General features: G+C 67.5%; 217 protein-coding genes, 1 tRNA gene and 1 pseudogene (2 of these 219 running past the window's edge). 76 read left to right on the top strand and 143 right to left on the bottom strand.

The features are described from left to right. A protein-coding gene (gene speD, locus LA521A_RS03260) for an adenosylmethionine decarboxylase (protein WP_281780955.1) crosses the window boundary here: on the bottom strand, positions 1-37 show its start. It extends 758 nt beyond the left edge of the window; the window shows 37 of its 795 coding nt (coding positions 1-37); its start codon is at positions 35-37; its stop codon lies beyond the left edge, outside the window. A 275-nt stretch (positions 38-312) separates the two neighbouring features. Here speD and crp point away from each other — a divergent pair, with 275 nt between their 5' ends. Genes crp through LA521A_RS03245 form a run of 3 tightly spaced genes read left to right on the top strand, consistent with a single transcriptional unit; the run spans position 313 to position 1838 of the window. Then, positions 313-969 carry a cAMP-activated global transcriptional regulator CRP gene (gene crp / locus LA521A_RS03255; RefSeq protein WP_281780954.1) on the top strand — a complete coding sequence of 219 codons (657 nt, stop codon included), beginning with the start codon at positions 313-315 and terminating at the stop codon, positions 967-969. A 4-nt stretch (positions 970-973) separates the two neighbouring features. Further along, positions 974-1438 (top strand): GNAT family N-acetyltransferase, encoded by a 465-nt coding sequence (locus LA521A_RS03250; protein ID WP_281780953.1) that lies wholly within the window; start codon positions 974-976, stop codon positions 1436-1438. 52 nt (positions 1439-1490) lie between these two features. After that, positions 1491-1838, top strand: a complete 348-nt coding sequence (locus tag LA521A_RS03245) for a TFIIB-type zinc ribbon-containing protein (RefSeq protein WP_281780952.1) — start codon at positions 1491-1493, stop codon at positions 1836-1838. A 15-nt stretch (positions 1839-1853) separates the two neighbouring features. On the opposite strand, the gene LA521A_RS03240 is transcribed toward LA521A_RS03245, so the two are convergent. The 14 genes from LA521A_RS03240 to LA521A_RS03175 form a co-directional block, all read right to left on the bottom strand. Beyond that, a complete protein-coding gene (locus LA521A_RS03240; RefSeq protein WP_281780951.1) occupies positions 1854-2642 on the bottom strand; it encodes a haloacid dehalogenase-like hydrolase in 789 nt (262 codons plus the stop codon). Then, the gene (gene trpC, locus LA521A_RS03235) at positions 2639-3430 is read right to left on the bottom strand and encodes an indole-3-glycerol phosphate synthase TrpC (protein ID WP_281780950.1); all 792 of its coding nucleotides are present in this window, start codon (positions 3428-3430) and stop codon (positions 2639-2641) included. Before trpC ends, LA521A_RS03240 begins: the two co-directional genes overlap by 4 nt. Further along, positions 3427-3783, bottom strand: a complete 357-nt coding sequence (locus LA521A_RS03230; protein WP_281780949.1) for an antibiotic biosynthesis monooxygenase family protein — start codon at positions 3781-3783, stop codon at positions 3427-3429. The genes trpC and LA521A_RS03230 overlap by 4 nt, the downstream gene beginning before the upstream one ends. After that, complete coding sequence (gene trpD / locus LA521A_RS03225) at positions 3783-4829, bottom strand: anthranilate phosphoribosyltransferase (protein WP_281780948.1); 1047 nt, start codon at positions 4827-4829, stop codon at positions 3783-3785. The genes LA521A_RS03230 and trpD overlap by 1 nt, the downstream gene beginning before the upstream one ends. 104 nt (positions 4830-4933) lie before the next feature. Continuing rightward, the gene (locus LA521A_RS03220) at positions 4934-5524 is read right to left on the bottom strand and encodes an anthranilate synthase component II (RefSeq protein ID WP_281780947.1); all 591 of its coding nucleotides are present in this window, start codon (positions 5522-5524) and stop codon (positions 4934-4936) included. Between the two features lie 246 nt (positions 5525-5770). Beyond that, positions 5771-7186 (bottom strand): sensor histidine kinase, encoded by a 1416-nt coding sequence (locus LA521A_RS03215; protein WP_281780946.1) that lies wholly within the window; start codon positions 7184-7186, stop codon positions 5771-5773. Then, positions 7183-7860, bottom strand: a complete 678-nt coding sequence (locus LA521A_RS03210) for a winged helix-turn-helix domain-containing protein (RefSeq protein ID WP_281780945.1) — start codon at positions 7858-7860, stop codon at positions 7183-7185. Before LA521A_RS03210 ends, LA521A_RS03215 begins: the two co-directional genes overlap by 4 nt. 93 nt (positions 7861-7953) lie before the next feature. After that, entirely contained in the window at positions 7954-8148 is a 195-nt protein-coding gene (locus LA521A_RS03205; protein WP_281780944.1) for a hypothetical protein, read from the bottom strand. Between the two features lie 361 nt (positions 8149-8509). After that, positions 8510-9211: a hypothetical protein gene (locus tag LA521A_RS03200; RefSeq protein ID WP_281780943.1), complete on the bottom strand. Its 702-nt coding sequence runs from the start codon at positions 9209-9211 to the stop codon at positions 8510-8512. Positions 9212-9385: 174 nt separating this feature from the next. Continuing rightward, positions 9386-10885: an anthranilate synthase component I gene (gene trpE, locus LA521A_RS03195; protein WP_281780942.1), complete on the bottom strand. Its 1500-nt coding sequence runs from the start codon at positions 10883-10885 to the stop codon at positions 9386-9388. 133 nt (positions 10886-11018) lie between these two features. Beyond that, positions 11019-11963 (bottom strand): lipid kinase YegS, encoded by a 945-nt coding sequence (gene yegS, locus LA521A_RS03190; protein ID WP_281780941.1) that lies wholly within the window; start codon positions 11961-11963, stop codon positions 11019-11021. Positions 11964-12198: 235 nt separating this feature from the next. Then, positions 12199-12672, bottom strand: a complete 474-nt coding sequence (gene rraA, locus LA521A_RS03185; RefSeq protein WP_281780940.1) for a ribonuclease E activity regulator RraA — start codon at positions 12670-12672, stop codon at positions 12199-12201. Next, positions 12669-13343: a ribulose-phosphate 3-epimerase gene (gene rpe, locus LA521A_RS03180; protein WP_281780939.1), complete on the bottom strand. Its 675-nt coding sequence runs from the start codon at positions 13341-13343 to the stop codon at positions 12669-12671. The genes rraA and rpe overlap by 4 nt, the downstream gene beginning before the upstream one ends. Positions 13344-13368: 25 nt before the next feature. Then, positions 13369-13704, bottom strand: coding sequence for a J domain-containing protein (locus tag LA521A_RS03175; protein ID WP_281780938.1), 336 nt, complete (start codon positions 13702-13704; stop codon positions 13369-13371). 160 nt (positions 13705-13864) lie between these two features. On the opposite strand from LA521A_RS03175, the gene LA521A_RS03170 reads away from it, so the two are divergent. Both LA521A_RS03170 and LA521A_RS03165 read left to right on the top strand, forming a co-directional pair. Beyond that, the gene (locus LA521A_RS03170) at positions 13865-14785 is read left to right on the top strand and encodes a phosphoribosylaminoimidazolesuccinocarboxamide synthase (protein ID WP_281780937.1); all 921 of its coding nucleotides are present in this window, start codon (positions 13865-13867) and stop codon (positions 14783-14785) included. 117 nt (positions 14786-14902) lie between these two features. Next, a complete protein-coding gene (locus LA521A_RS03165) occupies positions 14903-15409 on the top strand; it encodes an Mpo1 family 2-hydroxy fatty acid dioxygenase (protein ID WP_281780936.1) in 507 nt (168 codons plus the stop codon). 28 nt (positions 15410-15437) lie between these two features. Here LA521A_RS03165 and LA521A_RS03160 read toward each other — a convergent pair whose 3' ends face one another. Then, the gene (locus LA521A_RS03160; RefSeq protein WP_281780935.1) at positions 15438-16205 is read right to left on the bottom strand and encodes an oxygen-binding di-iron domain-containing protein; all 768 of its coding nucleotides are present in this window, start codon (positions 16203-16205) and stop codon (positions 15438-15440) included. A gap of 170 nt (positions 16206-16375) precedes the next feature. Here LA521A_RS03160 and LA521A_RS03155 point away from each other — a divergent pair, with 170 nt between their 5' ends. After that, positions 16376-17263, top strand: coding sequence for a DMT family transporter (locus LA521A_RS03155; protein WP_281780934.1), 888 nt, complete (start codon positions 16376-16378; stop codon positions 17261-17263). A 1-nt stretch (position 17264) separates the two neighbouring features. Here the strand turns inward: LA521A_RS03155 and LA521A_RS03150 are convergent, their stop codons facing one another. The 7 genes from LA521A_RS03150 to hppD form a co-directional block, all read right to left on the bottom strand. Continuing rightward, positions 17265-18137: an NAD-dependent epimerase/dehydratase family protein gene (locus LA521A_RS03150; protein WP_281780933.1), complete on the bottom strand. Its 873-nt coding sequence runs from the start codon at positions 18135-18137 to the stop codon at positions 17265-17267. 4 nt (positions 18138-18141) lie between these two features. Continuing rightward, complete coding sequence (gene nhaA, locus LA521A_RS03145; RefSeq protein WP_281780932.1) at positions 18142-19389, bottom strand: Na+/H+ antiporter NhaA; 1248 nt, start codon at positions 19387-19389, stop codon at positions 18142-18144. 58 nt (positions 19390-19447) lie between these two features. Next, the gene (locus LA521A_RS03140; protein ID WP_281780931.1) at positions 19448-20401 is read right to left on the bottom strand and encodes a calcium/sodium antiporter; all 954 of its coding nucleotides are present in this window, start codon (positions 20399-20401) and stop codon (positions 19448-19450) included. 71 nt (positions 20402-20472) lie between these two features. Further along, the gene (locus tag LA521A_RS03135; RefSeq protein ID WP_281780930.1) at positions 20473-21120 is read right to left on the bottom strand and encodes a hypothetical protein; all 648 of its coding nucleotides are present in this window, start codon (positions 21118-21120) and stop codon (positions 20473-20475) included. A gap of 80 nt (positions 21121-21200) precedes the next feature. Beyond that, positions 21201-22505, bottom strand: a complete 1305-nt coding sequence (gene hmgA / locus LA521A_RS03130; protein WP_281780929.1) for a homogentisate 1,2-dioxygenase — start codon at positions 22503-22505, stop codon at positions 21201-21203. Further along, positions 22502-22915 carry an endonuclease domain-containing protein gene (locus LA521A_RS03125; RefSeq protein ID WP_281780928.1) on the bottom strand — a complete coding sequence of 138 codons (414 nt, stop codon included), beginning with the start codon at positions 22913-22915 and terminating at the stop codon, positions 22502-22504. Before LA521A_RS03125 ends, hmgA begins: the two co-directional genes overlap by 4 nt. An 87-nt stretch (positions 22916-23002) precedes the next feature. After that, on the bottom strand, positions 23003-24097 hold the full coding sequence (gene hppD, locus LA521A_RS03120) for a 4-hydroxyphenylpyruvate dioxygenase (protein WP_281780927.1): 1095 nt from the start codon (positions 24095-24097) through the stop codon (positions 23003-23005). A gap of 109 nt (positions 24098-24206) precedes the next feature. Here hppD and LA521A_RS03115 point away from each other — a divergent pair, with 109 nt between their 5' ends. Beyond that, positions 24207-24728 (top strand): MarR family winged helix-turn-helix transcriptional regulator, encoded by a 522-nt coding sequence (locus LA521A_RS03115; RefSeq protein WP_281780926.1) that lies wholly within the window; start codon positions 24207-24209, stop codon positions 24726-24728. Positions 24729-24983: 255 nt separating this feature from the next. Here LA521A_RS03115 and LA521A_RS03110 read toward each other — a convergent pair whose 3' ends face one another. The 3 genes from LA521A_RS03110 to LA521A_RS03100 all read right to left on the bottom strand — a co-directional run bounded on the left by LA521A_RS03110 (position 24984) and on the right by LA521A_RS03100 (position 27974). After that, a complete protein-coding gene (locus tag LA521A_RS03110; RefSeq protein WP_281780925.1) occupies positions 24984-26492 on the bottom strand; it encodes a peptide MFS transporter in 1509 nt (502 codons plus the stop codon). A gap of 157 nt (positions 26493-26649) precedes the next feature. Continuing rightward, positions 26650-27066, bottom strand: a complete 417-nt coding sequence (locus tag LA521A_RS03105; RefSeq protein ID WP_281780924.1) for an NUDIX domain-containing protein — start codon at positions 27064-27066, stop codon at positions 26650-26652. Between the two features lie 17 nt (positions 27067-27083). Continuing rightward, a complete protein-coding gene (locus LA521A_RS03100; RefSeq protein ID WP_281780923.1) occupies positions 27084-27974 on the bottom strand; it encodes a tryptophan 2,3-dioxygenase in 891 nt (296 codons plus the stop codon). A 212-nt stretch (positions 27975-28186) separates the two neighbouring features. On the opposite strand from LA521A_RS03100, the gene LA521A_RS03095 reads away from it, so the two are divergent. From LA521A_RS03095 to LA521A_RS03070, 6 genes are all read left to right on the top strand, one after another. Continuing rightward, positions 28187-31441 carry a lamin tail domain-containing protein gene (locus LA521A_RS03095; protein WP_281780922.1) on the top strand — a complete coding sequence of 1085 codons (3255 nt, stop codon included), beginning with the start codon at positions 28187-28189 and terminating at the stop codon, positions 31439-31441. A 350-nt stretch (positions 31442-31791) separates the two neighbouring features. Further along, on the top strand, positions 31792-32862 hold the full coding sequence (pdhA, locus tag LA521A_RS03090) for a pyruvate dehydrogenase (acetyl-transferring) E1 component subunit alpha (protein ID WP_281780921.1): 1071 nt from the start codon (positions 31792-31794) through the stop codon (positions 32860-32862). Beyond that, on the top strand, positions 32862-33890 hold the full coding sequence (locus tag LA521A_RS03085) for an alpha-ketoacid dehydrogenase subunit beta (RefSeq protein WP_281780920.1): 1029 nt from the start codon (positions 32862-32864) through the stop codon (positions 33888-33890). Before pdhA ends, LA521A_RS03085 begins: the two co-directional genes overlap by 1 nt. 4 nt (positions 33891-33894) lie before the next feature. Next, positions 33895-34257 carry an SH3 domain-containing protein gene (locus LA521A_RS03080; protein ID WP_281780919.1) on the top strand — a complete coding sequence of 121 codons (363 nt, stop codon included), beginning with the start codon at positions 33895-33897 and terminating at the stop codon, positions 34255-34257. A gap of 108 nt (positions 34258-34365) precedes the next feature. Then, the gene (locus tag LA521A_RS03075) at positions 34366-35778 is read left to right on the top strand and encodes a dihydrolipoamide acetyltransferase family protein (RefSeq protein ID WP_281780918.1); all 1413 of its coding nucleotides are present in this window, start codon (positions 34366-34368) and stop codon (positions 35776-35778) included. Positions 35779-35962: 184 nt separating this feature from the next. After that, entirely contained in the window at positions 35963-36349 is a 387-nt protein-coding gene (locus LA521A_RS03070) for a VOC family protein (protein WP_281780917.1), read from the top strand. Positions 36350-36484: 135 nt separating this feature from the next. On the opposite strand, the gene LA521A_RS03065 is transcribed toward LA521A_RS03070, so the two are convergent. The 13 genes from LA521A_RS03065 to birA form a co-directional block, all read right to left on the bottom strand. After that, the gene (locus LA521A_RS03065; protein ID WP_281780916.1) at positions 36485-37585 is read right to left on the bottom strand and encodes a GGDEF domain-containing protein; all 1101 of its coding nucleotides are present in this window, start codon (positions 37583-37585) and stop codon (positions 36485-36487) included. A gap of 91 nt (positions 37586-37676) precedes the next feature. Then, the gene (locus LA521A_RS03060) at positions 37677-38654 is read right to left on the bottom strand and encodes an MBL fold metallo-hydrolase (protein WP_281780915.1); all 978 of its coding nucleotides are present in this window, start codon (positions 38652-38654) and stop codon (positions 37677-37679) included. Between the two features lie 92 nt (positions 38655-38746). Then, the gene (locus tag LA521A_RS03055) at positions 38747-39058 is read right to left on the bottom strand and encodes a hypothetical protein (protein WP_281780914.1); all 312 of its coding nucleotides are present in this window, start codon (positions 39056-39058) and stop codon (positions 38747-38749) included. Beyond that, the gene (locus LA521A_RS03050; RefSeq protein WP_281780913.1) at positions 39055-40371 is read right to left on the bottom strand and encodes a tryptophan--tRNA ligase; all 1317 of its coding nucleotides are present in this window, start codon (positions 40369-40371) and stop codon (positions 39055-39057) included. The genes LA521A_RS03055 and LA521A_RS03050 overlap by 4 nt, the downstream gene beginning before the upstream one ends. Positions 40372-40629: 258 nt before the next feature. Beyond that, the gene (locus tag LA521A_RS03045) at positions 40630-40830 is read right to left on the bottom strand and encodes a CsbD family protein (protein WP_115841280.1); all 201 of its coding nucleotides are present in this window, start codon (positions 40828-40830) and stop codon (positions 40630-40632) included. 222 nt (positions 40831-41052) lie between these two features. After that, entirely contained in the window at positions 41053-41205 is a 153-nt protein-coding gene (locus LA521A_RS03040) for an entericidin A/B family lipoprotein (protein ID WP_281780912.1), read from the bottom strand. A 181-nt stretch (positions 41206-41386) separates the two neighbouring features. Then, positions 41387-41518 (bottom strand): entericidin A/B family lipoprotein, encoded by a 132-nt coding sequence (locus LA521A_RS03035; protein ID WP_281780911.1) that lies wholly within the window; start codon positions 41516-41518, stop codon positions 41387-41389. A gap of 195 nt (positions 41519-41713) precedes the next feature. Then, positions 41714-41848, bottom strand: coding sequence for an entericidin A/B family lipoprotein (locus LA521A_RS03030; RefSeq protein WP_281780910.1), 135 nt, complete (start codon positions 41846-41848; stop codon positions 41714-41716). Positions 41849-41953: 105 nt separating this feature from the next. Beyond that, entirely contained in the window at positions 41954-42877 is a 924-nt protein-coding gene (rocF, locus tag LA521A_RS03025; protein ID WP_281780909.1) for an arginase, read from the bottom strand. Between the two features lie 17 nt (positions 42878-42894). After that, a tRNA-Thr gene (locus LA521A_RS03020) sits at positions 42895-42970 on the bottom strand. Positions 42971-43019: 49 nt separating this feature from the next. Next, positions 43020-43760 carry an SPOR domain-containing protein gene (locus LA521A_RS03015; protein WP_281780908.1) on the bottom strand — a complete coding sequence of 247 codons (741 nt, stop codon included), beginning with the start codon at positions 43758-43760 and terminating at the stop codon, positions 43020-43022. A gap of 9 nt (positions 43761-43769) precedes the next feature. After that, positions 43770-44510 (bottom strand): type III pantothenate kinase, encoded by a 741-nt coding sequence (locus LA521A_RS03010; protein WP_281780907.1) that lies wholly within the window; start codon positions 44508-44510, stop codon positions 43770-43772. Further along, positions 44507-45496 carry a bifunctional biotin--[acetyl-CoA-carboxylase] ligase/biotin operon repressor BirA gene (gene birA, locus LA521A_RS03005; RefSeq protein ID WP_281780906.1) on the bottom strand — a complete coding sequence of 330 codons (990 nt, stop codon included), beginning with the start codon at positions 45494-45496 and terminating at the stop codon, positions 44507-44509. The genes LA521A_RS03010 and birA overlap by 4 nt, the downstream gene beginning before the upstream one ends. A gap of 420 nt (positions 45497-45916) precedes the next feature. Here birA and LA521A_RS03000 point away from each other — a divergent pair, with 420 nt between their 5' ends. Beyond that, on the top strand, positions 45917-46180 hold the full coding sequence (locus tag LA521A_RS03000) for a hypothetical protein (protein ID WP_281780905.1): 264 nt from the start codon (positions 45917-45919) through the stop codon (positions 46178-46180). 75 nt (positions 46181-46255) lie between these two features. After that, positions 46256-46951, top strand: coding sequence for a M90 family metallopeptidase (locus tag LA521A_RS02995; protein ID WP_281782172.1), 696 nt, complete (start codon positions 46256-46258; stop codon positions 46949-46951). A gap of 140 nt (positions 46952-47091) precedes the next feature. On the opposite strand, the gene LA521A_RS02990 is transcribed toward LA521A_RS02995, so the two are convergent. The 5 genes from LA521A_RS02990 to dusA form a co-directional block, all read right to left on the bottom strand. Further along, positions 47092-48513, bottom strand: coding sequence for an ATP-binding protein (locus LA521A_RS02990; protein WP_281780904.1), 1422 nt, complete (start codon positions 48511-48513; stop codon positions 47092-47094). Positions 48514-48645: 132 nt separating this feature from the next. Beyond that, positions 48646-49329 carry a response regulator transcription factor gene (locus tag LA521A_RS02985; protein ID WP_115841270.1) on the bottom strand — a complete coding sequence of 228 codons (684 nt, stop codon included), beginning with the start codon at positions 49327-49329 and terminating at the stop codon, positions 48646-48648. 64 nt (positions 49330-49393) lie between these two features. Then, on the bottom strand, positions 49394-49756 hold the full coding sequence (locus LA521A_RS02980; protein ID WP_281780903.1) for a hypothetical protein: 363 nt from the start codon (positions 49754-49756) through the stop codon (positions 49394-49396). Between the two features lie 148 nt (positions 49757-49904). Continuing rightward, entirely contained in the window at positions 49905-50816 is a 912-nt protein-coding gene (locus LA521A_RS02975; protein WP_281780902.1) for an arginine deiminase-related protein, read from the bottom strand. Further along, complete coding sequence (gene dusA / locus LA521A_RS02970; RefSeq protein WP_281780901.1) at positions 50813-51769, bottom strand: tRNA dihydrouridine(20/20a) synthase DusA; 957 nt, start codon at positions 51767-51769, stop codon at positions 50813-50815. Before dusA ends, LA521A_RS02975 begins: the two co-directional genes overlap by 4 nt. Positions 51770-51924: 155 nt before the next feature. On the opposite strand from dusA, the gene LA521A_RS02965 reads away from it, so the two are divergent. After that, a complete protein-coding gene (locus LA521A_RS02965; protein WP_281780900.1) occupies positions 51925-52977 on the top strand; it encodes a site-specific integrase in 1053 nt (350 codons plus the stop codon). Between the two features lie 414 nt (positions 52978-53391). Here the strand turns inward: LA521A_RS02965 and LA521A_RS02960 are convergent, their stop codons facing one another. The 12 genes from LA521A_RS02960 to LA521A_RS02905 all read right to left on the bottom strand — a co-directional run bounded on the left by LA521A_RS02960 (position 53392) and on the right by LA521A_RS02905 (position 68698). Continuing rightward, positions 53392-53820: a hypothetical protein gene (locus LA521A_RS02960; RefSeq protein WP_281780899.1), complete on the bottom strand. Its 429-nt coding sequence runs from the start codon at positions 53818-53820 to the stop codon at positions 53392-53394. After that, positions 53808-54776: an RHS repeat domain-containing protein gene (locus LA521A_RS02955; protein ID WP_281780898.1), complete on the bottom strand. Its 969-nt coding sequence runs from the start codon at positions 54774-54776 to the stop codon at positions 53808-53810. Before LA521A_RS02955 ends, LA521A_RS02960 begins: the two co-directional genes overlap by 13 nt. Positions 54777-54859: 83 nt before the next feature. Continuing rightward, positions 54860-60052 carry an RHS repeat domain-containing protein gene (locus LA521A_RS02950; protein ID WP_281780897.1) on the bottom strand — a complete coding sequence of 1731 codons (5193 nt, stop codon included), beginning with the start codon at positions 60050-60052 and terminating at the stop codon, positions 54860-54862. A 399-nt stretch (positions 60053-60451) separates the two neighbouring features. Continuing rightward, positions 60452-61261 (bottom strand): hypothetical protein, encoded by an 810-nt coding sequence (locus LA521A_RS02945; protein ID WP_281780896.1) that lies wholly within the window; start codon positions 61259-61261, stop codon positions 60452-60454. Further along, on the bottom strand, positions 61245-62963 hold the full coding sequence (locus LA521A_RS02940; protein WP_281780895.1) for an AAA family ATPase: 1719 nt from the start codon (positions 62961-62963) through the stop codon (positions 61245-61247). The genes LA521A_RS02945 and LA521A_RS02940 overlap by 17 nt, the downstream gene beginning before the upstream one ends. A 214-nt stretch (positions 62964-63177) precedes the next feature. Next, positions 63178-63372: an antitoxin VbhA family protein gene (locus LA521A_RS02935; protein WP_281780894.1), complete on the bottom strand. Its 195-nt coding sequence runs from the start codon at positions 63370-63372 to the stop codon at positions 63178-63180. Between the two features lie 91 nt (positions 63373-63463). Next, on the bottom strand, positions 63464-64204 hold the full coding sequence (gene trbJ / locus LA521A_RS02930) for a P-type conjugative transfer protein TrbJ (protein ID WP_281780893.1): 741 nt from the start codon (positions 64202-64204) through the stop codon (positions 63464-63466). Positions 64205-64219: 15 nt separating this feature from the next. Continuing rightward, positions 64220-65737: a P-type conjugative transfer protein TrbL gene (trbL, locus tag LA521A_RS02925; RefSeq protein WP_281780892.1), complete on the bottom strand. Its 1518-nt coding sequence runs from the start codon at positions 65735-65737 to the stop codon at positions 64220-64222. After that, the gene (locus tag LA521A_RS02920; RefSeq protein ID WP_281780891.1) at positions 65724-66224 is read right to left on the bottom strand and encodes a hypothetical protein; all 501 of its coding nucleotides are present in this window, start codon (positions 66222-66224) and stop codon (positions 65724-65726) included. Before LA521A_RS02920 ends, trbL begins: the two co-directional genes overlap by 14 nt. 239 nt (positions 66225-66463) lie before the next feature. Further along, positions 66464-66661, bottom strand: a complete 198-nt coding sequence (locus LA521A_RS02915) for a hypothetical protein (RefSeq protein WP_281780890.1) — start codon at positions 66659-66661, stop codon at positions 66464-66466. Positions 66662-66973: 312 nt separating this feature from the next. Then, positions 66974-67369 (bottom strand): hypothetical protein, encoded by a 396-nt coding sequence (locus LA521A_RS02910; RefSeq protein ID WP_281780889.1) that lies wholly within the window; start codon positions 67367-67369, stop codon positions 66974-66976. Between the two features lie 603 nt (positions 67370-67972). Beyond that, the gene (locus tag LA521A_RS02905; protein WP_281780888.1) at positions 67973-68698 is read right to left on the bottom strand and encodes a hypothetical protein; all 726 of its coding nucleotides are present in this window, start codon (positions 68696-68698) and stop codon (positions 67973-67975) included. 1922 nt (positions 68699-70620) lie between these two features. Between LA521A_RS02905 and LA521A_RS02900 the strand changes: the two genes are divergently transcribed. Both LA521A_RS02900 and LA521A_RS02895 read left to right on the top strand, forming a co-directional pair. Continuing rightward, positions 70621-70839 (top strand): hypothetical protein, encoded by a 219-nt coding sequence (locus LA521A_RS02900; RefSeq protein WP_281780887.1) that lies wholly within the window; start codon positions 70621-70623, stop codon positions 70837-70839. Between the two features lie 64 nt (positions 70840-70903). After that, positions 70904-71752 carry a DNA adenine methylase gene (locus tag LA521A_RS02895; RefSeq protein ID WP_281780886.1) on the top strand — a complete coding sequence of 283 codons (849 nt, stop codon included), beginning with the start codon at positions 70904-70906 and terminating at the stop codon, positions 71750-71752. Here LA521A_RS02895 and LA521A_RS02890 read toward each other — a convergent pair. From LA521A_RS02890 to LA521A_RS02855, 8 genes are all read right to left on the bottom strand, one after another. After that, positions 71749-73242 carry a ParB N-terminal domain-containing protein gene (locus tag LA521A_RS02890; protein WP_281780885.1) on the bottom strand — a complete coding sequence of 498 codons (1494 nt, stop codon included), beginning with the start codon at positions 73240-73242 and terminating at the stop codon, positions 71749-71751. The genes LA521A_RS02895 and LA521A_RS02890 overlap by 4 nt on opposite strands. Before the next feature lie 178 nt (positions 73243-73420). Further along, complete coding sequence (locus tag LA521A_RS02885; RefSeq protein ID WP_281780884.1) at positions 73421-73930, bottom strand: GNAT family N-acetyltransferase; 510 nt, start codon at positions 73928-73930, stop codon at positions 73421-73423. A gap of 54 nt (positions 73931-73984) precedes the next feature. Then, positions 73985-74668, bottom strand: a complete 684-nt coding sequence (locus LA521A_RS02880) for a hypothetical protein (RefSeq protein WP_281780883.1) — start codon at positions 74666-74668, stop codon at positions 73985-73987. Between the two features lie 65 nt (positions 74669-74733). Beyond that, positions 74734-75213 (bottom strand): hypothetical protein, encoded by a 480-nt coding sequence (locus LA521A_RS02875; protein WP_281780882.1) that lies wholly within the window; start codon positions 75211-75213, stop codon positions 74734-74736. A 123-nt stretch (positions 75214-75336) separates the two neighbouring features. Beyond that, positions 75337-76056 (bottom strand): HAD family hydrolase, encoded by a 720-nt coding sequence (locus tag LA521A_RS02870; RefSeq protein ID WP_281780881.1) that lies wholly within the window; start codon positions 76054-76056, stop codon positions 75337-75339. 186 nt (positions 76057-76242) lie between these two features. Further along, on the bottom strand, positions 76243-76623 hold the full coding sequence (locus tag LA521A_RS02865) for an EF-hand domain-containing protein (RefSeq protein WP_281780880.1): 381 nt from the start codon (positions 76621-76623) through the stop codon (positions 76243-76245). A 301-nt stretch (positions 76624-76924) separates the two neighbouring features. Continuing rightward, positions 76925-77113: a CPXCG motif-containing cysteine-rich protein gene (locus tag LA521A_RS02860; RefSeq protein WP_281782171.1), complete on the bottom strand. Its 189-nt coding sequence runs from the start codon at positions 77111-77113 to the stop codon at positions 76925-76927. 2 nt (positions 77114-77115) lie between these two features. Then, the gene (locus tag LA521A_RS02855; RefSeq protein WP_281780879.1) at positions 77116-77631 is read right to left on the bottom strand and encodes a hypothetical protein; all 516 of its coding nucleotides are present in this window, start codon (positions 77629-77631) and stop codon (positions 77116-77118) included. Between the two features lie 154 nt (positions 77632-77785). Between LA521A_RS02855 and LA521A_RS02850 the strand changes: the two genes are divergently transcribed. Then, a complete protein-coding gene (locus LA521A_RS02850; protein WP_281780878.1) occupies positions 77786-78283 on the top strand; it encodes a hypothetical protein in 498 nt (165 codons plus the stop codon). A 3-nt stretch (positions 78284-78286) separates the two neighbouring features. Here the strand turns inward: LA521A_RS02850 and LA521A_RS02845 are convergent, their stop codons facing one another. Continuing rightward, entirely contained in the window at positions 78287-79078 is a 792-nt protein-coding gene (locus LA521A_RS02845) for a lytic transglycosylase domain-containing protein (protein ID WP_281780877.1), read from the bottom strand. A 152-nt stretch (positions 79079-79230) separates the two neighbouring features. On the opposite strand from LA521A_RS02845, the gene hemN reads away from it, so the two are divergent. Beyond that, positions 79231-80625 (top strand): oxygen-independent coproporphyrinogen III oxidase, encoded by a 1395-nt coding sequence (gene hemN, locus LA521A_RS02840; protein WP_281780876.1) that lies wholly within the window; start codon positions 79231-79233, stop codon positions 80623-80625. Here hemN and LA521A_RS02835 read toward each other — a convergent pair. Continuing rightward, the gene (locus LA521A_RS02835) at positions 80622-82028 is read right to left on the bottom strand and encodes an aminotransferase-like domain-containing protein (RefSeq protein WP_281780875.1); all 1407 of its coding nucleotides are present in this window, start codon (positions 82026-82028) and stop codon (positions 80622-80624) included. The two genes, hemN and LA521A_RS02835, sit on opposite strands and share 4 nt — an antisense overlap. A 114-nt stretch (positions 82029-82142) precedes the next feature. Between LA521A_RS02835 and LA521A_RS02830 the strand changes: the two genes are divergently transcribed. The 12 genes from LA521A_RS02830 (at position 82143) to LA521A_RS02775 (ending at position 91730) form a co-directional block, all read left to right on the top strand. Next, positions 82143-82481, top strand: a complete 339-nt coding sequence (locus LA521A_RS02830; protein ID WP_281780874.1) for a hypothetical protein — start codon at positions 82143-82145, stop codon at positions 82479-82481. A 1-nt stretch (position 82482) separates the two neighbouring features. Next, positions 82483-82689 (top strand): twin transmembrane helix small protein, encoded by a 207-nt coding sequence (locus LA521A_RS02825; RefSeq protein ID WP_281780873.1) that lies wholly within the window; start codon positions 82483-82485, stop codon positions 82687-82689. A gap of 176 nt (positions 82690-82865) precedes the next feature. Then, on the top strand, positions 82866-84317 hold the full coding sequence (ccoN, locus tag LA521A_RS02820) for a cytochrome-c oxidase, cbb3-type subunit I (protein ID WP_281780872.1): 1452 nt from the start codon (positions 82866-82868) through the stop codon (positions 84315-84317). Between the two features lie 10 nt (positions 84318-84327). Further along, the gene (ccoO, locus tag LA521A_RS02815; protein ID WP_281780871.1) at positions 84328-84942 is read left to right on the top strand and encodes a cytochrome-c oxidase, cbb3-type subunit II; all 615 of its coding nucleotides are present in this window, start codon (positions 84328-84330) and stop codon (positions 84940-84942) included. A gap of 1 nt (position 84943) precedes the next feature. Next, the gene (locus tag LA521A_RS02810) at positions 84944-85084 is read left to right on the top strand and encodes a cbb3-type cytochrome oxidase subunit 3 (RefSeq protein WP_281780870.1); all 141 of its coding nucleotides are present in this window, start codon (positions 84944-84946) and stop codon (positions 85082-85084) included. After that, complete coding sequence (gene ccoP, locus LA521A_RS02805; protein ID WP_281780869.1) at positions 85081-86013, top strand: cytochrome-c oxidase, cbb3-type subunit III; 933 nt, start codon at positions 85081-85083, stop codon at positions 86011-86013. Before LA521A_RS02810 ends, ccoP begins: the two co-directional genes overlap by 4 nt. A 22-nt stretch (positions 86014-86035) precedes the next feature. Then, positions 86036-86329 (top strand): hypothetical protein, encoded by a 294-nt coding sequence (locus tag LA521A_RS02800; protein ID WP_281780868.1) that lies wholly within the window; start codon positions 86036-86038, stop codon positions 86327-86329. Between the two features lie 11 nt (positions 86330-86340). Continuing rightward, entirely contained in the window at positions 86341-87897 is a 1557-nt protein-coding gene (locus LA521A_RS02795; RefSeq protein WP_281780867.1) for a 4Fe-4S dicluster domain-containing protein, read from the top strand. Continuing rightward, positions 87894-88403, top strand: a complete 510-nt coding sequence (locus LA521A_RS02790) for a FixH family protein (protein ID WP_281780866.1) — start codon at positions 87894-87896, stop codon at positions 88401-88403. Before LA521A_RS02795 ends, LA521A_RS02790 begins: the two co-directional genes overlap by 4 nt. A 9-nt stretch (positions 88404-88412) precedes the next feature. Then, positions 88413-90818 (top strand): heavy metal translocating P-type ATPase, encoded by a 2406-nt coding sequence (locus LA521A_RS02785; RefSeq protein WP_281780865.1) that lies wholly within the window; start codon positions 88413-88415, stop codon positions 90816-90818. Next, positions 90815-91000 carry a cbb3-type cytochrome oxidase assembly protein CcoS gene (gene ccoS / locus LA521A_RS02780; protein ID WP_281780864.1) on the top strand — a complete coding sequence of 62 codons (186 nt, stop codon included), beginning with the start codon at positions 90815-90817 and terminating at the stop codon, positions 90998-91000. The genes LA521A_RS02785 and ccoS overlap by 4 nt, the downstream gene beginning before the upstream one ends. Then, positions 90990-91730, top strand: coding sequence for a sulfite exporter TauE/SafE family protein (locus tag LA521A_RS02775; protein WP_281780863.1), 741 nt, complete (start codon positions 90990-90992; stop codon positions 91728-91730). Before ccoS ends, LA521A_RS02775 begins: the two co-directional genes overlap by 11 nt. Before the next feature lie 19 nt (positions 91731-91749). Here the strand turns inward: LA521A_RS02775 and fnr are convergent, their stop codons facing one another. Beyond that, complete coding sequence (gene fnr, locus LA521A_RS02770) at positions 91750-92514, bottom strand: fumarate/nitrate reduction transcriptional regulator Fnr (protein WP_281780862.1); 765 nt, start codon at positions 92512-92514, stop codon at positions 91750-91752. 318 nt (positions 92515-92832) lie between these two features. Beyond that, positions 92833-93126 (bottom strand): hypothetical protein, encoded by a 294-nt coding sequence (locus LA521A_RS02765; RefSeq protein ID WP_281780861.1) that lies wholly within the window; start codon positions 93124-93126, stop codon positions 92833-92835. A 322-nt stretch (positions 93127-93448) separates the two neighbouring features. On the opposite strand from LA521A_RS02765, the gene LA521A_RS02760 reads away from it, so the two are divergent. Both LA521A_RS02760 and LA521A_RS02755 read left to right on the top strand, forming a co-directional pair. Then, positions 93449-93982 carry an outer membrane beta-barrel protein gene (locus LA521A_RS02760; RefSeq protein WP_281780860.1) on the top strand — a complete coding sequence of 178 codons (534 nt, stop codon included), beginning with the start codon at positions 93449-93451 and terminating at the stop codon, positions 93980-93982. 154 nt (positions 93983-94136) lie between these two features. After that, positions 94137-95414: an APC family permease gene (locus tag LA521A_RS02755; protein WP_281782170.1), complete on the top strand. Its 1278-nt coding sequence runs from the start codon at positions 94137-94139 to the stop codon at positions 95412-95414. A gap of 66 nt (positions 95415-95480) precedes the next feature. Here the strand turns inward: LA521A_RS02755 and LA521A_RS02750 are convergent, their stop codons facing one another. From LA521A_RS02750 to LA521A_RS02715, 8 genes are all read right to left on the bottom strand, one after another. Next, positions 95481-96263 carry an N-acetylmuramoyl-L-alanine amidase gene (locus tag LA521A_RS02750; RefSeq protein ID WP_281780859.1) on the bottom strand — a complete coding sequence of 261 codons (783 nt, stop codon included), beginning with the start codon at positions 96261-96263 and terminating at the stop codon, positions 95481-95483. A gap of 86 nt (positions 96264-96349) precedes the next feature. Beyond that, complete coding sequence (gene gnd / locus LA521A_RS02745) at positions 96350-97255, bottom strand: phosphogluconate dehydrogenase (NAD(+)-dependent, decarboxylating) (protein WP_281780858.1); 906 nt, start codon at positions 97253-97255, stop codon at positions 96350-96352. A 218-nt stretch (positions 97256-97473) separates the two neighbouring features. Next, entirely contained in the window at positions 97474-97890 is a 417-nt protein-coding gene (locus LA521A_RS02740) for a hypothetical protein (RefSeq protein WP_281780857.1), read from the bottom strand. Positions 97891-97971: 81 nt separating this feature from the next. After that, positions 97972-98523 (bottom strand): lipocalin family protein, encoded by a 552-nt coding sequence (locus LA521A_RS02735; protein WP_425494556.1) that lies wholly within the window; start codon positions 98521-98523, stop codon positions 97972-97974. Between the two features lie 108 nt (positions 98524-98631). Continuing rightward, positions 98632-98847: a hypothetical protein gene (locus tag LA521A_RS02730; protein WP_281780856.1), complete on the bottom strand. Its 216-nt coding sequence runs from the start codon at positions 98845-98847 to the stop codon at positions 98632-98634. 145 nt (positions 98848-98992) lie between these two features. Beyond that, a complete protein-coding gene (locus LA521A_RS02725) occupies positions 98993-100582 on the bottom strand; it encodes an ATP-dependent DNA ligase (protein WP_281780855.1) in 1590 nt (529 codons plus the stop codon). Continuing rightward, on the bottom strand, positions 100579-101577 hold the full coding sequence (locus LA521A_RS02720) for a ligase-associated DNA damage response exonuclease (RefSeq protein WP_281780854.1): 999 nt from the start codon (positions 101575-101577) through the stop codon (positions 100579-100581). Before LA521A_RS02720 ends, LA521A_RS02725 begins: the two co-directional genes overlap by 4 nt. 8 nt (positions 101578-101585) lie before the next feature. Further along, positions 101586-101966 carry a VOC family protein gene (locus LA521A_RS02715; RefSeq protein WP_281780853.1) on the bottom strand — a complete coding sequence of 127 codons (381 nt, stop codon included), beginning with the start codon at positions 101964-101966 and terminating at the stop codon, positions 101586-101588. A gap of 162 nt (positions 101967-102128) precedes the next feature. On the opposite strand from LA521A_RS02715, the gene LA521A_RS02710 reads away from it, so the two are divergent. Further along, the gene (locus LA521A_RS02710; RefSeq protein WP_281780852.1) at positions 102129-102899 is read left to right on the top strand and encodes a response regulator transcription factor; all 771 of its coding nucleotides are present in this window, start codon (positions 102129-102131) and stop codon (positions 102897-102899) included. Positions 102900-103107: 208 nt separating this feature from the next. On the opposite strand, the gene LA521A_RS02705 is transcribed toward LA521A_RS02710, so the two are convergent. From LA521A_RS02705 to LA521A_RS02670, 8 genes are all read right to left on the bottom strand, one after another. Beyond that, positions 103108-103317: a dodecin gene (locus LA521A_RS02705; RefSeq protein WP_281780851.1), complete on the bottom strand. Its 210-nt coding sequence runs from the start codon at positions 103315-103317 to the stop codon at positions 103108-103110. A 130-nt stretch (positions 103318-103447) separates the two neighbouring features. After that, positions 103448-103939, bottom strand: coding sequence for a hypothetical protein (locus LA521A_RS02700; RefSeq protein WP_281780850.1), 492 nt, complete (start codon positions 103937-103939; stop codon positions 103448-103450). A gap of 68 nt (positions 103940-104007) precedes the next feature. Beyond that, positions 104008-104997, bottom strand: coding sequence for a flagellar motor protein MotB (gene motB / locus LA521A_RS02695; RefSeq protein ID WP_281780849.1), 990 nt, complete (start codon positions 104995-104997; stop codon positions 104008-104010). Position 104998: 1 nt separating this feature from the next. Continuing rightward, complete coding sequence (gene motA / locus LA521A_RS02690; protein WP_281780848.1) at positions 104999-105853, bottom strand: flagellar motor stator protein MotA; 855 nt, start codon at positions 105851-105853, stop codon at positions 104999-105001. 275 nt (positions 105854-106128) lie between these two features. Then, positions 106129-106941 carry an aldose epimerase family protein gene (locus LA521A_RS02685; protein ID WP_281780847.1) on the bottom strand — a complete coding sequence of 271 codons (813 nt, stop codon included), beginning with the start codon at positions 106939-106941 and terminating at the stop codon, positions 106129-106131. Further along, positions 106931-107962, bottom strand: coding sequence for a glycoside hydrolase family 43 protein (locus tag LA521A_RS02680; protein ID WP_281780846.1), 1032 nt, complete (start codon positions 107960-107962; stop codon positions 106931-106933). The genes LA521A_RS02685 and LA521A_RS02680 overlap by 11 nt, the downstream gene beginning before the upstream one ends. A 29-nt stretch (positions 107963-107991) precedes the next feature. Then, the gene (locus LA521A_RS02675; RefSeq protein ID WP_281780845.1) at positions 107992-109473 is read right to left on the bottom strand and encodes an MFS transporter; all 1482 of its coding nucleotides are present in this window, start codon (positions 109471-109473) and stop codon (positions 107992-107994) included. A 122-nt stretch (positions 109474-109595) separates the two neighbouring features. Further along, positions 109596-112490, bottom strand: a complete 2895-nt coding sequence (locus tag LA521A_RS02670) for a TonB-dependent receptor (protein WP_281780844.1) — start codon at positions 112488-112490, stop codon at positions 109596-109598. 390 nt (positions 112491-112880) lie between these two features. Between LA521A_RS02670 and LA521A_RS02665 the strand changes: the two genes are divergently transcribed. From LA521A_RS02665 to LA521A_RS02635, 7 genes are all read left to right on the top strand, one after another. Beyond that, positions 112881-114182 carry an MFS transporter gene (locus LA521A_RS02665; protein WP_281780843.1) on the top strand — a complete coding sequence of 434 codons (1302 nt, stop codon included), beginning with the start codon at positions 112881-112883 and terminating at the stop codon, positions 114180-114182. 31 nt (positions 114183-114213) lie between these two features. Beyond that, entirely contained in the window at positions 114214-115218 is a 1005-nt protein-coding gene (locus tag LA521A_RS02660; protein ID WP_281780842.1) for an endo-1,4-beta-xylanase, read from the top strand. Then, entirely contained in the window at positions 115215-118070 is a 2856-nt protein-coding gene (locus tag LA521A_RS02655; RefSeq protein WP_281780841.1) for a glycosyl hydrolase 115 family protein, read from the top strand. The genes LA521A_RS02660 and LA521A_RS02655 overlap by 4 nt, the downstream gene beginning before the upstream one ends. 78 nt (positions 118071-118148) lie before the next feature. Continuing rightward, positions 118149-119564, top strand: a complete 1416-nt coding sequence (gene uxaC / locus LA521A_RS02650) for a glucuronate isomerase (protein WP_281780840.1) — start codon at positions 118149-118151, stop codon at positions 119562-119564. Then, a complete protein-coding gene (gene galB / locus LA521A_RS02645) occupies positions 119561-122302 on the top strand; it encodes a beta-galactosidase GalB (RefSeq protein ID WP_425494555.1) in 2742 nt (913 codons plus the stop codon). The genes uxaC and galB overlap by 4 nt, the downstream gene beginning before the upstream one ends. A gap of 68 nt (positions 122303-122370) precedes the next feature. Continuing rightward, positions 122371-123480: an endo-1,4-beta-xylanase gene (locus tag LA521A_RS02640; RefSeq protein WP_281782167.1), complete on the top strand. Its 1110-nt coding sequence runs from the start codon at positions 122371-122373 to the stop codon at positions 123478-123480. Between the two features lie 19 nt (positions 123481-123499). Next, entirely contained in the window at positions 123500-124534 is a 1035-nt protein-coding gene (locus tag LA521A_RS02635; protein WP_281780839.1) for an SMP-30/gluconolactonase/LRE family protein, read from the top strand. A 92-nt stretch (positions 124535-124626) separates the two neighbouring features. Here LA521A_RS02635 and LA521A_RS02630 read toward each other — a convergent pair whose 3' ends face one another. The 6 genes from LA521A_RS02630 to LA521A_RS02605 form a co-directional block, all read right to left on the bottom strand. After that, entirely contained in the window at positions 124627-126084 is a 1458-nt protein-coding gene (locus LA521A_RS02630; protein ID WP_281780838.1) for a mannitol dehydrogenase family protein, read from the bottom strand. A 189-nt stretch (positions 126085-126273) separates the two neighbouring features. Beyond that, positions 126274-128973, bottom strand: a complete 2700-nt coding sequence (locus LA521A_RS02625) for a glycoside hydrolase family 3 C-terminal domain-containing protein (protein WP_281780837.1) — start codon at positions 128971-128973, stop codon at positions 126274-126276. Positions 128974-128994: 21 nt separating this feature from the next. Then, positions 128995-130659: a glycoside hydrolase family 43 protein gene (locus LA521A_RS02620; RefSeq protein ID WP_281780836.1), complete on the bottom strand. Its 1665-nt coding sequence runs from the start codon at positions 130657-130659 to the stop codon at positions 128995-128997. A 169-nt stretch (positions 130660-130828) separates the two neighbouring features. Next, positions 130829-132097: a D-mannonate dehydratase ManD gene (manD, locus tag LA521A_RS02615; RefSeq protein WP_281780835.1), complete on the bottom strand. Its 1269-nt coding sequence runs from the start codon at positions 132095-132097 to the stop codon at positions 130829-130831. Beyond that, a complete protein-coding gene (locus tag LA521A_RS02610; protein WP_281780834.1) occupies positions 132094-134085 on the bottom strand; it encodes a sialate O-acetylesterase in 1992 nt (663 codons plus the stop codon). Before LA521A_RS02610 ends, manD begins: the two co-directional genes overlap by 4 nt. Positions 134086-134103: 18 nt before the next feature. Beyond that, the gene (locus LA521A_RS02605; RefSeq protein WP_281780833.1) at positions 134104-136311 is read right to left on the bottom strand and encodes an alpha-glucuronidase family glycosyl hydrolase; all 2208 of its coding nucleotides are present in this window, start codon (positions 136309-136311) and stop codon (positions 134104-134106) included. A 35-nt stretch (positions 136312-136346) separates the two neighbouring features. Here LA521A_RS02605 and LA521A_RS02600 point away from each other — a divergent pair, with 35 nt between their 5' ends. Then, entirely contained in the window at positions 136347-137480 is a 1134-nt protein-coding gene (locus LA521A_RS02600; protein WP_425494554.1) for a LacI family DNA-binding transcriptional regulator, read from the top strand. 42 nt (positions 137481-137522) lie between these two features. Here the strand turns inward: LA521A_RS02600 and LA521A_RS02595 are convergent, their stop codons facing one another. From LA521A_RS02595 to LA521A_RS02575, 5 genes are all read right to left on the bottom strand, one after another. Further along, entirely contained in the window at positions 137523-138953 is a 1431-nt protein-coding gene (locus LA521A_RS02595) for a sugar porter family MFS transporter (RefSeq protein ID WP_281780831.1), read from the bottom strand. A 275-nt stretch (positions 138954-139228) separates the two neighbouring features. Further along, entirely contained in the window at positions 139229-140560 is a 1332-nt protein-coding gene (gene xylA / locus LA521A_RS02590; RefSeq protein ID WP_281780830.1) for a xylose isomerase, read from the bottom strand. A 46-nt stretch (positions 140561-140606) separates the two neighbouring features. Next, positions 140607-142142, bottom strand: a complete 1536-nt coding sequence (gene xylB, locus LA521A_RS02585; protein ID WP_281780829.1) for a xylulokinase — start codon at positions 142140-142142, stop codon at positions 140607-140609. Positions 142143-142470: 328 nt separating this feature from the next. Continuing rightward, positions 142471-142641: a hypothetical protein gene (locus LA521A_RS02580; RefSeq protein ID WP_281780828.1), complete on the bottom strand. Its 171-nt coding sequence runs from the start codon at positions 142639-142641 to the stop codon at positions 142471-142473. Between the two features lie 28 nt (positions 142642-142669). Next, entirely contained in the window at positions 142670-143533 is an 864-nt protein-coding gene (locus LA521A_RS02575) for a peptidoglycan DD-metalloendopeptidase family protein (protein WP_281780827.1), read from the bottom strand. A gap of 234 nt (positions 143534-143767) precedes the next feature. Here LA521A_RS02575 and LA521A_RS02570 point away from each other — a divergent pair, with 234 nt between their 5' ends. Next, positions 143768-144319 (top strand): cupin domain-containing protein, encoded by a 552-nt coding sequence (locus LA521A_RS02570; protein WP_281780826.1) that lies wholly within the window; start codon positions 143768-143770, stop codon positions 144317-144319. 3 nt (positions 144320-144322) lie between these two features. On the opposite strand, the gene LA521A_RS02565 is transcribed toward LA521A_RS02570, so the two are convergent. Further along, the gene (locus tag LA521A_RS02565) at positions 144323-144655 is read right to left on the bottom strand and encodes a hypothetical protein (RefSeq protein ID WP_281780825.1); all 333 of its coding nucleotides are present in this window, start codon (positions 144653-144655) and stop codon (positions 144323-144325) included. Positions 144656-144846: 191 nt separating this feature from the next. Here LA521A_RS02565 and LA521A_RS02560 point away from each other — a divergent pair, with 191 nt between their 5' ends. Then, the gene (locus tag LA521A_RS02560) at positions 144847-145125 is read left to right on the top strand and encodes a hypothetical protein (RefSeq protein ID WP_281780824.1); all 279 of its coding nucleotides are present in this window, start codon (positions 144847-144849) and stop codon (positions 145123-145125) included. 89 nt (positions 145126-145214) lie between these two features. Here LA521A_RS02560 and LA521A_RS02555 read toward each other — a convergent pair whose 3' ends face one another. From LA521A_RS02555 to LA521A_RS02525, 7 genes are all read right to left on the bottom strand, one after another. Next, positions 145215-145646 carry a hypothetical protein gene (locus LA521A_RS02555; RefSeq protein ID WP_281780823.1) on the bottom strand — a complete coding sequence of 144 codons (432 nt, stop codon included), beginning with the start codon at positions 145644-145646 and terminating at the stop codon, positions 145215-145217. Positions 145647-145896: 250 nt separating this feature from the next. Then, on the bottom strand, positions 145897-146157 hold the full coding sequence (locus tag LA521A_RS02550) for an XAC0095 family protein (RefSeq protein ID WP_281780822.1): 261 nt from the start codon (positions 146155-146157) through the stop codon (positions 145897-145899). Positions 146158-146565: 408 nt separating this feature from the next. Continuing rightward, entirely contained in the window at positions 146566-147069 is a 504-nt protein-coding gene (locus LA521A_RS02545; protein WP_425494620.1) for an REP-associated tyrosine transposase, read from the bottom strand. 425 nt (positions 147070-147494) lie between these two features. Next, positions 147495-148880, bottom strand: coding sequence for a PIN-like domain-containing protein (locus LA521A_RS02540; RefSeq protein WP_281780820.1), 1386 nt, complete (start codon positions 148878-148880; stop codon positions 147495-147497). 72 nt (positions 148881-148952) lie between these two features. Next, on the bottom strand, positions 148953-149744 hold the full coding sequence (locus tag LA521A_RS02535) for a TSCPD domain-containing protein (RefSeq protein WP_281780819.1): 792 nt from the start codon (positions 149742-149744) through the stop codon (positions 148953-148955). 97 nt (positions 149745-149841) lie between these two features. Continuing rightward, on the bottom strand, positions 149842-150522 hold the full coding sequence (locus LA521A_RS02530) for a hypothetical protein (protein WP_281780818.1): 681 nt from the start codon (positions 150520-150522) through the stop codon (positions 149842-149844). A 133-nt stretch (positions 150523-150655) separates the two neighbouring features. Beyond that, positions 150656-152809 carry an adenosylcobalamin-dependent ribonucleoside-diphosphate reductase gene (locus tag LA521A_RS02525; RefSeq protein WP_281780817.1) on the bottom strand — a complete coding sequence of 718 codons (2154 nt, stop codon included), beginning with the start codon at positions 152807-152809 and terminating at the stop codon, positions 150656-150658. Positions 152810-153394: 585 nt separating this feature from the next. Here LA521A_RS02525 and LA521A_RS02520 point away from each other — a divergent pair. The 11 genes from LA521A_RS02520 to LA521A_RS02470 all read left to right on the top strand — a co-directional run bounded on the left by LA521A_RS02520 (position 153395) and on the right by LA521A_RS02470 (position 165169). Then, positions 153395-154825 (top strand): trypsin-like peptidase domain-containing protein, encoded by a 1431-nt coding sequence (locus tag LA521A_RS02520; protein ID WP_281780816.1) that lies wholly within the window; start codon positions 153395-153397, stop codon positions 154823-154825. A gap of 197 nt (positions 154826-155022) precedes the next feature. Next, entirely contained in the window at positions 155023-155361 is a 339-nt protein-coding gene (locus tag LA521A_RS02515) for a hypothetical protein (RefSeq protein ID WP_425494619.1), read from the top strand. Between the two features lie 9 nt (positions 155362-155370). Next, a complete protein-coding gene (locus LA521A_RS02510; protein WP_281780815.1) occupies positions 155371-155919 on the top strand; it encodes a phage holin family protein in 549 nt (182 codons plus the stop codon). Between the two features lie 16 nt (positions 155920-155935). Beyond that, positions 155936-156451: a hypothetical protein gene (locus tag LA521A_RS02505; RefSeq protein ID WP_281780814.1), complete on the top strand. Its 516-nt coding sequence runs from the start codon at positions 155936-155938 to the stop codon at positions 156449-156451. A 35-nt stretch (positions 156452-156486) separates the two neighbouring features. Then, positions 156487-157581 (top strand): AI-2E family transporter, encoded by a 1095-nt coding sequence (locus LA521A_RS02500; protein WP_281782165.1) that lies wholly within the window; start codon positions 156487-156489, stop codon positions 157579-157581. A 180-nt stretch (positions 157582-157761) separates the two neighbouring features. Next, positions 157762-158478 carry an HAD family hydrolase gene (locus tag LA521A_RS02495; protein ID WP_281780813.1) on the top strand — a complete coding sequence of 239 codons (717 nt, stop codon included), beginning with the start codon at positions 157762-157764 and terminating at the stop codon, positions 158476-158478. Continuing rightward, the gene (locus LA521A_RS02490) at positions 158475-159854 is read left to right on the top strand and encodes a leucyl aminopeptidase family protein (protein ID WP_281780812.1); all 1380 of its coding nucleotides are present in this window, start codon (positions 158475-158477) and stop codon (positions 159852-159854) included. The genes LA521A_RS02495 and LA521A_RS02490 overlap by 4 nt, the downstream gene beginning before the upstream one ends. Positions 159855-160509: 655 nt before the next feature. Beyond that, positions 160510-161760, top strand: a complete 1251-nt coding sequence (locus tag LA521A_RS02485) for an efflux RND transporter periplasmic adaptor subunit (RefSeq protein ID WP_281780811.1) — start codon at positions 160510-160512, stop codon at positions 161758-161760. Positions 161761-161818: 58 nt separating this feature from the next. Next, positions 161819-162514, top strand: coding sequence for an ABC transporter ATP-binding protein (locus tag LA521A_RS02480; protein ID WP_281780810.1), 696 nt, complete (start codon positions 161819-161821; stop codon positions 162512-162514). Positions 162515-162666: 152 nt separating this feature from the next. Next, a complete protein-coding gene (locus LA521A_RS02475) occupies positions 162667-163824 on the top strand; it encodes an ABC transporter permease (RefSeq protein WP_281780809.1) in 1158 nt (385 codons plus the stop codon). A 13-nt stretch (positions 163825-163837) separates the two neighbouring features. Next, the gene (locus LA521A_RS02470; protein ID WP_281780808.1) at positions 163838-165169 is read left to right on the top strand and encodes an ABC transporter permease; all 1332 of its coding nucleotides are present in this window, start codon (positions 163838-163840) and stop codon (positions 165167-165169) included. A 269-nt stretch (positions 165170-165438) separates the two neighbouring features. On the opposite strand, the gene LA521A_RS02465 is transcribed toward LA521A_RS02470, so the two are convergent. Genes LA521A_RS02465 through yedA form a run of 3 tightly spaced genes read right to left on the bottom strand, consistent with a single transcriptional unit; the run spans position 165439 to position 167823 of the window. After that, on the bottom strand, positions 165439-165954 hold the full coding sequence (locus LA521A_RS02465) for a DinB family protein (RefSeq protein ID WP_281780807.1): 516 nt from the start codon (positions 165952-165954) through the stop codon (positions 165439-165441). Between the two features lie 10 nt (positions 165955-165964). Continuing rightward, on the bottom strand, positions 165965-166876 hold the full coding sequence (gene rarD, locus LA521A_RS02460) for an EamA family transporter RarD (protein ID WP_281780806.1): 912 nt from the start codon (positions 166874-166876) through the stop codon (positions 165965-165967). Continuing rightward, positions 166873-167823 (bottom strand): drug/metabolite exporter YedA, encoded by a 951-nt coding sequence (yedA, locus tag LA521A_RS02455; RefSeq protein ID WP_281780805.1) that lies wholly within the window; start codon positions 167821-167823, stop codon positions 166873-166875. Before yedA ends, rarD begins: the two co-directional genes overlap by 4 nt. A gap of 242 nt (positions 167824-168065) precedes the next feature. Here yedA and LA521A_RS02450 point away from each other — a divergent pair, with 242 nt between their 5' ends. After that, positions 168066-168560, top strand: a complete 495-nt coding sequence (locus tag LA521A_RS02450; protein ID WP_281780804.1) for an Lrp/AsnC family transcriptional regulator — start codon at positions 168066-168068, stop codon at positions 168558-168560. Positions 168561-168874: 314 nt separating this feature from the next. On the opposite strand, the gene LA521A_RS02445 is transcribed toward LA521A_RS02450, so the two are convergent. The 5 genes from LA521A_RS02445 to LA521A_RS02425 all read right to left on the bottom strand — a co-directional run bounded on the left by LA521A_RS02445 (position 168875) and on the right by LA521A_RS02425 (position 174359). Further along, complete coding sequence (locus LA521A_RS02445) at positions 168875-169723, bottom strand: methylated-DNA--[protein]-cysteine S-methyltransferase (RefSeq protein ID WP_281780803.1); 849 nt, start codon at positions 169721-169723, stop codon at positions 168875-168877. Between the two features lie 83 nt (positions 169724-169806). Beyond that, positions 169807-172068, bottom strand: coding sequence for a carboxy terminal-processing peptidase (locus LA521A_RS02440; protein ID WP_425494553.1), 2262 nt, complete (start codon positions 172066-172068; stop codon positions 169807-169809). A 260-nt stretch (positions 172069-172328) separates the two neighbouring features. Next, complete coding sequence (gene lipA / locus LA521A_RS02435; protein WP_281780802.1) at positions 172329-173342, bottom strand: lipoyl synthase; 1014 nt, start codon at positions 173340-173342, stop codon at positions 172329-172331. A gap of 61 nt (positions 173343-173403) precedes the next feature. Continuing rightward, a complete protein-coding gene (lipB, locus tag LA521A_RS02430) occupies positions 173404-174084 on the bottom strand; it encodes a lipoyl(octanoyl) transferase LipB (RefSeq protein WP_425494618.1) in 681 nt (226 codons plus the stop codon). Continuing rightward, the gene (locus LA521A_RS02425) at positions 174081-174359 is read right to left on the bottom strand and encodes a DUF493 family protein (RefSeq protein WP_281780800.1); all 279 of its coding nucleotides are present in this window, start codon (positions 174357-174359) and stop codon (positions 174081-174083) included. Before LA521A_RS02425 ends, lipB begins: the two co-directional genes overlap by 4 nt. Positions 174360-174544: 185 nt before the next feature. Between LA521A_RS02425 and LA521A_RS02420 the strand changes: the two genes are divergently transcribed. Further along, entirely contained in the window at positions 174545-174811 is a 267-nt protein-coding gene (locus LA521A_RS02420; protein ID WP_281780799.1) for a hypothetical protein, read from the top strand. A 63-nt stretch (positions 174812-174874) separates the two neighbouring features. Here the strand turns inward: LA521A_RS02420 and LA521A_RS02415 are convergent, their stop codons facing one another. From LA521A_RS02415 to LA521A_RS02380, 8 genes are all read right to left on the bottom strand, one after another. Beyond that, positions 174875-176095 carry a D-alanyl-D-alanine carboxypeptidase family protein gene (locus tag LA521A_RS02415; protein ID WP_281780798.1) on the bottom strand — a complete coding sequence of 407 codons (1221 nt, stop codon included), beginning with the start codon at positions 176093-176095 and terminating at the stop codon, positions 174875-174877. 59 nt (positions 176096-176154) lie between these two features. After that, positions 176155-177354, bottom strand: a complete 1200-nt coding sequence (locus LA521A_RS02410; protein ID WP_281780797.1) for a septal ring lytic transglycosylase RlpA family protein — start codon at positions 177352-177354, stop codon at positions 176155-176157. Further along, entirely contained in the window at positions 177351-178517 is a 1167-nt protein-coding gene (gene mltB, locus LA521A_RS02405; protein WP_281780796.1) for a lytic murein transglycosylase B, read from the bottom strand. The genes LA521A_RS02410 and mltB overlap by 4 nt, the downstream gene beginning before the upstream one ends. Positions 178518-178669: 152 nt before the next feature. Next, the gene (gene rodA / locus LA521A_RS02400) at positions 178670-179782 is read right to left on the bottom strand and encodes a rod shape-determining protein RodA (protein ID WP_281780795.1); all 1113 of its coding nucleotides are present in this window, start codon (positions 179780-179782) and stop codon (positions 178670-178672) included. Beyond that, on the bottom strand, positions 179779-181833 hold the full coding sequence (mrdA, locus tag LA521A_RS02395) for a penicillin-binding protein 2 (protein WP_343226706.1): 2055 nt from the start codon (positions 181831-181833) through the stop codon (positions 179779-179781). Before mrdA ends, rodA begins: the two co-directional genes overlap by 4 nt. A 1-nt stretch (position 181834) precedes the next feature. Beyond that, a complete protein-coding gene (gene mreD, locus LA521A_RS02390; protein WP_281780794.1) occupies positions 181835-182320 on the bottom strand; it encodes a rod shape-determining protein MreD in 486 nt (161 codons plus the stop codon). Continuing rightward, positions 182317-183393: a rod shape-determining protein MreC gene (mreC, locus tag LA521A_RS02385; RefSeq protein WP_281780793.1), complete on the bottom strand. Its 1077-nt coding sequence runs from the start codon at positions 183391-183393 to the stop codon at positions 182317-182319. Before mreC ends, mreD begins: the two co-directional genes overlap by 4 nt. 192 nt (positions 183394-183585) lie before the next feature. Beyond that, positions 183586-184632 (bottom strand): rod shape-determining protein, encoded by a 1047-nt coding sequence (locus LA521A_RS02380; protein WP_115841168.1) that lies wholly within the window; start codon positions 184630-184632, stop codon positions 183586-183588. A 299-nt stretch (positions 184633-184931) separates the two neighbouring features. On the opposite strand from LA521A_RS02380, the gene LA521A_RS02375 reads away from it, so the two are divergent. Further along, positions 184932-185864 carry a carbohydrate kinase family protein gene (locus tag LA521A_RS02375; RefSeq protein WP_281780792.1) on the top strand — a complete coding sequence of 311 codons (933 nt, stop codon included), beginning with the start codon at positions 184932-184934 and terminating at the stop codon, positions 185862-185864. An 89-nt stretch (positions 185865-185953) separates the two neighbouring features. Here the strand turns inward: LA521A_RS02375 and LA521A_RS02370 are convergent, their stop codons facing one another. The 4 genes from LA521A_RS02370 to LA521A_RS02355 all read right to left on the bottom strand — a co-directional run bounded on the left by LA521A_RS02370 (position 185954) and on the right by LA521A_RS02355 (position 190522). Beyond that, complete coding sequence (locus tag LA521A_RS02370; protein WP_281780791.1) at positions 185954-186421, bottom strand: aminoacyl-tRNA deacylase; 468 nt, start codon at positions 186419-186421, stop codon at positions 185954-185956. A 334-nt stretch (positions 186422-186755) separates the two neighbouring features. After that, positions 186756-187481, bottom strand: coding sequence for a hypothetical protein (locus tag LA521A_RS02365; protein ID WP_281780790.1), 726 nt, complete (start codon positions 187479-187481; stop codon positions 186756-186758). Beyond that, the gene (locus LA521A_RS02360; RefSeq protein WP_281780789.1) at positions 187478-188449 is read right to left on the bottom strand and encodes an alpha/beta fold hydrolase; all 972 of its coding nucleotides are present in this window, start codon (positions 188447-188449) and stop codon (positions 187478-187480) included. Before LA521A_RS02360 ends, LA521A_RS02365 begins: the two co-directional genes overlap by 4 nt. A gap of 129 nt (positions 188450-188578) precedes the next feature. Then, positions 188579-190522 carry a M1 family metallopeptidase gene (locus LA521A_RS02355; protein WP_281780788.1) on the bottom strand — a complete coding sequence of 648 codons (1944 nt, stop codon included), beginning with the start codon at positions 190520-190522 and terminating at the stop codon, positions 188579-188581. A 115-nt stretch (positions 190523-190637) separates the two neighbouring features. Here LA521A_RS02355 and treA point away from each other — a divergent pair, with 115 nt between their 5' ends. Continuing rightward, a complete protein-coding gene (gene treA, locus LA521A_RS02350; RefSeq protein WP_281780787.1) occupies positions 190638-192281 on the top strand; it encodes an alpha,alpha-trehalase TreA in 1644 nt (547 codons plus the stop codon). Between the two features lie 147 nt (positions 192282-192428). On the opposite strand, the gene ubiE is transcribed toward treA, so the two are convergent. Continuing rightward, a complete protein-coding gene (gene ubiE, locus LA521A_RS02345; RefSeq protein WP_281780786.1) occupies positions 192429-193220 on the bottom strand; it encodes a bifunctional demethylmenaquinone methyltransferase/2-methoxy-6-polyprenyl-1,4-benzoquinol methylase UbiE in 792 nt (263 codons plus the stop codon). 91 nt (positions 193221-193311) lie between these two features. On the opposite strand from ubiE, the gene LA521A_RS02340 reads away from it, so the two are divergent. The 5 genes from LA521A_RS02340 to arr all read left to right on the top strand — a co-directional run bounded on the left by LA521A_RS02340 (position 193312) and on the right by arr (position 197594). Continuing rightward, positions 193312-194976, top strand: coding sequence for an MFS transporter (locus tag LA521A_RS02340; RefSeq protein ID WP_343226705.1), 1665 nt, complete (start codon positions 193312-193314; stop codon positions 194974-194976). Further along, positions 194973-196073 carry an HlyD family secretion protein gene (locus LA521A_RS02335; RefSeq protein WP_281780785.1) on the top strand — a complete coding sequence of 367 codons (1101 nt, stop codon included), beginning with the start codon at positions 194973-194975 and terminating at the stop codon, positions 196071-196073. The genes LA521A_RS02340 and LA521A_RS02335 overlap by 4 nt, the downstream gene beginning before the upstream one ends. A 22-nt stretch (positions 196074-196095) precedes the next feature. Further along, a complete protein-coding gene (locus LA521A_RS02330) occupies positions 196096-196581 on the top strand; it encodes a GNAT family N-acetyltransferase (RefSeq protein WP_281780784.1) in 486 nt (161 codons plus the stop codon). Next, complete coding sequence (locus LA521A_RS02325) at positions 196578-197033, top strand: nucleoside deaminase (protein WP_281780783.1); 456 nt, start codon at positions 196578-196580, stop codon at positions 197031-197033. The genes LA521A_RS02330 and LA521A_RS02325 overlap by 4 nt, the downstream gene beginning before the upstream one ends. A 159-nt stretch (positions 197034-197192) precedes the next feature. Continuing rightward, entirely contained in the window at positions 197193-197594 is a 402-nt protein-coding gene (gene arr, locus LA521A_RS02320) for an NAD(+)--rifampin ADP-ribosyltransferase (RefSeq protein ID WP_281780782.1), read from the top strand. Between the two features lie 18 nt (positions 197595-197612). Here the strand turns inward: arr and LA521A_RS02315 are convergent, their stop codons facing one another. Next, the gene (locus LA521A_RS02315) at positions 197613-198122 is read right to left on the bottom strand and encodes an SDR family NAD(P)-dependent oxidoreductase (protein WP_281780781.1); all 510 of its coding nucleotides are present in this window, start codon (positions 198120-198122) and stop codon (positions 197613-197615) included. Positions 198123-198208: 86 nt separating this feature from the next. Then, positions 198209-198349, bottom strand: a pseudogene (locus tag LA521A_RS18980) (SDR family NAD(P)-dependent oxidoreductase); the annotation flags it as partial. Positions 198350-198615: 266 nt separating this feature from the next. Between LA521A_RS18980 and LA521A_RS02310 the strand changes: the two are divergent. Genes LA521A_RS02310 through LA521A_RS02300 form a run of 3 tightly spaced genes read left to right on the top strand, consistent with a single transcriptional unit; the run spans position 198616 to position 200938 of the window. Further along, positions 198616-199323 carry an AraC family transcriptional regulator gene (locus LA521A_RS02310; RefSeq protein ID WP_281780780.1) on the top strand — a complete coding sequence of 236 codons (708 nt, stop codon included), beginning with the start codon at positions 198616-198618 and terminating at the stop codon, positions 199321-199323. 41 nt (positions 199324-199364) lie between these two features. Continuing rightward, the gene (locus LA521A_RS02305; RefSeq protein WP_281780779.1) at positions 199365-200444 is read left to right on the top strand and encodes a hypothetical protein; all 1080 of its coding nucleotides are present in this window, start codon (positions 199365-199367) and stop codon (positions 200442-200444) included. A 47-nt stretch (positions 200445-200491) separates the two neighbouring features. Then, on the top strand, positions 200492-200938 hold the full coding sequence (locus LA521A_RS02300) for an OsmC family protein (protein ID WP_281780778.1): 447 nt from the start codon (positions 200492-200494) through the stop codon (positions 200936-200938). A 282-nt stretch (positions 200939-201220) separates the two neighbouring features. On the opposite strand, the gene hslU is transcribed toward LA521A_RS02300, so the two are convergent. The 12 genes from hslU to LA521A_RS02240 all read right to left on the bottom strand — a co-directional run bounded on the left by hslU (position 201221) and on the right by LA521A_RS02240 (position 212924). Next, positions 201221-202609: an ATP-dependent protease ATPase subunit HslU gene (gene hslU, locus LA521A_RS02295; protein ID WP_281780777.1), complete on the bottom strand. Its 1389-nt coding sequence runs from the start codon at positions 202607-202609 to the stop codon at positions 201221-201223. 106 nt (positions 202610-202715) lie between these two features. Then, on the bottom strand, positions 202716-203267 hold the full coding sequence (gene hslV, locus LA521A_RS02290; protein WP_115841153.1) for an ATP-dependent protease subunit HslV: 552 nt from the start codon (positions 203265-203267) through the stop codon (positions 202716-202718). Between the two features lie 117 nt (positions 203268-203384). Then, on the bottom strand, positions 203385-203585 hold the full coding sequence (locus LA521A_RS02285; RefSeq protein ID WP_281780776.1) for a DUF3079 domain-containing protein: 201 nt from the start codon (positions 203583-203585) through the stop codon (positions 203385-203387). A 133-nt stretch (positions 203586-203718) separates the two neighbouring features. Then, entirely contained in the window at positions 203719-204633 is a 915-nt protein-coding gene (gene xerC / locus LA521A_RS02280) for a tyrosine recombinase XerC (protein ID WP_281780775.1), read from the bottom strand. 30 nt (positions 204634-204663) lie between these two features. Next, the gene (locus LA521A_RS02275) at positions 204664-205338 is read right to left on the bottom strand and encodes a DUF484 family protein (protein WP_281780774.1); all 675 of its coding nucleotides are present in this window, start codon (positions 205336-205338) and stop codon (positions 204664-204666) included. Beyond that, positions 205331-206176, bottom strand: coding sequence for a diaminopimelate epimerase (gene dapF, locus LA521A_RS02270; RefSeq protein ID WP_281780773.1), 846 nt, complete (start codon positions 206174-206176; stop codon positions 205331-205333). Before dapF ends, LA521A_RS02275 begins: the two co-directional genes overlap by 8 nt. Positions 206177-206188: 12 nt before the next feature. Continuing rightward, a complete protein-coding gene (gene lptM, locus LA521A_RS02265) occupies positions 206189-206473 on the bottom strand; it encodes an LPS translocon maturation chaperone LptM (protein WP_281780772.1) in 285 nt (94 codons plus the stop codon). A 36-nt stretch (positions 206474-206509) separates the two neighbouring features. Next, a complete protein-coding gene (locus LA521A_RS02260) occupies positions 206510-206842 on the bottom strand; it encodes a YbaN family protein (RefSeq protein WP_425494617.1) in 333 nt (110 codons plus the stop codon). 194 nt (positions 206843-207036) lie between these two features. Next, on the bottom strand, positions 207037-209175 hold the full coding sequence (locus LA521A_RS02255; protein ID WP_281780770.1) for a S9 family peptidase: 2139 nt from the start codon (positions 209173-209175) through the stop codon (positions 207037-207039). A 79-nt stretch (positions 209176-209254) separates the two neighbouring features. Next, entirely contained in the window at positions 209255-211375 is a 2121-nt protein-coding gene (locus tag LA521A_RS02250; RefSeq protein WP_281780769.1) for a prolyl oligopeptidase family serine peptidase, read from the bottom strand. Between the two features lie 100 nt (positions 211376-211475). Next, entirely contained in the window at positions 211476-211775 is a 300-nt protein-coding gene (locus LA521A_RS02245) for a hypothetical protein (protein ID WP_281780768.1), read from the bottom strand. A gap of 180 nt (positions 211776-211955) precedes the next feature. Beyond that, positions 211956-212924, bottom strand: coding sequence for a helix-turn-helix transcriptional regulator (locus LA521A_RS02240; RefSeq protein ID WP_281780767.1), 969 nt, complete (start codon positions 212922-212924; stop codon positions 211956-211958). A 132-nt stretch (positions 212925-213056) separates the two neighbouring features. Here LA521A_RS02240 and LA521A_RS02235 point away from each other — a divergent pair, with 132 nt between their 5' ends. The 6 genes from LA521A_RS02235 (at position 213057) to LA521A_RS02210 (ending at position 219266) form a co-directional block, all read left to right on the top strand. Then, a complete protein-coding gene (locus LA521A_RS02235) occupies positions 213057-213650 on the top strand; it encodes a hypothetical protein (protein ID WP_281780766.1) in 594 nt (197 codons plus the stop codon). Between the two features lie 23 nt (positions 213651-213673). After that, positions 213674-216538: a molybdopterin oxidoreductase family protein gene (locus LA521A_RS02230; protein ID WP_281780765.1), complete on the top strand. Its 2865-nt coding sequence runs from the start codon at positions 213674-213676 to the stop codon at positions 216536-216538. Then, on the top strand, positions 216535-216747 hold the full coding sequence (locus LA521A_RS02225; RefSeq protein ID WP_281780764.1) for a hypothetical protein: 213 nt from the start codon (positions 216535-216537) through the stop codon (positions 216745-216747). Before LA521A_RS02230 ends, LA521A_RS02225 begins: the two co-directional genes overlap by 4 nt. A gap of 8 nt (positions 216748-216755) precedes the next feature. After that, positions 216756-217523: a 4Fe-4S dicluster domain-containing protein gene (locus tag LA521A_RS02220; RefSeq protein ID WP_281780763.1), complete on the top strand. Its 768-nt coding sequence runs from the start codon at positions 216756-216758 to the stop codon at positions 217521-217523. Positions 217524-217532: 9 nt separating this feature from the next. Beyond that, entirely contained in the window at positions 217533-218507 is a 975-nt protein-coding gene (locus LA521A_RS02215; RefSeq protein WP_281780762.1) for a dimethyl sulfoxide reductase anchor subunit family protein, read from the top strand. 105 nt (positions 218508-218612) lie between these two features. After that, on the top strand, positions 218613-219266 hold the full coding sequence (locus tag LA521A_RS02210; RefSeq protein WP_281780761.1) for a DUF481 domain-containing protein: 654 nt from the start codon (positions 218613-218615) through the stop codon (positions 219264-219266). 18 nt (positions 219267-219284) lie between these two features. Here LA521A_RS02210 and LA521A_RS02205 read toward each other — a convergent pair whose 3' ends face one another. The 5 genes from LA521A_RS02205 to LA521A_RS02185 all read right to left on the bottom strand — a co-directional run bounded on the left by LA521A_RS02205 (position 219285) and on the right by LA521A_RS02185 (position 223267). Then, positions 219285-219653: a hypothetical protein gene (locus LA521A_RS02205; protein ID WP_281780760.1), complete on the bottom strand. Its 369-nt coding sequence runs from the start codon at positions 219651-219653 to the stop codon at positions 219285-219287. A 158-nt stretch (positions 219654-219811) separates the two neighbouring features. Beyond that, complete coding sequence (hemC, locus tag LA521A_RS02200; protein WP_281780759.1) at positions 219812-220729, bottom strand: hydroxymethylbilane synthase; 918 nt, start codon at positions 220727-220729, stop codon at positions 219812-219814. A gap of 92 nt (positions 220730-220821) precedes the next feature. Further along, the gene (locus tag LA521A_RS02195) at positions 220822-221559 is read right to left on the bottom strand and encodes a LytR/AlgR family response regulator transcription factor (RefSeq protein ID WP_281780758.1); all 738 of its coding nucleotides are present in this window, start codon (positions 221557-221559) and stop codon (positions 220822-220824) included. 83 nt (positions 221560-221642) lie between these two features. Beyond that, a complete protein-coding gene (locus tag LA521A_RS02190) occupies positions 221643-222350 on the bottom strand; it encodes an alpha/beta hydrolase (RefSeq protein WP_281780757.1) in 708 nt (235 codons plus the stop codon). A 35-nt stretch (positions 222351-222385) separates the two neighbouring features. Further along, positions 222386-223267 carry an energy transducer TonB gene (locus LA521A_RS02185; RefSeq protein ID WP_281780756.1) on the bottom strand — a complete coding sequence of 294 codons (882 nt, stop codon included), beginning with the start codon at positions 223265-223267 and terminating at the stop codon, positions 222386-222388. 152 nt (positions 223268-223419) lie between these two features. Here LA521A_RS02185 and LA521A_RS02180 point away from each other — a divergent pair, with 152 nt between their 5' ends. After that, positions 223420-223803, top strand: coding sequence for a hypothetical protein (locus LA521A_RS02180; protein WP_281780755.1), 384 nt, complete (start codon positions 223420-223422; stop codon positions 223801-223803). A gap of 54 nt (positions 223804-223857) precedes the next feature. Further along, on the top strand, positions 223858-224496 hold the start of the coding sequence (locus LA521A_RS02175; RefSeq protein WP_281780754.1) for a TolC family protein. Its footprint extends 639 nt past the window's final position; 639 of the gene's 1278 nt are visible here — the first part of the coding sequence; it begins with the start codon at positions 223858-223860; its stop codon lies beyond the right edge, outside the window.

The raw sequence follows: 224496 nt of genomic DNA, 5'->3' as shown, positions 1-224496 counted from the left end.
AACCTTGCAACCTCAGGCGAGGCAACGGCTTGACCACGGCAGTGAGATCCCGGTAGGGCGGCGGAGGGCCGCGATTATGAGGCACAAAGCCCCGAGGGGGAACGCGTTCGGCCCGCGAGGGGCCCTACGGGGCCCAAGCTGACCGATCGCGTGTGAAGACCGGGCTGAATCTGATTCCCGTCACAGGTTAGAGTTCAAGGTAGGTGACGTACTGGGGCGAATATTTGCCCAACGCGTTACTTCATCCTAAGCTCGACCGATCACACAACGTTCACGACCATGTCCGCAAATCCGGCTGCATCCTCGTCCGTCATGCGTCGCACCAACAGCCCGCTGCTGCCGGACGGTGCCACCATCGAACGCTTCCTGGCCCACTGCCACCGCCGCCGCTATCCCTCGCGGACCGACGTCTTCCGCCCGGGCGACCCGGCCAGCACGCTGTACTACATCGTGTCGGGCTCGGTCAGCATAATTACGGAAGAAGATGACGGCCGCGAGCTGGTGCTGGGCTACTTCGGCCCCGGCGAGTTCGTCGGCGAGCTGGGCCTGTTCATCGCCAGCGACCAGCGGGAAGTGATCCTGCGCACGCGCAGCACCTGCGAGCTGGCCGAAATCGGCCACGAGCGCCTCTACGACCTGCTTCTGACCCGCCTCTCGCTGGACGCGCCGAAGCTCCTGTACGCCATCGGCGCGCAGATCTCCCGCCGTTTACTGGACACCAGCAGGAAAGCCGGCCGCCTGGCATTCCTCGACGTGACCGACCGCATCGTCCGCGCCCTGCACGACCTGGCGAAGGAACCCGAGGCGATGAGCCATCCGCAGGGCACCCAGATCCGCGTCTCGCGCCAGGAGCTTTCGCGCCTGGTGGGCTGCTCGCGCGAAATGGCCGGCCGCGTGCTCAAGAAGCTGCAGGCCGACGGCAAGCTGCACGCCCGCGGCAAGACCGTCGTCCTCTACGGCACGCGCTGACCGCGTGGGCCGCGCCGGCGCACCCGACGATGCCGTAACGGCCCGGGTGCGCCAGGCCGAACTGGGCGATGCGAGCGATGTTGCCCGGCTCCTCGGCGAACTGGGCTACCCCTGTTCCCGGGACGAAGCCGCCGAGCGCATCGCCGTCGTCCGCCACGACCCGCGCCAGCATCTGCTGCTGGCCGAGATCGATGGCGACGCCAGCGGGCTGATTTCCCTCTACACCCTCTACTCGGTCGTGCACGGCTACGAAGTCGCGCGCATCACCGGTCTGGTCGTGATGCCGGAGGAACAGGGAAAGGGCGTCGGCCGTCGCCTGTTGCGCGAAGTCGAATCGATCTGCCGCCGCTACGGCGTGCGCCGCATCGAAGTCACCAGCAACGCGAGCCGCACCGAGGCCCATGCCTTCTATCGCCAGTGCGGTTACATTGACCGCTCGCTGCGCTTCGTGAAGGCGCTCGGCGACTGACACGATCCACCAGGGGGAAAACTCGATGCTGTGCCCGAAATGCGACGCGACCATGCAGTCGCTCGAACTTCCGTACGTCCGCTCGCTCCGCTGCTCGCAGTGCCACGGCCTGTGGGTCGCCGTCGGCGAGGAGCGTGAGCTGGTCGCCTCCGCCGCACAGGTCGACACCGGCGATGTCGCCGTCGGCGCGCACTACAACGGCATCGACCGCATCACCTGCCCGAGCTGCACCGGCGACACGCAGCTGATCCGCATGGTCGACGCCGCGCAGCCGCACATCTGGTTCGAAAGCTGCGGCGTCTGCTTCGGCCGCTTCTACGACGCCGGAGAACTGCGCGACACCGCCGAGCACACCATCGCCGAGTTCCTTCGCAACCTCGACGCGCCCGAGCGCGTGTGAGCCGCGCGCGGCGGCTCAGCCCCGGACGGGGTCTCCGCCGCGCCCCACGCATCCCCAGTTGAGGATCGGCGTGCCCGGCGGCAGCACGCGCCGGAACATCGCCACGCGCCGACGCTTCGGATTGACCACCACCGGCTTGCGCGCGGCCTTGAGCAGCGGCAGGTCCGCGCTGCTGTCCGAATACGCGACGGCGATCTGGTCGTAACCGGCGTCCCAGATCATCCGCATCTTGTTCTCGTGGTGGCAGTGCTCGACGGTGATCATGCCGCCGAGGAACGGTCCGCCGATGCTGCCGATCACCGGCAGGTCCTCGTGCGCGACGAAATCGAGGATCGCGCGCGCCAGTTCAGGCGACGCGCCGGTGGCGATGATCACGCGATCGCCCGCGTCGCGATGCTTCTGCAGCACCTTCAGCGCGATCGGCAGCAGCCGCGCCCGGATCTCCTTCGCGTGCTTGCGCACGTAAAGGTCGATCAGCCGGTCCATCTCGTGCCGGCGATGCGTGCCGAAGGTCGCGATCCACAGGTACACCGAGATCGCATGGCGGCGCGTCGGCAGCCACGCGATCAGCGGCAGCAACACCGGCGACAGCGCGATGGCCGCGGCGACACGCGCCCAGTGGCGCTTGATCAGCCACAGCACCAGGTGGCTGCCGGAGTCGCCGTCGTACAGCGTGTGGTCGAAATCGAACACCACCAGCGGCGCGTACGGGCGTTCGGCGCTGCCGGCGTCGCCGGTCGTGGCAACGGCGGCCGCACCGGGCAGGTGCTCGATGCCTTCGGGCGCGGGTCCGGTCGTGTTCATGCGGCGAACAGGCGCTGGAGCGCGGCGCCGGGCTCGGCTTCGCGCATGAAGGATTCGCCGACCAGGAACGTCTGCACACCCGCCTCGCGCATTTTCGCGACGTCGGCCTGCTTGGCGATGCCGCTCTCGGTGACCAGCGTGCGGTCGCGCGGCACGGCGCCCTTCAGCGCGAGCGTGGTGTCGAGCGACACCTCGAACGTGCGCAGGTTGCGGTTGTTCACGCCGATGAGCTCGCAGTCCGTCTGCAACGCGCGCTCGAGTTCGTCGATGTCGTGCACTTCCACCAGTACGTCCATGCCGAGCTCCATGGCGAGGTTGGCCATCTCCACCATCGGGCCGTCCTCCAGCGCGGCGACGATCAGCAGGATCGCGTCGGCGCCGATCACGCGCGCTTCGTACACCTGGTACGGGTCGATGGTGAAATCCTTGCGCAGCACCGGCAACGAACACGCGGCGCGCGCTTCGCCCAGGTAGAGGTTGCTGCCCTGGAAGAAATCGACGTCGGTCAGGACCGACAGGCACGCCGCGCCGCCGGCCTCGTAACTGCGGGCGATCTGCGCGGGATTGAAGTCCTTGCGGATCAGCCCCTTCGACGGGCTCGCCTTCTTCACTTCCGCGATCACCGCCGCCTCGCCCGCGGCGTGCTTGCGACGGATCGCGTCGACGAAACCGCGCGTGGGCGGTTGCTGCAGCGCGCGGGCGCGCATGTCTTCGAGCGGCCGCACGCGGCTGCGCTGCTGGATCTCCTCGACCTTGCGGGCCAGGATCGTGTTGAGGATGTCGCTCATTCGGAAGGCTTGGAGTGCATTGCAGGCTTGCCATACGCGCGTTCGACTTTCGCCACGCGCAGTTCGAAATGTTCGTACCAGTGCACGCGGCCGTACTTGCGCGTGGCGGCGTGCTCGGCGTGCTGTCGCCACGCGGCGATCGCCGCTTCGCTGTCCCAGTACGAGACGGTGATGCCGAAACCGTCCGCGCCGCGCGTGGACTCCACGCCGAGGAATCCCGGTTGCCCGGCGGCGAGTTCCACCATGCGGTCCGCCGCTTCTCCGTAGCCGGCGTCGTCGTCGCCGTTGCGGAGTGAGGAGAAGATCACCGCGTAGTACGGCGGGGCCGGCAGGCGGGCGAACGCGTTGTCCATCAGGCGTCCACCGCTTCGCTGGCGAGTTCGCGCGTGGTGGCGACGAACTCCTCCAGCTTGCGCCTGGCCGCGCCGGAGGCGAGCGCCGCACGCGCGCGCTCGATGCCTTCGGCGATGCTGTCGGCCACGCCGGCGGCGTAGATCGCCGCGCCGGCGTTGAACGCGACGATCTCGCGCGGCAGCCCGGCCTCGTCGTTGAGCGCCTGCATCAGCAGCACCTTCGACTCGGCCGCATCGTTGACGCGCAGGTTCCGGCTGGCGGCCATCGCGATGCCGAAATCCTCCGGATGCACCTCGTACTCGCGCACGACGCCGTCGCGCAGCTCGCCCACGAGGCTGCCGGCGCCGAGCGACAGCTCGTCCATGCCGTCGCGGCCCCACACCACCAGCGCGCGCTTGGCGCCCAGTTCCTGCAGCACGCGCACCTGGATGCCCACCAGGTCGGGATGGAACACGCCCATCAGGATGCTCGGCGCGCCGGCGGGATTGGTCAGCGGCCCGAGGATGTTGAACATCGTGCGCACGCCCATCTCGCGACGCACGGGCGAGACGACCTTCATCGCCGGATGGTGGATCGGCGCGAACATGAAGCCGATGCCGCAGCGCTCGATGCAGCGCGCGACCTGCGCGGGCTGCAGTTCGATCGACGCACCCAGCGCTTCCAGCGCGTCGGCGCTGCCGGACTTCGACGACACGCTGCGGTTGCCGTGCTTGGCGACCTTCGCGCCTGCCGCGGCGACCACGAACATGCTCGCCGTCGAGATGTTGAAGGTGTTCGCGCCGTCACCGCCGGTGCCGACGATGTCGACGAGGTGCTCGCGATCGGCGACGTCCACGGGCCGTGCGAACTCGCGCAGCACCGTCGCCGCGCCGGCGATCTCGCCGACGGTTTCCTTCTTCACGCGCAGGCCGGTGAGGATTGCCGCGGTCATCGTCGGCGAGACCTCGCCGCGCATGATCATGCGCATCAGCTCGACCATCTCGTCGTGGAAGATTTCACGATGCTCGATGGTGCGTTGCAGGGCTTCTTGCGGGGTGATGGGCATGGGCGTGGTGGCAGGCGGTGGACGGGCGTCTCGGGGCCGGGAAGAACGAAACGATAGCAGCTGTGGCGGGCACGCCGTGGCGTTTCGCAACCCGCACTTGGCCCTCATCGGTCCAGGAAGTTCTTCAGCAGCGCGTGGCCGTGTTCGGTGAGGATGGACTCGGGGTGGAACTGCACGCCTTCCACCGGGTGTTCGCGATGGCGCAGCCCCATGATCTCGTCGAAGGCGGGCGCGCCGTCCTCGCCTTCGACCTCGGTCCAGGCGGTGATTTCCAGGCAGTCGGGCAGCGTGTCGCGCGAGACCACCAGCGAGTGGTAGCGCGTGGCCTCGTAGCCGTCGGGCAGCCCGGCGAACACCCCGCGGCCCTCGTGGCGGATGCGCGAGGTCTTGCCGTGCATGATCCGCTTGGCGCGGACGACGTCGCCGCCGTACGCCTGCCCCAGGCTCTGGTGCCCCAGGCACACGCCGAACACCGGGATGCGCGGGCCGAGCTCGCGGATCACCTCGACGCAGACGCCGGCTTCGTTCGGCGTGCACGGGCCCGGCGAGACGACGATGCGCTCCGGCGCCAGCGCATCGATCTGCGCCACGCTCAGCTCATCGTTGCGGATCACCTTCACCTCGGCGCCCAGCGCCTGGAGGTACTGCACGAGGTTGTAGGTAAAGCTGTCGTAGTTGTCGATCATCAACAGCATCGGCGCGGGCTCGGGTTCGGGTTCGACGTGGACGCAGCGCGATCGGCCCGCTCGGCGTCGGGCCGGCAGGAGCGGTGCGATGGGGTGGCGTGGTGCGCGGCCGGGGGGCCGGCGGATGGTCAGTGCGTGGGGCGGGAAACACTCGGCAGTTCCTTGGACGACATCGAGGGGCGGACGGCAGCCAACGGCCACCATCGCCAACCCTGGTCGGCTTTTCGGAACTGGGAGGGACGCACGATCATGGCCCTACTCTAGCGGCTCGGCCCGCCCGATGCGACCCGCATCGCCGGCGAGCGGCAGCGTCACCTGCACGCGCAGGCCCGGCGCGCGGTCGATCAGTGCGATGCGGCCGCCATGGCGGTGCACGATCGCGCGCACCAGGCTCAGGCCCAGGCCGCTGCCGGGCGTACCGCGATGGGTCTCCAGCCGCTGGAACCGGTCGAAGACCCGTTCGCGATCGGCCTCGGGAATGCCCGGCCCTTCGTCGTCCACGCACAGCACGGCCGCCACGCCCGCCTGCAGCGTCAGCCCGACCCGGCTGCCTTCCGGCGCATGCTTCAGCGCGTTGTCGAGCAGGTTCACCAGCATCTGGAACAACTGGTCGCGATCGCCCCGCACGAGTGCGGGCGACAGCGTCAGCGCCAGGCGCACCGAACGCTCCGCGCCGATCGGCGTGTAGAGCTCGGCCGCGTCGGCGACCAGCGCCGAGAGATCCAGCTCCGGGCCCTCGCCCGCCGGCGGTTGGGCCTCGATGCGCGCCAGGCGCAGCAGGGCACCGAAGGTGGTGAGCAGCTGGTCGGTTTCCTGCACGGCGCCGTCGAGCGCCGCGCGTCCGGCGGGCGACGCGTCGCTGCGATGGCGCAGGTCTTCCAGCCGATTGCGCAATCGCGTGAGCGGCGTCCGCAGGTCGTGCGCGATGTGGTCGGTCGCGTGGCGCACACCGCCGAGCAGTTCCTCGATGCGGTCGAGCATGGCGTTGAAGCGGCGTCCGAGGCGGTCGAACGCGTCGCCGCTGCCGTCCAGCGGCACGCGCAGGCCGAGTTCGCCGGCACCCACGCGCGCGGCCGTCCGGTCCAGATGACTCAACCGGTGCGAGACCCAGCGCGACGTGAGCCAGCCGGCGAGCGCGCCCAACGTCGCGGCGACCGCCAGCGCGACCATCGCCGTGCGCAGCATCAACGCAAGGAAGCGATCCTGCGATTGCAGGCGCAGTCCGGTCAGCAAGGTCTCGCCGCCCGGCAGCGGCTGCAGCTGCGCGAGCACGCGGCGCGACTGCACGCCGTCGTCGGGCACCGCGTCGCCTACGAGTTCGAACGTCATCCAGCGCACGCTTCGACCCGCGCGCATCGCGTGCGCGTTCGTCGACACCGCATCGCCAACCTCGACGCGCCCGTCGGCGGCAATCAGTGCGTACACCGCGTCGGGATCGTCCGGCGCTTCCAGGCGGTCGCGCAGTTCCTGCACGAGCGCCGCGCGGCCGCTGTCGCGCTGCAGCTGCAGCAGCCCGGCGGCGTCGGTGCGCACGAGTTCGCGCGCGTCCTGCAGCAGCAGCGTCGACACCGCGACGTACACGCCGGTGCCGAGCAACACGAAGGCGAGCAGGAACGCGCCCATCACCGCGAGCGCCAGGCGCGTGCTGGTGGAGCGCAGCGGCCGCGTCATTCGCCCAGCCGGTAGCCGGCGCCGCGCACGGTGTGCAGCAGCGGGCGCTCGAAGCCGTGGTCGATCTTCTGCCGCAGCCGGCTGATGTGCACGTCGATGACGTTGGTCTGCGGATCGAAGTGGTAGTCCCACACCGCTTCCAGCAGCATCGTGCGCGTGACGACGCGACCGGCCTGGCGCATCAGGTATTCGAGCAGGCGGAATTCGCGCGGCTGCAGCTCGATGCGCTTGCCGGCACGTCGTGCATCGCGGCCGAGCAGGTCCAGTTCGAGATCGCCCACCGCCAACCGCGTTGGTTCGCGCTGCGCGTCCTCGCGCTGCCGGCGCGCGATGCTGTCCAGCCGCGCGCTCAGTTCCGAATAGGCGAAGGGTTTGACGAGGTAATCGTCGGCGCCGGCGCGCAGGCCCTCGACGCGATGGTCCACTTCGCCCAGCGCGGTGAGCAGCAGCAGCGGCGTACGGTTTCCGGCGCCGCGCAGGGTCTGCAGCAGCACCAGGCCATCGAGGGCGGGAAGCAGGCGATCGAGCACGATGGCGTCGAAGTTTTCCGTCGTCGCGAGGAACAACCCCTGCTTGCCGTCGCCGGCGTGTTCGACGGTGTGTCCGTCCTCGCGCAGCCCCTTGCCGATGAAGGCGGCGGTGTGGGGATCGTCTTCGATCAGCAGGACGCGCATGGCAACTCCGGAAGGCAAAAAAAGGATACCCCGACGGTGCTCACCGCCGGGGTATCCGCCCGCATTGCACGGGCTCCGGGGACGTTGGAGCGATCAGCCCTTCTTGGCGTCGCTCTTGGTGGCGGGGGCGGCGGCCTTCTTGCCGGCATGCTTGTGCTTGGAGACGGTGCCCTTGGCCGGGGCGGTCGACGACGCGGGCGCGGCCGGCGCGGTGCTCGGCGGTGCGGCCAGGGCGGAACCGGCCAGTGCGGTCAGGGCGACGGCGAACAGGGACTTGCGCAGGTTCATGGGTGACTCCTTGGTAAGACGCGGGATGATGCGGACGAGGATCTGTGCCGGTCGGGTCTGTCTTCCCGACCGCAGGATCAGACTGCGCCCACGCGCCTCACCGGAGGATTTCCGGGGGATTAACTATCGGTAATGTTATGAAGGCGAGCGCTGGGTGACGCATCGAGAAGCGTCAGTTCAACGGCAGCCTCGAAGGACCGTCACCCGGCGAAGGCCGGGATCCAGGCCGTCACGCCGTCCGACAGAAGCGCGCACCGTAAGAAGATCCGCCGCCAGCCTGGGTCCCGGCCTTCGCCGGGATGACGTGTGGGGTGGGATCGGCGCAATACGCCTTCGATCAGCGCGCCAGCAGCGAACCGCCCTACGCCACCCCACTCCCCCGCCGCAGCGGCACCGGCGCGGTCGCGATGCGCGCCTTCAGGTCCGCCATCGTGCCGGGCAGCACGACGAGGTAGGTGATCAGCTGCTCCGCCAGCTCCAGCAGCAGTTCGGCGTTGGCCTTGTCGATCGTCGTCTCGTCCTCGAACTGCCGTCCGAACGTGCCGCTGGGCGCGAGCAGCTGCGCGATGTCCTGCAGCGGTCGCGACAGGTCGACGTCGTGCGGCAGCGCTTCGAGCTTGCGCGTGAGCGACAGCTCGGCCTTCTCCTCCGCGAGCATGCGCGCGGTCAACCCGCCAAGCAGATGCCGCACGATCAGCGAACTCGCGCCCCACTCGGCGTGGTTGTACAGCTTCAGCGCCGACTCGTAACTGCGCGCGAGCGGCGCCGACATCGCATGCAGGTGTTCGACGCCAGCCATCGGTTCGCGTCCGCCGAACCCGGGATGACAGAACAGTCCGCCGGACTTGTTGGTGCCGTCATCGGCGAGCAGTTGCACGAACAGCACCGTGTGCTCGCAACGCGTGCATTCCAATTCGCTCGCCGCCAGTTGCCGGCCGTGTTCCTGCCACGGCCGCGCCTCGAACACCGCCTCCTTCAGGCAGTGCGGGCAGAGCATCTCGACCGTGCGCGGGAACGTGTTGGAAAAACGCGACTGGACGAGAGCGTCGTGGACGAGCTGCATGGCCGTCTCCTTCCCGCGTTGTCGATGTCGGTGACACCGTGCACGGCAGTGAAGCGCGCCGTTTGTGAACATAACGTTGCGGGCGCCAACACACGGCCGCATCCGCGTTCGACGGGTGAATGCCGCGTGAGAATGCGCCGCGGCCTCTTAGCGCGGCGCACGGACACCGCCGCCCTACAGCCCCTTGGCCGCCTGCGCGACGGCGCGGAACAGCGCGCGCCCCTTGTTCATCGTCTCCTCCCATTCCATCGCGGGATCGGAGTCGTAGACGATGCCGGCGCCGGCCTGCACGTACAGGCGGCCGTCCTGGATGACGGCGGTGCGGATCGCGATCGCGGTGTCGGCATCGCCGCTGCGACCGGGTTCGCCCCAGCCGAGATAGCCGATGGAACCGGCGTAGACGTTGCGCTTGATCGGCTCCAGTTCGCGGATCACTTCCAGCGCGCGGATCTTCGGCGCGCCGCTGACGGTGCCCGCCGGGAACGTCGCGCGCAGCACGTCGGCGTAGCTCAGGCCCGGCTTCAGCGTGCCGGTCACTTCGCTGACGATGTGCATGACGTGGCTGTAGCGCTCGATCACGAACTGCTCGCCGACTTCCACCGTGCCCGCTTCGGACACGCGGCCGACGTCGTTGCGCCCCAGGTCGATCAGCATCAGGTGCTCGGCGCGCTCCTTCGGATCGGCCAGCAGTTCGGCCTCCAGTTCCGCATCGCGCTCCGGCGTGTCGCCACGCGGACGCGTGCCGGCGATCGGGCGCACGGTGACGGTGCCGTTTTGCAGGCGCACGAGGATTTCCGGCGAGGAACCCACGACCTGCGTGCCGCCCACGTCGAGGTAGTACATGTACGGCGACGGATTCAGCGCACGCAGCGCGCGATACACGTCGACGGGGCGCGCCTTGAACGGCACCGACAGCCGCTGGCTCAGCACGACCTGGAAGATGTCGCCGGCGCGGATGTATTCCTTGGACTTCTCCACCGCGTCGATGAAGCCTTCGCGCGTGAAGCCGGAAACGAAATCGGCCTCGTCCAGCAGGCGGCCTTCCAGCGTTTCGGGGTACCCCGGACCGCCCTGTCGAAGGCGATGCACCAGTTCGTCCAGGCGGCGGTTCGCGCGCGCCATCGCACGCGGTTCGGACGGATCGGCGTGCACGATCAGGTACAGCCGCCCCTTGAGGTTGTCGAACACCGCCAGCTCGTCGCTCTGCATCAGCAGGATGTCGGGCGTGCCGAGCTCGTCTTCCTTCTCGCCCCTCGCGAAACGCGGCTCGATGTACTGGATCGACTCGAAACCGAACCAGCCCACCAGGCCACCGGTGAATCCCGGCAGGCCCGGGATCGTCGGCACGCTGTGCATCGCGCGCAGGCGTTCGACTTCGGCGAACGGATCCTCGACGACGCGGCTTTCGACCAGTTCGCCGTCTTCGGTGACGAACAGCGTGTGCCCGGCGAACGCGTACACCCGGCGCGCAGGCAGGCCGATGATCGAATAGCGGCCGAAACGCTCGCCGCCTTCGACCGATTCGAACAGGTAGGTGTGCGGGCCGTCGGCGAGTTTGAGGTAGACCGACAGCGGCGTGTCGAGGTCGCTCAGGACTTCGCGGACGACGGGGACGAGGGTGTGGGCGTTGGCGGTTTGCGAGGCGGTGTCAGGCGAAAACGGATCGGAGGTCACGCGGCATTTCCTTTGGATTCGATGGGAGGCGGCAGGCGACGCACGGTCGCCATCGCCCCTCCGCACCGAGGCGGAAATGCGGTTTCGTCTGACGGAGGCAGGGCACGGCGCTCATCGCCCTTACTGTACCGGTTCAGCGCAGCGCGAGGCGAGCCGGCGCCAGCAGCGGACAGTGTTCGGGCAGGTGCATGCGCAGCCGCGCCGGCACGCAGGCAATGGCGAAACGACTCGCCTGCACCGGCTCGCCATCGAGGTTCAACGCCATCGGCTCGTCGGACTCGACCGTGACCGCGCGCATGCGGCCGCGTTCGCCGACGCGTTCGAGCGCGGCGCCGCGTCCTTCGCGCATCAGCGTGGCGACGGTCGTGCCCAGCTCGCCTTCGAGTTCGGGAATCACGGTGAGATCGAGCAGGCCATCGTCGATGCGCGCATCCGGGCACAGGATCTGCCCGCCGCCCGCCTGCCGTCCGTTGCCGATGCCCAGCGCGATGAGCGCGCCGCGCCAGTCGAAGCCTTCGCCGTGGATGTGCGCGGTAATGGGTTCGATGCGCCCCATCCGCGCGATGCCGGTCACCAGGTAGGCGAGCCCGCCCAGGAGTTTCTTGAGGCCGTCGTCGGTTTCCACCGTCACTTCCGTGCCGAAACCGCCACTGGCGAGATTGACGCACCAGTGGCGCTCGCCGTCGGCTTCCACACGCAGCATGTCGATGGCGTGCGCTTTGGAATCGGCGATCAGCTGCAACGCTTCGCGCGGATAGGTCGGGATCGTCGCCGCGGTGGCGAAATCGTTCGCCGTGCCCAGCGGCATCGCCGCGAGCGCAGGCAATGCGTCGGCCTCCTCGTGGCGCTCGGAAAGCGCCGCGGCGACTTCGCCCAGCGTGCCGTCGCCGCCGGCGGCGATCACGCATCGCACGCCGTCATCGATCGCCTCGTCGACGTAACGCAAGGCGTCGCCGCGTTCCCAGGTGACACGCACGTCCAGCGTGACGCCGCCGGCGCGCATCGCCTCGACGGCGTCGCGCACCTCGTCGTTTCCGGCGGATTTTCCGTTGAGGATCAGGCGCCAGTGCGTCGCCATCGTCGTGTCGTGTGGGGAGTCCGCGTGCAGGCTAAACATCCGCCGCGTGAGTCATCGTGAACAGGCGAGGGAGACGAAAGCGACCGGCGATCGCGTCACACATCCGTCATCGAACGTCCGGAGAATCAGAGTCCATTCTCAGGGACGACGGACGGAGGCGGGATTGCCTCCAAGCCTTCCGGGGCAGGCCAGCGATGGCCTGCCCTTTCTGCTTTAACGCACCCGCTGAACGCGGTCAGCGCAGGTCCGTGTCGGCGAGGACGACGCCGTCCTCGTCCGCGCACAGCCAGTCGCCCGGGCGGATGCGCACGCCGCCGAATTCCACTTCGACATCGCGCTCGCCCGCACCGAGCTTGTCGGTCTTGCGCGGGCAGGTGCCCAGCGCCTTCACGCCCAGCGCGATGGTCGCGATCGCGTCGCTGTCGCGGATCGCACCGAACACGAGCACGCCGGCCCAGCCGTTTTCCGCGGCCTTCGCGGCAAGGAGGTCGCCGATCATCGCGCGGCGCATCGAACCACCGCCGTCGATCACCAGCACGCGGCCCTGCCCCGGTTCTTCGACCGCCTCGCGCACGCGCGAGTTGTCCTCGATGGCGCGCACCGTGCTGACCATCCCGTTGAACGCGATGCGGCCGCCGAAATCCTGCAGCGGCAGCTCGAGCACGCGCACCTGCGCGTCGTGGAGATCGCACAGGTCGCAGGTTTTCATCCGCGCACCTTCGACACCGCGTCCTTCATGCGCGAGATGACGTCCGCGTAATCGGGCGCATTGAAGATGGCCGAGCCCGCGACGAAGGTGTCGGCACCGGCGGCGGCGATCTCGGCGATGTTGTCGGCCTTCACGCCACCGTCGATTTCCAGGCGGATCGGCTTGCCGCTCGCATCGATCATCTGTCGCACGCGACGCAGTTTTTCCAGCGCGGACGGAATGAAACTCTGGCCGCCGAAACCGGGGTTGACCGACATCAGCAGCACCATGTCGAGCTCATCGAGCACCCATTCGAGCACGTCGACCGGCGTGGCCGGATTGAGCACCAGGCCAGCCTGGCAACCGTGCGACCTGATCAGCTGGATCGTGCGGTGCACATGCGCGCTGGCCTCGGGATGGAAGCTGATCAGCGTGGCGCCGGCCTTGGCGAAATCGGGAACGATGCGATCCACCGGTTCCACCATCAGGTGCACGTCGATCGGCGCGGTGATGCCGTGCTTGCGCAGCGCCTCGCACACCATCGGCCCGATGGTGAGGTTGGGCACGTAGTGGTTGTCCATCACGTCGAAGTGCACCCAGTCGGCACCGGCCTTGAGCACGTTGTCGACTTCCTCGCCGAGCCTGGCGAAGTTGGCCGAGAGGATGGACGGGGCGATGACGGTGGATTGCATGGGCAGTGCTCGGGTTCGGAGGGGGTCAGCGCCGCTTGCGCAGCGTCTTGATGCGGTCGTAGGCCTGGTTGATCTCGCGGGCGCGGACCTCGGCCTGCTCGCGCAGCTCGGCGGCGGCGCCGGCGACGCGGTCGGGGTGGTACTGCGACATCAGCCGGCGATAGGCCTGGTCGACTTCGGCGTCGGTCGCGTCCGGGGTCAGGCCCAGCGCGGCATACGGGTTGTCCCGGCGCAGCTTGAACCAGTCGGTGTCGAAGGCATGGCCGATGAGCAGCCCGATGAGGGCGCCGAACAGCGGGTTGGTGCGGAACAGTGCGGCACCCGCGAAGAAGCCCAGCAGCTTGCCGTACCAGCGTTTCATCGTCCTCCCCGCGGGCTCGCGGTCGCCTGTTTAGGTCCTTGGACAGTGTACCTGCACGTCGCCGCCGGCCGGCGTACACTGGCCGGCCCTGTCGCGCACGCGCGCGAGTCAAGGCGAGCGTCGGGCGGGGGCTCCATCGCACCCATCGGGGATTCCTGCGTTGTCCACGACCCTGCTCCAGTCCGACCTGCCCGGCCTCCACCTGCGCCATCGCGGCAAGGTCCGCGACGTCTTCGACCTGCCCGCCGATCGTCTGCCCGCCGGTGCCGGCGACTGCCTGCTGATGGTGGCCACCGATCGCCTCTCGGCCTTCGACGTGGTGCTGCCCGACCCGATTCCCGGCAAGGGCGAGATGCTCTGCCAGATCAGCAATTTCTGGTTCGGCAAGACCGACCACCTCATCCGCAACCACCTCACCGGCATCGACGTCGCCTCCGTGCTGCCGGAAGGCGTGGACGCGTCGCTGTACGGCAAGCGCGCGGTGGTGACGAAGAAACTCAAGCCGGTGCCGGTGGAATGCATCGCGCGCGGCTACCTCATCGGCAGCGGCTGGAAGGACTACCAGCGCACCGGGCGCGTCAGCGGCATCGCGCTGCCGGATGGCCTGCGCCAGGCCGAGCAGCTCGCCGAGCCGATCTTCACGCCCTCGACCAAGGCCGCCGTGGGCGTCCACGACGAGAACATCGACTTCGACACGGCCGTGCGCACGGTCGGCGCGGACCTCGCCGAACAGGTGCGCGACGCGACGCTGCGGCTGTACAAGTTCGCGCGCGACTACGCGGCGCAGCGCGGCATCATCCTGGCGGACACGAAGTTCGAGTTCGGCCTGGATGCCGACGGCCGCCTCTACGTGATGGACGAGATGCTCACGCCGGACTCCTCGCGCTACTGGCCGGCCGACGAGTACCAGGTCGGCACCAGCCCGCCGAGCTACGACAAGCAGTTCGTGCGCGACTACCTGGAAACGCTCGACTGGGACAAGACGCCGCCCGGTCCGAACCTGCCGGCCGAGGTCATCGACCGCACCCGCGCGAAGTACGCCGAGGCGTTGATGAAGCTGGCGGGGATTTCGGTCGATTGAGGCGGCGCTGATCGCCACGCCGCTGTAGCCCGGGTCAGCGCCTCCCCTCCGATCCCGCTATCCTCCCTACACCCGCGCATCGAGCGCGGCCCGTCATGCGCCTTGGGAGGGGTCGACATGAACACCGCCGCCGAGTCTTCGCAGCACGCCACGCAGCGCCCGATCGACCGCTGGTTCGCGCACTACTCCGCCGACCATCGCAACCAGACCAACCAGCGCATCCACGTGATCTGCGTGCCGGCGATCCTGTGGAGCGTGATCGCGCTGTTGTGGTGCATCCCGACGCCCGCGTCGTGGATGAACGACGGCTTCTGGGCAGGCGTGGCGATGCTCGCCACCGTGCTGTTCTACTACCGCGCCTCGCGCATGCTCGGGCTCGGCATGCTTGCGATCTACGTGCTGATGGGCCTGCTGACCAAGTGGATCCACGACACCTACGGCACCGGCACGCTGCTGTGGCTGGCGATCGGTGTGTTCGTGGTGGCGTGGGTCGGCCAGTTCATCGGCCACAGCGCGCGCTACGAGAACAAGCGCCCCAGCTTCCTCACCGACCTCACCTACCTGCTCATCGGCCCCGCGTGGGTGCTGTCGAAGCTGTATCGCCGGATCGGCCTGCGCTACTGAGCGGTCACCGCCGGCCTCACAGCGGACTTCACAGCCTGTAGTGCTCCGGCCCGATCAGGTCCACGCCGCACTCCAGGCGTTCGAGCCAGTCGAGGAAACGCGCCATCGTCCCGCCGCGCATCGGCAGCCCGTGCTGCGGGACGATCATCGACGGCGCCAGTTCGCGCACCATCCGCGCCCACAACGCCGTGGCGCGATTGGACGCCATGTAGCGGCGATGGAACCCTTCCATTCGCGGCACGTGCAGGTCGAAGTCGTCGACGAACGCGTACGGCGTGCGGCTGGGCACCATCGAGGCGCCGACGTCGCCCGAGAACAGGATCCGGCTCACCGGATCGTAGAAGCTGAAATTCCCCACCGAGTGCATGAAATGCGCCGGCAGCGCGCGCACGAAGCTGTCGCCCATCGGCACGTGGCCGCCTTCGTCGGGCAGCAGCAGGTAACGATCGCTGCCGGCATTGCGCAGATACCCCGGCACCACGTGCGGCACGAAACGGCCCCACAGCTTCGAGCAGACCACCGTCGTGTTGGTGTACAGCAGCCACTTGTCGACCGAACCGATGATGTCCGGATCCTGGTGGGAGCACAGCAGCCAGGTGACATCCGTGGGCGCGACGTACTCGCCGATCGCCAGGATCAGCGGGTTGTAGAGCAGCGCGCCGCCGGGATCGAGCAGCGCGCTCCTGTCACCATGCTGGATCAGGAACTGGTTCGCCTGCACGCCGTCGTCGCCGCGCACCAGGTCGCTGAAGGCGATGCAGCGGTGGCCGGGCTGCTCGAACAGGATCGTCGCCATGGTTTTCCCCTTTGCACGAGCGGCCATTGTGCGAACGCGGGCCCGCTGCCCGCTTGAGTCGGATCAAACGATCCGCGTCGCGATACGAGCGAGGTCTGGCCGCGCTCACGGCGCACCGGCGACAATGGCCGTGCCGGACGCTTCCCTCACCCTCGCGTCCGTGGAGCGACATGTCCCCGCGCGATCTCCTGCTGGTCCTTCTCGTCGTCGTGGCCTGGGCGGTGAACTTCCTCACCTCCGCGCTGGCGATGCGCGAGATCCCACCGTTCCTGTTCACGGCGATGCGGTTCGCGCTGCTCGCGTTGCCGCTGGCGTGGCTGGTGAAGCGGCCCGCCGCCGGCCAGTGGCCGCGCCTGCTCGCCGTGTGCCTGTGCATCGGCGTGCTGCATTTCGGGCTGAGCTTCACCGCGCTGAAGCTCGCCGGCGACCTCTCCTCGCCCGCCATCGTGATGCAGAGCTACGTGCCGATGACGACGCTGCTGGCGTGGTGGTGGCTGGGCGAGCGTTTCGCCTGGCGCACGGGCCTGGCGATCGGAATCAGCTTCGCCGGCGTGCTGGTGCTGGGGCTGGACCCGACCGTGATGGACCATCCGCTGTCGCTCGTGCTGATGCTGGTTTCCGCGGCGTTCCTGGCCGTCGGCACCGTGCTGATGAAGGGCCTACGCGGGATGGACGTGTACAGCCAGCAGGGCTGGACGGCGTTGTTCAGCGTGCTGCCGCTGCTGGCGATCAGCGCCGTGCTGGAACCGGGCGCGATCGCGACGCTGCCGACGTGGAGCTGGGTCGCCTGGGCCGGCGCGCTCTACGCGGCCTTCGTTTCCTCGCTGCTCGGCCACGGGCTGTACTACGTGCTCGTGCAGCGCTATCCGGTCGCGCGCGTGATGCCGTGGCTGCTGCTGGTGCCGGTGCTCGCGATGGGGCTGGGGATCGCGTTCTGGGGCGACCGTCCGGGGCCGCGACTGCTCATCGGCGGCGCGATGGTGCTCGGCGGCGTGCTGCTGATCGCGCTACGAGCGCTGAGCCGGCAGCGCCCGGCGCCGCCAGCCGAGGAAATCTGACTCAGCTTTCGTCGCTGCGCGGCTGGAACATCTGCGCGCGCGGCCGGAACGCGCGCGGCGCGTAGCCGAAATCGCGCTGCGCCGGGCCGATGTCGAAGGTCAGATCGCTGCGCATGCGGCGCACCGCCGCCTCGCCCAGCCCCGTCGCGCGACCGGTGAGCTGCGCGAGGAACAGCGCCGCATTGAACATCGGCGACGGCAATTCGATCAGCGTCGGCGGCGGCGTCAGCGACGCGAGCACGCGCGCGACCATGTCGCGGTACGTCAGCGTTTCCCCGCCCGGCAGCGCATACGTGTTGCCTTGCGTCGCGGCCGTGCTGGCGCAGGCGAATGCCGCCGCGGCGAGGTCGTCCGCATGCACCGGCTGGCGCAGCCCCGTCGCGCCACGCGGCAGCGGAAAGCGCCCCCACCGGCTCGCGAGCTGCGCGATGCGTGTGAGCGTCGCATCGCGGCCGGCGCCGTAGATCAGCGTGGGGCGCAGCAGCGTCGCCGTCGCGCCGCGTTGCGCGGCGGTTGCGAACACGAGCTCCTCGCCCTCGCGCAGGCGGCGTGCGACGTCGCGCTCCGCGGCATCGGCCGAACCGCGCTTCACGTCCACGCTGGTCGACCCGAAGGCGATCACGCGCGACGTCTCGATCGGCGCTTTCGCATACCAGCTCGCAAAGCCGTCCAGCGGTCCGCAGCTGAAGATGGCATCCACGCGCGCGGGCAGGCCCTTCGCCGTGGGAAGTTCGCCGCGCAGCCACTCCAGGCCGGGTTCGTCGGATTGCTCCGAACGCGACAGCGCCGTGACGCGCCATCCATCGTTGCGCAACAGCCCGAGCAAAGGAAAACCGATTTGTCCGGTCGCGCCGAACACCAGTGCGTGCCGCATGCGTTCAGTCCACCTTCGTCGTGTGCGGCAAGGTGGCGCGCAACCACAGCCAGCCGATCACCGCCGACACCAGCGACGCCAGCAGCACACCCAGCACCGCCGAGCCGTAGGCGTCGGTGTCGTGGTAGGCGAGCGATGCGATGAACAGGCTCATCGTGAAGCCGATGCCGCACATCAGGCCAAGGCCGATCATCGCGCGCAGGTCCATGCCGTCGGGGAATCGCGCCCAACCCAGCGCGCGCAAGAGCACCGCGGCGCCGACGATGCCGATCGGCTTGCCGACGACCAGGCCCAGCACGACGCCCATCGGCAGCGGTGCCAGCAGATCGTCCAGGCGCATGCCGTCGAGCACGCGCCCGGCGTTGACGAACGCGAACAGCGGCAGGATCGCGTAGGCGACCCACGGATGCAGGGCGTGTTCGAGCGATTCGAGCGGCGAATGCGAACGCGCGAGCGGATCGGCCGCCTCGTGCGCGTCGTCCGTGCGACGGCCGTGCGGAATCATCAGCCCCGTCACCACGCCGGCGAGCGTCGCGTGCACGCCTGACTTCAGCACGCACACCCACAGCACCACGCCGAGCAGCAGGTAGGGCGCCAGGCGCATCACGCCGCGGCGATTGAGCAGCCACATGCCGGCGATGGCGGCCGCGGCCCACACCAGCGCGGTGATCGACAGCCCGTGCGAATAGAACAGCGCGATGATCAGGATCGCGATGAGATCGTCGACGACGGCGATCGTCGACAGCAGCAGCTTCATGCCGGTCGGCACGCGGGAACCCAACAGCGCGAGCACGCCCAGCGCGAAGGCGATGTCGGTCGCCGTCGGCACGGCCCAGCCGCGCATCGCCTGCGCGTCGTGGTGGTTCAACGTGACGAACAGGATGGCCGGCATCGCGACGCCGGCAGCGGCGCATATCAGTGGCAGCACGAGTTGCGAACGGCTGGCGAGCTGCCCGGTGAGCGCCTCGCGCTTGATCTCCAGCGCGACCAGCAGGAAGAACACCGCCATCAGGCCGTCGTTGATCCACAGCAGCAGCGGCTTGGCGATGTCCAGCGCGCCCACGCGCACCTGCACGGGCAGCTCGCGGAAGCCCTCGTAGTACGCCACCAGCGGCGAATTGGCCGCGACCATCGCCAGCACCGCGGCGGCGATGAGCACGATGCCGCCGGCCGCCTCATAACGGAAGAACTCGGCCAGGCCGCGCAATGCGCGCGGGGAAGGTCGCTGGGTAGCGTTCGGGGATTGCGTCATCACCGAAGTATATCGGGCGGCGTCCTGCGCATCCGGCGAGTGCGCCGCGGCGATGCGTTCAATGCATCGTGAGCAGCTCGAACGCGACCCACGCGAGGAACGCGATCAGCAGCCCCGCGCCTTCGCCCTTGCTGATGTGCAGGTCGCCGCGCAGCATCGGATACAGCATCAGGCCGAACACGCATGCCGCCGGCAGCTCGAACATCACGAACGAGGCCGGGAACGCCACCGCGCCGCCGATCACCGCCATGCCGCCGAGCACCACCAGCACGTTGAACAGGCTGGAGCCGATGACGTGGCCGACCACGATGTCGCCGTGGCCCTTGCGTGCGGCGGAAATCGCGGCGGCCATTTCCGGCAGCGCGGTGCCGATGGCGACCGGGACCAGGCCGGTGAGCAGCGGCGCCATGCCGATGCCTTCGCCGATCGTCGGCGCGGCGCGCACGATCATGCGCGAGCCGAAATACAGCAGCACCGCGGCGATGGCGAAGCGGATCAGGTTGACCCACAGGTCGGTGCTGGTGCGCGCGAACGCCGCGATGGCGTCCTGCAGTTCCGGCGATTCGCGACGCGTGCGGATCGCGGCGACCGTCACCACCGCGACGAACGCGACCAGCAGACCGATGCCTTCCACGCGCGTAAGCGTGCCGTCGGAGCCGAGCAGCATCGTCAGCAGCGTACCCAGCAGCAGCACCAGCAGCAGCGGTGACAGCGCGCGCCATCGCACCGTCAGCGGCGCGACGAGCGCGGCAGCGCCGAGCGTCAGGCCCACGTTGGCGACGTTGCTGCCGACCGCGTTGCCCAGCGCCAGCGCGGGCTGGTCCCGCGCGACGGCCTGCCAGTTGACCGCCAGCTCCGGCAGCGAGGTGCCGAACGCCACGAGCACCAGGCCGGCCACGAACGGCGATGCGCCCAGGCGCTGCGCGAGCCCCGAAGCGCCCTTCACGATCGAATCCCCACCGAGTGCAAGCAGCACCAGTCCCAGTACGAACCAGCCTATCGCCTCGAGCATCGTGTCCCCCTCCACGTTCTCAATCCCTAAATTCTATGCCCGAGGCGACGTGCGGCGTACAGCACGGGGTCTCAAGAACAGCCTTCCACGTAATCCACCTGCGGCGGCTCGCCGATGCGCCACGCCGTCACGCGCCCGGCCGCATCGGTCTCGAACAGCACCACGCCCGACCCGCCGCCGGGATTCGGGACGCGCAGGTAATGGCCGCCATCGACGTATTTGTGGTTCTGCATCTGCACATGGCCGGCGTAGAGGCGCTGGATGTCCTGCGTCGTCATGCCGACGCGGCCGCCGCCGGGCGCCTCGATGTCCGGCGTGTCCACGTCGATGCGCACGAACCGCGCGTCCTCGAACATGAAAGCGATGCGGTAGCCCGCCTGCGTGCGCGGCTGCGGCATCAGGTAGTAACAGCCTTCGGGCGTGTCGGGCTTCGGACCGGTGAGGTCCTTGCCCCATGCCATGCGGACGTCTTCCTCGGTCGCGCCGAAAGGCGCCGGCCCGAAGCCCGCATAGCCGATCGTGCCCGGCGCGGGCATCGCGCCGGTAGGCGTCGGGTTTGCGGAAGCGGCCGGCGCGGGCGCGGTGGACCCGGGCGCGTTCGAGGGAGGCGACGTCGCGGGCGCTGCAGGCGCGGGCGCAACGGTCGGTGCGCGAGGCGCCTCGCGTTCGCCACAGGCGGACAGTGCCAGCAACCACACCGCCGCGATCGCCATCCTCATCGCACCCGCTCCCTCACAAGCAACTGGCGGGCAGCCTACTCCGGACCGTTGTTAACGTCGCGCAAATGCAATCGCAGAGCTCAGCGCCCCGCGTCGAAATGCTTCTGCAGCCCGGCCCAGCACGCCTGGTAATCGCGCTGGCGATGCGCGGCGTCGAGGGCCTGTTTGGTCGGGCGGATCACGGCGCGCGTTTCGAACATGAAAGCCATCGTGTCGCGGATCACGTCCGGCTTGGACAGATCGGCCGCGCTCGCCTTCTCGAACGTCGCCGCATCCGGGCCGTGGCCGGTCATCGAGTTGTGCAGCGATGCGCCACCCGGCACGAAGCCTTCCGCCTTCGCGTCGTACGCACCATGCACCAGGCCCATGAACTCGCTGGCGATGTTGCGGTGGAACCACGGCGGACGGAACGTGTCCTGCGCCACGAGCCAGCGCGGCGGGAAGATCACGAAATCCATGTTGCTGGTGCCGGCGGTATCGCTGGGCGAATGCAGCACGAGGAAGATCGACGGATCGGGATGGTCGTAGCTGATCGATCCGATCGTGTTGAAATGGCGCAGGTCGTATTTGTACGGCGCGTAGTTGCCGTGCCAGGCGACCACGTCGATCGGCGAATGGCCGATCGCCGCGCGCCACAGGTGGCCCTGGAATTTGGCGACCAGTTCGAAATCGCCGTCGACGTCTTCAAAGGCAGCATGCGGCGCGAGGAAGTCGCGCGGATTGGCCAGACCGTTGCTGCCGATCGGCCCGAGGTCGGGCAGCCGCAGCATCGCGCCGAAGTTCTCGCAGACGTAGCCGCGCGCCTGGCCGTCGGGCAGCGTCACCGCAAAACGGATGCCGCGCGGAATCACCGCGATCTCCTGCGGCTCGACGTCGAGCACGCCCAGTTCGGTTTCGATATGCAGCCGGCCCTGCTGCGGCACGATCAGCAGTTCGCCGTCGGCGTCGTAGAACCAGCGGCCGTGCATGTCGCGGTTCGCGGCATACAGGTGGATCGCCACGCCGCCCTGCGCGGCAGGCGAACCGTTGCCGGCCATGGTGAACAGCCCGTCCACGAAATCGACGCCCTCGGCGGGCAACGGCAACGGACTCCAGCGCAGCTGGTCGGGCGAGATCGGCGCGTCGTGGAAATCGTTGTGGAAGCGCGGCGCGCCCGTGTACGCCTCGAACGCACCATGCATCGCCGCCGGACGGATGCGGTACAGCCAGCTGCGGCGGTTCGCATGCCGCGGCGCGGTGAACGCGGTGCCGGAAATCTGCTCAGCATACAGGCCGTGCGCGACCCGCTGCGGCGAGTTGCGCCCGACCGGCAGCGCGCCCGCAACCGCCTCCGTCGCGAACTCGTTGCCGAAACCGGATTGGTAGCCGTTGGTGGTGATGGTCATGACGGGTCCGCTTTTGCTTTGAGCCCCTCTCCCTCCGGGACAGGGGTTGGGGTGAGGGTCGGGGTGTCGAGGTGGTTCACGATCGCCTCGAGCACTGCATCCATGTACAGCAGAACTTCGTTGCTGTGAAAGCGCACGATTCTCACGCCCTTCGATTCGATGAATCTCGTACGCGTCGCATCGTTCTGCGCGGAGTGCTGCGACCCATCGATCTCCACGACCAAGCCTGCACGCTCACAGAAGAAATCGACCACGTAGGGTATGAAGGGGTGCTGGCGACGGAATTTGTATCCGCCCAGTTGCCCACTCCTGAGTCGTTGCCAAAGCGCTTGCTCCGAATCCGTCATGCCGCGGCGCAATTCACGTGCCTGCACGCGGGTTTTTGTCGGCAACGGCGGCTTGGACGTCATGGGCTTCCCTACCCTCACCCCAACCCCTCTCCCGGTGGGAGAGGGGCTAAACCGCGCAGGCTGCGAAACCTGCAGATGTCCTGTGCCTTACAACACCCCGCGCCGCATCTGGTCACGCTCGATGCTTTCGAACAGCGCCTGGAAGTTGCCCTCGCCGAAGCCTTCGTTGCCCTTGCGCTGGATGATCTCGAAGAAGATCGGGCCGATGGCGTTCTGCGTGAAGATCTGCAGCAGCTTGCGCTGGTGCGTTTCGCGGTCTGCGTCGATCAGGATCTTGTTCTTCTGCAGGCGCGCGACGTCCTCGTTGTGGCCCGGCACGCGCTGGTCGATCACTTCGAAATACGTGTCCGGCGTATCGAGGAACTCGACGCCCTGCTCGCGCATCGCTTCGACGGTGTCGTAGATGTTGTCGGTGAAGCAGGCGATGTGCTGGATGCCCTCGCCCTTGTACGCGTCGAGGTATTCGTTGATCTGCGACTTGGGATCGTTCGACTCGTTCAACGGGATGCGCACGATGCCGTCCGGCGCGGTCATCGCCTTGGACACCAGGCCGGTCTTCGCGCCCTTGATGTCGAAGTAGCGGATCTCGCGGAAGTTGAACAGGCGCTCGTAATAGTCCGACCACTTCTGCATGTTGCCGAAGTAGAGGTTGTGCGTGAGGTGGTCGATGAAGGTCAGGCCGAATCCCTTCGGATTGGCCTGCGCGCCCTGCACCGGCAGGTAGTCGCCGTCGTAGATGGAACCGGCGGCACCGTAGCGGTCGACCAGGTAGAGCATGCAGTCGCCGATGCCCTTCACCACCGGCGCCGCGACCGCGCGCGTGTCGGCCTTGTCGACGATGGCTTCGCCGCCGTTGCCGACGACGGTGTCGAACACCTTCTGCGCGCTCTCCTTGAACCGGATCGCGAAACCGCATGCGCACGGACCGTGCTGGGCGGCGAACTCGGCCGCAAAGCTGTCCGGATCCTCGTTGACCAGGAAGTTCACATCGCCCTGGCGATAGACGGTGATCGGACGGGTCTTGTGGCGCAGCACGGCGCTGAAGCCGAGTTTGCGGAAATAATCGTGCAGGGCCTCGCCCTGGCCGGCGGGAGCGGCGAATTCGACGAACTCGAAACCGTCGATGCCGAGCGGGTTCTCGAACGTGGTGACCTGCATGCCGAGGTTGGGCTGCGCATTCATGGCATTGTTCTCAGATAGCGGCCCGGCTGTGGGGACGGACTTCCGGCCAGGCCATTCGGAAACGAACTTTATAGTTTCAGCTGAAACCATAATCAAGGCACATCGCATCATGAATGCGCGCGACCCCGGAATTCCCAAGCTCAACCAAGGCCCGCTGGGCCAGCCGCTGCCCGGCCACGCCCAGCTCGACCTGGAGCATTTCCTGCCCTATCGGCTGTCGGTGCTGAGCAACCGCGTGAGCGGCACGATCGCGCGCATCTATACCGAGCGATTCCAGCTCAGCATCACCGAATGGCGGGTGATGGCGGTGCTGGGCCGCTACCCGGGCCTGTCGGCGAACGAAGTCGCGCAGCGCACTGCGATGGACAAGGTCGCCGTGAGCCGCGCGGTCGCGCGCCTGCTGGATGCCGGGCGGCTGGATCGCGAGATCCATGGCGACGACCGGCGGCGTTCGGTGCTCAAACTGTCCGAGGGCGGGTATCGCATCTACGACGAAGTGGCGCCGCTGGCGCTGGAGTTCGAGCGGCGGTTGCTCGACGGGATCGACGACCAGGAGCGTGCAGTGCTGTTCCGGCTGCTGGACAAGCTGGACGAGCTGGAGTTGCGGGCCGAGGCGGAAGGGATGTCGTGAAGCTTTTGTAGCCCGGATAAGGCCGCAGGCCGCACCCGGGGGCTGTCACGCCTGACCCGGGTGCGCTTCGCTTACCCGGGCTACAAAGGCGTGTAGTGCTTCAACTTGGCGATTCGAAAAACAACAACGGCGACCTTGAGGTCGCCGTTGTTTTTGGAGCATCGCAATTTGCCAGGCTACGGGCCTGGATCCCGGCTTTCGCCGGGATGACGCATCGGCAAAGCGGCTCGCGCGCTGCGCGAGCCGGCCGATGCGTCACTTCACCCCGTGCATCAACCGCTGCACGAGCGGGGCGATGAGGAACAGCAGCACGCCCGGGATCACCAGCGCCCAGAAGCCGAAGGTGTAGCCCGACAGCGCGGACTGCACGTTCATGCCGGTTTCGCCCGACACGTGGCTGGCGAAGATGCCCGACAGGTTGTTGCCGATGCCGGTCGACAGGAACCAGCCGCCCATGCCGAAGCCGACCAGACGCACAGGCGCCAGCTTGGTCACCATCGACAGGCCGATCGGCGACAGGCACAGCTCGCCGATGGACTGGATCCAGTACACCGCGAAGAGCGTCCAGAACGGGATCTTCAGCGTCTGCGGATCCACCAGCGTGGACAGCGCGAACATCAGCAGCAGGAACGCCAGGCCGTTGAAGATCAGGCCCAGGCTGAACTTGCGCGGGATCGACGGGTTGTGGCGGCCCATCTTCACCCAGATCCACGCGATGATCGGCGCCAGCGTGATGATCGCCACCGAGTTCACCGACTGGAACCAGCCCACCGGGAACGTCCAGCCGCCGAAGTCGCGGTTGACGATCTTCTCGGCCAGGAAGCTGAAGGAGCTGCCGGCCTGCTCGAAGAAGCACCAGAACAGCACGTTGAAGGCGAAGATGATCAGCATCGCGATCACCATGTCGCGCTGGCGCGGACCTTCGCGGATGCCCTCGACCAGCAGCAGGATCGCCAGCGCGATGAACATCGCGGTGAGCACCCACTGCAGCGAATCGGCGCCCATGCTCAGCAGGAAGTAGATGCCCGGGATCGCGACGATCGCGCACAGCGCGGTGATGGCAAGACGCGCGCGGCTCTCGCTGCCGACCGGCGGACGGCCGATACCCTGCAACTGGCTGCGGCCGATCCAGAACCACACCAGGCTGATCAGCATGCCGATGCCCGAGGTGATGAACACCACCTTGTACGCCGGCATGTCGGGCGAGCCGAACACGTTCTCGGCGAACCAGCCGGTGATCAGCGGCGAGATCATCGCGCCCAGGTTGATGCCCATGTAGAACAGGGTGAAGCCCGAGTCGCGGCGCTCGTCGCCGACGGCGTAGAGCTTGCCGACCATCGTCGAGATGTTCGGCTTGAACAGGCCGTTGCCGGCGATGATCGTCGCCAGGCCCAGCTTGAACACCTCATGGTTCGGCATCGCGATCATGAACAGACCGGCCGCCATGATCACCGCGCCCAGCAGGATCGACCGCTGGTAACCGATCACCCGGTCGGCGACGTAGCCGCCGAAGATCGCCGCGGCGTAGACCAGCGCGAGGTACGCGCCGTAGAGCTGGTTGGCGGGCGTCTCGCCGGTGCCGCTGCCGTCGTAGAACTGGGCGACGATGTAGAGCACCAGCGCCCAGCGGATGCCGTAGAAAGCGAAGCGTTCCCAGAACTCCGTCATAAAGAGCATCCACAGCGGGCGCGGATGGCCCATGGTCTGCGGGAATGCGGGAAGAGGCGCGGCCTGGCCGGGCGTCGGTGTAGCGGTTCCGCTCATGCGGTGTCCCCCGTGGTGGATCAAGTACTGACAAAGGAAAACCCACGCCGGGCGGCACGGGACCGGGGAGGATTACCGGGCGGCGCCCGATCCGTCAAACGTGCGTGAATGCGGAAAAGCCGTGCTGCGGCGCAGCATCGTTGCTGAACAGGCGCGATCAGGGCCGGCCGGTCGCGGCGGCCGCTTCCACCGCCAAAGCGAGCAAACGCGGGAAGTCGACATGGGCGCCGCGCAGCTTGTCCTGGGCGTCGTCCAGCGCGCACCAGCGCAGTTCCGAATGCTCGGCGAGGTTCGCCGGCTCGCCGTTCCAGCTCGCGACGCGGTACAGCCGCAGCCGCCACGGTTCGGGCGCCTCGCCTTCGAGCTGGCCGAGCCGGCACAGGTCGTCGACCTCGACGACGATGCCGAGCTCCTCGGCCAGCTCGCGCGCGATCGCCTGCTCGCCGCTCTCGCCTTCTTCGACATGGCCACCGAACACGTCCCACGCGCCCGCGAGCCAGTCGCAATCGTCGCGGCGCTTCCCGAGCAGGATCGCGCCGTCGCGCACCAGCAACGCACCGACGCAGTCGTGCATGCGGCGCGCCATCGGCGTTACGGCGTCGGCGCCGCCGGCGAGTGGTAGGCCGGACCGCCGCCGATCATCGTGCGCACGTCGAACAGTTCCGGGAAGAAGGTCAGCTCCAGCGCCTGCTTGAGGAAGCCCACGCCGCTGGAACCGCCCGTGCCGCGCTTGAAGCCGATGATGCGCATCACCGTGCGCATGTGGCGGAAGCGCCACAGCTGGAACTGGCTTTCCAGGTCGACCAGGTCCTCGCACAGGTGGTAGGCGTCCCAGTGCGCGTCGGTGTCCTCGTAGATGCGCTCGAACACCGGCAGCAGTTCCGGGTCGGCCACGTGGGCGATCGACCAGTCGCGTTCGACATGACGCGCCGGCACCGCGTGCCCGTGGCGCGCGAGGTAACGCAGCACTTCGTCGTACAGGCTCGGCGATTCCAGCACCTCGCGCAGCGCGGCCTCGGCTTTCGCGTCGTGCGAGAACACCTTGAGCATCGACGCGTTCTTGTTGCCGAGCAGGAATTCGATGGTGCGGTACTGCAGCGACTGGAAGCCCGACGACGGGCCCAGGATCTCGCGGAATTCCATGTATTCCGACGGCGTCAGCGTTTCCAGCACCGACCACATCTCGGTGAGCTGGCGCAGGATGTTCTTGCACCGCGCGAAGATCTTCTGGCACTCGCCCAGGCGGTCCTCGCGCAGGTTCGCGGTGGCCGCCTTGAGCTCATGGATCATCAGCTTCATCCACAGCTCGGCGACCTGGTGCTGCACGATGAACAGCATCTCGTCGTGGTGCGGCGGACTGGACAGCCGCTGCTGCGCCGACAGCAGCGTGTCGAGCTGCAGGTAACCGGAATAGCTCATCCGCCCTTCGAAATCGGTGTGGATGCTCGATTCCAGTTCGCGCTCGTTCTTCTCGACCGTCATTGCAGGCTCGGGTTGCGCCGGAGGCTTCCGGCCAGGGGGCCAAAAGGGTAGCGCATCGGGGCTTGGCGCCCCGCGCAGGCGGTGTGGTCACCGGCGTGAAATACCCGCGACGGACGATGCGGCAGACTCGGCCGGTCCGCGACAGGGGCGTTGGCGGGCACCGGGTGCTTACACAGGCCGGCCCATCCGGGCGGCCGACAACGGGGAAGACTATGGACAGGGTCAGGGGCCGCTGCGCGGCCGCGTTGTTCTGTTTCGCATCGCTGCTCGCCACCGGCGCCGCGCAGGCGCAGGTCGTCATCAGCCAGGTCTACGGCGGCGGCGGAGGCGGCACGGCCGTCTTCGCGAACGATTACGTCGAGCTCTACAACCGCGGCGCGACGCCCGCATCGCTGGCCGGCATGTCGGTGCAGTACGCCAGCGCGACCGGCACCGGCACGTTCGGCGGCGTCGCGGTGCTGCCGTCGGTGACGGTGCAACCGGGCAAGTATTTCCTCGTCGCGATGAGCGGCGGCTCGGCCGGCGCACCGCTCCCGACGCCGGACGCCACCGGCCCCGCCGCAATGGCCGCCGGCGCCGGCAAGGTCGCGCTCGTGCGCCAGGCCACCGCGCTGGCGTGCAACGGCGGCAGCGTGCCGTGTTCGACCGAACAGCGCGCGCTCATCGCCGATCTGGTCGGCTACGGCAACGCGAACTTCTTCGAAGGCGCGGGCGCCGCGCCCACGCTTACCGCCGCCACCGCCGCGCTGCGCAACGGCAACGGCGCGACCGACACCGACCAGAACAACGCGGATTTCACCGCCGGCACGCCGACGCCACGCAACAGCGGCTCGACCACGCCGGAACCGGAGCCCGCGACGCCCCGCACGATCGCGCAGATCCAGGGCAGCGGCCTTCGTTCGCCGCACGAGGGCGAACGCGTCGTCACCGAGGGCATCGTCACCGCGCTGAAATTCAACAACGGCTTCTTCCTGCAGGCCGCGAACGACGACGGCGACGCGGCGACGTCCGATGGCGTGTTCGTCTTCACCAGTTCGGCGCCGCCGGCGTCGGCGGCCGTCGGCAACCGCGTGCGCGTGACGGGCAAGGTCGAGGAATTCGTCCCGGCCTCCAACGTCAACCAGCTCACGATCACCGAAATCACCGGGCCAACGGTCGAGTTGCTCGAAACCGGCATCGCCCTGCCCGCACCGGTGGAACTCACCGCCGCCGATCTTTCGCCCAACGCCACGCCCGGCACGCTCGAACGCCTGGAAGGCATGCGCGTCAGCGTCGGCAATGCCGTCGTCGTCGGGCCGTCCGAAGGCCGCATCGACGAGGACGACGCCACCGCGAGCAGCGACGGCGTGTTCTACGTGACGCTGCCGGACGTGCCGACGCCGTTCCGCGAGCCCGGCATCGGCGTGATGGACGCGGCGCTGGCGACGTTGCCGCAGGGCAAGAACCCGCCGCTGTTCGACACCAACCCGGAACGCCTGATGGTCCGCAGCCGCGGGCAGGTCGGCGCGTTCGCGCTGTCGGTCGACACCGGCGCGGACGTCGCGGGCCTGCTCGGCGTGCTAGACTATTTCGGCGGTACCTGGGCGCTGCTGCCCGACACTGCGACGCCGCCGACCGCCGGGGGCGGCCGCCTGCCGCAGGCCGTGAACGATGCGCTGGGCGATGAAGTCACCATCGGCGGCTTCAACCTGCTGCGCTTCTTCGACGAGATCGACGACAACAACGGCGCGCCGACGATCAAGCCCGAAGCGCTCGACAAACGCCTGACCAAGACGGCCGGCGCGATCTGCGACTACCTCAAGACGCCCGACATCCTCGGCGTGGTCGAGGTCGAAAACCTGCGCGTGCTGGGCCTGCTCGCCGAGCGCATCAACGCGAACTGCGCGAGCGCGCCGCAGTACGTGCCCTACCTGTCGCAGGGCAACGACGTCGGCGGCATCAACGTCGGCTTCCTCGTCGCCACGCGCGCGGTGGGCGCCGGTGTGTCGCGCGTCGAGGTGCGCGACGTCGTGCAATTCGGCAAGGACGCGACGCTCGCCAATCCCGACGGCAGCACCAGCCTGCTCAACGACCGCCCGCCGCTGCGGCTGCGCGCCAACGTGCACCACGCCAATGGCGCGGTGTATCCGGTGAGCGTCGTGGTGAACCACCTGCGCTCGCTGGGCGACATCGATTCGGTCGCGCCCGGCAGCAACGGCTGGAGCACCGATGGCGCGCGCGTGCGTGCCAAGCGCGGCGCGCAGGCGGCGTACCTGGCCGGCCTCGTGCAGCAGTGGCAGGCGAACGATCCCGCCGGGAAGATCGTGCTGGTCGGCGACTTCAACGCGTTCGAGTTCAACGACGGCTACGTCGACGTGCTCGGCGTGATCAAGGGCACGCAGGCGCCGGAAGACCAGGTGCTGACCTACGTCGACAGCCCGGTGACGACGCCGCTGATCGACGGCTCGGAACTGATCGCCGATCCCGCGCAGCGCTGGTCGTACGTGTTCGGCGGCAACGCGCAGACGCTCGACCATGCGCTGGTGAACGAGGCGGTCGTGATGGACGCCTCCGCCGTGACCGTGGAACACGCGCGCATCAACGCCGGTTTCGCCGTGACGCACTACGGCGACGCGTCGGTGCCGCTGCGCGTGTCCGACCACGATCCGGTGCGCATCGCGATCCGCGTGCCGCAGTTCCGCAGCGCGGACCTCTCCGTCACCGCATCTGCGACGCCGGCCACGCTGCGCGCCGGCGAAACCGCGACGTGGACCGCCACCGTGCGTAACGCCGGACCGGATGCCGCCGATGCCACGGCCGCCGCCTTCGCGTTCGATGCCAATGTGACGCCGGCAATCGACGTGCCCGCCGGCTGGACCTGCGCCGCGCCCGTGCACGAGGCGACGACGACATCGGTTGCGTGCACGCTCGCGTCGCTGGCATCGCAGCAGGACGCGACGTTCACGCTTCGCACGCCGATGCCGGCATTGTCGAACGGCACCGTCGTGCGCATGGCGGTCGCCGCGCGCTCGCAGACGCGCGATCCTGCCAACGCCGACAACGACACGGTGGCGCAGGTCACGATCGTCACCGCGGCCGACCTGTCCGTGCGGATCGAAGGCGGCGTGCTGCCGGTGCGCCGCGGCGCGATCGCCACGTTCCTCGTGCCGGTACGCAATGCGGGCCCGGACGCCGCGCAGAAGCCCACGCTGACGATCGACGGCAACGTCGCGGCGTCCGCCGCGGCGGTGGCGGCTCCGTCGGGCTGGACCTGCACGCGCGTGGCGACCGCCACGGGCTTCCGCGCGCAGTGCTCGCGCATCGTGGACATGGCGCAGGGCGTGCAGTGGTTCGCCTTCGCGATCGTCGTTCCCGAGCGCCCGCGGGTGGGCACCGAGCTGGAGTTCGCCGCGCGCGTCGCTTCGGACACGCCCGATCCGGATGCGTCCGACAACACGGACACGTTGCGGGTGGCGATCCGCCGCTGAGATCGGCTCCGGCACTGGCGAAAGGGCGCGGCGATCCCGCGCCCTTTCCTTTTGCGCGACACGGCACGAGCCCCGCATTCAGCCGCGCTCCATACCGCCGCGTCCGGCGGCATCTAGCGTCTTTTCCGCAAAGTTGCATGCCGCACCGCGCAACGGGCCTTGACGCGGCCTTGGGTATCATCGCGGCCAACAGCGCGCTGCTCCGGCCCGGTTTTCCGGCTGCCAGCGCGCCTCGGAGCCAGGTCGGACACGCGCCGGCCCAGCCCTCCGAACGGTCCTGCGCCGGCACTGGATCCGGGACGCGGCCGCTTCGGCTCCCTGTCACCCGACACCCAGTCAGGACTCCCGCGATGACGGTCGCCGCGACCTTCGAAATCGAATACCTGCAATACCTCGGCGCGGACGGCAAGCCCGTCGCCGAACTCCCTCCCGCATTCCGCGATCCCAAGGCGCTGCTGCCGCTGTTCAAGCAGATGCTGTACGTGCGCACCTTCGATGCGAAGGCCATCGCGCTGCAGCGCACCGGCAAGCTGGGCACCTACGCCAGCTGCCTGGGCCACGAAGCCACGCACGTGGGCATCGGCGCCTCGATGCAGCCCGACGACGTGTTCGCGCCGAGCTATCGCGAATACGGCGCGCAGTTCATGCGTGGCGTGAAGCCGCGCGAAGTGCTGCTGTACTGGGGCGGCGACGAACGCGGCAACGACTTCTCCGGCCCGAAGCAGGACTACGCCTGGTGCGTGCCGATCTCCACGCAGTGCCTGCACGCCGCCGGCGCCGCGCTGAAGTTCAAGCTGATGAAGCAGAAGCAGCTAGCGGTGGCGTGCTGCGGCGACGGCGGTTCGTCGAAGACCGACTTCTACGCCGCGCTCAATTCCGCCGGCGCGTACCAGCTGCCGCTGATCCTGTGCGTGGTGAACAACGGCTGGGCGATCTCCGTCCCGCGTTCGGCGCAGACCGGCGCGAAAACCCTCGCGCAGAAGGGTCTGGCCGGCGGGCTGCACTGCCTGCAGGTGGATGGCAACGACCTGATCGCCGTGCTCGAAGGCATGCGCCGCGCCAGCGAACGCGCGCGCAGCGGCGAAGGCGGCAGCGTGATCGAGTTCATGACCTATCGCCTGCACGACCACACCACCGCCGACGACGCGCGCCGTTATCGCGACGAGAGCGAAGTGAAGGACGCCTGGACGCGCGAACCGATCGCGCGCCTGCGTGCTTACCTCACCGCGCAGGGCGTGTGGAGCGAGGATGAGGAAAAGGCCTGGGCCGAGGAATGCGGCAAGCAGGTCGACGTCGAGATCAACGCCTACCTCGAAACGCCGGTGCAGCCGGTCGAGGCGATGTTCGATTACCTCTACGCCGATCCGCCGCCGGACCTGCTGGCGCAACGCGCCTTCGCGCTCGCACAGGAGGGCCGCTGATGAACGCGGAAGACAAGAAGAAAATCGAAGCGGCCAAGGCCGCGACCCCGACGGCGATCACGCTGATCGAAGCCATCACGCAGGCGCTCGCCTACGAGATGCGCGTGGACGACAAGGTGCTGGTGCTCGGCGAGGACGTCGGTGTCAACGGCGGCGTGTTCCGCGCCACCGCCGGCCTGCAGCAGCAGTTCGGCCCGGAGCGCGTGCTCGATACGCCGCTGGACGAAACCACCATCGCCGGCCTCACCGTCGGCCTCGCGTCGCAGGGCATGAAGCCAGTGGCCGAGTCGCAGTTCGACGGCTTCGTGTATCCGATGGTCGACCACATCATCTGCCACGCGGCGCGTTTCCGTTACCGCACGCGCGGCCGCCTCACCTGCCCGATGGTGCTGCGCGTGCCGTGGGGCGGCGGCATCCGCGCGCCGGAGCATCACTCCGAAGCGAACGAGGCGATCTTCACCAACGTGCCCGGCCTGCGCGTGGTCATGCCCTCCTCGCCCGCGCGTGCGTACGGCCTGCTGCTCGCCGCGATCCGCGACCCGGATCCGGTGATCTTCATGGAGCCCAAGCGCATCTATCGCCAGTACAAGGAAGTCGTGCCCGACGACGGCGAAGCGCTGCCGCTGGACGTGTGCTACGTGCTGCGCGACGGCACCGACGTGACGCTGGTGACGTGGGGCGCGCAGGTCAAGGAATCGCTGGAAGCGGCGGAGAAGCTCGCCGCCGAAGGCATCAGCGCCGAAGTCATCGACGTCGCCACGCTGCGTCCGCTGGACTTCGACACCATCGCCGAGTCGGTGAGCCGCACCGGCCGCTGCGTGATCGTGCACGAAGCGCCGAAGACGGCCGGTTTCGGCGCGGAAATCGCTGCGCGCCTGGCCGAGGAATCGATGTTCGACCTGCTCGCGCCGGTGGAACGCGTGACCGGCTACGACACGCACATCCCGCTGTTCCGCCTGGAAATGAAGTACCTGCCGAGCGTCGATCGCATCGTCGCCGCGGCCAGGCGCACGCTGGAAGCGAGCTGACTGCATGCGCCACGCACGCGTCGTCGTCTCGCACAACGCACCGGATCGCTCGCCGATCCGGCTCGCGCGTGGCGACGCCGTGCACCTGGGCGAGCGGGATACCGACTGGCCGGAGTTCGTGTGGACCACGATCGCCGATGGCCACGAGGGCTGGGTGCCGGCGAAGCTGTTCGATCGCGAACAGGGGCCGGCCAGCGTGCTCGACGATTACGACACGCGCGAGCTCGACGCGACCGCCGACGAAGTGCTGACGCTGGAGTACGAACTCGCCGGCTGGTGGTGGGCGCGCAACGCGCTCGGCCACCAGGGCTGGATCCCCGCCCGCTCGCTCGAACTGCTCGACGACGACGAGGGCGAGGATGCATGACCGCCGTCGCCGCGTTTTCCGCGTTCCAGCATTGAAGCCCTGACACACCCGGTCCTGCCGCGCGCCGCGCGAGGGCCGACCACCGCACTCCAACGAGACAACGACCGTATGGCCAACACGAAGAAGACCTTCCTGCTCCCCGACCTCGGCGAAGGCTTGCCCGACGCGACGATCGTCGAGTGGTACGTGAAGGAAGGCGACACGATCCGCCTCGACGACAACCTGGTGTCGATGGAAACCGCCAAGGCGGTCGTCGACGTGCCCTCGCCCGTGTCCGGCAAGGTGATCAGGCTCGCCGGCGCCGCGGGCGACGTGATCGTTACCGGCAAGATGCTGGCCGAGTTCGAGATCGATCCGTCGATGCCGCAGCGCGCCGAAGGCCAGGACACCGGCCATCACCACGGCGCCGGCAGCCATGCGCCGGAAGACGGCGACAAGGTGGTCGCATCCGACGAGGGCGGCGTGATCAGCGATGCTGGCGAGGAAGCGCCGAAGAGCCTGCCCCCGACCCGATCGGGGGGCGAGGCCCGCGCGGATTCGGGCACGGTGGTCGGCGCGATGCAGAGCTCCGATGCGGTGCGCAGCGAACAGGCTGTCGCGGTCGGCGGCGTAAAGGCCATGCCGGCGGTACGCGCGATGGCGCGCAAGCTCGGTGTCGACATCGCACGCGTGCGTGCGTCCGGCGCGGACGGCGTGGTGACGATGGACGACGTGAAGCGCGCGGCGGCCGATGGTTCGGCGAAGCCGGGCGCCGCACCGGTCTCGCGTGCGGCCGATCGCGCGCCGGCTCCGGCCCCTGCCGCAGCGCCGGCTCCCGCGCAGCGCAGCACGCTCTCGCAGGCCGGCAAGCCGATGCGCACGCAGCCGCCGGGCGCCTCCGCCAGCGGCCAGCCGGAACAGCTCAAGGGCGTGCGCCGCAACATGGCGCGCGTGATGGCCGACGCACACGCGAAGGTCGTGCCGACGACGCTGTGCGATGACGCCGACCTGCACGCATGGCTCGGCAAGCAGGACATCACCGCGCGACTGGTGCGCGCGATCGTCGCCGCGTGCAAGACCGTGCCGGCGCTCAACGCGTGGTTCGACGGCGAGACGCTGACGCGCACGCTGCACCCGCACGTGGACATCGGCATCGCGGTGGACACCGAGGACGGCCTGTTCGTCCCGGCGCTGCGCAACGCCGACATGCTCGATGGCACCGGCGTGCGCGGCGCGATCCAGCGCCTGCGCGCGCAGGTCGAGGACCGCACGATTCCCGCGACGGAACTGAGCGGTTACACGATCTCGCTGTCGAACTTCGGCATGTTCGCCGGCCGCTACGCGACGCCGGTCGTGGTGCCGCCGTGCGTGGCGATCGTCGGCGCAGGCAAGCTCAGCCACGACGTGGTCGCGGTGATGGGCGGCATCGAAGTGCATCGCCGCATGCCGATCTCGCTGACCTTCGACCACCGCGCCTGCACGGGCGGCGAAGCGGCGCGCTTCCTGAAGGCGCTGCTGGACGACATGGCGCTTCCCCAGTAATCCGCAGCGTTTACGGCCCGGGTCACGCGAAGCCGCACCCGGGATGCACGGCACCGAAACCCCGGGTTCGCTCCGCTTACCCGGGCTACAGGAGCGACATCGACAGCACGTGAAAGCTGCTGACAACAGGTTGTCAGCAGCTGCTGTACAAGCTGGACCCACCGCATTCGAAGGGAGTCCCGCCATGGCCCACCGCAGCCGCCTCGCCGGTTTCATCATCGACTGCAAGACCGACGACCTCGACGCCGCCGCCGATTTCTGGGCGCAGGCGCTGGGCGTCACCATCGCCGACCGCAACGCCGGCGACGATACGGCGCAATACCAGTATTTCGGCGACACGCCGGGCGATCTGTACATCGAAGTGCAGAAGGTCGACCACCCTTCCCGCGTGCACCTGGATATCGAAGCCGACGACATCGACGCGGAGGCCGAGCGCCTGGAAAAACTCGGCGCGAAGAAGGTGGCGTTCGTGAAGCGCTGGTGGGTGATGGAAGCGCCCACCGGGCAGCGCTTCTGCGTGGTGCGGATGAAGGAGCCGGAGAAGCGGTCCAAGCCCAACGAGTGGGCGTGAGTCCACACGGCCGTCATCCTTGCGAAGGCCGGGATCCGGGCGGAGGCGTTACCGAAAGTGCGCCGTCGCTTTCGATCTTGATGGCCTGATCCCGGCTTTCGTCGGGATGACGGCCTCAAGGATGCGACGCTTCGCTCAATCGTGTATCGGCGTATCGTCCACGACCACGCGGTTACGCCCCGTCGCCTTGGCGCGATACAGCGCCTGGTCGGCGCGATCGAACACCTGCTCCGACCAGTCGCGCGTCGGCTCGCCCGCGGCGATGCCCATCGACACCGTCAGCGTGAACGGCAACGGCGCCACCGAAATCCGCTGGCGGATGCGCTCGGCGACCTGCGCGGCCTGCGCGAGGCGCGTGTCCGGCAACAGGATGAGGAATTCCTCGCCGCCATAGCGCACGGCGATGTCGCCGTCGCGGATCGACGCATTCACCGCATCGGCCACCGCACGCAGCGCGCGATCGCCGAGCAGGTGCCCGTAGCGGTCGTTCACATCCTTGAAGTGGTCCACGTCCAGCAGGATCAGCGTGTACGGCGCCTGCTGCAGCAGCCGCATGGCGTCGGCGTTGTCACGCAGCTGCGCGAGCGCGGCGCGATTGAGCAGGCCGGTGAGCGCGTCGTGCGTGGCGCTGTGTTCGAGCAGGTCGTGTCGGCGTTGCAGGTCGGCGCGCGCGTCCTCGAGCCGCTGCGCGAAGGCCTCGCGTTCGCTGAGCAGGCGACGCTGCTCCATCGCGTAACGGCGTAGTTCGAACAGATGCTGCGTCTGCCGCGCGAGCACTTCCAGGCCCTCGCGCTGCGCGTCGGTGAGCGTGCGCGGCTTGTTGTCGAGCACGCACACCACCCCCAGCGGCTGGCCGTCCGGGCTGAGCAGCGGCACGCCCGCGTAGAAACGCAGCGGATCGCCGTCCACGCGCATGCTCGGGCGCGGCAGCTCGGGATGCTGGTGGAGGTCCTCGATCACCAGCGTGCGGCCGGGCTGCTGGATCGCGCGGTCGCAGATCGCCTCGCTGCGGGCGGTCTCGCGCACGTCCAGGCCGATCTGCGCCTTGAACCATTGGCGGTCGTGGTCGATCAGCGAGATCGCCGCGGCCGGCACGTCGCACAGCGTCACCGCGAGGCGGACGATGTCGTCGTACGGCTGCTCGGGCACCGAACCCACGACCGCATACGCGTCCAGCGCGGCCTGGCGGCGCGCTTCGTCGGACGGCGGCGGGGGAAGAGAGCGCAGGGCGGACATGGTCGGCGCCAAAAAAGGTCGCTAAGGCTACTCCCGGCCAGCCTGCCGACCCGTGATGGCGCCCACAACCTGCGCGCCTGCCGAACCGTGTTCAGCCTTCCGTGGGCGCCGGGCGAACCTGAACAGGGCGCGCCGCGGCGTGCTCGCGCGCGAGCCAGACCTCCAGCCCCTGCGCGTTGAGCTCGATGTCGATCGCCAGCAGCGCGCGCACCTCCTCCGGCGTCAACGGAGCGCCGTGCACGCGCGCCCGCTCGATGTAGAGCGCGGCGAGCGCCTCCACCAGCCGCTCGTGGCGATCGGCATGGCCGTGGGCCTGGTGCGCGAGTGCGACCATCGCATCGATCTGCTCGATGAGATCCTGCCCCAGTCTCGCCACGTCGCCGACGCGGCCGTAATGGGTGAGATGCATCGCCGCGGGATCGCGCGCGAGCATGGTGCGGATCGACGCCTTCAGCGGTTCGGGTTCGAACTGCACCGGCGAGCTCGTCGGGATCACGAACGGCTCGCCGTGGGCGTTGTCGAACTCGCGGTACGACAGGCCGAAGGTGTCGCCGGTGAACCAGCTGCGGCTGCGCTCGTCCCACACGCACAGGTGATGCTTCGCGTGCCCCGGCGTGTCGATGCACAGCAGGGGGCGACCGGCCAGCTCGAGCGTCTCGCCGTCGCGCACCTCGCGCACGCGCGCGGCGTCGACCGGCGCGATTTCGCCGTAGCTGCGGGCGATTTCCTCCTCGCCGTAGACGGCGGTCGCGCCGGCCACGAGGCGTTCGGGATCGATCATGTGCGGCGCGCCGCGCGGATGCACCGCCAGCGTCGCGTTGGGCAGCGCGCGCATCAGCGCGCCGGCGCCGCCGGCGTGGTCCAGGTGCACGTGCGTGAGGATCAGCCAGTCGACGTCCTGCGGCTGCAATCCCTGCCACGACAACGCATCGAGCATCGCGGGCACCGAATGCTGCGTGCCGCAATCGACGTACGCGCCGCGACCGTGCTCGACGATGAGGTAGGCGGCATCGAAATTCGGCCGCTGGAATCCAGTGTCGATGGTGACGATGCCGTGCGCGTCGTTCATGCCGTGCGGCTCCCTCGTGGGTCGTCCGCGCAGTCTAGGACGCCGGACGTGATGCGGCGATGCGGCTTTGGTCGGAACGCGCTACCGCACGCTCAATGCGTGCGCAGCAACCAGCGACGCCGCACGAAGAACGCCACCGTCAGCACCGCGAGGAACACGCCGTAGCCCACCGCGGTGGCGAGGATCTGCTGCCACATCTTGCCGTAGACGGGATCGGCGTTGGCGTGCGACCAGTACAGGCTCAGCAGGAACGCCGTGAACGCCAGCAGCAGCGATACGCCATCGAACAGCTTGCGCGATGCGGTGCGCGGCTGGCGCGGGAACATCCAGTAGAGCACGCCGAGAATGGCGAACCACGGCAGGAACAGGATCAGCGCGAGGTTGAGTTCGACGAACGGATTCATGCTTTCTGAGCGCTCCTTTCCCGTTCGGCGTCCACCACCGCGATCAGCGCCTCGCGCACTTCATCGCCGGTGACACCCTCGCCGGGCGACGCGACGCCCGCAAGCGTTTCGAAGCCGGCGGCGCCGGATTTCAGGCTCGAGATCAGCGTGCCCGCGTCGCGCGCGGAATCGAACGCGCCGCTCTGCAGCAGCACGCGATCGCCATCGACGAACTTGAAGTAGAAGCGGCCGTCGGCCTCGCGGTACTGCTTGAACGTCGGCACGGTGGTGCGGGCCACTTTCGCCTTGCCGCCCAGCTGTGCCTGCGACAGGTCGCGCAGGCCGACCGCGGAGCGCAGCGCGTCCAGCGTCGGTCGCGCGTAACGCTCGCGAAGGCGTCGGGCACCATCGCGCAGGATGGCCTCGATGTGCGCGGGCTGTGCGATCAGCGCGTCGTACTTCTCGCGCAGCGGCGAGATCTCGCGATCGATGCGTTCGAAAAGCGCCTGCTTCGCATCGCCCCAGGCGATGCCATCGGCGAAGGCGCGGCGCATCGCCGCGGTTTCCTCGTTCGACGCGAACGCCTGGTACAGCTGGAACACGTTCGAGGTATCGGCGTCCTTGGCCTCGCCCGGCGCGCGCGAATCGGTGACGATCGAGTAGATCAGTTTCTTCAGCGTTTCGCGCGGTGCGAACAGCGGGATGGTGTTGTCGTAGCTCTTGCTCATCTTGCGGCCGTCAAGGCCGGGCAGCGTCGCGACGTTCTCGTCGATCACCGCCTCGGGCATCGCGAAGTGCTCGCCGTAGAGATGGTTGAAGCGCTGGCCGAAATCGCGCGCCATTTCGATGTGCTGGATCTGGTCGCGACCGACCGGTACCTGGTTGGCGTTGAACAGCAGGATGTCGGCGGCCATCAGCACCGGGTACATGAAAAGCCCCGCGCTTACGCCGGCGTCGTCGTCCTCGCCGGCCTCGCGGTTCTTGTCCACCGCGGCCTTGTACGCATGCGCGCGGTTGAGCAGACCCTTGCCGGCAACGCAGGTCAGGAACCACGTCAGCTCCTGCACCTCGGGCACGTCGCTCTGGCGGTAGAACCACACCTTGTCCGGTTCCAGCCCGCAGGCGAGCCACGTCGCGGCGATCTCCAGTGTCGAGCGCTGCACGCGCGCCGGATCCTGCACCTTGATCAGCGCGTGGTAGTCGGCGAGGAAGTAGAAGCTCTCCACGTTGGGCGTGCGGCTTGCGGCGACCGCCGGGCGGATCGCGCCGACGTAGTTGCCCAGATGCGGGGTACCCGAGGTGGTGATGCCGGTAAGGACGCGCGTGGGGCTCATGGAACGCTGACTGCGGTAAACGGCTCCACAGTGTACCCGCCGCGCGGGATGCGCCGGGGACGCTGGCCCACAGCCGGATCGGCAAGCCCGCGGCGTCCAGTGCTCCGCGGGCGGCGGGCCACGGGCGGCAGGCAATGAAAAAGGCGGCCCGCTTGCGCGTCCGCCTGCATTCGAACCTCACGAACCCGGCCGGCGACCGGTTGCGCGCGCCGGTGGCGAGGGTTCGCCCTGGCCGGCGCGCGCGCCGCATTCAACGCATCAGTTCAGCGACTTCTCGAAGTCGCGGACTTCCTGCTGGGCACGATCGCGTTCCCAGCCATAACGCTCCTGCAGCTTGCCGGCGAGGTATTCGGCATTGCCTTCGGCGACATCGAAGTCGTCATCGGTCAGATCGCCCCAACGTGCCTGGGCCTTGCCCTTCAGCTGGGTCCACTTGCCGGCGATGATGTCTTTATTCATCCGTTGCATTCCTCTTGTCGTGGGATGCGGCCCGTGTGTGTACCGCGGGGACAGCATCGCAGCGAGCTCATTAGAGGAAGGTCGCGATGGTGTTAGAGGCGGTTTGATGTCGGTGAATGCATGCAAACCGGGCATCCGTGCGGCGCGCGGAACCCCTGAAAAACAAGGGGCCGGATCGCTCCGGCCCCTCGTCCATCCATCACCCTTTCCACGCCCACATCATCAGCACTTGCCGTCCTTGCAGTCCTGCGCCGTGTCTTCGACCTTCTCGCCGGCGCCCTGGATGTCCTTGCCCGCGCCAGCCATCGTGTTGCACGCGCTGAGGAAGCTCATGGAGAACAACGCCAGCAGCAGCAGAGCCATCGAACGCTTCATCGAAAGTCTCCTCGACTCGTCAGGCACGCGACGGCGTGCGGTGATTGCATCTGACGCGCGCCGCCGTGAAAGGCAGGTGGATGCGCGATGCCTGCATTCAGCGCTGGGCAAGACTGCGGAACCACAAAAGAAAAGGCCGGGCAAGCCCGGCCTCTTCATGCGTTGGTGCGATACGCAGCGATTACTTCGCTGCGTCCTCGACCTTCTCGCCCGCCTTCTGCACGTCCTTGCCGGCGCCGGCAACGGTGTTGCACGCGCTCAGCGTGCCAACGGAGAACAGGGCGAGCAGCAACAGGGCCATCAGACGCTTCATGGGTTCACCTCGATTCGTGGGACTGCTTGGTCACGCTTGCAGCGTGCGCGTGCATTCGACGCGAGGAGGCGTGAAAACCGGGTGGATGCCGCGCAATCGGCGGTTAGGGGCCGTTCGAAAAGCAAAGGCCGGCGGGTGCCGGCCTTTTACAACGCTCGCGATGTCGCGCCCGCTTGGGCCGACGGTCGTGCCCGATTACTGGCTCGCCTTCTGGTCGATCTTCTGGCCTAGCTTTTCCACGTCCTTGCCCAGGCCTTCCATGGTGTTGCAGCCATTGAGCAGGACGAGCGACAGGACGACGAGCAGCAGCGTGGCGATGGAACGCTTCATGGTCTCTCCCCGAAAGACGTGATCGGATGGGCCGGAAGGATCGCACGGCCGCGTGGACGCCGCACCTGCCGACGCGGGCAAACGGGTCGGCCGAGCGGATCCGGTTCAGTCGCGCATCAGCGTGGACTTGCCGAACAGGCTTTCCACCAGGTCCACCGCCAGGCGCGCGGTGCGGTTGCGCTTGTCGATGATCGGGTTGAGTTCGACGATGTCCAGCGACGCCATGCGCCCGGTGTCGGCGATCATCTCCATCACCAGCTGCGCCTCGCGATAGTTCGGGCCGCCCGGCACCGTGGTGCCCACGCCCGGCGCGATGCTCGGATCGAGGAAATCCACGTCGAAACTGACGTGCAGATGCGTGTCCTCGTCCACGCCTTCCAGCGCTTCCTCCATCACGCGCTTCATGCCGATCTCGTCGATGTAGCGCATGTCGTACACGTCCAGGCCGTACTCCTGCACGAGGCGCTTCTCGCCTTCGTCGACGGAACGGATGCCGATCTGGCGGATTTCGTCCGGACGCATCGCCGGCGCATCGCCGCCCAGGTGCGTCAGCGCTTCAGGCCCCAGGCCGCACAGGCACGCGACCGGCATGCCGTGCACGTTGCCCGACGGCGTGACCTGGTGCGTGTTGAAGTCGGCATGCGCATCCAGCCAGAGCACGCGCAGCTGCTTGCCGTTCTTGCGGCAATGGCGGGCGACGGCGGTGATCGAACCCAAACCCAGGCAGTGGTCGCCGCCGAGCAGGATCGGCATCCGGCCTTCGTCGAGCTCCGCGCCGACGGCGTCCATCACGGCGCGATTCCACGCGACGACTTCGGCCAGGTGGCGATAGCCCTCGACGGGCTTCTGCCAGGGATTGCGCGGACCGTCGAGATTGCCCCGATCGATCACGTCCACGCCGCGCCGGGTGAGCGCTTCGCCGAGCCCGGCGATGCGCAGCGCTTCCGGCCCCATGCGCGCCCCGCGATGCCCGGCACCGACGTCCGTGGGTGCGCCGATCAACGAAACGGGGGGATAGGTGCGACTCATCGAACGGCGTCCTCCTCTGGTGCCGGCAGTCAGAATCGAACTGACGACCTACCGCTTACAAGGCGGTTGCTCTACCAACTGAGCTATGCCGGCGAAGAGGGGCATTCTAGCCTGCGCGGCGACGCAGGTTCATGTCGCCGCGTCAGCGCATGCGCGCGCAGTCGAGTTCGCGGGCCGGCATCTGCACCGCGGCCTCGGCGCGAACGGGGTCAAATTCCGGCCGCGCGACGAGGTCGAGCCACACGCTGGTGCGTGCATCGCCAAGCGGTTCGGCGCGCGCCGGGAAACCGGCGGCGACCAGGCTTTCGGCACGACGGCGCGCGCCGTCCTCGTTGCGATAGCGGCCGAGCGCGATCGAATTGGCCTCGGCGCCCTGGCGCACGATGAAGTAGTCGTTGAAACCCGCGGCGGCGATGCGCTGCGCGGTGGCGGCGGCGTCCTCGGCCGATGCCGCAGGTGGCAGGAACACGCGCCAGCCACGCGCATTGCCACCGGTGCGCTGCTCGCGGGGAACGACGCGGGTCGCCACCGCCAGCAGCACGTCGCGCGCATTCGACGCCGCGGCGCTGTCGGCGAACGGGCCGACGCTGTAGCAGCGCCCCGGCGCCGGAACGCTCGCAGGCGTCGCGCCGTTGGCGGGCGTGGCGCTCGTCGTCGCCACCGTCGGCGCAGCGGCCGGCGTTGCGGGCGACGGCGCGGGCGGCGATGGCTTGGCGATCGCGAGCGAAGGCGCGGATTTCGTCTCGCTCACCAGTTGCAGCCGCGCGACGCCGGCAGGCGGCACGAAGTCCGGCGCGGTCGCCGGCGGAGCGCGCAGCGTCCACCAGGCGGCCACACCGAGATTGAGCACCAGCAGCAGGACGACCAGGGCGCGAGCGAGCATGGGGCGATTCTAAGCGGCGGTTTCGACGCAGGCCCAGCGGGCCAGGCCTTCGAGCACCAGCGTTGCGACCTCGGTCGCGTTGCGCAGGTGGCACGACAGGGCGTCCGATCCCCCGCCGTGCAGCAGGACCGCGGGCGTTTCGCCCAGGCGCGCGGTCGCCGTCGCGAGGCTGTGTTCGATCAGCGCGACGCCGGCGCCTTCGCACCCGGACGCCAGCGCGTCCTCGGTGTCGCGCGCGAAGTCCTCGTACGCGCCGCCGATTTCGGGCAACTGGGGCGCGCGCGCATGCAGCGCTTCGCGCATGAGCGTCGGCGACGGCGCGATGCGGCCGCCGAGGTGCTGGCCGTCGGCGTCGATGAGGTCGATCGTCAGCGCGGTCCCCACCCCGCACACCAGCGCCGGCCCGCGAACGCGGAAACGGGCGCCCAGCAGCGCGAGGAAGCGGTCCACGCCCAGCTTGCGCGGATCGGCGTACGCGATGCGCACTTCATCGAAACGCGACTGCGTGCGCGCGATGGAAATGCGCCCGCAGCGTGCGGCCAGCGCATCGAGGACGGCTACGCGCAGGGTCGGTTGCGCGACGCTGGCCAGATAGGCGACGTCGATGCGCGCCGGGAGATGCTGTGCCATCGCCGCGGCGACGTCCTCTTCGCGATGCGGCAACGCGATCGCTTCGCCGATGCGTCCGTCGGGCAGCAGCGGCGCGCATTTCAGGCGCGTATTGCCCAGGTCGAACAGCCACGCGCTCATGCCGATGCCCCGCTTCGCACGCTCACCTCGCCGGAATGGAAACTGCGTTCCTCGCCGTCGTCGAGCCGCGCACGCAACGCGCCGTCATCGGCGAGGCCGAGCGCGACGCCACGCAGTTCGCCCGTGGCGGTGTGCAGCGTGACCGGTCGTCCGGCCAGCGCATCGAGCGCGGCATAGCGCGCGCGGAAGGGCGCGAGACCGTCCGCGTCGAATTCGTCCAGCGCCGGCAGCAACGCCGCCAGGACGGCCGCAGCGATGCGATTGCGATCGACCGGCGCCTGCGACAGCCCGCCCAAGTCGCACCACGGCTGGTCGATGCCCGACGCGATCGCCGCCGGCATGCGCACGTTGATGCCCATGCCGATCACGGCGCGCACCGGCCCGGCATGTTCCCCGCCGCCTTCGACGAGGATGCCGCCCAGCTTGCGCAGCGCGCCATCCGCCGCCGGGACGACGAGGTCGTTCGGCCATTTGAGCCGCACGTCGAATCCGGTGCCGCACAGGGCCTCTGCCGCGGCGATGCCGGCGATGAGGCTGAGTCCGCCCAGTCGCGCGAGGCCGCCGCCGAACTGGCGCGAGATCGACAGGTACAGGTGCGCGGCCAGCGGCGACGCCCATTGCCTGCCGCGCCGGCCGCGTCCGCCGGTCTGTCGCTCGGCCAGCAGCACCTCGGCACCGCGTGCGGGCGCCGGGCGACGGAGCAGCTCGGTGTTGGTGGAATCGATCGACCAGACGGTGTCGAGCGAGCCCAGCGACTCCCGGCATGCCGGCGGCAACGCCGCGCGGATCGCCTCGGCGTCCAGCAGGTCCATCGGGGCTGCCAGGGCATAGCCGCGCCCCGCCCGCGCCTCGATCGGGACGCCGGCTTCGCGCAGCGCCTCGATGCGCTTCCAGACGGCAGCGCGCGTCTGGCCGCCCTCGCGGGCCAGCGCATCGCCGGAGACGGGGCCGGCGATCAGCCGCTGGAGCAGTTCGCGTTCGTCCATCAGCGGGGGCGCAGCGGGCGCGGCCCGGCGTCCACGTGGCGGACGAGACGGACACAAGGGAAATGGACGGGCTTCATGGGCGGGAATTATGCGGGAGCCCGTCCAAGCCGACGAACGGCGGACGGGGGCCGCTGGGCCGGGCCGAATGCCGCTTCCGGGACACCGCGAGGGGGATTTCGGCGGGACGATGGCCGGGCGCGCCGAAGCGTTGCAACGCTTTGCTCCGCGGGCGCATCGATAGGAGATGATGGCGTCGCGAGGCGTTGTCCGGACCGGCGACGCTGCCGGCCCGCCGGTGGCACCGCCTGAACATGGAGAGTTGTTGCAATGCGCCATCCGACCGCCCGGCCGACGCTCTTTTTTCGCGGTATAGTCCAGCATTACCCGGGGTCTGCCCCGGGTCCGTCCGAGGATTCCGCCATGCTCCGGATCTGCCTGTGCCTGCTGATCGTGGTCGCCAGCTCGACCGTGGCTGCGCGCGAGATCAAGCTCAGCTCCGCCAACAGCGGCAGCTGCCCGGAAGCGTCCTCGATCGCACGCGAGAACGTGCGTGCGACCCCGCGCGCGACGGCACCTGTCCGCGACGTCAAACCCGCACGTCCCAGCGTCCACAGCGATGCCGGCGGTGGAAGCCGCATGCAGTCGCCGCGCTGGCACAGTTTCCTGCCGGGCATGTTCCGCTGATTCCTGCGCGGGCGTCGTGATTTGCTGAGTTTCTTCCGGCGCCTGCGGCTCTCGCCCACGCCTGTTCCCGATGACCTGTGGCACGCGGCGCAAGCGCGCGTGCCCTGGTTGCGCGCGCTCGATACGCAACGCGATGCGCGACTTCGCGAGCTCGCCGCGCGCTTCCTGCACGAAAAAGCCATCACGCCGATCGGCGAGCTCACGCTAGACGACGAACAGCGCGTCAGCCTCGCCGCACTGTGCTGCCTGCCGCTGCTGGAGTTCGGTGCCGAAGGGTTGCGCGGCTGGTCGCAGCTGATCGTCTATCCCGATGCGTTCCGCGTGAATCGCACCCACGTCGACGCCGCCGGCGTGCTGCACGAATGGGAAGACGAACTGATCGGCGAAGCGTGGGAAACCGGGCCGATGATCCTCTCGTGGGCCGACATCGTCGCCGACTGCGAGGATCCCGAAGCGGGCTTCTGCGTGGCCGCGCACGAGATGGCGCACAAGATCGACGCGCTCGACGGCGCGCTCGATGGAACCCCACCGCTGCCGCGTGCGTGGCAGAAGGAGTGGGCGCGCGATTTCCAGGTCGCGTACGACAGGCTCGCCAAACAGGTGGACCGTGGCCGCGACACCGCGATCGACGGTTACGCCGCCGAAGCGCCGGAGGAGTTCTTCGCGGTCGTCACCGAATACCACTTCAGCGATCCGCGCACGTTGCGGGCGGAAATGCCGCAGGTGGCGGCGCATCTGGAGCGGTTCTACGGGCCTTCGCCGTTCGCCTAGACGCCGTCATTCCCGCGCGTACGGGAATCCATCTCTCCCATTCGATTCCGGCCTTCGTGAGCGCTGATGCACGCAAGCATCGAGCCCCGCCTGCGCGGGGATGACGACAGGGACGGTGTGGCCGCTCCTGCTAGCGGCACTTACAGCCCCGGCGGCAACACGACTTCGAAATGCGCGCCGCCCAGTTCGGTCGAACGGCTGACATCCAGGGTGCCGCGATAGCTGCGCACCACGTCCTGCACCGTCGCCAGGCCGATGCCGTGGCCCTGCACGCGTTCGTCGCCGCGCACGCCGCGCTGTAGCACCAGGTCGATCTTGTCGTCCGGCACGCCCGGGCCGTCGTCGTCGACCGCGAGCAGCAGCCCCGGGCGACGGTTCGGCGCGATCTCGCCTTCCTTCACCGTCAGCAGTACGCGCGAACGCGCCCACTTGAAGGCGTTCTCGATCAGATTGCCGAGCACTTCCTGCAGGTCGCCCGGCTCGCCGTAGAAGCGCGCGTTCGCGTCGATGTCGAACTCGCAGATGACGCCCTTGGCGGCGTAGATCTTTTCGAGGCTGCGCACGATCTGGTCGGCGTAGGGCTCGATTTCCAGCGGCGCCGCGAACAGCACGTGGCCCGATCGCGCCGCGCGGGCAAGCTGGTACGACACCAGGTCGCTCATGCGGCGCACCTGCAGGTCGATCTCCTCGCGCAGTTCCTGCACGGGCACGTCTTCGCCGCTGCGCGCACGCAACACGGCGAGCGGCGTCTTGAGGCTGTGCGCGAGATCGGCCAGCGTGTTGCGCTGACGCTCGAGGTTCTCGCGCTCGCTTTCGATGAAGGCGTTGATGCTTTCGGTGAGCGGCTCCAGTTCGCGTGGATGCCGGCCGCTCATGCGCGACGCGAGACCGCGCTGCACGCGTTTGAGCTCATCCACCACGCGCTTGAGCGGGCGCAGGCTCCAGCGCAGGATCACCGCCTGCAACAACAGCAGGATCAGGCCCGCGCCGCCGAGGTAACGCCACAGCGCCTGTCGGAACACGCTGACCTGCCGGCTCAGCGCGGTCGTGTCTTCCAGCACGTAGATCGTGTACGGGAACTCCGAGCGCGCGTCGTCGCTGCCGGCGCTCCAGATCAGGCCGCGACCATAGCGGTAGGCCTCGCCGGCTTCGCCGCTGATCTCGGTGATCGGCAGCGCCCGCTCGAAGCTTTCCTCGTTGGGCTCCAGCATCTTCCCGGCGGGCAGGATCGGCCCCTGCGCCGAGGTCGAATCCCAATGCCCGTTCGGCAGCACGACTTCGGCGTACAGGCCGCTGCCGGGGCGTTCCAGGCGTGGGTCGACGGTTTCGTAGGGCGGGATGAACTCGCCGTTGCGCGCGAACTCGCCGCCGGCGACATACGCCAGTGCGAGGCTGCGTAGGCGCTGACGCATGTTGCTTTCGGCCGTTTCAAGGAATGCGCGGTCGAGCGCATAGCCGGCCAACGCCAGGAACGCCACCAGGCCCAGGCTTGCCGCCAGCAACTGGCGCGCCTGGAGCGAGCGTGGCTGGCCCCAGCTTACCTGTGGCGGTCGGCGCGGCATGGGGAGAAGTCGGAAGGAACGGGCGACGGCATCGTCGCCAAGGGTAACGAGCGCGCCGTGCGTTGACGATGACTCGCCGACGCCCGGCGCTGCTGGCTCATCGAATCCGTGCGCTGGTGCTCACCAGCCCGATCAGTCTCCGCTGCGCGCGATGGCGAAGCGGTAACCGCGACCGCGCACGGTCTCGATCGGCTTGAGCGAACCGTCCGGATCGAGCTTCTTGCGCAGGCGGCCGATGAAGACTTCCAGCACGTTGGAGTCGCGGTCGAAATCCTGCTGGTAGATGTGCTCGGTGAGGTCGGCCTTCGAGACCAGTTCGCCGGCATGCATCATCAGGTATTCGAGCACCTTGTACTCATAGCTGGTCAGGTCGACGTTGCTGCCGTTGACGCTCACCGTCTGCGCGGCAAGGTCGAGCACCACCGGACCGCATTCCAGCGTCGGCTTGCTCCAGCCGGCGGCGCGGCGAACCAGTGCGTTGAGGCGGGCCAGCAGTTCCTCGATGTGGAACGGCTTGACCAGGTAGTCGTCGGCGCCCTGCTTCAGGCCCTCGACCTTGTCCTGCCAGCTGGAGCGGGCGGTGAGGATCAGCACGGGGAATTTCTTGCCTTCGTCGCGCAGGGCCTTGATCAGCTCCATGCCCGACATTTTCGGCAGGCCCAGGTCGATGATGCCCAGGTCGAACGGGACTTCACGGCCCATGTAGAGGCCTTCTTCGCCGTCCTGGGCGGCATCCACGGCGAACCCTTCCCGCTTCAGGCGGGCAGCGAGGGTTTCGCGCAGCGGAGCTTCGTCTTCGACCAGCAGAATTCGCATGTGGACTCCAATGTCTGTCGTTCTGTCTAGGCCACTAACGAAGGGCCCCCGAGAGCGTGGCGGGTCAGTCGTCGTCGCGGCGTGTACGGTTTTCCTGCTGCTGGCGCTCTCGCACCTGCGGGTCGTCCATGTAGATGCGCACCCGGCCGCTGGAGTCGACCACCTTGACGCGGTTGACGTCGCGGCCGTCGTAGGGAACCCGCTCGGCGCTCAGGACCTGCCCGCCGGTACGGCGTTCGACCCGGCGCACCGAATCGGACAACGCCTGGCGGTCGTTGCCTCGGCCATGCCCGCGGTCGCTACGATCCCCGCCGTCCCCACGGTCCGGCGGACCACCGCGCCCCTGCGCCGACACGGCTCCGGCCGACGCGCACAGCGCAGCGGCGAGCAGGACGAGCGACAGGGAGCGGGAAGACGGCATCTTCATCGAGGCTGGGCAGGCGAACAGGGCAATATCGCACGACCGTGCGACAGTGTGCATTCTCGAAACGAAGCGGTGAATCCGGTCTGAACTTTTCCGCTTGCAAACGGCGGCCATTCAGACCTTGGCAGCAGGTTTGCCCGCGGCGGCGCGGCTAGAAGATCTCGGCAACGCAGCACCGCAGCGATCCGCCGCCGGCTTCGATGGCACCCAGCTCGACGTCGCGCACCTGGAACCCCGCCGCGGCCAGCAGCTGTCGGTTGCGCGGGTCGAGCGCGGCGGCCGCGCGGGCGCTCATCCAGACGGTGTCGCTGGACAGCGCGAGGGCGTTGCCGGCGAAAGCGGCGTGCTCGGCCTCGGACAGCACGATGGCGTTGGGTGCGTAGAAGTCGGCGATGGCCTGCGCCACGGCGGCGTCGGCGAATCCGCGCGGGCTCACGATCGCCGCCCGGCCCGCGAGCACGGCGAGCACGACGTTGGCGTGGTATTCGCCGGGGGCGAGATCGAACATCAGCGTCGCCCGAAGCGCGAGCGCGTCGTGCATGAGGCGGGCGCCCTCCTCGTCGCAGCGCTCCGACAGGCCGCACAGCCCGAGGCCTCGCGCGCGATCGATGACCATCGAGCCGGTCAGTTCGCACGGGTGTGCCTGCGTGGACAGGTCGATTTCCGCGTAGTCCAGCACGCCGCCGAGGAAGTCGCGGATGTCGGCGCGTTCGGCTTCGCGCTGGCGCACGGGATGGCGCATGCGGCCGACCACGTAGCGCCCCGCCGCCGTCGCGAACACGTTGTTCGGGAAGACCGCATCGGGTGTCTGCGCATCGCCCGCGAAGCACACCGTCGGCAACACTTGCGACATCGCGCGTTGCAGCGCGCGATGCTGCGTGAGCGCGCATTCGGCGTCGAAGCGCGAGGCCTGCGCCATGTAGCGGTTGTCCTGCGCGGACTGCTCGGCACGGCAGAAACCTTCCGGCGCGACGAGGAACGCCGCCTGCGGCGTCGCCGGGCCGAAATCGGGCGCCAGCGTGCGTGCCTGCGCGAAGAACGCGGTGGTGTCGCGCGTGATCATGCCGCGTCCACGCGCTCGCCGGCGAAGGATTCGGTGATCGCGATCGCCTGCTCGATCAGCGACCAGTCCGCGCCCGGCTTGTGCGCGCCTTCGCTGAGCACCTGGCGGAACGCACGCCCTCCGCGTTCGCCGGCGAACAGGCCGAGCAGGTGTCGCGTGATGTGCTTGAGGTACACGCCGCGCGCAAGCTGGTCCTCGATGTACGGTCGAAGCGCGCGCAACAGTTCGCCGCGCGTGCGCAGTTCACCACCGAACCAGGCGACGTCGAGTCGATGCAGCAGGTACGGATCGTGGTAGGCAGCCCGGCCGAGCATCGCGCCGTCGGTGTGCGCCAGATGCGCTGTCGCTTCGTCCTGCGTCGCGATGCCGCCATTGACGACGATCTGCAGGTGCGGGCGCTCCTGCTTCAGGCGATACGCCCAGTCGTAACGCAGTGGCGGAACCTCGCGATTTTCCTTCGGCGAAAGTCCCTGCAGCCACGCGTTGCGCGCATGGATCACGAACATGCCGCACCCGGCGTTCGCGACCGTGTCGATGAAGGCGAGGAAGCGATCCCAGTCGTGGTCGTCGTCGACGCCCAGGCGGCATTTCACCGTGACCGGCACGTCGCAGCTTTCGACCATCGCCGCGACGCTATCGGCGACGAGTTGCGGCTCGCGCATCAGGCACGCGCCGAAACGCCCCGCCTGCACGCGGTCGGACGGGCAGCCGCAGTTGAGGTTGACCTCGTCGAACCCGTACTCCGCGCCGATCTTCGCCGCGGCGCCGAGCAGCTCCGGCTCGCTGCCGCCAAGCTGCAACGCCACCGGATGCTCCACCGGATCCATCGCTAGCAACCGCGCGCGATCGCCATGGATCACCGCGTTCGCATGCACCATCTCGGTGTACAGCCGCGCATGCGGCGCCAGCAGGCGGTGGAAGACACGGCAGTGCGTGTCGGTCCAGTCCATCATGGGCGCAACCGACAATCGGACACCCTGCGGATTCAACGATTTCTGTTTATCTACAGCCACTTATGCATCTCTATGGATCCCGCGGGTTCCCGAAATTTCCCGCCATTTCCTGGTCTCGGTGTACCATTTGTGTACCATCTCAATCTGGTACAACGATGGCGACCTTTCAGCAGCGCGGTGATCGGTGGAGGGCTATTGTCCGCCGAAAAGGCTTCGCGCCCAAATCGCGGACCTTTCCGACGAAGAGTGCTGCCCGCACCTGGGCGGATCGAATCGAGCGCGAACTAGCGGACCAGGAGGCTCGAGGTGTCGCTGAGCATGACGGAGCCACTGTCGCGGACCTCGTGGATTGGTACAGCACCTACGTCGGCCAACTGAAACGAATCAGCCTCACTCAACGCGGGAATTTGTCGAGGGTCAAGGAGGGACTCGGGGACAAAGTCGCCAGCAAGCTCACAGCCGCAGACGTCATCGAACACACGCGGAAGAGGCGCCAGGGCGAGCACATCAACAAGGACGGGCACCGCGTACCAGCCTGCAGTGGCGCCACCATGAATGTCGAACTGGGCTACCTGTCGGAAATGCTCAAGGTGTCCAAGTCGATGGGCAAGCTCACCTTGCTTCACGACCCGGTGGCCGAGGCACGTCCTTCGCTGCGCCTAGTCAGATTGGTTGCCAAGTCGGTCAAGCGCAATCGACGCCCAACCCCCGAAGAGCTCTCGAGATTGAAGGCGCATTTCCATACCAATGCTTGGCGAATGAAGCTGCCGATGGCAGACATAGTCGATTTCGCCATCGGGACCGCCAAGCGCGAGGGCGAAATCACAAGACTTCTTTGGGAAGATCTAGACGCGCCCACCAGGACGGCCTTACTCAGAGATGCAAAGCATCCACGGGCAAAGGAAGGCAATCACAAGCGCTTCCCACTGCTTGGCGACATGTGGCCCCTGGTCGATCGCCAGCCTACGAAAGAGCGGCAGAGAATCTTCCCCTTCAAGCCAGATTCGATCGGAACTGCGTTCCGGCGCGCATGCGTCGCCCTTGGAATAGAAGATCTTCATTTCCACGACCTTCGCCACGAGGCGACGTCCCGCCTGTTCGAACAGGGTTACAGCATCGAACAGGTTGCAACCGTCACGCTCCACGAAAGTTGGCAAGAGTTGAAGCGCTATACACAGCTCCGTCCTGAAAGTTTGCATCGGGACTGAACACGCACATCACGGGCCAGATACGGACAAGCAACCTGCAGCTGCATGCTGGCAACTATCCGCTTCGGCGCGAAAGGCGACGTTAGCATCGCTCGTCGGCCAGGAGCGGGCGTGGACCCACGGGGCGGCAACTGGCGGATGGAAGTGTGCGCCTGATTCAGCACGGGCCGCGTTCGGCCTGTGCAAGCACGGCGCAGAGGTGCCGCGCACGTGGCGTCCTGCGGCAGGCTCCTTTCCCTGCGTCAGTCCGGTGCACCTTTCGACGGACGCTGCACATTCGGGAGCGCAACGACAATGCCCGTTCCACCAAAAGATGGACCGAAGGTTATGGTTGTTGCTACCTGCCGCCGCCCGCAGCCTCGCAAGGTTCCGCGCTCTTCGATCACACGCTCCGCGCCCGTGCCCTCGTTGCTACTAACGGCAGGTCGTTCCGGTGTCGAAATGCTCAGCGCCCACTGTGAAAGCGACAACTTCGAGCCAGCGATCCTTGCCATCGGCGGTTGCGTGATAAGAGCCGCATAACGTTGCCATGAGTGGCTTCTTCTTATCGAGACCGGCTTGCATCGTCTTTGAGTAAAGCCAGGAACGATGCGCCGAATCCATGCTATTGGCAAATAGCACCGGAATGCCCGTGTCTCCTGGTGGGCAGGTATAGAGGGTCAGGCCGTGCATGCTCGGTTGTAGGCAGCCGGCGAGCGACACGTCCGTTGCGTTGAACTCCGCGCCCTTGGCAAGCAGCGTATCCACGGTTACGTGCGGTGGGTCTTTCGCAACCCCGTTGCAGGAAGCTGCGCAGAACGCAATCGTCAATACGATCAAAGCTGACGTACTCAGTTTGAACATGGCAAACCCGTCCTCGCCAGAGCAGCACAATAGATTGCGACGGACTCCGCCGCTTGCTTGTTTATCGGCTTCATGTCGAAGCCATTCTTCTTGGTCCAGAATCCCTGCGGGTGGTCAAACTGGATCGCCTGGGCCACGATGCCTTCCGTGATGCTGGCGCGCCGCTCATTGTCCATTGCAAACGATCGGCTCCACGGATCATTCACTCCTGCGGCGTAGGTCAACTTGTCCCATGAACCGTGCCACCCTTCGTGCGCGATTACCGACGCGACCATGAAGTCTTGAACACCCTTCCCGCGACTAGCTGAAGAAGCGTTTACGCTTGCGAAATTCACGGAAAGCACCCCTCCCTTCTGCAGATTCATCCACCCACCCCCAATGGCATCGGAGGTATCCCTGATCACCACGCCGTTCCCATCCCCTTCCGTCCCCAGCAACCTGACGACGTTGTTAAGCACGATTCGCGCATTACCGGTAGAACTTAGCCGTGCGCGACGAAGGATGCTCATCGCACGCCGTGTTTGGGCGCATTGATCATCCTGTGCCTGGCAGTCGTAGCGACCGTCCGGGTCGGTGTAAGAGAAGGGATTGTTGCTCGCGTACTTGTAGCGGTTGAAGTTGCCCCCCATCCTCGTTTCGGCCGAAACGGGGTCGACCGAAAGGAATCGTCCGATATCGGGGTCGTAGTAGCGCTGCTGCATGTAGCTCAACCCGGTCGCCGCGTCCTCTACATGGCCGGTGTAGCCTGGGCCGTCGCGTAACGGCCTGTTGAGCACCTTGCCGAACGGTTCGTACTCACTGCGCTCGACGACATTTCGATTGGCATCGGTCATCACCACGGGCGTGCCAAGCGCATCGGTGTGGATGTAAACCACGGTTTGTGCGGCAGCAGCGTTCGCGCTCAATGCCAGAGCACATGACAGCACTGCGAGGATGAGCTTCCTGTTCGTCGCCATAGCATTCCCCATTACACGCTCTACGCCACATTGCCGGCATCGACGATTTCTTTGCCGACTCCTACAGTCACATTCCGCTGGCACTACAAGGTCGGTCCGGCCTTCCAGTCCGAGCACCCTGCCGAATTGCAGGCTCGCACCGAGAACGTCTTGGTTCCGACTCCGGTGAAGTCGAAATAGGTGTTGGGCCCGGAGTAGTGCGTCGTGGTGCTCCTCAGTTCGTAGTACGTAGCGCCCGCCGAATCGGCCCACCAGAGGCTGTATTCCTTCATTCGCGAATCTATGAACTCAGCGTATCCGCTCACGCTCGCGGGCATTGGCGGAGGCACGATGACGCTGACGGTAGCCACACCACTCCACGGTCCGCAGCCGGACGGATTGCAGCCTCGCGCGTGGTAGCCAAAATTCGCGGTTCCCTTGCCGCTGAAGGCGCGGCTGGTGTTTGCATCGTTTTGGACCAGAGTCCAGCCACCACCGTTGACCTGCTCTTCCAGCTGGTAAACGCTCGCCGAAGCAACGCTCGTCCAGCTCACGGCGTAACTGCCGGTCGTGCTGCTGGCCGGCACACTGAGAGAAGGCGTCGCGCTCGGCGGCAGCAGCACCGTCGTGATCGCCGTGCCCGAGTACGCCCCACAGCCTGCGCCGTTGCATGCACGAACACGATAAGCGTAGCTGCCGTTAACCTTCCCTGTTGGCGCGGTGCTGGTCGCAGCGGTGTTCTGGATCTGGTTCCACGTCCCTCCGTTGGCGCTTTCGTCCAGCTGATAGCTGGTCGAACCATCCACCGACGTCCAGCTCACCGTGAAGGTGCCAGTAGCGCTGCTGCCTGGTGCCGACAACGACGGGGCGGCGGCGGGCGGGTAGATCACCTGCACCGTACCCGTCGCGGAGTAGCCGCTGCAGCCGGCCGGATTGCATGCCTTGATGCGATACCCGTAGCTGCCCACGGCTCTGCCGCTGAACGCGGTGCTCTGCGCGCCCCCGTTGTACGCCGCGGTCCATCCACCACCATTGAAGCTTTCTTCCAGGGCGTAGCTCGTGGCCCCTGCCACAGTGCCCCAACTCACGGCATATGCGCCATTGATGCCCGTAGCCGGGACGGTGAGGCTGGGCGGCCCGGCGGGCGGGAGCTGAACGCTCACAGTCGACGCGGCGCTCCATGCACTGCAGCCCGTGGCATTGCATGCACGCGCCTGGTATCCGTAACTGCCCGTCGCCCGTCCAGCCACCGCCTGGCTGAGGCCTGCTCCGACGTAGAGGGTCTGCCAGGCACCGCCACTCGCAGCTTCCTGGACTTCATACGAGGTCGTGCCCGGGACTACACTCCACTGCACCGTATAGCTGCCGCTGGTGCTGTAGCTCGGCGCAGTAATCACTGGCACGCTCGGCGAGACCCCATTGCTGACCCTCGCCACCAAGCTGCCGTTGAGCGTAATGAAGTCGTACGACTTGGCTTCGCGTTGATTCTGCTGATGGCGCAGCACGCCGCCCTGATCGTAGACCGACATGATGTCGCCCGTGGTCGGTTGTCGCGCCAGGACGCGTCGTCCGTAGCCGTCGTAGCGGTATGTCTCGCGACCGACCACTTCACGCAGGCGATTGTCATAGTCGAATTTGTGGACCAGACCATTCTTGTTGCCGAGGTTGCCCTGGTCGTCGTAACCGAGTCCGACCACGGTGCTGCCACTGCAGTTGGTGGTCTTGACGTTGGTCAGCTGCCAACGGGTGGTGTCGTAGCAATAGAAGTGATCACGTCCTGGCGCCACGACGTGCGTCAGGTTGTCGAGCACGTCGTAGTTGTACGAAGCGATGCCGAACATGGGCGACACGCTCGATGTCAGTCGATCCAGACCGTCGTACGTCATGTCGCGATTGCCGCGGTTGGTCGGCAACGCGTCGCTGATCGCCGCCACGTTGCCATTGGCGTCGTAGTCGTAGCCGTCATCCAGCACTACGGTGCTTCCGTAACTGTCGATGCTGCGATCGGGCAACCCGCGAACATTCTGCGTCAGGCTGTGTACAAGGCCGTTGCCGTAGGTGAACTGCGCCATTGCGCCATTTGGGTAGTAGCTCGCGCTGGTAGCGTAGCTCCCTGCCTGGGTCGGCTGACCTAATGCATTCGGCGCGTAACTGACCGTAGGACCATTCTGGTACACATGCGTACTCAGATCGCCATTGGCGTTGTAGCCGTAGCCCAGGCTCCACGGCTGCCACCCTGACTGGCTGCTGCTTTCGCTTGTCAGCAAGCGCCGGTGGTTGTAGCTATAGGTATTCACCACTGATGTGGCGCCACCTTCATTCAACGTGGTCGTCTGCGATAGCAGTCCGTCCGGCGTGTAGGTTCTGGACTGATTGCCGTTCAAGTCGGGAAATGACAGACTGGTGACTCGGCGGCGCGCATCGAAGGCGCGCTGCACCCGGCGACCGGAGTTCTGAGCCTCCAGCCGGTTGCAGTCGGTAAGACTGGGCAAGGCCAAGCCAGTCGCCGACCAGATCGGGTTGCCCACTCCGTCGTAGTCCACGACAGTCGCGCCCGCTTCCGGCTCGATCGTCTTGCACAACTGCTGGTACGCGTCGTAGATGTAGTAGCGAGTCAGCGCCACCATCCCCGCTGCATCGCGGCGGGTGATGGATAGCGGCTTGCCGAACACGTCGCGAGAGACGTCGGTGAAAGCGCCCTCCGGAAGCGTGATCGAAAGCGGCCAATCCGCCGTGGGCTGGTCATACGCCAAGTAAGCCACGGTCGTCGCTTTGAGGCGGGGGTTCGTGACACGCGTCTGTAGCCCCGGCAGATATTCGGTTGTGGTGACCAGAGGACCGAGTTCCGAGGCCTGGTCCATTCGCGTCACGCGGCTCAAAGCGTCGTATTGGGTGGTGGCTCCCGACAGCGTGTCGCCGTACGTTCCAATGCTTGCCAGGGGGGAGGACTCGAAGACCTGACGTCCCAGGGTGTCGTAGCGCCTAACCGTGATGCTACGCGTCGCCGATGGGTTGGCTGCGTCATAGCGCTCTTGGACCAGCGGCCGCCGCAGTGCATCGAAGTACGCTACTTCGCGAGCGTTGCCGACGCTGATCGTTCGCTTCCAGTGTCCCGCCGCGATGCCGTATTCGCTGCTGCCGATCGCTCCGAGCGCGAATGTGGTACTTGCCCACGTCGAAGTATCGCAGACATCCTGCTGCGCCTCGGACGGATAAGTGATGCTCGCCAGGCGCCCCATAGCGTCGTAGCCATAGCAGGTCTTGTAGTGGTTCTCGTCGGTAACCGAAGCGATGGTGCCATCATCGTTCACCACCGCCGATTTGACCGCACCGCTGGGCGATTCGGGAGTTGGCGGAAACTGGATCGTCTGGGGGATGCCACGCTTCCAAGCCGACAGTGTGATTAAGTTGTTGTTGCCATCAGTGACAGTGGCGAGCGTGCCGTCGGCGTTGTGCGCGAAGGTGTGCTGCAACTTGCCGAAGGCGTAACCACGCAGCGGAAGGGCCGTGGTCGGATCGTAGTCCGTCTGCGAAACCACGATGCCATTGGGAAATGCTGTCGGCTTGCATGCTGTCGGCTCGACGCAGGTGACCGACCTGACCTGACCGATGACCCACTTAGTGAGGTCATCGTAGTAGGACATATCCTCGGTCAAGCTCGCACCCGTCGAGTTCGACCGGGTCACCCGCAGTGGCCTGGCAAAGCTGTCGTAACTCAATGCCTGCCAGGAGAATGCAGTGCCGTCTACCGTCGTGACCCGCGACCTGAGCGCGCTGCGCTCCAACCCGCTGCGATCTCCTGCCATGGGAGGCGGGTAGCCAATGTCGAAATTCGCGAACTGTGCGTACTCGTAGCTGTACGCCGTGCTGCTCACCAATGCGCCCGACGCCGCGTACACCTCTTCGCTCAACAGGTCGCCTTCCGTCGATCCCTGTCTGTTGCTGAAAGTACTTCTGACGTAAGAGCCGTCAGGATTCGTGATCTGCGTTGTGCGGGTGCTGACACAACCGGCCGAACAGTGCACAGCGAAGCTGTCGTTTGCGGGCCCTGGGGTGTAGGTCCAGCTGGCCTGCGTCAGGCCTGGGCCCGTAATGGTCTTGGTGGTCAGCGCGATGTCATCGACAACCTTGACGACCCCCTGTCCGGGCTGGGACCCGAATCCACATTGGCTAGCCACGTACGATATGCCTCGGCGATTGGGCGCAAATGCGAATGCGCCCCTTGCACCGCTTGGCAAATCAATCGTGATGGTCGCTTGACCGGTCACCGTAGCCGATGGCGCCGTAGCGCATGTGTACAGATTGAATGCGCTCGGCACCTTTCCGAACCCACCGGAGATGCTCATGTTCCAGATGGAACCATCAGGATAGATGACGCGCCGGAGCTCGTCGGAGTACTGCCAAGTCCGTGTACCGTCGCTGATCGTCGCGAGGCTGCCATCGGTGAGGTAGCCGAAGGTGACACGCCGACCATCGTTCGAGGTGATCTCCGAGATCCGATTTTCAGCGGTGTACGTGTAGTTGAGGGCGTTGCCGAACCTGTCCTCTGCCTTGGACGGATAGATGTACCACTCGGCACGATCAATTTCGGTGGTCGATGTTCCGAACGTATCCGGCTTATCTACATCGGTGACGTTCTGATGTTTGATCACCCGATCGAAGTAGTACTTGACCCCGTCCGGCGAGAACGCGAGGAAACCTTCGCCAGGAACCCCATTGCTGGTCTGCGGAAGACAACTGAACACCCAGTTCTGGTTCGTGGACCACTCATAGCTGGCTGGAATCAAAGGGCCTGCTTCCAGCATGAGCTGCTTGGTCTTGCCGGGAATCACCAGATGATTGCCGTGCCAGTACTCGTTCGATTCGAATGAGGTGTTGGTGCGCGATCCGTCCACCTCGGGCGGAGCCTTCGAAAGTGCGGAGCAGCGATTAACGTTCGGTTTGGTGTAATCGGTGTCGGATTGCGCGACCCAGCCGGTTGATCCGGATTCGTTAGCGAACACGCCTTCGAGTCTTGGAATGCTAAGCGTTACCGCGCCGAAAACCGCGTAACCGGGTCGAAAGCCAGTGTCGTAGGCTTCGATGGATCGCCCGATCGAGATATCCAGCCCGTTGTTGCCGCGAATTGAGAGGTCTTCGACATAGAACTCGACTCGCCCGCTGTACGGGTCGATCGTTTCTCCGAAGGCATCGACCCCAAGGCTCTGCACTTCCTGAGATCTACTAATCCCAGCCGAGTAGTCCTCATAGAGTGTGTCGGCGCTGGCGGATGTCGCCGCGACAGCCATGATCGCCAAAGCTAGCGTCCTGCTAATCCCCATTTTTGCCCCCTGTCACGTCCCGGTGAGACTTGCGCCCAAGCGTCTCGTCATGCGGAATCCGAGTCTCTACCAGGTTTCTGGCGAAAACTCGGCAAAGGCGCGCCTTGGCCAATCTGGTCAAGCATCACTACCGAACAGCCGTCCAAACAACGTGCAAACGCCCTGCGGACCCTACTGCCTGGTTTCCTTTCAGCCCATTGCAGGCTGAACTCCCACACCCTGCGGCATCCGCCGCGACCTTGGGCGCCTTTATACGCGCAATCCCGCGGAAAATGTCAACCCCCCCGTTTTTCCCGCCGCCTCTTTGGCTAGACCCACCTTCGCGAATTTTTCAGAACTCGACTGACGATCAGTCAATCGACCTCAAGGCTCGCCTTATTTCGGCCCACAAGCGGCGATTACATCGGGCTTCGACCCTCCATCACAAGACCCGAAAAACTCGATGTCCTGTGCGTGTACTACAGTGACGTGACGCCCCGCGACCAACGCGCACCACTCCCCTGAGCACCCCAGCGCGAGTCCGCCGACCGCCGTTGTGCTTCCCCGCAGGTGAGCGACGACGAGACTCGCATCGCCGGAGGTGCGCGCATCGAGAATGGCCGACAGGTCGATCTGCGCCTGTCTCTCGCCAGATTTCGCTGCGAAGACGATTGCGCCGGAGATCAGAAGCACAACGAGCAAGAACCCAAGAAAGGCGCTGTTGAGCCACTGGATAAACCACATCAAGGATTGGGCAAGCTTGACGTTCCAGCCCAACTGCCTCGATCGCAGCTTCCGTACTTGAGACGCGACCTTCTCAGCCAACCAGTACAGCCATGCACGAATCGCCTTCTGGGCCAACGCCAGCGCAGCCGCAACGAGAATCAGGCCGGCAACGACAATCAACCAGCTTCCTAGCGGCCCGAAGGGCAACCAAGCTACTAGCCGAATCAAGCCGAGGGCGAGCGCCACAAACCCCGCGTAAACGTAATCTTCAAATGACGCCCCCATGACACCAGCAGGAACACGCATCGCATGCCAGTACGCTTCCTGATGCACACGCCCCACAAAGTACAACGCGGGTACGAGAGCTGCCGTCAAAGGCAACACCTGCGTGATCATGAGCCACAGCCATTTGCGCCCCCTCTCCGCCAAAAGATCCCAGTCGCCTACCCGATTAGGCTCGCGCTCAAGATTCATCGTCATCCCGCTGGCTCCCCTTCGCCTTCTTCAGCTTCACCTCGAGCGGGGAAAGTTTCGCAGCGTCTACGGCGAAACCGCTCCTCATCACGTGGTGAACCGCCGCCCTGAAGTTAGAAAGGAACTCATTAACAGCTTCAGGATTGCCTTCTATCCAATGAGCCCACGGGTTGTAAGGCTTCGCGCCGGCCCCTACGAGTCTCGCGATCTCAGGGCTCTTGTAGAACCGCTTGAAGACCTCGCGCGGCTTCTCAGCCCCGGTGTAGGCGTCAAGCTGCACTCGCACATCGCCATGACTCCCATCCATAGCAAACTCCCGAATCACTTCCGCAGCAGCATTAGTGAAGACATCGCGAGTGAAATGGAGTTCGTTCTGCCAAAATTTATCGCCGGCAGGAAGATTCCAAAGATGCTGAAAGATCAACTGGTCGGGCGGCAGGGCCCCGGGCAAGATGACCACCGTCTTCAATCCCTTCCCCGCAACCTTCGCAACTTGGTCCGCGTCCAAGCAAATAACGCTTTTCTCGGCGAACTCGGGGACACGCTTCTGAATCAGATGCATGTAGTTTGAGCTACCGAGGGCCACCTCAGCCATTGGCTTGATGAACCTCTTTATAGGCTGCCTCCTGAGTAGCGCAGCAAAGAAGTCCGCAGCCTCTTGATCTTCGAAATAGACGTTGGGTGTTGGCAGCGTTACGCCCGACGGGGCGGTGACTGTCCTCGTGTTGATATCAGCGCTGATTCGCGCCCACGACCAGTCCTGCATCACCTGGACATCGCCAAAAGTGTTGCTCAGATAAATTGTCTTGTAGTTCTTCTTGAACTTCTGGCTTTGCTCGAACGCATGTTCGATCAACACTGGAGAATGCGAAGTCATTACGACTTGCAGATTGAGGTTTCGACACTCTCTGTCGAGAATTTTCAGAAGATTTACTTGCGCGGTTGGGAAAAGCCCAGCGTCCGCTTCGTCAATCAGCAGCAGACCGCCCTTGTAGTTTTCATACTCGGCCTTCAGCTTCCTGAAGGACATCAGGGCAAGGATAATCTGGCCCGCGTTATCCTCCCCGGCCGAGACGGACTCTTGATCGTAGTTTTCGCCGTGCGCGACAGCGGAGCTAATGGTCCCCCCCGTTCCTGTCGCCAGCGACGAGCTGCGGTTGAGGAGTTCGTTCGTGAGGCCAATGAATGCCTGCTTGTGGGCCTCCAAATACTCGAAATCGATGACCTTGTAGTCGCGATCTGCGATCGGAAAAAGGCGTCTCAAACTGAGATGGATGACCGGGTGAGTGAAATTCCTGCTTGTATTGCTGTTACCGCCTGCGGTGCTGTTGTTTCGAACTACCGGCCTGGGCGATCCGCCGCGACGCATCAGTTCAAGCTTGGCAGTTGCAGGCTTTTCTGTGTAACCATCAACCAGGTCAATGCTGACCAGCATTGACCCAGGAACATCGAACTTGTCGGAAATTCTGAAATGCTCGCTGTACTTGGACTTGAATAGTCCGCCCGCTACCTGACGGTAGGAAAGCGAACTTCCGTCAACATAGTCCTTCTCGAAGCTGAAGATCTGTGCTGCGATGCCAAGGATCGAAGACTTCGAGGTTCCGTTCTTCCCGCAAACTACCGTGATGTGCTCGCCGAACTCGACCTCAACGTCGTTCAGCGCACGGAATTTTTCGATCACCAGTTTCTTCAGTTGCGTCTTCGGCATGGTATCCCTCCCCTAGGGCAGCTCTCCGCCTTACACCGGCGCGGGCGCCGGCGGGCCGAAAGGCTGCCGCCTCGCTAAGGATTCTAGGATAGCTGGGGTGATTCCCAAACTATGGATACTTCTCGCGAATAGCGCACAGCCCAATGCAGCAGCGTTGATCGGTCCTACGGTGGCCGGGTCATGCCAGTGCTTGCTAGGCGACGGTCGACACCCGCTAGTCCGCGTGCGGATTCAAATGACGCGCGGAGCGAGCCTCATCGAGGACTTCCTGCATCGCCTCGGCGGCTGTGAGTTCGCCCGCGACAACGCGTCGTAGCAACTGCTTATCCGCCGAAGTTACCTTGAAGCCTTCCATCTCAACCGAAGCGATTGCCATGTCCATAGCAGTGGCAGCGGATATCTGGCTCATCGTGCACCGTCTGGGGAGGCTGTGTCGATACATTATATAATGTCACGTCTACATATAATGTCACGTCTACGCAGTCGCGGCGCGATCCTCGTCATTGCCCTATTCGGATCGGCTTGGCTTCCCACCCCTTCCGCGGGTCGCGGTACTTGGTCGCTTCGCGCACGGATGCCGCCTTTGACGCCTCCATCTGCTGTTGGGCGGCCATGTAGGTGCCGCTGGCCTGCATCTGCGCCACCATCAGTTCGCGGAGCTGCTGAAGCTGGGTGATCTGAGCCAAGGCGATCTGGTTACCGGCGTCCACAGCGGCTTTCTGACCGTCGGCCGATGTAACTGCGGCACGCAGCGACTCCAAGGCTTCTTCCTCGCTCATTGCCGCGCGCACTTGCAGGTTGGCCACGCGCAGCGCTCCCAACACGGAATCGCGAGACGTATCGCTCCACTCGCGATAGTTCTCGCTGTAGTTCGTCGTCGTCTGGTAGCCAGGGAACCGTGCTTTGAAGGCCTCGTCGTAGTTGCTCGCGGTCACTGCAAGCGACTTGCCTTCGCCAATAACGCGATCAAGTCGGCTAAGTGCTTCGATGGCCGTGCCCAGGTCGCGCACGTCGAGGCTTTTAGTGTTGCGCAGCATGTTGTCGTACTGCTGCAGCTGCGCTTGGATCTGACGGACCTCGTTGACGTTGCTCTGCACAGCCCGAAGCTGCGTCAGATAGTTCTGCACGTAGTTGGTCGGGTCGAACACGGCCCACTGCGCCGCTGCCGACGGCGTGTAGGTGATGCCGGTGCCCGTAGTAGCAACCGCGAGGGCTAAAGCAATGCTCTTATGAATCTTCATGGTGATGGACCTGTTTTAGTCGTCGATGTCGAGGCGGATGGAGACGGCACTAGCCGGCGGCGGGTCGGGCGGAAGCTGAGGCGGCGCGATTCTGCTGCCCCAATTCGGGTTGCTGGTATCGGGCTGACGGAATTCCGGGCCACCGTCGTCGTTCGGTGTGGCCGATCGCTGCCCCTTCAGCCGCCTCACGCCGTCATCGGGCCCGCTGCCGGGGTCGCTCGCATTGGCGGAAACCGACGTGTCTGCCTTCGTCTCGCGTACCTGTTGAGCTTGTCCTTGCAGGTTGTTCGCAGCACGGGTACCTATGTTCTCGACATTACGGCCCCGGCTGTCAGTCGCATTGACCGATGGCGGCGCTAGGCCAAGCCGTGCCTTCGCTGCCTGCCCGGCTTCCAATGCGGTTGCGCCAACGGCGTGGCCCAATCCCTTGACCGCAGCACCAATGCCGGACGCTCCGCTTTCCTTTGCAAGCGAAACGCCGCTCGTCGCCGCCTGCATCGCGCCCTGCGTAGCCGCAGCAATAGTCGATCCACCGCCGGCTGCCACAGCTGCGCCCATTGCCGCCGCGCCACCTGCCGTGACCGCCGGCGCGAGCGCATCGTTCGCCCCCAGCGATACCGCACCATTGACCAGACTGCCAGCCACTTTCGGAATCGACCACGCCAGCGCGGCGAAAACCGCAGAGCCGACGAACAGCTGCAACACCTGACGCAGTACGGCATCCGGGGTGGTGCCCAGCGTGAGCGAGGCTGGCCAGCTGGTAACGAGCTGCATGCCAAATCCGATTACGACGTTGAGCATGAACAACTGCGTGCCCGCACCGATCATGTAGCTGAGGTAATTCTTGGGAATGTCCCGAGTAAAGGAGATGCCGCCAAAGCCCAGCAGCAGCACTCCGCCGTACATCACCATGTAAAGCTCGATCACTCGGACCAGATACAGAATTCCCACGACTGCGAAGCACGCCAGGATGCCCATGCCGGCGAGAGCGAGCGGTAAGCCGAAAGCGGCTGTGTCGCCCCACCCCATTGCGCCTATCGCATCAAAGGTTCGGAAGCACGCATCGAACCCGAGCACGACAATGCCGGAAGCCGACAGTTCACCTAGCCCGGTGACAGCCGCGCCGCCCTGGATGAAGTAGCCGATAAACTGCAGAAGCAGCTGCGGGCCATGAGTGACTACCATCATGAAGAATCCGAGCTTAAGGATCTCCATCGCAAAGCGCGTTACCAGCGTGGTGAGATTGCCCTCGCCGTTCATCAACTGCTTGACGAAGAACATGGCGATGCTGATGAACGCCAACAGGCCAAAGAGCCGGTACGCGAACGGCTCTAGTACCGCCTGCGTCGCCTTTGCCTGCTGCATATAGAACGCGGCAATGTCGTCGAACATGCCCATGCTCGGCGCGATCTGTTGCGCAGCTGCCGCCGCCGAGAAGAACAGGACAACTACAGCCAAACCGCCTGCAAGCATCGACATGCGGGCACGACCTTGCGCCGCCCGTACCGGGGGCATGTGCTTAACGGGCTTCATGGGTCGTGTCCTTCTCGTCGTTGGCCTTCACTTCACCGCTGAGAATGTCGATTCCCATAGGCGTCACTCCTTTGCGCGGATCGCGGTATTTCGTCGCCCGGCGAATGCTTGCCCGCACTTCCTCCGGCAACTTGGCCTGCCGGTCGCTGGCCAGCGTGGCGCGCTGTGGTTCGGGCGTCGCTTCCTGGCTGCAGCCGCTCGTAGCCAGCAGCGAGGCCACCACAAGGCCCAGCACTCCGTAGCGTTGCCATTCGGTGCTGACCAAGCACCCAACGGTGACAATCAGGACAGCAGCGAGGAACGCGAAGTGGAAGAAGCCCAGCAGCACGCCGCCCAGCACCGCCAGTGGCGCGATGACGCTGCAGACGAAAGCGAAGCGATCACGCTTGCTGGGGAATTGGGCCATCCAGCCCGCCCAGCGCGAGCGGCCGATGACGCGGAACTCCGCGTCGATAATGTCGATCTGGTGAGATGAAATACGGCGCATAGCCATAGCTCCTGAACAGGAAGGGTCTTGGGAAAGCCATCGAAGGCCGGAACGGCGGCGATGGTGTCTCGATGGAACCTCATATGGCGGCCCATCCCTTGGGTAGCCGTATGGAAGGCTCGGCCTCTAGGCCGGCGGCGGAGCATCGCGGCTGACCATTGCCTGCGATCTTCAGCTTGGATCTGAGTGCGGTGCCGCTAGGAGCACTCCTTGCAACCATGCAGCGTGAAATTTGCCTCTCAGGCAGCTTGCACCTCGGCGGGGTTTTGCCGCCGCCATTGCCGGAAGCGGTTATGTTCATCGAGCGAGGCTATTACCAAGCCTTCGGCTAGTTCGCTGGTTGACCCACATGCCAGGTCAACGTCGCCGACATACTGCCTATAGAGCTCAAGCAGGGCGATCGTGGATGCATTCGTGAGGGTAATGGTGACTGCCATGCTTCTCCTTGCCATATCTGAAAGCTCCGATGGTTCTCCACGAAGACCCTCTCGCTTGTCGCCTCCATTTGCGGCAGCCGCAAAGGTCGACGTCGGCGTGAGTGGTTCGCAGGCTTTAGTGCTCCTCAAGGAGCACGGCTAAGGCACGCACCATTTGCGGCTGCCGCAAAGGTCGGCGGCCCGCTTCGTCACCGCCGCAAAGGTCGACGTCCCCAATTCTTGGCTGAATCATTTGCGGCAGCCGCAAATGGCTGCTGGCGTGCCTCGGTTCGATCTGCCTCCGATGACTTGCGGCAGCCGCAAAGGTCCGACTCATTCATCCGTAGCCTCGTCTTGGTCATGTCCTTCAAAGACCGCAGCTAGCCGCTCGATGAGACCAGTGTCACCCTGCAAGGTGGCGATGAAGTTGCGCACGTACTTCTCGTGCCGCTCGTCAGCCGCGGCGGCGGACGCCCTGACGGCTTCACGCGGTATGGGAGGCGTATGCAGAAGGAAGAGCCGGACAAAGGTGTCGAGCATGGCGATGACCATCTGAGTGTCATTCCGTGCCAAACGCGTGTCGCGTCCGACGCGATTAAGTGTGGCCACTAAGCGCGCTTCAAGGCGATCCATCTGCTCTCCTCGAGCTTCGTCATCCAAGTAGGCGCGGAAGGCATCACGCTGCCACGCAGCAAGGGTGATGCCGCGTCGTTTGGCTGCCTCGGTCATTCTGGCCACGAGGTGGTCTGGGACACGGACGGGCGGAATTGACGGCACGGAACGCTCCGATGTGCGCGATGCGTTTGCGATGCGCTGTGTGGCGCTGCGCGATGCATGCAAAAGCCATTGATAGCAAGCGATGACGAGCGATGAATGATCGCGACGCATCGCACCTTTTATGTTCCACTAAGCTGGAACAGGCCCGGCGACCTTTGCGGCTGCCGCAAGTCCGGCCCCCACTCTGAGACCTTTGTGGCTGCCGCAAGTCCGGCCCCCACTCTGTGACCTTTGTGGCTGCCGCAAGTCCCGTCCCGACTCTGAGACCTTTGCGGCTGCCGCAAGTCCCGTCCCGACTCTGAGGCCTCTGCGGCCGCCACAAGTCCCGGCTGCCGCAAATCCCGGTTCGGCGCTGCGACCTTTGCGGCTGCCGCAAGCGCTGGTTCCGAAGCAGCGACCTTTGCGGCTGCCGCAAGTCCTTTTCGAGACCACCTATCTTTGCGACTGCCGCAAATCCGTTCCCAGGCCGCGGCCTTTGCGGCTGCCGCAAGCTCTCTTGGGCCGCCCCTTGTGGCCGTCGTACGTTCGAGCGGTGACGCTCCTCTGAGCAGACCGCTAACGTGACACCGGCACATGCGGCTCCCTCACAACATCACGGACTGCTTTCTGCATGGCCCTAATTCGCTGCTGCGTAGCGGGATCTGCCATCTGCGCTGCAACTTTGGCGCGAAGCGCAAGCTCCTCAGCACGTCGCTGCTCTCGCACGCGCTCTTCGGTCAGCCTCTTCTTCCGTCGTTCCATCACAGCAATACCGGCCTTCGGCGTGAACCCGCCGCCCCTAGCGTTCTTCGCAATGCCCTTCCCATACTTGATGGGGCATTCCTTGACCTGCCCAAGCTCAATGCACCCGGCCAGTTCGTCAGCAACCTGTTGCGCAAGGTCAAGGGAGAGGTCGCGAAAGTTGATCTCCAAGGCGTGCTTCTGAAGTTCTGTCACGCAAGGCTCCCACTCAATCAAGGACGAACGTTGTTGTTCTTTAGATTGAACTACTTGCTGTAATCGCTCCGGGACTTCCTCACTCCGGGTTTCCCGGATTGAGGCTTGTGTCGTTCCCGCCAGAGTCTGGAAACACGGATTCTGGACACGTGGAACGTAGCTCGCGCGGCTCTCTTGCGCCGATGGTGGCGGGACATTCCAGTTGATGGTCCATACAACCTCAGTGAAGCGACCGTCCCCACCCCTTCGTCTGCGGATTGCCACATAGCCCAGGCGCTTTGCCTCGCGCAGAGCTGCATACGTCGCATCTTTCCCATCGAGCGACTGATTGATCAGTGCCTTCATGTTCAATCTGTAGCTACTGTGGTGCGACATGAGGATGGCAACGAAGCACTTCGCGCGCATAGACATGTCGGGGCGGCGCAAGAGCGTCAGGCAGACCGTCGCCGTTCGAGGAGCTCCAGATTGCTCGACGGTGAAGACTGAGTCGCTCACCTCTGACCGCCCCCATCGGTCGCCATGCCCACTACCGAGCTTGCCTCAGCGATTGCGAGCAACTTCGCGAGGCTGGCACGCTTGAAGTACGCGCGACGGCCGACAGTTACGCGAGCCTCACGTAGCAGAAGGTCCATAGGCGTCTTTGGCTTAGATACGGCGATCCTTATGGCTCCGCTCGATCGACCGAAGATCGAACTGAGGTGATCGTAAGTTAGTAGGACCGGAAGCCCTTCGAGTTGCTTAACCCACTCACGCTCTAGCCGAGGGTCGACAGTAATTTCTATTGCGATTCGTTCCATCACTGTTTACCGTCGTGTTCCTAAGGAGCACTAACCGTAAACGGTGATGTTTGATGCTAATGGCTCAGGATGGGACAAGTTCGACTCGAACCATCAAGGTAATGGACGCACTCGATGAGCTTCGCACCGAGCTCTCTGCCGCTCGGAATCTACCGACAGAAATTCTGGCTGCGGCGTTCACCCTCACCGACTGGATAGCCGGCCACCCCAATGGCATCCGACGAAGATCTATCTCCGCGTTGTCGCGCGACCTGCTTTCTGAGCCGCTATCTACTGCGCTTCTTGGTTATGCAGACCGAGACCTAGTCGAGCGCGCTTCGACTCTTAACGCCAGGGCGATCGCTGATGTGCGCGCGCAGATCAGCGACGCGCGGCAGTTCCTGCCCGACCTGCCGTTCGCGGCATCTCACCTCGACGGAATATGCGACGCATTGGTGTCGTTATCACGTTTCTTTGGGCAGGTCGTGCAAGTCAGACGAGCTGGCGGCGGACTCGTAAACGAGCGTCAGGGCGGTGCCGAGGTGGCGAGAACCCGCACGCTCCTATGTGGCAGCGAGTATTGCGATTACTGCCATCGCCCGTCTCAGCTTTATGCGTACGTGCATACGAAAGTCCTCAACGCCGGCTTAACTTGCGTCTCGGGTCCATGTTTCACAAGCGCGGCCAGTGAGGTGCGGGAGCTACCCTTACACCTCAGTCGCAGATTCTGCGATGCCCACGCGGGTGGTAGCACGAATCGCTGGTCGAAGGCGTGCTCCCGCAATCGGGTGGACGCAAGAAGCGCACTCTTGTCGTACAGAAGCACCTTGAAGCGCGAGGGGTTGTTCCGACCCCACTCTGAACGAATTCAACGTTACGTCGCAGAAATGCTGGCGTCACGGAGGCTCACTGAGATCGAGATCCCTAGGCTGCGAGCCGGCTACCGACACACAGCCCCTATTACGCAACGGCTGATCAATGATGTGTTCGCGCCCTTGGGCCTTCCTCAGGATTGGCTAGCTGTTAGCGAGGACCTATGCGAGATCTCGGCATCACCTGACGGCCTTTTCTCCCGCACATCTGTGGATGGCGGAGCGTTCTTTGAAGTTTCCCCTGATGAGCTGCAGCGTCGAGGCTGGAGAATGGCGTTTGAGCGATGCCTATCGACACTCAAGTCGTACATTCATTCGCGGTCCGCTGAGGCTTGGCTCACGGCCCCCGACCCACATCCCGATCCCGAGTCGCCGTTTCGGGAGCTGCCAGTTGCTGATCTTTCGATTGTTCGTACTCGAACGAGCCACTCTGCCAGAGACATTGCGCTAGCGGGCACCGGGCCCAGAAACCCGTCAGATCCTTTGCTGCGGATCAGCTTCGTTTCCCCAGTATGGCTGTCCCGAGTGAGCCTGCTTGGGCCCGAACTGTCCCGCGGCGGGCCATACCTGTCATGTGGATCGCCATAGCCTAGCGGCAACTACTCGGAGCTAGGCAGTGATGGGCTCAGCAGACTTTTCGACCTTCTGGATTCTGTTCGGGCAGCATGGGCCGACTATGACGCTCGACCAGCTTCGGGCCGAGTTCTTCCCAAGCACGACCCTCAAAACCATGCGTAACAAACTCGCTGCTCGCCAATTGCCGACGCGCACCGGCGAAGTGTTCGACACCCGGGACGTAGCCGACTGGTGGGATGGACAGCGAAAGAGAGTCGGCTGACCATGGCCTCCCGGTCGACCATTCCGTACACTGATCAAGATTCGACGAGGACCGCGCGCGACCAATGGCTTTTGCGACTCCATTGAGGTATCCGGGGGGGAAGGGCCGTCTCGGGCCCTGGCTTGCCGAATTGATGAGAGCCAATGGCATCAGTGGTGGCACTTACGTCGAGCCATACGCTGGCGGGGCCGGTGCTGCAATCTACCTTCTCACGCAAGGATTCGTGGACCGCATCGTCATAAATGATGCAGACCCCGCGATTCATGCGTTTTGGTGGGCCGTCCTCAATGACACTGATCGCTTCCTAAAGAAGCTCGATCGATGCAGTGTCACGTTGGCGGCACGTGAGCGCCACAAGAGCATCATTGCTGCTCCGAAGCAACATGAAAAGCTCGACGTTGGCTTTGCCGCGTTCTTCCTGAACCGCACGAATCGCTCCGGGATCCTGCAGGGCGGCGTCATTGGCGGCAAGGAACAAGCTGGCACCTATAAGATCGATGCGCGATTTAATCGCGAGGACATGGCGGATCGCATCAGCAAGATCGGCAAGCTCCGAGACCATATCGAACTTCATGGGCTTGATGCGATGAAGCTTCTGTCGAAGATTCAGAAAACACTTCCGAAGAAGAGCTTGATCTACTTCGATCCGCCCTACTACATCAAGGGCTCGCAGCTGTACCGGAACTTCTACACGCCTGGCGATCACAAGGAAATCGCAGAGAACGTCACCTCACTGCGCACGCCATGGTTGGTGACGTATGACAACTGCGATGAAATTCGGACCCTGTACCAAGGCACCCCCACACTTACGTTTTCGCTGTACTACAGCACTCACCTTTCTCGAGACACTGCGACTGAGGTGATGTTCTACGACAATCTCGACATGAAGATTGCCCCGTACCTGCGACGTTAAGCGCTCCAACACGCCGCCAGATAGGGCTCGATTTCATCCCAAAGTGTGTTGAGTGAGCGGAACTCAGGGTGAGCGTTCACGTCATGCATGTAGTTGTTGAGCGTGTTGTACTGCAGCATCCCCTGAGCCTCTGTCGTTCGCTGCAGCACTTGGTCTCGCAAGCCCTCAGAGATCTTCCCGGCGCTGTGAAGGTGGCGAGCAACGGCCGCAATCTTCTTATGGGTGCCGTCGCGAGCGGGCACGTCGGGATGACGCCGGTAGTACTCCGCTGTACTCAACTCCACCAGCATTCGGAAAAGTGCAGCAACGGCCAGCGGCGTATCTTTCGGGCTCAGCTTCCCGAGCTCGACAACGATGTTGTACGCCTTGACGTTCGAACTTGGGATTGAGAAGCCCAGTGAGCGACCACGGAACAATTTGCTCCGATCCCATGTCGGTTTGCGCGGCGTCCCCGGCCTTGGACTTGGCTTCGGATCTCCCGGTGGGCCACCGGGCGACGTCGATGGCGTGTCGCCCGTTCCGCCAGCTTTTGGCGCACTGCCAGAGGCAGTCCGGTTCCCACGACTGGGTGACGGCATAGCACTGCCGCTAGACGACGAATACGGGGCCCCCGCTCGCGGCGGCGGGGGCATGCCGACCACAGCCCGCACCTCTGAAATGTAGTCAGCCTGCAACTTCTCGTTGAAGACCCTGTCGACACTATAGGTGCCGGTCTTCTTACTGAAGTCGGTGTTGATCTTGGAAACGACGGCAATGCCGGTTTCGACACCATGCAGCGGCACCAAATGACCATCTTTGTAGCCGAAGCCGATGGCTGTCAGGTTGTCCTTGCTAAGGAAACGGGTGATCGTAGTGATTGGGAAGTCATCGTCTACCTCGACTCCGTGCTCTTCACCCCAAAGGAACAGGTGGGCTGCCCGCTGGTTCGGCTCAGATTGCTCATGCGACGTCATGAAGAGGGTGCGAAGAAAGGCAGACCAATCGAGTTGGCCAACGCCTCCCAACGCACCACTATGCCGCTTCACGACTTCGGCAACCAATGCGTCGTGACTGGTGGAGGACAAGCAATCGACGCGTGCTGGGATCGCCTGCGAGTGCTTCTGATGGATAGCCTCAAAGCGCCGACGCAAGGAAGCCGCAGGACAAAGGCTTGGGTCATTCAACAGCTTCAGCGCAGTGACACGACGATTTCCGTCCCAGACGATGAAGCGGCGCTTATCGGTGGGCTCAACCAGGATGGGCGTCGTAGAAAGGCCGTTCTCGGCGATGTCACCGGCAAGCGCGATAAGTTGATCAGGCTTCCGGAGAATGCGCGCAATGCAGTCGGCTTGATCGGCACCTGACCGGATCCGCGCGTTGTGAGTATCGAGCAACAAGTTTTCAACCGGCACCTGACGAGCCGTCGCGAAGAACTCCCGAGTCACACCAACTCCCCCTTCGGCCACATCCTCGGCCTGACGCCACGCTAACGCAAAGCTGAACTGACGCAAGTTGCGGCACGGGCTGGCGCACCAATAGCGCACCATGACACCGTAGCTTATTGTTTTTACGAGGTTAACGTCCAGTCCATCATCGGAGCGACGGAGAGGCGCAGCGCATCCGGCGAAATCGGCGAGGATGCAGGCGTGGGAGCGGTCGAGCGATTCATCGCGGCGATTTTCGCCTATTTCAGCCTTGCGTGCCGCGCAGCGGCGCGGCCACGGGCGGCTCCCACACCATGTACACGTCGGCGCGCGCGTAGTGCGATCCCGGGCGCGGCGCGGGGTGGTGGCGGAAGCCGTCGCTTTCGTACAGCGCGAGCGCGGGGCCGAGTTTGCTGCTCGATTCCAGGAACAGCTCGCGGCCGCCCATCGTGCGGAACGCGTCGAGCGCGCCACGCATCAGCGCGCGGCCCACGCCGGCTCCGCGCGCTTCGGGCGCGACAGCCATCTTGGTCAGTTCGTATACGCCGTCGGATTCGCGCTTGAGCGCCACCGTGCCGATTGCGTGTTCGTGTTCGTCGATCGCGAACAGCACGCGCCCGCCGGGCTGGAGGATGTGCGTTTCCGGGTCGCCCAGCACGGCGCGGTCGATGGGCTCGACGGTGAACCAGCGTTCGAGCCATTCGACATTGAGTCGGGCGAAGTCCTCGCGCCAGCGCGGCGCGTAGTCGACGATGCGGGGGAAGTCGGCGTTCATGGCGCCATGATAGGGCGCGCGGTTGCGCAAAAAAGCGCGGGTCCGGGTTGCGAATCAGCCCTTGCCTTTGCCCTGCCCCTTCGGCTGCGCATTGCCCTTGCCCTGCGCACCCTTCGCTTCCGCGTTGCCCTTGGGCTTGCTGCCGCCATGGCCGTTGGAACCCTTCGAAGCAGACGGCTTGCCGTTATCCGCATGCGCCTTGCTCGACGCGGCGCCCTTCGACTTGCCCGGATCGCGCGGACGTCCCGGGAAATCGCGCGCGAGGTCCGCATCGATCGAGATGCTGCGACCCCAGCGGTCGTAACTCGGGACGAAACCCTTCTTCAGGCGATGGAATTCCGCCGAGCCCGGTTTGATGCCGAGGTTCTTCGCGACGACGCCCCAGCCCTGCGCGTGGTCGCGCTCCCACATGTCCGCGACGTAGCGGCACGGGCGCCCGAGCACGGACGCGATCGCGCAGGCGAAGTACACATCGCCCGGCGCCCAGCGCCGCTGCGTCAGCAACTCGTTGACCAGATCGCGCGGCGCGCCGTAGTAGCGGACCATCTCGTCGACGAACGGGTCGCGATAACGCGCGCCGTAGCGGTTCATGTCGCCCAGCCACGTGTCGACCCACACGTCGCCGGAGCGCGGGTTCCAGCCGAAGGTGTAGTCCTGCGCCGAGGCGGAGCCCCAGCCGAACGTCGCCGCGGCCGCCACCAGAACCGCGCCGAAACGCGCCTTCCACGTCATCGCCATGTCCCAGCTCCTCTCGTCTTCGAAGGGATACCTGTCGGGCATCCCGTTACGGCCCGGCGCCATGATCAATCACCACGCCAGCGCCGGTCGTATCGGCCGTCGTGGCGATCGCGGCGATCATGACGATCGTCCCAGCGGCGGTCCTGGTAATAGGCCCGGTCGTATCGGCGATCGTAGCGATGGTCGTAGCGCCCATCGTAGTAGTGCGTCGTGCACTTGCCGTGTTTGTTGCACTTGCCGCGCGGCGCGTTATTCCAGTAACCGTAGGCGTTGCCGTACGGCGGGCCGGCGCGATAGGTGTTGCGGTAGACGTTGCGGTAGTAGGTCGGGCGGCCGCGGTAGTCGTGCACCACGACGAGGCGATCGCGATAACCGCGGTCGTAACGGTAGTACGGGCTGCCGCCGTGGTAGATCACGTCGGCGACGTCGACGAGGACGCGGCTCAAATCGTCAGCGCGTGCCGGTGCGGGCGCCGCCGCCGCGACCACACCCAGACCAGCGGCCAGCACCACGGGGGCGACCCAACGGGTCAGGACGGTGGACATATATGCGCTCCTGGTTGCCCGCACCCTGCGAGCCTTGTGGCCAAGATGCGACTACCGCGGTGAACGCATTTTTAATCCGACCGGGGCGGGACGGGGACGCTCAGCAGCCGTTGGGGAACGTGTTCAGGCCGCGCGGGCCGCCAGTTCGCGCACGGCGTCGGGCAATTCGTGCGCGCTGGCGATACGGCGCAGGCGCGGTGCGTCGTCGGCCACGTCGGCCTCGTTCTCGTGGCCCCAGGTCGTGTGGTACGGCACGTGGATGCCCCATCCGCCCAGGTCCAGCACCGGCGCGATGTCCGAACGCAGCGAGTTGCCGACCATGACGAAACGCTCCGCCGGCAGCGCGAATTCCTCCAGCAGGCGCGCGTACGTCGCCGTGTCCTTCTCGCTGACGATCTCGATGCGGCGGAACAGGTCGGCGAAGCCGCACTGACGCACCTTCGCTTCCTGATGGAACAGGTCGCCCTTGGTGATCAGCACGACGTCGAACTCCGCGGCGATCGCTTCCACCGCTTCGCGCACGCCCGGCAGCAGTTCGACCGGATGGCGCAGCAGCGACTTGCCGAGCTCGACGATGCGGTGCACGTCGCGTGCGTCGATGCGCTGCGTGGTGATCTCCACCGCCGCTTCGATCATCGACAGCACCATGCCCTTCACGCCGTAGCCGAACAGCGCGATGTTGCGCTTCTCGACTTCGTACAGGCGCTCGGCCACGCGCGCGTCGCGCAGGTCGACGTACGCGCCGACGATGCGCTCGAACTCGAGTTGGGCTTCGTCGAAGTAATCCTGGCTGCGCCAGAGGGTGTCGTCGGCGTCGAAGCCGATCAGCTGGATGGCGGTCATGCGGCTAGTTTAGTTCGCGGGCGCAGCACAAAGAACAAGGGCGGCCAAAGCCGCGCCGCGCTCGATACGAACAACAGCGGCCGAAGCCACGCCGCGCTTCATAAGAACAAGGGCAGCCGAGGCCGCCCTTGCCGGAGTCCAAAAATGCGCAAGTTGGACGGTTGCCTGATGCGGCGCGTTACGCGCTTACTTGCCGCCGCCGCTGTTCGACGCGCCGCCCTGCGCCTTGGCGACGTAGGCCTTGTACTCGTCGGCGGTCAGCGAGCCGTCGGCGTCCGCGTCGGCCTGGTCGAACACCTGGCCGAGGGCCGGAACGCTCGAGGCTTCAGACTTGCTCAGCGAACCGTTCTTGTCGGTGTCGACATCCGACCAGCTCTTCTTGCCCGACGTGTTGGCCGTGCCCTGCGTCGCGCTGGCGCCCGATGCACCCGCCTGGTCGGTGGTCGATGCGGCCGCCGGATCCTGCGACGTCTGCGGCGCGGTCGACTGCGCGAACGCCAGCGGCGAGGACAGCATCGCGACGAGGGCGGCGGCGATCAGCGGCTTGCGGTTGGTCTTGAGGTTCATGCGATGTCTCCTGGAAGGAAGGAAGTTCTGCGCGTGCTTGCCCAAGGCGTGCCGCACGATTCGACCTTGCCCGTCGCCGCATGAACGCATCCGGTTCGCCGGGCGTTAAAGCAACGTTCCTTTAACCCCGACTGCATGCGCGACCGCTAGGAAGCGGGTTCATCGGTGACGCGCGACACGCGGCAATGTGACCTGCGGCAAGGTTATCGATGCCGCGGTCCGCGCTGATCCGCTGAACGGAACACAACCTTCACGCCGACACGCGTCAACGCACTCGTGGCGAGCGCGTTCCTCGCGTCCTTCAACCTTCGTCCTCGCGCGCGACATCGACGTCGAGCTCGCCGTCCTCGTCGATGCGAACGCGCACGACCATCGGGCGGCAACACACGTGGCAGTCCTCGACATACGCCTGCGCACCCGCGGAATCGTCGACGAACAGCGTCAGCGGTTCGCCGCAATATGGACACTGCACGTCGATCGCGGGAAGCATCGTCACTTGGCCTTGGGCAGCGGCGCGTCCGGCGCGAGCGTCAGCACGATGTCGACCGGTGTGCCCGGGTTGTGGCTGCGCAGATGCAGTTCGCTGGCGTCCAGGCGCAGGATGTCAGTGGGATACGACTGGCCTTCCTCGACCATCGTCAGCTTGCCGCCCTCGAATCGCCACTGGCCGTGCATCGGCGTGCCGTTCGGCGAATCGATCACCAGCGTGCCATCGGACAGGAAGGCATACACGGTGTCCGGCTCGACGGTGCTGGAGGATTTCACGCGCCACACCTTGTCGACGAACGCCGCCGGCGTGACGTCGGGCGCGGCGGGCGATGCGGCCTCGTTCGCGGCTGGCTGGTCGGTGGTGCGTGCCGGCTGCTGCGAGGTATCGGCGGTGACCTGCGGTGTGTCCGCTGCGGGCGGCTGCGCAGCTTCAGACGCGGAAGGCGCGCGCTCGCAAGCGGTCAACGCACACGTGGCGACGACGCAGGCAAGCAAGGAAGGAAGCAGCGCGGAACGCATGGAACCCGGCATGTTCGGCACCCCGTTTCGAAAGGTGCGCGCACCTTAACACCGCACGCGCGAGCGCCCCGTTCATCACGTCCCAGTAACCGCGCCGCGGCAAAGCTTCGGGCATCGACGCCGCATGCCGGCGCCACGGACGACGGAGGCAGAAATGAAGGTCCGCCATGTATTCAGCACGCCCGATCTCGCTACCGCGCAGGCCGTGATGAACGCCGCGCGCGGCGCCGGCGTGCACGACGACGACATCCTGCTGGTCGCGCGTTCGGACATCGAACTGGAAGCGATCCCGAACGAGTACAAGGAAGCCGACACCGACCTGATTCCCGCCGCGCTGCGCGGCGCCGGGTACGGTGGCGCGGCCGGGTTGCTCGCGGGCCTCGCGGCGATCGTCATCACGCCGATCGGCCTCACGCTCGCGGGCGCGGCCGCTGCCGCGGTCGCCGGCGCGCTGGTGGGTTCGTGGGCATCGGCGCTCGTCGGTTCGTCGCTGCCCGATCCGATCCGCCGCAAGTTCGACGAGGAAATCCAGGCCGGCCGCATCCTCGTGGTGCTCGACGGCGACAAGGATTTCCTCGATCGCACCGAAAGCATCATCACCACCGCGGGCGGCACGCACCTGCCGTACGAATCGAGCAAGGCGATGGCGTGACGGCTACGGCGAAGACAGCGCACGCGTGCGCGACTTCGCCGTCGGCTTGTCCAGCGCAGCGCGATAACTTCCGTACAACGCCTGCACCTTGGCGACATACGCCTGCGTTTCCGCGTACGGCGGCACGCCGCCGTAACGCGTGACCGTGCCGATACCCGCGTTGTACGCAGCGGCGACCAGCGCCATGTCGTTGCGATAGCGCTTCATCAGCGCGCGCAGGTGGCGCGCGCCGGCCAGGATCGATTCATCCTGCGAGAACGGATCGGCCACGCCGTATTCGCGGCTCGTGTCGGGCATCAACTGCATCACGCCCTGCGCGCCTTTCGGCGACACCGCCGCGGCGTCGTAATCGCTCTCGGCATGCGCGATGGCGCGCAGCCAGGCTTCGTCGACGCCGGTCGCCTTCGACGCGGCGCGGAACTGCTTCGGATAGCGGTCCAGCCGTGGCGGGCTCACCCGTCCCATGCCTTCGTGCGCCGGTTCGCCGGGCGGCGCGGGAACCGTGAACGACAGCACTTTCACCGCACCGGGCAGCTTGCGCGTGCCGTAGACCGCCTTGCCATCCTGCATGCGTTCGTACAGCACGCCGCTCACCGCTTCGCCGGTGCCGAACAGGTTCGGCACGCTCGCGGCGTTGTCGTCGATCTGCTTCGCGGTGCAACGCGACCCCGGCTCCGGCGCGGTCGACAGGCTGACCGTTCCGTCGCGCACGCAGCGGTACACGGTGCGCGCGTTCGCGGTGCCGGCAACTGCCAGCACGATCAACGCGGCAACGATGACGCGGAAGCGGACCATCCGCGGATTCTAGGCAGCGCTTCGCAACGCCGGCGCAACGGGACGTGGCCGCCCCTCGGCGGCGAGGCCGTGTTCATGCGCTCGGCATGAAGCCGAAACCGCGAATTGATCGAGGTCAAACCCGAGCGGATCGCCGCCGATAGGCTCCGCGCATGCCCACCGCGCCGACCTTTCCCGCCGACCTCCTGCGCCGCTACGACCGGCCGGGGCCGCGCTACACGTCCTACCCGACCGCGCCCCAGTTCAGCTCCGACTTCGGCATCGCACAGCTGCGCGACGCCGCGCAGGCTAGCAACGGCGATCCGATCCCGAGCCGCCTCTCGCTCTACGTGCACGTGCCGTTCTGCACGAACCCCTGCTTCTACTGCGGCTGCAATCGCGTGATCACGCGCGATCGCACGCGCAGCGAGCCCTACCGCACGCGGCTGGCGCGCGAGATCGGGATGATGGCCGGCGTGTTCGATCCGGACCGCGAAGTGGTGCAGCTCCACTTCGGCGGCGGCACGCCGAACTTCTTCGCGCCCGCGCAGTTGCGCGCGACCGTGCAGGACCTGCGCGACCATTTCCGTTTCAGTGCGGACGACCGGCGCGATATCTCGATCGAGCTCGACCCGCGCGAACTCACGCCCGACGATGTCGCCGAACTCGCCGATGCCGGCTTCAACCGTGCGAGCCTGGGCGTGCAGGACTTCGACCCCGACGTGCAGCGCGCGGTGAACCGCGAGCAGGACGTCGCGGGCACGCTCGCGATCATCGACGCGTGCCGGAAGCACGGTATGCGCTCGGTCAACGTCGACCTCATCTACGGGTTGCCGTTGCAGACGCTGGAGGGTTTCGCGCGCACGCTGGACACCGTGATCGCCGCGCGTCCGCACCGCCTCGCGGTGTACAGCTACGCGCACCTCCCGGAGCTGTTCAAGCCGCAGCGCCAGATCCGCGCGGAAGACCTGCCTTCCGGCGAGCTCAAGCTCGACCTCTTGCGGCTTGCGATCGAGCGCCTCACCGCCGCCGGCTACGTCTACATCGGCATGGACCACTTCGCGCTGCCCGACGACGAACTCGCCCTCGCCCAGGCGCGCGGCGGACTGCATCGCAATTTCATGGGCTACACCACGCATGCCGATTGCGACCTGATCGGTTTCGGCGTCAGCGCGATCAGCCGCATCGGCGACAGTTACAGCCAGAATCCGCGCGAATTGCACACGTGGGAAGAAGCGATCGACACGCCGCGCCTTCCAGTGTGGCGCGGACTGCGGCTGAGCGCCGACGACGAGCTGCGCGCGGACGTGATCCAGCGGCTGATGTGCCAGGGCGAGGTGTCGATGGGCGCGATCGAGCGTGCGCACGGCATCGATTTCACCCACTATTTCGCCGACGCGTTGCGGCGCTTGCAGCCGCTGCAGGACGACGGCCTGGTGTGGGTGGAGCCCGACCGCATCGTCGCCACGCGCGAAGGCCGCCTGCTGCTGCGGGTGATCGCGATGTGCTTCGACGCCTATCTCCGCCAGCCGCAGGCCGCGCCGATGCGGTATTCGCGCACGGTCTAGCCGGCGAGCGAACCCAACGTGCGCAGCGCCTGTTCGGTGCGCGCATCGAACGGGTGTCCGTAGTTCAGCCGCAGGCAGCTGCGGAAGCCGCGGCTCGCCGAGAAGATCGGCCCCGGCGCGATGCTGATGCCTGCCTGCAAGGCGCGGCGATGCAGCGCCAGCGCGTCGCGGTCCTGCGGCAGTTCGATCCACGCGAAATAGCCGCCGGTAGCGCGCGTGACTTTCGTGCCCTCGGGAAAGCACCGCGCGACCGCCTCGATGTACGTTGACTGCTGTTCGGCCAGCGTCGCACGCAGCCGGCGCAGATGGCGGTCGTAGCCGCCGCCCTGCAGATAGCGCCCGATCGCCCGTTGCGCCGGCACGTTCGTGTTGAGCGTCGTGGTGAGCTTGTTGCGCGCGAGCGTGTCGCGGAAGCGCCCGGCCGCGACCCAGCCGATGCGATACCCCGGCGCGAGGCATTTGGAGAACGACGAGCAGTGGATCACGCCGCCGTCCCGATCGAACGCCTTCGCCGGCAGTGGACGACGCGCGCCGTAATGCAGTTCCGCGTAGACGTCGTCCTCCATCAGCGGGATCTCGTGCCGCGCAAGCAACGCGACCAGCTGGCGCTTGGCGTCGTCGGGCATCGTCGCGCCCAGCGGATTGTGGAAGGTCGGCATCAGCCAGCATGCGCGCGGGGCATGGCGTGCGATCGCCTGCTCCAGCGCGTCCAGGTCCACGCCGTCGCGCGGATGCGTGGGCACTTCGATCGCGCGCAGGCCGTTGCGCTCCAGCGATTGCAGCACCGCGTAGAAGCACGGCGATTCCACCAGCACCGCGTCGCCGGGCTGCGTCACCGCGGCGATGCCGAGGTTCAGGGCTTCCAGCGCGCCGTTGGTGACGACGATTTCCTCCGGTTTCACGTCGATGCCGTCGATCAGATAGCGCAGGCTGATCTGCCGGCGCAGTTCGGCCTGCCCGGGCGTGAGGTCGTCCACCGTGCTCCACGGGTCGAGGTCCTGCGCGGCGGCGGCGATCGCACGGCCGAGCCGGGGGAGCGGAAACAGCAACGGGCTCGGGAACGCCGAGCCGAACGGCACGAGGTCGCGCTGCATCGCCGATTGCAGGACGTCGAAGACCAGCTCGCTGACATCGACGGGGCGCGAATCGCCGTCGGGACGCGAGGGCGATTCGGGTTCCGGTGGCAGGCGCGGTGGTCGCGCGGCGACGTAGTAGCCCGACCGCGCGCGCGATTGGATCAGCCCGCGCGCTTCCAGCAGGTAGTACGCCTGGAAGACGGTCGAGGGGCTGATGCGCCGGGCCGTGGTCGTCTGGCGCACGGAGGGCAGCCGTTCGCCCGGGCGGAACGCGCCGGACTGGATCGAGCGGGCCAGATCGTCGGCCAGGGCCTCGTAGCGCTTCACGGGCGGGCGTCCTTCCGTAACTCATACGGTTTTTCGAGCGGCTTTCTGATTCTACTGGAACTGATACGGTCACCCTAGACTGCGCGCACCGTCCGAATCCGCCCGAGTGCCACCGTGTCCACCGGCGTCCAGTTGAACCTCGCCATGATCCTGTTCGCGCCGTGGTTCGCGGTGCTGTCGGTGCTGTTCTGGCGCTATCCCCGCCAGCCGCGCGGGCCGGCCCGGCTGGCCTTCGATTCCCTCGCCTTGATCGCCGCCACCGCCGCGGCCTTCGCCGGCATGTACTGGGGCATGGCGCACGCCGATGCCGGCTACGGGCCGATGTGGAAGCAGGTGTTCGCCACGTCGCTGGCCTACGGCCTGTACCTGGGCGTCATGGCCGCGGCGCTCATCGCGCGCATGCGCTGGTTCGCGCGTACGAATTCCCCGTCACGGGCCCCGTCCCGGAGCTGACATGAAGACCCTGCTCGTCGTCGGTTTCCTCGCGCTGATCGTCTACCAGCTCGGCGCGGCGCTGTTCTACATGCTCACCGACCGCGGCGAGAGCAAGCGCGCGGTCAACGCGCTGACCCGCCGCATCGGGCTGTCGATCGCCCTGATCGCGCTGGTGGCGGTGGGCATTGCCACGGGTGTCATCCAGCCGCACGGCGTGGGTGCCTGAACGACGAAGGCCGCTTTCCCGAAGGCCGCCGTGCCCCTTCCGCCGAACGGTCCGCCGGGCTCATCCGTTTGCGTTTGAATCGCGTAGCCGACGCTTTGATCGAAATCAAGCGCCGCGCGTGAACGGGTTCATAACATGCCGCCGACCCCGGCCCTGCCGCTCGGGAGTGTCCATCCATGCATACCCAACCAGAAACCTATAACGACAAGATCGTGCGCCAGTTCACCGCGATGACGGTGGTCTGGGGCATCGTCGGCATGGCGGTCGGCGTCCTCATCGCCGCCCAGCTCTACTGGCCAGCCCTCAACTTCGACGTCCCGTGGCTCAGCTACGGCCGCCTGCGGCCGCTGCACACCAACGCGGTGATCTTCGCCTTCGGCGGGTGCGCGCTGTTCGCCACCAGCTACCACGTGGTGCAGCGCACCTGCCACGTGCGGCTGGCGTTCGACAAGCTCGCGGCCTTCACCTTCTGGGGCTGGCAGGCGGTCATCGTCGCCGCGGCGATCACGCTGCCGATGGGCCTCACGCAAGGCAAGGAATACGCCGAGCTGGAATGGCCGATCGACATCCTGATCACCCTGGTCTGGGTGTCCTACGCGGTGGTGTTCTTCGGCACCATCGTGAAGCGCCGCGTGAAGCACATCTACGTGGCGAACTGGTTCTACGGCGCCTTCATCATCACCATCGCGCTGCTGCACATCGTCAACAACATGGCCATGCCGGTGGGCCTGGGCAAGTCGTACTCGCTGTACACCGGCGCGGTCGATGCGATGGCGCAGTGGTGGTACGGGCACAACGCGGTGGGCTTCTTCCTGACCGCCGGCTTCCTCGGGATGATGTACTACTTCGTCCCCAAGCAGGCCAACCGCCCGGTGTATTCGTACCGGCTGTCGATCGTGCACTTCTGGGCGCTGATCGCCGTGTACATGTGGGCCGGCCCGCACCACCTGCAGTACACCGCGCTGCCGGACTGGGCGCAGTCGCTGGGCATGGTGTTCTCGCTGGTGCTGCTGGCGCCCAGCTGGGGCGGCGCGATCAACGGCATCCTCACGCTCTCGGGCGCATGGGACAAGCTGCGCACCGATCCGATCCTGAAGTTCCTCATCGTGGCCGTCTCGTTCTACATGATCGCGACCTTCGAAGGCCCGATGATGTCTATCAAGACGGTCAACTCGCTGTCGCACTACACCGACTGGACCGTCGGCCACGTGCACGCCGGCGCGCTGGGCTGGGTCGCGATGATCTCCATCGGCGCGGTCTACGCGATGCTGCCGCGCCTGCTCGGCCAGACGCAGATGCACTCGGTGAAGGCCATCGACCTGCACTTCTGGCTGCACACCGTCGGCGTGGTGTTCTACATCGTGTCGATGTGGATCGCCGGCGTGATGCAGGGCCTGATGTGGCGCGCCACCAACCCCGACGGCACGCTGACCTACAGCTTCGTCGAGGCGCTCAACGCGACGTACCCCTACTACCTGGGCCGGTTGCTCGGCGGCCTGATCGTGTTGTCCGGCATGGTCGTGATGGCCTGGAACGTGATCCGCACCTGGCAGCAGGCGCGCGATCTGGCGCCCACGCCGGTGATGCCGCCGGACGCCGCGGCCGCACACGCCAGCACGCTCTCCTGAGGCCGACGAGATGAGTCATTCACACGAGAAAGTCGAAACCAACGTCGGCCTGATGGCGGTGCTGATCGCCGTGGCCGTCTCCTTCGGCGGCCTGGCGGAAATCGTGCCGCTGATGTACCAGGCCGAGACCATCACGCCGCTGCCGGGCGTGAAGCCGTACCCCGCGCTCGAACTCGCCGGCCGCGACGTCTACGTCCGCGAGGGTTGCTACAACTGCCATTCGCAGATGGTTCGCACGCTGCGCTTCGAGACCGAGCGCTACGGCCATTACTCGCTGGCCGGCGAATCGGTGTACGACCGCCCGTTCCAGTGGGGTTCCAAGCGCACCGGTCCGGACCTCGCGCGTGTCGGCGGCCGCTATTCCGACGACTGGCATCGCGTGCACCTGCACAACCCGCGCGACGTGGTACCCGAATCCAACATGCCCGGCTTCCCGTGGCTCGCCGAGGCGAAGGTCGACGGCGAGCAGGTGCAACAGCGCATGAAGGCGCTCAAGACCATCGGCGATCCGTACACGGACGCCGACATCGCCGGCGCGCAGGCCGCGGTGGACGGCAAGACCGAACTCGATGCGGTCGTCGCCTACCTGCAGGGCCTGGGCCGCCACGCACCGAGGGGTGGCTGACATGGTGTCCGGAATCGTCACGACGATCCTGCTGGTGCTGTTCGTCGCCGGCTGGGTGTGGGCCTGGAGCCCGAAGCGCAAGAAGGAATTCGACGCGGCCGCACGCATGCCGCTCGATGAGGACAGGGGGACACGGCAATGACCACCGGCTGGTCGATCTATGTCATCGCGATCGTCGCGATCAACATCCTGGGTTGCGTCTGGCTGATCTGGTGGACCGGCAAGCGCCGGCCGGGCGATCCCGCCCCCACCGACACCAGCCACGTGTGGGACGGCAACCTCACCGAATACAACAAGCCGATGCCGAAGTGGTGGGTGAACCTGTTCTACATCACCATCATCTTCGCCATCGTCTACCTGGTCTGGTATCCGGGACTGGGCGCGTTCGCCGGCGTCGCGAAGTGGACCTCGGCTCGCGAGCAGGCGCTCGACAAGGCCCGCGACGACGCGAAGCTCGAGGCGACGTTCGCGCCGTACGCGGGCAAGTCGATCGACGCGATCGCACGCGATCCCAACGCCGTCGCGCTGGGGCGTTCGATCTTCAACAACACCTGCGCGCAGTGCCACGGCTCCACGGCGCAGGGCGCGATCGGCTACCCCAACCTCACCGACCAGGTGTGGCATTGGGGCGGCACGCCCGACGACGTGCTGCACTCGGTGATGGAAGGCCGCGAAGGCGTGATGCCCGAATGGGGCAAGGTGCTCACCGGCATGGGCGGCGACAACGCCGTCGATTACGTCGTCGCCTACGTGCGCACGCTGTCCGATCCCGACACCATGCAGAACAACTACATGGCCGCGCAGGGCAAGGCGCTCTACAACGGCGTGTGCACCGCCTGTCACGGCGTGGACGGCAAGGGCAACGTCGCGATGGGCGCACCCGACCTGACCGACGACTACTGGCTCTACGGCAACAGCAGCGAAAGCCTGCGCCAGACGATCGAGCACGGCCGCCACGGCGTGATGCCCGCCTGGCGGGAAACGCTCGGCGAGACCCGCTCGCGCCTGGCGGCCGCCTACGTCTGGTCGCTGTCGCATCCGGACAAGCCCGCGGTGACCGCAACGCGTTGAACCTGGAAGTGAGCACGCTCCCATGAGCCAGCCAGCACCGCGATTCGACCACCCGCCCCGACCGCTCTCGCAGCGGCTCGGGGCGATCCTGTGGCCCAGCTTCTTCGCCGCGTGCATCGCGACGATGGTGTTCTTCGCCTACGTCGACCCGCTCGCGCTGCGCGACATGACCTTCCCCAAACTGCCGATGACGCGCACGCTCGGGTACAGCCTGGGCTTTTTCATGTTCTGGATCGCGACGGCCGCCTCCAGCGCCTTCACCTGGGTGCTGCTGCGCCCGGCCAGCCGTTTCAACGGGCCGCTGCGGCCCGAGTAGTCGATACCGCAATGAACAAGAAGATCTCGATCGACCTCGTCGAAGACGGCGGCAACGCGCTGTACGTCAGCGAGCGGAAGATCTACCCGCGCAGCGTGAGCGGCGTGTTCCAGACCTGGCGCAACGTCGCCGTCGTGGTGCTGCTGGGCATGTTCTACGTGTTCCCGTGGCTGCGCTGGGATGGACGCCAGGCGGTGCTGTTCGACCTGCCGGCGCGCAAGTTCTACGTGTTCGGGCTGAATTTCTGGCCGCAGGATTTCTTCCTGCTCGCGGTGCTGATGATCATCGCCGGCCTGTCGCTGTTCTTCTTCACCGCCATCGCCGGGCGCCTGTGGTGCGGTTACGCCTGCCCGCAGACGGTGTGGACGGAAGTGTTCCTGTGGATGGAGCGCTGGACCGAAGGCGACCGCAACGCGCGCATGAAACTCGACGCCGCACCGTGGAGCGGCGAAAAACTGCTGCGCAAGGGCGGCAAGCACGCGCTGTGGCTGGTGTTCGCGCTGTGGACCGGCTTCACGTTCGTCGGCTTCTTCACGCCGATCACGGAGCTGGCCGCGCGCGTGCCGTTCTTCGGCAATGCCCCGGGCTGGGGTGGCTGGGAAACCTTCTGGGTGCTGTTCTATGCGCTGGCGACCTGGGGCAACGCGGGCTTCCTGCGCGAACAGGTCTGCAAGTACATGTGCCCGTACGCGCGCTTCCAGAGCGCGATGTTCGACCGCAACACGCTGATCATCGCCTACGACCCGATGCGCGGCGAACCGCGCGGCCCGCGCAAGCGCGGCCTGGGCAGCGTGCTGGAACGCGCGCGCGGCCTGCTCGATCCGGCCACCGCATACGATTACGTGTTCCGCGGCGCGCGCCAGGGCAACGCGCTCGCGCTGCATGCCGCCGGCACGACGGCCGTCACCGACGTCGGCCTGGTCGCGCAACCGCTGCCGAAGTTCGAACCCGAACAGCTCGGCGACTGCATCGACTGCACGATCTGCGTGCAGGTCTGCCCCACCGGCATCGACATCCGCAACGGCCTGCAGTACGAGTGCATCGCCTGCGGCGCGTGCATTGACGCCTGCGATTCGGTGATGGACAAGATGGGCTACCCGAAGGGGCTGATCCGCTATTCCACGCAGAACGCGATCGACGGAAAACCCACGCGCGTGGCGCGCCCGCGCGTGCTGCTCTACGGCGTGCTGCTGCTGGCGCTGTGCGCGGCGTGGGCGTGGGGCGTCGGCCATCGCAGCCCGCTGATCGCCGAGGTGCTGCGCGACCGCAACGCGCTGTATCGCGAGGCCGCCGACGACCGCATCGAGAACACCTACACGCTGAAGCTGGTAAACAAGGACGTCGCGCCGCGCTCGTTCCGCATCCTCGTCGAGGCGCCCGCCGGCATCGAGCTGCGCGGCGGCCCGCAGACGGTGGACGCGCAGGCCGAGCAGGTGCTGAACCTTCCCGTGGTGCTGTCCGCGCCGGCCGATGTGCATGGCAAGCAGGCGGTGACCTTCCGTGTCGAACGCGTGGACGGCGCTGCCCACGCCGACGTGGAATCGACCTTCTTCGGACCGATGCGATGAGCCTGGCCGTGAAATTCCGCAACCCCGTGATGTGGCTGGTGATCGGCCTGCCCGTGCTGTCGATCGTCGCCGGCGTCGGGCTGGTGGTAGTGGCGCTGCGCAGCGGCGGCGACGATGCGGTGATCGACACCGTGCAGCGCACCGCGCAGATCCAGACGACGGAATTGGGGCCCGACGAACGCGCGAAGTCGATGAAGCTGTCGGCCGTGATGCGCGTTGACGCGAAGGGCATCGAACTGCTGCCGGTGGGCGGCGGGTTCTCGAACGGCGACGTGCCGCGCGACGTGCCGCTGACGCTGGCGCTGTCGCATCCCAGCGACGCGAAGCTCGACCGCACGATCGAACTCACGCCCAGCGAACTGGGCTGGCATGCGAACGAGCCGCTTCCGCTCGATCACGACTGGCTGCTGCAACTCACGCCGGCCGACACGGCATGGCGCCTGCGCGGGCGGCTCGTTGCCGGCCAGGCGGCCGCACACCTGGGGCCGGCGCTCGCCGGCGAGTGACGAACGACGATGGACGCGGCGCTGCCCCTGCGCGAAACCCGCACCGCCGAAACCGGCGCCTGCCACCACTGCGGCGAGACGCTGACGTCGGACGCCATCCGTGACGGCAATCGCGCGTTCTGCTGCAACGGCTGCGCGGCGGCATCGACGTGGATCCGCGAAGCCGCACTGGGCGATTACTACGCACTGCGCACCTCGCCCGCCGGTCGCGTGCAGGCCGATGCCGCGGATTTCGGCGCATGGGATCGCGACGTCGTGCTCGCGGAGCATTCGCGCCTCGTGCCCGGCGGACGCGAGATCACCGTGCTCACCGACGCCATGCGCTGCGCCGCGTGCGCCTGGTTGATCGACCGCGCACTGCGTCGCCAGGCGGGCGTGCTCGACGCCGGCGCGAATGCGGTCACCGGCCGCATCGTCGTCTCGTGGGATCCGCAGCGCGTCGCGTTGTCGACGCTGATGCAACGCCTGTCCGCGCTCGGTTATCGGCCGTGGCTGGCGACCGGCGAAGCGCGCGAGCAGGCGCAACGCCGCGAGCGCCGCCGCTGGCTGGTGCGACTGGGCGTGGCGGGGCTCGGCGCGATTCAGGCGATGATGTTCGCCGAGGCGCTGTACCTGGACACCGCGCAGCAGATGCCGGTCGCCACGCGCGATTTCTTCCGCTGGATCACCTTCATGGTGTGCACGCCGGTGGTCTTCTATTCCGGCTGGCCGTTCCTGGAAGGCATGTGGCGCGAGCTGCGCGGCCGCCGCGTCGGCATGGACACGCTCATCGCCGGATCGACGCTGCTCGCCTATTTCGCCAGCCTGGTGGAAACCCTGCGCGGCGGCACGCACGTCTGGTACGACGCCGCGGTGATGTTCGTGCTGCTGTTGCTGGTGGCGCGCATGTTCGAACAGCGCGCGCGCGGCATCGCGAGCGCGCAGGTCGACGCGCTCGCACGCGCGCGTCCGGCGCTGGCGTTGCGCGAGCGCGACGACGGCTCGGCCGAGCAGGTTCCGCTGAACGAGATCGTCGTCGGGGACATCCTGCGCGTGGCCGCCGGCGAAGCCGTGCCGGCCGATGGCGTGTTGCTCGATCACGCGGCGTCGTTCGACGAAGCGCTGATCACCGGCGAATCCACGCCTGTCCGGCGCGACGCCGGCGACGCCGCGCTCGCCGGCAGCGTCTGTCGCGAGCAATCCGCCCGCCTGCGCGTGGTGCGCACCGGTGCCGACACGCGGCTGTCGCAACTCACGCGCCTGGTCGAACAGGCGCAGTCCGCACGCCCGCGACTCGCACGCGCGGCCGAGCGCGTGGCCGGCGGGTTCGTCGTCGCGCTGCTGCTGTGCGCGGTCGCCACGTTCGCGTGGTGGCACGTGCACGAGCCCGCGCGTGCCCTGGAAGTCACGCTCGCGCTGCTGGTGGTGAGCTGCCCGTGCGCGCTGTCGCTGGCGATCCCGACCGCGCTCACGACCGCGCACGGCGCGCTCGCGCGCATCGGCGTGCTGGGCGTGCGCGAGGACGCGTTGTCGACGCTCGCGCGCGTGGATCGCGTGGTGCTCGACAAGACCGGCACGCTCAGCAACGGGCGGCCCGAACTCGACAGCGTCGCGACCTTCGGACACCTCGACGCCACGGCCGCGCTGTCGATCGCCGCCGCCCTGGAACGCGGCAGTGCGCATCCGCTGGCGCAGGCGTTCGCGCATGTCGACGCCGATCGCGAGGCGCGCGGCGTGCAGGCCATCGCCGGCCGCGGCATCGAAGGCGACGTCGACGGCATGCACTGGCGGCTGGGTCGCGCCGATTTCGCCGCCGCGCACACCGACGACGGCGCGCTGTGGCTCGGCGACGGCACGCGCGCGTTCGCGCGCATCACCATCCGCGAAACCATGCGCGAGGACGCGCGCGAAGCGGTCGCGGCCCTGCGCGGCGTCGGCGTGTCGGTGGAGCTGTGCAGCGGCGATGCAGGCGATGCGGTCGCCAGCTTCGCCAGGCAGGTCGGCATCGACGAGTTCCACGCGCGCCGGTCGCCGGAAGACAAGCTCGCCCGCGTGCGCGCCGCGCAGGCACGCGGCGAGGTCGTCGCGATGGTCGGCGACGGCCTCAACGACGCCCCGGTGCTCGCCGGCGCCGACGTCTCGCTCGCGATGGCCGAAGGCGCGGCGCTCGCACAGCGCGCGGCCGATCTCGTCGTCACCAGTCCGTCGCTGCTGCGCGTGCCGCAGGCGATCGTGCTGGCGCGACGCACGCAGTCGATCATCCGGCAGAACCTCGCCTGGGCGCTGGGTTACAACGTGCTCGCCATTCCGCTGGCCGCGACGGGCCACGTCACGCCGTGGATCGCGGCGCTCGGCATGGCGGCGTCCTCGCTGCTGGTCACGCTCAACGCGTTGCGCCTGGGCCGGCGCGAACGCACGTCCCGGAGGCCCGCATGAACATCCTGCTGCTGCTCGTTCCGATCAGCCTGGTGCTGCTGGGCATCGCCATCGGCTCGTTCGTATGGGCGGTGCGACGCGGCCAGTTCGACGACCTCGACACGCCCGCGATCGACATCCTGCGCGACGAGCCGCTGCCCGCGCCGCGGGACGACGCAACAGAGACGCGCGATGCCGATTGACTGGCTCACGCTCGGCGCCGCGTCGCTCAGCGGCCTGCTGGGCGGCGCGCACTGCGCGGCGATGTGCGGCGGGATCGCGACGGGTTTCTCGGTGACGTCGCAACGCGGCGGCGCGGTGGCCGTGAAACGCTCGATCGCGCCGGCGCTGGAAGCGAACCTCGCGCGCATCGGCGGTTACGTGATTGCCGGCGCCGTCGCCGGCGGACTCGGCCACGGCATCGTCGGCGTCGCGCGTCTGGACGGGTTGGCGACGGGGCTGCGCATGCTCGTCGGGCTCGTGCTGGTCGTCGTCGCGCTGCGGTTGTTCGATCGACGCGGCAAGCTGCCGGCACTCGGCGCCGGCGCGCGCATGTGGACGTGGCTGCGTCCGCTGCAGCAACGCATGCTGCCGGCGGATTCGCGCGCCAAGCGCGTCGGCCTGGCGGTGCTGTGGGGCTGGCTGCCGTGCGGCCTGAGCACGACGTTGCTGGCCGCGGCGTGGCTGCAGGCCAGCGCGGTGAACGGTGCGCTGACGATGCTCGCCTTCGGCGTCGGCACGCTCCCGGTGATGCTGCCGCTCACGTGGAGCGGCGCGCGCCTGGGCCGCTGGCTGCAGACGCGCTGGCGCAATGCGGGCGCGGCGCTGGTGATGGTCGCGGGATTGCTGACGCTGTCGGCACCGTGGCTGATGCAGGTGCCGCAGTTGCACGCCGTGCTGTCCGCGCTGGGGTGCGTCACGCCGGCGGCGTGACATTTCGATCAACCGACGGTCAACCGGCCGATCGCGTGCGGCGCGCGCGCGGGTTTTCTTCTTCGCCGCCGTGCGCCAGGCGCGTGAGTTCCGCCAGGTCGACGATTTCAACGCGACGGCCATGCACGTCGATCACGCCGTCTTCCTGCAGGCGCGTGAAGCCGCGGCTCACCGTTTCCAGCGCGAGGCCGAGGTAACGCGCGACGTCCTCGCGGCTCATCGGCAGCTTGAAATGCGTCGCGGACTGGCCGATCTGGCGGAAACGCTCGCCGAGTCCGTGCAGGAACAGCGCGATGCGCTCGTTCGCCTGGCGACGCACCAGCATGCCCATGTGGTCGTGGTCGCGATTGAGGCTGTGGCCGATGACCCGCAGCAACTGGTGCTGCAATCCGGGCAACTGCGCGGCGACTTCGGTGAGCTGGTCGAACGGCACCTCGCACACATTCGCATCGCCCAGCGCCACCGCCTCGCAGCGGTGCGAACCGCCGCCCAGCGCGTCCAGGCCGATCAGTTCGCCCGGCAGGTGGAAGCCGAGCACCTGCTCGTCGCCCTCCTCGCTCAGCGTCACCGTCTTGAACGCGCCGTCGCGCGCGACGTACACCGAGGCCAGCGAATCGCCGATGCGGAACAGGCGTTCGCCGCGCGCGATGGTGCGGCGTCGGCGGACGATGTCGTCCAGGCGGTCGAGTTCCGGTCCGCTGATACCCGCCGGCAGGCAAAGCTGCTGGAGCGAGCATTGCGAACAGCTACGACGCAGGTGCGCAAGATCCAGGGGGCTGTTCATCGTGGGCCATTGTCGCATGCGCGAAGGTGCAGCCGCCGTGGAAGCCCCGGGCGAATTGTCCAAGCGTCGTCCATGCGGAAAAGCGAAAGGCGGCCGAAGCCGCCTTTCGCGCCACACACCCGAAGTGTCCGCCCTCTGCCGGGGCCTCGCGGTCGGCCATCGCATGACGATGCCCAGGCCGCATCGCGACTGTGCCTGCACGTCGATGAACCCCGACGTGATCGCATCGCGCGCGTCGACGTCGGGTTAACGCGGTTCATCCCGGTTTCTGCTTGCCACGCGCGATCACGCGATGCGCGTCACGAATGGCGGCGCACGTCAGTTCTGGCGCGTGCGCATCATGCGTTCGGCCGCATCGCGATCGGCGTTGGCCTTCTCGCTGTTGCGTTCCTCGGCGCGCTGCTTCGCCGTCTTGCACACGCGCTCGACCTTGTTGCTGCCGGTGGCGCGGATGCGTTCGCAGACCATGCGGTCTTCGGGCGATTCCACCGGCTTGGCGGCGGCGGGCTCGTCGGCCTTCACCGGCGCCTGCGGCTCGGACGGATCGTTCGCGATGGCCGGTGCGGCGAACAACGCCGCGCCCAGTGCGAGCACCAGCATGCTTGTCTTCATGATTCCCTTCCCGATGGTGATGATGGATTCCCGTCCACGGCGCGACGCGTCGTGCGCCGGCGCATGGCGCCTCACGCCGATCTTAGGAGTGCACGGGGCACGCGACGGCCGTCACGCGTGAAGCGCCTCATCCGGCAAAGTCGGCGCGCCACAGGTTCCAGATGCGGGACGCAGCATCCCCGGATTCCGGCCTTTGTTCCGCATGCGCAACACCCATCTCCTTCGTGCAGCGATGGCCGCCCAGGCATTCCGCCAGGACCCGTCGCACTGAACGCCGCTCCCTCCCCCCGATTCGCGGCGCGCATGCAGGAGTCGATTCGCAATGAAGAAGAACAAGATGCTGTCCACCGCCCTGGTCGCCGTCATCGCCAGCGCCGCCGCATTCGGCGCGCAGGCCGCCGACAAGGGCTTCTACGCCGGTGCCGGCGTGGGCCAGTCCTACGTCGACGAAGGCAGCTACGACGACGAGGACACCGCGTATTCGGTCTTCGGCGGTTACCAGTTCAACCGCTACTTCGGCCTGGAAGCCGGTTACGCCGACTTCGGGAAGCTGGAGCCGCGCGGCACCGGCACGCCGCTGGAAGCCAGCTCGGTCTACCTGACCGCCGTGGGCACGGTGCCGATCACCGACAACTTCTCCGCCTACGCGAAGGCCGGTTTCCAGCGCTGGGACCTGGACCGTTCGATCCCGTCGATCGTCGGCAACACCGACGACAACGGCACCGATCCGACCTACGGCGTGGGCCTGCAGTACCGCTTCACGGACAACGTCGCGCTGCGCGGCGAGTACAGCCGCTTCGAGGTCGAGGACACCGACCTGGATCTGGCGCAGATCCAGCTGCGCTACGACTTCTGATCGCCCCAGCCGAGCCGTTGTGAGCACCGGAAACGAGCGGGGAAACCCGCTCGTTTTTCGTTCCGGGCTTCCATCGGGTTCCCGTTCCTGCCCGCTCGTTCCCCGCTCCCGTATTACTCTCGCCGCTGGCCGACCACGGAGCACGCCCTTGGACCTGCCCTCCGCTCCGCCCGGAACGCTGCGCGCCGTCAGCCGCTGGCAGATCGTCGGCCTGTCGATCAATGACGTGATCGGCAGCGGCATCTACCTGCTGCCGGCGGCAGCTGCGGCGTTGCTCGGTCCGGCAAGCCTGTGGGCCGTGCTGCTCGCCGGCCTTGCGGTGAGCCTGCTGGTGCTGTGCTACGCGCAGGCGGCGAGCTACTTCGATGCGCCCGGCGGCGGTTACCTCTACGCGCGCGAAGCGTTCGGCCCCTTCATCGGCTTCGAAGTGGGCTGGATGCTGCTGCTGACGCGCGTGGCGACCGCGGCCGCGCTCGCGAACGGACTGGCCGAAGCCGTCACGCATTTCTGGCCCGCGGCCGATGCCGGCTGGGCGCGCGTGTCGATCGTCACCGGCTCCATCGCGCTGCTCGTGGCGATCAACGTCGTCGGCGTGCGCGCGGCGGCGAACGCGGGCGTGCTGCTGGCAGTCGGGAAACTCGTGCCGCTCGCGCTGTTCGTCGCGATCGGCGTGTTCCACGTCGATGCATCGCTCGCCGCGCCGAACACCGCGCCACTGACGGCCAAACCGCTCGCCGAAGCCGCGCTGTTGCTGCTGTTCGCCTATGCGGGATTCGAGAACCTGCCGGCCGCCGCGGGCGAATACCGCAACCCGCGCCGCGACGTTCCCTTCGCGCTGCTGACGATGATCGCAACGGTCACGCTGGTGTACGTCAGCGTGCAATGGGTCGCGCTGGGGACGCTGCCGGATCTCGCGCAATCGTCCACGCCGCTCGCGCAGGCGGCGTCGCGCTTCTCCGGCGAGTGGCTGGCGTTGCTGATGACGGTGGGCGCGAGCATCTCGATCCTCGGCACGAGCAGCAACACGGTGCTGATGGCGCCGCGTTACCTGCTCGCGCTGTCGCAGGACGGCTACGGGCCGCGATGGCTGGGCGCGATCCATCCGCGTTTCCGCACGCCCGCGGTGTCGATCGTGCTGATCGGCGCGGTGTCGCTCGCGCTCGCGCTGTCGGGATCGTTCGTGCAGCTGGCGCTGTTGTCGGTCGTCTCGCGACTGTGCACGTACCTGGGCACCGCCGGGTCGGTGCTGGTGTTGCGGCATCGGCATGGCGACCGCGACGGCGCGCTGCGCCTGCCGGGCGGTGCGTTGATTCCGGTCGCGGCGATCGTGCTGAGCCTCGCGTTGCTCGCGAGCGCGCAGATCGCGAACCTCATCGCGGCCGCGATTGCGCTTGCGATCGGCGCGGTGGTGTGTGCCTTGCGGCGGCGGTGAAGCCTGCCGGCGCGGCGTCCATCGGCGCTGTTGTAGCCCGGGTAAGCGAAGCGCACCCGGGGACTGTCACGGCGTCGGGGTAGGCGTCGGCAGGATCAACGGCAACGGCTCCGGCATCCCCATCAGCTGACGCTGCAGATCGAACAGGATGTCCGCGTCGCCCGGCAGCCACTGCGACTCCTCGTTGCCGCGGTAATGGCGATGGAAGGCGCGCAGCGCCGCATCGGGATCGCTCAGGTCGTAGCCGACCAGCCGCATCGCCGCCCACCGGTCGAAGCCCGCGGGCGCCGGCGCGAGCGGCGCGCGCGGCCACAGCCCGTAGCCCGCATCGGCCAGGCGCTTCCACGGAAACAGCGCGCTCGGATCGCGCTTGCGCGTCGGCGCGATGTCGCCGTGGCCGATCACCAGGTGCTTCGGGATATCCAGTCGCGAGGTGATGTCGTCGAGCAGCCACAGCAGCGTCGCGATCTGCGCATCGCTGAAAGGCTCCTGGCCGTCGTTGTCCAGCTCGATGCCGATCGATGCGGAGTTGAGATCGCTCAGGCCGCCCCAGCGCGAGGCGCCGGCGTGCCACGCGCGCTTGCCCTCGTCGACCAGCTGGAACAACGCGCCGTCGTCGCCGATCAGATAATGCGCGCTCACGCGGCCGCCGGAATTGCGCGTCTGCAACGTGAGCAGCGCCGCTTCCGCGCTTTCCATCTCCGTCTGGTGCAGCACGATCACGACGGCGCTGCGCGCATCGTGGTTGAGCGACGGTCGCCATGCGACGACCGGTTCGCGCGGCGGCGGTGGCGTCGTCGCGCAGCCGGCGAGCGTGGCGAGGACCAGGGCAAGTGCGATGGCGCGCATGGGCGGGGACGCGAGGCGAAGAACCGGAGCGAGTATAGGCAGCCGTGCCGGGCATCGTGTCGACGCCCGGCGCGTTCCACGCGTTCTTATTCCTTGCGGATCGCGTGCCCGCCGAACTGCGCGCGCATCGCGGCGAGCAGCTTGTCGGCGAAGGAATCGTCCTCGCGCGAACGCAGGCGTTCCAGCAGCGACAGCGTGATCACCGGCGCGGAGACGTCCAGCTCGATCGCCTCCGCCACGGTCCAGCGGCCTTCGCCCGAATCGGACACGTACGGCGCGATGCCCGCCATCGTCGGGTTCTCCTCCAGCGCGTTCGCGCTGAGGTCCAGCAACCACGAACGCACGACGCTGCCGTGTCGCCAGATCTGCGCGATCTGCCCCAGGTCCAGCGCGAAGTCCGCACGCTTCTGCATGATCGCGAAGCCTTCGGCATAGGCCTGCATCATTCCGTACTCGATGCCGTTGTGGACCATCTTGGTGAAATGGCCCGCGCCGCTCGGCCCGACACGCCCCCAGCCGCGATCCGCCGCCGGCGCCAGCGCTTCGAAGATCGGGCGCAGCCGCTCGACCACGGCTTCGTCGCCGCCGACCATCAGGCTGTAGCCCTCGCTCAGGCCCCACACGCCGCCGCTGGTGCCGCTGTCGACGTACGCGATGCCGTGCCCGGCCAGCATCGCCGCGCGGCGCATCGTGTCCTTGTAGAACGAATTGCCGCCGTCGATGAGCGTGTCGCCACGTGCGAGCGGCGGCAGCAGGTCGGCGATGGTGCGATCCACCGGATCGCCAGCGGGCACCATCATCCACACGACGCGCGGCGTCGGCAGGCGCTGGATCAGGTCCGCGAGCGATTCGACCGGCTCGATGCCGTTGCCCGCGGCGCGGTCGCGCGCCTGCGCGCCGGGATCGAAACCCACCACGCGATGCCCGTTCTGCACGAGCCGCTGCGCCATGTTCGCGCCCATGCGGCCCAGTCCGATCATGCCCAGTTCCATCCACGACTCCGATGCGAGGCGGCGACGCCGCGATGGCGACAGGATGGCGCATGCGCGGGCGCAGATCACCCCTCGTTTGCGGGAGGCGCGGACATGCTAAGAGCGCGTGAACGCGGCGACCGCAGAACCATCAGGCCCTTGTAGCCCGGGCAAGCGAAGCGCACCCGGGTCACGCGCTCAGATCCGCCGCGCGTTCTGCTCGCCCGCGCTGCACAAGCTCAATGCGGCAGCGACGGCGTGACCACCGGCGCGAGCGGCTCGCGCTCGATGCGCTCCTGCTCCAGTTCGGCGAGATGCTCTTCGAGCGTGCGACCGAGCGCGGCGGCTTCGCGTCCGGCCGCGTGCAGCAGGGGCGCGGAGGCCTCCAGGCGCAGCTCGCGGCCGGCGCGTTCCTGTACGGCGACCACGTGGCGCAGCATCGCCAGCGCCATCGCGGCGCTGTCGCTGCGCGCGGCCACCTGGCTGCCGAGCACGAGCAGCCACTCGCCGTCGCGCCAGCCCACGCCGCCGATCGCCGTGTCGTCCGCGTCCAGCAATTGCGCGTGCGGCTGCAGCGCGGCGCCCAGCCGGCGGATCGGCCGGTCGGGTTCCTTCTTCTTGCGCGCGTCGCGCTTGGCCTTGGAATTGCGTGACATGAGGGCTCGCGATGCGTTCGGGCCGCGCATTCTAGGCCGATCGCGTCGCCGGCGGCGCGGCGATGCGTCCGGCAGGCCCGCTCAGCGCAGCGGCGCCATCACCTTCAGCTCGCGCAGGTTGTAGCCCTTCATCGCGGCCGATGCCTTCAGCCGCTGGAACAGCGCGCGGTTCATCTCCGGCTCGCGCGCGAGGATCCACAGGTTTTCGCGCTCCGGCCCGCCGACGATGGCCCACTGGTATTCCGGGTCGAGGTCGATCACCCAGTAATCGGCCCAGGTCATCGGCAGCCACGACAGCCAGTCCGGTGCGAAACGCACCTCCAGCGCGCCGGGCTTGTCGGCGACGGGGCGCGCGATCCCCTCCGACACGTCGGTCGAGCCGTCCTTCTTCCGGCACGCATTGCGCACGCCGACGGTGCCGTCGGCGTTGGGCGTGTAGGTCGCGGTGATGTCGCTCACGCAATCGCGCTGCCAGAACATCGGCAGGTGCGCGATCTCATGCCACTGGCCCGCATAACGCTGCAGGTCGAACTGCTCCACGGGCACGTTCACCTGTTCCTGCGCGTGCGCAGGCGCCGCAAGCGCGAGCAGCAATGCCATGGTCGGCAACGCGAAGGTCGAAAAACGCGGCATGGCAGGTCCTCGTCGACTGGACCTGCAGGTTCACCGTCGTGACGTCGTTTTCGCGTGATCGGTGAAGCGCGCTTCACGCGCGCTTCAGCGCGCCAATCCGGCCGGGCCTCAACGGAACGGCGACAGCGCCGTGGTACCGCAGACGAACGACACCGCGTGATTGTGGAAGCTGGCGCGGCGACGGCGGCGTTCGCGCCGTGCCTCGCGTGCGCGGCGACGCGCTTCGTCCTGCGCCGGGTCCGGCTCGACGCCGGCAAGCGAGAGCGCCAGGTCGGCGTCCTGGATGTAGCCCTGGTTGAACAACAGACCGCTGAAGAGGTTCATGTCGCGACTCCATGTCTTCGGTGTGCGGACATGCTGCGCCGTGCGCGGCAGCGGAAAAAGCGACCATTTCGGAACGCTTGCTTGAATCGGATTCAAGGCTCGCGCCACGCATGGAATCCCGGAGGAATGCGCTGCGAATGCGCCGCTAATTGGCGAGCGCGCGCAGCGTATCGAGGCGATCCGCTTCCGGCGCCGGTTTGTCGTGGCGCCACCGCAATATGCGCGGAAAGCGCACGGCGATGCCCGACTTGTGCCGCGTGCTGCGGTTCACCGCTTCGAAGCCCAGTTCGAACACGTGCTGCGGCGTCACCGAGCGCACGGGACCGAAGCGCTCGATCGTGTTCGCGCGGATCCAGCGATCCAGCGTGAGGATTTCCTCGTCGCTCAATCCCGAATACGCCTTCGCCACCGGCACCAGCGCATCGCCGTCCCAAAGGCCGAACGTGTAGTCGGTGAACAGCGTGCTGCGCCGGCCCGAGCCCGGTTGCGCGTACAGCAGCACCGCATCAACGGTGAGCGGATCGATCTTCCACTTCCACCAGTCGCCTCGCCGACGCCCGGTGCGATACGGCGAATCCAGTCGCTTGAGCATCAGCCCTTCGACGCCACGCTCGCGTGCGCTTTCGCGCAGCGCCGCCGCGCCGCGCCAGTCGCGCGCGTCCACGCGTGGCGAAGCGACGACCACGCGGCTGTCGAAGCGCGACAGCAGGTCCTCGAGCAGTGCGCGACGCTCATGCAGCGGGCGCTCGCGCAGGTCTTCGCCATGCAGTTCGAGCAGGTCGTAGGCAAGCACGCGCACCGGCGTGTCGGCGAGCGTCTTCGCACCCGGCTTGCGGCGCTGGATGCGCGTCTGCAACGCGGTGAACGGCAGCGGCCGGTCGCCTTCGCGCCAGCCGAGCAGTTCGCCGTCGATCACCGCATCGTCCGGCAGGCGTGTCGCAGCGGCTTCGATTTCGGGAAAGCGTCCGTCCAGCCGTTCCTCGCCGCGCGACCACAGCGCGATCTCGCCCTCGCGACGGATCAGTTGCAGGCGGATGCCGTCCCACTTCCATTCCAGCAGCCAGTCGTCGATGGGCCCCAGCGTGCCGGGCTCGACTTCCAGCGGCGAGGCGAGGAAGAACGGATACGGCTGGCGGCGATCGCTTTCCAGCACGCCGGTGGACAGCAGGTCGCCGAGGAACTCCGGCGTCGGCGTCCACGCGCCGAGCATGCGTTGCGCGATCAGCGCGATGTCCAGCCCCGACAGTTCCGCCAGCGCCTGCTGCACCAGGCGCTGCGACACGCCCACGCGCAGCGCGCCGGTGAGCAGCTTGTTGAACAGCAGGCGCTGACCGGTCGGCAGCGTGCGCCAGCCCGCAATGACGGCGGCGCGCCGCAGTTCCGGCGCCTGGTTGGCGACGGGCAGCAGGTGCGTTTCGATCCATTGCGACAGCGGGCGCTCCGGCGCCGCGCGGTCGGGATCGTCGAGCAGCAGCGTCAGCGTTTCGGCCAGATCGCCGACGTGGCCGTGGCTTTCCTCGACCAGCCACGACGGCAGGCCGCTTTCCTCGACGATCCACTCGTGCAGCTCGCGCGTGTTCGCGATGCGCGACAGCTTGCCGCCGGCGAGCAGCCACAGTGCCCACGCGGCATCGTGCGGCGGCGCATCGCGGAAGTAGGCGATCAACGCGGCGCGCTTGTCGCCGGTCGCGGTGCTCTGGTCCAGCTCGCGGTAGAGTTCGGCGAAGCGCTTCATGCGTCGTCGCCGAAGCTGGTGCGCAGGGTTTCCGCGTCGACGCCACGCTCGCGCAACGTGCGCACCAGCGCGTCGGTGGTGCCGTGCGTGGCGAACACGCGCCGCGCGCCGGTTTCCTCGATGGTGCGCAGCAGGTCGGGCCAGTCGGCGTGGTCGGAGATCACGAAGCCGCGGTCGTAGTTGCGTCGCCGGCGATTGCCGCGGATGCGCATCCACCCCGACGCGAAGCCCTGCTGCGCGCGACGGAAGCGGCGCAGCCACGGACTTCCCGCCGCGGACGGCGGCGCGATCACCAGGCGCCCCGCGTGGTCGGCGCGCGCGCCCTGCTCGGACACCAGTTCCGTCGCGACCATGTCGATGCCCGCCGCGCGATACACCTCCACGCCGGCGGCGATCGCGCCGTGCAGCAGCGGCGGCGGTTCGTCGAACGCCCGCATTTCCGCCAGCACGCGCTGCGCCTTGCCCAGCGCATAGCAGAACAGCACCGCCGCTTCGCCGCGCGCCTCGCACGCGCGCCGCCAGTGCACGATGTCGGCGACGGCCTCGCGCGTCTCCGGCCAGCGATACACCGGCAGCGCGAACGTCGCCTCGGTGATGAAGGTGTCGCAGCGCACGACCTCGAACGGCGCGCAGGTGGGGTCCGGCTGGCGCTTGTAGTCGCCCGACGCGACCCAGACCTCGCCGGCGACCTCGATGCGCACCTGCGCGGAACCGAGCACGTGCCCGGCCGGGTGCAGCGACACGCGGGCATCACCCAGTTCGAACGGCTCGCCGTGCGCATGCTCGACGATGCGCTGCGTGCCCAGGCGCCAGCGCAGGATCGGCGCGGTGCCCGGCGTGCAGTGGTATTCGCCCATGCCCTCGCGCGCGTGATCGCCGTGGCCGTGCGTGATCACCGCGCGCGGCACCGGCAGCCAGGGGTCGATGTGGAAATCGCCGGCCGGGCAGTACAGCCCTTCGGGACGCAACTGGACGAGATCGCGCGCCTGCGCCATCGATGCGCTCAATCGCCCCGCACGCCGGCACGTTCGGCAAAGTCGGGCCGCTGCGGGCGCAGCACGCAGAAGCGATGCCCCGTCGGCGCCTCCATCACCCACCACGTGCGCACCTGCGCGACGCGGCGCGCGCCGAGCGCTTCCAGCCGGCGCACCTCGGCCTCGACGTCGTCGGTCTCGATGTCCAGATGAACGCGGCTGGGGTGCTCGACGCGCTGCAGCAGGATGCGCGGCTGGTCGGTTTCGACGTCCAGCTGCCGGTAGTGCGCGTCCTGCGGATCCTCCAGCGTGGACGCGTCGTGGCCGAGCGCGGCCGCCCAGAACGCGGCGGCGGCGTCCAGGTCGCCGTTGCAGTCGATGATGATCTGGCCCAGCCGGCTGCGATGCATGCGCGCGACTGTATCGGCGGCGCAGTCAGGAGGCGGTGAACCGTGCGCGATGTCGCGAATGGCGGCGTTCGCGCGTGGTGAGCGCGTTACCGCTCACATTGTTTTCACGACCGGATTCGCAGCCTTCACGCACAGCGTTCCCACATTCCTTAAGGAGACACCATGAAGGCGGCCGGCGGACTCATCCTCATCGTCGAGGATCACATGGCGATCGCAGAGATGGTCGGCGAATTCCTCGAAGCGCGCGGCTACGAGGTCGACTTCGCGCGCGACGGTGCCGACGCTCTGCGATTGACCGCGGAGAACACCTACGACGCGATCATCCTCGACCGCTCGCTGCCGCGCCTGGACGGGCTGGACGTGTGCCGTCGCATCCGCGCCGAACAGCGTCGTTCGACGCCGATCCTCATGCTCACCGCGCGCGACACGCTCGACGACAAGGTCACCGGCCTGGAAGCCGGCGCGGACGATTACCTCACCAAGCCCTTCGCGATCCAGGAACTGGAGGCGCGCATCGCCGTGCTGATCCGCCGCGGCCGCAAGGCGATGGGCGGCGGCGTGCTGCGCGTGGCCGACCTGGTGCTGGATCCGGAAGCGATGACGGTGCACCGCGACGGCATGGAGCTGCACCTGTCGCCGACGGGCTTCCAGCTGCTGAGCATCCTGATGCGCGAATCGCCGCGCGTCGTGTCGCGCCAGGAAATCGAGCGCGAGATCTGGAAGGGCGAATCGCCCGATTCGGACACGCTGCGCAGCCACCTCTACAACCTGCGCAAGACCATCGACCGCCCCTTCGACAACCCGCTGCTGCACACGATGCAGACGGCCGGTTACAAGGTCGCCGACCTGTCGGATTCGAAGGCGCCGCGCGAAAGCGCCCCGGCGATCGCCGCGACGCCGCGCTTCGCCGAGGCGACCGTCAGCGCGCATTGAGGTTGGCGTTAGCCCCTCTCCCATCGGGCGAGGGGTTTCGGCGGCACGCGTGCGTCCACGTTCGACTCGCGGGCACTCGCCGGCCGTTGCGCCTGCGGCGATCAAGATGGATTCCAGCTTTCGCTGGAATGACGAGGGGGAAACGGATCGTCCTTCAGCCTGGGTCCCGGCTTTCGCCGGGATGACGGCGTTGAGGGGCGGCCGCGCCTCACTCCTCCAGCGTGAACCCCACCTTGATCGTGACCTGCCAGTGCGCGACCTGGCCGTTCTCGACGTGGCCGCGCACGTCCTGCACACAGAACCACTTGATGTTGCGAACCGTCTCCGACGCGCGCTCGATCGCGCGGCGGATCGCGTCGTCCGTGCTGGTCTTGGACGAGCCGGTCAGCTCGAGGTGCTTGTAGACGTGCTCGCTCATGGTCGCTCTCCGGGTAGGGGACGTCGGACTGCATGGTGGCTGCAACGCGCGCGCGGGGCGCGCGTGGGCCGATCATAGACCCCTGCCCGTCCCGCGCCCCGTGATGCGCGGGCGCGGGCCGACGAATGCGTCAGATGCAGTCCGAGTTGGACTTCAGGCAGGCCGCGTTGCGGTCGCCCAGCGCCTTGGCATCGGCTTCGCGGCGTGCGCGGCGCTCAGAGGCGGTCATGCACACCGTCTCGGTGCGGTTGCTGCCGATCTTGCGCGTGCGCTCGCACACCAGCTTTTCTTCCGGCGCGCGGTTGACGATCGCCGAGATCGATTCGAGCGAATTGAACACGACGATGCGATCGGCTTCGGGCAGGTCGGTGATCGCGCTGCGGTCGCGCAGCAGCGTGAACACCTTGTCCTGCTCGCGCAGCAGGGTCGTGCGCTCGGCCGACGGCATGTCCTTGTAGCGACCGCTGCGCTGCTCCACTTCCACGCGGATCTGGCGCTGCTGGTCGAGGATCGCCGCGGCGTCCAGGTTCGGATGCGTTTCGTTGGCGATGGCGGGCATGGCGGCGGCGATGGCCAGCACCAGCGTGAAGACGAACTGCCGTGACGCGACGTGCCTGAGCATTCCCTTACCCCCGGTCGAAAGTCTGCCGACCGTACCGGCAAGGCGAGGCACCGTCCAGTGCAAAGGCGTCAGCCGTGGCCCTGTTCGGGTTCGCCCTGCGCACGCGCCATCCGGCCCGGCCCGACGTCCGGCATCGCGCCCGGCGCCGGCGCGGCGCTGTCCGGGAGCTGGCCCGGCAGGCTGTCGGCGGGCGTCATCACGTCCGCCTCGGGGTTCTGCACGACGATGCTGATCCGGCGGTTCACCGGCGAGCGCGGATCGTTCTTGTCGAACGGTACCGATGCGGCGAGGCCGACCACGCGCGAGATGCGGTCTTCTTCGAGTCCGCCTTCGACCAGCGCGCGCCGCGCGGCGTTGGCGCGTTCGGCCGACAGCTCCCAGTTGCCGTAGCCGATCGCCGAGTGGTACGGCACCTCGTCGGTGTGGCCGCTCAGCGCGATGCGGTGGTGGCCGTCGTTGAGCAGCCCGCCCATCTCGCCCAGCAGCGAGTGCGCGTAGTCCTTCAGGCGCGCACTCGCGGTGTCGAACATCGGCCGGTTGAGGCGGTCGACGATCTGGATGCGCAGGCCTTCGGGCGTGAGGTCGATCAGCAGCTGGTCCTTGAACGGCGCCAGCGCCTGGCTGCGCTGCACGGCTTCCTCCAGCGTGCGCTTGAGTTCGTCCAGCCGGCGCTTTTCTTCCTCGCGCGCGACGTCCTTGGCCTGTTTGGCCGAGATCTTCATCGGCTCGCGCGCGCCGAATTCCGCGCCGTGTCCGCCGGCGACGGCGACCGCGCTCGTGGTCGGGATCAGGCGATCGGCCGCGCCGCCCGGGCCGTTCGCGCCCGGCGCGGGCTTGAGCGATTTGCCGACGACGGCGCTGGGGTTCTTGAAGTATTCGGAGATCGCGGCGCGCTGCTGCTTGTCGGTGATGCCGACGATCCACATCACCAGGAAGAACGCCATCATCGCGGTCACGAAGTCCGCGTACGCGACCTTCCACGCGCCGCCGTGGTGCCCGCCGGCCACGCGCTTGATCGGCCGGAGGATGATCACCGGCTTCTCGCGATTGGCGGCCATGTCAGCGCTTGCCGCGCAGGTGCGCGTCCAGGTCGGAGAATGCCGGGCGCATGTCGGAGAACAGCAGCTTGCGCGCGAATTCCACCGCCACGCTCGGCGCGTAACCGCGCAGGCTCGACACCAGCGCCATCTTGATGATCTCGAAGGCTTTGGCTTCTTCCTGCGCGTGGTGGTGCATGGCCGCCGCGAGCGGGCCGACGAAGCCGTAACCCAGCAGGATGCCCAGGAAAGTGCCGACCAGCGCCGCGGCGACGTGGTGGCCGATCTCCGCCGCCTCGCCGCCGATGGACGCCATCGTGATCACGATGCCCAGCACCGCCGCGACGATGCCGAAGCCCGGCAGCGAGTCGGCCAGCACCTGCAGCGCGTGCGCGGGTTCGCCGGCTTCCTTCGAATGCGTTTCCAGCTCGATGTCGAGCACCTGTTCGAGTTCGTGCGCCTCGAAATTGCCGCTGACCATCAGGCGCAGGCAGTCGGTGGTGAACTCCATCAGGCGCTTGTCGGCCAGCAGCTTGGGGTACTTCTGGAACAGCTCGCTGGACGCAGGTTCGTCGACGTCGCGCTCGATCGCCATCATGCCCTCGCGACGCGCCTTCATCAGCACGTCGTAGAGCATGGCGAGGATGTCGACGTAATCGGACTTCTTGTAGTGCGAGCCCTTGAGCAGGCGCGGGATGCCGCCCAGGCAGGCCTTCACCACCTTCAGCGGATTGGCGACCAGGAACGCGCCCGCCGCGGCGCCGCCGATGATCAGCAGCTCATAGGGCTGCCACAACGCGCCGATCTGGCCGTGCGAGAGCACGAAGCCGCCCAGCACGCTGCCGATTACGACGATGAAACCGATGATGATGAACATGAGCCGCCCCGAGACACGATTGGGTTAACGGCTTCTCATGCGGAAGATTGAGTTGGGTGTTTCATCGCGTGACGAAGGTCTCTGCTTTCATCCAGCGCGGTGCGTTTTAGCTCCTCCCCCTGCCTGCAGGGGGAGGTTGGGAGGGGGTACGCGGCGCGTAGCGCCGGCTGCCCACACAGGTTCGCTCGCTGCTCCGCAGCTTACACCCCTCCCCAACCCTCCCCTGCACGCAGGGGAGGGAGTCGGCGACTGCGAGCAGGAAGGGAACCGAAGCGTCACCACGCCATCGCGAACCAGCGCTCCAGCGTCTCGCCTGGCGCGAGCACGCGCGGTTCGAGGTTGAACGCATCCGGCGGGCCGCTCTGCGGCTCCGCGCACGTCGCGTGCGCCGGCATGTCGTAGACGACCCAATGCGTGCAGTCGGAGGTGAGCGTGACGCGCTGCGCACCGCGATGCAGGACGATGGGCGCATCGTTCAGGAAACAATCGTCCCACGGGCCCGGCGGTGGCGGCGCGAGCGGCCGCGTCGCCATGCCGTCGCCATCGCGCGGGTACCACGCGCGCGGCGCGAACTCGACGCGGTCGGGCTTGAGGAACCACGGGTGCCAGCCCAGTTCCGCCGGCATCGCGCGATCGCCGGCGGTCGCCGACATCGTCATGCGCAGACCGCGCGATTGGAGTTCGATGCGTTGCCGCGCGACGCCGCCGAACGGCCAGCGCCCGTCCTGCGGCAAGGCGAGCGACAGCTCGATGTGCTGCGGCGATTGCGCATCCACTTGCCACGGCAGCGCGAAACCGACGCCGTGGATCGCGTGCGCGCCGAGCGTGATCGGCAACCGGTGCCGTTCGCCCTCGAACGAGAACTCGCCACGACGCACGCGTCCGGCCCACGGGATCATCGGGTACGACCCCCACGCGAGCATCGACGCGTTGTCGTCGCTGAAACCGGCGAGCTGTTCGACGCCGTCGACGCGGATTTGCGCGATGCGTCCGCCCGCGTGCGGCGCGACGTCGACCGACATCGCGCCGAAGCCCAGCGTCAGCAGCGGGCCGGGTTCGAGCCGCGCCGTCGCGACGTCATGCGCCATCGTGCCGCTCGGTGTACGGGTGGATCACGCGGATGCGGCCGTCGGCATCGTGATGCAGCGGCGTCACCTTGATCGAACGCAGGTGCGTCACGCCGCCTGACAGGATCGAGTCGTGGTAGAACAAAAACCACTGCCGTTCGAACTCGACGATGGAATGGTGCGTGGTCCAGCCCACCACCGGCGTCAGGATCGGCCCCTGGTAGGTGAACGGCCCGTACGGGCTGTCGCCGACGGCGTAGCACAGCAGATGCGTGTTGCCGGTCGAGTACGAGAAGTAGTACTTCCCGCCGAACTTGTGCACCCATGAGGCCTCGAAGAAACGGCGCTCGTGGTCGCCGGCCTTCAGCGGCTGGCCGTCTTCATCGAGGATCACCACTTCGCGCGGCGCCTCGGCGAACTCCAGCATGTCGCCGCGCAGGCGCGCGATCTTCGGGCCGAGCGCGGGCTCGTCGTCGCCCGGTTCGACGTGCGCGTCGCTGCGCACGTTGTCGCGGTATTTCTGCAGCTGCCCGCCCCACAGGCCGCCGAAGTACATGTAGCTCTCGCCGTCCTCGTCGGTGAACACCGCCGGGTCGATCGAATAGCTGCCTACGATGGCCTCGGGCTGCGGCACGAACGGGCCTTCCGGACGATCGCCCACGGCGACGCCGATCTGGAACACGCCATCGCTGCGCTTGGCCGGGAAATACAGGTAGTACTTGCCGTCCTTCGTCGCCGCGTCGGGCGCCCACATCTGGCGCTGCGCCCACTTCACGTCGCGCACGTGCAGAGCGACGCCGCAGTCCACGGCCTCGGCATCGGGCGAGTCCATGCGCAGGACGTGGTAGTCCTCCATGCCGAAGTGCGAGCCTTCATCGTCGAACGCAATGCCCGCGTCGATATCGTGCGAGGGATAGACGTACAGCTTGCCCTCGAACACATGCGCGGACGGGTCGGCGGTGTAGATGTGCGTGACCAGCGGCTGCGAGATCGCCCTGGCGGCGATGGCGGTCAGGTCCTGGTTCCGGGAAAGGTCGGACATGGGGGAATCTCCGGTGTCGAGACGGCGCGTCAGGCCGAGGCGGCGTTGAGTCGTCGCGCGTTGAGCTCCTGCTCGATGCGCGACTCCATCGGCTTGTTGATCTCGTACAGGAACAGCAGCACCACGCACACCAGGAACGGAATCGAGGCGTACAGGCTCACCGCCAGGCGAATGCCGTCGACCGTCTGCGGCGACTGCGCGAGCGCATCGGCGTCATAGCCGTAGAAGGCGAGGATGCCGGCGACCAGCGCGCCGCCGAAGCTCAGGCCGATCTTCAACCCGCACAGCATCGCCGAGAAGATGATCGCGGTGGCGCGGCGGTGGTTCTTCCATTCCGAGTAATCCGCGACGTCGGCGATCATCGCCCACAGCAGCGGGATGGTGATGCCGTAGAAGAAGCCGTGCAGGATCTGCGAGACGAACACGATCCACGTCGCCTGCGGCGGAAACATCAGGAACGCCAGCATGAACAGCGTGGAGACCAGCAGCGCGCCGCCGAACACGTCGCGCTTGCCGAAGCGGTCGGCGAGTTTCTTCGAGAAGCCGATGCCGCAGATCATGAAGATGATGCCGCCGGCGTTGAACAGGCTCAGCGCGGAGGTCGGCGCATCCTTCGGCCACTGGAACTCGGTCAGGCCCATGCCGGTGAGCACGGAGTTGAGCCCGGCGATGAAGCCGTTGAAGCCGACCTGGTCGAGGAAGCCCGCCAGGTGCGGCTCGCTCAGGTAGTACTTGAAGTAGTACACGTACATGCCGCCCTTCAGCGCGAGCGTCATGAACACCAGGATGGTGAGCATCAGCATCACCACCCACGGGCGGTTGCGCGCGAGGTCGGACAGGTCCTGCTTCACGCTGGACTTCTGCTCCGGCGCAGGGACGATGCGCTCCCTCGTGGTGAAAAAGGTGATCAGGAAGAACACCGTGCCCACGATGGCGAACAGCATCATGGTGTTGTGGAAGCCGCGCACCTTGTCGCCGTCGCCGAGGATCAGCACGAGCGGCAGCAGCAGCGCCTGGATGATGAACTGCGCGACCATCACCGCGACGAAGCGGTACGCCGACAGGCTGTTGCGCTGTGCCATCGAACCGGTGAGCACGCCGCTGAGCGCCGAGTACGGCAGGTTGTTCGCCGCGTAGATCATCACCAGCAGCGTGTAGGTGCCCATCGCGTAGGCGACCTTCGCGCGCGGCGCGAGGTCGGGCGTGCTGAAGGCCAGCAGCGAGAACACGCCGAACGGAATCGCCGTCCACAGGATCCACGGACGGAACTTGCCCCAGCGCGTGCTGGTGCGGTCGGCGGCGATGCCCACGATCGGCGTGAACACGAACGCGCCGAGGATGCCGCCGATGAAGATGATGGTGGCCGCCGTGGCCGCGGGGATGCGGTACACGTCGGTGTAGAAGAACGCCAGGAACGTCACCAGCGTCTGGAAGATCAGGTTCGCGGCGAGGTCGCCAAGGCTGTAGCCGATCTTTTCGGTGACCGACAACGTTTCGGAAGTGCTGTTCATGATCACCTGTAGTGGGCGCCGTACCGCTGCTTCATATACACCACGGCCCGCCCGGTGCGCTGCACTGGACGGGCCGCGTGGGTTCCACCCTCCCCCGCTCGCGCGGGGGAGGCATTACCGCATCAGAACGTGCCGCGAACGCCGATCGTGTACGTGGTGCCGAAATCGTACATGTCGTTGACCGCGTTCTCGAAGGCGAAGAAGGAACGGCGCTCCTCGCCCAGGATGTTGGTCACGTTGAAGAAGATCTGCGGCTTGGACTTCACGTTGACCAGCGTGTAGCTGCTGGACAGGTCGAGCTGGCCGCGATCCTCGCCGTACAGCTGCGCGAACGGAATGCCCTGCTGGTTCGCGCCGCTGGCCGCGGAGCCTTCCTGCCAGTTGTACGACAGGCGCGCCTGGGCGACGTCGTTCTCCCAGTAGATGGTGGCGTTCCACAAACTCGGCGACAGGCCGTAGATGTTGCTCGACAGCGCGGCCGCGTCCTTGCCGATGGTGGAAATGTCGATCTTGGAGTAGTTGGCCATGAAGCCCAGGCCGTCGAGCACGATGCTCAGCGGCTGCACCCAGATCGCTTCCCAGCCGTTGATCTCCAGCTCGGCGTCGGCGTTGACCTGCTGCTGCACGTTCACCGTCGCGACGGTCGGGCCGCCACGCGAGTTGATCGCCTGCTGCTGCGCATCCACCAGGCTCTCGAACGGGATGCCCAGATCCGTGAACGGACGGGTGACCACGCCCTGGTAGGTGTAACCCTTGATGCGCTTGTTGAACAGCGTCAGGCCGACGAAGCCTTCCCCGCCCGTGTACCACTCGCCGCCGATGTCGAAGTTGGTCGAGGTGTACGGGGTCAGGTCCGGATTGCCCTGCGTCGCCACCTGCGCCGAGATGTCGCTGAAGGTCGTCGCCGGCAGCATCGAGCTCGGGTTCGGACGCGTCATCGTGCGCGAGGCCGAGGTGCGCAGCACCACGTCTTCGGCCACGTCCCACGCCGCGCTGAACGAGGGCAGCCACTCGTTGTAGTCGCTGGTCAGCGTCTGCCACTGGCGCACGCCGCCGATGGTGACCGGGCCGCTGATGTCCTGGTCGGTCTTCGCGTAACGCACGCCCATGTTGAAGCGCAGGTTGCGATGCCAGACCTCGGACTCGCCGTTGACCATGATGAAGGCCGCGGTGTTGGCCTCATCGAAGCCACCGGTCGGCGCGCTGGTGTTGGCGTTGTTCGCCTCGGGCGCGCCGTCGCGGTAGAACGCGTAGTTGGTGTCGGCCATGAAGCGGTCGAAATCGACCGTCACGAAGCCGGCAGGACCCGGCGAAAGATAGTTCGGCAGCGCCGCGTCCGGCACCTGCGAGAACGCGTACGGCTGCCAGCTCGTGCCGGTGTCGCCGAAGCCGACGATGGAGCGGGAGTTCTCGTCGTAGGCGATGCCGAGGGTGACGTTGTTGCGGTCGTCGCCCAGCTGCAGGCTCGTGTTCAGGCCGCCGGTCGTGGTCACGCGCTTCTCGTTCTGCGCCCACACGCGACCGCCGGTCCAGGTCCAGCCGATGTTCGGATCGTTGAGGTCCAGGCCGCTCTGCGTGGTCGGGATGTCGCCGTTGTTCTGGTACTGCACCGTGGTGACCGGCGAGTTGAACAGGATCGTCGGCGAATCGCGGAACATCCAGCTGCGGCTGACGCTGGCCTGCACGTTGAGCTTGACGTCTTCATCGAAGAAGAACGTGAACCCCGGCGTGAACTGCCAGTACTTCACGTCTTCGGTGTACGGACGGGCTTCCAGGAAGTACTGCGCGTTCTCGAACGTGGCGCTGGTGACGACGTTGTTCGCGTCCAGCTGCATGTTCGTGGGAACCATCGCGCCGTTGCGGCCGATCAGGTTGATGTCGATGCGGTCGTTGGTGCGGTGCGCGTCGGTGTACAGGACGTCGGCGTACACCTCGAGGTCCTCGTTCGGACGCCACTGCACCGAACCCAGGAACGCATCGCGGTCGCGGTCGCCGGACATGTGCACCGGACGGCCCAGGCGCGGGATCAGCGCTTCGCCGATCTGCGCATTCGTCAGGCCCGGGTTGTGGTCGCGCAGCCACTGCGCGTTGATGGTTTCGCCCGGACGGCTCGCGATGGTGGCGGGAACGCGCCAGCCGTTGCCGCCGGTGGTGTTGCACGGCGAGCCCAGGGCCGGGAACGTCGTGCCCGAACCGCCGTCGAAGCACTGCGCGTTGGTCAGGTTCGGATTGGTCCAGCCGACCGTCTCGTAGCCTTCCACGCCGATGTGGCCGCGCTGCGAGGTCAGGCCGACCAGCACGCCGAAGGTCTTGTCTTCATTGAGCCAGCTGCCGATGACCGTGCCGCGCGGGCTGGTCTTGTCGCTGACGTCGTTGTAATCGCCCTGCAGCGAGTAGGTGACCTGCGATTCGGGATTGTCGAACGGACGCACGTTGCGCATGTCGACCACGCCCGACGCGCCGCCTTCCGGCAGCGCTGCGGTGGGCGACTTGTAGACCTGCAACTGCGTGAAGAATTCGGTCGGGAACAGGTTCAGGTCGACTTCGCGGTTCGCGTTCTGCGCGTCCAGGCCGATGGAGGCCGTCGCGACCGACTGACCGTTGATGGTCGTCTTGGTGAAGCTGCTGGGCAGGCCGCGGATGGCGACGTTGAGGCCTTCGCCGTTGACGTCGCGGTTGAGCTGGATGCCCGGGATGCGCGCCAGCGATTCGGCGATGTTGACGTCCGGGAACTTGCCGATGTCCTCGGCGTAGATGGCATCGACGAAACCGGTCGATTCGCGCTTGGCGAGCGTGGAGTACTCCAGGCTCTGGCGGAAACCCGATGCGACGACGCGGTCGAGCTCGGTGACCTGCTCCTGCGTGGACTGCGCGGACTGCGTGGTTTCGGACTGCGTGGACTGCGTATCGGCCGCCGGCGTGGCGGTCTGCGCCTGCGCGAAGGCCGTCGAGCTGGCCAAACCCAACAGCGCCAGACCCAACGCGCGCGACAGCGTGTTTCTTGCGAACTTCTGCACCGTACTCCCCTCCCGTTTCTGGTACGCGGCGATCTTCAGGATTCGCCGCACTCGTTTTGTGTAGAAACCTGTTTGACGCAATGACCCCGGTTTCCAGTGGGTCGGACAAGTGGTGCCGATGGTAGCGCTACCATTTATCTGGCCGCACGCTGCGGTGCGACATGGAATTCCGCGACGTGTCTACGCGGATTTGTCGCAACGCAGCATGACGTTTCGCCCTGAAAGCAGGTTGGATATGGGGGTGGCGCGTATTGCCGGGCACTGATTTCCTCGCCCGGCGGTGATAGCGCTACCACTTTCCCCGTCATTCCACACCTGCCATGCGTGCAGGAGGACTCGCGCCGATGCCCCACCTCCCGCCCCCGCATGCACGCAGAACGGGTGCATTCCATGAATGACACCGCCTCCCAAGGCGCCGCCACGCCAACCGCCAGAGTCGGCAACTACCGCTGGCGCGTGTGCGCCATGCTGCTGGCGGCGACCACCATCAACTACGTGGATCGGCAGGTGCTCGGCGTGCTCGCGCCGTTCCTGCAGACCGAGATCGGCTGGAACGAAATCCAGTACGGCTACATCGTCACGTCCTTCCAGGCGGCGTACGCGATCGGCCTGCTGTGCACCGGCGCGATCATCGACCGCTTCGGCACGCGCATCGGCTACGCCATCGCGATCAGCGTGTGGAGCGTCGCCGCGATGGCGCACTCGCTCGCCGGCAGCGTGGTCGGTTTCGCGGCCGCGCGTTTCGCGTTGGGACTGGGCGAAGCCGGCAACTTCCCGGCCGCAATCAAGACCGTCGCCGAATGGTTCCCGCGCCGCGAACGCGCGCTCGCGGTGGGCGTGTTCAACGCCGGCTCCAACGTCGGCGCGGTGCTCGCGCCGCTGCTGGTTCCGGTGATCGCCGCAACGTGGGGCTGGCAGGCGGCGTTCCTGTTCACCGGCGTGCTCAGCGCGACGTGGCTCGCCGGTTGGCTGCTCACCTACCGCACGCCGGACCAGCAATCCAAGCTGACGAAGGCCGAACTCGACTACATCCGCAGCGATCCGCCCGAGCCGACGGTGAAAGTGCCGTGGCTGCAGCTGCTGCGCCATCGCCAGGCATGGGCGTTCGTCGCGGCGAAGTTCATCACCGACCCGGTGTGGTGGCTGTTCCTGTTCTGGCTCGGCAAGTTCCTCGCGTCCGAATACAAGCTCTCGCTCAGCACGATTGGTTTGCCGATGATCGTCGTGTACCTGATGGCCGACGTCGGCAGCATCGCCGGCGGCTGGCTTGCGGGGCGCTTCATGCGGCTGGGCTGGGATGTCAACCGCGCGCGCAAGGGCGCGATGCTCACCTGCGCGCTGTGCGTCGCGCCGATCGTGCTGGTCACGCAGGTCGACAACCTGTGGATCGCCGTGGCGCTGATCGGCCTGGCGATGGCCGGCCACCAGGGCTGGTCGGCGAACGTGTTCACGCTGCCGTCGGACATGTTCCCGCGCCACGCGGTGGCGTCGGTCGTCGGCATCGGCGGCTTCGCCGGCGCGGTCGGCGGCATGCTGATGTCGGTGTTCACCGGCGCGCAGCTGGAATCCACCGGCAGCTACGCGCGCATCTTCCTCATCGCCGGCTGCGCGTACCTGCTCGCGCTCGCGGTCGTGCACCTGCTCGTTCCGAAACTGCAGCCGGCCGCGCTCGAACGCGCGCCCGCCGCATGACGCATCGCCTCCACGCCACCAGGGGAATCGCATGAACCATCGCCACACCGTCCTCTTCGCGCTGCTCGCCGCGGCGCTTTCGCCGGCCTTCGCGCAGACCGCGGCGCCGACGCAGCTCGCCGCCGGCAATGCGAAGTTCCTCGGGAGCGCGTACAGCAAGCCGCAGGCGAAGGATTTCGCGATCTACTGGAACAAGGTCACGCCGGAAAACGCCGGCAAGTGGGGCGAGGTCGAGAAGCGCCGCGACCGCATGGACTGGCGCGGCCTGGACGAGGCGTACCGCATCGCGAAGGACAACCACCTGCCCTTCCAGATGCATGTGATGGTGTGGGGCAACCAGCAGCCGGAGTGGATCGAGAAACTTCCCGTCGCCGAGCAGCGCGAGGAAATCGAGGAATGGTTCGCCGCCGTCGCCGAGCGCTATCCGGCGCTGGACTACGTCGAGGTGGTCAACGAACCGCTCAACGATCCGCCGAACAAGGACGACAAGGGCGGCGGCAATTACATCGAAGCCCTCGGCGGCAGCGGCGCGACCGGCTGGGACTGGATCGTCGAATCCTATCGCCTCGCGCGCAAGCACTTTCCGAATTCGAAGCTGCTGATCAACGACTACAACATCACCAACAAGCCCGACGCGACCAAGCGCTACCGCGAGATCATCGACCTGTTGCGCCGCGAAAACCTGGTCGACGGCATCGGCGTGCAGGGCCATGCGTTCGCGACGACGCCGGACGTGCCGATGTCCGTGCACAAGGCGAACCTCGATGTGCTCGGCGAAACCGGCCTGCCGATCTACGTGACCGAACTCGACATCGACGGGCCGACCGACGAACAGCAGCTTGCCGATTACAAGCGGATTTTCCCGGTGTTCTGGGAGCATCCGGCAGTGAAGGGCGTGACGCTGTGGGGGTTCCGCCCGGGCCTGTGGCGGCAGAAGGAAAAGGCCTACCTGGTCCGCAAGGACGGCACCGAACGTCCGGCGCTGACGTGGTTGCGCGAGTACGTGGCCGGCACGGCGGCGAAACCCGCGCAATGAAGGTCCTCGCGTCCGACGCCGTCGCCGCGCTCGTGCTGCTCGCCGCGCCCGCGATCTCGCGCGCCGCGGACGACTGCAGCCAGCCCGCCGCCATCTGCGACGACGCCGTCGCCGGCGCGCTCGCCCTCGTCGATCACGGCCGCGTCGCCCGCGTGATCGTCGACGATGCGGATTTCCCGGGCGTGCTGCGCGCAGCACGCGACCTGGAAGGCGATCTCGCGAAAGTCGCCGGCGGCGCGGGCTGGCACGCGAAGACGGCGATCATCGCCGGCACGCTGGGACGCAGTCCGCGCATCGATCGCATCGTCGGCAAGCACGGGCTCGACACGCGTGGCGTCGCCGGCACGTGGGAAGGCTATTCACTGCAGGTCGTGGAGCGCCCGGAGCCCGGCATCGACCGTGCCCTGGTCGTCGTCGGCGCCGACAAGCGCGGCACGATCTTCGGCCTCTACGAACTCTCGCGCCGCCTCGGCGTCTCGCCGTGGAACTGGTGGGCCGACGTGCCGGTGCAGCCGCGCGAAACGCGTTACATCGCGCCCGGCCGTTTCGTCGATGCGCCGCAGGTCCGGTATCGCGGCATCTTCCTAAACGACGAGGATCCCGCGCTCGGCGGCTGGATGAAGGCCACCTACGGCGGGCCGAACCACGCGTTCTACGAACGCGTGTTCGAACTCGTGCTGCGCCTGAAGGGCAATTACCTGTGGCCGGCGATGTGGGGCCGCGCGTTCGCCGACGACGATCCGCGCAATCCGCAACTGGCCGATGAATACGGCATCGTCGTCGGCACCAGCCACCACGAGCCGATGATGCGCGCGCACGTGGAGTGGAAACGCCACGGCGAAGGCGCGTGGGATTACACGAAGAACGCCGGCAACCTGCGCACGTTCTGGCGCGACGGCATCCAGCGCATGGGCACGCATGAAAGCGTGGTGACGCTGGGCATGCGCGGCGACGGCGACGAGCCGATGACGCAGGACACGGCGATCGAACTGCTGCAGGGCATCGTCGCCGATCAGCGCGACATCCTGCGCGAGGTCACCGGAAAGCCGCCGGAATCCACGCCGCAGGTGTGGGCGCTCTACAAGGAAGTGCAGGACTACTTCGACGCCGGCATGAAGGTGCCGGACGACGTGACGCTGCTGTTCGCCGACGACAACTGGGGCAACATCCGCCGCCTGCCCAAGCCCGGCGAAACGCGCGGCGGCGGCTTTGGGGTGTATTACCACTTCGATTACGTCGGCGGCCCGCGCAACTACAAATGGCTCAACACGACGCAGATCGAGCGCACGTGGGAGCAGATGCACCTCGCGTACGAATACGGCGCGCGGCAGCTGTGGATCGTCAACGTCGGCGACCTCAAGCCGATGGAGTTCCCGATCTCGTTCTTCCTCGACCATGCGTGGAAGCCGGAAACCTTCGGCATCGACGAACTGCAGCGCTATCCCGCGCGGTGGGCCGCCGAACAGTTCGGCGCGCAGCACGCGCGGGAGATCGGCGAGCTGCTCACGCGCTACACGCAGTACAACGCGCGCCGTAAACCCGAGTTGCTGTCGCCGGACACCTTCAGCCTGGTGAACGACGCCGAGGCCGATCGCGTGCTCGGCGAATGGAACGCGCTGGTCGAACGCGCGCGCGTCGTCGGCGCCGCGCTCGGCCCGCAGTACCGCGACGCGTACTACCAGCTGGTCGAATACCCGATCACGGCGAGCGCGAACCTCACCGCGATGTACGTCGCCACCGGGCGCAATCGCCTGTACGCAAAGCAGGGCCGCGCATCGGCGAACGCGCAGGGCGACCTCGCCCGCTCGCTGTTCGAACGCGATGCCGAACTCGCGCGCGTGTACGAACAGGACATCGCCGGCGGCAAGTGGATCCACATGATGTCGCAGCCGCGCATCGGCTACACGAGCTGGCAGCAGCCGGAACGCAACCTCATGCCGGCGCTCGAACGCGTGGTGCCTAAACCCGGCGCATCGATGGGCGTGGCGATCGAAGGCGACACCGCCGCGTGGCCGGGCGCGAAGTCCACCGCCGTGCTGCCGCCGCTGGATGCCCTCGCCGCCCGCTCGCGCACCATCACGCTGTTCAATCGCGGCGCCGGGCCGTTCCGCTTCGAGGCGGCTGCATCGCAACCGTGGCTGCGCGTGTCGCCCGCCCGCGGCGAGGTGACCGACGAACGCGCCGTGCAGGTTGATGTCGACTGGGACCACGTGCCCGCGAACGCACGCAACGGCCGCGTCACGCTGCGCGGCGACGACGGCACGCGCGTGGTGGTCGACGTTCCGATCGATGCGCGCGTCGATGTCGCCCACGCGCGCGGATTCATCGAGACCGACGGCAGCATCGCGATCGAAGCGGCGCACCACGCACGCGCGGTGGCGAACGGCCCGGTCGAATGGCGCACGATTCCCAACCTCGGCCGCACGCTGTCGGGCGTCGCCTCGTTCCCGGTGACGGCGCCGGAAGGCCGCCTCGACGAGCGCGGCGCCTGGCTCGAATACCCCATCCACCTGACGCGCGACGGCGCGTTCGACGTGCGCGTGGTGATGTCGCCGACCCTGGATTTCCAGCATCGCGGCGGCCTCCGCTACGCGGTGTCGATCGACGGCGAGGTGCCAACGATCGTCACCGTGAAGTCCGACCCGACGCCCGATCATCCGGATTTCAACGCTTGGACACGCGCGGTGAGCGACAGTGTGTACGTCGGCACGTCGCGCCATCGCGCGGCAGCGGGCAATCGCACGCTGCGCATCTGGCGCGTCGACCCCGGCGTCGTGCTGCAACGCGTGGAGATCGCGCGCGATGGCGCACGCACCAGCTACCTCGGCGCGCCCGAGAGCCCGCGACTGTGAGCACGACGCCGCAATGCATGCCGGATTCCCGCGTCGGCGGGAACCAACATCCGCACCACCTGCCTTGAGCTTCCCGCCATGACCACGCCCCTGCACCTGCACGAAGACCGCCTTTTCCCGAGCGATCCGGCCACGCGCGACATCGCGCGCCGCCTGTATCGCGAAGTCGCCGCGCTGCCGATCGTGAGCCCGCACGGTCACACCGACCCGGCGTGGTTCGCCACGAACGCGCCGTTCGCCAATGCCACCGAACTGCTGCTGGTGCCGGACCACTACGTGTTCCGCATGCTGTACAGCCAGGGCGTGTCGCTGGATGAACTTGGCATCCCGCGCGCCGACGGCTCGCGTGCGCAGGTCGATCCGCGTGCGGCGTGGCGCGTGTTCGCGCGCAATTTCCACCTGTTCCGCGGCACGCCCTCGTCGATGTGGCTGAACCACGTCTTTTACGAGGTGTTCGGCCTGCGCGAGCGCCTGGACGAGCGCACCGCGGACGATTACTACGACCGCATCACCGATGCGCTGCAGACGCCGCCGTGCACGCCGCGCGCGTTGTTCGAGCGCTTCAACATCGAGGTGATCGCGACCACCGAGTCGCCGCTGGAAACGCTCGAACACCACCAGGCGATCCAGGGCAGCGGCTGGAAGGGCCGCGTCATCACCGCGTACCGGCCCGATCCGGTGGTCGATCCCGAGCACGAGCAGTTCCCGTCCGCGCTGGAGCGCTTCGGCGAGCTCACCGGCGAGAACGTATACACCTGGGACGGCTACCTGCGCGCGCATCGCCAGCGGCGCGATTTCTTCAAGCGCATGGGCGCGACGTCGACCGATCACGGCCATCCGTCCGCCGCGACCGCGAACCTGCCGCCGGACGAGGCCCGCAAGCTGTTCGACGTCGTCGTGCGCGGCGCGGCCACACCGGCGCAGGCGGAGCTGTTCCGAGCGCAGATCCTCACCGAGATGGCGGCGATGAGCCTGGACGACGACCTGGTCATGCAGATCCATCCGGGCTGCTTCCGCAACCACAACGCGGGGCTGTTCGATCGCTACGGCCGCGACAAGGGCGCCGACATCCCGCTGCGCACCGAGTACGTGCACGCGCTCAAGCCGCTGCTGGACCGCTTCGGCAACGATCCGCGCCTCAACGTCATCCTGTTCACGCTGGACGAGAGCACCTACAGCCGCGAACTCGCGCCGCTCGCCGGCCACTACCCGACGTTGTTCCTCGGCCCGGCGTGGTGGTTCCACGATGCGCCCGAAGGCATGTGGCGCTTCCGCGAGCAGACGCTGGCCAGCGGCGGTTTCTACAACACCATCGGCTTCAACGACGACACGCGCGCGTTCCTGTCGATTCCCGCGCGCCACGACGTCGCGCGGCGCATCGACTGCGCGTTCCTCGGCAAGCTCGTCGCCGAACACCGCGTGGACGAGGACGAAGCCGTCGAGGTCGCGATCGACCTTGCGTATCGCCTGCCGAAGAAGGCGTACCGCCTGTGATCGCGTGGCTGCGCTGCCGTGGCGTCGCGCATGCGCTGTGCATCGCCGCGACGCTGCTGTGCGGCGCGGTGGCGGCGGCCGATCGCGATGCAACGCGTGAGCGCGTTCTCCTCGACACCGGATGGCGCTTCCACAAGGGCGATCCCGCTGATGCGAGCGGCCTGGACTACGACGTCCGCCCCGAGGTCGCGCAGAGCGCCGACGGCAAGGACGCCGATGCCCGGCCCGATGCCGCCGCGACGGTGCAGGCGACCGATCGACGCGTGCTCAAGGCGTGGATCCTGCCCACCGCCAATCCGCTGATCCGCGACCCCGCGAAGCGCCACGTGCGCCCCGCCGGGCATCCCGGTGGCGACGTCTCGTTCGTGCAGCGCGACTTCGACGATCGCGCATGGACGAAGGTGACCTTGCCGCACGATTGGGCCATCGCCGGGCCGTTCCTCAAGGACGGTCCGTACGGCGGCATGGGACGGCTGCAGACGTGGGGCCCGGCGTGGTATCGCCGCACGCTCGACATTCCGATGGGCGATGCGGGGCGCAAGGTATTCCTCGACGTGGACGGCGCGATGTCGTACGCGACGGTGTGGCTCGACGGCCAGCTCGTCGGCGGCTGGCCGTACGGCTACAACGGCTGGCGAGTGGACCTCACGCCGTACGTGACGCCCGGGCGCGCGAACCAGCTCGCCATCCGCCTCGACAACCCGCCCGATTCGGCGCGCTGGTACCCCGGCGCGGGGCTGTATCGCAACGTGTGGCTGGTGACGACCGACCCCGTGCACGTCGCGCAGTGGGGCACGCGCGTGACGACACCGCAGGTGTCCAGGGATTCCGCAACGATCGCGCTGGACGTGTCGATCGACAACGATTCCGCGCGCGTCGCGGACGTCGTCGCAACCACGGAGGTGTTCGAACTCGACGCGCACGGCGTGAAGCGCGGCGGCGCCGTCGCGCGCATCGCGCACGCTCGTGCGCGCATTCCCGCCCGGTCGAGCACGACGCTCACCGCCTCCACGACGCTGGCGAATCCGCGCCTGTGGGGCCCGCCGCCGACGCAGCAGCCGCAGCGCTACGTCGCCGTCACCACGGTGACGGAGGACGGCCGCGCCGTCGATCGCGTCGAAACGCCATTCGGGATCCGCACGATCCGCTTCGATGCGAACGAAGGCCTCATCGTCAACGGCGAACGCATCGCGATCCGCGGCGTGAACAACCATCACGACCTCGGCGCACTCGGCGCTGCGTTCAACGTGCGCGCCGCGGAGCGGCAGCTCGAGATCCTGCGCGAGATGGGCGCGAATGCCGTGCGGATGGCGCACAACCCACCGGCGCCGGAACTGCTCGAAATCACCGATCGCATGGGCCTTCTCGTGGTCGATGAGGTGTTCGACTCGTGGGAACGCAAGAAGACGCCGCTGGATTTCCACCTCGCCTTCCCCGACTGGCACGAGCCCGACCTGCGCGCGATGCTGCGCCGCGACCGCAACCATCCCTCCATCGTGCTGTGGGGCGTCGGCAATGAAGTCGGCGAGCAGTACACCGGCGAGGACGGCGCGGCCATCGCGCGGAAGCTGCACGCGATCGTGCGCGAGGAGGACCCGACGCGTCCCACGATCAACGCGATGAACTGGGCCAAGCCCGACATGCCGCTGCCTCGCGAGCTGGACGTCATCGGCCTGAATTACCAGGGCGAAGGCATCCGCCAGGAACCGGAGTTCGAAGGCACGCAGCGCATCCGCACGCCGCCGCAGTACGACGCGTTCCATGCGGCATTCCCGGGCAAGGCCATCGTCAGCACCGAAACCGCATCGGCGCTCAGCAGCCGCGGCGTGTACCTGTTCCCGGTCACGCCCAAAACCAGCGCGCCGGTGCGCGACGGCAGCGGTGGCGATTCGTCGATCCGCCAGGTCAGCGCGTACGAACTGCATGCGGTGGATTTCGGCTCCAGCGCCGACAAGGTGTTCGCGAGCCTCGACCGCCACCCGTTCGTCGCCGGCGAGTTCGTCTGGACGGGCTTCGATTACCTCGGCGAACCGACGCCCTATTACGACTCGCGCAGTTCGTATTCCGGCATCGTCGATCTGGCCGGTTTTCCGAAGGATCGCTATTACCTGTATCAGTCGCGCTGGCGTCCCGACCTGCCGATGGTGCACGTGCTGCCGCACTGGACGTGGCCGGGCCGCGAGGGCCAGGTGACGCCGGTGCACGTGTTCACGTCCGGCGACGAAGCCGAACTGTTCGTCAACGGCGTGTCACAGGGGCGGAAGAAGAAGGGACCGTTCGAGTACCGCCTGCGCTGGGACGAGGTGGTGTATCGCCCGGGCGAGATCCGCGTGCAGGCGTACCAGGGCGGCAAGCCGTGGGCGAGCGCGTCCACGCGTACCGCCGGTGCGCCGTCGCGCATCGAGGCGAAGGCCGACCGCGCCGTCATCGCCAACGACGGGCGCGATCTTTCGTTCGTCACCGTGCGCGTGCTCGACCGCAACGGCCTTCCCGTGCCGAACGCCGCCAACCGCATCCGCTTCACCCTCGAGGGGCCAGGCGAGATCGTCGCGACCGACAACGGCGATCCGACCGACATGGACGCGTTCGTCTCGCATGAACGCCGTGCGTTCAGCGGGATGGCGCTCGCGATCGTGCGCGGCGTTCCGGGTACGAGCGGCGCCATCACGTTGCGCGCCGACGGCGACGCGCTGCAGGGCGCGACCCTCACCATCGAAAGTCGACAGGAACAGCCATGACCGCACGCAACACCGCACGCAACCTGCTTGCCGCCACGCTGCTCGGCGTGCTCGCAGCATCGGGCGCAATGGCGAAGCAGCCCGCGACGACGCTGAAGGCCGCATACGCCGACGATTTCCGGCTCGGCGTGGCCGTGAACGACGACATCGTGTCCGGGCGCGATGTCGCATCGCAGGCGATCGCCATCAAACACTTCAACGCGAGCACCGCCGAGAACGTCATGAAGGCCGAGGTCGTGAACCCGAAGCCCGGCGTGTACGACTTCGCCGCGGCGGACGCCTTCGTGGACTTCGGCCGCAAGCACGGCATGTACGTGATCGGCCACACGCTGGTGTGGCACAACCAGACGCCGGAGTGGTTCTTCCAGGACGCGAACGGCAAGCCGAACACGCGGCAGGCGCAGATCGAGCGCATGCGCGCGTACATCGAGAAGGTTGCCGGTCGCTACAAGGGCCGCGTCGATGCATGGGACGTCGTCAACGAAGTGATCGACGAGGACGGCGGGTATCGCGACACCACGTGGGTGCGCGGCGTCGGCGATGGCGACGAGCTGGTGAAGCATGCGTTCGAGTTCGCGCATCGTTACGCACCGGACGCGCAGCTGTACTACAACGACTTCAACACCTGGCGCCCCGCCAAGCGCGACGGCATCGTGCGCATGGTGAAGAAGCTGCAGGCGCAGGGCGTGCGCATCGACGGCATCGGCATGCAGGGCCATTGGGGCCTGAACTATCCGTCGCTCGCCGACATCGAAGCGGCCATCGATGCGTACGCCGCGCTCGGGCTGAAGGTGATGATCACCGAACTCGACGTGGACGTGCTGCCGCTCACGCGCGAAGGCCAGGTCATCGGCACGGTGATGGCGCATCCGCAGTTCCAGCTGCCGGAATTCAAGCGCTACCTCGATCCGTATCGCGACGGCCTCCCGCCCGAGGTGCAGCAACGGCTGAGCGCGCGCTACGCCGAGCTGTTCGCGCTGTTCCACCGCAAGCGCGATGTGATCGATCGCGTCAGCCTGTGGGGCGTGCACGACGGGATGTCGTGGAAGAACGACTACCCGGTGCCGGGGCGCATCAACTATCCGCTGCTGTTCGATCGCGAGCGCCAGCCGCGGCCCGCACTGGACGCGGTGCTGCGTGTACCCTGCGGCGACGCGTGCACCGCACCGGGCCGCTGAACCTCACTGGGGAATCGTCATGCCGAAGGGATTTCGCATCGCCGCTGCCGTGATGTCGTGCGCCGTGCTCGCCGCGTGCGCGTCGCCGCCAGCGCCGCAAACGCATGGCGCGTCCATCGGCCGCATCGTCGCGTTCGATCCGTCGTTCGACGCGATCGTGCGCAAGGACGCGCGCATCGAGAAGATCGCGGAAGGCTTCACGTGGTCGGAAGGCCCGGCGTGGATCTCCGGCGGCGACTACCTGCTGTTCAACGACGTGCCCGCGAACACGATGCATCGCTGGTCCGCGCGCGAGGGCGCCTCGGTGTTCCTCACGCCGTCCGGTTACGCCGGCACCGACACGGCGGGACTGCGCGAAGCGGGTGCGAACGGGCTGGAAGCCGAGCCCGCCGGCACGGTGCTGCTGGCCGATTCGGGTTCGCGCCTCATCGCGCGGTTCGATCCGGCAACGAAGCAGCGCACGACGCTCGCGGCGACCTACGAGGGGAAGCGGTTCAACAGCCCCAACGACATCGCGCGCCGCCGCGACGGCGTGGTGTTCTTCACCGATCCGCCGTACGGGTTGAACGGCATCGACGACTCGCCGCTCAAGGAGCAGCCGGTCAACGGCGTGTACCGGCTCGATCCGGACGGTTCGGTGCACCTGATCGAAGGTGCCCTGAAGTTTCCCAACGGCGTCGCGTTGTCGCCGGACGAGCGCACGTTGTACGTCGCGAACTCCGATCGCGAGCATCCGGTGTGGATGGTCTATCGGCTCGACGCGCACGGCAACGTGACCGACCGCCGCGTGCTGGCCGATGCGAGCGACCTCGCCGCGAACGCCGAAGGCGCCCCCGACGGGCTGACGGTCTCGGCGGACGGACACCTGTTCGCGAGCGCGCCCGGCGGGCTGCTGGTGATGGATGCCAGCGGCAAGCGGCTCGGCATGATCGAGACCGGGGCGCGCGTGTCGAATGCGACCTTCGGCGACGATGGGCGCACCCTATACATCACCTCGCACACCTTCGTCGCGCGGGTTCGCGTGGAGGCGCGTGGCGTGGGATTCGAGCGCTGAGACAGCCGAACAGGCTCCTGCAGCCCGGGTAAGCGAAGCGCACCCGGGACGGGCAGCCGACTCGTTCCCCGGGCGCGCTTCGCTTACCCGGGCTACAAGAGCGCCGCGCCCACCGCGTCCGGCGAACCGTCGCCCAGCGCCGCATACGCCGAGCGCATTGCCGCGACGAAGCGCGCGTCGGCCGACAGCGGCGCGAACACCGCATCGATCGCGAGGAACGCGTCCACGTCGTGCGTCGCGTCGCCCGTCGTGCGGCGGCCGACCTGCGACAGCACGTCGTTCATCGGGTCCGAAAGCGCGACGCCGTTGCGCGCCTGGCGACGCACGAAGTGCAGCCAGCCCGCGATGGGCAGGCAGAGCCGGCCGATCGGACGCCCCGCGGCGAGCGCGTCGGCGATCGTGCCGAGCAGCCGCACGGGGATCTTCTGCGATCCGTCCCACGCGATCTGCGACAGCCGGTGCTGGATGGCCGGATTGCGGAAACGTTCCAGGATCGCATCGACGTAGCGCGGCGCGTCGAAGCCGCGCGGCGCGGCGACGTTCGGCACGATGGCGTCGTGCATGAGGCGCTCGACGAACGCCGCGAGCACCGGCGTCCCCATCGCCTGCGCGACGGTTTCGATGCCCATCAGCGAACCCAGGTACGCCAGCGCCGAATGCGGCGCGTTGAGCAGGCGCAGCTTCGCGCGGTCGTAGCCGGCGATGTCGTCGCTCATCGTGACGCCGGCGCGCTCCAGCGGCGGTCGCCCGTTGCAGAACGCGTCCTCGACCACCCACTGCGTGTACGCCTCGCGCTGCACGGGCCACGCGTCGACGCAGCCGAGCGCGTCGCAAACGCGCTCGCGCAGCGCGTCGTCGGTCGCCGGCGTGATGCTGTCGACCATCGACCGCGGGAACGCGCCGTTCTCGGCAATCCAGCACGCGAGATCGTGGTCGAGCCGCTGCGCGTACGCGACCACCGCGCGCCGCAGCTTGCCGCCGTTGTCGGGCAGGTTGTCGCAGCTGAGCACGGTGTACGGCGGCAGCCGCTGCGCCTTGCGACGACGCAGGCCTTCGACGAGATAGCCGATCGCGCTGACCGGCGTGCGCGGATTGGCCAGATCGTGCGCGATGTCGGGATGATCGAAATCGAGTTCGCCGCCGGACAGGCAATAGCCCTTCTCGGTCACGGTCAGCGTGACCAGGCGCACGTCGACATCGGACATGCGACCGAGCACGCGCTCGCGTTCCTCGCGCGCGGCGAACACTTCGCGGATGGCGCCGATCACGCGCAGCGTCGGCTGCTCGCCGAGCAACGCCAGCGTGTACAGACCGTCCTGCGGCGCGAGCGCGTCGCGCACGTCCAGGCTGTTGAGCGACACGCCGCAGATCGCCCAGTCGGGATCATGCGCGAGCACGTCGTCGACGTAGACCGCCTGGTGCGCGCGATGGAACGCGCCGAGGCCGAGGTGGACGATGCCGATCTTCGTGGCGGCACGGTCGTAGTTGGGGCGCTGGATGTCGGGGGGAAGCGTGGCGAGCGTGGCGGCGTTGAGTCGGCGTTCGGTCATGTCGTGCTGCTGTGTTCCGGGGTGGATCGGCGTGACGGATCGGCGTTACGCGTCGCCGTGATGGAAGGAGCCGTCATCCCCGCGAAGGCGGGGATCCCGCTTGCCGCTGCGACACGTCTTCCGCAGAGCGTGACGCCGGCGGCAGTCGGGTTCCCGCCTTCGCGGGAACGACGGGTGGGTGGGTCTGCGTTACGGGGTGACGTCAAAGGCCTGTTTCACGCGCACATCCGCGCTCGACGCACCGACCTGCACTTCATACGCGCCGGGGTCCACCGCGTACGCATCGCGCGCTTCGTCCCACGTCCGCAGATCCTTCGCCGGCGTGATCGTGAAGCTCACCTCGCGCGATTCGCCCGGCTGCAGGTGCACGCGCTGGAAGCCGCGCAGCTCCTTCGTCGCGCGCTCGCGCCTGGGGGCCAGCGGATGCAGGTACAGCTGCACCACTTCATCGCCCGCGCGCTTGCCGGTGTTCTTCACCTGCACGGTCGCTTTCACCGGCTGAGTGGGCGACGCGCTCGCGCGGTCGAGCTTCAATCCCGAGTACGCGAATGTGGTGTACGAGAGCCCGTGGCCGAACGGATACAACGGCTCGCCCTGGAAGTAGCGGTACGTGCGATTGCGCATCGCGTAATCGTCGAACGCAGGCAGCTTTTCGTCGGCCTTGTAGAAGGTGACGGGCAGGCGTCCGGCCGGGTTGGCATCGCCGAACAGCACGTCGGCCACGGCGTTGCCGCCGCGCTGGCCGGGGTACCACGCCATCACGATCGCGGGCAGGTTCTGCTTCGCCCAGTCCACGCCGATTGCGGACCCGGCGGTCAGCACCATCACCACCGGCTTGCCCGTGGCGTGCAGCGCTTCGAGCAGCTTGCGCTGCGTCGCGGGCAGGCGGATGTCGGTGCGGTCGCCACCGGCGAAACCCGGATAGTTGACCGTCATCTCCTCGCCTTCCACGTCGCCGGTCAGGCCGCCGACGAAGACCACCACGTCCGAGTCGCGCGCAGCCTGCACGGCTTCCTCGAACGGCGGCTTCGCGCCCGGCATGCGCCACGCGAGGCGCACGCCGGCGTCGCGTTCGCGCTCGTAGTATTCGAGCCGGATCCTGTACGCGCGGCCCGCTTCCAGTTCGACGTTGGCATGTTCGGCGTGCAGGCGGTCGCTGTTCTGCCAGTGGTCGATCACCGGCTTGTCGTCGATGTACAACCGCACGCCGTCGTTGCCGGCGGCCTCGAGCTGGTACGTGCCGCTCACCGGCGGCAGCAGCTGCCCGCTCCAGCGGATGCTGAAATCGTCGGCCGGCACGTCCTGGCCGCCCTGCGCTTCGCCGCGCGCCATCAGGTTGTCGGTCGGCGAACCGCGATCCCAGCGGAAGCCGATCTGCGGATCCACGCGCACCAGGGTCGGCTTGCCCGCAAGGTCGCGATTGCGGAAATACTCGCCGCGCAGGCCGCGTTCGGTCGAACCGGCTTCCGGGCGCAGGTATTGCGGTTCGATCAGCGGATTCGCCGCGGGATCGTCGCGACCTTCCACCAGATCCACACCGCGCGCATGCACGACCTGCGCGTTCGGCGCGGCATCGCGAATGCCCTGCAGGATCGTCACCGGCGCGGCCGGCGTGCCGTAGTAGTTGCCGAGCAGCGCCATCGTGTCGTCCGCGGTCGGGCCGACCACGGCGATGCGCTTGATCTCGCGCGACAACGGCAGCACGCCGTCGTTCTTCAGCAGCACGATGGATTCCTGCGCGACCTTGCGCGAGAGCGCATCGTGTTCCGGCGACTGGTTCGCGGAATAAGGAATGCCCGCCCAGCGCACCTGCGACGGCGGATCGAACATGCCAAGCCGCATGCGTGCGGTGAACAGCTGCGTCAGCGCGGCGTCGACCTCCGCCTCGGAAATCAGGCCTTTGCGCACCGCCACCGGGAGCGAGGGCTTGTATGTGTCGCCGCAGTCGAGCTGCGTGCCGTTCTTCACCGCAAGCGCCGCCGCTTCTTCCGGCGTCGCGACGATCTTGTGGTGCTTCCAGATATCGACGATCGCCCAGCAATCGGAGACGACGTATCCCTTGAAGCCCCATTCCTTGCGCAGCACGTCCTGCAGCAGGAACCTGCTGGCACTCGCCGATTCGCCGTAGACGCGGTTGTAGGCGCCCATCACCGAATCGACGTCGCCTTCCTTCACCAGCACTTCGAACGCGGGCAGGTAGGTTTCGCGCAGGTCGCGCTCGGTCGGCTTCGCGTCGAAGGTGTGGCGATCGGCTTCGGGGCCGCTGTGCACGGCGAAGTGCTTGGCCGTCGCGTCGAGCTTGCGGTACTTCGGATCGTCGCCCTGCAGGCCCTTCACGAACGTCACGCCCATGCGCGCGGTGAGGTAGGGATCCTCGCCGTAGGTCTCCTGCCCTCGCCCCCAGCGCGGATCGCGGAAGATGTTGATGTTCGGCGACCAGAACGTGAGGCCCTGGTAGCGGCCGCGCTGGCCCTGGCGCGCGAATTCGTGATGCTTGGCGCGTGCCTCGTCGCTGATCGCTTCGCTGATCTGCGCCATCAGCGGCACGTCGAAGGTCGCCGCCATGCCGATGGCCTGCGGGAACACCGTCGCCCCGCCCGCGCGCGCGACGCCGTGCAGCGCCTCGTTCCACCAGTCGTACGCCGGCACGCCGAGGCGATCGATCGCCGGCGCGGCGTTCTGCATCTGCGCGGCCTTCTCGTCCAGCGTCATGCGCGAGACCAGGTCCGCCGCGCGTTGTTCGAAGCTGCGCGAGGTGTCGAGCCACGGCCTGTCGCCGGCCTTCGTATCGGCCGCGTATGCGCCAGCCGCCGGCGCACACAACGCGAGCCACAGCGCGAGCGCGAGTCCCGTGCGCGAAGTCCTGTCTGCGTCCGACAGCTGGTTCATGCGTTCCATCCCGATCGCTCCTCAGTTGTCCTGCACGATGCGCGCATACGGCCCCACCGTCGCGCCGATGAAACCGCCGGCGACATCGGTGCTCAGGACCGTCCCGTCCACGTCCTGCTTCAACCACGTCCAGCCGCGACCGGCGTCGTACGCGAACGCGTAATCGCCGCCGTTGGCCTGGACCTTCAGCTTCAAATCCTTCGTCTTCGCCGGCAGCGTCGCGGTGGCGAGCGTCTGCGTCGCGTCCTTCATGCGCTTGCGCAGCGTCAACACGACGCCATCGCCCACGCGCTGCACGCCGAGTGCGAACCAGTAGTTCTCGTTCTGGAACGCGGCGAGCCCCGCTTCGGTCGTTGCATCGGCCGGCACCGACATCGCGGTGCTCGCTTCGAAGGCCAGATGCTGCTGCCGACGAGCGAGAAAGGTCGGGTTTCGCAGCGTGTCGAGTCCTTCGCCCGGCGCGATCGCGAGCTTGCCGGCATGCGAGCGCATGTCGGCCCACTGCGTTTTCGGTACGCGCGCGAACAGCCACGTCGTATCGAGTTGCGGTTTGTCGAAGTCGTCGCGCCAGGTGAAGTTGCCGCTCAGCGGCGCCTGCGTGGCATCGCGCTCCATGAACGATGGACCGTCGACGACCTGCGGGATGCGCTGGCCGTGCGCGAGGATCGTCGGCCAGCCGTCCTTCCATTCCACCGGCAGCAGGAAGGTCTCGCGGCCCGTGTTGTAGTGCACGCGGCCGTACATGCGACTGGCGAGGAACACCGCCCACCACGTGCCATCGGTGGCTTCCACCAGATCGGCGTGGCCGGCGTTGCCGATGGCATCCGCGCGATCTTCAGGAAGATCGCGTTGCGTCAGGATCGGGTTGTGTTCGTACGGTTTGTACGGCCCCCAGATGTCGCGACTGCGCGCCACCACCTGCGAGTGCTGCAGGCTCGTTCCGCCTTCCGCGCACACAAGGTAATACCAGCCATCGCGCTTGTAGATGTGCGGGCCTTCGATCCAGATGGGCTTCTCGGCCAGGTTCATGCCGCCGTTGAGCAGCACCTTGCGCGGACCGAAAGGCTTGAGCGTTTCCGGGTCGAGCTGCTGCATCCAGATCGCGCGATGGCCTTCGTACAGCGGCGTGCCTTCGGGCGCGTCGTTGTTGATCAGGAATACCCTTTTGGCGCCGTCCTTGCCGACGTCGAAGAACAGCGACGGGTCGATGCCCTCGATCGTCGGCAACCAGATCGGATCGGACCACGGGCCCGCAGGATTCTTCGCGGTCGCGATGAAGTTCCCGCCCGCATCCACCGACGTGTTGAGCACGTAGAACGTGCCGTCGTGGTACTCGATGGTGGGCGCGAACACGCCTCGCGACATGTTCAGTCCGTCGAAGTCGAGCTGCGTCGGCCGGTCGATCACGTTTCCGACCTGCGTCCAGTGCACGAGGTCGCGGCTTTCGAACACCGGGATGCCGGGGAAGTACGTGAACGTCGAATTGACCAGGTAATAGCGGTCGTTCGCGCGCACGATGCTCGGGTCGGGATAGAAGCCGGCGAGGATCGGATTGCGGTACTGGCCGGGCTGCAGCGGCGCTTCGAAGGTCGCGTCGTTGCCCTTGTATTCGAACCAGTCGAAGAGGACGGGCTCGGCGGCGTGGGCGCTGCTCGCCCCGGCGAGGGCCAGCAGCAGCGCCACCATCCATCCCGTGCCGCCGCGACGTCCCGGGCTGTCGTTCCCGCGAAGGCGGTAACCCGACTGTTCGACGACACTGCGTCGTTCGGAAGCCGCGACGTGGGCAACGCTGGATCCCCGCCTGCGCGGGGATGACAGCGTCTCGAGGGCGCGGCGGCAGGTCGTCCTCATGCCATCACCAATCCCACATCGCGCCATCTTCCAGGCGCGCGATCGGCAGCTGCTTGGGTGCGTAGGGGAATTTGGCGGCGAGCTTCTCGTCGATGTCGACGCCATGTCCGGGCGTGTCGCCGACGTGCAGCCGCCCGGCGCGGAACTCGTAGTCATGCGGGAACACCTCGTTGGTTTCGTCCGAATGGAACATCCATTCCTGGATGCCGAAGTTCGGCACCCAGGTGTCGAAGTGCAGCGCCGCGCCCATGCACACCGGCGACAGGTCCGTCGCGCCGTGGAAGCCGGTGCGCACCGCGTGCAATGCGGCGAAATCGGCGATGCGGCGCACGTGCGTGATGCCGCCGCCGTGCACGATGGTGGTGCGGATGTAGTCGATCAGCTGGTTCTCGATGAGGTGCTTGCAGTCCCAGATCGAGTTGAACACCTCGCCCACCGCGAGCGCGGTGACCGAATGCTTGCGGATCAGTTCGAAACCCTTCTGGTTCTCCGCCGGCGTCGCGTCCTCCAGCCAGAACAGGCGGAACGGTTCCAGCTCGCGCGCCAGGCGCGCCGCTTCGATCGGCGTCAGGCGGTGATGCACGTCGTGCAGCAGTTCGACGTCGGGGCCGTGGTCGGCGCGCAGGCGCTCGAACAGCTTCGGCGCAACATTGAGGTACTTCGGCGTGTTCCACACGGTTTCGGCGGGCAGCTCGCTTTCCGCCGGTTCGTACGGCTTGCCGCCGACGGAGATGCCGTAGGCCTTCTTCACGCCCGGCACGCCGCACTGCGCGCGCACGGCGAGGAAACCCTTCTCGATGTACTTGCCGACCTCGTCGGTGGCTTCCTCGATGTCGCGCCCGTTCGCGTGGCCGTACACCAGCGCGCCCTCGCGCGACCGGCCGCCGAGCAGCTGGTACAGCGGCAGCCCGGCCATCTTGCCCAGGATGTCCCACAGCGCGACGTCGACCGCGGCGATGGCGGTCATCGTCACCGGGCCGCGGCGCCAGTACGCGCCGCGATGCAGGAACTGCCACATGTCCTCGATGCGGCCGGCATCGCGGCCGATGAGATTCGGCACGACGTGGTCGGTCAGGTACGACGCGACGGCGAGTTCGCGGCCGTTGAGCGTCGCATCGCCCAGGCCGGTGATGCCCGAGCGCGTGGTGATCTTCAGCGTGACGAAGTTGCGGCCCGGGCAGGTCACGATGACCTTCGCGTCGACGATCTCGCGATCGCGCGTGGAGCCGTGGCGGTTTTGCGTGGTGGCGGTGCTCGTGGTGGCGGTGCTCATCGTGCGTGGTCGTCGGTGGATGCGGTGGGGAGGGCGATTTCGAAAGGACCGGCCGGCAGGTTCGCGCCGTCGAAAAGCGTGCACACCGGGCCGTCGGCCCAGCAGTAGCGCACGCGCGTGGCCTGGTGCGCGTTCGGCGCGCGCAGGGTGACGGTGTTGCTCCACGCCTTCGCGTCGGCGTATCGGCAGCTGTCCTTCTGCGCGCTGCACAGTTCGAAGCCGATGGGGCCGTTGGCGCCGACGCCGACGAGATCGCCCGTGTTGTCGCCGAAGGTCACGACCACGGCGTCATCGACGCGTCGCGCGGACACGGGCACCGGCCCGGACGGCGGCAGCTTCTCGCCGTACACGACATGGCGCGCGACGCGCGCGAGGCGGCGGCCGAGCTCCTGCTTGTTGGACGGATGGATGTCGTAGTGGTCGCCGATGTCGATGGCCACCGCCAGGCCGCTGTTCGCATCGTCATGGGCGACGATGCGCTGCGATTCGCGCAACTCCGCCCAGCCGCTTTCGGTGGGCTTCGTCGCCGGCATGCCGTAATTGGCGAGCTGCACGACCAGCAGCGGCGTGTTCTCACCGAAACGCGAACGCCAGTCGCTGCGCAGCGTGCGCAGCAGGTCGCGATAGCGCGCGGCTTCGAACGTGTTCGACTCGCCCTGGTACCAGAGCATGCCACGCACGTTGTAGCGGCCGAGCGGCGCGATCATGCCGTTGTACAGCGTCGAGAGGCCGGCCGCGGTCTGCCACGGCGCACGCGGCGGCGTGTCGCTACCGGGCACCTTGCGATACTTCCATGGATTCGACAGGACGACGCTCGAGCCGTCCTGGAAGCGCAGCGCGTTCGCGGACGCCGGACCCGACAGTCCGCCGTCGCGATACGTATCGAGCACGTTGACGACGACGACGTTCTCGCCTTCCTTCAGCAGGCCCTTGCCCAGTTTGTATTCGCGACCGCTGCCCGCGCCGTAGGTGCTGCCGACCGCGACGCCGTTCACCCAGGTCATGTCGACTTCATCCGCCGGCGCGAGGGCGAGCGTCGCGTCCTGCGCGGCCTGCTTCGCGGTGAGCTTCACCGTCGTGCGATACCAGAGCATGCCGTCGAACGCCGCCAACTCCGGCACGCCCCAGCGCTCCCATGCGCCGAGGTCGCGCGGCGCGGTGCGCCAGTCCTTGCCGGGCGTGTAATCGCGGCGCCACGGCTCGTCGCCGGCCTTCTCGTCGCTTCGTGCGTTCCACCAGCGCGCCCATACGTCGCCCCACTGGGCGATCGCGCCGACTTCATCGGTCGCGTACTGCGTGAGCACGTCGAGTTCGGCGTCGTAGAGCTTCGTCGCACGCAGCGCGTCGCCGCTGGTCCACGCCTGGATCCGCGATCCGCCCCACGCCGCGTTGACGAGCCCCATTGGCACGTCGACCGTCTTCTGCAATTCACGTGCGAAGTAGTAGCAGGCGGCGGAGAAGTCGCGAATGGTGTCGGGCGTGGTCGTCGTCCACTTCACCGGCGTGGCGAACGTCGCCTGGGGCGTGACCGCGCCGTTCTGCGGCACGGTGAGCAGGCGGATGCGGTCGTTGTTGGCGCCGGCGATCTCCGCGCGTGCATCGAGCGAACGCCACACCTGCAGCTCCATGTTCGACTGCCCCGAACACAGCCAGACGTCGCCGACCATCACGTCGCCCACGTTCTGCGTGATGTCGCCGGACGTCGCGCTCAGCGCGTACGGGCCGCCGGCCTTCATCGCCGGCAACGTCGCGCTCCAGTGGCCGTCGGCGTCGGCGCGCGCGGTGGCGCGCTTGCCGGCGAAACTGAGCTTCACCTGCTCGCCGGCGTTGGCGCGACCGAAGACGCGGATCGGCTGCTCGCGCTGGAGCACGGCGTGGTCCTGGAACATCGTGTGCAGCAGCGTGCCGTCGGCGGCATTGGCGACGAACGCCGCCGACAGCGCCGCAATGCCGCAGAGCGCGCGCGTGAGGTTTCGGATGCGATGCATGTTGCGGATCGACATGGTTCAGCCATTCCCCGGGGCGAACGGAAATTCGAGCGATTCGTAGTAGTCCAGCGGATGCGCGGGCGGCGCCAGGCCTTCCGGCAGCGGGCGCTGCGAGAACGTCTGGAAGTACGCGATGCTGGCGTCGCGCCACCACTGCGCTTCCTTTTCCTGGATCGACAGGAACGTGGCGACCTGCGCATGCCGTTCCGGATCGACCTTGCCTTGCAGGCCGTCCCAGGTGCGGCGCATGTCGCGCACCTTGTCGACGCCGCGCGAGTAATGCACGACGAGTTCATCCCACAGCGTGCGGCCGGATTTCGTCGTGTAGTCCCACGGCAGGTGGTGGAACCACAGCAGGAATTCCTCCGGCGTTTTCGCGGCATCGTCGAACTGCGCGGCGACCGGCCTGGCGTATTGCGACACCGTATCGCTGCCGCGTGTCGTGCGATCGAAGCCGATGCCGTCCTTCGACGCGCGGTGGTAGTACACGCTGGTCCAGTCGGCGCGCGGGCCGCCTTCGACCCACGGTCCCGGGCCGTAGTGATGGCTGCGGCCCATCAGGTGGTGCAGGCCGAGCGGCGTCATGTAATCGACCACCGCCTCGCGCGAGCCCATCATCATCGCCACGACCGGCTGCACGACGTCGTCGTCGTTGGAGAACGTCATGCGCGTCCATTCCTGCGCGATGTCGCGCGAGGAGAGTTCGGGATTCCACGCGAGCCGGCCGAACACGTACCAGTTGGCCTGGTCGAAGTGCGAGCCGCTCCAGTTGCGGTCGCTGCCGATGTTCGCCACGCCGGCCATGCCGGTGAGCCTGTAACGGTGCAGCTCGCCGTCGACGACCTTCGCCACGGTCGATCCCTTGCCGCGTGCGTAGGTGTCGGCGCGCAGGGTTTCTTCGAACAGCGGGCCCAGGTACGCCAAGTGGGTGGCGAAGCCGAGGTATTCCTTGGTGATCTGGAATTCCATCATCAGCGGCGTCTTCGGCATCGCGCCGAAGAGCGGATGGAACGGCTCGCGCGGCTGGAAGTCGATGGCGCCATTCTTCACCTGCACCATGACGTTGTCGCGGAACTTGCCGTCCAGCGGCACGAACTCGTTGTACGCCTGCTTCGCGCGATCGTCCGGCGTTTCATGCGAGTACACGAACGCGCGCCAGATCACGATGCCGCCGTGCGGCTTCACCGCGTCGGCCATCATGTTGGCGCCGTCGGCATGCGTGCGGCCGTAATCCTGTGGACCGGGCTGTCCTTCGGAATTGGCCTTCACCAGGAAACCGCCGAAGTCGGGAATCGCCTTGTAGATCTCGTCGGCCTTCGCCTTCCACCACGCGCGTACCTTTGGGTCGAGCGGATCGGCCGTCTTCAGGCCGCCGATCTCCACCGGCGCACTGAATCGCGCGCTCAGGAACACGCGGATGCCGTACGGGCGGAACACGTTCGCCAGCGCCGCGGCCTTTTCGATGTACATCGGCGTGAGCTGCTGCGCGCTCGCGTTGACGTTGTTGAGCACCGTGGCGTTGATGCCGATGGACGCGTTGGCGCGCGCGTAATCGGTGTAGCGCGGGCTGAGATAGTCGGGGAGCTTGTGCCAGTCCCAGATCGATTCGCCGGCGTAACCGCGCTCGACGTGGCGCGTGAGGTTGTCCCAGTGGTTGAGCATGCGCAGCTGCGTGCGCGGCGCTTCGCGGATGTCGAGCGAGGCCAGCGGCTCGCGCGTCTGCAGCAGGCGCAGGAAGTGGAAGGCGCCATGCATCGCGCCGGCATCGGTGTTGGCGGCGATGGCGATCGCATTGCGGCCGTCGAGCGTCACGCTGCGGATGCGATAGCCCTCGTCGCCGAGGTCCTTCGTGGCGAGCTTGAGCCCCGCGATCTGCTTCGACGAGGCCGGCGTGCCGACGATCAGCGCACCGTCGACGTTCGCGGTGTCGCCGAGCGCGGGCGCCGCGCCGAGCAGGCTGCCGAGGCCGCGGACGAGTTCATCGCGCGTGGCCTGCTGCGTGGGCGTGGCGGCCGGGGCGACCAGCTGCGCGACGCGCGCCCGGTACGCAACCGCATCGGCTTCGGGAATGGGGCGATAGCGCAGCCACAGGTCGTAGCCGTCTTCGGCCAGTGCGGGGCGTGGGAGCAGCAGGGCTGCGAGCAGGAGCAGCGCAAGGGCGAGGACGCCGAATTGCTGCCGGGCGGCGTGTACGCTGTCGCCGGGCGTGCGGGATGCCCGTACCATGTGCAAAGCTCTCATGCGCAGTCCTGGTTGAACGAATGACAGAACGTTCGCCGCCCGGTGCGGCATCCGCGACCGCAGCCCGACAAAAGGAACGAACGTTGGAGAAGCCGAGGAAATCGCTGCGCCGCAAGGGCGCCGCCGTGACGATCGACGAGGTGGCGGTGCTGGCGAGCGTGTCGCCGATGACCGTTTCGCGCGTGGTCAACGGACAGGGCAAGGTGCGCGACAGCACGCGCGAACGCGTGATGCGCGCGGTGAAGGAACTGGGCTACACGCCCAACCTCGCCGCCAGTTCGCTCGCTGCGGCGCAGCACACGCGCGTGGCGATGATCTACACCAACCCCAGCTCCGCGTACCTGCGCGAATTGCTGGTGGGTGCGCTTCGCGGCGCGGCGCGCACCGCGGCGCAGCTGATGATCGAAAGCTGGGACACCTACAACGCCGACGCGCAGCGCGCGGCCGCGCGCGAGATGAGCAAGTCCGTCGCCGGCGTGATCCTGCCGCCGCCGCTGTGCGAGTCCAAGGCGGTGGTGTCGGAATTCCTGTCGGCCGGCGTGCCGGTGGTGGCCATCGCGTCGGGACGCTTCAGCCAGGAAATCTCCTGCGTGCGCATCGACGACTTCCGCGCCAGCCAGGAAATCACCGCGCACCTGATCTCGCTCGGCCACACGCGCATCGGCTACATCAAGGGCCATCCGAACCAGACCGCGAGCGCGCGGCGCTTCGAAGGTTTCCAGGCCGCGTTCGCGCAGGCCGGGCTCGAGATCGACGCCGCGCTGGTCCAGCAGGGCTACTTCACCTACCGCTCCGGCCTGGAAGCGGGCGAGAAGCTGCTCGCCCACAAGAAGCCGCCGACGGCGATCTTCGCCAGCAACGACGACATGGCCGCCGCCGTGGTGTCCGTCGCGCACCGGCGCGGGCTCGACGTGCCGCGCGACCTGTCGGTGGTCGGATTCGACGATACGTCCGCCGCGACCACGGTGTGGCCGGAACTCACCACGATCCATCAGCCCATCGCTTCGATGGCCGATTCGGCCATCGACATCCTGCTGCGCGGCATCCGTCGCAAGGACAAGACCACGCGCGTGGTGGTCGACCACGTCGTCGCGCACCAGCTGTGCAAGCGCGATTCCGTGGCGCCGCCGGCCAAAAACACCAGCGGCGGCTGAGCGCGCCCGAGTCGGTTTGACGGAACCCGGGCGCGCCATGGGTCAGCCTTCCATCTGCTCCAGTTCCTTGCCCTTGGTCTCGTAGACGTACTTCAGGACAAAGAACACCGACACGATCGCCGCCACGGTGTAGATGCCGTAGGCGCCGGCCAGGCCGATGCCGGCCAGCAGGATCGGGAAGGTCACGGTGATGGCGAAATTGCTGGTCCACTGCGCGGCGCCGGCGACCGCCAGGCCCGAGCCGCGGATCTGGTTCGGGAACATCTCGCCGAGCATGACCCACATCACCGGGCCCCACGAGGCGTTGAAGAAGATCACGTAGACGTTGGCCGCGATCAGCGCCAGCGTGCCCATCGAATCGGACAGCATCAGCTTGCCGTTCGCATCCAGCGAGGCGCTGGCGAAGGCGACGGTCATCGCGGCGAGCGACACCGCCATGCCGACCGAACCGATCCACAGCAGCGGCTTGCGGCCGATGCGGTCGATCAGCAGCACGGTGACCAGGCACGCGCCGATGCTCAGCGCGCCGGACAGCACGTTGATCAGCAACGCGTCGCTTTCGGAGAAACCCACCGCCTGCCACAGCACCGCGCCGTAATAGAACACGACGTTGATGCCGACCAGCTGCTGGAACGTCGCCAGGCCAATGCCGATCCACACGATCGGACGGATCTTGCCGGTGGTCTTGTTGATCAGGTCCGACAGCTGCGGGCGATGGTGGTCGACCGACAGCGAGGCGTCGATCTCGGCGAGCTTGGTCTGCGCTTCGTCGGCACCGTACAGGCGCGTGAGCACGGCCAGCGCGTCGTCCTTGCGCTTCTTCACCACCAGATAGCGGGGGCTTTCCGGGATGGTCAGCAGCAGCACCAGGAACAGCGCCGACGGAAAGGCCATCATCCAGAACATCCAGCGCCACGCCTCATGGCCCAGCCAGAGCGGCTGCGTGGAGGCGCCCGCGGTTTTCGCGAGCAGGAAGTTGCTGAGGAACGCGCAGAACAGGCCGCCGATGATGGCGATCTGCTGCACGGTGGCGAGCCGTCCGCGATAGCGCGCCGACGCCACTTCGGCGATGTACGCCGGCGACATCACGCTCGCCGCGCCGACGGCGAAACCGCCGATCACGCGCGCGGCGACGAACATCGCCGAACTCGTGGCGGCGCCGGAACCCAGCGCGGAGATCAGAAACAGCACGGCCGAGATGATGAGCACCGAGCGGCGCCCCCAGCGGTCGGCCAGGCGTCCGGCGAAGAACGCGCCGATCGCACAACCCAGCAGCATCGAGGCGACCTCGAAGCCGAGACCGGCCTTGGTCGACTGGAACGCCTGCTGCAGGCCGTCGACGGTGCCGTTGATCACGCCACTGTCGAAGCCGAACAAGAAGCCGCCGATGGTGGCGACGCAACTGACAAGAACGATGAAGCGGGTGTTTTCCGCGCTAGCGGATCTGGAACCTTCGAGCGTGGCGCTGTTCATTCGCGTGTCTCGTTTGAAGGAGTCGGGTTTGGATTCGGGAAGGTGAAGCCACCGCGCGTCCAGTCGATCCGGCAGCGCGAGCTTCCCCCACGCGCTGCCCCCGCCTTTCACGTCATCCCCGCGCACCCGGCGGGGATCCATCTCTCACACGCGTCACCGGCTTGGGCGGTGGTGACGCATCGGACACTTGGATTCCCGCCTTCGCGGGAATGACGCTGTTTTAACTCCTCGCCGGGATGAAAGACAGGTCTTCCATCCCGGATCCCGCCCGCGCCTCAGCGCAGCAGGTACTGGTTGAGCAGGTTCTCGTAGCGCTCCTGCTTGCCGCTGATCTGCCTGGGCTCGCCGTTCTTCGCGGCCAGCTCGCGCAGGTCGGCCAGGCCAAGCTTGCCGCGTTCGAAATCCGCGCCCGCGCCGTTGTCGAAGCTGGCGTAGCGCTCCTTGCGCCAGGTTTCCCAGGGCGAGTCGTTGAGCAGCGCGTGCGCCACTTCCAGGCCGCGCGCGAACGCGTCCATGCCGCCGATGTGCGCGATGAACAGGTCTTCCATGTCGGTCGACTCGCGGCGCGCCTTCGCGTCGAAGTTCAGGCCGCCGACGAGGCCGCCCTGGCGCAGCACGACCATCATCGCGCCGACGGTGTCGTACAGGTCGGTCGGGAACTGGTCGGTGTCCCAGCCGTTCTGCGCGTTGCCGCGGTTGGCGTCGATCGAGCCGAGCAGGTCGTGGTCGGACGCGACCTGCAGGTCGTGCTCGAACGTGTGGCCCGACAGCGTGGCGTGGTTGGCCTCGATGTTGAGCTTGAAGTCGTTGTGCAGGCCGTACTGGCGCAGGAAGCCGGCGACGGTCGCGCTGTCGAAATCGTACTGGTGCTTCATCGGCTCCATCGGCTTGGGCTCGATGAAGAAGTAGCCCTTGAAGCCGATGCTGCGGCCGTAGTCGCGCGCCATCGTCAGGAAGCGGGCGAAGTGTTCGACCTCGCGCTTCATGTTGGTGTTCACCAGGCTCGCGTAGCCTTCGCGGCCGCCCCAGAACACGTAGTGCTCGCCGCCCAGTTCGACGGTCGCATCCAGCGCGGCCTTTACCTGCACGGCGGCGCGCGCGACGACGTTGAAGTCGGGGTTGGTCGACGCGCCATTCATGTAGCGCGGGTGCGAGAACAGGTTCGCCGTGCCCCACAGCAGCTTCACGCCGGTGTCGTTCTGGCGCTGCTTGGCGAGCGCGACCATGTGCTTGAGGTTCTTTTCGTACTCGCCGATGTCTTCCGCGTCCGGCGCGAGGTCCACGTCGTGGAAGCAGTAGTACGGCACGCCGAGCTTGGTGATGAATTCGAACGCGGCGTCGACCTTGTTTTCGGCCGTCTGCATCGCGGTGGCGCCTTCCCACGGGAACTTGCGCGTGCCCGGGCCGAATGGATCGTGGCCGGCGTTGGTGAACGTGTGCCAGTAGCACACGGCGAACTTCAGGTGCTCCTCCATCGTCTTGCCGCCGATCTTCTTCTTGGCGTCGTAGACCTTGAAGGCCAGCGGGTTGTTCGAATCGCGTCCCTCGAACGGGATGCGGCCAATGCCGGGGAAGTATTCCTTGGCGCCGATGAAGTGGTTGCTCATGTTCGTGGGAGTCGCTCTGGTCGTGGATGGAGGCGCGCGTGGTTGCTCAGCGCGCGGTGTTCGGATGCGGCGCGTACAGCGTCTGCGCCGCGTCGAGGTATGTCAGGAAGGCCTGGTAATGCGTGGCATACGCGGCGACGGCGTCGGCGTTGGGCTTCGCCGCCGTAGACGCATCGACCTGCACGTGGTCGCGCGCGATGTCGGCGATCGAGGTGCCGTTGCCGTTCGCGCGTTCGAACGCCCACAGCGCCTGCAACGCGCCGCCGAACGCCGCGCCTTCGGCCTGCTGGGGCACCTGCACCGGCAGGTCGAACACGTCGGCGACCATCTGCCGCCACGTCGCGCTGTGGCTGCCGCCGCCGGTGAGACGGATCGAGTCGAACGTCATGCCGGCGCTGCGCAGCGCATCGAAACCGTTGCGCAGCGCGTAGGTCGCGCCTTCCATCGCCGCGCGATAGACGTTGCCGCGCGTGAGGTTCGCCATGTCCATGCCGTGCAGGCTGGCGCGCGCATCGGGCAGGTTCGGCGTGCGCTCGCCGTTGAAGAACGGCAGCATCACCAGGCCGTCCGCGCCGGGCTTCGTGCCTTCCAGCACGGTATCGCCTTCGCGGGTCGAGAAACCGAACATTTTGGCGACGTTCTCGGTCGCGACGGTGCAGTTCATCGTGCAGATCAGCGGCAGCCAGCCGCCGGTGGACGAGCAGAATGCGGCCCAGCCTGCGTTTTCATCGACGACCGGGAAATCCGCGCACGCGAACAGCGTGCCCGACGTGCCCAGGCTCATCGTCAGCACGCCGGGCGCGACGTTGCCGGTGCCGATGGCGGCCATCATGTTGTCGCCGCCGCCGGCCGCGACGATCACGCCGTGCGGCAGGCCGAGTTCATCGGCGATATTCGACGCGATGCCGAAGCTCGCATCGGCTTCGACCAACGGGGGAAGGAAGTCGGCGAGGTTCGTATCGCTGTCGGTCGCGGCGAGCATCTCGCGCGACCACGTGCGCGTGCGCACGTCGAGCCAGCCCGTGCCGGACGCATCGCCGTATTCCATCCAGCGCTGGCCGGTGAGCCAGAAGTTCACGTAGTCGTGCGGCAGCAGGATCGTCGCGAGCCTGGCGTACACCTCGGGGCGATGCTTGCGCGTCCACGGCAGCTTCGACGCGGTGTAACCGGCGAGGATCGGATTGCCGGCGAGCGTCACGCACGTCGCTTCGCCGCCGGCGGCCGACATGATCTCGTCGCACTCGCCGCTGGTGCTGGTGTCGCACCACAGCTTGGCCGGCGCGAGCACGTTGCCCTGCGCGTCCAGCGGGACGAAACCGTGCTGCTGGCCCGACACGCCGATGGCCACCACGGCGGCGCGCTGGGCCGGATCGAGCTTGCCGAAGCAGGCGCGGATGGCGTCGATCCACCACTGCGCTTCCTGTTCGCGGCTGCCGTCGTTACCGGCGATGAGTTCCAGCGGCTGGCCGTGCGTGGCAACGATGCGGCGCGAGGCGGCGTGGTAGGCGACGAGCTTGACGCTCTGGGTGCCGACGTCCAGGCCGATGAACAACGCTTCCGCGGGGCGTGCTGCTGCGCTCATGCGCGTCCGGCTCCAGAAAAGTTAGCGCTAACAATTTTGCGGCAGGAGACATCCGCACTGGAAACGACGACCAGCTGTGACATGACGTTGAAGCAGGGATCCCGTAGGTGGCATGCACTCTACCAGCGATGAGAAAAAAGCCTTGCTGCAGTGCGGAAATCCTTTACCGACAATGGTTTGCCCATGCTGCGGCGCCGCGAGGCGGCGCTATTCAGGCGGGACGGACGCCGTGCTGGCCCACCGTTGCGACGGGCGTCGCAGTTCCCTCGGGCGGCCTCCGCCGGCTCGAGATCGAGCCGACGCGCCGGTAGCGCTACCAGTGGCGCCGTTACAGACCCCGGAACACGCACGCCACCCACAGCAGCGCGAAGGCGATCGCCACGAGCACGAACGCAAACGTCGCCGGCAACGACAGGAAGCCCAGCCACGCCGCGATACCGGCGCCGCCGGCCAGCGTGGCGATGAAGAACATCGGGAAACTCGGAGGCGTAAGGCCCATCGTGCGTTCCTTTCGGAGAAGGCGCGTGTCAGCGCGGAGGAAGGACGGTGCGCGGATCGATCAGTTGCCCGGCGCGCCGGAGTTCGAAATGCAACATGTCGCGGTTCGCGCCGACGCGGCCCATTTCGGCGATCTGCGTGCCGCCGGCCACCACCTGCCCTTCGCGAACCAGGCGCTTGCGGTTGTGTGAATAGCTCGACACCCAACCGCCGGGGTGCTCGATCACCACCAGTTGCTCGTAACCGGCCGAGCCTTCGCCCGAATACAGCACGCGGCCCGCCGACGCCGCGCGCACCGCGCTGCCCGCGGTGCCGGCGATGTCCAGCGCGTAGGCGAAGGCATCGTTGCGCGCCGGCACGTTCACCAGCGTTCCCTGTGCGGGCCAGTGCCAGGCGGATTTCGCGTCGCCGTCGAGCTTCGTCGTGGTGGTCGTCGATGCGGTCGCCTTCGCCGTCGTCGCTTTCGTCGCGGCGGGTTTCGCCGTGGTCGCGGCCGCTGCGGCGGGTCTGCTCGCGACGGGTTTCGTCGTCGCAACGGCCGGTTTGGCGACGGGTGGTTTCGCGATGGGCGCTTCGGGCAGCGGTTCCGTGCGCACCGCCTGCGCGACCGGTGCGCTCGGCGCGCGTACCGCGCCGGACGACGCGATGGAGGGCAATCGCAAGCGGTCGCCCGGATGGATCAGGTACGGCTCGGCGATGCCGTTCGCCTGCGCGAGGTCGATCGCGCTGACGCCGTGGCGCCGCGCGAGCGCGAACAGCGAATCGCCCAGCTGCACCACGATGTCGCCACCGTTCGACGCCACCGGCGTGCCGTTGGATGGCCACACCTTGACCGTCGCGGGCGTGCACGCGCACACGCACAGGGAGAGCACGAGGATTGCGGATCGACGCACGAGGACACCTGCCGGAGAAGCGCCCATGCCGGGCGTGATGCGCAGCGCCCATGGGCGGGCCGGCGAGGTTATCGGGCGCGCGCCGGTTGCGGCAGGCGCAAAGTTCTCGTTGCACGCGTGGTGCTGGGCGCGCGCAGATTCGCCGCTACAGGCCAATACAAATCGCCCAGCGCGGGGACACAGTGCCGATACGCGGCGGCGTTCGAATGGCCACACCCCAACGAGGAATCCGCCATGAAGCCCTCCCCCGCCCTTGCCGCCGCGCTGCTCGCCGCGATCGCCGCCCTCGCCCTGCCCGTCGTCACGCATGCGCAGGCGCCGGGCATCCACCGCACCGATCTGCAGCGCGAGGACCTCTCCATTCCCGGCCGCGAAGTCGTGCAGGTGCTGGTTGCGTTCGAGCCCGGCGTCGTCGCGGGCAACCATCACCACAACGGCGAGGAGATCGTCTACGTCACGCAAGGCGCGCTCGAATACCGGCTGGAAGGCCGCGCGCCGGTGACGCTGAAGCAGGGCGACGCGTTGTTCATCCCGTATGGCGTGAACCACGAAGTCGTGAACGTCGGCACCGGCCGCAGCGCGGAACTGGCGACGTACGTGGTCGAGAAGGGCAAGCCGTTGCTCGTGCCCGCGACGCCCGCGCCGGTGGCGCAGACGCAGATTGCCGCGCCGACCGCGCTGGACATCGCGGCGCGCGCGACGCGGCTGGAACTCAAGTTCGCCGATCAGATTCCGCTGAAGCCGACAATCTTCGACTCGGCGACGGCGTGGGAAGACGAGCCCTGAGCGTCAGCGCGCCGGACCGGACGCGGCGGCGCGGTCGAACCACGTCGCGTATGGTGTGTTCTTCACGAGTTTGCGGTTGAGGTCCGGCGCGCCGTCGGTCCACCAGACGGCGCCACGCTCACCGAGCGCGACCTTCGCCGCATCCACTTCGCCCCGCGCCCGCGCAAGGCGTTCAGCGTCGCCAACGCGTTGTGCAGCGGCGACTTCACGCCGCGCGTTCATCAGCCGGCGCGTGAGCGCATCGCGCTCGGTGGCCGCCAGCGCCGGGTTGGCGGCGCGCCACAGGCGGCCTCGCACGACGATGTAGCGCTGATCGGGCGTGAGCAATGCGGGCATGGCGTGCAGGTTTCGATTCGCGGATGCAATCGATAGCCGCTGGCGCGTCACGCGGCGGTGAGTATCGGCACGCGGCGACATTCGCCACAGTACGCAAAGGGCCTCTTCCGCGAACGCGGAAAACCATCGTGTCTCTCGCGATGCATTCACATCCGGAAGGCTACGTTCGACCTGACGACCAAGGAGTCTTCGTGAAGAAACAGATCACTGCACTGGAGAGCGCCGTTGTGCTGCATTCGGCGCAGATCCTGGCCATGGAATGCCTGCTGCGCGCGATGATCGTCACGCATCCGAACCGCGCCGCGCTGAAGGAGGCGTTCCAGCGCATCGCCGCCGAACTCGAGCAGCGCCTGGCCGATGCGGGCTTCGAGAACGGCCTGCCCGTCGACAGCGCGCGCACGCTCGTCGAGCCGTTCCACTCGCGCACCGACGACTGGATCACGTGGGTGGATCTGATTACGGCGGAGTAGCGTCGCAGGCCGCAACGGGGAACGCCTGCATGCCGTCACGCAACCGGGGTACGCTTCGCTTGCCCGGGCTACGAAGGCGTGTATCCGCGCTACTTCCCGTCGGGCGCCTCGTCACGGCGACGAAGCTGCATCAACGCCGCCACCAGCGCGATGCCGTTGATCCCGACAATGACCGCGCCGATGCCGACATCCGGATTGTGCGAACTCATGTTCCACACGAACACGCCGACCAGATACACCAGATAGAGCCCGTAAGCGCCGACACACCACCGCGCCACCGCGGGCGTGGCCCATCGCAACACGAGGAAGCACAGCACCGGCGCGTAGAAGTAGAGGAAAACGCTTGCGCTTCGGCGATCCAACGGGACCGGCCCGGTGGCGAGCAGTAGCCCCGTCAACGTGATACTGAGCACGACGTAGACGATGTTCGCCACCCGATACGCCCGACTGAGCCGCACGCCGGTGTCGGATGCCGCCGCGTCCACAGGCGAACGCGGCGGCAGGTAGGGATTAGACTCCATGTGCGCTCCCTGGTGTCGCTCGCGAGGTTACTCGACGGAGTGTTGCCGCTCTTAGAGCGCGCACGACTTCGCAGGCGTCGATCACAAGGGGCCTCGCGATCCATCAACGGCGCGGAAAGCTCGGTGCGCGGACGCAACTGCTCGATGTACCGACCTCTGAGCTTGGCGCGCCGAGCGATTTGCCCGGCTTGCCGAGCGCAATGCCCGGCGTCCGGAGCGATCCGCTGGGCGCTCCGCGCTCCGGGCTCGGCTACGCCGGTTGTCCCGCTGCCGGCAGCCCGATCTTCATGTCGCGCAACGCGTGGTCCAGGTCGTTGCACAGGCGCTGGAAAATGGTGACCAGCGCGTCGGGGGACAGTTCCAGTTCGGCAGCGTCGTGGCGGATGCGCGCGGCGCTCAGGCACGCGAGGAGCAGCAACTGATCGCGCGTGCGCGTGACGGTGTCGCGCGCGGAATCGCTGATGACGTAACAGGTGGATCGGGATGGCGCCGGACGGCGGTGCTTTCGCATGAGTCGCTCCTTTGACAACGGGAAAGCCTTGCGGGTTGGCCGCAAGGGTGTCGGGAAGTTAAGAAACCGCTGAAAGGACGGCCGGGCAGCTTTCCCCTTGCGGGTGTTGTATTGCTGCCCCTTCCCGACGCAAAGCGACTACGTCGGAGTTTGCGCCGGCACTTCTCCAGGCACAAAAAACCCACCGATTTGACGGAGGTGGGTGCCGCTTCCAGGAGTTCTTAAGCTCCGAGGGAGAGTGTTCGCCACCGCGTAAGCGCACATCAATGCGAAGAACTCGCGAGCGGTAGCCACGTCGCAAATCGCGACGCTCTTGTAGCCCGGGTAAGCGAAGCGCACCCGGGGCAACCTTTCCGGCGCATCAACAAAAGCCCCCGGGTGCGCTCCGCTTACCCGGGCTACAAACGCCTACGGCTCGCCCGCAACCTTGATGCCAGGCGTTGCAACATCCCCACCCCAATCGAGCGGCAGAGCACCATTGCGCACATACCGGTGAAACGACGAGAACGGCCAGTCGACGACGCTCGACGCGTAGCCGTGTTTCACCGGATTGAAGTGCACGTAATCCACATGCGCGCGCAGATCCGCCTCGTTGCGGATCGTGTGTTCCCAGAAGCGCGCCTGCCATGGCGAAGGGCCCGCGCGCGGCAAACGTCGCGAGAAGCCCTTCTTGATCTCTTGCCAGAGCCGCGGGTAATCGTCGGCGCCGTCGTCCATGCGGATGACGGCATGCAGGTGGTCCGGCATCACCACGGCCGCGAGCACGTCGTGTGCGACGCGAGCGTGCGCGTCACGCCATGACGCTCGCAGCGCGTTCACGTGTCGGACCAGCAGATCGCTTCGTCGATCGCGAAGCGTTACCGTGAAGAAGTACCTCCCGCCGCAAACGCGGTTCCGCCGATACCGCACCATTCCAACGCCCGGCCGAATCACCGGCCATCATCGTGGACAGGCGAGGATCAACAGTCGCACGGGAAATGCCGCGTCGCGTTGTCAGGGAATGCCAAAGCCCCCGGGTGCGCTTCGCTTACCCGGGCTACAACCGCCCGATCACCTCAACGCACCCAGCTCTTGTAGCCCGGGTAAGGCCGAAGGCCGCACCCGGGGAGCGCATGAAGTCCTGTTGCGCGGAAGGCCCCGGGGGGGCGCTTCGCTCACCCGGGCTACGCTGGCTGCAAGGAACGGAATTCTTGCATCCCTTAAGTGGCCTTCCACGAGCGGGCGCACGACGTCCGTAAGTCTACGATGCTTAACCAGCGCATCATCGAGCCACGCCTCATGCTTCGGATCCATTTCTTGTTTGCTCAGAGATGGGATTTAGGTTGAGTGTCGCGCATTTAGCGGGCCCCATGAAGTCTTGAATCAGGGTGCCTCGCATAGTCGCTCAGGATCAGTCTTCCTTTGTGGAGATAGCCGACGGTAATCGACGCGATGCGGCCATTCCTCACGTACTTCGTGGCTAGATCGCTCAGTCTTTCGGAGAAAGCCCAAGCATTGGTTGCGTAGTTGCCATCGACGAAGAAGACGTGCAGTTCGCTAACATCGGCCTCCGCCTTGATCGAATCTTGCGCCTGGATGAGCCCTTCGAAATGAGCAAGCGCATCTTGCGGCCTACGTAACGAGATCACCTCGTATCCGGCGCTCCCGACGGCTGTCTTGGCTACTAGATCGGGCGCAAGCAGCCCAGACGGCTGCGCGATGATATTTCGTTGCTTGAGCCACTCTGCAACGGCTGCTTCCCGCTCCGAGTACTCCGACAGCGGCCGTTCGAGTTTTACATACTCGTCAGCACCTTCGCCTTCCGGCATCAGGTCTGCACGCATCTGAACTTCTTGCACTTCTTGCAAGGTCGTGTCTGATACCGCCGCGACACCCATGCGTTTACTTTGCTCCACAAGCTGCTGCAGGTTGTACATCCAGAATACTTCGACCCCTGCAGACTGCATCTCGTGAACTAGCTCAGGCAACGGACCGACTGTTTGCCCCTGAAGCCTGTGCCACCAGTCCTCTTTGTTGTCTAAAGTCGCGTACATCAGATGGCTAACGCCATGAGCCTTCACGTAATCAACAGTTTGTCGCCAGACAACGTAATCGCCAAACCTTCTTTGATAACGCAGCCCCTTAGCGACATACGCAGCCGCGTCCTTGCCCGCATCGCGAAAGCCCGGAGGAACGAGATTGTCGAAGCGGCGCTGCCCGTCGCGCTCCATATCGTCAACAGCTCCTTGGTCCACAGGGGCGTCGCCAATGCGCCCCGTGTAGAGGTCATGAATGGCGTCTCGAATCGGATCATCATGAGAGAGCTGGACGTGGCTTTCGCGCACTGTTTGCATGACTTCGCAGGCCTTCTCACGCGCCGCACGAAGTGCGATCAGTAGCGGCTCCTCTTCAACGCCGATCGCGCGCTTATCCAGCTCAAGCGCGCGGATCTTGTCTGATAGCCCTTCAAGGCCAGCAAAGTCCTGGAGAATCTCGTCAGCTTGTTTCCTCGCGGAGGCGATGACGCCAAGGCGATTTCGTTCGAACTCGAGCCCTACGTGATGAGGAACCCACAACCGATCACCTAGCGCCCTAAGAATGTCGAGAATTTCCTTTCGGGTGGCCTCAGGAACTCGATACAGCTGAAGGAGGATGTTTGTGTCGACCACTAGCACGCCCTTCCTCCACAGTTCATCGAACTGCTCTTCGCTGGGGCGCCTAAAACTAGAGAATGCTCGCTTCAAGGCCTTTCCTTGTCGCTTCAACGAAAAAGGCCGGGCATAGACGTGCCCGGCCTGTCTGAAAATTTTAGAACTTCAACCGCACTTGCTGTAGCCACAATTCAAGCAAGTAGCACACCCATCCATAATCACGACCGCCTTCGTCGAGCACTTATGGCACATGGTGGCAGAAGGCGGAAACGCAGCCCCCTCGCCCGTGACTTCCACATCTTCCGAACGCGGTTCGTCAGCAACGCGCGGCTCCGGGAACAGATCCCCCGCCGGGTTCCCGCTCACTTCACCGTTTTTTTTTGAGAGCTGCGCGTAGGCCGCGCGCTTCTCGGCGATGAGTGCGCGCTGGGCGTCGCTCATCTCGGGATCGTGGATCAGGCCGATCGACTTGAGGTGGTCCTCGACGATGGCGCCGAGTTCGGCGACCAGCGAGGGCATGTAGACGCCGCCGGGCTTCCAGTAGCCGCCGCGCGGGTCGAACACGGCCTTCATTTCGTCCACCAGGAAGGTGACGTCGCCGCCCTTGCGGAACACGGCGGACATGATGCGGGTGAGCGCGACGATCCACTGGAAGTGGTCCATGTTCTTCGAGTTGATGAAGATCTCGAAGGGACGGCGCAGCTCGTGTTCGGTGCCGGCGTTGAGCACGATGTCATTGATGGTCACGTACAGCGCGTGCTCGAACAGCGGCGATTTGATCTTGTAGGTGGAGCCCACCAGAATCTCCGGGCGCTCGATGCGCTCGTGCATCTGGATGACATCGGCCGTGGGCAGCTCGGCGACCGGCGCGGCGACGGGCTTTGCGGCCTCTTTCGCCTTGTCTTCCGGCGTGACGACGCTGTAACCCTTGATTTTCTTGTCGATCTTGACGGCCATGTGACCCGCTCCTGGTGCGGTGAATCTTTCGGTCTAGTTATGTAGTAATGCGGTCGCCGCGCCGCGTGGGCGCGGCGACCAATCGGGGCTTGCTGACTTACCTGGCAGCTTTCTTCACGGCCTTCTTGGTGGGCCGCTTGACTGCCTTCTTCGCGGCGGCCTTGCGGGCCGGCGCTTTTTTCGCCGTCGTTGCGGCGGATTTCTTCACGGCCTTGCGAACCGCGGCGCCGCGCGTGGCGGTGCGCTTGGTCGCGGCCTTCTTGGCGGCTTTCTTCGCGGTCGTCTTGGCCGCGGTCTTGCCGCGGGTGACGGCCAGCGTCTTCTTCGCCTTCGTCGTCTTCTTGGCGGCCTTGCGCTTGGCGGCGGCGACATCGCGCTTGGCGGTGCCCTTGGCCTGCGCGACGTCGGTCTTGCCCGCCTTGCGTGCGGCCTTGACCTTCTTGGCGGCCTTCTTGCGCGCGGCGGTCGCTTCGCGGCGCAGGGTGGCGGCTTCCTTCTTCGCGTCGGCGGAGGCCTTTTCCAGCTTCTTCTTCGCGCTGCCCACGGCCTTCTTGGCGGCCTTGGTGGCCTTGCGAACGTTCTTGCGCGCCGCTTCCACCGCTTCATCGGCGCGCTGCATGACGACACTGCTGAAGGTGGTCACGGTTTCTTTCACGTTGTCGGCGGCCTGCGACAGGGTCGCCGTCACTCCGTTGCCATTGCTCATGTATGCCCTCCTGACGGGCGTCTCATTCGTAAGGCGTTGCGGTAACCGGGGCCTTGCTAAACGCTTGCTCAAAACAGGTGCTGCGAAGCGACTCTAAACCTGCTGCGGGCCGGAAGGTGAATGGGCTTCCGGCCGGGTTCTCCGCGATGAAGCTTGAAGATCAACGTCGCTGGGTCCCCGCTTTCGCGGGGATGACGGCCAAGGCTCAGAACTTGCCGTAATAGCCTTCCTTGAGTGCGTCGAACAGGTTGGCGGCGGTGTGCATTTCGCCGTCGTATTCGATCTGCTCGTTGCCCTTCACTTCCAGCACGCTGCCGTCTTCCAGTTCGAAGCGGTAGGTGGTGTTCTCAAGGTCGGCTTCCTTCACCAGCACGCCCTGGAAGGCGGCGGGATTGAAGCGGAAGGTGGTGCAGCCCTTGAGGCCCTGCTGGTGCGCGTAGCGGTAGATGTCCTTGAACTGCTCGTACGGGTAATCCGTGGGCACGTTCGCGGTCTTGGAGATCGAGCTGTCCACCCACTTCTGCGCGGCGGCCTGCACGTCGACGTGTTCCTTCGGCGTGATGTCGTCGGCGGCGATGAAGTAGTCCGGCAGCTGCGCGTCGGCTTCCTCGGAGAACGGCATCGCCTTCGCATTGACCAGCTCGCGGTAGGCGAGCAGCTCGTACGAATAGACGTCGACCTTTTCCTTCGACTTCTTGCCTTCGCGGATCACGTTGCGGCTGTAGTGGTGCGCGAACGACGGCTCGATGCCGTTGGACGCGTTGTTGGCCAGCGACAGCGAGATCGTGCCGGTCGGCGCGATGGAGCTGTGGTGCGTGAAGCGCGCGCCGGTGTCGGCGAGCTCGTCGACCAGTTCCGGCGCGACGGTGGCGATGCGCTGCATGTAACGGCTGTACTTGGCGTGCAGCACGCGGCCCGGGATTTCCTGGCCGACCTTCCAGCCGTCCTTCTTCATTTCCGGACGCTTGCGCAGCATTTCGGCCGTGACTTCGAAGCGCTCTTCCATGATCGGCGCGGCGCCCTTTTCCTTCGCCAACGCCAGGCCCATTTCCCAGCCGGCCACGGCCATTTCCTGGGCGATGCGCTCGGTGAACTCGCACGATTCCTTGCTGCCGTACTTCATGCGCAGCATCGTCACCGTGCTGCCCAGGCCGAGGAAGCCCATGCCGTGGCGGCGCTTGCGCATGATCTCGTCGCGCTGTTGCGGCAGCGGCAAGCCGTTCACTTCGACCACGTTGTCGAGCATGCGGGTGAACACGCGCACGACTTCCTTATATTCCTCCCAGTCGAAGGAGGCCTTGTCGGTGAACGGGTCGCGCACGAACTTGGTCAGGTTGACCGAGCCCAGCAGGCACGCGCCGTACGCCGGCAGCGGCTGTTCGCCGCACGGGTTGGTGGCGCGGATGTTCTCGCACCACCAGTTGTTGTTCATCTCGTTGACGCGGTCGATGAGGATGAAGCCCGGCTCGGCGTAGTCGTACGTCGAGACCATGATCATGTCCCACAGGTGCCGCGCACGGATGTGGCCGTAGATCTTGCAGGCCACCAGGCCGTCGTCGCGCACGATGTAGTTGCGGTGCGTCGGCCAGTCGCGCCACACGACCTGGTTGGCGTCGTTGACGTCGAGGTCGCCGCGCTCCTTGATGTTCACCGGGAACACCAGCGGCCAGTCGGCGTCGTTCTCCACCGCCTGCATGAAGCCGTCGGTGATCAGCAGCGACAGGTTGAACTGGCGAAGGCGGCCGTCCTCGCGCTTGGCGCGGATGAAGTCCTTCACGTCCGGATGGCTGACGTCGAACGTGCCCATCTGCGCGCCGCGGCGACCGCCGGCTGAGGACACGGTGAAGCACATCTTGTCGTAGATATCCATGAAGGACATCGGTCCCGACGTGTACGCGCCGGCGCCGGCGACGAACGCGCCGCGCGGGCGCAGCGTCGAGAACTCGTAGCCGATGCCGCAACCGGCCTTCAGCGTGAGGCCGGCTTCATGCACCTTCTCCAGGATGCCGTCCATCGAGTCCTCGATGGTGCCCGACACGGTGCAGTTGATCGTCGAGGTCGCAGGCTTGTGCTCGAGCGCGCCGGCGTTGGACGTGATGCGGCCGGCGGGAATGGCCCCGCGGCGCAGCGCCCACACGAAACGCTCGTTCCAGTACTGCTGCTTCTCGGGCGTCGGCTCGGCTTCGGCCAGCGCCTTGGCGACGCGCTGGTAGGTGGCGTCGATGTCGGCGTCCACCGCAGTGCCGTTCTTGGTCTTGAGCCGGTACTTCTTGTCCCAGATGTCCTGGGAGGCGGGCTGCATCGGGATTTCCCGCTCGGCCGCGGCTGTCTTGACCGCCTCGAGGCGCACTGTGCTCATGCCTGTCTCCTTTCAATGGCGGTCCGGGCCCTGAACCTTGCCGCCGTGGATTCTTATGTAGTGGCTACCGCACCGCTGGCGTCCGTACGAAGGGCGCCGACGGCTATGCCCACGACCGCGTTTTCAGCGGTCGCGACGGCATGGGTTTTGAAGATTCGTCTCGCTCATCCTGCTCCGCCACGGACCTTCCCCCGAAGGTGCCGACGATCAGCAAAAATCAAGCCGAAAACCCCAAGTTTGGGTTTCCGCCGCCACCGCGACCACTAGATGTAGTGGCGCGAGGCGAGGGCCCAAGCTACCCCCGCCCCCGGGATGTGTCAACGGATTTTTCGATGACAGTCACAGCTGTGATGGCGGTCAAGCAGCGTCACGAAGACGCTTGCCGAAGCTGGCGCGAACGTGCGCGGGAGCCCGCCGAAGTGCCCTGCGCGGGGCTGTCGCGGCGAAAAACTTCATCGCGTATTTAATGCCGTTCAGGGAAACTGAATGCCTCCGCGACGGGGAGCGGCGGACACGGCGAAAGCCCATCGCCGCGCCGATCCGGCCTCCCGCGCAACCCCAATCCACCTGCCTGCGACCGACGCGATGCGCCCGCTGCCGACCCTGCTTACCCTCTCCCTCGCCGCCGCCTTCGGCGGCTTCGCCGCCACCGCCATCCGCGACGGCCTGGAAGCGCCGGCTCAGGCCGCGCCCGCCTCGGCCGTCACGGCACCGACCGTCGCCGCGCTGCCGGCGGTGGTCGGCGGCCAGCCGCTGCCCTCGCTCGCGCCGATGCTGGCGAAGGTGACGCCGGCGGTGGTCAGCGTGCACACCAAGCAGCGCGTGCGGGTCAGCCCGTTCGGCGGCGACCCGATGTTCCGCCGCATGTTCCCCGAGCTCACCCAGGAGCGGATCAACGAGTCGCTCGGCTCGGGCGTCATCGTCGATGCCAAACAGGGCTTCGTGCTGACCAACCACCACGTGATCGAAGGCGCCGACGAGGTGTCGGTGACGCTCGCCGACGGCCGCACGCTGAAGGCCGATTTCGTCGGCTCCGATCCGGACACCGACGTGGCGCTGATGCGCATTCCCGCGCAGAACCTCACCGCGCTGCCGCTGGCCGATTCCAGCGCGCTGCGCGTGGGCGATTTCGTCGTCGCGGTGGGCAACCCGTTCGGCATCGGCCAGACGGTGACCTCGGGCATCGTGTCGGCGGTGGGCCGCAGCGGCCTGCGCGGGCTGGGTTTCCAGAACTTCATCCAGACCGACGCGTCGATCAATCCCGGCAATTCCGGCGGCGCGCTGGTGAACCTCAACGGCGAGCTCGTCGGCATCAACACCGCCAGCTTCAACCCGCGCGGCTCGATGGCCGGCAACATCGGCCTGGGTTTCGCGATTCCCACGAGCCTCGCGCGCAACATCATGGGCCAGTTGATCGCCAACAACGGCGTCGTGATCCGCGGCACGCTGGGGCTGGAATCGCAGGACGTCGACGCGCGCCTCGCGCAGGCGCTGGGCCTGGACGAAGCGCGCGGCGCGGTGGTGACGCAGGTGTTCTCCGGCGGCGCCGCGGCGGGCGCCGGGGTGAAGGTGGGCGACGTGATCCTCGCGGCCAACGGCGAGCGCATCGACGATCGCGACGCGCTGCGCAACTTCGAAGGGCTGCAGGCGGTGGGCAGCCGCATCACGCTGGACGTGCGTCGCGACGGCAAGCCGCTGACGCTGACCACCTCGCTGCGCGAACAGCCCAAGGCGTACGTGGGAACCGAGCTCGACGCGCGCCTCACCGGCGCGAGCTTCGCCGACCTGCCCGAACGCCTGCGCCAGGCGGGCTTGTCGGGCGTGATGGTGGAGTCGGTGGCACGCGGCAGTCGCGCCGAAACCAACGGCCTGCGCAAGGACGATGTGGTGATCGCATCGAGCGCGGGGAACTTCGAAGACCTGCCCGGCTTCCGCGCGAGCTTCACGCAGCGTCCGGCACAGTTGGTCCTGCGCATTCTCCGCGGCAACCGGCGGGCCGACCTGCTGATGCAGTGAGGCCGCGCGTCCGCTGCGCCGCGCAAAGCACGCCTTCGAAACACGCCCTTAGACAGTCAGGAGCCGCTCGAATGAATACCCCCATCGATCCGACCAACCCCGGCGGCAGCGCCATCAACACCGGTCCGGGCGCCAGCCTGGGCACCAATGCCGGTTCTGGCACGGGCACCGGCGCAGCGTCGAACTACACCGACGGCGTGCGCAGCAACCTGTCGCAGGCCGGTGGCCACGTGAAGCAGGCCGCCAGCGACGCCGGCGCCGCGCTGCGCGATGCGGCCTCGGCCGCGGGCGAGGAGCTGCGCGTGGGCAAGGCGAACGTCAAGGCGGACCTCGCCGATGGCGCGCTCGCCGGCCTGGCCGCCGCCGAGAACGCCGGTGGCGCCGCGCGCGAGCAGATGGACGCGCTGATGGACAAGGGCCGCGACCTGGTCGACAGCGCCGCCGAGCTCATCCGCGAGCGTCCGCTCGCCTCGTTCGGCGTCGCCTTCGCTGCGGGATGGATCCTCGCGAAGCTCGGCCGCAGCAGCGACAAGTAAGCCGCGAACGTGAGCGAAGGGGACGAGCGCCGCGATCACGACCCGGCGGACCAGCCGCCGCCGGATTTCGCCGAGTCGCTGCGCGATATCGGCAGCACCGCGAAGGCCAGCCTGGGCGCGGCCGCCGATTCGGCGCGCGCCCTGCGCTCGCTGATGGCGGCCGACCTGTCGCTGGCGCGCGTCGCGATGGGACGCGCGCTCGCCTTCGCGGGCGTCGCCGTCGCCTTTGGTGCATCGGCGTGGCTGTTCCTGATGGCCACGCTGGTCGCGCTGCTGCGCAACATGGGGTTGTCGTGGCTGATGTCGATGCTGATCGCCGCCGGGATCAGCCTGGTCGTCACCGCCTACGCCGGCTGGCGCGCGATGCACTACTTCGATCACACGCGCCTGCAGGCCACGCGCCGGCAGCTGGCGCGCCTGGGCATCGGCGAATTGTCCGACCTGATGCCGACGCCGGACTCGCCGCAGTCCGCACGCGAAACCGCAAAGGACCTGCGCGAGAACGTCGACCAGATGCCGAAGCAGCAGAGCAACGACATCGACATCACCCCGCCCTGATCCGCAGGCACGTCACATGGCGATCAAGCAGAAAAAGCCGACCTTCAAGCAGCTCATCGCCAAGGTCCACCAGGCCGAGGACGTGGTGGAGACGCGCGAGCGCGAAGTCGTGGCCGACATCCGCCACCTCAAATCCTCGTGGCTCGCCGCGTGGACGCCGTGGCGCATCGTCACCGCCGGGCTGGCCGCCGGCTTCCTGGTCGGACGCGCCGAACCGATGAAGGCGGTCGGCAAGAGCGGCGGGCTGCTGCAAATGATCTCGATGGTGTCCACGCTGGTGGCCAGCGGCAGCGCGAAGGTCGCCGCCGAGGAAGCCAGCGAAGTCAGCGAGCAGGTCGCCAGCGGCGAGAACCTGACCGTCGCCGACGCGCTCGCCGCGCGCGGGGCGGTGGGCGCGGGCGTCGCGCCGGTGGGCAGCGTGCACCCGGATGCGGTCGCAGACGACTTCGAGGACGAGGCCTACGCGCTCGCCCAGGCCGAAACGCGTGCACGTGCCGCGCGCACGGCGACCGTCGACCAGGTGGGCCCGTGAGCGCACGTCCCCCGGTTGCCGCCACGAACGACGACATCGCAGCGCTCGACGAGGACGGCGAGCTTCCTCCCAGTCCGCCGCCCACGCCGCGGCCGCGCTCGTCCAGCGCGGCGCTGGTACTGGCGACGCTCGCCGTCGGGTTCACGTTGTGGGCCGCGCAGGAACTGGTGCTGCCCATCCTGCTGGCGATGTTCTTCGCGCTGATCGGCAACCCGATCATCCGCGGCTTCCAACGGCTCTACGTGCCGCGCTTCCTCGGCGCGCTGATCGTGCTGCTGGGCGGGCTGTTCGCCGCCGGCGCGCTGGGGAACCAGCTGATCGAACCGGCCGGCGAATGGATCCGCCAGGTGCCGCGCGAGATGAAGCAGGTCGCGCCGAAACTGCGCGATCTCTACAAGCCGATGCTCGATGCGAACAAGGCGGCGCAGAACATCGCGCGCGCCGCGGGCGGCGAAAGCACGAGCCGGCCGGTGCAGGTCATCCGTACCGAAGCCAACGAGCCCTTCAAGATCCTCACCGCGACGCCGCGTCGCGTGGCGTCGGTGCTGGCGGTCGTGCTGCTGACGTTCTTCTTCATGGTGTACGGGCAGCAACTGCAGCGAAACGCGATCGCGCTGCTGCCCACGCGCCAGCAGAAGAAGCTGACGGTGGAGATCCTGACCTCGATCGAAGGCGCGATCTCGCGCTACGTGCTGACGATCACCGTGATCAACACCTGCCTGGGCCTGGCGCTGTCGGGCGCGCTGTACTGGCTGGGCGTGCCGATGCAGGAGGCGCTGCTGTGGGGCACGATGGCGGCGATCCTCAATTTCGCCCCGTACGTGGGGCCGCTGATCGGCATCATCATCATGCTGCTGATGGGCTTCGTGGCCTTCGACGACCTGTGGCCGTCGCTGCTGCCGGCGGGCATCTACCTCGCGCTGCACACGCTGGAAGGCCAGATCATCACGCCGATCATCCTGGGCCACAGCATGCGGCTGTCGCCGCTGGTGCTGATCCTGGCGCTGATGGTGTTCGGCTGGCTGTGGGGCATCGTCGGCCTGCTGCTCGCCGTGCCGCTGCTGGTGTGCGTGAAGCTGGTGCTGGCGCGGGTCGAAGGGCTGACGGGGTGGGCGCGGTTGCTGGAGTGAGGGCAGTGGCCGGCGAGCGTGGGTAGCCCGGGTAAGCGCAGCGCACCCGGGAAGGCGCTGGGGCCCCGGGTGCGCTGCGCTTACCCGGGCTACAAGAGCGAACGCATGCGGCGACCTCCGCCTCGCGGCCTCGCCGGATCCGCGCGCGAGCACCCCGCCCGCTGGGGCTAAAATCGCCGGATGGCTTTCCCCGTCCGCGCGATCACCCTCGACCTCGACGACACGCTATGGCCCTTCGCGCCGATCGGTGCGCGGGTCGAACGCGTGCTGCACGACTGGCTCACCACGCATTGCCCCCTCACCGCGCAGCGCTTCCCGATTGAGGCGATGCGCGAGCTGCGCGAACGCATGTACGTCGAGCGCCCCGACCTCGCCCACGACTTCAGCCAGCTGCGCAAGCTGAGCCTGGTGCGTGCGATGGAAGAAGCCGGCGACGATCCGCTGCATGCCGATGCCGCGTTCGAGGCCTTCTACGACGAGCGCAACCGCGTGGAGTTCTACGAGGACACGCTCGACGCGCTCGTGCGCCTGGCCGCTCGCGTGCCGCTGGCGGCGATCAGCAACGGCAACGCGGACCTGATCCGCGTCGGCATCGGCGCGCATTTCGCGTTCCAGCTGGGCGCGCGCGAGCACGGCCTGCCCAAGCCCGACGCGAGCATCTTCCACGCCGCGTGCAGCCGCTTCCCGTTCGCGCCGCACGAAGTGCTGCACGTGGGCGACGACATCGAGATGGACGTCGTCGGCGCGCACCGCGCGGGGCTGCGCAGTTGCTGGATCAACCGCATCGGCGCGCGATGGCCGCACGAGGACGTGCGCCCCGATCTCGAATTCACCACCCTCGCCGAACTGGCCGACTGGCTGGACGCGGCGCAACCGATGGAAACCGCCGCCGCATGAGCCTGCCGTCCGGATTCGCAGACACCTCCTCCTCCGACGCGCTGCCGCTGCACGTCGTCACGCGCGACGGCCTGGCCACCTGGCGTTCGGCGCAGCCGGCCAACGTCGGCGCATGGCTCGACGCGCAGGGCTTCGACGGCTCGCCGTTCTCCGCGATCACCCTGCCCGGCAGCGACGGCGGCATCGCCGGCGCGGTCATCGGCGTGGGCGACACGCTCGATCCGTTCGCCTACGGCCACGCGCCGTACGCGCTGCCGGCCCGCACGTTCGCGCTGGCGGGCGAGCTGCCGGCCGACGCGCGCAACGCGTTGCAGCTGGGCTGGGGTCTGGGCGCGTACCGCTTCACCCGCTACCGCCAGCCGCTGCGCGCGCCGGCGCAGCTCGCCATCGCGCAGGGCGATGCGGACGCGTTCGCGCAGCTCGCCGCGTGCGTGCGCGTGCGCGACCTGGTGAACACGCCGACCGAGCACATGGGTCCGGACCAGCTGGAGCAGGTGGCGTGCGAGATCGCCGAGCGCTTCGGCGCGCGCATCGAAGTCGTCAGCGGCGACGACCTGATCACGCAGAACTTCCCGGCGATCCACGCCGTCGGCCGCGCGAGCCATCGCGCGCCGCGGCTCATCACGCTGCGCTGGGGCGATGAGTCGCACCCGCACGTGGTCATCGTCGGCAAGGGCGTGTGCTTCGACACCGGCGGTCTGGACCTCAAGCCCGCCGACGGCATGCGCAACATGAAGAAGGACATGGGCGGCGCGGCGCACGCGGTCGCGCTCGCCGAGCTGGTGATGTCGCGCAAGCTGCCGCTGCGCATCACGCTGCTGGTGCCGGCGGTGGAGAACGCGGTGGGACCGAACGCGTTCCGTCCGGGCGAAGTCGTCGACACACGCAAGGGCGTCACGGTCGAGATCGACAACACCGACGCCGAAGGCCGCGTGATCCTCTGCGACGCGCTGACCTACGCCGCCGAGATGCAGCCGGTGCTGCTGCTGGATTTCGCCACGCTCACCGGCGCGGCGCGCATCGCGCTGGGCCCGGACCTGCCGGCGCTGTACAGCAACGACGAAGGCGTGGCGCAGCAGTGGCTCGACGCCGGCATGCAGCTGCGCGACCCACTGTGGCGCATGCCGCTGTGGCGCCCGTACGTGCGTTATCTCGTCAGCAACGTGGCCGACATCGCCAACGGCGGGCCGTCGAAGATGGCCGGCTCGATCACCGCCGCGGTGTACCTGGACCGCTTCGTCCCGCCGACGCAGAAGTGGGCGCACCTGGACGTGTACAGCTGGAACGACAACGACCGCCCGGGCCGTCCGGCCGGCGGCGAAGCGCAGGGCCTGCGCGGCGCGTATGCGTTGTTGAAGCAGTACGCGGGCGTTTGACGTCCAGCTGAGCTGGTCCGGGTCGTTATTGCTGTCCTGGACCGACGAGCTGTGAAGCCCCTCTCCCGCCGGGAGAGGGGTTGGGGATGGTGAACCGTCGTTGCCGAACCGCGCTGCGATGTTGTTTCCAGCATCGAACGCCAAGTCCGAGTGGATTCCAGCTTCCGCTGGAATGACGACCAGTGCGGAAGCGCTGCCAGCCTGGGTCCCGGCGTTCGCCGGGATGACGGCGCCTTATGGGTGACGACGCTACAGGAAGTGACGGCGCTTCAAGCCCCTCTCCCACCGGGAGAGGGGTTGGGGTGAGGGGCAACGAAGCTGTTGCGGTGAACTGTTGGCGCCGCATAGCGCTGCGCCGTTGCTTCCGCACCGCACGCATAGAGCCAAACAACTTTCGCTGGATGACGACCGAAGTGCGGAAGCGCCGCGGCCTGGGTCCCGGCGTGCGCCCGGATGAGGGCGCAATGCGCTTGATAGCGCTATCGACCACCGAATGGCGCTCCGTGCACACGCGTACGCCGGCCGCCAAGGTGACCCCGCGCCCCTGCATCGAATACGCTTGGCGCCGCCCAAGCCGTAGAAAGTTACTTCCGGCCCCTTGGCGCGGCACCGCCCGCTGCCCACACTGCCCCCCTTCCCATCGTCCGGATCGTCGATGAACAACTCTGCCGACCTGCTCAAGGAACTGCGAATAGATCGTTCGGCACCGCCGCCGCCCGCGAACCGTCGTGGCCTGTGGATCGTACTGGCCGCCGTCGCGGCGCTGATCGTGCTCGCGCTCGTCGCATGGGCGGTGTTCGGCCGCGCGCGCGGCGTCGAAGTCCAGACCGCCACCGTCACCGCGATCGGCAACGGCGGCGCCAGCGGTTCGGTGCTCGATGCGACCGGCTACATCGTCGCGCGTCGCATGGCGACCGTCTCGGCGAAGATCACCGGAAAGGTGCGCGAGGTGTTCATCGAGGAAGGCATGAAGGTCGAGGAAGGCCAGGTCATGGCCACGCTCGATCCGCTCGACGCCGACGCCGAGCGCACGCTCGCCAGCGCGCAGCACAGCGCGGCGCGCAGTCAGGTCGAAAGCGTGCGCGCGCAGCTGTCGGAAGCCGAAGCCAACGCACGCCGGCTTTCCACGCTGGTGAACCAGCAGCTGGTGTCGAAGGCGCAGTACGACGAGGCCGTCGCCGCGCGCGATTCGCTGCGTGCCGAACTGACCACCTCCGAGCGCAACGCCAAGGTCGCCAGCGACCGCCTGCGCATCGCGGACATCGGCGTGGACAACACCATCGTGCGCGCTCCGTTCGCCGGCGTGGTTACCGCGAAAGCCGCGCAGCCGGGCGAGATCGTGTCGCCGCTCGCGACCGGCGGCTTCACGCGCACCGGCATCGGCACCATCGTCGACATGGATTCGCTGGAAGTCGAGGTCGAGGTCGGCGAGGCCTTCATCGGCCGCGTGCAGCCGAAGATGCCGGTGGAAGCCACGCTCAACGCATACCAGGACTGGAAGATCCCCGGCGAGGTCATCGCGATCATCCCCGCAGCCGATCGCGGCAAGGCGACGGTGAAGGTGCGCGTCGCGCTCAAGCAGAAGGATCCGCGCATCGTGCCCGACATGGGCGTGCGCGTGAGCTTCCTGGAGCCGAAGAAGGACGACGCGCCCGTGCAGAAGCCCGGGGCGCTCGCGCCCGCGGCGGCGATCGTGTCGCGCGACGGCAAGCAGGTCGCCTTCGTGGTGACCGAGGACAAGGCGTCGCAGCGCGAAGTCACCGTCGGCCGCAGCCTGGGCGAGGATCGCGAGATCACGCAGGGTCTCTCAGGCGGTGAGACGGTCGTGCTGGATCCTCCGGCCTCGCTGTCCGACGGCGACCGCGTGCGCGTCGCCGGCGCGCAGGACGGCGACGCGGCCGAATAACGCACCAGGCCTTACGAGCAGGAAGCAGTCCCCCTTTCATCGTTTCGAGGACGTCGCAATGGCTACGCTGGTTTCGATCCGCAACCTCAGGAAGACCTATCAACGCGGTCCGGAAAAAGTCGAGGTGCTGCACGGCATCGACCTGGACATCCCCAAGGGCGATTTCGTCGCGCTGATGGGCCCGTCGGGTTCCGGCAAGACCACGCTGCTGAACCTCATCGGCGGCCTGGATTCGCCCACCGGCGGCGAGATCACCGTCGACGGCCAGCGCATCGATTCGATGACCGCGGGGCAGCTGTCGCACTGGCGCAGCCAGAACGTCGGCTTCGTGTTCCAGTTCTACAACCTGATGCCCACGCTCAACGCGCAGAAGAACGTCGAGCTGCCGCTGCTGCTGACCAAGCTGTCGGCGGCGCAGCGCAAGCGCAACGCGGAGATCGCGCTGCAGCTGGTCGGCCTGGCCGAACGCGGCAAGCATCGTCCGAACGAGCTGTCCGGCGGCCAGCAGCAGCGCGTGGCGATCGCGCGCGCGATCGTCTCCGACCCGACGCTGCTGATCTGCGACGAACCCACCGGCGACCTGGATCGCCAGTCCGCCGAGGAAATCCTCGCGCTGCTGCAGTCGCTCAACCGAGACCACGGCAAGACCATCATCATGGTCACGCACGATCCCAAGGCCGCCGATCACGCGCAGCGCACGATCCATCTCGACAAGGGCACCCTCGTCGAGCGCGAGCTGGCGCTGGAGCACTGACGCTCACTCCCACCTTCCCGTAGCCCCTCTCCCACCTGCGCGAGAGGGGTTGGGGTGAGGCCGGTCCGGCGTTGCCGCCGAGCCGCCCTCATCCGCCCTTCGGGCACCTTCTCCCGCACGCGGGCGAAGGGAACATTCTTGAGGACGCAGAGATGAAATACCTGCACCTGATCTGGGCCGCGCTGTTTCGAAGCAAGACGCGCACCTTCCTGACGCTGTTGTCGGTGGTCACGGCATTCCTGCTGTTCGGCATGCTCGACTCGGTCCGCGTGGCGTTCAACACCAGCGCCAACGTGGCCGGCACCAACCGGCTCATCACCACCTCCAAGCTGTCGATCACCTCGTCGCTGCCGTATCGGCTGCAGTCGCAGATCGAAAGCGTGCCAGGCGTGAAGAAGGCGTCCTACGCGACGTGGTTCGGCGGCATCTACCAGGATCCGAAGAACTTCTTCCCCAACTTCGCCGTCGGCCCGGGCTACATGGAGCTGTACCCGGAATACGTCGTGCCGCCGGAGCAGCTCAAGGCGTTCTACGCCACGCAGGACGGCGCGATCGTCGGCGAGGCGCTGGCCAGCAAGCACGGCTGGAAGATCGGCGACACGATCCCGCTGCAGGCGACGATCTTCCCGACCAAGGGCAGCAACAACTGGAACTTCAAGCTCGTCGCGATCTATCGCGTGAACGACAACAAGCGCAAGGGCGAGGAGAACTCGCTCATGTTCAACTGGAAGTACTTCGACGAAGCCAACGACTACATCAAGGGCCAGGTGCACTGGTACGTGATCGACGTGGCGAACGCCGACCAGTCCAACCAGGTGGCGCAGGCGATCGACAAGCTGTCGGACAACTCCGACCACGAAACCAAGACGCAGACCGAAGCGGCCTTCAACCAGGCGTTCTTCAAGCAGATCGGCGACATCGGGATGATCGTGACCTCGATCATGGGCGCGGTGTTCTTCACCCTGCTGCTGCTCACCGGCAACACGATGGCGCAGGCGGTGCGCGAGCGCATCCCGGAACTGGCGGTGCTCAAGACCATCGGCTTCACCAACCGCAGCGTGCTGTGGCTGGTGCTGGCCGAAGCGACGCTGCTGGTGGTGCTGGGCGGGCTGATCGGGCTTGGGCTGGCGGCGCTGATCATGCCGGGCGTCAGTTCGGCCAGCCGCGGCCTGATCCAGTTGCCGAGCGTGCCGGCGGCGACGTGGGGCCTGGGGCTGGCGCTGATGCTGATCATCGGCGTGGTCGTCGGCCTGCTGCCGGCGCTGCGTGCGATGCGCCTGAACATCGTCGATGCCCTCGCGGGCCGCTGACAGGAGATTCGACATGAGCCGTGCAAGGAAGTGGTTGAGCAACGCCGGCGTGCTGCTGGCGCTGATCGCGGGCCTGGTCGTGTGGGTGATGCTGCCGTGGTACACGGTGCTCGCGCTGGTGGTGTTCCTGGCGTTGTGGCTGGCGCTGACGCGCTCCGGCCGCCTGACGCTGGAAGCGGCGCGCATCGGCATCTCGAGCCTGCCGCAGCGTTGGGGCGCATCGAGCGTGATCGTGGTCGGCATCGCCGGCGTGGTCGGCGTGCTGGTCGCAATGCTGGCGATGGGCGCGGGCTTCGAGTCCACGCTCAAGCAGACGGGCAACGACAGTACCGCGATCATCCTGCGTGGCGGTTCGCAGGCGGAGACCAATTCGGTCATCACCCGCGACCAGGTGCCGCTGGTCAGCGCGCTGGCGGGCATCGCACGCGGTGCCGACGGTCGCCCGGCGGTGTCGCCGGAGCTGTCGCAGGTGGTCAACATGGTCACGCGCGCGGACCACACCGATGCCAATGCGCAGCTGCGCGGTGTCGGCGAGGCGGCGTTCGCGCTGCGTCCGCAGGTGAAGATCACCGAAGGCCGTCGTTTCGAATCGGGCAAGCGCGAGCTGATCATCGGCCAGGGCGCACGCAAGCAGTATGTCGACCAGCAGTTCAACGACCTCAAGCCGGGCACGCAGATCGAGCTGGCGAACCAGGTGTGGACCGTGGTCGGCTTCTTCGCGTCGGGCGACTCGCATGACTCGGAACTGTGGGCCGACGCGGAAACGCTGGCCTCGACGTACCGCCGCACCGCGTACCAGTCGATCACCGTGAAGCTCGACGGCAAGGACGGCTTCAACAAGCTCAAGGCCTCGATGGCCGCCGACCCGCGCCTGAAGCTCGACGTCGACACCACGCGCCATTACTACGCCAAGCAGTCGGAGAACCTCAGCCGGTTCCTGAGGGTGCTGGGCATCGTGATCGGCGCGATCATGGCCGTGGGCGCGGTGTTCGGCGCGCTCAACACGATGTACGCCGCCGTCGCCGGCCGCGCGCGGGAGATCGCAACGATGCGCGCGATCGGCTTCCGCGGCTTGCCGGTGGTGGTCGCGGTGATGCTGGAAACGATGCTGCTGGCGCTGATCGGCGGCTTGATCGGCGGCCTGATCGCGTGGCTGGTGTTCAACGGCTACAGCGTGTCCACGCTGGGCAACAACTTCAGCCAGGTGATGTTCCAGTTCAAGGTGTCGCCGGACCTGCTGTGGAACGGCATCAAGTGGGCGCTGGGCATCGGCCTGGTCGGCGGGTTGTTCCCGGCGCTGCGCGCGGCGCGTTTGCCGGTGACGGAGGCATTGCGCGCGGCGTGATTGGTTCGCTGCCGGTGAAATGTGGAAAGGCCGCGAGCGATCGCGGCCTTTCTGTTCTGGTTACTCGTCGTCGCGCGGTATCGCGTGCGGCGAGGAAGGCGAGGAAGGCGAGGAACGTACACCGGATCCCGTCATTCCCGCGAAGGCGTGAATCCATCTTTCCGATGCATCACGCACGAGGGAAGGCTGCTCGCGGCGGATAGCGCATTCATGCCTTCGTCGCATGACATCAAACGCCACGCCTGCGCGCCCTTCGCTCGCGTCGCCCGCTAGGGCCGGGCACCCGGCTGCCCTACCCGCTCCGCTTCGATCTTCCCCAACAACCACTGCAAGCCCGCCAGATGCTGCTGGTCGTGGCTGCACAGATAGTGCACGAGGCTTCGCAACGTCAGCGGGCCGTAACCCTCGAACTCCGCCGTGCGCGCGAGCTGCGCGTCGTCCAGCCGCGCGATGGTTTCCACCGTGCGCGCACGCGCATCCCGAAACGCCTGCAGCACCGCGTCGGCATCGGCGTCGCCGTAGCGGCGCTCGATCGCGAGCGGTTCGCTGTCGATCGACGGCAGCAGCGGATGCGCTTCGTCCAGCGTGCGGCGGATGCGTTCCTGGTACCCCTCGATCTCGATGTCGCGCACGTGGCACAGCTGCTCGATCGCGGTGAAGTGCTCGCTCGGGATGCCGTCCCAGCTCGCCGGCGTCCAATGGCGGTGCGAGGCGGGAATCGCCTTGTAGTGCGCCTCCAGCTGCAGCGGAAACAGCGCGAGCGCGTTCAGCGTGGTCTTGTCCATGACGTTGCCCTCAAGCGGCGGCCGGAAGCGCCGCCTGGCGTCGCGCCCGCCACAATCCTTCGCCGGCGAAGATCGCCAACGCAATCCAGATGAAGACGAAGCCCGTCGCGCGATCGCGATCGAACGCCTCGTTGAAGAACAGCACGCCGAGCAGGAACTGGATCGTCGGCGCGATGTACTGCATCAGCCCGACGACCGACAGCGGCGCGCGACGCACCGCGTAAGCGAAACCGATCAGCGGCAGCGCGGTCAGCACGCCGGCGAAGATCAGCAACCCGTCGGCGACGATCCCGTAACCGCCGCCGAAGCCACCGGCGCCATGCGTCTCGCTCCACAGCAGCAGCGCGAGCGCGGGCAGGAACAGGTAGACGCCTTCGACCGCGAGGCCGCTCACGGCATCCACCGCGACCAGTTTGCGGATCAGCCCGTACAGGCCGAACGACAGCGCGAGGCCGAGGGCGATCCACGGCGGCTGCCCGTACTGCCACGTGAGCCACGCGACGCCGCTGGCCGCGATGGCGACCGACAGCCATTGCACGCGGTTGAGCCGCTCGTGCAGGAACACCACGCCCATCACCACGCTGATCAGCGGGTTGATGAAGTAGCCCAAGCTGCTTTCGACCACGTGGCCGGCGTTCACCGCCCAGATGTAAAGGCCCCAGTTGAACGCGATGAGCACGCCGCTCAACGCGAGCATCCATGCCGCGCGCGGCCGGGCGAGCGTCGCCTTCAACCAGCCGCGGCCCTGCTTCCAGGCGAGCCACGCGGCGACCAGCAGCGCGCTCCACACGATCCGGTGCAGCACGATCTGCAGCGACGGCACGTTCTTGAGCAGGTGCCAGTACAGCGGCATCAGCCCCCACAGCACGAAGGATGCGGCGGCGATCCACAGGCCGTTGCGCGTTTCGTGGTTGGCACTCATGCCGCCGGCTCCGAGGACGACGCCGACGAGGGTGCGGGCGCGACCGGCTTCGCAGCGCGCGCCTTCGACAGCGTGATGATCACCACGCCGAGCAGGATCACCGCCATCGCGCCGAGGTCGTGCGCGGTGAAGCGCTCGCCGCCGATGAGCGCGCCGAACAGCACCGCAATCGGCGGGTTCACGTAGGCGTAGCTGGTCGCCAGCGCCGGGCGCACGTGGTGCAGCAGCCAGATGTAGGCGGTGAAGCCGAAGATCGAACCGGCGACGACGAGGTAGAACATCGCGGCGGTGGCCGACATCGACGGCATCTGCGTGATGCGCTCGCCGTGGATCACCGCGGCGATCAGCATCCACACGCTGCCGGTGAGCATCTGGCCGGCGGCCGACATGAAGGGCTGCGGCAGGTCCTGGTCGCGGCTCCAGATCGAGCCCCATGCCCACGCGATCGGCGCGATCACCAGGCAGATCAGGCCGAGCATCGACGACGACAGCTCGCCGCCCGCGTTGAGCCAGAGCACGCCGAGGAAGCCGATGATCAGGCCGACCCACTCGATCTTCGACGGATGCCGCCCGCGCAGCATCGCGAAGACGCCGGCGAACAGTGGCATGGAGGCCACCGCGATCGCGGCCAGGCCGGAGCCGACTTCGGTCTCGGCCAGGTTCACCAGCCCGTTGGACAGCAGCACCATCCAGATGGAAAGCACCCAGAGCGTGCGCCATTGCCTGCCGGTCGGCGAGGCGACGCCGCGTGCGCGCAGCACGACGTACATGATGAGCCCGGCGAGGAACATGCGGCCGGCGCCGAGCAGGAACGGCGGATAGCTCTCCAGCGCGAAACGGATCGCCAGGTACGTGGAGCCCCAGAGGATGTAGACCGAGGCCAGGGCGAAGGCGACGGCCAGCGCGCCGGGCGCGGCCCCGTCGCGGGTGGATGTAGCGGTGCTCATGCGGATTCCATGCGTGGGGTGGAGTACGGCACTGCTTGAATGAACGCGGCCGCCGGAAACACAGCGTTGCGGCGGGCGCGGATCCCGGACGACACCAAGGCACCGTGCGGTCGGAGCGTTCTGCCCGGTTCGGGCGGACGCCTCGCACGCGCGGTGCCATGAGTCGTTCGGATGCGTGAAGCGTAGCGCGCGCGCCCCGCGACGTGCTTGATAAATCATGCGCCCTGACGCAAAAATTTTGCATGCCCAAGACGCCGCTACTGCTGGATGAATTCGACCATCGCCTGCTGGAGCTGCTGCAGCGCGACTCGGCCGCGACCTTGACCACGCTGGGCGAGGCAGTCGGCCTGTCGGCCAGCGCGGTGCAGCGACGCATCACGCGCTATCGCAACCACGGGCTGATGCGCGAAGTCGCGGTGCTCGACTCCACGCTGCTCGGCACCACTACGCTGGCGACGGTGCTGGTGGCGATGGAGCGCGAATCGGCCAAGCTGCACGCCGCCTTCCACGCGCGCATGCGCGCAGCGCCCGAGGTGCAGCAGTGCTACACGCTCGCCGGCGAATGGGATTACCTGGTGATCCTGTGCACCACCGGCGTCGCGCATTGCCGCGAGGTCGCCGACCGGTTGTTCATGGACGAAGGCAACATCAAGCGCTACGAGACGCGAATGGTGTTCGATGTGGTCAAGTCGGGCCTGCATGTGCCGACGCGCGTGCCGGTGAAGCGGCGGAAGTAGTCGTGGAGCCGCGCTATTCGCTGTCATTGCGGTACGGAGCAGTGCCTGGCTCGCTGCATCAAAGGCCAGTAAGGACGCTTGCGTTGGTAGCCCGGGTAAGCGAAGCGCACCCGGGGTTCGTCTCGCAGGTCTGACCTTTGCAGCGCAGCGAGATCCATCCGGTACGAACGATGACGTCGGCGCGAGGGTGCGGCGGTTGTCGTCAGGCCAGCTCGACAAATCCAGCGCACGCCCCGGGTGCGCTTCGCTTACCCGGGCTACAACAGCGACCCCGACACTCTCGCGAGGCACTTCCTCCGCGATGGATGCGGGCATCACGCCACGCGTTCACGCTCCAGCACGCGCTGCTTCATCGGCAGCCCCCAGCGATAACCGCCCAGCGATCCGTCACCGCGGACGACGCGATGGCACGGCACGACGATGGCGAGGTGGTTGTTCGCGCACGCATTCGCGACCGCGCGCGTGGCCTTTGGATGGCCGATCTGCTCGGCGACCTGCGAATAGCTGCGCGTTTCGCCGTGCGGGATCTTCATCAGCGCGTCCCACACGCGCTTCTGGAACGCTGTGCCGATGAGGTCGACCGGTACCTGCGCCTGCCGGCCGGCGAGCGCATCGGCGACAGCGCGCAGCCGCGGGGCGAGGAACTCATCGCAGCCGGCATCGACGCGGTCGAGTTGCGCCTTGGGGAACTCGTAATGAAGTTTCGCTTCCAGCGCGGCGGCGTCTTCGCCGAGTTCGATCATGCAGATGCCGCGTTCGGTCGCGGCCACGAGCGCCTGGCCGAGCGCCGTGTCGGCGATGCTCCAGCGGATCTGCTCGCCCGCGCCGCCGGCGCGATACCGCGCGGGCGTCATGCCGAGCCGGGCCGAGCCGGCTTCGTACACGCGCGACGGCGAACCGTAGCCGGCGTCGTACAACGCCGCGCTGACGTCGCTGCCGTCGCGAAGCGCGCCTTTCAGCGTGCCGAGCTTTCGCTGTGAGAGGTATTCGGCCGGGCTGAGCCCGAAGCGCTCGGCGAAACGGCGCTGGAGGTGCGACGCGCTCAGCCCGACGCTGGTCGCGAGATCGGCGAGCGTGGGCTCGCCTTCGTCCATCAGGCGACGGGCGTGATCGAGCTTGTCGCGTAGCTGGCGGGAAGCGCGCTGTTGGCGGGTGATGTCCATGGCCCAAACAGTAACGGGCGCCCGAAGGCGCCCGCTATCCGATTCTTGTGTTGCCTGGCGTGGGGATTTCCCCCGTCGCGGCGTCAGTCCGCCCAGTGGCCCGCCGTGGTCGCCGTCGGGAGCACCTGTGCCGACAGCTGGCGATCGTTGTTCAGCAGGCGCACCGCGTCGGCGAGGATCGCGGCCGATTCGCGAAGCAGCGGGTCGGGGCGCTTGTCGGCCAGCTTCTCGCGTTCGGCGTCCTTGGCGATGTCGCGCTCGTTCGCGGCCAGACCATCGTCGTTGTAGTCGTCGGCCAGCGGATCGAGGTCCAGACCCAGCGCCTTGCGCTGCTCCTGGCGCGACTTGCGCTTGGTTTCCTCGCGGTCACGCTCGGCGCGACGATCGGCCTCGTTGAGGCTGACCCACTTCTTCGCACGCTCCTCGCGGAACTGCGCGACGTCGTCGCTCCACCACTGGAACTCCTTGTCGCCGGCGATGCGCGCGGTGTGCAGCGCCTCGAGCTTGGGCAGCAGCGGCGAGAAGTTGCCGTAGGTCGTGTGCGGGACGGCCGAGATGCGCGTCCACGGCAGCGCGTTGTCGTACGTGCTTTCGCCGTACTCGCTCGCGTCCACCGAGACCGGGAAGGCCACGTCCGGCACGACGCCCTTGTTCTGCGTCGAACCGCCGCTGACGCGGAAGAACTGCGCGATGGTCAGCTTCACCTGGCCGAAGCGCGCTTCCTCGTTGGCCGGCCAGCGGTCGAGGTCGACCAGGTTCTGCACCGTGCCCTTGCCGAAGCTCGTCTCGCCGATGACCAGGCCACGACCGTAGTCCTGGATCGCGCCGGCGAAGATCTCGGACGCCGACGCCGAACCGCGGTTGATCAGCACCGCGAGCGGGCCTTCCCACGCGATGCCGGTGTCGCTGTCGCCTTCCACGCTCACGCGGCCGCCGGACTCGCGCACCTGCACGACCGGGCCGCGGTCGATGAACAGACCGGTGAGCTCGATGGCTTCGTTGAGCGAACCGCCGCCGTTGTTGCGCAGGTCGAGCACGACGCCGTCGACGTTCTTGCCGCGCAGTTCTTCCAGCAGCTTGGCGACGTCGCGCGTGGCCGAGGCGTAGTCGTTGCTGTTCTTCCGCCGGCCTTCGAAGTCCTGGTAGAAACCGGGCAGTTCGATCACGCCGATGCGCTGCTCGGGCGCGCCGTTCGTGCCGGGAATGGTGATGACCTTCGACTTGGCGGCCTGGTCTTCCAGGCGCACCTTGTCGCGCACCAGAACGAGGCGCTGCGGCTGGCTGTCCAGGCCGGCTTCGGCGGGAATCACGTCAAGGCGCACCTTCGTGCCCTTGTTGCCGCGGATCTTGGCGACGACGTCGTCGATGCGCCAGCCGATCACGTCCTCCATCGCGCCGCTTTCGCCCTGGCCCACGCCGACCACGCGGTCGCCGGGCTTGAGCTTGCCGGACTTGCCGGCCGGACCGCCGGGCACGATCTCGCGGATCGCGACCACGTCGTCCTGCTTCTGCAGCACCGCGCCGATGCCTTCCAGCGAGAGCGACATCGACACGTTGAAGTTGTCGGCGGTCTTGGGCGTGAAGTAATCGGTGTGCGGATCGACCGAGTTGGCGTAGCTGTTGAGGAAGGTCTGGAACACGTCCTCGCCCTTCAGCTCGGCGATGGACTTGCCCATGTTCGCGTAGCGCTTGTCGAGCGTCTTGCGGATGTCGTCGGGCTTCTTGCCGGCGAGCTTCAGGCGCAGCCAGTCGTTGCGCACCGACGCCTTCCACAGCGCGTCGAGCGCCGCGTCGTCGGTCGCCCACGGCGCTTCCTCGCGGTCGTACTCGTAGCGGTCGGTGCCGGTGAAATCGAACATGTCCTGCTTGAGCAGGTTGCGCGCGTAGCCCACGCGCTGGTCCACGCGCTGCTTGTATGTCGCGAAGATCGCGTACGCCGGCGCGAGGTCGCCGCTCTTGATCGCGTCGTCGAACTTCAACTTGTAGGCATCGAACTTCGCGATGTCCTGCGCGGTGAAGAACTGCTTGCCGCCGTCGAGGGACTCGAGGTAGCGCTTGTAGATGTCGGCCGAGAGCGTGTCGTCCAGCGCGACCGGACGGTACGCGTAGCGGCTGTCGGAGAGCAGGCCGTAGACGAGCTTCGCGGCCGTGGTCTGGTCGGCGGTGGCCGCGCGCGGCAGCTGCGTGACCTCCATCGATTTGATCAGGTTCGGCTTCTCGTGCTGCGGAAGCTCGACCTGCGAGGTCTTCTTGTCGGCGGCGCTGTCGGACTGCGCGAGCAGCGCCAGCGGCGAGGCCAGCGCGAGGGCGACGAGGACGGAGGCGGAACTGGTCTTGGCTTTCATCGAGGAGGCTTCGCGACCGCAAGCGGCCGAATGGGGGTCCTGAGGAGACGAACGCAGAATGGACGGCGTTTCGACAACCCCACAGTGCCGAAAGTTGCAGCACCTGTCACCCACCGGGGGTGGGAATTAGCGTGCCAGGGGCCGCACTTCGCCCCTACGCCCCTGCGCGTTCAGCTGGGCGACGGGCGGCGGTCAGGCACGACTCAGACTCGGCCTTTGCCGATCAACGAGGCGTGAGCGCAATGCGACGATCGCGGCGGTCAGCCGGCGGCGACGACGCCGGCTTCGATGGCCGAACGGTCGGCGTGGTAGGACGAACGGACCAGCGGGCCGGAGGCGACGTGGGTGAAGCCCAGCGCGTAGCCGTACTCCTCCAGCGCCTTGAACTCCTCCGGCGTCCAGTAACGCAGCACCGGATGGTGGTGCGCGCTGGGCTGGAGGTACTGGCCGATGGTGATCATGTCGACGTCGTGCTCGCGCAGGTCGCTCAGCGTGCCCTGCACCTGCTCCATCGTCTCGCCCAGGCCAAGCATGATGCCGCTCTTGGTCGCGACCTCCGGGTGCTGCGCCTTGAACTTCTTCAGCAGCGTCAGCGACCACTGGTAGTCGGCGCCCGGACGGACGTTGCGATACAGGTCCGGCACGGTTTCGACGTTGTGGTTGAACACGTCCGGCGGGTTGGCCGCCATGATCTCCAGCGCGCGTTCCATGCGGCCCTTGCCGCGGAAGTCGGGCGTCAGGATCTCGATGCGCGTGCGCGGGCTGTGCTGGCGGATCGCCGCGATGCAGTCGACGAAATGCTGGGCGCCGCCGTCGCGCAGGTCGTCGCGGTCGACGCTGGTGACGACCACGTACTTCAGGCCCATGTCGGCCACGGTGGTCGCCAGGCTCAGCGGCTCGGACGCATCCGGCGGCTTCGGCCGGCCGTGGGCGACGTCGCAGAAGCTGCAGCGACGCGTGCAGACCTCGCCCAGGATCATGAAGGTCGCCGTGCCGTGGCTGAAGCACTCGTGGATGTTCGGGCAGCTGGCTTCCTCGCACACCGTGACCAGGCGGTTCTCGCGCAGCTTCGACTTCAGCTGCTGGACCGAATTGCCCGAGGGAATCCGCACGCGGATCCACGACGGCTTGCGCAGCACCGGCGCGTCGGCGAACTGCACGGGCGAGCGCGCGATCTTGTCGCCGGCGACCTGCTTCACGCCAGGCTGCAGCGACGGCGCGGCATCGCCGCTCACGACCGAAAGCGGGATGGTCTTGGAGGCGGTCTCGGACATGGCGTGCGGGTATCTCTGGGTCGGCGGCGAACGCGCTGGGAAAAGACGGCGCCGGAAGGGTTCAGAACGTCGGCGGCGGCGCCGTTTCGACGGTCAGTCCGAACTGGCGGGCGACGTGCCCGATGAGCACGGGTTTGACCGGCTCCAGCCCGGAAGGGCCGCCCAAGTCTAGCATCGAGGTCACCTGCAGCCCCTGGTAGCCGCAGGGGTTGATGCGGCGGAACGGCTCCAGGTCCATCGCGATGTTGAACGCCAGCCCATGGAAGGTGCAGCCGCGGCGAACGCGGATGCCGAGCGCGCCGATCTTGGCGCCGTTCACGTACACGCCGGGGGCGCCGTCGCGGCGTTCGGCGTGGAGGTTCCAGTCGCCGAGCGTGTCGATCATCGCCTGCTCGATCCGGTGCACGTATTCCTTGACGCCGACCTTCAGGCGCTTCAGGTCGAGCAGCGGGTACAGCACGATCTGGCCGGGGCCGTGGTAGGTCACCTGGCCGCCGCGGTCGACGTGGATCACCGGGATGTCGCCGGGAAACAGCACGTGCTCGTCCTTGCCCGCCTGGCCGAGGGTGAACACCGGGTCGTGTTCGACCAGCCACAGCTCGTCGGGCGTGTCGGCGGTGCGCGCGTCGGTGAAGGCCTGCATGGCGTGCCAGACCGGTTCGTAGGCGCGACGACCGAGGTCGCGCAGCTGCGCCGGCGGCGCGGCGCGAAGCGGTTCCGGCGCGACGACGGGCTCGCTCAGAGCGTCCACTTCACTTCCGGGTGTTCGCGCAGCACCTGGTGCGCCAGGTCGTACTGCTCGCGGCTCCGGGCGCGGAAGGTGATGCGCACCGAGACGTAGCGGCCGTTGCTGGAGAGCTTCCAGTTGACGGTTTCCTGCACCACTTCGATGCCCGCGTCGAGCAGGAGCGTCGGCAGGACGGTTTCCAGGTCCTTTTCGGCCGAGCCCATGGCGCTCAGCTCGAACGTGCCCGGGAACTGGAAGCCGTGCTCGGGGTTGTCGGATTTGATTTCCATGGCGGAATTATGGGTCCGGGGTGCGGCAAACCCAAGGCGGACGGCCGTCCACGGCGGTTCGCGGCACGCGGAGCCGGCGGGCGCTTTCGGATTCGTCCTATTCGGCGGAACGCGCGGGGCGAACAGACTTCGCGGCCCTCCTGCCGCCGGACGTCCTCGTGCCCACGCCGCTGTCTCATCGGACCATGACGCTGCTGCTGGTCGTCTACACCGCCTCGATGGCGGTCCTCATGCTGATCCTGGCGCTGATGATCGCCGGCTACGGCGACACCGGCACCGGCGATGCGCTGTCGATCTGCGCTCCTTTCATCCTGCTGCTGTGCGCGCTGGCACTTGCAACGTACCTGGTCGCCGCGCGGCTGCTGCGCCAAGGCCGCGAGAAACGCGCGCTCGCCTGCGTGTGCGGCTACGCGGTGTTGCCGTGGCCGATGATGGCGGCGTTGCTGTACTGATCTCCCGCCCAACGAGAAAGGCCGGCTTGCGCCGGCCTCTTCGCGATCAGGATCGCAGCGGAATTACTCCGACTCCCACCACATCCAGAACTCGTCCCACAGGCGCTTGAAGAAGCCGCCCTGCTCCACCGCGTTGAGCGCGACCAGCGGGCGCTCGGACACGACCTTGCCGTCGAGGGTGACCTTCACCGTGCCGATCTTCTGGCCCTTCGCGATCGGCGCGACGAGCTGCTTGGGCACGTCCATCGTCGGCTTGAGCTGGTCGTACTTGCCGCGCTGCACGGTCACCAGCAGCGGTTCGGCGACGCCGAGCTGCACTTCGTCCGAGGCGCCCTTCCACACCTTCTGCTTGGCGATCGCCTTGCTCGCGTCGTAGAGCTTGTGGGTCTCGAAGAAACGGAAGCCCCAGTTGAGCAGCGCCTGCGAATCCACCGCCCGCTGGTTTTCACTGGTGGACCCCATGACGACCGAGATCAGGCGCTGGTCGCCGCGCTTGGCCGAGGCCATCAGGCAGTAACCGGCGCCGGAATGGTGGCCCGTCTTGATGCCGTCCACCGATGCGTCGCGCCACAGCAGCAGGTTGCGGTTCGGCTGCGTGATCGGGCCGACCGTGAACTCCTTGATCTTGTTGTACGAGTACGCGACCGGGTAGTCGTGCACCAGCGCGCGGCCGAGCAGCGCCAGGTCGTGCGCGGTCGAGTAGTGCTCCGGCGCGGACAAGCCCGTCGGGTTCACCCAGTGCGTGTTCTTCAGGCCGATGCGCTGCGCGTACTGGTTCATCAGCGAGGCGAAGGCGTCGGTGCTGCCGGCGACGTGTTCGGCCAGCGCGATGGCGGCGTCGTTGCCCGACTGCACGACCATGCCCTTTTCCATTTCCAGCAGCGGCGCGGTCTTGTTGACCTCGAAACCGGAGTAGCTGCCGTCGGTGCCCGCGCCGCCAACGCGCCAGGCGTTCTCGGTCATCATGACCTGGTCGTCGCCCTTCACCTTGCCGGCCGCCATTTCGGCCGCGATGACGTAGCTGGTCATCACCTTGGTGATGCTGGCCGGCTCAAGGCGCTGGTCGTAGTTCTCGCCGGCCAGGACGTTGCCGCTGGCGGCGTCCATCAGGACCCATGCGGTGCCGGTGATCTTCGGCGGCGGCGGGACCGGCAGCGACTCGCTGGCGGCCGGCAGCTGCGTGCGCGGCGTCGGGGTCGGCGTGGTCTGGGCGATGGCGAGGCCGGCCACGAGGGTCGTGGTGGCCGCAAGGACGGCTGCTCTGGCGAGAGCGGGGACTTTCATTTTCAACGACGGCTCCGGGGCGCCGGCGCGGACCGGCGGTTGGCAAGGTGGGACAAATTCTAGTCGCGGACGCGCTGCGGCTGGCCGAATCCCAGACCCGCGATGCGCTGTGCAAGTTCCGTGGCCTGCGTGGCCTGAAGCGGTCCGACGCGCAGGCGCCACACGGTCTGGCCGTTGGAGCTCGCGTCGCTGATCTGTGCGCCGTCGATCCCGGCGGCGCGAAGGCGCGTCAGGGCGCGATCGGCATTGGCGCGGGCGGAGAAGCTGGCGACCTGGAAAACCACGTTTTCGCCGCCGATTTCGACGGTCGGCAGCGGCGTCGGCACGACCGGCGGCTTCGCCGCGCTGGCCGCGACGACGGCCTGGGCGAACTTGCCGGACGGGTTGGCGACCGGGGCCGGCTTGCCGGTGGCGATGCGCACGCCGGGCGGAAGCTCCGCCGCGTTGGCGGCGCCGAGGGGGATCGCCGCGACCAGCCGGTCCATCGCGCTGGGCGCCTTGGCCGGTGCCGGTGCCGGTGCTGATGCCACTGCAGCCGGAGCTGGCGTGGCCGCGTACACCGGCGCGTCGTCGTCCGGCGTCAGCGCGCGCACTTCGACGTTGCCGGTGCCGCGCCCGGTGATGCCGAGCTTCACCGCCGCGGCGTAGGACAGGTCGATCACGCGCCCGTCGTGGAACGGGCCGCGGTCGTTGACGCGCACGACGACCGACTTGCCGTTGTCGAGGTTGGTGACGCGGGCGAAGCTCGGCAGCGGCAGCGTCTTGTGCGCGGCGGTGAAGGCGTACATGTCGTACACCTCCAGGTTCGACGTACGGCGACCGTGGAACTTCTGGCCGTAATACGACGCGGTGCCGCGCTCGACGTAGCCCTTCGGGTTGTCGAGCACCTTGTAGGTCTTGCCGAGCACGACGTAGCTCGGGCGATTGCCGATGGCCGATCGCGGCTCGTTGGTGACGTCCGGTTCGGGAATGGCGTCGACGTCGGGAATGTAATCGGGCGTGCTGTCCTTCACGCCCGGCTTGTAGAGGCCGCCGGCGGTGTAATGGCCGCGCGTGCTCGGATCTTCCTTCGCGGGCGCGTACGGCGATTTCTTCTTCGCGCCGGGCAGCGGCGCGTGGTGCACGCCGCCGCGATCGGGCGCGGCGACCGGCTGCGACGCGGACTTCTTCGGCGAGCTCGCGCAGGCCGCGAGGGTGAGCACCGCGGCCGCCAGGAGCGTCCGGGCGGCCACGGCGCGCGGGGCAGCCAGGCGGATCATGCGGACGGTTGCCCGTTGGACGCGGCCGCGACCTGCGCATCGCCGCGGCCGGCGATCGCCTGGCTCAGCTGGTACACCGCCATCGCGTAGTGCTTGGAGATGTTGTAGCGGGTGATCGCGTAGAAATTGCGGAAGCCGAACCAGTACTCCGGACCGCTGGTGCCGTCGAGCATCACCACCGTCGCGTGCTCGCCTGCCGGCGTCCCCGGCGTGAGCGGACGGAACCCGCGCGAGGCCAGGTCGTCCATCGTGTACAGCGGATCCAGGCTTTCGGGTTCGATCGGCTGTGCGTTCGCCGCGGCGTTGGCGCGCACCGTCACCGGACCGCCGCGCTCCCAGCCGCCCTTCTTCACGAAGTAGTTGGCGATGGAGGCGAAGACGTCGTCGAGGTTGTTGAACAGATCGCGCTTGCCGTCGCCGTTGCCGTCCACCGCGAACTCGCGATAGCTCGACGGCATGAACTGGCCCCAGCCCATCGCCCCGGCGTAACTGCCCTTGAGCGCGGCGATGTCCAGCCCGGTTTCCTTGCCCAGCGCGAACAGCTGCGCGAGTTCGCCACGGAAGAAGGCTTCGCGACGGTTCTCGCGATCGAGCTTGGCCGGATCGCCGCTGCGCGGATAGGCGAAGGCGAGCGTGTACAGCGCATCGAGCACCGGATACGAACCGGTGTTGCGGCCGTAGTTGGTTTCCACGCCGATGATCGAGACGATCACCTCGGCCGGGACGCCGTACTTCGCTTCGGCGCGGGCGAGTTCGTCGCGATGCTCGGCAAGGAACGCGCGGCCGCCGTCGATGCGCGACTGCGTGATGAAGATCGGCCGGTAATCGCGCCACGGCTTGGCTTCGGCCGGCTTCGACATCGCCGCGATGATGCTGTCGCGGATTTGCGCGCGTGCGAGGACCGATTCGATGTAGGCCGGATCGATGCCGTGCTGCGCCGCGGTATCGCGCACGAACGCGGCACGCGCGAGCTCCAGCGGTTGCTGCACGACGGGCTCGGGCAGCGCCGGCGTGCCCGGCACCGGACGCGGCTTGGGCGCGGCGGCGGGAGCGGATGCGGCGGGGGTCTGCGGCGCGGGCGCCTGGGTCTGGGTGGCGCAACCGGCCAACGCGGCAAGAATCGCGCTGATCGCGGCGCTACGAGTGAGGTGGCGTCGGGTCATCGCGGCGAGGGTAGCACGCGATTGTCGAGCCAAAAACCGCGTGTTCAGGCTCGCCAGGGGCATCAGTCAGGTTCGCTTGAGGCCGCCTTACGCAACGCCTTGCCGACGCGTTGCTGTCGACATCGGACGACGCCCTGGACGTCGAAGTTTTCTCAGCGCGCGTACACCGGCCGATGCGCCCGCACCGCCATGACGACGCCGAGCCCCGCGAGCAGCGACACCGCCGAGGTACCGCCGTAGCTCAGCAGCGGCATCGGCACGCCAACTACCGGCAGCAGGCCGGAAATCATCCCCCCGTTGACGATCACGTACACGCAGAACGCCAGGCCCAGTGCACCGGCGATGAGGCGCGAATAGCCGTCGCGCGCCTCCGAGGCGATCCACAGGCAGCGCCCGATCACGAACAGGTACAGCGCCAGCACGGTGGCCACGCCCATCCAGCCGAATTCCTCGCTCAGCACCGCGAAGATGAAGTCGGTGGTGTGTTCGGGCAGGTAGTTCAGGTGCGACTGCGAGCCCTGCCCCCAGCCCTTGCCGGTGAGGCCGCCGGCGCCGATGGCGATCTTCGACTGGATGATGTTCCAGCCGGTGCCGAGCGGATCGGATTCGGGGTTGAGGAAGGTGAGGATGCGGTCCTTCTGGTACGGCCGCAGCAGCCAGAACCACGCGACCGGGGCGATCGCGGCGACCGCGCCGAACGCCATGCCGAACCACCACCACGGCAATCCCGCCAGATAGAGCGCGAAGGCGCCGCTGGTCGCCACCAGCATCGCGGTGCCGAAGTCCGGCTGCAGCAGGATCAGCCCGGTGGGGACGGCGATCAGCAGTCCGGCGACGAGCACCGTGCGGAAGCGCGGCGGCAACGATTGGCGATCCAGGTACCAGGCCACCATCATCGGCAGGCTGAGCTTGAGCAGCTCCGCGGGCTGCACGTAGACCACGCCAAGGTTGATCCAGTGCCGCCCGTGCTTGCCGGTGCCGATGAGCAGCACCAGCAGCAGCGGCAGCAGCGAGGCGCCGAACACGAACGGCGTCCAGTTGCGCAGCTGGTTGGGCGGCACGCGCGAAAGCGCCCACATCACGCCCAGGCCGGCGACGAAGAACGCGCCCTGGCGCACGACCAGCCCCATGGCGTGATCGGCGGCGCTGTAGAGCACCGCAAGGCCGATCACCATCAGCGCGAGCAACGCGCCCAGCAGCGGCAGGTCGAGCGTGCGCGCGAAGCGCACCAGCAGGTCGAACAGCCAGCGCAGGATCTGCCTCATCGGGTGGGCTCCTGCGGCGCGGTCGTCGCCGGCGGCGGCGGCGGGTTGGCGGCTGCCGGCGCGGCGCTCGCCGGCTTCACCGCAGCCGCACCGGCGCGGCCCGTCGGCAGGATCGGCGCCACCGGCGCGCCCTGCGTCGCGGCGGCCGCGACGACCGGTGCCGCGCGCGGCTGCGTCGGCCGGGTGTACTTGGGATCGGTCGGCACCGGCTCGGGCATCTTGCCGAGCAGCCAGGCGTCGAAGATCTTGCGCGCGATCGGCGCCGCGGTGCTGCCGCCGAAGCCGCCGTGTTCGACCGAAATCGCGACCACGATCGTCGGGTTGTCCGCCGGCGCGTAGCCGACGAACAGCGCCTGGTGGCGCAGGTGGTACGGCAGCGAATGCGGATCGAAACTCTGGCTGCCTTTTCGGCTGATCTTCTGCGCGGTGCCGGTCTTGCCGGCCATGAGGTACGGCGCGCCTGCGGCCATCGCGCGGCCCGTACCGCCGGGGCCCATCGTCGCCATCATGCCTTCCTGCACGGCACGCAGGTTGGACGGGTTGTCGGTGATGCGCGGCGCCTCGGGTTGCTTCAGCGGCAGCCACGGCGTGTTGTAGCCGTCGCGGCGCTCCGCCACCAGGTGCGGGCGCACGAGGTTTCCGCCATTGGCGATCGCCGCGGTGCCGCGCACGAGCTGCAGCGTCGTGGCGATCCAGTAACCCTGGCCGATGCCGGCGTTCACCGTCTCGCCCGCGTACCACGGCTCCTTGCTGCGGGTGCGCTTCCATTGCGGCGACGGCACCACGCCCTTGTTCTCGCCGGCCAGGTCGATGCCGGTCTTGTCGCCGAATCCATACCGGCGCATGTATTCGTCGAAGCGCTCGATGCCCATGTCGTAGGCGAGCTTGTAGTAGTAGTAGTTCACCGACGCGGCGATCGACTTGCGCAGATCGGTCCAGCCCGCGCCGCCGTGCGCGTCGCGCCAGCCGCGCTTCTGGCCGGGGATGTAGAACGTGCCGGTCGAGAACACCTTCGAGTCCGGCGTGCGCAGGCCGCTGTCCAGGCCTGCGAGGCCGATCAGCGGCTTCACCGTCGAGCCCGGCGGGCCGCCGCCGAGCACGTTGCGGTTGAACAGCGGACGCGACGGGTTATCCATCAGCGCGCGGTAATCGACGTTCGAGATGCCGTTGACGAAGAGGTTCGTGTCGTAGCCCGGCAGGCTGACCATCGCGAGGATCTCGCCGGTGCGCGGGTCCATCGCGATGGCCGAACCGTCCATGTCGCCGAACGCCGTCACCATCGCCTGCTGCAGGTCCAGGTCGATGCTCAGGCGCAGGTCGGCGCCCGGCGTCGCGGGCACGTGGCCGACCTGGCGCATCGGCCGGCCATCGACGTTGGTCTCGATCTGCTCGTAGCCGACCTTGCCGCGCAGCGCTTCCTCGTAATAGCGCTCCAGCCCGGTCTTGCCGATGTGCGTGAGCGCCGCGCCGCCTTCGCCGAGCTCCTTCAGGTCGTCCGCGTCGATGCGTCCGACGTAGCCGATGACGTGCGAGAGCAGTTCGCCGTACGGATAGCGCCGGTTGAGATACGGCACGAGGTCCACGCCCGGATAGCGCCAGCGGTCGACCGCGAAGCGCGCGGCTTCCTCCTCGGTGACGCGCAGCTTCAGCGTGATCGGCTTGTAACCGCGCGTGGCGCGACGCTCGTCGTCGAAGCGCGCGACGTCTTCCGGCGTCAGCGCGATGATCCTGCGCAGCGCGGGCAGCCATTCCTCGGTCTTGCCGGCTTCGAACGGGGTTACTTCGATGCGGTACGCCGGCACGTTGTCGGCCAGCACGCGACCCTTTCGATCCAGGATCAGCCCGCGCCCCGGCACGACGGGGCGCAGCTTGATGCGGTTGGCCTCCGAGCGCGTGGCGTAGTCGTCGTGCTCCCACACCTGCAGGCGGAAATACCAGAAGCCCAGCCCGACCAGCGCCGCCAGCACGCACAGGAAGGCGATCGCGGAGCGCAGTCGGAACTGGTTGGCTTCGGCGGCGCTGTTCTTCAGGACGCGGCGGCGCGGACCCATCTCAGCGCGCCCTCCACCGGCCGTGACGGAGCGAGTCCAGCGCGACGTAGGCGATCGGCCACAGCACCATGCCGGTCACCGGCGACGCCCAGTGCAGCGGATGCAGCGGCGCGAGGCCGACGGCGATGCGGATCGCGGCGGTGACGATGCAGTCGTTCAACAGCAGGCCACCGATGGCCAGCGCCTGCTGCGACACCGGGAAGAAGCGCAACCGCGCGCGGAAGCGCTGCAGGATGTACGCCATCACCACCAGCCGCAGCGCCTGCTCGCCGAACACGCTGCCGGTCACCAGATCGCCGAGCAGGCCGATGATGAAGGCCAGGCCGAGGCCAACATGGTCGGGATCCTCGATCACCCAGTACGCCAGCACCAGCGCGAGCCAGTACGGACGCAGCGGCTGCACGGCAGGCGGCAACGGCAGCAGCATCAACAGCAGCGCCACCACGATGCTCACCGGCAACACCCATTGCGGACGGGCGCGGGTCATCGGCGGGCCTCCGGCTGCGTGGGCGTCGGAGACGTCGGCGTCGTCGCGGCCGGTTTGCGCGGGTCCGTCGCAGGAACGGGCGACGCCTGGGCCGGCTTCGGGGCCGGGGAACTCGTCGAGGGCGTGGTGGTGGGAGCCGTCGCACCGCCGCCCGCGGGGGTCGGCGCCGTCGGCTGGCCTTCCACACCCGGCGTGGCGGCAGGCGCCGCCGTGGCCTGCGCCGTGCCGACCGCGATCGCATCGGAGGGCGTGAACGCCGTGGCGCCGGGCAGCGGATTGGGCATCGACAGCAGCACCAGCACCTCGCGGCCGCGGTCCAGCTGCGCCGCCGGCGTGACTTCGCCGACGAGGAACGCGCGGCTGTCGTCCGGCTTGAGCGAGGCGATCTTGCCGACCGGGAAGCCCGGCGCGAACCGGCCGCCGAGGCCCGAGGTGACGAGCACGTCGCCGACCTTCACGTCGCTGGAGAGCGGCACGCTGGTGAGTCGCAGCTTGTCGCTGCGACCTTCGCCGTAGACCACCAGCCGCACGCCGTTGCGCGCGACGGCGACGGGCACCGCGTGCGAGGGGTCGGTGAGCAGGAGCACGTTGGCGTACATCGGGGTGACGGCGATGACCTGGCCGAGCAGCCCGTTGGCGTCGATCACGTTCTGCCCGACCTGCACACGTTCGCGCGAACCGGCGTTGAGGACCAGTCGCTGCCGTGCGGGATCCAGGTCGATGTCGAGCACCGGCGCGAGTACCACGTCGAGATTGCCGGTCTGCGCGGCGTCCAGCAGGCCGCGCAGCCGCGCGTTGTCGGCGGCGAGCGTCGCCAGCCGCGCCATGCGGGCCTGGTTGAGCATCAGGTCGTTGCGCAGGCGGCGGTTCTCGGCGGTGAGCTGCGCCAGCGTGCCGGCGTCCTCGCGGACGCGGTCCACGACCTGCCCCGGCCAGCCGGCGACCATCCACAGCGGCTGCACGAGCAGCGTCACCTGCCGGCGGCCCTGCGCGAGCCAGCCGCCGCGGTGATCGAGCACGATCAGCACCACCGCCAGCGCCAGGTAGGCGAGCAGCTTGAGCGTGCCGGCCACGTCACCTGGGCGTGCGGAAGTCGGGGGGCCGGCGTAGGTAGGCATCGGGGCCGGAAGAGGCGGATCAGGTGTGGGACTTCGACAGTCGCGACCGGGCGGGAATCCCCGTCGGCCGGCCGCGATGCGTGTTCATGACGGGAACGGACGACCCGGGGCGTCGGGATGCGATGCCCGGGCCGGTCCCCGCTTGGATCATTCCGGCGCGAAGAACTCGTTGCCGTGCATGTCGACCAGCTCCAGCGCGCGGCCACCGCCGCGGGCGACGCAGGTCAGCGGATCGTCGGCGACCTGCACGTGCAGGCCGGTTTCCTCGCTGATCAGGCGGTCCAGGTCGCGCAGCAGCGCGCCGCCGCCGGTCAGGACGATGCCGCGCTCGGCGACGTCGGCGCACAGTTCCGGCGGGGTCTGCTCCAGCGCCAGCTTGATCGCCGAGACGATGCCGGCGAGCGGCTCGCGCAGGGCTTCCAGCACCTCGTTGGAGTTGATGGTGATCATCTTCGGCACGCCCTCGGCGAGGTTGCGGCCGGAGACCTCCACGGTCGCCGCCTTCTGCTGCGGGTAGGCGCAGCCGATCTCGAGCTTGATGCGCTCGGCCGTGGCTTCACCGATCAGCGTGCCGTAGGTGCGGCGCACGTAGCTGATGATCGACTCGTCGAAGCGGTCGCCGCCGATGCGGACGGAGGCCGAGTAGACGATGCCGTTGAGCGCGATGACGGCCACTTCCGTGGTGCCGCCGCCGATGTCCACGACCATCGAGCCGCGGGCTTCGGTCACCGGCATGCCGGCGCCGATGGCGGCCGCCATGGGTTCCTCGATCAGGTAGACCTCGCGCGCGCCGGCCTCTTCGGCCGATTCCTTGATCGCGCGGCGCTCGACCTGGGTCGAACCGCACGGCACGCAGACCAGCACGCGCGGGCTCGGGCGCAGGAAACGGCTCTTGTGCACCTTGCGGATGAAGTGCTTGAGCATTTCCTCGGTGTAGGTGAAGTCGGCGATGACGCCGTCCTTCATCGGCCGGATGGTCGTGATGTGGCCCGGCGTGCGGCCCAGCATCATCTTGGCCTCGCTGCCCACCGCCGCCACCGTGCGGTTGCCGCCGATCAGGCGGTCCTGCCGGACGGCCACGACCGACGGCTCGTTCAGGACGATCCCCTGGCCGCGGACGTAGATGAGGGTGTTCGCCGTGCCCAGGTCGATGGACAGGTCGTTGGAAAACATGCCGCGAAACTTCTTGAACATCGAGGATCGGCCGTCGAAAGGTGGGGGCGTGAGAGGCGCGTGAGGGGTTCGCTAGCCTAGCAACCACCCCCCTTCGGCACAAGGAAAAAACCTGCAATTCCGGGCACTTCGTGCCCTCATCGGTCACGTTTCGGAAGCGTCCTATGTCGGGACGGGCGAACGGTTCAGCTGGCCGGCCGCTGGCCGCCGGCCGCCCCAGCGGCTACGCTAGCGCCCGCGCGGCGCTGGGCCGCTGCTCCGTGACCTCACGCACCACGCCGGAACCGCGCCGCGGACGGCCCTTCACCTTGGGAATTTCGATGTCTGCACTGATCTGCGGCTCGCTGGCCTACGACACCATCATGGTGTTCCCCGACCAGTTCAAGAACCACATCCTGCCGGACAAGGTGCACATCCTGAATGTGTCCTTCCTGGTCCCGCGGATGCGCCGCGAGTTCGGCGGCTGCGCCGGCAACATCGCCTACAACCTCAAGCTGCTGGGCGGCGACCCGATCCCGATGGCCACCGTCGGCCAGGACTTCGGGCCGTACCGCGAGCACTTCGAACAGTGCGGCATCAACCTGTCGAAGGTGAAGGAGATCGAAGAGCTCTTCACGCCGCAGGCGTTCATCACCACCGACCACGACAACAACCAGATCACCGCGTTCCATCCGGGCGCGATGATGCGTTCGTACGAGAACCACGTGCGCGACGTTCCGGGCGTGACGTTCGGCATCGTCAGCCCCGACGGCCGCGAAGGCATGCTGCAGAACGCGCAGGAATTCGCCGACGCGGGCATTCCCTTCATCTTCGATCCGGGCCAGGCCATGCCGCTGTTCAACGGCGAGGAACTGCGCAACTTCATCGAGCTGGCCGACTACGTCACCGTCAACGATTACGAATCCAACCTGCTGCAGGAACGCACCGGCTGGAGCGAGAACGACATCGTCAAGCGCGTGAAGGCGTACATCACCACGCGTGGCCCGCACGGTTCGCAGATCCACACGCCGGAAAAGACCATCGACGTCCCGCCCGCGCACGAGCGCCGCGTGACCGATCCGACCGGTTGCGGCGATGCGTTCCGTGCCGGCCTGATCTACGGCATCGAGAAGGGCTACGACTGGCTCACCATCGGCCGCATGGGCAACCTGATGGGCGCGCTGAAGGTCGAGCATCCGGGCACGCAGAACCAGCGCTTCGATTTCGACGAATTCAACGAACAGTTCAAGCAGCAGTTCGGTTACGCGCTATGAAGCCGTGATGCGTGAATGGTGATTCGTGATTCGGGGCGAGCCGCGTTTTCGCTCTTCGAATCACGAATCCCGAATCACCCATCGCGGCTCTACATCATGTGCGCCAGCCAGAGCATCTCCGGCGCCGCGAGACGTTCGAACTCCGCATACGGCATGCGCACCACTTCGGTGTGGTTGCCCGCGTTGAACGCGATCTCCTGCTGGTGCGCGAGCCGCGAATCGATGTAAACCGGCATGCCGTACAGATGTCCGAACGGCGGCATCGCGCCGGGTTCGCAATCGGGGAAGGCATCGCGGAATTCGGTTTCCTCGGCCAGTTCCACCGGAACGCCGCCAAGCGCGAGCGACAGCCGGTAAAGATCGGCGCGATACGTCGCCGGCATCACGACCATCGCGAGCCGTCCGTCGGCCTTGAGCATCACCGTCTTGGCGAAATGATTCGGCTCCACGCGCACCGCCGATGCGGTTTCGTGCGCGGTCACCGTGCGCGGATGCGTCAGCGTCGTGTAGGGCGCCTGGCCCTGGTCGAGCAGGTTGTGCAGACGTGGGGAGAGCATGGCGTCCTCCACCCGATGCGCCACGCCGCCTGTGTTCCGTTCGCGGCCGCGTGGCTGGCGAACCGGCGCGCGCTTTCCGTGTGCGCGCCGCCCGATGCGCGGCAAACGCCGGCATCGGTCCGGAGCTTACGAAGTCGGCGCGTAAGGCGATGTGCAGGGCGCTCGATGCTTGATGCCCCAGCCGCCGTCATCCGCCTGCCGGCACCTGCTCCCGCGTACGGGAGAAGGGTTTCACTTCAGGTGCGTGCGCGGCGGACAACGGCTTTCCGGTGAAAGCCCCGCTCGGTACATCGCAGGGGGATTCGGCTGGAAGGAAAACGATACGCGTCGCGCATCAATTCCACTTCGGCATCTTCGATGGATCCAGCCCGCCCACCTCGAACACCGCCGTGCGCGTGCCGCCGGCCTTCACCGGGAATTCGATGGCGATGACCTTCGCGGATTTCACCGTCTTCCACAGCATCTTCTCGTCCTCGATGAACATCGCGATCGCCTCGTCGGTCCTGGGGCGGCTCGCGTCCACGCGCCTGGGCTCGGCGTCATCGACCTTCAGCTTCACCTTGCAGCCGCCGTAGCAGTCGAAGTCACCCTTCTCCAGCACGAGATAGCTGCTGCGACCCCAGTCCGGGCGATCGCGGAAGATCAGCTGCACCGGGCGCGGGCCGCTGCCATCGGTGTCGACGTATTCCTTTGCGTAGATCGACGCCGACACCTGCTCGCCCTTGTCGAGCGCCTGCGTCTGATAGGTCCACAGCGCGGCGGTGCGGCGCTGCTCGCGCGCCTGGGCAGCCTTTTCCTTGACTTCGTTGTAGCGCGCCTCGATGCGGCCGAACGCGGCGCTCGCCGGATACTTCGCCGACAACACGTCGCCGTGCGCGCGAGCGAGTTCCCAGTTCTGCTTGCCGTATTCGGCTTCGAAGGCGTTCGCCATTTCGTCCGCGGCCTGCTCCTGCGCGGCGGCCTGCGCCGCGGCGTCGGCCTTCGGATCGCCCGCCGGCTGGCATGCGGCCAGCGCGGCGGCGAGCGCGATGACGGACCACTTCGTTGCAGCGTGTTTCATCGTTGCCTTCCTCGTTCGATCAGTTCGATCACGGCCTGCGCGACCGCGTCGGGTTTTTCCAGTATCGACATGTGGCCGCAGCCGTCGAGCAGCACCTGCCGCGCCTGCGGGATGCGCTGCGCGTAAAGCGCCAGCGCGCTCGCGTCGATCACGGCGTCCTGGCGGCACCATAGCAGCAGCGCCGGTTGGCGGATGCGCGCCGCGTTCTCGCCGGGGGCGAAGCGCTCGTCGCCACGTCCGATGCGGTCGAGCACGCGCTGCTCGAAGGCCGCGTCCTCTCGCCGACGCGCGATGTAGATGCGATCGGCGGGCCACGGAATCGCGGGCTTCGCGGCATCGTCGAAGAACACGGTATCGAGGTAGCGTTCCAGCGACGCTTCATCGTGCACCGCGAATGGATTCTTCCCGGCGAGTACGTCGATGCCGAAACGGTTGTCGCGGAATCGCACGCCCGCGGCATCGATCAGGCCCACGCGCGCGACACGCTCCGGATGGCGCGCCGCGACCAGCGCGGCGATGCCGCCGCCCATCGAATGCCCGAGCAGCACGACCTCCTGCTTGGACGATACGGCGTCGAGGAAACGCGCGACGCGCGCGCTCTGCGCGAGGAAACCGTAATCGGCGCCGTCGATGCGATTGGATTCGCCCCAGCCGGGAAGGTCCGGAACGATCACGCGAAAACGCCCACGTAGCAGGCGCGCGACGGGAAACCAGTTTTCCTTGCTGCCGGTGAAGCCGTGCAGCATCACGACGGTGGGCGCGCCCGCCGGTGCGTCGTCGTTGTAGGCATAGACCCACCGGTCGTCGCCGAGTTGCATGCTCGCTTTCGACAAACCCGCGGCGAGACGCTGGCGGGTGAAGTCGCCGGTGATGAGTGCGTAGGGGTTGCGCCAGAGGAGGACGGCTGCGAGGAGCAGCAGTGTGGTGGTGACGATGGCAAAAATGCGGACTGGGCGATGACGCAGCACGGCCACCTCGAATCACTCGAAAGTGCGCAGGCGAAAGGCGCGTCGCCGCATCGCACGTCCCGCCCTTCACCCCAACCCCTCTCCCGGTGGGAGAGGGGCTTTACAGCGCCCTCGCGAGCGCCGGTGCGCTTACGACTTCGCCGGCTGCTTCGCCTTCGCGATCGTCTCTTCCACCGACTGCGTCGTGATCGGGTGGTAGCCCGCGCGCGCCTTGGCGAAGGTGTCTTCGGCGAGCTTCAGGCCTTCGGGCGTTTTCACCAGTTCGGCGTACGTCGGCATGATCAGCTTGCGACGGCCCACGCGCGCGATGAACTCCGCCGCGGCCGCATTGGCTTGCGTGTAGCCGCTACGCACGGCCAGCGGATACCAGCGCTGCGCGATCTCGCCGTTGGGCGTGCCGGTGAAGTGGAACGCGGCGTCGAGCGCGGCGAGCTGTTCGGGCTTGAGCGTTTCCGGCATGCCGTCGATGAAGTGCACCCATTCCTGCGTGCTCCACTTCGCGGTCGCGCCCGATGCGGGGAGCGTGCCGTTGTCGAGCCACGCCTTGCGCGCGGCGTCCACCGCATCGAAACGCGGCGAGACGGTCTTCGGCGCGGTGTCCGGCACGCCCGGCTCGTAGATCCACTGGTCGAGCTCGGCTTCGGTCACCTTGCCGGGGTACTTGTCGAGCAGGTTCGCCTTGGCGTACTCGATGAACTTCGTCGTCGGGATCGACTGGAACGCGAAGTGGTTGAAGTATTCCTTCAGGAACGGATCGAACGCCTCGCGGCCGAAACGCTCCTCCAGGAACTGCAGGAACCACGCGCCCTTCGTGTAGACCGTCGAGCTGCTCTGCCCGTCCGGATCGGCCAGCGTGCCCGGACGCAGCGCCAGCACCTGCAGCTTGGGATCCAGCTCCTCGTATTCGGCCGCCAGCTCGTTGCGCGAGATGACCTTCTCCATGTCGGCCGCTTCCTTGCCGTACAGGTCTTCGACGATGCGGTTCTCCACGTAGCTGGCGAAGCCTTCGTTGAGCCAGCTGTCCTTCGGCGTGGAGAACGTCACCAGGTTGCCCGACCAGCTGTGCGCGAGTTCATGCGCAACCAGCGAGACGAGCGACTTGTCGCCGACGATCACCGTCGGCGTGGCGAAGGTCAGGCGCGGGTTCTCCATGCCGCCGTACGGGAACGACGGCGGCAGCACGAGGATGTCGTAACGCTCCCAGCGATACGGGCCGTACAGGCGCTCGGCCGTCTGCATCATCTTGTCGGTGTCGGCGAACTCATCGGCCGCCTTCTTCACCATGCCGGGCTCCGCCCACACGCCCGCGCGCCCGCTGATCGGCTGGAACACCAGGTCGCCCGCGGCGATCGCCAGCAGGTACGACGGGATCTTCTGCGGCATCTTGAAGGTGTAGTCGCCGTCGCGCGCGGCCTTGGGATCGTTGTCGGCGCTCATCAGCACCATCGCGTCCTGCGGCGCGGTCACGTGCGCGGTGTAGGTGAAGCGCACCTGCGGCGTGTCCTGCAGCGGCACCCACGAACGCGCGTGGATCTGCTGCGACTGGCTGAACATGAAGGGCGTCTTCTTGCCCTGCGTCATTTCGGGCGTGAGCCACTGCAGGCCCGAGGCATCGGGCGAGGTGTGGTAGGTCACGCGGATGCGCGGATTGCGCTGCGGCGCCTCGATGGTGAGCTTGCTGCCGAGCACCTTGTCCTTGTCGGCGAGCGCGAACGTCAGGTCTTCCCACTTGCCGTCGCTGCGTTCGCCGACGACCTTCTCGATGGTGAGATCGCGCGTGTCCAGCACCAGCTGCGAGGCGTTCTTGTCGAGCCACTGCAGCGTGTAGGTGGCGCTGCCGCCGAGCTGCTTGTTGTCGAAGTCGACCTTCAGTTCCAGCGCGAGGTCGTCGATGCGGACCTTGTCGGGCTGCGCGAAGGAGTATTCGTCAACGATGGCGGTCGTCTTCTGGTCGGCGGCTGCAGTCACGGCGGAAGCGTCCTTCGTCGTCGTGTCGGCGGGCGTCGCGGCGTCGCGCGAACAGCCGGCGGCGAGGGCGGCGGCAAGGCACAGGGTCAGCATCGAATAACGCATGGGAGAACCGGTTCTGGCGGGTGAGCGGCCGAGTGTAGCGCGGCCGGGCGGCCCGCCTCACGCCGTGCCGATGTGCGGCCGCCTACCCTGCCCGCAACGCCGCCCGGAGCCTGTCTTGAACCGCCGCGCACCTGCATTCGCCCTGCATCCCGCCCTCGCCGCCCTGCTGCTCGGCAGCCTGTGCGGCTGCGTTCCGACGGCCGCGCAGCGCGAAAATGCACCCGCGACGACAGGCGTCCACGCGCCAGACGCGACGCCCGATCTTGCGTATCCCGCGTTGTTCGCCGCGGTGCAGCACGCGGAATTGTTCGACGACCAGAAGACGTTCGCCGACGCGCGGCCCTTGCGCGATCCGGCCGGAATCGATGCCGATTTCCTCGAAAAGCGCGACGCGCCGGGCTTCGACCTGATGGGGTTCGTGCAGGCGAATTTCGACATTCCCGCGCAGGTCGCGACGGCCGAGGTGAAGGTCGGACGCACGCTCGCCGCGCATATCGACGGACTGTGGCCGCGGCTCACGCGCACCGATCCCGCGCCGCTGCCGTACGACAGCCGCCTGCCGCTGCGCCGTTCCTATGTCGTGCCGGGCGGACGTTTCCGCGAGATGTACTACTGGGATTCGTACTTCACGATGCTCGGCCTGATCGAAAGCGGCGAGCGCGAACGTGCGCGCGACATGCTGGCGAACTTCGCCGCGCTGATCGACGAATACGGCCACATCCCCAACGGTGCGCGCACGTACTACCTCAGCCGGTCGCAGCCGCCGTACTTCTCGCACATGGTCGAACTGGAGGCGCGCACCGACGGCGACGACGTGTATCGCCGCTACCTGCCGCAGCTGCGGCGCGAGTATGCGTTCTGGATGCGGGGCGCCGAGCGGCTCGCGCCCGGGCAGGCGTCGCGTCGCGTGGTGCGCCTTGCGGACGGCAGCGTGCTCAATCGGTACTGGGACGATCGCGATACGCCACGCCCGGAAGCCTGGCTGCACGATGTACGCACCGCGGCGAGCGCGCCGGATCGTCCGGCGCCTGACGTCTTCCGCGAACTGCGCGCCGGTGCGGAGAGCGGATGGGACTATTCGAGCCGCTGGCTTGGCGATCGCAAGACGCTGGGCACGATCCGCACGACGCAGTACGCCCCGGTGGATCTCAACAGCCTCATGCACCACCTCGAAACGACCATCGCGTTGGCTTGCCGCAAGGCCGCGCAGCCCGATTGCGCGCGCGAGTTCGACGATCGCGCGGCGAAACGCGCGGCGGCGCTCAGCATGCATCTGTGGAACGCCGACGGCTTCTACGCGGACTACGACATCGAGCGCCGGCAGGTCAGCGCGCAGGTGACCGCGGCGGCGCTGTATCCGCTGTTCGCCGGCATCGCCTCACCGCAGCGCGCGAAACTCACTGCCCTCGCCGTGCGTGCGCAGCTGCTGCAACCGGGCGGGCTGCTCACGACCACGCTGCGCACCGGGCAGCAGTGGGACGCGCCGAACGCGTGGGCACCGCTGCAGTGGGTCGCGGTCGAAGGGCTCGACCGCTACGGCGAGGCTGCGCTCGCGCGTGAGATCGCGACAAACTTCCTGCGCGAGGTGCAGCGCGTGTTCGATGCCAGACACAAGCTGGTCGAGAAGTACGACGCCACCGGCCAAGCGCACGGTGGGGGCGGCGAGTATCCGCTGCAGGACGGATTCGGCTGGACGAACGGGGTCGTTCGCGCGTTGCTCGTGCGTTATCCGGAGGCACAATCGCAACGCGCACCGTAACGTGCCTGCGCGCAGTCCAGATGGGTTCCAGTTTTCGCTGGAATGGCCGCGCTGTTGTATACCTCTGCGGGAGTGGCCGGGCGTTGCCGGCCTGGGTCCCGGCTTGCGCCGGGATGACGGCTTTCAACTCTCGGTGTCGGTGTTACTTCAAACCTTGTAGCCGGTGTGGATCGCCACGATGCCGGCCGACAGGTTGCGGTAATCGCAGCGCCCGAAGCCGGCCGCCTGCATCATCGACTTCAGCTCATCCTGCGGCGGGTGCTTGCGGATGCTTTCGGCGAGGTACTGGTAGCTGTCGGCGTCGTTGGCGAACAGCTTGCCCAGGCGCGGCAGCACCTGGAACGAATGGAAGTCGTAAATCGGCTTGAACCACTCGGCCTTCACTTCAGAGAACTCCAGCACGCGCGCCTGGCCGCCGACCTTGAGCACGCGATGCATCTCGCGCAGCGCGGCGTCCTTGTCGGTGACGTTGCGCAGGCCGAAGGCGATCGTCACCAGGTCGAACGAGCCATCCGGGAAGGGCAGCTTCTCGGCGTTCATCTGCACGTATTCGAAGCCGGCGACCTTGCCCATGTCGGTCATGCGGTCGCGACCGGTGCGCAGCATCGCCCCGTTGATGTCGCCCAGCACGATGCTTCCGGTGTCGCCGACGCGATCGCGCAACAGCAGCGCGATGTCGCCCGTGCCGCCGGCGAGGTCGAGCACGCGGTCGCCGCGCTTGACCTGGCAGGTGCCGACGAAATAGCGCTTCCACACGCGATGGATGCCCATCGACATCAGGTCGTTCATCAGGTCGTAGTTGCGCGCGACGGATGAAAACACCTGGCCGACGAGCTTCTGCTTCTCGCCGGTGGGCACGTCGCGGAAACCGAAGTGGGTCGTGCCGGATGTGGCGCCGAGCTTCTGGGAGGGGTCGGGCTTCTGGCGGGGATCGTTCATGCCGCGATTATCGCACCCCGTGCGAGAATTCACCGTCGCCGGCCGGGCCCGCCTCCCCGCCCATGCCGCGCCCAGGAGGACGACCGGGCCGATGAGCCGTTACGCGCCGCGCGAGTGGGCCGAGCACGAGCGCCCGAAGATCCCGGGCTCGCCCTCCACCCCGCTGCATTCGCCCCGCCGACGGGTCGCCTTCGCCCTGGTGGGCTTCATCGTGGCGATCACCGGGGGCCTCGGCAATGCGCTGGTCACGGCCAACCTGCTCAACCTGCAGGGCGCGCTCGGCGCGACGTCGGCCGAGGTGCAGTGGCTGCCCGCGGCCTACGTGATGACCAACGTCTCGGTGAACCTGATCCTGGTGAAGTTCCGCCAGCAGTTCGGGCTGCGCGCCTTCACCGAGGTGTTCCTCGCGCTGTACGCGCTGGTCGCCTTCGCGCATCTGTTCGTACACGGGCTCGAATCGGCCATCGCGGTGCGCGCGGCGCACGGCATCGCGGGCGCGGCACTGAGCACGCTCGGCCTGTACTACATGATGCAGGCCTTCAGCGCCGAACATCGCCTGCGCGGGCTGGTGGTCGGCATCGGCGTGGCGCAGCTGGCCACGCCGCTGGCGCGCATCTTCTCGGCCGAACTGCTGGAGTTCGGCGAATGGCGCGGCCTGTACCTGTTCGAGCTGGGCATGGCGCTGGTCGCCCTGGGTGGCGTGCTGATGCTGCGACTGCCGCCGAGCGATCGCATGAAGGTGTTCGAGAAGACCGACTTTCTCACCTTCGCGCTGTTCGCGCCGGGCATGGCGCTGCTGTGCGCGGTGCTGTCGCTGGGGCGCGTGGACTGGTGGTTCGATGCCGAATGGATCGGCTGGGCGCTGTCGGGCGCCATCGTGCTGCTGACCTGCGCCATCGCCGTGGAGCATTTCCGCGCGAATCCGCTGATCAACACGCGCTGGCTCGCCAGCGGCACGATGGTGCGGCTGGGCGTGTCGGTGCTGCTGATCCGCTTCGCGCTGTCGGAACAGAGCACCGGCGCGGTGGGCTTCATGCAGGCGCTGGGGCTCACCAACGACCAGATGCACGGGATGTTCGCGATGGTGGCGCTCGGGTGCGCATTGGGGATCGTCGCGAGCGCGCTGACGCTGGTGCCCGGCCGCATGATCGTGCCGTCCTCCATCGCGCTGGCGTGCATCGCCGTCGGCGCACTGCTGGATGCGCATTCGACCAGCCTCACGCGCCCGCAGGACATGATGCTGAGCCAGTTCCTGATCGGCTTCGGCAGCACGTATTTCCTCGGTCCGGCGATGATCCTCGGCATGGGCCAGGTGATCGCGCAGCCGCGCAACCTGATCACCTTCGTGGTGCTGTTCGGCATGGCGCAGAACCTCGGCGGCCTGGTGGGCACGGCGGCGCTGGGCACGTTCCAGACGGTGCGCGAGAAGTACCACTCCAGCCAGCTCGTCGAACACCTCACGCTGCAGGACCCGCTCGTCGCCGCGCGCGTGCAGGCCGGCGCCGCCGCGTACGCGCCGGCCATCGCCGATCCCGCGGCGCGCAACGCGATGGGCATGCGGGCGCTGGGCACCGCGGCTTCACGCGAGGCCAACGTGCTGGCCTACAACGATGTGTTCATGCTGATCGCCGCCATCGCGCTGCTCACCATGGTGTGGATGCTGATCCATCGCCTGCGGCTGTTGCGGCGCGACCGTGCGCTTGCCCGCGCCGCGGCGGCGTCTTCCCCCCTTCCCGTGCCGAATCCCGCTCGATGAACTCCCCCGCTCCGCTTGATCCCGCCGCCACCCAGGCCGCCCGCAAGCGCCGGCGACGCTGGCAGATGGCGGCCTTCGCCGGCGTCGCCCTCGCAGGCGTGCTGCTGGTGCTCTACGCGTGGCGCCTTCCGCCATTCCGCAGCGCGATCCAGACGACGGAGAACGCGACGGTGCGCGGGCAGGTCACGATCATCGCGCCGCAGCTGGCCGGCTACGTCACGAAGGTCGCGGTGCAGGATTTCCAGCACGTGAAGCAGGGCCAGTTGCTGGTGCAGATCGACGACCGCATCTATCGCCAGCGCCTCGAACAGGCGCAGGCACGGCTGCAGAGCGAGCAGGCGGCGCTCGCCAACGCCGCGCAGCAGCAGCGCAGTGCGGCCGCCGGCATCGAACAGAGCGAAGCCGCCGTGCGCAACGCACAGGCGCTGCAGCACAAGGCGCAGGCCGACCTGCAGCGCATCGAACCGCTCGCCCGCCAGCAACTGCTGTCGCAGGCCGATCGCGACCAGGCCCAAGCCGCGAGCACGCAGGCGCAGGCCGGCGTGTCGGAGGCGCAGGCCGGGCTGGAGATCGCGCGGCAGAACGCCCGCAGCGTGACGGTCAACATCGGCGTGCTCGAAGCGGCCGTCGCGAGCGCGCAGGCGGCGATCCGCCTGGCGGAGATCGACCTGGAAAACACCCGCATCCTCGCGCCGCGCGACGGGCAGCTCGGCCAGGTCGCGGTGCGCGTAGGCGCATACGTCAACGTCGGCACGCAGCTGATGGGCCTGGTGCCCGAGCGCATGTGGGTGGTGGCGAACATGAAGGAAACGCAGATGCAGTACGTGCGCATCGGCCAGCCGGCGACGTTCACCGTCGACGCGCTCGGCGGTGCAGGCCTGAGCGGGCGCGTGGAGGAAATCTCGCCGGCGACCGGCTCGGAATTCGCCGTGCTTCCGGCGGACAACGCGACCGGCAATTTCGTCAAGATCGCCCAGCGCATCCCGGTGAAGATCGCCATCGACGCCGACCAGCCGCTCAAGGCGCGCCTGCATCCGGGCATGTCGGTGGAAGTGCGCATCGACACCTCCGGTGCGCCACGGGATGCGCGACGCTGAGCCGCGCTGGCATCATGGCCGCATGACCGATGCAAATCCCCCCGTGCGCTGGCAGGCGCTCGCCTTCGCGCAACTCGACGCCGCCACGCTCTATTCGCTGCTGAAGCTGCGCTCGGAGGTGTTCGTCGTCGAGCAGCGATGCGTCTATCTCGATCCCGACGGCAAGGACGAGCACCCCGACGTGCTCCACGTCATCGGCCGCGGTGACGATGGCGGCATCGCGGCGTACCTGCGTATCCTGCCGGCCGGGCTGAGCTATCCGCAGGTCAGCTTCGGCCGCGTGCTCACCGCGCCGACGTATCGCGGGCGCGGACTGGGCGATCGGCTGGTGCGCGTGGCGCTGGAACACATCGAGCGTCGCTGGCCGGGCAGCGACGTGCAGATCGGCGCGCAGGCGCACCTGGAGCATTACTACGCGCGCCACGGATTCGTGCGCAATTCCGACACCTACCTCGACGACGGCATCCCGCACATCGACATGCTGCGCGCCGCTGGAGCCACCCCATGATCGACACGCCCGACTATCGCGCCCTGCTCGCCACCGCCGTCGCCGAAGCTCGCCAGGGGCTGGCCGAAGGCGGCATTCCGATTGGCGCCGCGCTCTACCACGACGACGGCCGACTGCTCGGCTGCGGCCACAACCGTCGCATCCAGGAGGACGATCCGTCCGTGCACGGCGAAACCGACGCCTTCCGCAAGGCCGGCCGCCAGCGCCGTTACCGCGACACGATCATGGTGACCACGCTCGCACCGTGCTGGTACTGCAGCGGGCTGGTGCGCCAGTTCAACATCGGCACCGTGGTGGTGGGCGAATCGGTGAACTTCCGCGGCGGCATCGACTGGCTGCGCGAGAACGGCGTGCGCGTCGTGGACCTGCAGGACCAGGAATGCATCGCGATGCACGGCGACTACATCGCGGCGAACCCCGACGTGTGGAACGAGGACATCGGCGAGGACTGATCGCCGCCGCGCCCAACGCGATGTTCCCGCCACAAAAAAGGGAGGCGCCCGGCGCCTCCCACTACGAATTTATATAACGCCCCGGGGCTTGCGGCAAGCCGCCGCGCGTGGTGCAGCATCGCCGGCCTGTCGCAACGGCAGGCCAACGGAATCCTCGCGATGACGCATGCACCGACGTACTACCACGGCACGAAGGCCGACCTCGCCATCGGTGATCTCATCGAACCCGGGCGCGTGTCCAACTACGGCAAGCGCACGCCGGCGAAATTCGTGTACCTCAGCGAGACACTCGATGCGGCGACCTGGGGCGCGGAGCTCGCCGTCGGCGAGGGGCGCGGTCGCATCTACCTCGTCGAACCCACCGGTCCGATCGAGGACGATCCGAACCTCACCGACAAGAAGTTCCCCGGCAATCCCACCAAGTCCTACCGCTCCGCGCATCCGTTCCGCGTCGTCGGGGAAGTCCTGCAGTGGGACGGTCATTCGCCCGAGCGCCTGCAGGAAATGCGCGCGCACCTGGAAACACTGCGGCTTGCGGGCGTGGAGGCGATCGAGGAGTGATCGCCCCGCAGCGTCGCGTCAGAGGGAGAAACCGCCGTCCAGCGTGAGGCTCGCGCCGGTCATGTAACCCGCGTCCGGGCCCGCCAGCCAGGCCGCCAGTGCGGCGACTTCGCCGGGCTGTCCGATGCGCTTGAGCGGATTGCGCTCGATCAGCGTGTCGATGAAACCGGCGGTGATGTCGGTTTCGATCGGTCCGGGCTGGAGGTTGTTGATGGTGATCCGTCGCGGCGCGAGGTCCAGCGCGAGTTCACGCACCAGCGTCGCGACGGCGGCCTTCGTCATCGCATAGACGCTGCTGCCGACCACGCCGCTGCGCACGGCCGTGTTGCTGCCGATGGTGATGATCCGGCCGCCATCGACCATGTTCGCGGCGGCCGCCTGGATCGACAGGAACACGCCGCGCACGTTGATCGCCAGCATCCGGTCGAGCGTCTCCAGCGGGAACTGCGCCAGCGGGCTGCCTTCGTAGATGCCGGCGTTGACCACCGCGACCCGGAGCGGGCCAAGTCGCGCCGTCGCGTCGGCCACGGCGGCGGCGATCGAGGCCGCCTCGGCGCGTCGGCCTGCAAGGCGATGGCGGTGCCGCCTTCGGCTTCGATCGCGGCCACCACCTCGGCCGCCTTGTCGGCCCGGGAGGCGTACGTGAGCGCGACCGCATGGCCTTCGCGCGCGAGGCGCCGGGCGATGGCGGCGCCGATGCCGCGCGAGCCGCCGAACACGAGGGCGGCGGCGCGGGTGGAAGTCTGGTTCGTCATGGCGTGGTCCCTTGAACGTCGCCGGCGGACGATCCGCCGGCCTCGGGGCCATTGCGCGCCCGCCGTGTGTGCGACGTGTGTCGCGCGGGTCGTCGCCTGGCATGCCAATGCAACGATCGGGCGCCCGATACATGCCGATACAAGTCGATGCAGGCCCGACCGCGGGCAGTCCCCGTTTCAACCCCGTCCGGCGCCGCCGCATCCCAGGCCCTGGCCCCAACCTCCGCCACTGGCCCGCGGCCGCCGGCTTCGTCAGGATCCGCCCCATGCATGCCCACACCGGTTTCGAAACCCGCCATGACGCCCGCGACGTGCTCCGCACGCACCGGCACGACGGCGCGTATGCGGCGCTGGTGATCGACGGCAGCCACCTCGAGGCGAGTGCCGACGGCCCGATCGACTGCGTGCCCGGCACGCTCGTGCTCCATCCGCGCTGGCACGCGCACGGAAACCGCTTTGGCCGGCTCGGCGCGAAGGTGGTGAACCTGGACCTCGGTGGCGACCTCGCCGGCGATGCCCTGCGCGTGTTGCGCGTGCACGACGCGAAGGAGGCGCTGGCAGTGTTCACGCGCGCGCCGCATCGACTTTCGGAACTGATCGACGCCTGCCATGCCGCGCCCACGCCGACGCTGCAGCCGTGGCAGCACGCGTTCCTGCGCGAACTGGAACGCGGCGAGTGCGACATCGCGTCGCTCGCGAACGCGGCTGGCGTGTCGCTCGCGCACGCCTCGCGCACCTTCGTCGCCTCGCACGGCATGCCGCCGCAACTGCTTCGGCGCGAACTGCGCTGCCGACGCGCCCTGCGCCTGCTCGCCGGCGGCCTGCCTCTGGCCGAGATCGCGGCAACGAGCGGCTTCGCCGACCAGGCGCACCTCACGCGCACCCTGCGTGCGGCGACCGGCACGCCGCCGTCGCGGCTTCGGCAGCAGATCAAATCCGTTCAAGACGCCGCCGGGGCGACCGCGCTGCAATGAGCGCGAAGGCGGCCACCGGCCGTCACCGAACGGATTCCCCCGTGCCCATTGCCCGCATCACGCCCCGCCGCATCGCCCCGCTGGCGTTCGCGCTCGCCGCCACGCTGTCTTCGGCGCACGCGGCCGCGCCCGAAAGCACCCCGGCCGCCACCGCCGCCATCGCCGAATCCACCAACGCCATCCTGCAGGGCGACAGCGTGCGCGCGGTGGCGGCGCTGCGCGCCTCGCCGGCGGACGGCTTCGCCGAAAAGGACGCGGTGTATCGCGCCTGCATGCTCGCACGCCACGGCGATGCTCCGGTGTTCGCCACCGATGCCATCGACGATGCGTTCGTGCGGCAGATCCTGCACGACTACCAGGACTACTGGTGGCATGCGATGAAGGCGCCGCAGCAGCGCGCGCCGCTGGAAGCGAAGTTGCTGGGCACGCTGCGCAAGCGCATCGGTGCGGACGCCGCGGGCGCGAAGGACATGGATGCGCTCGAACCGATCCTGCAGGGCCAGCTGCTCGCGCGCGGCTATCGCGCGCAGCTCGGCCGCACGATGCCGCTGCGCGAGCTGATGATGTGGCGCAAGCAGGAAACGCGTCCGTGGAAGGTCGAGCTGCCCGAAGGCCCGTACACGGTGAAGGTCGAACTGCTCGACGACTGGGCGAGCCGCGGCTGGACATCGTATGGCCGCTGCGAACGCGGCTCCGCCGGCGGCTGGGCGACGGCGCAGGCGCTGTACGCCGTCGTGCCCAGCTACACCGAAGGCCTGGACAGCGAGGCGTTCCGCGTCGTGTTCCTCGGCCACGAAACCCAACATTTCGCCGACCAGAACGCATTCCCCGGCCTGGCGTCGTGGGAACTGGAATATCGCGCCAAGCTCGTCGAACTGGCGCAGGCGCGCGAAGTCAGCGCGAAGCGGCTGGGCGGCATGATCACCTCACAGGGCGACAGCCCGGATTCGCCGCACACGTACGCCAACAAGCACGTGATCGCCGACCTGACCAGGCGACTGGGCGCGTCGCCCGACCAGGTCAGCATCGAACGGTTGCAGCAGGCCGCGCACGACCAGCTCGTCGAGGACACCGCGCGTCGCAAGGCCGCGGCGTCCGGCGCGGAGTCTGTTGCGCGCTGAAGCCGCTGTGGCATGGTGGCGGCCCGTCCCCACGCAAGGTCGCCGCCATGTCCGAACACCTCGCCTCGATCCGCTGGAACCGCAACGGCCAGCCGTTCGATTACGAACACTTCCCGCGCGACCACGACGTGCGTTTCGAACGCGGCCAACGCATCACGGGCTCGGCGGCGCCGGCGTATTTCGGCAGCGCGCAGGGCGTGGACCCGGAGGAAATGCTCGTGGCCGCGCTGTCGTCGTGCCACATGCTGACGCTGCTCGCGATCGCGGCGAAGAAGGGCTTCACCATCGACACCTACGAGGACGATGCGGTCGGCACGCTCGGCAAGAACGCGGAAGGCCGCGCGGCGGTGACGCACGTGACGCTGCGTCCGAAGATCGCGTTCGCCGGCGATGCGCCCCACGCGGCGGCGTTGGAAAAGCTGCACGAATCGGCGCACCGCAACTGCTTCATCGCCAGCTCGGTGAAAACGGAAGTGGTGGTGGAGCCGCGCTGAGGGTTCGGATGCGTTGCGGGTTGGGCCGCGCGATCTTCACCCCTTCGCCGTAAGCGTCCCGATCCGTCCCGCCATGCAACCCGGTCACGCCATCCACCCATCCCGTCATTCCCGCGAAGGCGGGAATCCAGGGACGTTTCATGCCTTGGCGATGCGTGTCGGATCCGATCGCCTGACTGCGTTCCCGCAATGACGCGACACGACAGGCAATGGAGTCCTGCTACGCGGCAATGACGAGCGAGAAGCGCGTGCCGGCGCCGCACGGCCGGCACGCCCTCAGCCTTACAGGATGTACCGGCTCAGATCCGGATCCTGCACCAGCTCGCCCAGGTGCGAATCGACGTAGGCGCGATCGATCTTCACCGACTGCCCGTCGCGATCGGGGGCTTCGAAGCTCAGCACGTCGAGCAGGCGTTCCAGCACGGTGTGCAGGCGGCGCGCGCCGATGTTTTCCTGGCGTTCGTTCACCTGCGCGGCGATTTCCGCCAGCCGGTCCACCGCATCCGGCGTGAATTCCAGCCCGACGCCTTCGGTGCGCAGCAGTTCGACGTACTGCGTCGTCAGTGCAGCCTTGGGCTCGGTGAGGATGCGCACGAAGTCGTCCTTGCTCAGCGCCGACAGCTCCACGCGGATCGGGAAACGGCCCTGCAGTTCGGGAATCAGGTCGCTCGGCTTGGCCAGGTGGAACGCGCCCGACGCGATGAACAGGATGTGGTCGGTCTTCACCGGGCCGTACTTGGTGCTCACCGTCGAGCCTTCGACCAGCGGCAGCAGATCGCGCTGCACGCCTTCGCGGCTGACGTCGCCGCCGGTCGCGCCGGCCTCGCTGCGCTTGGCGACCTTGTCGATCTCGTCGATGAAGACGATGCCGTGCTGCTCGCAGGCCTCGATCGCCGCTTCGCGCACTTCCTCTTCGTTGACCAGCTTGCCGGCTTCCTCCTCCGTCAGCTGCGTGCGCGCGGTGCGGATCGGCAACGTCTTCTTGTGCGTCTTCGCGCCGGCGACCTGCGAGAACATCTGCCGCAGCTGCTGGCCCATTTCCTCCATGCCGGGCGGCGCCATGATGTCGACGCCGACGTTCACGGCGGTTTCGATCTCGATCTCGCGATCGTCCAGCGCGCCGGTTCGAAGCTGCTTGCGCAGCTTCGCGCGGGTTTCGTTGTCCTGCGAGGACGGCTCGTCCTTCGCTTCCTCGGCGGCATTGAAACCGAACACGGTCGTCGCGCCCTGGCGGCGCGGCAGCAGCGCGTCGAGGATGCGTTCTTCCGCGCGTTCCTCGGCCTGCGTGCGCACGCGCTGTTTGGCCTGTTCGCGATACAGCTTCACCGCGGTGTCGGCGAGGTCGCGCACGATCTGCTCGACGTCCTTGCCGACGTAACCCACTTCGGTGAAGCGCGTGGCTTCGACCTTCACGAACGGCGCGTTGGCGAGCGTCGCCAGACGGCGCGCGATTTCGGTCTTGCCCACGCCGGTGGGACCGATCATCAGGATGTTCTTCGGCATCACCTCGTTGCGCAGTTCCGCCGGGAGCTGCATGCGGCGCCAGCGGTTGCGCAGGGCGATGGCGACGGCGCGCTTGGCGGACTGCTGGCCGACGATGTGTCGATCCAGCTCCTGCACGATTTCGCGCGGCGTCATGGTGGCGTTGGAATTGTCGGGCTTGATGGGCATCTTCGGGGATCGGGAATCTGGGGAATCGGGAATGGGCAATCGGCGACACATCGGAGCGCGGGCGGGACGCGGTTGCCGTTCCCTCCCCGGTTCTCCACTGCCGGACTCAGAGCTCTTCCACCACCACGTTGCGGTTGGTGTAGATGCACACGTCGCCGGCGATGCCGATCGCCTCGGTGGCGATGGTGCGTGCGTCCAGTTGCGTATGCGCGATCAGCGCGCGCGCGGCCGACAGCGCGTACATGCCGCCGGAACCGATGGCGATGATGCCGTCCTCGGGTTCGATGACATCGCCCGTGCCGCTGATGATCAGCGAGGTTTCCTTGTCGGCGACGGCGAGCAGCGCCTCGAGCTTGCCCAGGCGGCGTTCGGTGCGCCAATCCTTGGCGAGCTCGACCGCGGCGCGCGTGAGCTGGCCGTGTTTTTCGAGCTTGGCTTCGAACAGTTCGAACAACGTGAAGGCATCGGCGGCGGCGCCGGCGAAACCGGCGAGCACCTGGCCGTCGCGGCCGAGGCGACGCACCTTGCGTGCGTTGCCCTTCATCACGGTGTGGCCAAGGGTGACCTGTCCGTCGCCGGCGACGGCGACGTGGCCGTCGCGACGAACCGAGACGATGGTCGTGGCGTGGAAAACGTTGGGGTTCTGGCTCGGGTCCATGCGACCTCCGGGGGATTTCCCATCGGTGGGGGCTTGGACGGGCCGGTTCAAGCCGGCGGGCCGCGCCGATCGTGCCGGCGCATTGCGCAAGCCACGGTTGCGCGGCAGCGATTTCGCCTACAGCTGCGCCATGCGCGGATTGTCGGGGCACGGTTCGATGCCCCACTCCTCGTACCACGTCTCGCCCTGCGTTTCGGCCGGATGCATGACGCGGCCGGAGCCATTTCCGCAGGCCAGCGACTGCGCCGGGCAATAGCGGTCGCAGCCCCAGCAGATGCGCTCGGGGTGCTTCGGATTGAGGGGGAAGTTCTTGGCCATGAGCGGATCCACTGGATATTTGCCCGCGCAAGCAAATCTAGTCGGAGCCGGCCGGCATTGGATTGAGACGAATCAGAAAAGGCGCGCGAGGAGCGCCAGAGGGCTTCGCGGGCTGCGCTCGTACCGGAAGCGTTCAGCCTTCGCCGGTCTTCCGCTTCGCCCGCGGGTGCGCGGCGTCGTACACCTTCGCCAGGTGCTGGTAGTCCAGGTGCGTGTAGATCTGCGTGGTCGCGATATCCGCATGGCCGAGCAGTTCCTGCACGCCGCGCAGGTCGCCGGAGGATTCCAGGATGTGGCTCGCGAAGGAATGCCGCAGCAGGTGCGGATGCACGCGCTTGAACAGGCCCTGCTGCTGCGCGAGTTGCCGCATGCGCAACTGCACCGCGCGCGGCGTGATCGCGCCGCCACCGCGGCCCGGGAACACGTGCGCATCGTTCGCCGCGCCGGTCGACGCCCGCCATTCCGCGAGCGCTGCGCGCGCATGCGAGCCGAGCGGCACGCTGCGCTGCTTGTTGCCCTTGCCGAGCACGTTCACCAGCGCGTCGCCAAGGTCCAGGTCGCGCCAGCGCAGCGCGCACAGTTCCGACAATCGCAGCCCGGAGGAATAGAACAGTTCCAGCAGCGCGCGGTCGCGCAGGCCAAGCGGCGCATCCGTCGGGACTTCGACCAGCGCCTTGGCTTCGTCCGGATCGAGCACCTGCGGCAACTTGCGTGGCGCTTTCGGCGAACGGATCGATGCGGCGGGACTGGCTGCGATGCGTCCCTGCTTCAGAAGCCAGGCGTAGAAGCTGCGACATGCCGACAGCCGACGTTGCAGGCTCTTGGGCGACAGGCCGCGGCGATGCTCGGCGGCGACGAACGCACGCAGCTGTTCGGCGTGCAGCGTGGCGACGTCACTGCCGTCGTGCTGCGCCCACTGCGCGAGCGCAAGGAGGTCGCGACGATACGCATCGAGCGTGTGCGCGGACATGCGGCGCTCGACCTGCAGGTGCGCGAGGTAATCCTCGATGTCGGCAACGGGCGGCGTTTCGCGTGCTTGCGAAGTCATGTCCGCACGCTCATCGCACGTCGCCGTCCATCAACCCTCGAAACGCTTCAGCGCCGTCGCGAGCGACTCGCCCATCATCCGCAGGAACAGCGTGCCCATGCCGGGGAAGAAACGATTCGCGTCGCGGCTGCCCACCGCGATCAGGCCGACGCCCGGCAGCGGCAGAAGCGCGGTCGATTGCACGTCCTCGGCGCGTACGCCGTACAGCAGCGCATGCTTTTCGGGCTGCAGGCGGCCGCACAGCGGCTCGCCGTCGGCGAGGCAATCGCGGAACGGCTGCAGGCGCGCATCGTCCTGCGCGATGACCTGCAACCACTCGGTGGCTTCCAGCCCATCCACCGGGCGGAACACGACCAGGCGCACGAGATCGCCGTTGAAATCCTCGGCCAGCGTCGCGGCCATCGCCCGCAGGGTGTCCGCGGCGCTGTTCTGGCGCATGAGCGCAAGCGTGAGCTGGTGCGTGCGGACCGACAGGCGTTCGTTTTCCTGCGCGTTGGCGAACAGCTCCTGCAGGCGGCGCGAGAGCTCGCGGTTCTTGTCGCGCAACACTTCCAGTTGATAGCTGGCGAGCGATGCCGCCGAACCTTCCTCGCGCGGCACGACGAGCGTCACCGCCAGGTCGGGAAACTGCTGCAGGAAGCGCGGATGCCGGCGCAGGAACGCCGCTACTTCGTGCGCGCCGAGCTTTTCCTGGGTTTCATTCATGGTTCCACTCCCCTTCGAACACGAATGCGGTCGGGCCCGACATCGTCAGCGGCGCGTCGTCCGCGGGCCACACGATGCGCAGCTCGCCGCCGGGCAGCGCGACGGTGACATCGCGATCCACGCGGCCGCGGCGCATCAGCACTGCCGCGGCCGCGCATGCGCCGCTGCCGCAGGCCAGCGTCTCGCCGACGCCGCGTTCGTACACGCGCAGGCGGATGCGGTTGCGCGATTCGACCTGGGCGAAGCCGACGTTCACCGATTCCGGAAACGCCGGATGCGACTGCAGCACGGGCGCGACGGTCTCGACCGGCGCGTGGTCGATGTCGTCGACTTCGATCACCGCGTGCGGATTGCCCATCGACACGGCGCCGAAAGTGAACAGCGCATCGTTGTGGTACAGCACGTATTCGTCCTGCGCGCCTTCGAAACCGTGCAGCGGGATGCTGTTCGGCGCGAAGCGCGGCAGGCCCATTTCGATGCGGAAACGCCCGCCATCCAAGCGCGTGACCGCGTGCGCGCCGACCGGGCTGTCGAGCACGAACTCGTCGCCGATCGCCTCGCCGCGCGCCTGCGCATCGCGCACGACCCACGCCGCGATGCAGCGCGCGCCATTGCCGCACTGCTGCGAGGACGAGCCGTCCGCGTTCCAGATGCGATAGCGCGCCGCGGCGGCGCCGTCGCTGCGTTCGACGGTCAGGATCTGGTCGCAGCCCACGCCCGTGTGGCGGTCGGCGAGCGCGCGGCACAGCGCGGCGCCGGGCTCGGCCACGTCGCCGCGCAGATCGAGCACGACGAAATCGTTGCCCGCGCCATGCATCTTGGTGAAACGCAGCGTCATCGTCGCAGTCCGTTACGGGATGTCGGTGTTGGTGTCCGTGTTTTCCGGCGGATCCGGATCGCCGTCGTCCTTCAGGTCCGTGTCGGCGTTGGTGTCGCCGGCCTTGGGCGCCTGGTCGAGCGAATCGCTGGGATCGCCGATCTGTTGCGCGTCCTGCGCCGGCGGCGCATCGGACGGCATCACGACCTGCGGCACGCTCTTGGGCGGCAGGATCAATGGGCCCTTGTTGCCGCAGGCCGACAGCATCAGCGGCAGGGCGAGGAGGAACGCAGCGGCGGAAATTCGGACGGGATTCATGCCCGAAGTGTAGCCCGCAAGGCGCGGGATGGGTCGTCAAATGCCGGGCGGAGCCGGCGGTTCGGGGCGACGCCAGAGCCAGATCGCGACGATGGTCATGATCGCGGTGCCGGTCGCGGCCATCCACCAGCGCGGGGCGGTGAGGAACATGATCACCGCGCAGGCGGCCATCATCGACACGGCCAGCCGCTTCGCACGCCGCGACACCGCGCCGTGCGCCTGCCAGTCGCGGATCATCGGACCGAAGCGCGGATGCGCCAGCAGGCGCTCGTGCAGCTTCCGCGAGCCGCGCGCCGCGGCGAAGGCCGACAACAGCACGAACGGCACCGTCGGCAGTCCCGGTACGACGATGCCGATGACGCCGAGCATCAGGCTGGTGTAGGCGAGCAGCCACCAGGCCCAGCGGAAGCGGACTTTGGGGGGCGGCGGGGAGTCGGGGGCTGTGGTCACGGATGAATCATAGGAAGTCGGGGATCCCGAGTGCTGGCCGCCATCGTGCTCCGACCCTCACCCCAACCCCTCTCCCGGCGGGAGAGGGGCTCAAGCGCTCGGTGCCTTGGAACCTACTTCGACGCCGTTGCCGCCGGCGTGGCGGGCACGCCCAGCTGGTCGAGCATGAAGGCGTACATCTCCGACAGTTCGCGGTAGCGGCGGAAACGGCCCGACTTGCCACCGTGGCCGGCGTCCATGTTGGTGCGGAACACGATCGGCGCCTGGCCCTGGTCGAGGTCGCGCAGGCGGGCGACGTACTTCGCCGGTTCCCAATACTGCACCTGCGAATCCCACAGGCCGGTGCCGACGAACATCGACGGGTACGCCTGCCTGGACAGGTTGTCGTACGGGGAGTACGACAGCATGTAGTCGTAGTACTCCTTCTTTTCCGGATTGCCCCACTCGTCGTATTCGTTGGTGGTGAGCGGGATGGTCGGATCGAGCATCGTCGTGACGACGTCCACGAACGGCACCTGCGAGAGGATCACGCGGTAGCGGTCCGGCGCCATGTTGGAAATCGCGCCCATCAGCAGGCCGCCGGCGCTGCCGCCGTACGCGGCGACGCGGTCCTTCGCCGCGTAACCCTGCTTCACCAGATCGTCGGTGACGTCGATGAAGTCGGTGAAGGTGTTCTTCTTGTGGAACAGCTTGCCGTCGTCGTACCACTTGCGGCCCATTTCCTGGCCACCGCGGATGTGCGCGATCGCGTACACCATGCCGCGGTCGAGCAGGCTCACCACCGGGCCGTTGAAGCGCGGATCGGTCGAACTGCCATAGCTACCGTAGGCGTACTGCAGCATCGCGGCCTTGCCGTTCTTCTCGAAGCCCTTTTTGTAGACCAGCGACACCGGCACCTTCACGCCGTCGCGGGCGGTCGCCCACACGCGTTCGGTGACGTACTTCTCCGGGTCGTAGCCGATCACCGGCTCGCGCTTGAGCAGCTTGCGCTCGCCGGTGAGCACGTTGACTTCGTACGTCGTGCCCGGCGTGGTCAGCGAGGTGTAGCTGTAGCGCAGCCACGGCGTGTCGTGCTCGGAATTGGTCGACAGCCCCATCGAATACGCCGGCTCGTCGGCCTTCACGTATTCCTCGGTGCCGTCGTTCTTGAGCACGCGCAGGCGTTCCAGCGCATCGGAACGCTCGGCGATGGTGGTGAAGCCGTCGAACAGTTCGAAGCCTTCGATGAAGACGTCGTCGCGATGCGGCACCCATTCCTTCCACTGCTTGCGCGAGGTCGCATCCGACGGCGCCGTCATCAGCTTGAAGTTCGCCGCGCCGCCTTCGTTGGTACGGATCACCCAGCGGTCGCCGAGATGGTCCGCCTGGTATTCGACGTCGCGCTCGCGCGGCGCGAGCACGGTGAACTTCTCCGGGTTCGACGCCGGCGCGCAACGCATTTCGCTCGACACGGTGCTTTCCACGCCGATGCAGATGAAGCGGTCGTCGCGCGAGCGGTCGATGCCCATGTAGAAGCTGTCGTCCTTCTCCTCGTACACCAGCACGTCCTTCGACGACGGCGTGCGGAGCACGTGCTTCTTCACGCGCACGGTGAGCAGCGTTTCCGGGTCGTTCTCGACGTAGAACAGCGTCTTGTTGTCGTCCGCCCACACCAGGTTCGGCGACACGCCCTTGATCTGGTCGCTGTAGACCTCGCCGGTTTCCAGGTTCTTGAAGCGGATGACGTACTGCCGGCGGCCCACCGCGTCCTCGGCCCATGCGAGCAGCTTGTTGTCCTGGCTGACTTCCCAGTCGCCGACGCTGAAATAGTCCTTGCCCGCGGCCATCTGGTTGACGTCGAGCAGCACCTGCTCCGGTGCGTCCATCGTGCCGGCGCGGCGCGCGTAGACCGGGTAGTCCTGGCCGGTTTCGAAGCGGCTGTAGTACCAGTGGCCGCGTTCGCGGTACGGCACCGAGCTGTCGTCCTGCTTGATGCGGCCGACGATTTCCTCGTACAGCTTGTTTTCCAGCGGCTTCAGCGGCGCCATCACCGCGTCGGCGTAGGCGTTCTCGGCGTTGAGGTACGCCAGCATTTCCGGGTTCTGGCGGGCGTCGTCGCGTAGCCAGTAGTACTCGTCGTTGCGCTGCGCACCGAACGGCGCCTTCACCACGTGCGGCTTCTTCGCGGCGTCGGGCGGCGTGGCGGTGGCGGCGAGGGTGGTGGCGGTCGTGCTCATGAGGAGGGCCGAAAGAAGCAGGTGAGTCGGATTCATGGATGGGGTCCGGTTGTGCGTTGGACAACGTGGTCGGACGTCCCTCCTCCCGCCTGCGGCGAGAGGAGGGCAAGGCGCCTTACTTGTCGGCCAGCTCGTTCCAGAGGAACGTGAACGCCAGGGCGCTCATGTGCGCGGCCTGCGCGTTGTTGGCCGAACCGCCGTGGCCGCCTTCGATGTTCTCGTAGTAGCGCACGTCCTTGCCGGCTTCGAGCATCTTGGCCGCCATCTTGCGGGCGTGGCCCGGGTGCACGCGGTCGTCGCGCGTGGACGTCATGAACAGCGCCGGCGGATAGGTCTTCTTCGCGTCGAACAGGTGGTACGGCGAGAAGGTGCGGATGTAGTCCCAGTCGGCCGTGTCCGGATCGCCGTACTCGGCCATCCACGACGCGCCGGCCAGCAGGTGGCTGTAGCGCTTCATGTCCAGCAGCGGCACCTGCACGACGACGGCGCCGAACAGCTCCGGATACTGCGTGAGCATGTTGCCGGTGAGCAGGCCGCCGTTGCTGCCGCCCTGGATGCCCAGATGCGGGGTCGAGGTCACCTTGCGTGCGATCAGGTCCTGCGCGACCGCTGCGAAGTCCTCGTAGGCCTTGTGGCGATTGGCCTTCAGCGCGGCCTGGTGCCAGCGCGGGCCGTACTCGCCGCCGCCGCGGATGTTCGCCACCGCGTAGACGCCGCCCTTCTCCAGCCAGCCCTTGCCCACGCTGCCCGAATACGCCGGCGTCAGCGAGATCTCGAAGCCGCCGTAGCCGTACAGCAGCGTCGGCGCGGTGCCGTCGAGCTTCAGGTCCTCCGGGCGGACGAGGAAGTACGGCACGCGCGTGCCGTCCTTCGACGTGGCGAAATGCTGTTCGATGACGCTCGATGAGGCATCGAAGAACACCGGCATCGTCTTGAGCACTTCAGGCGTCGCGCCGATCTGCGCGAGCGACAGCGTCGTCGGCGTCAGGTAATCGGTGGCGGTGAGCCACACCGCATCGCTTTCGTCCGCATCGACGGCCGACACGGCGAGCGTGCCGAACGTCGGCGCGCCGGTGAACTCGCTGCGCTTCCAGTCGCCCGTCGCCGCCGGCGTGAGCACGCTCAGGCGGTTCTTGACGTCGTCCAGGACGTTGAGCACCAGGTGCGACTTCGTCCACGTGTAGCTCGACAGCGACGTGCGCTGCGTCGGCGTGAACAGCGCAGTGAACTCGCGCTTGCCGGCCATGAAGGCGTCGAAGTTCGTCGCGATCAGGCTGCCGGCCGGCCAGGTCTTGCCGCCGGCTTCATACGGTTCGCGAAGTTCGAGCAGCAGCCATTCGCGATGCACCGACTTGCTGACCGAATTGGGCACGTCGATCTTGGCGAGCTTGCCGTCCGCGCCGCGCAGGTACAGCTCGTCGTTGTAGAACGCCAGCGTGCGGCTGACGAAGTCGCGCTCGAAGCCCGGCGTGTGGTCGCGCAGGGCCGCGATGTACATGTCGGTCGGCTTGCCTTCGTACACCACGCGCGCCTGGTCGAGCGGCGTGCCGCGCTTCCATTCCTTGACGACGCGCGGATAGCCCGAGCTGGTCATCGAGCCCGCGCCGAAGTCGGTGTAGACGTACACCGTGTCGCGATCGATCCAGCCCAGCGCGCCCTTGGCCTCGTCGCGGAAGAAGCCGTCCTTCACCCACGACTTGGTCGACAGGTCGAATTCGCGCGTGACGTCGGCATCGGCGCCCCCGCGCGAGAGCGCGATGAGGCAGCGCGTGTAATCCGGACGCAGGCAATCGACGCCGTGCCACACCCAGTTCTCGCCTTCGGCCTTGTTCAGGGCGTCCAGGTCGACGACGGTTTCCCACTTCGGCGAGGCCTTGCGGTATTCCTCCAGCGTCGTGCGCCGCCACAGGCCGCGCTCGTGCTGCTTGTCCTTCCAGAAGTTGTAGTAGTAGTCGCCGATCTTCTCCACGCCGGGGATCTTGGCGTCGGAATCGAGGATGGCGCGGATGTCGGATTCGAGCTGCGCGAACTGCTTCGATGTGGCCAGTTCGGCTTCGGCCTGGGCGTTATGCGCGCGAACCCAGTCGAGCGAACGCTCGGCGGTGACGTCTTCGAGCCAGGCGTAGGGATCGGCGGACACGGCGGGGGACTCCTTGGGTGCGGCGCCGGCCAGCGACGCAGCCGCAAGGCCTGCGGACATCACCAGACTCTGGCAGGCGATCGACAGCTTCGACATCGGCGCTCCGGGTGCATGAGTGGACCCGGAACGCTAGCACAGCGCGCGACGGCCGCCGCCGACGCCGGCGTCGCCGCACTGTGCCGGAGCGGGCGGCTGCTCAGGCCGCCTGCGAATGCCGGCCGCGGGCCGTCGAGGCGCGCCGGCGACGGGCCTGCGCCCCGGCGCGGCGGCGAGTGCGGGCGGGCACGACCGCGTCGGCTTCGCGCACCGGCACGCGGAAACGGTGCAGCGCCCACCAGGCGCACAGCGGCATGGCGACCAGCCACAGCGGCATCCAGCCGAAGGTCGGGCTGAAACCCCGCGCGGCCGGCAGCAGCGCGACGATCGCGACGCCGATGGCGACGGCATGGCGCATCAGGACGTCGAGGCCGGAATGAAGGTCGGAACGGGTCTGCATGGCGGGTCTCCGTTGGAATGGAGCCAGCCTGCGGGCGCGGGGTCTCAGGGGTTGCGACGGTGAAGCGGGGGCTCGGGATCCGGGATGGCGAGGCGGCCGTTGTAGCCCGGGTAAGCGAAGCGCACCCGGGTTCAGACCGCCCCGCTCACCCCCCTCTCGGAAGGGAGAGGGATCGAAATCTCACCGGTCGTAATTGCTCAACGCCAGCTGCAGCAAGGCCCGCGCCTGTTCGCGCAGCACCGGCGGCTCGACGATCTCCGCATCGCTGCCGTAATGCATGACGTCCATCAGCAGCTCGCGCCCGGCGCTGTAGGGCACCTTCAGCTCGTAGCGGCCATCCGGCAGGAAGCGGCCCTGCTGCTGCGAATGCCAGTGCTCGTCCGCCACCCAGCGCGCGGCCTTCGGCGTGAACACGATCGTCGCCCAGCCCTTGGGCGCGCCGGAAAAAATGCCGTAGCTCGACGCCAGGTGCTTGTCGAGTTCCTCGTCGGGCACGTCGCGCGCCGCCGTCTCCGACAGCTTCGCCGCGCTGATGCGGTCCACCGCGAAGCTGCGCAATGCCTCGCGGTTGTGGTCCCACGCGTCGAGGTACCAGTTCTCGCGGTAATGCGTCAGCCGCTGCGGCGACACCGTGCGGCGCGTCTGCTCGTCGGTGGAGCGCGCGCGGTACTCGAAGCTCAGCTGCTTGCGATCGAGCACCGCCGTCGCGACCGTGCGGAAGGCGGTTTCGTCGAGCCGGCGCGTGCGATGCGGGATCACGCGGACGCGCTCCACCGGCACGCGACGACCGCCGGCGTGCTCGTCCAGCAGTTTCTCGATGCGATGCTGCAGCGGCGCCAGGGCGTTGGACAGCACGCCGCCGCCACTGCGCACGAGCAGTTGTTGCGCGGCGAGCAGCGAGTGCAGCTCCTCGGAACTGAGCCACAAACCGGGCAGTTCGAAGCGCTCGCCTTCGCTGTGGTCGTAGCGGAAGCCCGCCTCGCCATTGCCCACCACCGGCGCCATCAGGTAATCGCGCAGGTACGCCAGGTCGCGATAGACGGTGGCGCGCGAGCATTCCAGGTCTTCCTGCAGCCGCTGCACCGTGACCGGATAGCGCGCGGCGCTGAGGATGCGGTGGAGGGCGTGGATGCGTTCGATGCGTTCCATGGGTCGCGGTCGGGGAAGCGGTAAGGACAGGATCGCACCGCGCCATGGCGGCCGCCAGCGCGCGGGCTAACTCCGGTTTAACCGGGGGCCCACGATACTGCGTCGGCGTCATCAGGGGATGTGATGGAGTCCATGCAGGGATCGCGATGGGACGCCGCGCTCGCGGCAGGCGTGGCGTTCGCCGCAACCACGGGCATGTTCGTGGGACTTGCGATGCTGATGCGGCCCGGGATCGTCCCGATCCCGCTCTCGCACTCGGCCATCGACGTGGTCTGGATCACGCCCGCGCGCGCACCGCCACCCATGCAGCCGCGCCCCGTGTCGCCAAATCCGGCACGCATCGCAACGCGGGCGCAGGCCGCGCGCGAGCCGTCGTTGCCGGAACGCGCGCTGCCCGGCGTCGACGCGCGACCGGAGCCCGCCCGCCCCCTTTCCGCCATCTACCTCGACCAGGTGCGCGACATCGCGCAACCGGCGATTTCGACGTCCGATCCGCTGGCGGACCGCCGTACGCGCCTTCCCGGCGAAGGCGACGGACGTTTCCGCATGCGCGAGCCCACCACCGTCGCCAGCGTCGTTAACGGGATAGGCCGCATGTTCGGCGGTCGCGATCCGGACGAACCCTGCCGCGAGAATCGCAGGAACATCGGCGAACTGGCGCTCGACGGCGATAGCGAGGCGCTGCGCCAGCAGCTGGATTACGAACATCGCCTGTGTCGCCCCTAGCGTCGCGCAGGCACAATGACGGGATGCGCCAGCCCGAGCCCGCCATCGACACCTCGCCCAGCATCGGCGACGAGGTGAAGACCACCACCTGCTACATGTGCGCGTGCCGTTGCGGCATCAAGGTGTGGCTGAAGGACGGGCAGATCCGCTACATCCAGGGCAACCCCGACCACCCGGTGAACCAGGGCGTGCTGTGCGCCAAGGGTTCGGCGGGAATCATGCAGCACTACTCGCCCGCGCGGCTGGACAAGCCGCTGCTGCGCGTGGGCGAACGCGGATCGGGCGAATTCCGCGAAATCGAATGGGATGAGGCGCTGGAGATCGCGACCTCGTGGCTGAAGCCGATCCGCGAACGCAATCCCGACGAACTCGCCTTCTTCACCGGCCGCGACCAGTCGCAGGCGCTCACCGGCTGGTGGGCGCAGCAGTTCGGCACCGTGAACTACGCCGCGCACGGCGGGTTCTGCTCGGTGAACATGGCGGCCGGCGGGCTGTATTCGGTCGGCGGCAGCTTCTGGGAATTCGGCGAGCCCGACTGGGACCACACGCAGTACCTGATGCTGTGGGGCGTGGCCGAAGACCACGACTCCAATCCGATCAAGCTGGGCCTGGGCAAGCTCAAGGCGCGCGGCGCGAAGATCGTCGCGATCAATCCGGTGCGCTCGGGCTATGGCGCGATTGCCGATGAATGGATCGGCATCCGTCCCGGCACCGACGGCCTGTTCGCGTTCGCGCTGATCCACGAACTGCTGAACGCCGATCGCATCGACCTGGATTACCTGGTGCGCTACACCAACGCGCACTGGCTCGTCGTGGACGATCCGGGCGGCGCGGAAGACGGCCTGTTCGCGCGCGACCTGGAAGGCCACCCGCTGTGCGCGATCGACTCGCACCGCTTCGCGCGGGCGAACGACACCGGCATCCAGCCGCGTGTCGTCGGCGAATACACGCTGCGCGACGGCCGCCGCGCGGTGCCGGCGTTCCATCTGGTCGCGCAGCGTTATCTCGATCCGCAGTATTCGCCCGACGCGGTGAGCGAACGCTGCGGCATTCCGGCTGGGACGATCCGCCGCATCGCGCGCGAACTGGCCGACGCCGCGTTCGATCGCGCGTTCACGCTGCCCATCGCGTGGACCGACGCATGGGGCCGCGAACATGACTCGATGCAGGGACGTCCCGTGTCGATGCACGCGATGCGCGGCATCAGCGCGCACAGCAACGGCTTCCACACCTGCCGCGCGCTGCACCTGCTGCAGATGCTGCTGGGCGCGGTGGATGCGCCGGGTTCGTTCCGCTACCAGCCACCGTTCCCGAAGCCGCTGCCGCCGCCGAACCGTCCTGGCAAGGCGCGGCAGTCCAACGGCGTGCTCGACGCCGCGCCGCTGGGTTTCGTGCACGGGCCGGAAGATCTCGTCGTCGACGAAGCGGGCGCGCCGCGCCGCATCGACCACGCGTTCTCGTGGGCGTATCCGCTGTCGGCGCACGGGATGATGCACACCGTCATCCGCAACGCGTGGGCGGGCGATCCCTACCCCATCGACACGCTCATGATGTTCATGGCGAACATGAGCTGGAACTCGTCGATGAACACCGCGCAGACCATCGCGTGGCTCACCGACAAGCGCGAAGACGGGCAATACCGCATCCCGCGCATCATCTACGCCGACGCGTACGCATCGGAAATGGTCGCCTACGCCGACCTCGTGCTGCCCGATACGACGTACCTGGAGCGTTTCGACGCGATCAGCCTGCTCGACCGGCCGATTTCCGACGCCGATGGCGCGGCCGACGCGATCCGTCATCCGGTGCTGGATGCGGCGAAACAGCGAGAAGGCCGCGACGTGCGCGGCTTCCAGTCGGTGCTGATCGACCTCGGCGCGCGCCTGGGGCTGCCCGGCCTGACGAACGAAGACGGCTCGCCGAAGTACCGCGACTACGCCGATTACATCGTCCGCCACGAACGCGCCCCGGGCGTCGGCCTGCTTGCGGGCTGGCGCGGCGCGCACGGCGAGGTCGATGCGAAGGGCCAGCCCAATCCGCAACAGCTGCAGCGCTACATCGACCACGGCGGCTTCTGGCGCAGCGAGATTCCGGAAGATGCGCGTTATTTCAAGATGGCCAATCGCGGCTACCTGGACTGGGCGCAGAAGATGGGGTTCCTCGGCCACGCCGATCCGATCGTGCTGCAGCTCTACTCGGAAACCATGCAGAAGTTCCGCCTCGCCGCGCAGGGCCACGGCGCGGTGCAGCCGCCGGACGAACATCGCGAGCGCGTGGCGACGTATTTCGATCCGATTCCGATGTGGTACGAACCTTTCGAAGGCGAGCAGACCACGCGCGAGGACTTCCCCCTCAGCGCCGTCACCCAGCGCCCGATGTTCATGTACCACGCGTGGGGTTCGCAGAATGCGTGGCTGCGCCAGATCGCCGCGCGCAACTGGCTGTACCTGCATCCGGACACCGCGGCACGTCATGCCATCCGGGACGAGGACTGGATCGAGGTGACCTCGCACCACGGCACGATCACGGTGCAGGCGAAGTTCGCCGCCAACGTGCAGCCCGACACCGTGTGGACGTGGAACGCCATCGGTAAGCGCCGCGGCGCGTGGAAGCTCGGCAAGGACGCGCCCGAAGGCCGGCAGGGATTCCTGCTCAACCACCTGATTTCCGACATCACCCCGCGCGGCGATTACGCCAACGCCGATCCGGTCACCGGGCAGGCGGCGTGGTTCGACCTGCGCGTCCGCATCGCGCGCGTGCAGCCGGCGAACGCCAGCTCGCCGCAATTCGCCCCGATCGCGATGGGCGAGGCGGACGACGCGCCGCTGCGCTACGGCGTGCAGTTCCGCCAGAAGCGCAAGGCCGAACGCGAAGGAACCCCATCGTGAAATCCATCCGCCTGCTCGCCGGCTGGCTGTGCATCGTGCTCGGCTTCGCCGTGATGATCCTGATCAGCTTCGGCGTGTTCGATCCGATCTCGCCGGCCGCGACGGGCAATTCGCTCGTACCCGTCCTGGTGGGCATGCTGCCGAGCGTGAGTTTCGGCATCGCCCTGTTCGCGATCGGCGTGTGGCTGATCAGTACCCGCAAACGCTGAAGATCCGCATGACCGACCTGCCGCCGCCGTCGAAGAAGAAACTCGGGCTCGTCATCGACCTGGACACCTGCGTGGGCTGCCATGCCTGCGCGGTGAGCTGCAAGGAGTGGAACGCCGGCGGTTTCGCCGCGCCGCTCACCGACGAGCAGCCGTACGGCAAGGACCCGGCGGGCGTCTGGTTCAACCGCGTGCACAGCTACGAGGTCGCGCCGACGCAAGGCTGCGCATCGAGCCCGACGCCGCAACCCGCGATGACCCTGCACTTCCCGCGTTCGTGCCTGCATTGCGAGACGCCGGCGTGCGTGACCGTGTGCCCGACCGGCGCGAGCTACAAGCGCGCCGAGGACGGCATCGTGCTGGTGGACGAGGACAAGTGCATCGGCTGCAAGCTGTGTTCGTGGGCCTGCCCGTACGGCGCGCGCGAATACAGCGAAGTCGAAGGCGTGATGAAGAAATGCACGCTCTGCATCGACCGCATCTACAACGAGAACCTCGCCGAGGCGGAGCGCCAGCCCGCGTGCGTGCAGGCCTGCCCGACGCGTGCGCGCCATTTCGGCGACCTTGGCGACCCGGAGTCGAAGGTTTCCAGGCTGGTCGCCGAACGCGGCGGCGTCGACCTGCTGCCGCAGCTGGGCTACCAGCCGGTGAACAAGTACCTGCCGCCGCGTCCGCGCCGCACCGGCGAAGCCGCGACCGCGGCGCCGCAGGACGAAACCCTCGACACCGCCGCGCTGCCGCCGATGCTGCGCTGGCTCGACCGCGTACTCAGCCGCTGAGTCCACCGCATGCATCCTGCGTTTTCCGTCATCGCATTCACCACGCTGTCCGGCGCGGGCTACGGCCTGCTGCTGTGGGCCGGCGGCCTGATCCTGCTGCCGGCGTTGCAGGGGCGCGCGCCGGCCAACGGCGCCACCGTGTTGCTGTGGGGCGTGCTGCTGGTCCTTGGCCTGGTGCTGACCACCGCCGGCCTGCTCAGTTCGATGCTGCACCTGGGCAAGCCCGGCCGGGCGTGGCGCGCATTCTCGCAGTGGCGCACGTCATGGCTGTCGCGCGAGGGCGTGTTCGCGGTGGCGACGGCGCTGGTGGTGGTCGCGATGCTCGCGCTGCTCGGCGTGGGCATCGCCGGCGCGCTGCCGACCGGACTGTGGATCGCGATGCCGGCGCTCGCCGCGATCATGGTGCTGCTGTCGCTGTGCACGATCGCCAGCACGGCAATGATCTACGCCTCGCTCAAGCCCATTCCCGCGTGGCGGCACCCGCTCGTGCTGCCGGGATACTTCGTGTTCGCGATCCTCACCGGCTGGCTGGTGCTGATGGCGCTGGTGAACTGGAGCGCGCTGTCGGACGAAACGCTGGGCGTGATCCTGCTGGTGACCTTCGCCCTGGCGATCGTCGCCGGCGTGCTCAAGCTTGTGTACTGGCATCGCATCGACCGCCAGCCGCTCGGCGCGACGCGTGCCGACGCCGTCGGGCTGCCGGGACGCGAGGTAGACGTGTTCGAACGCCCGAACACGCAGGCCAACTACATCAACAAGGAAATGGGCCACGTGCTGGCGCGCAAGCACGCGCGGCCGCTGCGCTTCATCGCGCTGGTCCTGTTCGCGGCGGTGCCGATGGTGGCGTCGTGGCTGGCCTGGGCGAACCCTGAACTGGCCGGCCCGGTGTTCACGCTCGGCGCGCTGCTCGCGCTCGCCGGAACCCTGGTCGAACGCTGGCTGTTTTTCGCCCAGGCCCGGCACCTGGTCACGCTTTATTACTGAAGTCCCTGAATGGCAACGGTTTTTCGGATCCCTCCGATTTGCCTGTAAGCGGTTTCATGGGCAACATGGCCGCCTCTTCCCCGTTTACCCACGACGATGCTCGGTGTGCTCGGGCTCGCCCTGCTCGGCGGCCCCTTCGTGACATTGCCGATGCCGGTCACCCCCGGCGATCCGACGCTGATGGCCATTGCGAGCGATCCGGCGCAGATGCGGCTGTACTGCTTTTCCACGCGCTGCGGCGACGAGGAATGGCAGGTCGCGATGGCGGCTCCGATGCCGGTGGAATCCAACGGCGACACGCGCCATCGCCCGCTGCGGCTGCCCGGAAGCCAGCGCTACGCCTCGCTCAGCGCGCCGGCCACGCCGCGCGACAGCAAGGGGTCGTACTCCAACGACTTCCGCATCGGCACGCGCTACAGCGTGCAGGCGATGCGCGATGGCCCGACCCAGATCGGCCTCACGCTTGGCGCCGGTTATCGCCTGGCGCCGTTGTACGACGACGGCATCAACCAGCCCGGTCCCGTGTTGCGCGGTGAGCTCAACCTCGGCCAGAAGGTGGGCGAACGCGCGACGTGGACGCAGCACGTGCAGTTCGAGAGCGGTCGTGGCGAGGCCTTCGTGAAGCAGTCGGTGAGCTTCGACGTGAACCTCGCGCCGAACTGGACGCTGGAGAGCGATTTCGCCATCCGCCACGACACGCAGAGCGGCGGCGGCAAGGAAACGGCCGAAAGCAGCATCGAGCTGCGGCGCCGCTTCTAACGCGCGGTCTGGCGCCGGTCAGCCGGCCGGGTCGGGATTGGCGCCGAACACCGCCAGCAACAGCAGCACCAGCGCGATCGCAGCGATCAGCGCATGTCCGATCACCAGCCACGCGGGCAGCAGGCGTTGCCGCCACTTGTACGCAAGGCTCATGATCGCGCCGCCGCCTGCCGCCAGCAGGAACAGCACCAGCGCGAACAGCACCGTCGACGGCACGGCTTGCGTGCACAGCGCATAGACGACGAGCGTCAGGCCGGATGCAGCCAGCAGGCCATGCACCATCGCCAGCCACGCGGGCGGATTGTGTTTCGTCGCGAAACGGATGGCGGCCATGAGCAGGCCGCCCAGCGCGGTGATGACGAACAGGATCGATGCGGTCTGGAGCATGCCGAACTCCCGGTCTGGGCCGGGCACAGGCTAGGCCGCGACCGGTGAGCCGGCCGTGTCGGCGGTGTCGATGTGGCGTCACGAGGACGCGAGCACCCACAGTTCGGGTTCGACGGCCAAACCGGCGCGATTCCGGCGCCCGCCGGGACCGACGCGAATCAGTGCGACGCCGCGATCAGCTCGCCCGCACCCTGCGCCAGCAATTGCGCGGCGACGTCCCGACCGAGCACCTCCGGCGCGTGGCCAGCGCCCTCGCCCTGCGCACGCACGATCACGCCGTCGCTCGCCGAACCCACCAGCCCCGCCAGATGCAGCTGGCCGGCCTGCAGGCGCGCGAACGCCGCCACCGGCACGTGGCAGCTGCCGTGCAGTGCGCGGTTCATCGCGCGCTCGGCTTCGGCGCAGGTGCGCGTGTCCGCATCGTCGAGCCGCGCGCACAGCGCGCGCGTGGCGACATCGTCGTCGCGGCATTCGATCGCCACCGCGCCCTGCGCCGGTGCCGGCAGCCAGTGCGGCGCCTGCAGGCGATCGCGGATGCGATCGTCGAAGCCCAGTCGCTGCAGGCCCGCGCACGCGAGCACGATGGCGTCGTATTCGCCGGCGTCGAGCTTCGCCAGCCGCGTGTTGACGTTGCCGCGCAGGTCGGCCAGACGCAGGTCCGGCCGCAGCGCGCGCAGCTGCGCCTGCCGGCGCAGCGACGACGTGCCCACGCGCGCGCCTTCCGGCAAGGCGGCGATGTTCGCGAAGTGGTTGCTGACAAACGCGTCGGCGTAATCGGCACGCGTGAGGATCGCCGGCAGCATGAAGCCGGGTTCCAGCTCCATCGGCACGTCCTTGAGCGAATGCACGGCGCAATCGGCGTCGCCGCGCAGCATCGCCAGCTCCAGCTCCTTCAGGAACAGGCCCTTGCCGCCGATCGCCGCCAGCGAGCGGTCCAGTACTTCGTCGCCGCGGGTGCTCATCGGCACCAGTTCAACCGTCAGGCCGGGGTGCGCCGCGCGCAGGCGGTCGGCGACGTGCTCGCTCTGCCACAGGGCAAGCGGGCTCTTTCGGGTGGCGATGCGGAGCGTCTTCATCGCGACATTATCGCGGAAAGGCGCGAAGGCCTCACGGCCGTGGCAGCCCTTGTAGCCCGGACAAACGCGCACCCGGGCTACGGGAGCGGGCCTCAGAGGTGCTTGAGGGTTTCCTTCAGCCCCGCCACGCAGCGGCGGCTGACTTCCAGCGGCGCCTTGCCGTGGCGGAGCACGGCCTGCACGTGGCCGTCCGGCGCGCGTCGCAGCTCGACGATCTCGTGCCGCGCGACCAGGCAGTTGCGGTGGATGCGCACGAAGCGTTCGCCGAACTCGTCTTCCAGCGACTTCAGCGATTCCTCGATCAGGTCCTCGCCGCGCGCGTGGTGCACGACGACGTACTTCTCCTCGGCGTGGAGGTAATGCACGTCCTCGATCGGGATCAGGCGCAGGCTGCCGCGCAGGCGCGCGCACAGGTGGCTGCGGCGCTGGCCGACGGGCCCGGCGCCGTTGTCGCCGGTCTTCTCGCGACCCGCGGCGAAGGTGCGCACGCGCTCCAGCGCGGCGGCCAAGCGCTCGGCGCGCACCGGCTTGACGAGGTAGTCGATCGCCTCGGCCTCGAACGCCGACAGCGCGTGCGCGTCGTAGGCGGTGCAGAACACGACCGCCGGGCGCGGGTCGAAGGCGGCCAGGTGGCGCGCGGCTTCCAGGCCGTCGATGCCGGGCATTGCGATGTCCAGCAGCACCAGGTCGGGGCGGTGTTCGGCGCAAGCGTGCAACGCGTTCTGGCCGTCGGCCGCCTCGGCGACGACCTCGACGCCGCGCTGCTCGGCCAGCAATCCACGCAGGCGCTCGCGCGCCAGCGGTTCGTCATCGGCGATCACTACCCTCATCGGCGCGTCCATCCCCAGGCCGGCAGAGCCGTTCAGGGGGAGGATAGCCCCCGGCGGGGCCCGCTACCAATCGTCGGGAACGCCTAGGCCGCAAACCTGCGCGAAAGCCAGTCGCCCAGGTCGCGGATCTCGTCGGCGCAAACCTGGTGGGCCATCGGGTATTCATGCCATTCCAGGGCGAATCCCATCGCCTGCATGGCTTGAGAACTGCGCAAACCTATCGCCGCCGGGACCACCGGATCGAACTGCCCGTGCGCCATGAACAACGGCTGCGAGGTCGCCGCGGCCTGCAGCGCCGCGGCGGCGCTCGCGGGCACTTCGGGCAGGTAGGTGGACAGGCCGGCAAGGCCGGCGAGCGGCTCGCGCCGACGCAGTCCCGCCGACAGGGTGATGGCGCCGCCCTGGGAGAAGCCGATCAGCACGATGCGTTCGGACGGGATGCCGCGCTCGTTCTCGCGCGCGATCAGCGCTTCGACCTGCGCGACCGACTCGGCGACGCCTGCTTCGTCGGCGCGGTTCTTCGCCGCGTCGCGATGCAGCGCGTCGAAGTCGAAATGCACGATGTCGTACCACGCCCGCATGCGCATGCCGTTGTTGATCGTCACCGGGCGAACCGGCGCGTGCGGGAACACGAAGCGCAGCGCCGGCCAGTCGCGGCGCACCAGTTCCGGCACGATCGGCGCGAAGTCGTGGCCGTCGGCGCCTAGGCCGTGCAGCCAGAGGATCGTCCACGTCGGCGACGGTCCGGTTTCGAATTCGACGGTTTCCAGCAGCGGGGCGGCGGTAGTCATGCCCGCATTGTCGCCGCTGCGCCGCGACGCGCCAATCAGGTCTTCGGATCCGGCGGCAGGCGGAAGGTGACGGTGCGCGTGATGGTCACGCGACGCGGCGTCGGTTCGAACTGCCAGCGCGCGGCGGCAGCCAGCGCCGCCTGTTCGAACAGGCCTTCCGGCTGCGCCGACACGGTGCGCACGTCGGTGACGGTGCCGTCGGGCTGGATGGTGAAGGCCACCTGCACGCTGCCTTCGATGCGGCGATTGCGCGCGGCCAGCGGATATCGCGGCGCCGCGTCGCGGAGCAGACGCGGCATCGCGGCCGGTGCGGGTTCGGTACGTGCGATGGGTGCGGGCGGCGCGGCGTCCTTCGGCGCGACGGGAACCTCCGGCGCGACCGACAGAGGCGATGCAACCGGAACGGGCGACGGCGCACTCGGCGGAACCACGCGTGCAAGCGCGGGCGTCGGCGTCGGGGCGGGTGCGACGGGTACGGGCTTCGCGGCTTCGGCGATGCGCGCGCCTTCGTCGCGATCGGCGCGTTCCTGCGCCACGCGCAGCGATTCGCGCAGGCGCGGCAGGGCCGGCGCCTGCGTGTCCATGCGCGCAAGCAGCCCGATCAGGCGACGCGCTTCGTCCAACTGCTGCTGCGCGAGGGCCTGCTCGGTGGCGATCAGCACGTACGGCTGCAGTTCGGCGAGCGCAGCGCTCACGCCCGAATCGGGTTCGCGCTCGCGCAACGCGAGGTAGTACTCGACCGCGTTGTCGCCGGCCGGCGTGTGCAGCCGCTGTTCGCGAAGCGCGGCCTCGGCGCGCGCACGCAGCGGCTGCGTTTCCATCTGCTCCAGCACGGGCGCGGGCAGCGATCCGGCGTCGCCGGACGCCTCCTGCGCGACCGGTGCCTGCGTGCCCTCGCAACCGCCCAGCGCCAACATCAGCAAACCCGCACACGCCAGACCCACGCACCGCATCGCGCATTCCCCTGCAAAAAGCCGGCACAGGCTAGGCAGCGCATGTGACGGCTTCGCGGCAACGCGTGAAGCGCGCGCAATTGTGTATCGCCCGCGCTGGCGCGTACCCTGCGGCGATGGTCCGTGCCCCCGCCCTCGCCCACGCTGTCCGGCTGCTGCTGCTCGGCCTGCTGCTGTGCGGCGTGGTGCTGAAGCCGTCGCTGGCGATCGCCGAGGAAATGCACGAGCTGCTCGCGCACGCCGCGCTCGTCGGCGATGGGCACACGCACCCCGAAGGACATGGCGTCGTCACCTCGCCCGCGACGGCGGACGGCGACCGCCAGCCGCACGACGACAGCCACCTCCACCTCACCCATTGCTGCGGACAGCAGGCCGCCGTGCTGCCGCGGCTGGAGTTCGCGCTCCCGCGGATCCACCGCGATTCGCCGCTGCCGGCGCAGACCGTCGCGTTCGCGCCCACCACGCACGCGGCCCCGTTCCGTCCTCCGATCCAGGCCTGACCGTCCTGCCGGCTCAATGCCGGCGTTCCGTCATTCCCCTATCGGAGCCATTCCATGTTTTCGCGACTCGCGGCGCCTGCCGCGCTTGTCGCCGTGCTCGTTGCGGCATCGCCCGCACGGGCCGGCGACCGATTGACCCTGGACGACGCGTTCGCACGCGTCGCCGCCTTCCATCCCGACCTCCGCCTGCCCGCACTGCGCGGCCAAGCGCGCGCGGCCGAACTCGACGAGGCCGCGCAACGCCCCGCCCTTCGCGCGGGCGTGGAGGTCGAAAACGCCCTCGGCACGGGCGACTACGCCGGCGTCGATGCGGCCGAACTCACGCTGAGCCTGGCCTCCGTGCTCGAACGCGGCGGCAAGCGCGACGCACGCATCGCGCTCGCGCAGGGCCGCATCGACGCGCTCGCGCCCGAACGCGAAGCCGCCCGCCTGGACCTGCTGGCCGAAACCGCACGCCGTTACCTCGACGTGGTCGGTGCACGCCATCGGCGCGACCTGGCCGATGCCGACATCGCGCAACGCAGGCGCACCGTCGTCGCCGCGCGTCAGCGCTTCCAGGCCGGCGCATCGCCGGAATCGGTCGTGCTTACGGCGCAGGCGGCCCTGGCGCGCGCCGAACTCGACCAGCGCCGTGCCACGCACATGATGGACGCCGCCCGCCAGCACCTGGCCGCGCTGTGGGGCGAACGCGAG

This window comes from Lysobacter auxotrophicus (assembly GCF_027924565.1).
Classification (GTDB): domain Bacteria; phylum Pseudomonadota; class Gammaproteobacteria; order Xanthomonadales; family Xanthomonadaceae; genus Lysobacter_J; species Lysobacter_J auxotrophicus.
The sequence above is the reverse complement of the archived record's forward strand: the minus strand, read 5'-3'. Positions and strand labels throughout refer to the sequence as shown.

Excerpts from the sequence above, each read along its gene's own strand:
- crp (WP_281780954.1), top strand. The coding sequence starts at position 313 with ATGCGTCGCACCAACAGCCCGCTGCTGCCGGACGGTGCCACCATCGAA.
- LA521A_RS03245 (WP_281780952.1), top strand. The coding sequence starts at position 1,491 with ATGCAGTCGCTCGAACTTCCGTACGTCCGCTCGCTCCGCTGCTCGCAG.
- LA521A_RS03240 (WP_281780951.1), bottom strand. The coding sequence starts at position 2,642 with ATGAACACGACCGGACCCGCGCCCGAAGGCATCGAGCACCTGCCCGGT.
- trpC (WP_281780950.1), bottom strand. The coding sequence starts at position 3,430 with ATGAGCGACATCCTCAACACGATCCTGGCCCGCAAGGTCGAGGAGATC.
- LA521A_RS03230 (WP_281780949.1), bottom strand. The coding sequence starts at position 3,783 with ATGGACAACGCGTTCGCCCGCCTGCCGGCCCCGCCGTACTACGCGGTG.
- trpD (WP_281780948.1), bottom strand. The coding sequence starts at position 4,829 with ATGCCCATCACCCCGCAAGAAGCCCTGCAACGCACCATCGAGCATCGT.
- LA521A_RS03220 (WP_281780947.1), bottom strand. The coding sequence starts at position 5,524 with ATGCTGTTGATGATCGACAACTACGACAGCTTTACCTACAACCTCGTG.
- LA521A_RS03215 (WP_281780946.1), bottom strand. The coding sequence starts at position 7,186 with ATGACGCGGCCGCTGCGCTCCACCAGCACGCGCCTGGCGCTCGCGGTG.
- LA521A_RS03210 (WP_281780945.1), bottom strand. The coding sequence starts at position 7,860 with ATGCGCGTCCTGCTGATCGAAGACGATCCCCACACCGCCGCCTTCATC.
- LA521A_RS03205 (WP_281780944.1), bottom strand. The coding sequence starts at position 8,148 with ATGAACCTGCGCAAGTCCCTGTTCGCCGTCGCCCTGACCGCACTGGCC.
- LA521A_RS03200 (WP_281780943.1), bottom strand. The coding sequence starts at position 9,211 with ATGCAGCTCGTCCACGACGCTCTCGTCCAGTCGCGTTTTTCCAACACG.
- yegS (WP_281780941.1), bottom strand. The coding sequence starts at position 11,963 with ATGGCGACGCACTGGCGCCTGATCCTCAACGGAAAATCCGCCGGAAAC.
- rraA (WP_281780940.1), bottom strand. The coding sequence starts at position 12,672 with ATGAAAACCTGCGACCTGTGCGATCTCCACGACGCGCAGGTGCGCGTG.
- rpe (WP_281780939.1), bottom strand. The coding sequence starts at position 13,343 with ATGCAATCCACCGTCATCGCCCCGTCCATCCTCTCGGCCAACTTCGCC.
- LA521A_RS03175 (WP_281780938.1), bottom strand. The coding sequence starts at position 13,704 with ATGAAACGCTGGTACGGCAAGCTGCTGGGCTTCTTCGCGGGTGCCGCA.
- LA521A_RS03165 (WP_281780936.1), top strand. The coding sequence starts at position 14,903 with ATGAACACCGCCGCCGAGTCTTCGCAGCACGCCACGCAGCGCCCGATC.
- LA521A_RS03160 (WP_281780935.1), bottom strand. The coding sequence starts at position 16,205 with ATGGCGACGATCCTGTTCGAGCAGCCCGGCCACCGCTGCATCGCCTTC.
- LA521A_RS03155 (WP_281780934.1), top strand. The coding sequence starts at position 16,376 with ATGTCCCCGCGCGATCTCCTGCTGGTCCTTCTCGTCGTCGTGGCCTGG.
- LA521A_RS03150 (WP_281780933.1), bottom strand. The coding sequence starts at position 18,137 with ATGCGGCACGCACTGGTGTTCGGCGCGACCGGACAAATCGGTTTTCCT.
- nhaA (WP_281780932.1), bottom strand. The coding sequence starts at position 19,389 with ATGACGCAATCCCCGAACGCTACCCAGCGACCTTCCCCGCGCGCATTG.
- LA521A_RS03140 (WP_281780931.1), bottom strand. The coding sequence starts at position 20,401 with ATGCTCGAGGCGATAGGCTGGTTCGTACTGGGACTGGTGCTGCTTGCA.
- LA521A_RS03135 (WP_281780930.1), bottom strand. The coding sequence starts at position 21,120 with ATGAGGATGGCGATCGCGGCGGTGTGGTTGCTGGCACTGTCCGCCTGT.
- hmgA (WP_281780929.1), bottom strand. The coding sequence starts at position 22,505 with ATGACCATCACCACCAACGGCTACCAATCCGGTTTCGGCAACGAGTTC.
- LA521A_RS03125 (WP_281780928.1), bottom strand. The coding sequence starts at position 22,915 with ATGACGTCCAAGCCGCCGTTGCCGACAAAAACCCGCGTGCAGGCACGT.
- hppD (WP_281780927.1), bottom strand. The coding sequence starts at position 24,097 with ATGAATGCGCAGCCCAACCTCGGCATGCAGGTCACCACGTTCGAGAAC.
- LA521A_RS03115 (WP_281780926.1), top strand. The coding sequence starts at position 24,207 with ATGAATGCGCGCGACCCCGGAATTCCCAAGCTCAACCAAGGCCCGCTG.
- LA521A_RS03110 (WP_281780925.1), bottom strand. The coding sequence starts at position 26,492 with ATGAGCGGAACCGCTACACCGACGCCCGGCCAGGCCGCGCCTCTTCCC.
- LA521A_RS03105 (WP_281780924.1), bottom strand. The coding sequence starts at position 27,066 with ATGCACGACTGCGTCGGTGCGTTGCTGGTGCGCGACGGCGCGATCCTG.
- LA521A_RS03100 (WP_281780923.1), bottom strand. The coding sequence starts at position 27,974 with ATGACGGTCGAGAAGAACGAGCGCGAACTGGAATCGAGCATCCACACC.
- LA521A_RS03095 (WP_281780922.1), top strand. The coding sequence starts at position 28,187 with ATGGACAGGGTCAGGGGCCGCTGCGCGGCCGCGTTGTTCTGTTTCGCA.
- pdhA (WP_281780921.1), top strand. The coding sequence starts at position 31,792 with ATGACGGTCGCCGCGACCTTCGAAATCGAATACCTGCAATACCTCGGC.
- LA521A_RS03085 (WP_281780920.1), top strand. The coding sequence starts at position 32,862 with ATGAACGCGGAAGACAAGAAGAAAATCGAAGCGGCCAAGGCCGCGACC.
- LA521A_RS03080 (WP_281780919.1), top strand. The coding sequence starts at position 33,895 with ATGCGCCACGCACGCGTCGTCGTCTCGCACAACGCACCGGATCGCTCG.
- LA521A_RS03075 (WP_281780918.1), top strand. The coding sequence starts at position 34,366 with ATGGCCAACACGAAGAAGACCTTCCTGCTCCCCGACCTCGGCGAAGGC.
- LA521A_RS03070 (WP_281780917.1), top strand. The coding sequence starts at position 35,963 with ATGGCCCACCGCAGCCGCCTCGCCGGTTTCATCATCGACTGCAAGACC.
- LA521A_RS03065 (WP_281780916.1), bottom strand. The coding sequence starts at position 37,585 with ATGTCCGCCCTGCGCTCTCTTCCCCCGCCGCCGTCCGACGAAGCGCGC.
- LA521A_RS03060 (WP_281780915.1), bottom strand. The coding sequence starts at position 38,654 with ATGAACGACGCGCACGGCATCGTCACCATCGACACTGGATTCCAGCGG.
- LA521A_RS03055 (WP_281780914.1), bottom strand. The coding sequence starts at position 39,058 with ATGAATCCGTTCGTCGAACTCAACCTCGCGCTGATCCTGTTCCTGCCG.
- LA521A_RS03050 (WP_281780913.1), bottom strand. The coding sequence starts at position 40,371 with ATGAGCCCCACGCGCGTCCTTACCGGCATCACCACCTCGGGTACCCCG.
- LA521A_RS03045 (WP_115841280.1), bottom strand. The coding sequence starts at position 40,830 with ATGAATAAAGACATCATCGCCGGCAAGTGGACCCAGCTGAAGGGCAAG.
- LA521A_RS03040 (WP_281780912.1), bottom strand. The coding sequence starts at position 41,205 with ATGAAGCGTTCGATGGCTCTGCTGCTGCTGGCGTTGTTCTCCATGAGC.
- LA521A_RS03035 (WP_281780911.1), bottom strand. The coding sequence starts at position 41,518 with ATGAAGCGTCTGATGGCCCTGTTGCTGCTCGCCCTGTTCTCCGTTGGC.
- LA521A_RS03030 (WP_281780910.1), bottom strand. The coding sequence starts at position 41,848 with ATGAAGCGTTCCATCGCCACGCTGCTGCTCGTCGTCCTGTCGCTCGTC.
- rocF (WP_281780909.1), bottom strand. The coding sequence starts at position 42,877 with ATGAGTCGCACCTATCCCCCCGTTTCGTTGATCGGCGCACCCACGGAC.
- LA521A_RS03015 (WP_281780908.1), bottom strand. The coding sequence starts at position 43,760 with ATGCTCGCTCGCGCCCTGGTCGTCCTGCTGCTGGTGCTCAATCTCGGT.
- LA521A_RS03010 (WP_281780907.1), bottom strand. The coding sequence starts at position 44,510 with ATGAGCGCGTGGCTGTTCGACCTGGGCAATACGCGCCTGAAATGCGCG.
- birA (WP_281780906.1), bottom strand. The coding sequence starts at position 45,496 with ATGGACGAACGCGAACTGCTCCAGCGGCTGATCGCCGGCCCCGTCTCC.
- LA521A_RS03000 (WP_281780905.1), top strand. The coding sequence starts at position 45,917 with ATGCTCCGGATCTGCCTGTGCCTGCTGATCGTGGTCGCCAGCTCGACC.
- LA521A_RS02990 (WP_281780904.1), bottom strand. The coding sequence starts at position 48,513 with ATGCCGCGCCGACCGCCACAGGTAAGCTGGGGCCAGCCACGCTCGCTC.
- LA521A_RS02985 (WP_115841270.1), bottom strand. The coding sequence starts at position 49,329 with ATGCGAATTCTGCTGGTCGAAGACGAAGCTCCGCTGCGCGAAACCCTC.
- LA521A_RS02980 (WP_281780903.1), bottom strand. The coding sequence starts at position 49,756 with ATGAAGATGCCGTCTTCCCGCTCCCTGTCGCTCGTCCTGCTCGCCGCT.
- LA521A_RS02975 (WP_281780902.1), bottom strand. The coding sequence starts at position 50,816 with ATGATCACGCGCGACACCACCGCGTTCTTCGCGCAGGCACGCACGCTG.
- dusA (WP_281780901.1), bottom strand. The coding sequence starts at position 51,769 with ATGATGGACTGGACCGACACGCACTGCCGTGTCTTCCACCGCCTGCTG.
- LA521A_RS02965 (WP_281780900.1), top strand. The coding sequence starts at position 51,925 with ATGGCGACCTTTCAGCAGCGCGGTGATCGGTGGAGGGCTATTGTCCGC.
- LA521A_RS02960 (WP_281780899.1), bottom strand. The coding sequence starts at position 53,820 with ATGTTCAAACTGAGTACGTCAGCTTTGATCGTATTGACGATTGCGTTC.
- LA521A_RS02955 (WP_281780898.1), bottom strand. The coding sequence starts at position 54,776 with ATGGCGACGAACAGGAAGCTCATCCTCGCAGTGCTGTCATGTGCTCTG.
- LA521A_RS02945 (WP_281780896.1), bottom strand. The coding sequence starts at position 61,261 with ATGACGATGAATCTTGAGCGCGAGCCTAATCGGGTAGGCGACTGGGAT.
- LA521A_RS02940 (WP_281780895.1), bottom strand. The coding sequence starts at position 62,963 with ATGCCGAAGACGCAACTGAAGAAACTGGTGATCGAAAAATTCCGTGCG.
- LA521A_RS02935 (WP_281780894.1), bottom strand. The coding sequence starts at position 63,372 with ATGAGCCAGATATCCGCTGCCACTGCTATGGACATGGCAATCGCTTCG.
- trbJ (WP_281780893.1), bottom strand. The coding sequence starts at position 64,204 with ATGAAGATTCATAAGAGCATTGCTTTAGCCCTCGCGGTTGCTACTACG.
- trbL (WP_281780892.1), bottom strand. The coding sequence starts at position 65,737 with ATGAAGCCCGTTAAGCACATGCCCCCGGTACGGGCGGCGCAAGGTCGT.
- LA521A_RS02920 (WP_281780891.1), bottom strand. The coding sequence starts at position 66,224 with ATGCGCCGTATTTCATCTCACCAGATCGACATTATCGACGCGGAGTTC.
- LA521A_RS02915 (WP_281780890.1), bottom strand. The coding sequence starts at position 66,661 with ATGGCAGTCACCATTACCCTCACGAATGCATCCACGATCGCCCTGCTT.
- LA521A_RS02910 (WP_281780889.1), bottom strand. The coding sequence starts at position 67,369 with ATGACCGAGGCAGCCAAACGACGCGGCATCACCCTTGCTGCGTGGCAG.
- LA521A_RS02905 (WP_281780888.1), bottom strand. The coding sequence starts at position 68,698 with ATGAAGGCACTGATCAATCAGTCGCTCGATGGGAAAGATGCGACGTAT.
- LA521A_RS02900 (WP_281780887.1), top strand. The coding sequence starts at position 70,621 with ATGGGCTCAGCAGACTTTTCGACCTTCTGGATTCTGTTCGGGCAGCAT.
- LA521A_RS02895 (WP_281780886.1), top strand. The coding sequence starts at position 70,904 with ATGGCTTTTGCGACTCCATTGAGGTATCCGGGGGGGAAGGGCCGTCTC.
- LA521A_RS02885 (WP_281780884.1), bottom strand. The coding sequence starts at position 73,930 with ATGAACGCCGACTTCCCCCGCATCGTCGACTACGCGCCGCGCTGGCGC.
- LA521A_RS02880 (WP_281780883.1), bottom strand. The coding sequence starts at position 74,668 with ATGGCGATGACGTGGAAGGCGCGTTTCGGCGCGGTTCTGGTGGCGGCC.
- LA521A_RS02875 (WP_281780882.1), bottom strand. The coding sequence starts at position 75,213 with ATGTCCACCGTCCTGACCCGTTGGGTCGCCCCCGTGGTGCTGGCCGCT.
- LA521A_RS02870 (WP_281780881.1), bottom strand. The coding sequence starts at position 76,056 with ATGACCGCCATCCAGCTGATCGGCTTCGACGCCGACGACACCCTCTGG.
- LA521A_RS02865 (WP_281780880.1), bottom strand. The coding sequence starts at position 76,623 with ATGAACCTCAAGACCAACCGCAAGCCGCTGATCGCCGCCGCCCTCGTC.
- LA521A_RS02860 (WP_281782171.1), bottom strand. The coding sequence starts at position 77,113 with ATGCTTCCCGCGATCGACGTGCAGTGTCCATATTGCGGCGAACCGCTG.
- LA521A_RS02855 (WP_281780879.1), bottom strand. The coding sequence starts at position 77,631 with ATGCGTTCCGCGCTGCTTCCTTCCTTGCTTGCCTGCGTCGTCGCCACG.
- LA521A_RS02850 (WP_281780878.1), top strand. The coding sequence starts at position 77,786 with ATGAAGGTCCGCCATGTATTCAGCACGCCCGATCTCGCTACCGCGCAG.
- LA521A_RS02845 (WP_281780877.1), bottom strand. The coding sequence starts at position 79,078 with ATGGTCCGCTTCCGCGTCATCGTTGCCGCGTTGATCGTGCTGGCAGTT.
- hemN (WP_281780876.1), top strand. The coding sequence starts at position 79,231 with ATGCCCACCGCGCCGACCTTTCCCGCCGACCTCCTGCGCCGCTACGAC.
- LA521A_RS02825 (WP_281780873.1), top strand. The coding sequence starts at position 82,483 with ATGAAGACCCTGCTCGTCGTCGGTTTCCTCGCGCTGATCGTCTACCAG.
- ccoN (WP_281780872.1), top strand. The coding sequence starts at position 82,866 with ATGCATACCCAACCAGAAACCTATAACGACAAGATCGTGCGCCAGTTC.
- ccoO (WP_281780871.1), top strand. The coding sequence starts at position 84,328 with ATGAGTCATTCACACGAGAAAGTCGAAACCAACGTCGGCCTGATGGCG.
- LA521A_RS02810 (WP_281780870.1), top strand. The coding sequence starts at position 84,944 with ATGGTGTCCGGAATCGTCACGACGATCCTGCTGGTGCTGTTCGTCGCC.
- ccoP (WP_281780869.1), top strand. The coding sequence starts at position 85,081 with ATGACCACCGGCTGGTCGATCTATGTCATCGCGATCGTCGCGATCAAC.
- LA521A_RS02800 (WP_281780868.1), top strand. The coding sequence starts at position 86,036 with ATGAGCCAGCCAGCACCGCGATTCGACCACCCGCCCCGACCGCTCTCG.
- LA521A_RS02795 (WP_281780867.1), top strand. The coding sequence starts at position 86,341 with ATGAACAAGAAGATCTCGATCGACCTCGTCGAAGACGGCGGCAACGCG.
- LA521A_RS02790 (WP_281780866.1), top strand. The coding sequence starts at position 87,894 with ATGAGCCTGGCCGTGAAATTCCGCAACCCCGTGATGTGGCTGGTGATC.
- LA521A_RS02785 (WP_281780865.1), top strand. The coding sequence starts at position 88,413 with ATGGACGCGGCGCTGCCCCTGCGCGAAACCCGCACCGCCGAAACCGGC.
- ccoS (WP_281780864.1), top strand. The coding sequence starts at position 90,815 with ATGAACATCCTGCTGCTGCTCGTTCCGATCAGCCTGGTGCTGCTGGGC.
- LA521A_RS02775 (WP_281780863.1), top strand. The coding sequence starts at position 90,990 with ATGCCGATTGACTGGCTCACGCTCGGCGCCGCGTCGCTCAGCGGCCTG.
- fnr (WP_281780862.1), bottom strand. The coding sequence starts at position 92,514 with ATGAACAGCCCCCTGGATCTTGCGCACCTGCGTCGTAGCTGTTCGCAA.
- LA521A_RS02765 (WP_281780861.1), bottom strand. The coding sequence starts at position 93,126 with ATGAAGACAAGCATGCTGGTGCTCGCACTGGGCGCGGCGTTGTTCGCC.
- LA521A_RS02760 (WP_281780860.1), top strand. The coding sequence starts at position 93,449 with ATGAAGAAGAACAAGATGCTGTCCACCGCCCTGGTCGCCGTCATCGCC.
- LA521A_RS02750 (WP_281780859.1), bottom strand. The coding sequence starts at position 96,263 with ATGCGCGCCATCGCACTTGCCCTGGTCCTCGCCACGCTCGCCGGCTGC.
- gnd (WP_281780858.1), bottom strand. The coding sequence starts at position 97,255 with ATGGAACTGGGCATGATCGGACTGGGCCGCATGGGCGCGAACATGGCG.
- LA521A_RS02740 (WP_281780857.1), bottom strand. The coding sequence starts at position 97,890 with ATGTCACGCAATTCCAAGGCCAAGCGCGACGCGCGCAAGAAGAAGGAA.
- LA521A_RS02735 (WP_425494556.1), bottom strand. The coding sequence starts at position 98,523 with ATGCCGCGTTTTTCGACCTTCGCGTTGCCGACCATGGCATTGCTGCTC.
- LA521A_RS02730 (WP_281780856.1), bottom strand. The coding sequence starts at position 98,847 with ATGAACCTCTTCAGCGGTCTGTTGTTCAACCAGGGCTACATCCAGGAC.
- LA521A_RS02725 (WP_281780855.1), bottom strand. The coding sequence starts at position 100,582 with ATGAAGCGCTTCGCCGAACTCTACCGCGAGCTGGACCAGAGCACCGCG.
- LA521A_RS02720 (WP_281780854.1), bottom strand. The coding sequence starts at position 101,577 with ATGGCGCAGGCGCGCGATCTCGTCCAGTTGCGTCCCGAAGGGCTGTAC.
- LA521A_RS02715 (WP_281780853.1), bottom strand. The coding sequence starts at position 101,966 with ATGCATCGCAGCCGGCTGGGCCAGATCATCATCGACTGCAACGGCGAC.
- LA521A_RS02710 (WP_281780852.1), top strand. The coding sequence starts at position 102,129 with ATGAAGGCGGCCGGCGGACTCATCCTCATCGTCGAGGATCACATGGCG.
- LA521A_RS02705 (WP_281780851.1), bottom strand. The coding sequence starts at position 103,317 with ATGAGCGAGCACGTCTACAAGCACCTCGAGCTGACCGGCTCGTCCAAG.
- LA521A_RS02700 (WP_281780850.1), bottom strand. The coding sequence starts at position 103,939 with ATGCTCAGGCACGTCGCGTCACGGCAGTTCGTCTTCACGCTGGTGCTG.
- motB (WP_281780849.1), bottom strand. The coding sequence starts at position 104,997 with ATGGCCGCCAATCGCGAGAAGCCGGTGATCATCCTCCGGCCGATCAAG.
- motA (WP_281780848.1), bottom strand. The coding sequence starts at position 105,853 with ATGTTCATCATCATCGGTTTCATCGTCGTAATCGGCAGCGTGCTGGGC.
- LA521A_RS02685 (WP_281780847.1), bottom strand. The coding sequence starts at position 106,941 with ATGGCGCATGACGTCGCGACGGCGCGGCTCGAACCCGGCCCGCTGCTG.
- LA521A_RS02680 (WP_281780846.1), bottom strand. The coding sequence starts at position 107,962 with ATGTCCGACCTTTCCCGGAACCAGGACCTGACCGCCATCGCCGCCAGG.
- LA521A_RS02675 (WP_281780845.1), bottom strand. The coding sequence starts at position 109,473 with ATGAACAGCACTTCCGAAACGTTGTCGGTCACCGAAAAGATCGGCTAC.
- LA521A_RS02665 (WP_281780843.1), top strand. The coding sequence starts at position 112,881 with ATGAATGACACCGCCTCCCAAGGCGCCGCCACGCCAACCGCCAGAGTC.
- LA521A_RS02660 (WP_281780842.1), top strand. The coding sequence starts at position 114,214 with ATGAACCATCGCCACACCGTCCTCTTCGCGCTGCTCGCCGCGGCGCTT.
- LA521A_RS02655 (WP_281780841.1), top strand. The coding sequence starts at position 115,215 with ATGAAGGTCCTCGCGTCCGACGCCGTCGCCGCGCTCGTGCTGCTCGCC.
- uxaC (WP_281780840.1), top strand. The coding sequence starts at position 118,149 with ATGACCACGCCCCTGCACCTGCACGAAGACCGCCTTTTCCCGAGCGAT.
- LA521A_RS02640 (WP_281782167.1), top strand. The coding sequence starts at position 122,371 with ATGGCGAAGCAGCCCGCGACGACGCTGAAGGCCGCATACGCCGACGAT.
- LA521A_RS02635 (WP_281780839.1), top strand. The coding sequence starts at position 123,500 with ATGCCGAAGGGATTTCGCATCGCCGCTGCCGTGATGTCGTGCGCCGTG.
- LA521A_RS02630 (WP_281780838.1), bottom strand. The coding sequence starts at position 126,084 with ATGACCGAACGCCGACTCAACGCCGCCACGCTCGCCACGCTTCCCCCC.
- LA521A_RS02625 (WP_281780837.1), bottom strand. The coding sequence starts at position 128,973 with ATGAACCAGCTGTCGGACGCAGACAGGACTTCGCGCACGGGACTCGCG.
- LA521A_RS02620 (WP_281780836.1), bottom strand. The coding sequence starts at position 130,659 with ATGGTGGCGCTGCTGCTGGCCCTCGCCGGGGCGAGCAGCGCCCACGCC.
- manD (WP_281780835.1), bottom strand. The coding sequence starts at position 132,097 with ATGAGCACCGCCACCACGAGCACCGCCACCACGCAAAACCGCCACGGC.
- LA521A_RS02610 (WP_281780834.1), bottom strand. The coding sequence starts at position 134,085 with ATGCATCGCATCCGAAACCTCACGCGCGCGCTCTGCGGCATTGCGGCG.
- LA521A_RS02605 (WP_281780833.1), bottom strand. The coding sequence starts at position 136,311 with ATGGTACGGGCATCCCGCACGCCCGGCGACAGCGTACACGCCGCCCGG.
- LA521A_RS02600 (WP_425494554.1), top strand. The coding sequence starts at position 136,347 with ATGACAGAACGTTCGCCGCCCGGTGCGGCATCCGCGACCGCAGCCCGA.
- LA521A_RS02595 (WP_281780831.1), bottom strand. The coding sequence starts at position 138,953 with ATGAACAGCGCCACGCTCGAAGGTTCCAGATCCGCTAGCGCGGAAAAC.
- xylA (WP_281780830.1), bottom strand. The coding sequence starts at position 140,560 with ATGAGCAACCACTTCATCGGCGCCAAGGAATACTTCCCCGGCATTGGC.
- xylB (WP_281780829.1), bottom strand. The coding sequence starts at position 142,142 with ATGAGCGCAGCAGCACGCCCCGCGGAAGCGTTGTTCATCGGCCTGGAC.
- LA521A_RS02580 (WP_281780828.1), bottom strand. The coding sequence starts at position 142,641 with ATGGGCCTTACGCCTCCGAGTTTCCCGATGTTCTTCATCGCCACGCTG.
- LA521A_RS02570 (WP_281780826.1), top strand. The coding sequence starts at position 143,768 with ATGAAGCCCTCCCCCGCCCTTGCCGCCGCGCTGCTCGCCGCGATCGCC.
- LA521A_RS02565 (WP_281780825.1), bottom strand. The coding sequence starts at position 144,655 with ATGCCCGCATTGCTCACGCCCGATCAGCGCTACATCGTCGTGCGAGGC.
- LA521A_RS02555 (WP_281780823.1), bottom strand. The coding sequence starts at position 145,646 with ATGGAGTCTAATCCCTACCTGCCGCCGCGTTCGCCTGTGGACGCGGCG.
- LA521A_RS02550 (WP_281780822.1), bottom strand. The coding sequence starts at position 146,157 with ATGCGAAAGCACCGCCGTCCGGCGCCATCCCGATCCACCTGTTACGTC.
- LA521A_RS02545 (WP_425494620.1), bottom strand. The coding sequence starts at position 147,069 with ATGGTGCGGTATCGGCGGAACCGCGTTTGCGGCGGGAGGTACTTCTTC.
- LA521A_RS02535 (WP_281780819.1), bottom strand. The coding sequence starts at position 149,744 with ATGGCCGTCAAGATCGACAAGAAAATCAAGGGTTACAGCGTCGTCACG.
- LA521A_RS02525 (WP_281780817.1), bottom strand. The coding sequence starts at position 152,809 with ATGAGCACAGTGCGCCTCGAGGCGGTCAAGACAGCCGCGGCCGAGCGG.
- LA521A_RS02520 (WP_281780816.1), top strand. The coding sequence starts at position 153,395 with ATGCGCCCGCTGCCGACCCTGCTTACCCTCTCCCTCGCCGCCGCCTTC.
- LA521A_RS02505 (WP_281780814.1), top strand. The coding sequence starts at position 155,936 with ATGGCGATCAAGCAGAAAAAGCCGACCTTCAAGCAGCTCATCGCCAAG.
- LA521A_RS02495 (WP_281780813.1), top strand. The coding sequence starts at position 157,762 with ATGGCTTTCCCCGTCCGCGCGATCACCCTCGACCTCGACGACACGCTA.
- LA521A_RS02490 (WP_281780812.1), top strand. The coding sequence starts at position 158,475 with ATGAGCCTGCCGTCCGGATTCGCAGACACCTCCTCCTCCGACGCGCTG.
- LA521A_RS02485 (WP_281780811.1), top strand. The coding sequence starts at position 160,510 with ATGAACAACTCTGCCGACCTGCTCAAGGAACTGCGAATAGATCGTTCG.
- LA521A_RS02480 (WP_281780810.1), top strand. The coding sequence starts at position 161,819 with ATGGCTACGCTGGTTTCGATCCGCAACCTCAGGAAGACCTATCAACGC.
- LA521A_RS02475 (WP_281780809.1), top strand. The coding sequence starts at position 162,667 with ATGAAATACCTGCACCTGATCTGGGCCGCGCTGTTTCGAAGCAAGACG.
- LA521A_RS02470 (WP_281780808.1), top strand. The coding sequence starts at position 163,838 with ATGAGCCGTGCAAGGAAGTGGTTGAGCAACGCCGGCGTGCTGCTGGCG.
- LA521A_RS02465 (WP_281780807.1), bottom strand. The coding sequence starts at position 165,954 with ATGGACAAGACCACGCTGAACGCGCTCGCGCTGTTTCCGCTGCAGCTG.
- rarD (WP_281780806.1), bottom strand. The coding sequence starts at position 166,876 with ATGAGTGCCAACCACGAAACGCGCAACGGCCTGTGGATCGCCGCCGCA.
- yedA (WP_281780805.1), bottom strand. The coding sequence starts at position 167,823 with ATGAGCACCGCTACATCCACCCGCGACGGGGCCGCGCCCGGCGCGCTG.
- LA521A_RS02450 (WP_281780804.1), top strand. The coding sequence starts at position 168,066 with ATGCCCAAGACGCCGCTACTGCTGGATGAATTCGACCATCGCCTGCTG.
- LA521A_RS02445 (WP_281780803.1), bottom strand. The coding sequence starts at position 169,723 with ATGGACATCACCCGCCAACAGCGCGCTTCCCGCCAGCTACGCGACAAG.
- LA521A_RS02440 (WP_425494553.1), bottom strand. The coding sequence starts at position 172,068 with ATGAAAGCCAAGACCAGTTCCGCCTCCGTCCTCGTCGCCCTCGCGCTG.
- lipA (WP_281780802.1), bottom strand. The coding sequence starts at position 173,342 with ATGTCCGAGACCGCCTCCAAGACCATCCCGCTTTCGGTCGTGAGCGGC.
- LA521A_RS02425 (WP_281780800.1), bottom strand. The coding sequence starts at position 174,359 with ATGGAAATCAAATCCGACAACCCCGAGCACGGCTTCCAGTTCCCGGGC.
- LA521A_RS02420 (WP_281780799.1), top strand. The coding sequence starts at position 174,545 with ATGACGCTGCTGCTGGTCGTCTACACCGCCTCGATGGCGGTCCTCATG.
- LA521A_RS02415 (WP_281780798.1), bottom strand. The coding sequence starts at position 176,095 with ATGAAAGTCCCCGCTCTCGCCAGAGCAGCCGTCCTTGCGGCCACCACG.
- LA521A_RS02410 (WP_281780797.1), bottom strand. The coding sequence starts at position 177,354 with ATGATCCGCCTGGCTGCCCCGCGCGCCGTGGCCGCCCGGACGCTCCTG.
- mltB (WP_281780796.1), bottom strand. The coding sequence starts at position 178,517 with ATGACCCGACGCCACCTCACTCGTAGCGCCGCGATCAGCGCGATTCTT.
- rodA (WP_281780795.1), bottom strand. The coding sequence starts at position 179,782 with ATGAGGCAGATCCTGCGCTGGCTGTTCGACCTGCTGGTGCGCTTCGCG.
- mrdA (WP_343226706.1), bottom strand. The coding sequence starts at position 181,833 with ATGGGTCCGCGCCGCCGCGTCCTGAAGAACAGCGCCGCCGAAGCCAAC.
- mreD (WP_281780794.1), bottom strand. The coding sequence starts at position 182,320 with ATGACCCGCGCCCGTCCGCAATGGGTGTTGCCGGTGAGCATCGTGGTG.
- LA521A_RS02380 (WP_115841168.1), bottom strand. The coding sequence starts at position 184,632 with ATGTTCAAGAAGTTTCGCGGCATGTTTTCCAACGACCTGTCCATCGAC.
- LA521A_RS02375 (WP_281780792.1), top strand. The coding sequence starts at position 184,932 with ATGTCTGCACTGATCTGCGGCTCGCTGGCCTACGACACCATCATGGTG.
- LA521A_RS02370 (WP_281780791.1), bottom strand. The coding sequence starts at position 186,421 with ATGCTCTCCCCACGTCTGCACAACCTGCTCGACCAGGGCCAGGCGCCC.
- LA521A_RS02365 (WP_281780790.1), bottom strand. The coding sequence starts at position 187,481 with ATGAAACACGCTGCAACGAAGTGGTCCGTCATCGCGCTCGCCGCCGCG.
- LA521A_RS02355 (WP_281780788.1), bottom strand. The coding sequence starts at position 190,522 with ATGCGTTATTCGATGCTGACCCTGTGCCTTGCCGCCGCCCTCGCCGCC.
- ubiE (WP_281780786.1), bottom strand. The coding sequence starts at position 193,220 with ATGAACGATCCCCGCCAGAAGCCCGACCCCTCCCAGAAGCTCGGCGCC.
- LA521A_RS02340 (WP_343226705.1), top strand. The coding sequence starts at position 193,312 with ATGAGCCGTTACGCGCCGCGCGAGTGGGCCGAGCACGAGCGCCCGAAG.
- LA521A_RS02335 (WP_281780785.1), top strand. The coding sequence starts at position 194,973 with ATGAACTCCCCCGCTCCGCTTGATCCCGCCGCCACCCAGGCCGCCCGC.
- LA521A_RS02330 (WP_281780784.1), top strand. The coding sequence starts at position 196,096 with ATGACCGATGCAAATCCCCCCGTGCGCTGGCAGGCGCTCGCCTTCGCG.
- LA521A_RS02325 (WP_281780783.1), top strand. The coding sequence starts at position 196,578 with ATGATCGACACGCCCGACTATCGCGCCCTGCTCGCCACCGCCGTCGCC.
- arr (WP_281780782.1), top strand. The coding sequence starts at position 197,193 with ATGACGCATGCACCGACGTACTACCACGGCACGAAGGCCGACCTCGCC.
- LA521A_RS02310 (WP_281780780.1), top strand. The coding sequence starts at position 198,616 with ATGCATGCCCACACCGGTTTCGAAACCCGCCATGACGCCCGCGACGTG.
- LA521A_RS02300 (WP_281780778.1), top strand. The coding sequence starts at position 200,492 with ATGTCCGAACACCTCGCCTCGATCCGCTGGAACCGCAACGGCCAGCCG.
- hslU (WP_281780777.1), bottom strand. The coding sequence starts at position 202,609 with ATGCCCATCAAGCCCGACAATTCCAACGCCACCATGACGCCGCGCGAA.
- hslV (WP_115841153.1), bottom strand. The coding sequence starts at position 203,267 with ATGGACCCGAGCCAGAACCCCAACGTTTTCCACGCCACGACCATCGTC.
- LA521A_RS02285 (WP_281780776.1), bottom strand. The coding sequence starts at position 203,585 with ATGGCCAAGAACTTCCCCCTCAATCCGAAGCACCCCGAGCGCATCTGC.
- xerC (WP_281780775.1), bottom strand. The coding sequence starts at position 204,633 with ATGACTTCGCAAGCACGCGAAACGCCGCCCGTTGCCGACATCGAGGAT.
- LA521A_RS02275 (WP_281780774.1), bottom strand. The coding sequence starts at position 205,338 with ATGAATGAAACCCAGGAAAAGCTCGGCGCGCACGAAGTAGCGGCGTTC.
- dapF (WP_281780773.1), bottom strand. The coding sequence starts at position 206,176 with ATGACGCTGCGTTTCACCAAGATGCATGGCGCGGGCAACGATTTCGTC.
- lptM (WP_281780772.1), bottom strand. The coding sequence starts at position 206,473 with ATGAATCCCGTCCGAATTTCCGCCGCTGCGTTCCTCCTCGCCCTGCCG.
- LA521A_RS02260 (WP_425494617.1), bottom strand. The coding sequence starts at position 206,842 with ATGCTCGGCGTCATCGGCATCGTCGTACCGGGACTGCCGACGGTGCCG.
- LA521A_RS02255 (WP_281780770.1), bottom strand. The coding sequence starts at position 209,175 with ATGAATCCGACTCACCTGCTTCTTTCGGCCCTCCTCATGAGCACGACC.
- LA521A_RS02250 (WP_281780769.1), bottom strand. The coding sequence starts at position 211,375 with ATGTCGAAGCTGTCGATCGCCTGCCAGAGTCTGGTGATGTCCGCAGGC.
- LA521A_RS02245 (WP_281780768.1), bottom strand. The coding sequence starts at position 211,775 with ATGCAGACCCGTTCCGACCTTCATTCCGGCCTCGACGTCCTGATGCGC.
- LA521A_RS02240 (WP_281780767.1), bottom strand. The coding sequence starts at position 212,924 with ATGGAACGCATCGAACGCATCCACGCCCTCCACCGCATCCTCAGCGCC.
- LA521A_RS02235 (WP_281780766.1), top strand. The coding sequence starts at position 213,057 with ATGCAGGGATCGCGATGGGACGCCGCGCTCGCGGCAGGCGTGGCGTTC.
- LA521A_RS02230 (WP_281780765.1), top strand. The coding sequence starts at position 213,674 with ATGCGCCAGCCCGAGCCCGCCATCGACACCTCGCCCAGCATCGGCGAC.
- LA521A_RS02220 (WP_281780763.1), top strand. The coding sequence starts at position 216,756 with ATGACCGACCTGCCGCCGCCGTCGAAGAAGAAACTCGGGCTCGTCATC.
- LA521A_RS02215 (WP_281780762.1), top strand. The coding sequence starts at position 217,533 with ATGCATCCTGCGTTTTCCGTCATCGCATTCACCACGCTGTCCGGCGCG.
- LA521A_RS02205 (WP_281780760.1), bottom strand. The coding sequence starts at position 219,653 with ATGCTCCAGACCGCATCGATCCTGTTCGTCATCACCGCGCTGGGCGGC.
- hemC (WP_281780759.1), bottom strand. The coding sequence starts at position 220,729 with ATGAAGACGCTCCGCATCGCCACCCGAAAGAGCCCGCTTGCCCTGTGG.
- LA521A_RS02195 (WP_281780758.1), bottom strand. The coding sequence starts at position 221,559 with ATGAGGGTAGTGATCGCCGATGACGAACCGCTGGCGCGCGAGCGCCTG.
- LA521A_RS02190 (WP_281780757.1), bottom strand. The coding sequence starts at position 222,350 with ATGACTACCGCCGCCCCGCTGCTGGAAACCGTCGAATTCGAAACCGGA.
- LA521A_RS02185 (WP_281780756.1), bottom strand. The coding sequence starts at position 223,267 with ATGTTGGCGCTGGGCGGTTGCGAGGGCACGCAGGCACCGGTCGCGCAG.
- LA521A_RS02180 (WP_281780755.1), top strand. The coding sequence starts at position 223,420 with ATGGTCCGTGCCCCCGCCCTCGCCCACGCTGTCCGGCTGCTGCTGCTC.